The following is a 185873-nucleotide window of genomic DNA, read 5'->3' as shown; positions in this document are numbered from 1 at the left end:
ACATATCCCTTCCAATTCCATATTCAATTTTCAAAGACCACCATCCCCGCCGCTCCAGAACCCCTCAGAAGTGGGCCCCGCCGCGTCGGTGAACGGGCTTATACGGGGACCAACACACACTGTCAAACAGAATCAGACTCACACTTGTCCACATTCCCAACCCCCTCATTTCCCACACAAAATCCACTTATCCCCATTACCCATTCCGATTTAGAAATAATAAAAAGACAAAAAAAGCGCCTTTTGGGCGCTTTTTTCTGTCTTTTTCTTTGAATTTCCCGGTTTGGCGTTCATTCATCATCTGTTGGGCAGCCAGAAGCCCGCGTTATGGCGCCTATCGCCTTACAGAGCGTTCTTGGGGAAGTCCTCCCCTGCTCCGGGATAGGTACTAGAGCGAAGCTATGAGGCTTCTGAGTATGAGGCAACAAGCGTCCTCACCTCACCAAAGCTCCTGGGCAGGCCCCGATAATACGCTTGATGGTGAGAGGCGACATCATTTCAGGCAACCACGCATGCCTGCGGATGAAGAGTTTTGGAAAAATGGCAAAGAAAAACCCGCTTCACCTTGCGATGAAGCGGGTTTTTCAAATTTGGTCTGAAAAATCGGATCAGGCCTGCCCGTGTTCCTGAACGGCTTCCAGCTCGGCGCGAACCGACTGCAGTTCGCGACTGATCTGGTCGTGCATGTCCACATCGTTCGGACCGATTTCGGCCCAACGGCTTTCCAGGTCACGCAGACGGCTCTTGGCCTCGTCCACGGACAGCTCACTCATGAGTTGCGCAGAATCGGCCAGAATGGTGCAGTGATCAGCGCCCATATCGGCAAAACCGCCCGTCACGAAGTAACGGTCTACGATCTTGTCACCCTGATAAAGGGCCACCACGCCACCCCGCAGCTGAAGCATCAGCGGTGCGCGGTCCGGCATGGCTGCAATATCGCCCTCCATGCCCGGGACCACGGCCATGTCGACTTCACGTTTGACAAGGCGCTTTTCCGGGCTGACGATCTCGATGCGAAGCGGCATCGGATCAGGCCTCCTGCTTCATCTTCTCGGCCTTCGCTATGGCCTCGTCGATGTCACCGACCATGTAGAAGGCGCCTTCCGGCAGGTGATCGTACTCGCCGGCCACGACAGCCTTGAAGGAACGGATCGTGTCTTCGAGCGAGACCAGCTTGCCGGGAGCACCCGTGAAGACTTCAGCCACATGGAACGGCTGGGAGAGGAAGCGCTGGATGCGACGGGCGCGGCCAACGATCTTCTTGTCGTCCTCGGACAGCTCGTCCATGCCGAGAATCGCGATGATGTCCTGCAGGCCCTTGTAGGTCTGGAGCGTCTGCTGAACCTGGCGTGCAACCTGATAGTGCTCTTCACCAACGATCTTCGGATCGAGCGAACGGGACGTGGAATCCAGCGGGTCAACAGCCGGATAGATGCCCATTTCAGCGATCGAACGGTTCAGAACCGTCGTGGCATCAAGATGCGCGAAGGTCGCGGCAGGTGCCGGATCGGTCAGATCGTCAGCCGGGACGTACACGGCCTGAACGGACGTGATGGACCCCTTCTTCGTGGAGGTAATACGCTCCTGCAGGGCACCCATCTCGGTGGCCAGCGTCGGCTGGTAACCCACTGCGGACGGGATACGACCCAGAAGTGCGGAGACTTCGGAACCGGCCTGCGTGAAGCGGAAGATGTTGTCCACGAAGAACAGGACGTCCTGACCTTCTTCGTCACGGAAGTATTCTGCAAGCGACAGACCCGTCAGAGCCACGCGCGAACGGGCTCCCGGCGGCTCGTTCATCTGACCGTAGACCAGCGCAACCTTGGAACCTTCGGTCGAGCCGTCTTCGGCGATCTTGATGACGCCTGCGTCCTGCATTTCGAAATACAGGTCGTTACCTTCACGCGTACGCTCACCGACACCTGCGAAAACGGACACACCACCGTGGGCCTTCGCAATGTTGTTGATGAGCTCCTGAATGATGACCGTCTTGCCGACGCCGGCGCCACCGAACAGACCGATCTTACCACCCTTGAGGTACGGGCAGAGAAGATCGACAACCTTGATGCCGGTCACGAGGATCTCGGACGCAGCAGCCTGCTCTTCGAAAGACGGGGCCGGACGATGGATCGGGAAGCGCAGGTCGCTGTGGATCGGGCCACGCTCGTCGATGGGCTCGCCAACGACGTTCAGGATACGGCCGAGCGTGGCCGGGCCAACCGGCACCATGATCTGCTTGCCTGTGTCACGGACTTCAGTTCCGCGAACCAGACCGTCGGTCGTGTCCATGGCAATGCAGCGGACCTGACGCTCGCCGATTTCCTGGGCGACTTCCAGAACCAGCGTGTGATCGCCGTTCTGGACGTGCAGGGCGTTCAGGATGAAGGGAAGATCGCCTTCGAACTGCACGTCCACGACCGGTCCACGCACCTGGGTGACGCGGCCGACCACGTTGTTGGCAGCTCCGGCAGAAGGGGTAAGAGTTTCGGACATCGGATTCGTCTCCTGCGTGATCTCAAACGGCTTCTGCGCCGGAGATGATTTCGATCAGATCGTTGGTGATGTTGGCCTGACGCGTGCGGTTGTACTTCTGCGACAGACGGTCGATGGCCTTGCTCGCATTGCGGCTGGCATTGTCCATCGCGGTCATCCGCGCGCCCTGCTCCCCGGCAGCGCTTTCCAGCATGGCCGAGAAAATCTGGACCTGCAGGTTGCGCGGCAGAAGCTGCGTCAGGAGTGTTGCCTCATCGGGCTCGAATTCGTACTGCGCCGTGTCGGCATCCGGTGCGGCATTGTCGTTCTCGGGAACCGAAAGCGGAACCAGAGGCGCCTGAACCGGGATCTGCGTCATGGCGTTGAGGAAGCGGTTATAGACCAGCGTGCAGCGGTCGATTTCGCCCGCGTCCAGCATGGTGGCGATCCGGCTTCCAATATCGGCCGCCTTGTCGAAACCTACATCCTTGCCATCGCTCCCAGCCAGACGATCGGTGATCATCTCCGGATAGTGACGCACGAGGATGTCTGCTCCCTTGCGGCCAACCGGCAGGATGCGAACCGTCTTGCCTTCAGAGACAAGCGTATCGACCAGCTGACGGGCACTGCGGACGATATTGGCATTGAAGCCACCGGCAAGGCCACGGTCAGAGGTCAGCACCACCACGAGATGGGTCTGGTCCTTGCCCGTTCCCGCCAGAAGACGCGGCAGACTGGCTGCGTCCTCACCACGGGTCGCCGTCGCCAGCTCCGCCATCATGCGACGCATGGCGTCGGCATAGGGACGGGCCGCTTCGGCCTGCATCTGGGCGCGTCGCAGCTTGGAGGCTGCGACCATTTTCATCGCGTTCGTGATCTTGCGCGTCGATTTGACGCCCGTGATCCGTCCGCGCAGTTCCTTCAGCGAAGCCATGGGCTATCCTCAGGCCGAAAAGCGCTTGCCGAATGCTTCGAGCAGCTCCTTGAGCTTGCCTTCCGTCTCCGGCTTGATCTGGCGGTCATTGCGGATGGCCGTCAGGATATCAGAACCCGCACCGCGCAGTTCGGACAGAAGAGCGGCTTCGTAGGCCACAACCTTGTCCACGGCGATCGGATCCACGTAACCGCGCGTACCGGCGTACAGGACAACAACCTGCTCTTCGACGGGCAGCGGGGATGTCTCAGGCTGCTTCAGCAGCTCGACGAGACGGGCACCACGATCCAGCTGCTTGCGGGTTGCGGCATCCAGGTCGGAAGCGAACTGCGAGAACGCAGCCATTTCACGGTACTGGGCCAGCTCCAGCTTGATCTTGCCAGCAACCTGCTTCATCGCCTTGATCTGGGCTGCGGAACCCACGCGGGACACCGAGCCACCGACATTCACGGCCGGGCGGATACCCTTGTAGAACAGGTCCGTCTCAAGGAAGATCTGACCGTCGGTGATGGAGATCACGTTGGTCGGGATGTAAGCTGCCGTATCGCCAGCCTGCGTTTCGATGACCGGCAGGGCCGTCAGGGAGCCACCGCCATTGGCGTCGGACATCTTGGCCGCACGCTCCAGAAGACGGGAGTGCAGGTAGAACACATCACCCGGGAAGGCTTCACGTGCCGGCGGACGACGCAGCAGCAGCGACATCTGACGGTAGGCCACAGCCTGCTTGGACAGATCGTCGTAGCAGACGAGGGCGTGCATGCCGTTGTCGCGGAAATACTCACCCATGGCGCAGGCCGTGTACGGAGCAAGATACTGCATCGGAGCCGCATCGGACGCCGTGGCGGCGACAACGATGGAGTATTCCATGGCGCCATGCTCGGTCAGCGTGCGGACCAGGTTTGCAACCGTGGAGCGCTTCTGGCCGATGGCGACATAGATGCAGTACAGGGACTTCTTCGGGTCGCCTTCGGCATTGACCGGCTTCTGGGCGACGATGGTGTCGATCAGGATGGCGGTCTTGCCCGTCTGACGGTCACCGATTATCAACTCACGCTGGCCACGCCCAATGGGGACGAGAGCATCAATGGCCTTGATGCCCGTCTGCATCGGTTCGCTGACCGACTGGCGCGGCATAATGCCCGGAGCCTTCACTTCAGCGCGGCGATATTCGACGTCCGTCAGCGGGCCGCGACCGTCGATCGGGTTGCCCAGACCGTCAACCACGCGCCCCAGCAGGCCCTTGCCGACCGGAACTTCAACGACGGACTTCGTACGCAGGACGGTGTCGCCCTCGCGGATGCCGTCGCCGTCGCCGAACAGAACCACACCGACATTGTCGGCTTCGAGGTTCAGCGCCATACCCTTGAGGCCCGTGCCTTCGAACTCGACCATTTCACCGGCCATGACGTTCGTCAGGCCGTAGACGCGGGCGATGCCGTCGCCGATGGACAGGACCGTGCCCGTCTCGGAAACGGTCTCGACCTGGTCGAACGACGCGATCTGCTGCTTGAGGATGTCCGAAATCTCAGCGGGACGGATATCCATCACGCGGCTCCCTTCATGGCGTTCTGCAGGCGGGTCAGGCGCCCGGCGATCGAAGTATCAAACAGTGTGGAACCGATCCGTACGGTCATGCCGCCAAGCAGGGCGGCGTCCGTACGTTCGGTCATGGACACGCGGCTGTAGCCGGCTTCGGCCAGACGGGCCTGAAGCTGGATGCGCTGCGTATCGGTCAGAGGCTGTGCGGAGCGGACCTCGGCAACGACTTCACCACGAAGGGCGGAATCAAGCGCCAGGACACCGTCCAGAATGGATGCAAGATCAGGCAGGCGGCGATTATCGGCAATGACACCAACAAAACGGCGCAGGACGTCCCCGAAACCGAGCTTCGACATCAGGACGTTCGAAACCGTCCGGCCCTGACGGATGTCCATCCGGGCATCAGCCAGGAATTTCCGCAGATCGTCGCTTTCGGCAATGGCGGCACGCAGCGCCTTTACTTCACCCAGAACGTCGGAAAGATTTCCCTGCTCCGAAGCGAGGTCATAAAGCGCACGGGCATAGCGCTGGGCCAAGCCCCCTGTATGTCCAACCTGCGGCACCTGTGTCACCGTCACACGCGTGTTCCGTCTCACTAAATCCGCCGCAGAGTGCGGCCGGAACCGGCTTATCCGGCTCCTTGCATCAAAACTGTCCGGACCGGGCATACACGTTCCTGCGCAGGATTCGTCTGAAACCCGGTCCTCCACTTGGCGCCGCCTCTAGCACGCTGTCCTGTTCCTGCGCAACCGAGACGATACGCAAATCCCCCTTCATCCGCCCACCAGCCGGACGAAGGTTTGCGTTTTCCCCTGCTGGACTGGCATGACGGGGGTTCCACAGTGATTTTTCGGGGGTTCTTTACTTCCGTCCAACACACTCCCTCCCAACAGCCACGGAAACCCGATGACCATCCAGAAGCGCCTCTTTTTCCTGCTGGGCGCCCTGTCCGTCCCCGCCCTTCCTGTCCCGGCCCTGACCACGGCGGCCCGAGCGACCCCTGTCGAGGACAAACCGTCTTTCCCGACCATTTCCTACTGGGACAACTGGACCGATCCGCAGGGCGTCACGCATCTGACCAAGTGCAAGATGTCGACATTCCATGAGGATTCGAGCGCGCCGACCGAAGCCCCAGACGCAGACAAGGTCATGCTCAGCACGCCCCATGACGGACCTGCAACGGTGACGATACGGGTTCAGCCCCCGCACTGGAAAGGCGGGTGGAACGAGAGCCATCAGGTCCAGTGGATTGTGCCGCTGTCGGGAATCTATTTCGTCAAGGCGATGGACGGGACCAGCGTGGAACTGAATCCGGGTGACGTCCTGCTCAGTGAGGATGTGGCTCCGGTCGCTCACGGCACCGATCCGAAAGGCCATCAGTCAGGAAATGTCGGCGATGCCGCTGTCGCCCTGCAGATTCTCAAGTTCGGAGAAGCGACACCATCACATGTCCCCTGTCAGGGGCAGTAAGGCGACGATATCGATTTTGGAGGGAATCTGGAGCGGGCGAAGGGAATCGAACCCTCCTAAGAAGCTTGGAAGGCTACTGCATTACCACTATGCTACGCCCGCTCAGGTGGGAGTGTCCTTACTCCAACTCTTCCCGCGCCCGCAAGAGGGGAAAATCCAAAATGGAAATTCCACAACAAAGATGTTCAGGGCACTTGACTTTTACTCCTGAACATTCTCTTTTGCGGCCACTGTCGCTGGCATGACATCTCAAAATGTCCTGCCCGATGATAGGGGTGTAGCTCAATTGGCTAGAGCGCCGGTCTCCAAAACCGGAGGTTGAGAGTTCGAGACCCTCCGCCCCTGCCACTCCTTCTCGCCGGATGTCCTTCCCGACACCGGGAGCGGGATTTTCACTTGATTCGAGGACGATGGTGTCGGTCAGTACCCCGAAAGACGAGTCGCGGAAAACGGCGCCTCAAAAGAGCGGATCCGGCTTCAATCTGGTGGCCTACGTCCGTGACGTGCGCGCCGAAGCGAAGCGTGTCACGTGGCCGACCCGTCGCAACACCCTGATCACGTCAGGTGCCGTGCTCGTCATGGTTACCGTGACCTGCATCTTCTTCTTCATCGTGGACCAGGTGATCGGCCTCGGCGTCCGCGAACTTTTTGGCGTTGGAGGCTAGGTTCGCACCATGGCGAAGCGTTGGTACGTTGTGCATGTCTATTCCGGATTCGAGAAGAAGATCGCGAGTCACATCCAGGAACAGGCTGCACAGAAGGGCCTTTCCGACCATTTCGAACAGATTCTTGTTCCTTCCGAAGACATCACGGAAATGCGCCGCGGCCGTAAGGTCAATGCAGAGCGCAAGTTTTTCCCGGGCTATGTTCTCGTCAAGATGGAGCTGACGGACGAGGCCTGGCATCTCGTCAAGGATACGCCCAAGGTGACGGGCTTCCTCGGAACCCGCAACCGTCCGACCCCAATCACGGCCGCCGAAGCCGACCGGATCATGAAACAGGCTCAGGAAGGCGTTGAACGCCCCCGTTCCAGCCTGTCCTTCGAGATCGGCGAGCAGGTTCGCGTGGCCGATGGTCCGTTCACGTCCTTCACCGGCATGATCGAGGATGTCGACGACGAGCGTCAGCGCCTCAAGGTCAGCGTCTCCATCTTCGGCCGCTCCACGCCGGTCGATCTGGACTTCACACAGGTCGAGAAGCTCTAAGTCTTTTCAGGTTCTATTTTTTCCAACAAAAAAGGCTCCCTTTCGGGAGCCTTTTTTGTTGGTGCACCTGCTGATTTTCTCAGTCCTTCAGGGGCGGCGGCAGAACGCGCAATTTTGCGGCCGCCTGATCCGCGATGCTGGCAACACCCTGACTGAGCGCTGCTGTCAGCTTTGCCGTGCTGGACGCGACGGGCTCTGGCGACTGCCACACCACAGGCGTGGTCATCACGGGACCGATCATCTTTCCGGCCGGATGAACGGACAACATGCCCGTCACGAGTGCGTGTCCGGCCGAATCGGCTTCGAAATTACGGATGGTCAGTTCCACATAGGCCGCAGGCGTCGTCGTGACCGCATCATCCTGCGCGAAGACAGTCGTGCCCGGCAGGCGCTGCGCCAGATCGGTCATCAGCGTATGGCCCAGCATGTCTGGCAGCGCCTCGCTCCAGCTGCTGCCCGAAGCCAGCTTGGTCTGGTAATCCTCACTGGCCTTCACGATCGTGTCGCGATCAAGTCGCGCGCTCACAACAGGCGTCCGGACCTCGACCACGGCAGGACCTCCCGCCAGGGACACACCCGGCAGAGGGGCCAGCGTATAGAGCGTCGGATCGCTGCTGCAGGCCGAGAGGAGGCCCGTCAGCCCCAGAGCCCCCACCAGGGACAGGAAACGAAGGCGGGACGTCGAAGACTGTGTCATGGCTCAGTTCCTGCGGCCGGTGATGAGAGCGGAAGGATGGTGATCCAGATAATCCGTGAGGAACCGCAGGGAGCGGGACATCTGGGTCAGCTGGGTGATCATGTTCTGAAGGCTGCGGTGGAAATCCGTATCGCCGCCATAAGCCCCCAGAACCGACTGGGCGTTCGCCAGCGTGCCCTGCAGACCCTTCATCAGCGCCGGCAGGTTCTGGTTGGCGGTTTTCGTCAGCCTGCTCAGGTTCTGTAGCGAATCGCGCAGCGCCGCGAGGGACTGCGTGACTTCCGGGCTGTTCAGACGGCCATCCGCATGCGCCAGAAGATCGTTCACGTGACCACCGATTTCGGTCAGCGGCATTGCCGCGATCTTGTCGGTAATGGTGGAGACAGACTCCATGATGCCGTCCATTCCGCCAGCCTGGCTGGGGAGAACGGCAACGTCGCCTTCATAGGTCAGGGCCGTGACAGGGGCGTTCTTGACGAATTGCAGGGCGATCATGGATTCGCCGGTCAGGAAGCTGGCGCTCTGAACCGAGGCGCGCATTCCGTCAGCCACAAAGGCCTGGAGATACTTCTCGACGGGCGGCTCCTTGCTGTTCTCGATCCGGTCATCCCAGTTGGACAGCATACGCTCCGGCTCAAGCTCCATATCCACACGAACGCGGGGAAGCTTTGTGGGACCTTCGAGAAGGAGCCGGACATCGGTGACAGTGCCGATCTGCAGGCCGAACATGGTGACCTGACTGCCGTTCGTCAGGCCTTTGACGGAGGAGTTGATGTAGGTCACGACACGCAGGCGCTTGTGATAGCGCGCGTTATCGGCGTCAGCTTCACTGGCATAGAGCTTGAAGACGGAATTGGCCGGCGCATCGGGCAGATCGATGTTGCGACGACGCTCCGGCAGACCAAAGGCAATGCCGCCAGAGAACAGGGCCTGAAGCGATTTGAGCTGGACCTTCAGACCACCGGCACCGAGACCGACCTGAACGCCGGAGACGTTCCAGAAACGGCTGTCCGTGCGCAGATAGTGGTCATAGGGCTCCTTGACGAAAGCCTGGATGACGATGGGCCCCTTCCCGCCCGGCGGCATCGTGTAACCCAGCACCTCACCCACCTGAAGGTCGCGGAAAAAGACCGGCGATCCCGGACCGAGCGAGCCCAGCGACGGGGACACGAGCCAGAACGTCTCGCCTGGCTGGTCGGACCGCACGCCCGGCGGGGATTCGAGGCCCTTGAAGAATTTCTGGTAGTGGCCATCATCGCTTCCCGGATCCAGGGCGATATAGGCGCCGGAGAACAGTGTATCGAGGCCGGTGATGCTGGCGCCGTTGATCCGCGGACGCACGACCCAGAACCGGGTGTGGTCGGTCAGGATATGCGCGCTGTTGGCGTTCATCTGCACCGTGACGTCGACATGTTTCATGTCGTCACTCAGGGTGATGTCCTGAACCGTACCCAGCGTCACGGCCTTGTTCTTCACCTGCGTCTGGCCCGGAGTCAGGCCATCCGCCGTTTCAAACGTAATGGTGATGACGGGACCACGCGTGGCAAAATGCTCCCACGCCAGCCATCCGGCGATGAGGATGGCCACCACCGGAATCAGCAGAATGAGGGAGAAGCGGGTGCGGCGCACCGGGGCTTCCTTCGGCGAGACCGTTGGCTCCCCCCGGTTGTTTCGGGAATCGCTCACGCGCGTCCAGGCTCCATGTCAGTAGGGTCAGAAGAAGGCAGGTGCGGAACAGGATCGGACGGAGACGACGTCTCCAGCTCCCTGGTGTTCGCTGCGGGGCCTGCGACCGCGCCGTTGAGGCCGGCTGCATCCCACATGCCGCGGGGATCGAAAAGCTCTGCGGCGAAAATGGTCAGGATCACAACCAGTGCAAAGCAGACCATCCCCGGATCGGCCGTGACATTGGCCAGAAAGCCGAAATGCACGACAGCGACGAGGATGGAAATCATGAAGACGTCGATCATGGACCAGCGGCCGATGATGACGACGAGACGGTAGAGTTTCGCCAGATGCCTGAGCTGCCAGCGGCCTCCGAGGCGGGTGCTGATGATCATGATCGTCAGGGCGACGATCTTGAGGACGGGCACGGTAATACTGGCGAACAGCACCAGTAGGGAGAGCGGGATCATTCCCGCCTGCCACAACTCGATCACGCCACTGATGATGGTGCTGGGCGCACCGTGGCCGACCTTGGTGTAGGTCATGACCGGCAACAGGTTGGCCGGCAGATAGAACACGACGCCAGCCACGAGAAGACATGTAGCCGAGGCGAGGCTCTGTGGCTTGCGACGACGCAGAATCTGCCCGCAACGGGGACAGTCACCCATGTCCTGTTCCTGCGGCACGGTATGGTCGAAGGCCAGGACCAGATTGCAGGCGTGGCAGGACAGCATGTTCTCCACGGGGGGGATGACGCCATTGCGGGCGTCCAGATGAGCGACATCGAGCAGATGACCCTGATGGTCATCGAGCTGGGAACGGATATCGCGGCTGCGCCAGATCCGTTCGGCGTCGAAAGTCGAGTCCACGGCGGCCATGCTCAGCATCAGGCCACCCAACAGATAGACGCCAGGCTGAAGGATGACGAGAGCGAGGTCCACGAGCTTGGTGTAGGCCACTAGAACGCCGAGGACATACACCTCCACCATCGACCAGCCGCGCAGGCGGTCGTACCAGGTGAGGAGACGCGGGGTCCAGTCAGGCATCTGGGGACGGGAGGCGCCAAAAAGGATAGCCGCCATCAGACCAATGATGACGCCGGGCATAAGAATCGTCACCAGGGCGACGAGAACGCCGATCGCGCCATAGCCCTGATGGCCGAGTTCGATCGGGCCGCTCATCAGTGAGACCGTGTTTTCACGTCCGTAGACGTTCAGGGTCATGAGGGAACTGATGAGGAGCGTGACGTAGAGCGCGGCGGACGTAATACAGAAAGCGGCGGGGGCACCGATCAGGGATGTCCGGCGGCGGCGGGCAAGCTGGCAGCCGCAGCGAAGGCATTCGGCGAGATGACCGGGTTTCAGGCGCGGAACGTGCTGGAAGAGACCGCAGGTCGGGCATTCACGCAGACCTTCCACCGCGTGGATGGATGCGTGGGGCTCCTGACTGCGGGAAAAGCTGACGGCGTTGCGCCACAGTCGTTTATGAAAACGGTCAGACATCGGGCTCCTAACCTAACGCAGGGAGCCGTCTTTTGACAGTCCGCCCTCTTCGGGCAGCCCTCCGCATCGGGATATCGGGACTCATCGTAGTCCCATCTCAGGCGGATTGCCCAGAGGAAGCCGGTTTTATCGGCAATATTTTGAAAAATTGTGAAGATCCGGAAACCAGCGCATCAGATAATCCCTCTGCCTGCATGACAGGAGAAAGGTATCTCTGATCCGGATTTTCGGAAGACCTTGATGGTGCCGGTGAAGAGATTCGAACTCCCGACCCCATCATTACGAATGACGTGCTCTACCAGCTGAGCTACACCGGCGCACCCATCAAGGTGGGCGCGTTCTAACCGAGCCCTCGGGGCTTGGCAAGCCGGAAAATGCACAAACCGCGTCGGGGTCTCAATAGCCGCGTCCGGTATCGATGACGCCGGTCATAGGTTCGCCGGCTTCATAGCGGCGCAGATTGGCAAGAACGGCCTCGGCTGCGGTGTCCGACTGGGCAGCGCTGGCGATATGCGGGGTCAGGAAAATGCGCGGATGGTCCCAGAACGGATGTTCGGGTGGCAGCGGTTCGGGTGTGGCGACGTCAAGCACGGCCTGTGAGAGCTGGCCACTGTCGAGGGCGGGAATCAGATCGTCCTGCACCAGATGACCACCGCGGCCACAGTTGATGAGACAGGCGCCTTTGGGCAGCTTTTCAAACAGGCTGCGATTGAGGATGCCGCGCGTGGCGTCCGTCAGCGGGACGAGGCAGACGAGAATGTCGGTCTCCGCCAGAAAGGCATCCAGCTCCCCTGCCCCGGCAAAGGACTTTACACCCGGCACCTCGCGGCGACTTCGGCTCCAACCCCGGCATTCATAGCCGAAGGAGACGAGCTTCTCCAGAACCGGACTGCCAAGTTCTCCCATACCCATGAGGCCGATGCGATAGAGTTTCGCCGGACGGTTATGCGAGCCATCCCAGACATGTTCGCGCTGCTGGCGGGCATAGCGGAACATGTCGCGATGGAAAGAGAGCACGGCCCACAGGACATATTCGATCATGCCCTCCACCAGACTACTCTCCACCATGCGGATGATCTGCACGCCCGGTGGCACATTGGCGAGATTGAGCTGGTCGATCCCCGCGCCCAGCGAAAACAGGACTTCGAGATTGGGAAAAAGCGTGGCGAGATCGTCCGGTGTCTTCCAGGCCGCGAGATAACGGACATCCTCTTTCGGGCCGGTTTCGGGCCAGATATGGAACGGGATGTCGGGACGGGCCTTCGCGAACTTCTCGCTCCAGACCTTCGCGCGTTCGGGCGTATGATGGAAGACGATCGACATTCTGCGTGCTCTCCAGCCGGAAATATGTCCGGCGATGCTCGCGCCGTGCGGAGTTCGGATCAACCCTGCACACCTGTTTGTGTATGACAGGATGTCGGGAACGCAGACCGGGTTCAGGCGTAGAGGAGACTGGATCTCTTACAGGAGGGCAGGATCATGCCTCGTGGAGACAAGTCAGCCTATACGGACAAGCAGAAGCGTCAGGCGGAGCATATCGAGGAAAGCTACGAAAAGCGGGGCGTGTCCGAAAAGGAAGCCGAGCGCCGGGCCTGGGCCACCGTCAACAAGGAAGACGGTGGCGGGAAAAAGAGCGGATCGGGCCGGAAGAACCATCCGAAGAAATAGGGCTTCCGGCCTGAAGACCGATCAGGCAGCGTCCCAGGCAGCGCGGGCGGCATCTACGCCTGCGCCACGGTTCAGCTTCACGCCTTCGCTCGCCAGCACGGAATCGAGGGCGGCGAGCGTGAGCAGAACCTTGTCCTTGCGGGCGTTGATGCCCATTGCCCCGATACGCCAGATCTTGCCGGTCAGCGGACCGAAGGACGAGACGATCTCGATCCCGAAATCATCACGCATGAGCTGGCGGATGCGGGCATTGTCCACACCTTCCGGAACCCAGACGCCCGTGACATTGCTCATGCGCGTGGCATCGTCGCCGTAAACCTTCAGGCCCATGGCGCGCAGCCCGGTGACCATGGCACGCCCTGCCCGCACATGACGGGCAACACGCGCCTCCACGCCCTCTTCCACGACCAGACGTGCCGTTTCGCGAGCAGCGTAGAGCATGGACGTGGCTTCGGTATGATGGTTCATCCGCGCCGGAGACCAGTAATTCATCAGCATCGCCAGGTCGAAATAGTTCGACTGGATGACCGGACCATCGCCCTGGGCCTGACCCGTTGCGATTCCTGCTTCATCGTGACGGCGCTTGAGGATGGCAGCAACGGCGCGCTCGGACAGCGTGATCGGCGCGGAGCCCGGGGGGCCGTTCAGGCACTTCTGAAGACCAGCCGTGGCGACGTCGATGTTCCAGGCATCGGTCTCGAAGGTCATGCCGCCGAGCGTAGCCGTGGCGTCCACATAGAACAGTACATCATGTTTGCGGCAGATGCGGCCGATCTCTTCGAGCGGCTGGGCCGTCGTGGTGGAGGTATCACCATGGACGCAGGCGACCAGACCGGGCTTGTGCTCGATGATGGCAGCTTCGATGGCGGCCGGATCGACAACCTGTCCCCAGTCCACATCCACTGTACAAGGGACGCCGCCGCAGCGATGGACGATTTCCGTCAGCAGCAGACCGAAGCGGCCAAAGCGCGGAATGACGACCTTCATGCCCGGCGAGACCAACGACACCAGCGCAGCCTCAATGGCCGAACGGGCGGAGCCGTTCACCAGCAGCGTCCAGTGGTTCTTCGTGCGGAAAACCTCGCGGTACAGGGCCATGACCTCATCCATATAGGCGGTCATTTCCGGGTCCATCTGGCCGATCACGTCATAGGACATGGCGCGGAGAATACGCGGGTGGACGTTGGTCGGGCCGGCCCCCATCAGAAGGCGGGACGGCGGATCGAGCTGGGCGAAAGTTGCGGGATGGGTCATGACTGGAACTCCTTGACGAAGGCAAGCAGCGCGCGATGGGCGAGATCGACATCTCCCACGCGGACGGTTTCATCGGGATGATGGCTCAGGCCGCCGGGGCTGCGGATGAAGAGCATTCCCATCGGACACAGATCGACCATGGCCATGGCGTCGTGGCCGGCGCCACTTAGAAGGCGCTGGGCCGGACGACCGGTGACGCTCGTGACGGCCTGAGACAGACGCTCCACCAGTTCGGGAGCGCAGGCGGCAGCAGGCAAATGCTGGGGCCTGTCGAACGTGATCCCCAGACCGCGCCGGGCCGCAATGGCACGCAGATCCGTGCGGATGGCATCGGCCATGGCATCACGCGCCTCGTTGGTTTCGGCCCGCATGTCGAGCGAGAAGCGGACTTCACCGGGAATAACGTTTGACGTGTTTGGCGTAACGTCGATCTGACCAACCGTAGCGACCTGCGTGGCACCCCCTGAGGCACCATTGCGTTCGACCGCCAGGATCATTTCAGCCGCCGCCGCAAGAGCATCCTGACGCATGGTCATGGGTGTCGTGCCCGCATGGTCGGACTGGCCGGTGACGGTGACACGCTGGCGGGTCTGGGCGGCGATGGCCGTGACGACGCCGATCTCGCCATCCGCGCTCTCGATGGCGGGTCCCTGCTCGATATGGGGTTCAATATAGGCAACCAGTTCGTCGGGACGGCGGGCAGCGTCGGTCAGACGGGCGGGATCGAGGCCGTAGCGGATCATGGCATCGGCCATGGTTATCCCAGACGCATCGGTCATGTTTTCGGGAATGGACTCGATCAGCCCGGCCATGGCGCGGGAGCAGATCATGGGAGCCGCAAAACGCGAGCCTTCCTCGTCTCCGAAGCCCATGACCTCAATGGCAAATGGCAGGCGCGTTCCTTCTTCATTCAGGACAGAAACAAGCTCGATCCCCAGCATGACGCCCAGATTCCCGTCGAAGGCCCCCCCATTGCGGACGGTATCGAGATGGGAGCCGATCATCAGCGCCGGAGCCCCGGGTGTCAGGCCCTCATAACGTCCGATCAGGCTCCCGGCCGCGTCCAGACGGGTGGTCAGGCCGGCTTCTTCCATCCACTGCGCGACCTGTGTGAGGGTACGCTGATAGGCGGGGCCAAGCCAGAAACGGAACAGACTGCCCGGGATCTCGCTGAATGGAACATCCGCGAGAATACGGCACCGCTCGACGGCGCGGGCTCCGTGGGCTGTCATGGGGGCTCCTGTCCGGGATGAAGTGTCAAGGCGGGTGGAACTGTGCTCTCATAACGAAGTCAGATCAAGTTGACCTGCCAATAAATATGGTCCCACATATCGGGATGAAAGATCAGATGCATCTCGACCCGTTCCATCTGCAATCCTTTCTCGCGGTCGCGGAAACGCTGCATTTCACCTCCGCCGCGCAGAGCCAGGGAGTCAGTCAGTCCACGATCAGCCAGCATGTCAGCCGGCTGGAGGAACAGCTTGGCACGCGCCTTCTGGCCCGGAGCACCAAGAGCGTCCGGCTGACGGAAGATGGCACGGCGTTGATCGGTCTGGCACGGCAGCTTCTTCAGTGCGAGGACAGTATCCTGTCCCGTTTCCGGCAGGAGGCCCCACGCGGGACGATCCGGCTGGGTGTGACGGAAGACCTGCTTCTGACGCGCTTCCCCGAAATTCTGGGAACATTCCGCGCCTCGCATCCATCACTGCAGATCACAATGACGGTCGGTCTGTCAGCATATCTGGCCCGGCTTCTGGATCAGGGGGAGCTGGATGTCTGGTGCGGCATGCGGCGCACGACGGAGACACGTGGCCAGAAGCTGTGGACCGAGGACATGCGCTGGTACGCACCCACAGGGACGGAATTTCCGGCAGAGCAGTCCATTCCGCTCGTGACATTCCCCGATGGCAGCGTCACCCGGCGCCTGGCGATCGAGACGCTCAACAAGGCCGGACGCGCCTGGCATCTGGCCTTTACCAGCGGCAGTCTGGGCGCGCTTCTGGCGGCTGTGCGGGCCGGATATGGTGTGACGCCGCAGCCGGCTTTCCTGCGCAATGCGGAACATCTGCCCCATTGTGCGCCGGGACTGCTGCCGGAAATGCCGCAGGTGGAGTTCATCGCCTCAACCCGTCATCAGACCGCGCAGGGCCCGGAAGAGCTGCTCATCCGGACGCTGTGCGCCCATATTCCACGCCTGCAACCCGATCTTCTGCCCCTGTAAGGACCCTTCCGTCATGCTGACTCCCAATGCCTTAGGTGGAATGGTTACGTCTCCGCATCATCTCGCCAGTCAGGCGGGGCTGGATGTTCTGCGCGAGGGTGGAACGGCGATTGAGGCGGTCGTGGCTACGGCCTCCACGCTGGCTGTGGTTTATCCGCACATGACGGGGCTGGGCGGCGATGCGTTCTGGCTGATCTGCTACCCCGATGGACGGACCGTGGCCATTGACGCCTGCGGTGCACTGGCCATGGAAGCGGAACACGCGCTCTATGCCGAGGCCGGACACACCACCATTCCCTGGCGCGGCGGTCTGGCGGCCAACACGGTCGCCGGAACGGTCGCGGGCTGGGAGACGGCACTGGAACTGAGCAGCGAGATCCGTGATCCCCTGTCACTGGACCGACTGCTGCGCGATGCCATCCATTATGCCGAACATGGGCGTGTGGTCTCCGAAAGCGAGGGAGCACTTCTGGCGCAGAAACAGCCGGAGCTGATGTCGGACCCGACGCTGGCACGAATCTGCTTTCCCGACGGCAAGCCATGGACAGCAGGCAGTATCCGCAAATCGCCCGAACTGGCCCAAACGCTGAGAATGCTGAACCGGGACGGGTTGCGCAGTTTCTATAACGGGCCGCTGGCCCGCAGTCTGGCCGCCGATCTTGCAGCGGCAGGCAGCCCGGTCCGGTCTCTGGATCTTCTGGCGCATCGAGCAGAGGTCAAGGAACCGCTGCATGTGCAGACCAGCGACGGCTTCCTTTATAATACTGCCCCGCCCACACAGGGCGTGGCCTCGCTTCTGATCCTGGCCCTGTCGGATCATCTGAGCCGTGCGGACGGGCCGGAGAGCTTTGCGCATGTGCATGGTCTGGTCGAAGCGACCAAGCAGGCGTTTCTCTATCGCAACCGCCATACGGATGGCAGCGAACACTCCGAGGCACTGGCCCGGGAGCTGCTGGCCGATCCGGCACGGCTGGAAGCGATGGCCTCCCGCATTTCCATGACCCACGCCATGCCCTGGACGGAGAAAACGCAATGGGGCGACACGACTTGGATGGGTGCGATCGACCGCAATGGCGTCGCGGTCAGCATGATCCAGAGCCTCTATTTCGAGTTCGGCTCCGGCGTAATGCTGCCGCAGAGCGGACTGTTCTGGCAAAACCGCGGATCATCCTTCCGGCTGGCCCATTCCGGCTGGAACATCCTGCGCCCCGGAGCCAAACCGTTTCATACGCTCAACCCCGCTGCGACCCGGCTGCGGGACGGGCGCACAATGGTCTATGGCACCATGGGCGGCGAAGGGCAGCCCCAGACACAGGCCGCAATCTTCAGCCGTCACGTCCGTTATGGCGTGCCGCTTCAGGAAGCGCTCTGCCGTCCGCGCTGGCTGCTCGGGCGCACCTGGGGAGACGAGAGCCTGTCGCTCAAGGTGGAACCGGGATTCAGTCCGAATGTCATGTCGCAGCTTGAGGCGGCCGGGCATACGGTCGAAGCGCTTCCCGAACAGTCCATCATCATGGGCCACGCCGGCGCGCTGATCCGCCATGAAAACGGACGGCTTGAGGGTGCCACCGATCCCCGCAGTGACGGGGCCGTTGCCGCGTGGTGAGAGCTCTGGCCGGAAACCTGTTCGCGCAGGTTGTACTGGCGACGGTGCTCGGGCTTGGGGCCGGACTGTTCTTCCCGGCCCTCGCGGATGATGTGGGATGCATGACGGCGCTGTTCATGCGCCTCATCATCATGGCGGTCGGGCCGCTGCTGTTCTGTATCGTAACACTCGGGATCCTCGGGGCCGGATCACTGAAAACGGTCGGGCGACTGGGGGGACAGGCCCTGCTCTATTTCGAGATCATGACGACGCTTGCACTTGGCGTAGCGGTTCTGGTGGCGATGGGACTTGGGATCGGTCGAGGCGTCGGGTTCGTGCCAACGGCCGAGGATGCGCGGATGATCGCGTCCTATGGCGACCATGCACAGAACCTGCGGGCCGGAGGCATCAGCGGATTTCTGCTCTCGCTCGTGCCGCGCACCCCTGCGGAAGCTTTCGCACAGGGGAACGTCCTCCAGATTCTGGTCTTCGCGATTTTTGCCGGGTGCTGCCTGAGCGGCATGGGGGAGCGCGGCGCGCCTCTGGTCCGGCTGATCGAAAGCGTCTCCGAACTGTTTTCGCGCATGATGGGCGTCATCATCCGCGTGGCCCCTCTGGGTGTGTTCGGCGCGATGGTGACGACAACGGCGCGCTACGGGCTGGAGACGATCGGGCATCTGGCCGGGTTCACAGCGCTGTATTTCCTGCTGGTAGGTCTCTTTATCATTGGTGCGCTGGGCGGGGGCCTGCGGCTTGCAGGTGTCAGTCCACTGCGGTTTGCGCGTTATTTTCGCGAAGAACTGCTGATCGTCGCCACGACCACGGCATCGGACGCAGTTCTGCCCAGCCTGATGACCAAACTCGAAAAACTCGGGGTGGAACGTCAGGTCGTGGGGATCGTGGTGCCGGCCGGGTATTCGCTCAATCTGGACGCACTGTCGATCTATCTGGGGATGGCAGTCATCTTTCTGGCCAACGCCACCGGAACGCATCTGACAATCTGGCAGATCGCAACCCTGCTGGTGACGGCGCTGGTCACGTCCAAGGGAGCGCACGGGATTCCGGGTTTTGCGATCGTCATTCTGGCGGCAACGCTGGCAAGCGTGCCGTCCATCCCGCCCGCAAGTCTGGTGATGCTTCTGGCCGTGGACTGGTTTGCGGGGATCGCGCGGGCCGTGGGCAATTTCGCGGGAAACTGCGTTGCCCCGGTTCTGATCGCCGCATGGGAGAAGCGCCTCGACCATGCAAAGATGGCCGAGGCACTGGGACGTTAATCAGATCAGACGGGCTTCCGCCAGTCCGTCCGTTTCCAGCTTTTCCGCCAGGGCAAAGAGCTGATCCTCACGGCCCGGACGCGCAATCAACTGCGCGCCGAGCGGCAGCCCCGGAACCTTCATCGGCACCGTCAGAACCGGGAAGCCCGCCAGCGTCAGGGGCTGCGTGTAAAGCCCCAGATTGGCGCGGGCCGAGACCATCTTGCCGCCGATTTCGATTTCCGGCTGATCGAAACGCGGAGCCTCGCCGACAAGAGCCGGAGCGAGCAGGATGTCCGTCTTCGCAAAAGCCTCGTGCATCCGATCCCGGAACCAGTGCCGCAAGCGATGGGCCTGAAAGATCAGCGTGGACGGCAGAAGAGCACCGGCCAGAAGCCGATCCCGGACAGCAGGATCATAATCCGCAGCCTGGGTACGCAGGCGTTTGAGATGCTGCCCTGCCCCTTCGGAGGCGCTGATGACAAACGCCGCAGCCCGCGCACGCGCCACTTCCGGGAGTTCGGCAACATCCGTGGCTCCCAGTGCCATGGAGAGCGTATCGATCGCGGTCTGCATCGGCGCAGACATGTTCTCGCCGAACCATCCACCCAGACGGGCAATGCGCAGCCTGCCCACATCCACATCCGCCAGCGATCTGACGCAAAGAGCTTCAAAACAGGCTTTCAGTCCGCCCGCACTGTCGGCGAACGGGCCGACCGTATCGAGGCTCGGAACGAACGGGGAGCTGCCTTCGACCGACAACCGCCCCTGCGTCGCCCGCAACCCCCAGATCCCACAGAGTGAGGCCGGAACACGAATGGAGCCGTTCGTGTCGGACCCGAGACCGATAGAGAACATCCGCGCCGCCACACCCGCCGCTGAACCGCCCGACGAACCACCGGCCAGACGCTCAGGCGCATGCGGATTGCGGGTGTTGCCATAATGGGCGTTGATCGTGGCGAACCCGTAGGCAAACTCGTCCATGTTCGTCAGGGCGACGGGAATGGCACCCGCCGCGATCATGTGAGCAACCAGTGTCGCATCCTGCATGGCGGGCGGGTCATTGGCGAGAACCTTTGACCCGGCCGTCGTGATTTCCCCCCGGACATCAAACAGGTCCTTGATGCCAAAAGGCACCCCGGCAAGCGGCCCCGGATCCTGACCTTGCAGCACCAGCCGGTCCACGCGCTCGGCAGCTTCCAGCGCACGATGCATCAGCAGGCGCGTGACACAGTTATAGTCTTTGTCCCGTGCCTCGATATCGGCCAGGGTCTTTACGGTCAGGTCGCGGGCGGAAATCTCGCCTTTGCGTACACTGGCCGCAAGCGCGAGGGTACGCTGCTGAAGGCCGCTCATGGTTCATACCGGAAGGCAGGTTCGAGGCGATCTGGCAGTTCCAGCCCTTCGATCAGCGCGCCGTAGCTGCGCAAAAGCTCAAGGTTACTCCGCACGCCGACGTGAAATTCGGCAGGAATGGTCAGGCCATTTGCACGGGCGAGCACCGTAATTTCGGTATCATGGGGGTCTGTCACTATACGCACTCCGGTTGCCGGTTCTGCGGAAAGAATGACAACGCGCTCAGGCGCTGTCCAGCATCTGCCGATCTCGAGAGCAGGGCCTTATGGCCTGATCCGGTAACGCCAGTCATTGAGAACCGTGACCAGCGTCTCATGCCAGGGAATACGCGGCGCCCAGCCCAGTGCCTGACGGGCAGCGGCGGGATTGCCCTGCATGGACGACAGGCCGGACGGACAGGGGATCGTGGCATCGACCTCAAGGGATGCGGAAATCCCGGCGACTTCCAGCAGATCACGCGCCATGGACCGCACGCTCCGGGTCACGCCGGAACAGATGTTCAGAGCCGTTCCGTTCGGCAGAGGCTGGGGAAGAGCGAGCGCATCGATATAGGCGTCACAGGCATCGCGAACGTCGGTTATGTCAAAACCGGCATCCGGATGACCGACGGTAATGGCCGGGGCCTGCTGTCCTGCCTCGATCCGGGCGACCTGTGCCGCGAGAAACGGCAGAATGGCTTCTTCATCCTGTGCAGTCCCAGCCTGGGTGAAGGAACGCAGACGCAGGCCATGCAGCCCTTCCTGGCTCAGATTGCCGATCGCCAGATCCGCCGCGGCCTTGCTGGACGCATAAGCATTAACCGGCGCGATGACGGCGGACTCGTCGAGCGGCTGCCCCGAGGAAAAGCTGGCGCCGTAAATCTCGGCGGTCGAGACAAACACAAAACTGGCCTGGGGAGCGTGGGTCTCGAAGGTTTCGGCCAGGATGAGCGTTCCATCGAGATTGACAGTCCAAGCCTCAGCATTTTCCGCTTTCGCACGGGCAACCGAAGACACGGCGGCCAGATGGAGACAGGCGTCGGGCTTTTCGTCTTTCACAAACCGCTCGACGGCGGCGCGGTCCCGGATGTCCATCGGATCTTCGAGCAGGACATGACCGGGAATGCGATCTTTCAGACGCGCCTTGAGGTGCTGCCCGACGAATCCCTGCCCGCCGGTCAGCAGAATCCGCAGTCCCATTTCAGGACCGGAATGCGGAAGAGCTGTCCGCAGGGAAAGAAGCTGAAACAATCGGCATGGGGCATTCTCCAGACAGGATGGGCCCGGGCCATTAGGAATGTCGGCCCACGCCCTGCTGTTTTCGGCCACATCCCCCGACAGGGCAAGGGCCAAGCGGGAGCCATCACGCGCAAACAGTCTTTCCGCCTAGATGCAGGCGAAGACCGAGTCTTTTCAATGCGCTGGAATGACGGCGTCTTAACAGGTTTTTTACCGTTGTCGTGTTTGCTTGGGATCATACGGAACTGACGGATCTCAACTTTCCCATGCGGCACGCTTTTCGACATTCTGTTCGCACTCTGGGGCTGCTCGGGCTTTTGCCGGTCCTGTCAGCCTGTAATTCCCTCGCGCAGATGTCGGAGATCGGGCGGCCTCCCCGCATGACATCCATTACCGATCCCACGCTGGCCAATTCCTACCGGCCCGTCACCATGCCGATGCCGCCGCTTCAGGCGCCCCCCGACGAGGCAGCGAGCCTCTGGCGCTCGGGCAGCAAGGCGTTCTTCAAGGATCAGCGGGCGTCGCAGGTTGGTGATCTGGTCACGATCATCGTGGATATCACCGACAACGCCGCCTTCAACAACGGAACAACTGCCGACCGCACCGCAGACGAGAAATTCGGCATTCCCAATCTGTTCGGGATCAAGGGCAAGATCATCAGCGCCATCACTGGAGCGGACAGTCTGAGCACTGCCAGCAGCAGCGATTCCGGCGCAACCGGCAAGATCACCCGCAATGAGACTGTGACCCTGCGTCTGGCAGGAACGATCACCCAGGTCCTGCCCAACGGCAATTTCGTCGTGATGGGAAAGCAGGAAGTCCGGGTGAACAGCGAGTTGCGAGAACTGGGAGTCAGCGGCATCGTCCGGCCACAGGATATCACTGCGGACAATACCGTAACGCATGACCGGATGGCGGAAGCACGGATTTCCTACGGCGGCCGCGGCACCCTCACGCAGCTTCAGACACCCCGCTATGGCCAGCAGGTTATGGACTCAATCCTGCCGTTCTGAGCAAAAAAAAGCCGGGAAAACCCCGGCTTTTTTTGAATGTCTGAAACAGATGCCTTACTTCGCCGGACGCGACAGAAGAAGTGACCAGAGTTCGGCAACATCGCGAGCCGGCCCATTTCCGGAAACGGACGCAAACGTCTTGATGGCTTCAGCCTTCTGACCACCATCCATCTGTGCCATCCCGTATTCGACCTGCGCGAGATCCGGATAACGCGGGTTCTTGCCCAGACCCGTCTTCATCAGAGCCAGACCGGCATCGACCTGTCCGTTCAGCACCTGATTGTAACCAGCGGTCAGAGCCGGACCTGCGTTCGGAGCAGAAGCTGCCTGCGTGACGGCAGAGGCAAGCTGGCTCCGGTTCGTTGCAGCCTGCTGGGCCACAAAGGCATGGAACTTTGCATCTGCCGCTGCAGTCGGACCATTTCCGAGCGAATGATTGGCATAACCCTGGTTCAGCAGATTGAGTGCCAACTGCGGCAGCCCCATCTGCACGGCACGCTCAGCCATGTCCTGATAATCCGACGGATCCTTCAGCACACCAGTCGTCAGACGGAGACGCTCGACATAGAAGACGAGCGGGGGCGAAAGATTCGGGTTGGCCACCAGATCGTGGATCAGCATCGACCAGTAGTCAGGCTTGGAATAATACTTGGCCAGCAGGACATAGGCATGCGTCTTCGCATCCGCGTCCTTCAGGTTCGTATAGGCCGTCGCCAGCATCTGGAGCTGGTTCTCAGGCGGAATCTTTCCAGCCTTGATCGTCGCGTCCACCTGCTCCTGCGCAGCCTTAGCCGTGCCTTTCCAGTCCTGCTGCAGATAGTAGCACTGGATCAGCATCGTCTGCATGCGCGGGTCGGCGCCGTATTCCTTCAGATAACGCTCGGTAGCCGGAATCGCGCGTGCGTACTGCTTGGCGCTGTAGGCCATCGTAGCCTGCGCCATCAGCATCTGGCCCTTGGCTACCTTCGGCGTACGGGAACTGTTGATCAGGACATCATAGGCCTTGATGGCAGCGTCCGTATCGCCGGACTGCGCGGCGATGGCCGCACGCATCTGGGCCGTGGTGTAGGCTTCGTAATCAGTCTTGCCCTTGACCGCATCCGCGGCGTCGACGGCTTCCATTGCCTTGGCATAGTTCTTGGACGCCAGGGCGCTCTGGGCCTGCTGCAGATCCTTGCCGACGGCCTGGCCGAGGACATCGTCAGCATGCGCAGAGCCGGCAAGAGCGGCAATGCCGAAAACACCGGCCAGCAGGAGATTACGGGCGCTCAGACGGCGGTAAAGGGACAAAGACACGAATTACTGTCCTTCCATGAACTGATCCAGACCGACAATCCCCAGCTTGGTCATGCCGAGACGCTGTGCATCTGCCATAACATGGGCCACCGTCTTATAGTCGGCAAGACGATCGGGATGGATATGCATTTCAGGCTGGTCCGGCATTGCTGCGGCAGCTTCGAAATGGGCCTGAAGAGCGGCCTCGGACGTGATCGGCTCGTTATTCCAGGAAATGCTGTTGTCGTAGCCGATGCTTACGGTCACGAGCTTGGGTTGTTCGGTCGATGGTGGAGGATTGCCCTGGGGCAGATCGATCGCCACCGAGTGTGTCTGAAGCGGGATGGTGATGATCAGCATGATCAGCAGCACCAGCATCACGTCGATCAACGGCGTGGTGTTGATATCGACAATGCCTTCGTCTTCGTGCGTGCTGTCAGATCCGACGCTCATGCCCATGACGGCGGTTCTCCAAAAGGGTGACGTGAAAGCAGGAACGGGCCGTTTCGTTCAAAACGGCCCGACACGACCTCAGTTCGAGTGAGGCTGCTCGGTAATGAAGTCCACGTGGGCGATCCCTGCTTCCTGGCAGGTTGCAACCACCTGGCCGACTGCCAGATACTTGGCAGCCTGGTCACCGCGGATCTGGATCTGCGGCTGCGGCTTTTTCTTTGCCGCCTCGACGAGGCGGTTCAGAAGTTCGGTGTGGTTCGGGACGAGTGTCGTGTCCCAGAACACCTGGCCGTTCGCATTCACGGCCAGGACAACATTGCCCGGTTTGGTCTGTGTCGGCTGATTGGCATCAACCGGCAGCTTGACCTTCACCGTATGCGTGGCGACGGGGATGGTGATCAGAAAGATGATCAGCAGCACCAGCATGACGTCGACGAGGGGGGTGGTGTTGATTGCCGACACCACCTCGTCGTCACCGCCGCCTCCTCCGACGTTCATTCCCATGGTATCAGACCCGCTCGCTGGTGGTGATGGTGGTTGGGACGGCCATGCCGCCCTCGCTCGGAGCAACACCGTGACGGAAGCCGCCGATCAGGACGGACTGGATGTCAGCAGCGAAGTTGCGGACACGATCCATGGCTCCCTTGTTGCGACGGACGAGCAGGTTGTAACCCAGCACGGCCGGAACAGCGGTCGCAAGACCGATGGCCGTCATGATGAGGGACTCACCAACCGGACCAGCAACCTTATCGATGGACGCCTGGCCGGAGATGCCGATGGCCGTCAGGGCGTGATAGATACCCCAGACCGTACCGAACAGACCAACGAACGGAGACGTGGAACCCACCGTACCAAGGAAGGCGAGGCCGCCCTGCATGCGGGTGTTGATGGTGTCGACCGAGCGCGAGATGGACATTTCGGTCCAGGACGGCAGATCGATCGAGTCACGCATTGAGCCTTCGTGGTGCTCTGCGGCCACAATGCCCGTCTCGGCGATGTAACGGAACGGGGAAGACGGCTTCAGGGCAGCGGCACCGTCGTGAACGGACGGCTTGGTCCAGAACTCACGGGCAGCTTCCTTGGATGCCGCGAACAGACGGCCTTGCTCCAGGAACTTCATGACCATGATGATCCAGGTACCAGCGGACATGATGACCATGATGATCAGGACGCCACGGGCAATCGCGTCACCATTCGCCCACAGGGCGCCAAGGCCGTACGGGTTACCCTGCGGAGCAGGAGCTTCCGGCGTTGCAGTTGCACTCTCGCCCGGCGTTGCGGCCGCGGCAGGAGATTCGTCGGCCGGAGCCGTTGCCGGAGCTGTGCTGTCGGAAGGAGCGGCTCCTGCCGGAGCGCCTGCATCGTTCGGTGCGGCAGCAGCAGGGGCGCCAGCCGGATCAGCGGACGTCGTCGGGCTGGCCGGGTTGGAAGAGGGATCCACCGGAGCCGCTGCGGGAGCGCTCTGGTCGGCCGGAGCCGGCTGGGCGAAAGCGACAGCCGGTGCAACGGCACCGGAAGCCAGGGCCAGCGTCAGAGCCAGTGCGCTGGCCCGGACGGCACGCGCCTTCGTCGGAACGGCAAGGGCAGGAAGGCGGAACAGTCTGGTCATGAACTCCATATCCTCGTTAGAGATGCCCGTTTTCGGAGCTTTCTGGGTTGTCGGCCATATGGAGACCGGCCCTTTTCTGAGCCCTGCCAGGCTTGGAGAACCTGACAGGGCAATTCTGTTTGACGGCAATCGAAAGATCAGTCGTCGCCCATCGTAAAGTCGATGTGCAGCACGTGATGATGCTCTGTTACCGGAGCGCCGTTCACGACGGCGGGCTGGTAACGGGCCCGACGAAGGAAGTCGAGCGCACTTTCCACGAACTCATGGCCACCGCTTGAGCTCACAATGGTGCAGTTCGCCGTCTTGCCTGTCGGAAGAATGTCACACGATGCGGTCACATGACCCTCGCGATTTTCTTCCATGGCTTCGTCTGGATAGACGGCCTGTGCGCCGTTGATCGGTCGCGCACCTGCCGAATGGTCGGGAACTGCGTCAGCGGGCGGCCCCTGCGGCGGAGCCGGAACAGGCTCTGGCGACGGAGTCGGGCTGGGCGGCACCGGATGCGGCGGCTTGACATGCGTAACCCGCTGGACCGCCTTCGGCGGCGGCGGAACGCTGATCTTCGGCGGCGGAATGTACGGCGGTGGCGGCTGTTCCATCTGCGGCGGCGGTGGTGGCGGCGGCGGCGGTGGCGGCTTGGGCTGTTCCTTGATGACTTCCGTCTTGATAGGCGGCTTTTCCTGGACCAGCTTGCTCACGGCACCGCTCATGAGCGCATAGATCACGGCGCCCATAGCCAGCACGGCCACGACGATCGCGACAATGTAGTCTGTCGGCTTGCGCTGCTGTGCGGCGTAGCTCTTCATGTCGAAACCTTCTTACCCCTCACTGACACCGGCGTTGATCCACATCTGCCGGGTGCGGTGCCCCCGATTTCTGTGTTTCCATCGGGTTCCCTCACCGCAGACCCATAAAATGCGTCACATGCTTTGAGAACATACCCGATATGCTGATTGGGCAGTCTAACCCGCATGCTGTCAAGCGGGTTATTGCCTTTATCGAAACGATTTTTTCATAATGACGACATATTCTTTGGTTCTGGATGCCTCCGTGCAACCAAAAATATCGCAGGCAATTACGGTAGCGCAATTTCACTCTGCGGTAGTGTGACAGATTTCAGAAAAAAGGGCGCCAGAACAGGATCCCTGCTCCGACGCCCCAAAGAAATCTGATTACAGCCCCTCTTTCCTCTACCTCACTGGGCCGAAGCACTGGCCTCGGAGCGGGTCGCTCCCACACTCTGGGCCAGAGAGGCCGACATGAAGTCGTCCAGGGCCCCATCGAGCACGGCGCCCGGGTTCCCCTTCTCCACTCCCGTCCTCAGGTCCTTGACCAGCTGGTAAGGCGCCAGGACGTAGGAACGGATCTGGTGTCCCCAGCCGATATCGGTCTTTGAGGCCTCTGTCTGGGCTGCCGCGGCCTCACGCTTCTGAAGCTCCGCCTCGTACATGCGGGCCCGCAGCATTTCCATGGCCTTGGCACGGTTACGATGCTGCGAACGGTCCGTCTGACAGGCCACCACGATTCCGGTGGGGATATGAGTAATCCGGATCGCCGAATCCGTCTTGTTGACGTGCTGTCCACCCGCACCGGACGCCCGGAACGTATCGACACGCAGATCCGAATCGTTGATGTCGATCTCGATCGAATCATCCACGACCGGATAGACCCACACAGACGCGAACGACGTCTGGCGACGGGCCGCCGCATCGAACGGTGAGATCCGGACCAGACGGTGCACGCCGGCTTCAGTCTTGAGCCAGCCATAGGCGTTCGCACCACTCACCTGAATGGTGGCGGACTTGATGCCGGCCTGCTCGCCTTCGCTGCCTTCGATGAAGGTGACCTTGTAGCCATGCTGCTCGGCCCAGCGCGTGTACATGCGCAGGAGCATCTCGGCCCAGTCCTGGGCTTCCGTGCCACCGGCGCCCGCATTCACTTCGACGTAGCAGTCATTGCTGTCCGCTTCGCCCGAGAGCAGGCTTTCGATTTCGCGCTTGCGAACGTCCTCGGCAATGGCGCGCAGGGTCTGGACGGCGTCCTGGACGAGACTTTCGTCCCCTTCCATTTCCGCCAGTTCAACCAGTTCGAGCGTGCCTTCGACCTCGGATTCGATCCGCTGGACACCTTCGATCTGGTTCGCCAGCGTTGTCCGCTCGCGCATCAGCTTCTGGGCAGCGTCCGCGTCATTCCACAGGTCGGGGTCTTCAACGCGGTGATTCAGTTCCGCGAGGCGTGTTGTTGCGACATCCCAGTCAAAGATGCCTCCTCAGCAGTGCCACCGACTGCTTGATCTGCTCTGAAAGGGCCTCGGTTTCGGCCGACATAATGTCCTCCACTGAAAGGGCGGCCTGTCACCGCCCCATTCGGTCTGTTCTGGTGCGTCTTAGTATAGGCCACCCACGCCAATGTCACCATCAGACGGAGCAGGTTTCTGGGCCTGTCCCGGAGCGGAAGCCGTGCCGCTTCCGGGGGCGGCTCCGGCCATTCCCCCACCCTGACCGGGTGTCTGGGCCATATCGCTTTCGGAATCCGAAATCACGCTGTCGGCACCCGTATCGGCGGCGGTCAGGGCTTCCGTGCCTGCACCGAAGCCATGCAGCTCCACGGAAGCGCCCGGAACCTGATCGGTCTTGAAGCCATCCACCGCGGAGATGCGTCCCGTATCGTAGCTGGCCAGCGTGATGCCGTCAGGCACCCGGAAATCCAGCTTCGGACGGCTGGCGAGGGCAACCTTCATGATCCGGTTCCAGATCGGGCCAGCCACGCGGCCGCCATCCGAATTGCGACCCAGCGTCTGAGGCGTGTCGAAACCGACCCAGACAACCGTGACGATATCGGGCGAGAAGCCGGCGAACCAGGCGTCATGGAAATCCTGACTGGTGCCCGTCTTTCCTGCGATAGGACGGTCAATGCCCACGCCTGCCATGCGGCCGGTCCCGCGGGCGATCACGTCCTGCATCATCTGCACGATCTGGAACGTGCTCTGCTCACTGGCAAGAACCGGCCGCACATCCGTCAGGGCCGGAACGGCCACGCTGCCCGGCGGTGGAGCCGCAGGCGTTGCGGAAGGGGGTGTGGGGGCTGTCACCGGGACTGGCGGCGTCGTGCCATCCGCGGGAGCAGGCAGTTCGGTAGGAGGAGCCTGCATGGCAGTGCCAAGCTTCAGGCCACCCGCCTGCCACAGAACAGTGCCAGCACGGTCCTGGATGTCGTCCACGAGGGTCGGGGTGACGATATGGCCGCCATTGGCGATCGTAGCGTAGGCCGCAGCCTCACGCATGACAGTCGTTTCGACAGCACCAAGAGCGGCAGGCAGCACATGGGGCATCTGCTCCACCAGACCGGCCCGGATAGCCGTATCGGCCACAGCCTTCATGCCGAGATGGGCGGCCACGCGGATCGTCACGAGGTTGCGGCTTTCGCGCAGCGCATCATGCAGCGTCGTGGGGCCCCAGTTGTCGTGTTCGTAGTTCTGAGGATGCCAGTCGCCATAAGAAACAGGCGAATCGTCGAAGCGCTCGGAGGGGGAAATCCCCTTTTCCATGGCAGCCAGATAGACGAACGGCTTGAAGGACGATCCAGGTTGACGCAGAGCCTGTGTCACACGGTTGAACTGACTTTCATGGAACGACCAGCCGCCAACCATCGCCAGAACGCGACCCGTGTGGACGTCCAGCGTGACAGCGGCACCTTCGACCTGCGGGATCTGGCGCAGCGCTGCGGAGCCGCCTTCCTGCGGTTCGATCATGATGACGTCACCGGCCCGAAGCGGATGCATCCGGCGCGCCCAGGCAATATCCGTCGCAAGAAGTGCGCCCTTGCGGGCCGTTCCTTCCTCGATCCAGCCCACATGCGTGCCGCCAGGCAGCACGACCGCCAGCCGCCATTCCCGCAGCATACCGCCCGGAGGCGTGACGTGATCGAGAACGCTTTCCCAGCCGTCATCCTGAATGTCCGGCAGGTTGCGCAGAGGCCCCCGCCAGCCGCCATGAACGCGGTCGTAATTCATCAGGCCTTCATGCAGAAGACGCGTCTCGGTGACCTGAAGGCTCTGGTCGAGGCTGGTATGGACTTCCAAACCGCCCTGCGCCGCGCGCTCCTGCCCATACTGGGCAATGAGCTGACGGCGGACTTCCTCGCCGAACCATTCAGAATCCGGCAAAGGGCCGAAACGCTGCTTCTGCTGCGGGACCAGAGGCTCCTGCTTTTCCTGATCAGCCTGCTGACGGGTCAGCACGCCGGCTTCGACCATCAGATCCAGCACGAGGTTGCGGCGCGCCATCGCGGCCTGCGGGTGCAGGAAGGGATTATAATTCGTCGGAGATTTGGGAAGAGCAGCCAGTGAGGCCGCCTCGGCATCATCAAGCTGATCAAGCGGCTTGTTGAAATAGCTCTGGGCGGCGGCAGCGACACCATAGGCGCCGTTCCCAAGATAGATGCCGTTCAGGTAGATTTCGAGAATCTTGTCCTTGGACAGCACCTGCTCCATTTTCATGGCGAGCAGGGCTTCCTTGATCTTGCGGTCGAAGCTCAGGACATTGCTGTTGAGCAGCATGACCTTCGCAACCTGCTGGGTAATGGTCGAAGCCCCCAGCGGACGGCGACCATGACGCGCGAAGATGTCCGTCAGGCCCGCACGGCCGATCGCCATGAAATCCACGCCGCCATGGGTGTAGAAATTATGGTCTTCGGTCGCGATGAAGGCATTCTTCACACGCTCGGGGATGGCGTTGATCGGCACGAAGATCCGGCGCTCGTTCGCCAGTTCCGCCATCAGCCGGTCATCGGAAGCATAGATGCGACTGACGGTCGGCGGCTGATAGGCGCGCAGGCTGTCCACGCTGGGCAGATCCGCTACCAGCTTGGCATAGGTCGTCCAGCCCAGAACTCCTGCCCCGGCAATCCCCACCAGCCCTACACCGGCGATGATCGCCAGCGACTGCCGATAGCGGCGGAAGCGTGGGGGACGGGGCGGCGTGGCGCCAGGACCCTGTGGATTGCCAGAGCCCCGGGGATTACGGGAGCGGAAGGAACGTCGCGTCATGGCCTCTGCATAGCATTGTTCCGCATCCGCCGTCGCCCCCGTCTAAAAGGGTCATTTCATGACAAAGATGCAGGGCTGAAAAAGGCGGAATTTCCGCATTCCATCACCCAAGCAGACGCCCGACCATCCGCGCGGTGTAGTCTACGACCGGCACGATCCGCCCGTAGTTCAGACGGGTTGGGCCGATCACGCCAATGGCACCCACGATCTTCTGGGCCTCGTTGCGGGCCGGGGCCACGATCATGGACACACCCGACATACCGAACATGCCACTTTCGCGCCCGATATAGATCCGCACCCCTTCGGACGCATCGGCCAGTTGCAGAAGCTGGAGCATGGTCTCTTGCGTCTCGAGATGATCGAACAGCATCCGGATGGTGGTCAGGCGTTCGATCTCGGTGATGTCAGCCAGCAGCTTCCCCTGCCCTTTCACGAACAGCGTCCCCCCATCCGCATCCCATGTCGCCAACCCGCTCTCGATCACGCTTGCAGTCAGCGCATCCAGTTCGTGACGGCTGGCATCCATTTCCGTCCGGACCCGTTCGCGAAGATTGCCGAGCGTCAGGTCCCCGAGACGGGAATTGAGGTAGTTCCCGGCCTCGACCAGCGCTGAAGGCGGAACACCGGGTGGCGTCTCAATAATGCGGTTCTCCACCTGCCCGTCAGAACCGACCAGAATAACCAGCACCCGCCCCGGACCCAGCGCCACGAACTCGATATGCTTGAGGGTCGCGTCCGATTTTGGCGCGAGAACCAGTCCGGCAGCCGAAGACAGGCCCGACAGCAGGGACGACGCTTCGGAAAGAATGTCCTGATAGGAGCGCCCATGGATATCGAGGCGGCTGTCAATGCTCGCGCGGTCTTCTTCCGTCAGGGAACTGAACTGGAGCAGACCATCCACGAACAGGCGCACGCCTTTTTCGGTAGGCAGCCGTCCGGCCGAGACATGGGGGCTGAACAGCAGTCCGGCACGGGCCAGTTCCGCCATGACATTGCGGATGGTAGCCGGGGACAGGCTGGGTTGCAGGCGCTGGGCGAGGGTCTGGCTGCCGATGGGTTCGCCGGTTTCAACATATTCCTCGACGATTTCCCGCAGGATCGCAGCTTCACGATCTCCCAGACCGTGGGGCATCGGGATGGAGGGGCGGAACAGGGGAGGCAGGGGTCGCATCATGGTAAAACCAACTGTCGGGGCTGGATGCCTTCACGTCAAACGCGGTAGAGGCGGCACATATTCTGCCACAGGATCTTTTTACATGACTGACACCGCAGGCAAGCGTCCTTCAGGACGTGCGCCGGACGAAAACCGCACTGTTTCGATCGAAACCGGCTTTGCCCACCACGCCGAGGGCTCGGCCCTCATCCGCGTCGGCGGGACGGAAGTCCTGTGCACGGCCACGATCGAAGACCGCGTGCCGCCCTTCCTGCGCAACAAGGGACAGGGCTGGATCACGGCGGAATACGGGATGCTCCCGCGCGCAACACACAGCCGGGGCCAGCGCGAGGCGGCCAAGGGCAAGCAGTCCGGCCGAACGCAGGAAATCCAGCGCCTGATCGCACGTTCGCTGCGCGCCTGCGTGGATCTGAAAAAAATCGGCGAGCGAACCATCACGCTCGACTGCGACGTGCTGAATGCGGATGGCGGAACGCGCTGTGCGTCCATTACAGGCGCCTGGGTGGCACTTTCCCTGGCGCTGAAAAAAGCCAAGCGGTCGCAGGCTCTGACGGCGCAGGTCGCGGCTGTCTCCTGCGGACTGACGGATGCCGGATCCGTGCTGGATCTGGATTACATCGAGGACAGCAGCGCGCAGGCCGATACGAATTTCGTCCTGACGGCGGATGGTGGCATCATCGAAATCCAGGGGACGGCCGAGGACAAGCCGTTTCAGGAAAGCGAATTCTTCGAACTTCTGCGGCTGGCAAAGCTCGGCACGGCCCGACTGTTCGAAGCCCAGAACAAGGCGCTGGAGACTGCATGATGCGTACACTTCCCCGTGGTTCAAAGATCGTGCTTGCCAGCCACAATGCCGGCAAGCTCCGCGAGTTCTCCACCCTGCTGGCCGAAAGCGGAATCACCGTAATCTCGGCCGCAGAACTGGATCTGCCCGAGCCGGAAGAAACGGAAGAGACCTTCACCGGCAATGCCGCCATCAAGGCACTGGCCGCAGCCCGGGCTTCCGGGCTACCCGCCCTGGCGGATGATTCCGGGTTCTGCGTTTCAGCGCTGGACAACCGTCCGGGCGTCTATTCCGCCCGCTGGGGCGGCCCGACCAAGGACATGCAGGTTGCGATGGCGCGCGTGCACCGGGAGATGGGCGATAATCCGGATCACCGGGCGTTTTTCGTCGCCGCACTCTGTCTGGCCTGGCCTGATGGCGAAACGCGGACCGTGCAGGGCGAATGTCACGGCACAGTCGTCTGGCCACCAAGAGGCGAACATGGACATGGGTATGACCCGATGTTCGTACCGGAGGGCGAAAGCCGGACGTTCGCGGAAATGACGGAAGCCGAAAAGAACGCCATCAGTCATCGCGGTCGGGCCTTGAGGGCATTCATAAACACCTGTTTGGAAGACAGTGTTTAATCCTTTTCCCTTCAGGGCGTTCCTGACTCAGCCTGTATCATAACTCCGATGTCATCGCTGAATACCTGCACGCCCCTAAATGAAGGATTCACCCTTTCATTCTTTATATACCCAAAAAAAACAGCTACATGGAAATCAAACACCCCCCGTTACGTTCTTTAATGCACGAGAATTAAATTCCATGAAAACGGCAATTCTTTTCAAGACTCATATATGGAACAATATTGTTGAGAAAAATTTTCTATTATGCAAAAAAAATAGCCATTCTTCAGATATATTCATTGTTATAGACTCCGAAACAGGAGACATAATTCCCAGGAATTATCAACTTGAGGAGAGAATATTTCTTGCCCCGTACTCAAGAATAGATGATATAGGACTTGAATATGGCATGGATGAAAAAAGATCTGGGTACTGGTATAATGGAGACTATCACCAGAATTTATTTATATTATCGCACCCCGGTTATGATTATATATGTACCATTGAAAATGATGTCGCCGTTCATGCACCATTAGATGATATATTTCTAAAAATGAATAGAAATAATTTAGACGTTATATATCATCCTCAAACTCAAGTAAATTCTCAATGGAGTCACCTGGAAGGTAGTGTAGGGTATACAGATATTGAAAAATACGTTCATAAAGGTCTCTTTTGTATCTCCTTTTTCTCTCAAAAGGCAGCTTTTTATATTTTGCGCCGCCGTTTGGAAATGTCCCATTTAAAACGAAAGAAGAATCTTTCTACATGGCCAATTGGCGAAAGTGTAATGATACATGAACCCCTACAAGCAGGCATGAATGTTGATAGCCTTATTAATTATTGTGACCATTTAGATATGTATGATTGGGCTCCATGCTATCTGGAATGCGAGGAACAAAATACAAAAGGAAAGACCTTCATTCACCCAGTAACGAATATTGATGGGAAATTTATTAACTCAAATTTTTATCAAGATTATCATTCCCTATTTTCAGAAAAAGAAGTAATAGAAGGAATTTCTCGCAAAAGAGCAAAAGTCATAAAAGATTTAGAAATATATAGTCGACTATTTAATTCCGTACACGTTCGCTGGTCTAAAGACCGTTGGGAGCCAATCTTGCAAGATGCAGAGCAGGTTCTTGACAATCGGTCTAAACGGATTATTGGAGGAAAAAATTATTTAAGCCATCACAATATTAACATTCAAACCAATCGCAATGTTGAACAAATCAGCGACATTTTCACTTCCACTCTTCCCAACTGGGACAATCAAAATGCAATACTCATACAGCCAAATGAAATTATAAACATATCCCTTGAATCAAATAACAAATCTCTTACTGCAATAATTGGAACAGAGCAACCCGAGGCATTAGACAATATATCTGCTTTTTTGCCTGACAGAACGCCATTAAATATTTCTTGTGAAGGAAATTGGAGAAAAATGTTTTTTTTCAGCTTTAATATTCCCTTCGGGGAAAAAATATTTCATGTAAAATCCATAAATAATAATCTATTACTACATTCAATGCGAGTGATTGATAATCCAATTGGCCTTTGACGGACGTCAATAAATAGATTCTGTTAACCAAAGGTCTTTGCGGATTGTGCTGAGTGCTCTTCGAAGACAGCCTTTCGCGGAGACCTATGGAGGTGCCGCAACCTGACGAGCGGCGGGTCGCAACCCGCTACGACAAGATTCTCGAATGTCTTCTTCTTAGGCATCTGCCTCGCAGCAACCGTTATGTTCTGGCTATGAGTCCTGAGCCTAAATCGTGACGGTCTGACGCCTGTCTTCTGACAGACAGTCCACTTTCATTTAGCCCCTCACAAAATTTACATCAGAATTTCAATAGAAAAAAATCTAATATTAAACAGTATTTATGGAAATGTTAGTCTCACACATTACCCCAAAAACCCTTTTATTAAAAAAATGACCATTATTTTAACATTATGTTTTAATTATTAAGAATTTTTATATTTTGTTGCTGTTTTGTTATTGGTTTTCGTTAAACCCATGTTTCGTGTTACCCTTCATACAATTGAAACAAAAAAGGGATCGTCATGGGGAATGTGACAGCGCTGTTTGCGGATGCATTTATATTTGTCCTTATTCCGTGGGGACTGTGGCAGCTGCTCAGACGCTCCATTCCGATTGCCATCCTGCCCATTCTGGTCGGCATTCTTCTGGCGGTCCTGCATTTTCCAGCCTCGACCATTGGTATTCCTTCGCTTTACGGCGATTACATCGGCTGGCTGGCCGTTCTGGTTCTGGCGTTCACGGCGGGACTGGAGATGTGGCAGAACCCCACCCACGCTCCCGAGGCCGCAAATCTGCCCTCCCCGACGCTGGGTCGTCTTCTGTGCGGCGCACTGGTAGCGCTGGGAATTCCGTTTGTTATCGGGACCATTCTGGTCAAGCTGTTCTTCCTGCCGCTGCATGGCTGGCAGGCACCCCATGGCAATGGCTGGATCGGAGCCATGTCGATCGGACTGTGCATTTCCGTCAGCGCGCTGCCGGTTCTGATCGGGATCGTGCGCGAACTGGAGCCCGTGTACCGTCCCGTGGGACAGCTTGCGCTGAAACTTGCGGTTGTAGACGATGCCGCGCTCTGGATCGGGCTGGCCATCCTGCAATTTGCAGCACGCGGACCTGACGCCCTGCATGGCTGGACCGGGTTCGAGGGGCTGGCTGTCCTGCTGTTGATCGGCATGGCCTTTCTCAGCAGCTGGGCCACGCGGAATCTGAAAAACCCGCCGATCTGGGTGATCTGGGCGGCCGTCCCAGCCTATCTCGCCGCAGGATCCTGGGCGAGCCATGAACTGGGGCTGCACGAGCTGATCGGCGCTTATTTCGCAGGAGCGCTCATGCCGCCACGCTGGGTGCGCCGCCTGCCGGTCGAAACGGTTGGCACGTTCTCGCTGATCTGGCTGGCTCCGATGTTCTTCGGCCATAGCGGCCTTCGGATCGACGGTGATGCGCTGACCTGGCCGTCGGTCATAGCCTCACTCCTGCTGGTGGTGATCGCCATCGTCACGAAGATCCTGGCCGTCTGGATCTTCCCGCCCGCACCGGGCCTGACGCACCGGCAGGCACTGGGGATCGGCTCGCTGTTGCAGTGCAAGGGGCTGATGGAAATCGTTGCAGCAACCATCCTGCATGCGCATGGCATGATTTCAGAGTTCGCTTTCGCATCCCTGATGGTTCTGGCTGTGATTTCCACGACCCTGACGGGACCGATGTTCCGGCTGGTGTCAGGGCGTTCCCGCCCCCAGACCGCCGGATAACCGTTCCTCAGTTCTTCAAACGCACGGGACCGTGGCTTACAAGCACGCCCCGCTGCCAGACCTGATCGATCTGGTCCACGGCACCAATATTTTCATCAGCATTGCCGTTCACGACCAGCAGATCCGCCCGACGACCCGGCGCAATCACACCACGATCGGACAGATGCAGCAGAGCCGCAGCATTGCCCGTCGCCAGACTGATGGCCTGCACGGGCGACAGTCCAGCCTGCACGGTCAGGTAAAGCTCACGATGCTCGGCAAAGCCGGGAATACGAGTGGGAGCAGCGCCGGAATCCGTACCAAAACCGACTTTCACGCCCGCACGATACAGAACGGCAAGGTTCTTCTGATTAACGGACAGCGCATAATGCGAGGCCTTGGTCAGAGGCTTGGCCATCGTCTCGGCACGCCATTTCGGATCGGTGAACTCGCGGCGCAGGGCTGGATCGATACCCGCCAGCACGAACGGATTGGAGAGCAATTCAGGCTGCTCGGCATAAAGATAGTTCGCTTCATCCAGATCCAGCGTCGCGATATACCACGTTCCCTGACGGAGCATTGCGGCGATCAGATCATGATCAACAGGCTGGTCCCGCACGCCATGGGCAAGGATATCCGCCTTCGAAGCAACGATAGCCTTCGCGACCGCAAGATCATGGATATGGACCGCAACCCGCGTGCCATGCTGATGCGCTTCGTCAATGACAGCCTGATAGATGGCCGGAGGCAGCATCGGATAAGTCTTGCCATCGGGGACGTCATTGCGGAAATCGTCCACCCACAGCTTCACCAGATCCGTATGCTCCGCGATCATCTGGTCCACATCCTTGCGGGCCTCTTCGGGTGTGGTGGGGCGGAAGACCTGATCAGGACCGATCCCCTTGACCATGGCTGCCGGGGGCACACCATCAGGCGCACCAATGCCTTGGTCCACGCCATACAGATCCGCACCCGGATTGCGGCCGTCATGCTGCTCCTGACGCAGCGTATCAAAAAGCGGGGAGCGGTTCAGGCCCAGCGCCGTGACCGTCAGGACGCCGTAATCGGAATACTGCTTCAGGGCCGCAAGAATATTGGCACGGGTATAGTTATCGCGACTAGCCCCCGTTCCTTTCACAAGCCCGACATGGACGTGATCGCTGATGAGGGCGGGCATAAGCGTCTTGCCCGTCAGATCCACATGTCGCGCCTTGGCCGGAGCAGGAATGCCGACAGAAATGATGGTGCCATTATCAATAACCACCGTCGCGTCCGGCTGTGCCAGGGCGCCCGTTCCATCGATCAGCCGCGCATGCTCAAACGCTACCGGTTCGGCCATCGCGCTCCCTGCACTCAGGGCGGCAGGTGTTGCAAGCAGCAGGGCGGCGAAAGCGGAACGGATGGTCATGCGGCGGTCTCCTGTGTGGCTCCCGTCGGGCATGCATCGTCCGGCCGGGAAAACCCAGTACGAAGGAAACGCTGCCGGACATGAAAGGATGCAAAAACTCCCTCCCTTTCCGCTCCCGTATCAGGCTTCCAGGGACTGAAGCTCAAACAGGCGCCGGTAGATCCCGCCTTCCCGCTCGATCAGCGCGGCATGGGTCCCGTCTTCCTTCAGTTCGCCCTGACTGAAGACCAGAATGCGATCCAGCTCCATGACAGTGGAAAGACGATGCGCCACGACGATGACCGTCCGGTTCTGCATGAGACGGCGCATGGCGTCCTGCACGAGGGATTCGGACTCGGAATCGAGGCTGGACGTCGCTTCGTCAAAGATCAGGATGGGGGCGTCAGCCAGGAAGGCCCGGGCGATGGCGACACGCTGGCGCTCGCCTCCCGAGAGCTTCACGCCACGCTCCCCGACCATGGTTTCGTAACCCTCGGGCAGACGCTCGATGAACGGCGCAGCGTTTGCAAACCGGGCGGCTTCCTCGATTTCCGCACGGCTGGCATCCGGGCGCGCATAGGCAATGTTTTCCGCCAGCGTCCGGTGGAACAGGATCGGCTCCTGCGGGACGATAGCGATGTGTGAGCGCAGGGAGTCCTGCGTGACATGCGCAATATCCTGCCCGTCCACCACGATCCGCCCGCCATTCACATCATAAAGACGCTGCAGCAGCTTGGTCAGCGTCGTCTTGCCCGATCCACTCGGCCCGACAAGCGCCACGCGGGAACCGGGCGCGATATCGATGCTCAGGTCATGATAAAGCGGCTTGGCCTGTCCGGGATACTGGAAGTCCACATGCTCGAACCGGATGGCACCGTGCGGGAAATGGGCCTTCTGCGCATCGGGAGCATCCTGAATGGCGGGATCGCGGCGGAAAATCGCCACCAGCTCCTCCATTTCGTTGACCGACCGCTGCACCTGACTGACCTGCTGCCCCAGATCGCGCAGATAGCCCTGCACGAGAAACATCATCGTCAACACATAGGCCACGTCCCCCGGCCCAGCCTTACCGTCCCACCACAGCCAGACGGCCAGTCCGATCAGCAGCATCCGCATGGCAAGCGACGCCAGAGCCTGAAGATTGGCGCTGTTCGTCCCGCGGATCCAGGTTCTCAGCGTCCGCTCACGCCAGCCGAGAATAATCCTGTCGAGCCGCTCGTCTTCACGATCTTCCGCACCGAACGCCTTGACGACCGGGTTGCAGGTCACGGCATCGGCCATCGCTGCGCCCATTTTCGTATCCCATTCATTGGAAGCACGGGCGGTGGGCGCGACATAGCGCAGGGTCAGGGTGATGGAGAGCCACGCAAACAACACGACCGACAGCGCCAGCACCGATCCCATGAGCGGCGAGCGGAACATCAGGACGGCCGTCGTGCCTCCCAGAACCAGCACCTCAGGCGCAATCAGGAGCAGGAGCGTATCGTCCAGCGTATCAATCGCCCAGATACCGCGGGTCAGCTTGCGGACGGTGGAACCGGCAAAGTTGTTAGCATGCCAGTCCGTCGAGAAGCGCTGCACGCGATCGAAAGCCTGATTGGCAATACGGTGCATAATGGCGAGCGTAAGATGCGAGATCCCGATAAAGGACGAGCGCCGCCCGAACAGCCCTACCAGCCCGAGAACGATCAGTCCCGCAACCATCAGGAATGCATCGTCGCGAAGATGCAGCAGTTCGGCCGTCTGCTGCACGGCAGGGCCTGCGGCATGGCGGGAAATATCATCCACCAGACGGCCTGCCAGAATGGGCGTGCAGACATCGGCCAGCGTGGCCAGACCAACGCCGCCAAGGGTTCTCGACAACAGAAGAGGATGGTGACGCCAGCGACTTGAAACGAAGGAGAGGACTTCCGTGAAGGACACGTCCTGCTTGCGGCCTTCCTTCTGCTGGCGGGTCATGAGGGGGGTAGTATCGGACACAGAATGCTCCGCCGTCTGTCTGCCTGCGAGGTCATGCAGGGCAGGCCACGGTGTGATGGCATGGAATTTTCAGAACTTTGCCGTATCTTGCTGTCTGTCCGGACCGGACGCAACAGCCTGCAAGACATCCCGGTGGAGCCCCTGTCATGACCGATGCCCCCACAACCGCAAGCCGGGCCATGAGCAAGGCGGCCGCGAAAGCCTTCATCACCGCACTGGCCGAGGCTAACCCCAACGCGGAGAGCGAACTGGTGTTCCGCAATCCGTTCGAACTTCTGGTGAGCGTCGTGCTCTCGGCCCAGGCCACGGACAAATCCGTCAACAAGGCGACAAAGGGTCTGTTTGAGGAGGCGCCCGATCCGGCATCCATGGCGGCTCTCGGCGAGGACGGCATTGCCCGGCATATCCGCACCATCGGGCTATGGCGGGCGAAAGCGCATAACGTGGCCCTGCTATGCGAACAGTTGCTGGAGCGTCATGGCGGACAGGTCCCATCCGACCGCGCCTCGCTCGAAGCGCTGGCCGGCGTGGGGCGCAAAACGGCGAATGTCGTGATGAATGTCGCCTTCGGTGCGGATACGATGGCGGTCGATACGCATATCTTCCGCATCGGCAACCGGACCGGCCTGGCACCGGGCAAAACCGTGCGACAGGTCGAGGACGGGCTGGTCGCGCGGATCCCGAAAGACATGCTGCGCCCGGCGCATCACTGGCTGATCCTGCATGGACGCTATGTCTGCAAGGCACGCGCACCGGAATGCTGGCGTTGCCCGGCGACGAAATGGTGCCTCTATCCCGACAAGCGGATGCAGGCCCCGCCGGCACGAAAAGCCGCTGCGACCTAAAGGATCTGGGCTGCTGTCCGGCGAGAGGCCTGATAGGACACGGAATAGACCACGACCGTATTGACGACGCGCATATGCGTCGTGACCGAAAAGCCATTGGCGTTCCAGGTAATCTTTTCCGTCATGAGCGTCCGCACGTCGAACAGCGGTTGGCCGTATTTCTGCCGGACGGCACGCCCCCATTCCTCGGCACAGATCCGGACATCACCGGAATCCGTATCCGTCAGGGCATGGACCTCGACTGAAGCCAGACGCCCACCCAGAAAGTTCACATCCACATTCGACAGGCACGACCCGATCGACGGCCCTTGCATGACATAGCGCGCGAAACCCGCCCGGGGCACCGGCGCAGGAAGCGCCATCATTTCCGGATGGCTGAGCTTTGCTTCCGGCACGCTCATGCCCAGAGCCAGCCCTTCCCAGATCACGGCGGGAGCGGCCTGTGCCGGAACGGCAACCATCAGTGCAAGCGCGAGCAGAACGCCCGTTGCGGGTTTGTAAGCCACGATAGCGGACCTCCTTGTGCGGCGATCCTACAGGGCGATTGCTTTCCAAAAGGTTGAGAGATGCTCACTCAGACTGGGCGAGAGGCAGGTTGGGCATGCCATGCCAGCCCACGGGGGGCACCCAGAGCCGGTTTCCCCGCCAGCTCCGGTCCGACACGACCGTAAGACCCTGCCCTGCAAACACGCTGTAAGCCCCATCCCGCCAGACCGAAAACCGGTCGATGGACGGCACATCCGGGCAGCCTTTCCGCGCGGGCGAGACACTGATGAACAGGCTTACGCCCTCGCACTGCTCCGCAGTCGGCAGCATATTGCCATCCGAAGCATCACGCACACGCAGCAGGACAGTCTGCGCGCCAAAAGACATCCGGCACGGTCCCGACAGACAGTCTGACGGCAGCGGCGCCGTGGGAAGGGCAAGGGCCCGCTGCCAGTCTTCCAGTGTGCGGCGTTGCAGGCTGGAATGAGGCCCGACCAGAAGCACACCCTGACGACGCACGGCCATCAGTCCCGCATCCGGGGAAACGAGAATATCCGGCTTCGGGGCCAGCCAGATTGAGGCCAGCCCGACCGCGATAGGCAGCAGACCAGCAAGGCACACTCGACCTTTCCATAGACACAGGAAACACAGCCCGAGCATGACCAGAAGCAGACCCCAGCCCGGCATGGCTGGCACGGGTTGATGCGCCATCGGAAACGCCGCCACACGCTCCGCCAGAGCCTGAACGATACGGATTCCCATCCCCATGAGCTTCAGGAACGGAGCCTCGGCATGGAACGGCATGGCTACGAGCGCCAGAAGCCCCACCGGCATGATCCAGACAGCCGCAAGCGGCACGGCCACGAGATTCGCCAGTACGAACCAGGGCTGAAGCGCGCCGAAATGCGCCATGCTGACCGGCAGGGTCGCCAGTCCGGCCAGAAGGCTGGTCAGGACAAGCGCGGCACAATGGGATGCGACAACACGATACCACTCCCCCTCGCCCCGCAGGCGCATGAGTGGTTCGCGCAGGGCACCATAACCCGCGATCAGCCCCATCACGGCAGCAAAGGACATCTGGAACGACACATCGACAACCGAGACCGGCGAAACCAGCAGGATCAGAAGCGCCACAATGGACAGCGAGCGCATGGACAGCACACGCCGCCCGGTCACGATGGCCAGCGTCACGATACTGGCCATGCCCAGCGCGCGAAGGCTGGGAAGATGCGCGCCTGTCAGCATCACATACCCCCCCCCGGCCAGCAGTCCGGCAACAGCGGCGATCTGCCGGCACGGCCAGCGCAGGGCGACATATTCAATGGCCGCCAGACCACAGCGCAGCGTCACAATGACAGCCGCCATCACAAGACCCAGATGCAGCCCGGCGACAGCAAGAAGATGCGCCAGCCCCGAAGCGGAAAACGTCTCGCGCGTATGCCGGTCGATGCTCCCCGCCTCTCCCGCCAGAAGCGTCGCGGCAATGGCGGCAGTCTGGTCAGACAGCGCCGCATTGGCGCGCAGAGCCACCGTTTCGCGCAGGGATTCAAGCCAGGACTGGCGGGCGGGGGCGCCTGAAAGGCTGGCCGGTCCGAGCGCATAGCCGCTTCCGGCCAGCCCCGAGAACCAGGCTTCCTGTTGAAGATCCCGACCGCCGGGCCAGGAAGGCGGCGACGGTGCGCGCAGCATGGTGCGGAGGCGGATCGTGCTTCCGGGTTCGGGAAGCAGGTCGTCATCATCGCGCAGACGGATATGCAGCGTCCGGCGTAACGGCGCCATCCCGGCATCGACAGGCGTGTCAAATACAGCATCCGCAAGTGTCACGCGATGGCCGTCATCCTCGTCCTCATTGCGGGGCGGCAGGATTTCCAGCGACTGGACGCGCCCGGTCAGAACCATCGCGTGGGTCGGCAGGGCCGGCATCGGCGGCTGCATCCGGGCCTGAAACGCCAGATCGCCAAACCCGATCGCCGCAGAGAGCAGCGCGAATCCCAGCAGACGCGGAAACAGCCGCTGCCAGCCCCACCAGAAGCAGGCAGCCCCCATCAGGACGGGCAGAACTGTGACAAGCACAACAGACAGGATGGAAGGCTCGAACGGCAGAACCAGATACAGCATGGCCCCGAGCCCCACCGCAACCGGAAGCCAGCAGATCATCTGCCGTCCCTGATCCAGAAAAGACCGGATGAGAGCCGGAGGCGGCGTCGGAACCGGATCGCAGGGTTCTGCACCGGCCAGAAGTTCGGTGGGGTCGAGGTCCGGGACGGAAAGGGTCTCTGTCTTCACGAACAGGATCGTAACGGATTTTCCGGCGGCACGCGCCTCCCGAACGACGGCCTCCCGGATTACGGAAGGTGAAGCGTCTTTTTCAGGCCGGCAGCATCCTGTTCCAGCTCAAAGCCGGGACTGCCCGGCTGAAAGAGTTTTGCAGTGGCGAGATTCCCGGTCACGACAGGCTCGAATCCGGCAGCCCTCACCAACACCTCCACCTGTGACACCGCCCCCGCATCATCTCCCGCAACCGGCACGGCCAACAAAGGGGAAGCACGATGCGCTTCAGAGCGAAGCGTGGTCATGTCGATCGAGTTGAACGCCCGCACCACATGCGCCGAAGGGAAATAACGCTGCGTCGTCACCCCCGCCCCATCCTTCTGCGCGGTCTCTGCAATAGGCCCATCCCGCCACGGATAGGGATTGGACGGATCAAGCACGACCTTGTCCAGCAGCGTCCGACTCAGCTGCGGACCAAGCTGCGGAATGGCGCCATAGGGCACGGCGAGGACAACGACATCTCCGTAGGCCGCCGTCTGCGCCGGGGTTCCGGCTGTGGCGAGCGGGCCCAGCGAGGTGGCCAGTGATTGTGCCTCGGTCAGGGAACGGGCTGAGACCATGACGTGGTAGCCCGCATGAACCCAGAGTTCAGCCAGCGTCATGCCGACATGGCCGGTGCCGATGATGCCGATCCGGGTCTTCTGGGTGCCGGTATCCACAGCAACGGCATTGCTGACGGTGGCCAGACCGGCGAGCGCTGCGAGGAAGGGGCGTCGTCTGAGAGGAAAGGCCGTCATGAAGGATGCCATTCCCGCGCGAGAACACCTGCTGCGCCCTGGACCGGATCAGTCTTCGGGAATGGCAGGCCGTGGATGCGCGCGCGCTGTTCTGCTGTCGGGGCGGCACGAAGGATGTCAAAGGACTGGTTTGGCGGATAGGCGCCTATGACGGTAAAATCTTCGTCCGAGCCGAGATTACAGTGCCCCGTGCCGGCCGGAAGCACGGCGATGTCACCCCCACGCACCTCGACTGTCCGGGCCTTCGGGCCTCCGAGCATCAGGCGTGCGGAACCGTTGGAAAAGCCCAGAACCTCGTGTCCCAGGCTGTGATAGTGGTGAAACGGGTAAACCCCGTTGCGCCACTGCGGCGGCCAGCCGTTATGGGCGAACAGGTCCTCGTACACCGCCTCACGGTCCGGCCCGGCTTCGAGCGCGTTGCGATACACGATGACGGGAAGATCCGGATTGTTCGGAACCCAGTCATTGGCCCGCAGCGTGAAAACGTCCACGCGGGAAGTCGTAGCCCTGGCATGATGGATCCTGCCCTCTCCGAAGGTCAGTCCCAGCCCTGCCAGCAGGGCGTTGAAATCGCGTCGGTTCATTGGAAAGGTACCACCTGCACTATTGAAGGTCAGGATAGGCAGGTTCGACAGAGGGCAGGAAATCACACGCGCTTGAAGAGGCTTAGCTTTTTGTAAGACACGGCGTTTTGACGGCCGGGTTCGGAATATGAACCTGCCCTGTGCCGGACCCTGCGCTGGCGGATGGAAGCGCGGCGCAGAGCGTGATATGACGGCGACATGACCATCCGTACGCGATTTGCCCCCTCCCCGACGGGCCTGCTGCATGTCGGCAATGCCCGCGCCGCCCTGTTCAATTTCCTCTTTGCCCGCCATCACGGCGGCGAATTTCTTCTGAGGATCGAGGACACCGACAAGGAACGCTCCACCCAGAAGGCTGTGGACGTGATCTTTGACGGTCTGGCCTGGATGGGGATCGAGGCAGATGCGGAACCGGTTTTCCAGTCCGCGCGTCAGGACCGCCATACGGAAGTCGCGCTGGAGCTTCTGGCCAAGGGGCAGGCCTACAAGTGCTTCTGCACGCCGGAAGAGCTGACCGCCATGCGCGAGAAGGCCATGGCCGAGAAGCGCCCGCCCCGTTACGACGGCACCTGGCGGGATCGCGACCCGTCCGAGGCCCCTGAAGGTGCGCCTTATGTGGTGCGTCTGAAGGCACCGCGCGAAGGCGAGACCGTCATCAAGGATCTGGTGCAGGGCGAAGTCCGCGTGGCGAATGCGGAGATGGACGATCTGATCCTGCTGCGCTCCGATGGCACGCCAACCTATCTGCATGCCGTGGTGTGCGACGATCATGACATGGAGATCACGCATGTCATGCGTGGGGACGATCATCTGACGAACACGTTCCGTCAGGCCATGATCTATCGCGCCATGGGCTGGGACCTGCCGCATTTCGCGCATCTGCCGCTGATTCATGGCCCGGATGGCGCCAAGCTGTCCAAGCGTCATGGCGCGCAGTCGGTCGTGGACTTCCGTGAGGAAGGCTATCTGCCGGAAGCCCTGTGCAACTATCTGCTGCGTCTGGGCTGGGGGCATGGCGATGCCGAGGTCCTTTCCCGCGAGGAGCAGATCAAGCTGTTCGATCTGGACGGCGTGGGCCGCTCCCCGTCGCGCATGGATTACGTCAAGCTGGCGCATCTGAACGGCATCTGGATGCGTCAGGCCGATGACGAGCGCCTGACCAATGACGTCATGGAGCGTCTTCAGGGCCGCGAAGGCGTTGTGACGGATGACAAGACCCGCGCACGCATTCTTGCAATGATGCCGGGCCTCAAGGAACGCGCCAAAACGCTGGTGGAACTGGCAGATAATGCAGCTTTCGCAGGCTTCACCCTGCCGCTGACCTTTACTCCCAAGGCCGAGAAGCTGCTCGGTGAGGACGGACGCAAGGTCCTCGAAGGCGTCGGCAAGGAACTGGCCGTTCTCAAGGACTTCACGCCCGAAGCGATCGACACCACACTGCGCGCCTATGCCGAGAAGCACGAGATCAAGCTCGGCTCCGTGGCCCAGCCGCTACGTGCTGCCATGACGGGCTCCACGACGTCTCCGGGCATTGACCTGACGCTGTCGGCTCTGGGGCAGGACGAGGTCCTGGCCCGTATCGCGGCCGTTCTCACTTCCGGGTCCGTCAATGCCTGAGCGGCCTTCCGTCCCCCGGCATCTGCTGGGAATCGAGGGGCTGTCGGCCGAACAGCTCGTACCGTTCCTCGATCTGGCGGAAAGCTACGCGCTTCTGAGCCGTTCGCGTTCCGCCCCGCGTGATGCGTTACGGGGGCGGACGGTCATCAACCTGTTCTACGAGGACAGCACCCGCACCCGCACGAGTTTCGAGCTCGCAGGCAAGCGGCTGGGCGCGGATGTGATCAACATGTCCGTTGCCACGAGTTCGGTGAACAAGGGCGAGACGCTTCTGGATACGGCAGCAACGCTGAACGCCATGCGCTGTGACCTGCTGGTCGTGCGGCATGCGCAATCCGGTGCCCCTGCTCTTCTGTCGCAGAAGGTCGAGGCCAGTGTCGTCAATGCGGGCGATGGCACGCATGAACATCCGACACAGGCGCTACTCGATGCGCTGACGATCCGCCGTCATTTTGGTCGACTTGAGGGCCTTACAGTCGCAATCTGCGGTGATGTCGGACACAGCCGTGTGGCACGGTCCAACATTCATCTGCTGACGGCGTTCGGAAACCGGGTCCGTCTGGCAGGACCGCCAACGCTCCTGCCCAGCGCCATGGCCGGACTTGGCAATGTCGAGCTGTATTCCGACATGGACCGCGCTCTTGAAGGCGCGGATGTCGTCATGTCCCTGCGCTTGCAAAAAGAGCGTATGGGGGCGGGTCTGGTGCCCAGCGCACGGGAATATTTCCACTTCTTCGGGCTTGACCGCAGACGTCTGGCGCTGGCGAAACCCGGCGCGCTCGTCATGCATCCGGGGCCGATGAACCGTGGTGTGGAAATCGCTTCGGACGTGGCGGATTCGGATCAGAGCGTGATTTCCGAACAGGTTGAGATGGGCGTGGCTGTGCGAATGGCGGTTCTGGACCGTCTGTCCCGGGCACGGATGCCGACATGAGTGATATCGTTTTTGAAAATGTCCGTCTGATCGACCCGGCCTCGGACCGCGATGAGACCGGACGGCTTGTGGTGCGTCAGGGCAAGATCGTCACCTGCGAGGACGGCTCGGTTCCCGAAGGAGCACGGGTCATTGACGGCGCGGGGGCCGTTCTGTGTCCGGGGCTGGTGGATATGCGCGTGACGCTTGGGGAGCCGGGATCGGAATATCGCGAGAGCGTCTCCTCTGGCGCCCGGGCGGCTGTGGCCGGCGGCATCACGACCATGGCGGTCCTGCCAAATACCTCCCCCCCGATCGACAACCCGGCGCTGGTTCATCTGCTGCGTGTCCGGGGCGAAGAGACGGGTATGGTCTCGATCCATCCTTACGGCGCGCTGACACGCGGCTGCGAGGGCGGGGAAATGGCCGAACTCGGCCTGCTCCAGAACGCCGGAGCAGTAGCATTTACGGACGGGACGCGGGCCATTTCAGACGCCAAGCAGATGCGCAATCTGCTGTCCTATTCGCGCTTCATCGACGCCATCGTGGTGCAGCATCCGGAAGAACCCTCCCTCGCCAAGGGCGCCTGCGCCACGGCCGGAGCGCGGGCTGTGCGGATGGGGTTGCCCTCGGTTCCAGCAGAAGCCGAAGCCATCATGATCGCGCGGGATCTGCGTCTGGCAGCCATGACGAGCGCACGGCTGCATTTCGCGCATGTCTCGACGGCAGAAGGACTGGACCTGATCCGCGAGGCCAAGAGCCGTGGCATCCGGGTGACCTGCGATACGGCACCGCCCTATTTTGCCATGACCGAAGACGATATCGGCGATTTCCGCACCTATGCGAAACTGTCGCCTCCCCTGCGCAACGAAGCAGACCGCAAGGCCGTCTGTGCAGCACTGGGGGATGGCACGATTGACGCCGTAGCGTCGGATCATGCCCCGGCGGATGCGGATGACAAACGGCTGCCATTTGCACAGGCACGGGCGGGCGGAACAGGACTGGTCACCCTTCTGGGGGTCACGCTCGGGGCTGGGCTGCCGTTGATTGATGCCCTGCGTCTGGTGACCTCGGCCCCTGCGGCACTACTTGGCCTCAAGGCCGGAACGCTGTCGGTTGGAAGCGATGCCGATCTGTGCCTGTTCGATCCGGAAGCCTCCTGGACCGTCGTGGCCGGAAACCTTCCGGGCCGGGCGCAGAACACGCCCTTCGATGGAAAAGACCTGAAGGGTCGCGTCCTGCGAACCTTCAAACGCGGCGTGGAAGTCTTCACCGCGGATGAGCTGTCCGGTGATGAACGGGCAGGAGCCGCTTCATGAGCGGCTTTCAGGCACAGCTGATCCTGCTGTCTCTTGTATCCTATGTCATCGGGAGCATCCCGTTCGGGCTGCTTCTGACGGCCGTGGCCGGTGGCGGCGACATCCGCAAGATCGGCTCGGGCAATATCGGTGCGACCAACGTCCTGCGCACGGGCCGTCGGGGCCTGGCAGCAGCGACGCTTCTGCTGGATGCCCTCAAAGGGGCTCTGGCTGTCCTGATCGCCCGGTTTTTCTTCCCAGGCGCCAGCGAAACCACCATGGCCGTGGCGGCCGTAGCGGTTGTCATCGGGCACTGTTTCCCGGTCTGGCTCGGTTTCCGGGGCGGGAAAGGCGTTGCAACAGGGCTAGGGACGATCTGGGTCCTGTGCTGGCCGGTGGGACTGGCCTGCTGCGTGGTCTGGCTGCTGGTTGCACGGCTGAGCCGGATTTCCTCGGCCGGAGCACTGGCCGCATTCCTGCTGGCACCGGGACTGATGCTGCTATTGTCCGGGCGGCCGCTGCACACGCCGATTCCGGTGGCGACGCTTCTCATCTCACTTCTGATCTGGGCCCGGCACTCCAGCAATATTGCCCGGCTTGTGACGGGACGCGAACCGCGCGTGAAGGTTGACCAGGCATCCCGGCGCTAGATTTTAAGCACCCGTTAAGAAATCTGTCTTAAGGAAAAGATCCTATGACAGCTTCTCCGGACATGCGCCCCGTCCTGCCCGCAACAGACCGAATCGACATACTGCGTCTGGCGCGGACAACGGGCGTCGGCCCGATCAACTTTGCGCGACTGATGACGCAGTACGGCAGTGCGGGCGCTGCCCTTGCCGCCCTGCCCGGCCGTATGCGCAGGGCAGGACGCCGGGAAGACCCTCTCATTCCGACCGTCTCGCGCATGTCGGATGAGTTGGAACGCCTTGAAAAACTGGGCGGAAAGATGCTGGTGCGGGGGAATGCGGACTATCCGCTGCTCCTATCCTGCATCCCGGATGCCCCGCCTGTCCTCTTCACACTTGGAGACGTCCGCAAACTCTCAATAAGGTCCGTGGGAATTGTGGGCGCCCGCAATGCGTCTGCGGCCGGAATCCGGATGGCGGAGAGCCTTTCGGCCGAAATTGCCCATTCGGGACTTTGCGTGATTTCCGGGCTGGCACGGGGAATCGACTCGGCGGCCCATGCCGCAGCTCTTCATCCCGGACTGACGGTCGCGGCCATCGCGGGCGGCCTGGATCATGTCTATCCGCCCGAGAATGCCGCCCTTCAGCAGCAGATCGCCGAAAGGGGCTGTCTGGTGACGGAAGCCCTGCTCGGCACAGCTCCGCAGGCCCGCCATTTCCCACGGCGCAACCGCCTGATCGCCGGGATTTCGCTGGGGTGCCTGATCATTGAAGCGACGGTTGGATCCGGCACGCTGATTACGGCTGATCTGGCCCAGTCCTATAACCGCGAACTCCTCGTCGTGCCCGGCTCACCGCTCGATCCTCGGTCACGGGGCGGAAACCAGTTGCTGAAAACAGGCCAGGCCACCCTGACAGAAAATATTGACGATATTCTTCAGGTCCTGCCCTCGGCGCTTCCCCCGCGCGAAGCAGCACCTTGGCAGCGTTCATTCGCCCACAGCCCGCCTTTGACGGGCTTTTCCGAGTCTTCCACGCCTTGGGGCAGCCCCACCAGCGAGGACTGGGTTGAGCCGGATCTGGCCCAGAAGACGGTCTGTTCCCTCCTGTCTGTAACACCGGTAGCAGTTGACGATGTGGTGCGCCGCTGCCAGTTCTCCGTGTCGGCAGTGCTTGCGACGCTGGCCGAGCTTGAGCTTGGCGGGGTCGTGGAGTTTGTGCCCGGCGGACGCGTGGCGTTGCTGCCGAACTGAAGTGACGCGGAATACCGGAGTGGCGATGACGGACGTTGTGGTGGTCGAGAGCCCGGCAAAGGCCAAGACGATCAACAAGTATCTGGGAAGCGGATATACCGTGCTCGCTTCGTTCGGCCATGTGCGGGATCTGCCGCCCAAGGACGGCAGCGTGCGCCCGGACGAGAACTTTGCCATGAGCTGGCAGACGGACGAGCGCGGTGCCAAGCAGATTTCCGCCATCACCAAGGCGCTGAAGGGGGCGAAGAACCTTTACCTCGCCACTGACCCGGATCGCGAGGGTGAGGCGATTTCCTGGCACGTCCGCAGCGTTCTGGAAGAAAAGAAGCTTCTGAAGAACGTCGACGTCCATCGCGTCACCTTCAACGAAATCACGAAATCAGCCGTCACGGCAGCGATGGCGGCACCTCGTGAACTGGACCGTCCGCTGATCGACGCCTATCTGGCCCGGCGCGCGCTGGATTATCTGGTAGGCTTCACACTGTCTCCTGTCCTGTGGCGCAAGCTGCCAGGAAGCCGCAGTGCCGGGCGTGTACAGTCCGTAGCGCTGCGTCTGATCTGTGAGCGCGAAGCCGAAATCGAGGTGTTCCGGCCCAAGGAATACTGGACCGTCACCGGCGGCTTCACGACACCGGGTAAAGCAGCGTTCCAGGCGCGTCTGACGCATTTGAAGGGCGAGAAGCTCGACCAGTTCGACCTGAACAACGAGCAACTGGCTTTCGGCGCGCGCGACACCGTTCTGGGCGGACAGTTCACGGTCCGCTCCGTCGAGCGCAAGCGCACGAAGCGCAACCCGCCGCCGCCGTTCACGACCTCGACGCTGCAGCAGGAGGCCTCGCGCAAGCTCGGCATGAGCGCGCAGACCACAATGCGTACGGCCCAGCAGCTTTATGAAGGTGTGGATCTGCGTGGCGAGACCACCGGTCTGATCACCTATATGCGGACCGATGGCGTGACGATGGCGAAGGAAGCCGTGAGCGCCATTCGCGGCCATATCGGCAAGGCATTCGGGGACGAATACGTCCCGGATTTTCCACGCAGTTATTCGACCAAGGCCAAGAATGCGCAGGAAGCCCATGAGGCCATCCGCCCGACGGACGTCTTCCTGACACCGCAGCAGGTCGCCCATGCTCTGACGCCGGAGCAGAAGAAGCTTTACGAGCTGATCTGGAAGCGCTCCGTCGCCTCGCAGATGCAGTCGGCCGAACTGGATCAGGTGGCGGTGACGCTGGCGGATGCGAGCGGCCAGACGCTTCTGCGTGCGACGGGTTCAACCATCGCGTTTGACGGCTTCCTCAAGCTCTATATCGAGGGCCGCGACGATACGAAGGCCGAGGACGAGGACGGCAAGCTTCTGCCTCCGATGAAGGAAGGCGATCGCCTGACGACGAAGACTGTGGATGCCGAGCAGCATTTCACCCAGCCGCCGCCGCGCTATTCGGAAGCCTCGCTCGTCAAGAAAATGGAAGAGATCGGCATTGGCCGTCCTTCGACTTACGCCTCCATCCTCGGTGTGCTGCGGGACCGCAATTATGTGCGTCTGGACGCACGGCGCTTCGTTCCCGAAGACCGCGGCCGTCTGGTGACGGCGTTCCTGACCTCGTTCTTCGAGCGCTATGTCGATACCGGCTTCACGGCCTCGCTCGAAGAGCAGCTCGATGACATTTCGGGCGGTCGGGCCGACTGGCATGATGTCATGGCCGCCTTCTGGCACGATTTCTCGGCTGCCGTCGCACAGACCAAGGATCTGAAGATCTCGGACGTCATCGACGCCCTGGACGAAGATCTGGGACCGCATTTCTTCCCGCCGCGCCCCGATGGTGCTGATCCGCGCGTCTGCACGTCCTGCGGAACCGGACGGCTGGGCCTGCGGCTGGGCAAGTTCGGCGCCTTCATGGGCTGTTCGAACTACCCGACCTGCCAGTTCACCCGCCGTCTGGTGGCCGAGGAAGGCGATTCTGAAGGGCTGAATGATGGCCCGAAAGTTCTGGGTCAGGATCCGGAGACTGGCGAGGACATCTCGATCCGCCGCGGGCCTTACGGGCTATATATCCAGCGCGGAGAGCCGAACCCCGAAGACAAGAAGGCCAAGCCCAAGCGGACGACCATTCCCAAGGGCATTGATGGCAACACCATGACGCTGGAACAGGCGCTGGGACTGCTGTCCCTGCCGCGTCTGGTCGGGATTCATCCCGAGACAGGCGAGAAGATCGAAGCTGGGCTGGGGCGCTTCGGACCGTATGTGAAGATGGGCGCCATCTACGGCACGCTCGACAAGGATGACGACGTCCTGACCGTCGGGCTGAACCGGGCCGTGGATGCACTGGCCAAGAAACTGGCCTCCATCCGCAATCTGGGGCCCCATCCGAAGGACGGCGAACCGGTCATGATCCGCAAGGGACGGTTTGGTCCCTACGCCCAGCATGGCCAGCTGATCGCCAACCTGCCGAAAGGGCAGGATATGGACGAGGTCACGCTGGATGAGGCCGTGGCGCTTCTGGCGGAGAAGGGCAAGCCACTGAAAGGTGGCGCAAAAAAAACTTCCGCGAAAAAAGCGGCCCCGAAAACCGCAAAGCCGAAAAAATCCGTTACGGCTACGGAAGGGGATGAGGCGGCTCCGAAGAAGGTAACAAAGCGTAGTCCGGCCAAATCCGCCACAAAGACGAAAACCACAACGCCACGGAAGCGTAAGACTGTTTCCGACACGTCGTCGGAAGGCTGAAAACAGATCGGGTCGACAGTGTTGCCTGACGGCACTGCCGACCCCACATTCGGTCTGGCAAGTCTTTACCGTGGCTGAAGTTTGTGGCGTGGTCGCCTTACGGGAAGCAGCCTTCTTTGCCGTCCCGTCTCCAAGGACCCCGTCTTGCGTCATGCCGTCCGCCCTATGATCCATTTCATGCCGCGCAGCCGCGAGGCGGCATGTCGCCCGGCTCTCTGTCTGGCGTTCTGCATGTTCATCCTGATCACCCCAGCAGGATCCGCAAAGGCCCAGACACCCCCGGATGCAGCCGGAGCCTCAGGACAGGCGGCCCCCTCCATCTCCGCCGCCGCGCCCATACTGCAGCCGACACTTTCAGTTTCCCTGACACGGGAAGTGCTGGTCGCAGCCCTTGGCTTTCTGGAGCCCCGCACGCTTGAGGCGCATTCCGCGCGGGATTTCTGCCTGTGGGGACTGGACGGGCTGACGGCCATCGATCCGACCCTCTCCATCACGGAAACGCGCCCTGAAGTATCGGGACCGGCGCCTGCCCCCGGCGGCGCAATGGCGGCGGAAAAAACCTCTGGCGACGCGTCTGTGCAGGCGCCCACAATACTGAATGTCCTTCAGGGGCAGACGGTCGTGTTCAGCCGGATCATGCCGGCCGCGGACAGCAACGGGGCATGGGCCGATCTGGTCACGGCAGCCATGCAGGCAGCCTGGCAGCACTCCGCCACACTGCGGGAGGCCGGATCAGACGCGCTTCTGCAGGGCTTTTTCGACGAACTTTTCAATCATCTCGACCCCTATTCCCGATATCTCGGTCCTTCCCCCGCCAGTTCGGACCGCACGCGGCGAACCGGCAATACAGGAACGGTGGGCCTGAGTCTGGGCCAGAGCGGCCGCATGCTCGTGATTACGGCCGTCAACGCCAACGGCCCCGCCTGGGAAGCCGGCGTGGATACGGGCGAGCGTCTGGTCTCCGTCAACGGCCGGCCGACGCGTGGTCAGGATGTCACCACGGTCCAGGGCTGGCTGGAGGGGGACGAGCATACCGCCGTCACGCTGGGGATCGCCGCGAAAGGCCATCGAACAACGACGCTGAAACTGGAACGGGCACAGGTTCCGCCTGAAACCGTATTTGCCTCGACGGACGGGCCTTTCACCGTTCTGCGCGTCACGTCCTTTTCGACCCAGACAGCGGAAGAGATCAGCCAGTATATCGATCAGGTCGTGGACGAACCGACACCGGATACGCCGGTCCCTTCTGCCAGCAAAAACAAGACCGCGGGGATCATTCTCGACCTGCGCGGTGATCGCGGCGGCGTCCTCCAGCAGGCCGTCACCACGGCGGCCCTGCTGCTGGATCATGGCGTGGCCGTGACCACGCATGGCCGGAACCCTCTGGCCAACCATATCTGGGCCGTTCAGGGTGGCGACATGACCAATGGCACGCCGGTGGTGATTCTCGTGGACGGACGGACAGCCAGCGCGGCTGAAATCCTGGCCTCCGCGCTGGCCGATCACCGGCGCGCCGTCGTGATCGGGAGCGAGACGCTCGGCAAGGGACTCGTGCAGGTGATCGGACAGATGCCGAACGGAGGTGAGCTGTTCGTGACGTGGAGTCGCAATCAGGCCCCGCTCGGCTGGCCCATCCAGGGTCTGGGCGTCATGCCGCAGGTTTGCACGTCGCTTGGTGCCGAGTCCCTTCAGGCCCAGCTCTCCGCCCTGAAGCAGGGAAACACCCTGCAGGGCGAGGCCGTGCAGATGGCACGCGCGGCCCGCTACCCGGTTCCGGTGACGAAAATCCTCGATATCCGGAAACATTGCCCGGCCGCCATCGGCTCGGATGCCGACATGGACGCCGCCAGGTCGCTGCTGTCTTCTCCTGCCGCCTACAAGGCGGCGCTGGAGTCTGTTCCTGACGAGAACAGCGCGCCCATCCACTAACCTTGCAGGACGAACGGAAACAGTCATGGGCGCACGATTGAAAACGGGACTCTGGGTACGGGCTGTCCTGCGCCGTATTTCCTCGGACGGAACCTCGGCCATGGTCCTGAAGAAAGGCGATGAGGACGCCGGCGCGGTCCTGATCGTTCTGGCCGACCGCTCGGGTGGAACCGGCGTCCTGCGCGAAGACGGAAACGGGTGGGCCCGCGTGGATGCCACCGATCCGGCAGGCGTGGACGCCTATCTGGAGCGGCAGAAAAAATATGACCCTGACCTGTGGATCATCGAGCTGGAGATGCGGGACGTATCCCAGCCCATAGAGCGCACACTCGGATCGCGAAGGCTCGATCTGGACGAAGAGGCGTAAACTGTGGGAGTGAAGACACAGCACATGGCGAACCTGCCATAAAGAAAACCGCATGATGCGGCATTGTGTCGTGTGATGCGTTGCCATCGTCCGAGCTTTCGGCAAGAACACACACAGATAAGGTTGGCAGATTTGGCTGGTTGGAGAGAAATGGACATGACGCAACGATCCGTTGTCAGGACCTGGCTTACCCGCGCCGGGTTCACTGCAGGCGTTTCGATGCTCGTCATGGGTGCCGCAACCGCACAGCCCGTCAAAGGCCTGTATGTTGCCGGTGAAGGTGGCGCCAGCTTCAACCAGGACCAGACCGCGCGTCTGTCCCCGGTCTTTCCGAGCGGGCGGGACCATTACCAGGCCGGTGTGACCGGCATTGGCAGTCTGGGCTACGGTCTCGGAAACGGATTCCGCGTCGAGGTCGAAGGCAACTACCGCAACAACCGTTTGCAGCAGTTCCGCTCCAGCACCTTCCCGTCTTCAGTTGGTGGCCGTCAGCAGGGTTATGGCGTCATGGCCAACGCCCTGTTCGACATGGACATTGGCAAATCCTGGGTCTTCCCGTATTTTGGCGCCGGCATTGGTTATGGCTGGCAGGCCATGAACACCTATGTTCATGCCCCGAACGGGGCCTTTGACCAGCATGTCGGCGGTACAAGCGGGAACTTCGCCTATCAGGGCATCTTCGGCCTGTCCTTCCCCGTCCCCTGGGTCGTGGGCCTGTCCGCCACGGCGGAATACCGGTTCTATACGCTGATGGGTCCGAACGGGCATCATGCCACAGCGACCGGAATCTATGGCGGCTGGGACAAGACCAAGGAATTCGGGGTGTCCAGTGGCAACCGCGATACCCGCACGGACTTCAACCATTCGCTGATGCTGGGGCTGCGCTACGAGTTCAATCCGGCTCCCCCGCCGCCCAAGCCGGTTGCGGCTCCCATGCCGATCCCGGGTCCGGCCCCCACCCGCACCTATCTGGTGTTCTTCGACTGGGATTCGGCTGAACTGAGCACACGCGCGAAAGCCGTGGTGGCGGCCGCAGCCCGCAACTCCACCTCCGTGCAGGTCACGCATATCGAGGTCAGCGGCTATACCGACACGTCAGCCGCCCATCCGGGACATCGTGGCGAGGCCTACAACATGGCGCTCTCGCAGCGTCGTGCGAACACGGTCAAGGAAGAGCTGGTCCGTGACGGCGTGGCTGCAGGGCTGATCACGACACAGGGCTTTGGTGAGAGCCATCCGCTGGTGGTCACCGCCGCCAATACCCGCGAGCCCCAGAACCGCCGCGTAGAAATCGATTTCAAGTAAGGTCTGCGAACAGACCCTGATTCCCGGTCAGCCGGCGGCTTCTTACGAGGCCGCCGGTTTTTTTTGCGTCAGCTGCACGCCCTTCCGGCATAAAAAAGGGCAGAGAGAAACCTCTCCGCCCTTTCAGACCCATCGACGTGATGGAAAAGACTTATTTCTTGCGACGCACCGTATGATGGACGGTGGCTTTCTTGGCCGTCGTCTTCGCGGGCGTCGGAGCAACGACTGCGGGCGGCTTGGCGACAACGACGCCTGTTGCATCCACCGTGGCGTGGATCGTCAGATGCTCGCGCTTCTGACCGCCACCGGGGATCAGCTCGGCCGTGAACGAATCCGTTCCGGCGTAAGCCGTGGCCGGCGTATAATCCACATAGGTCTTGCCATCATAATTATAGAGGAAGGCCTTGCCGTGTGTCGGCGGCGGGTTGACGCCGAAGGAGGCATAGTTGCCACCCATCGGCTTCTGGATGGCGATGGAGCACAGTCCGTCATCGCTGCGGACCGTCATATCCACGCTCATCGTGCCGTCAGCGGCTTTCTTGACGGCGGAGACGTGGCAGACAGCGGAGGTCCGCTGGTAGCCGAAGGGATTCGGGGCCACGGAACGCTGGACGATCGGCTGTTGGGCACAACCGGAGAGAAGCAGGGAAACGGCCAGTGCCGAACCCAGGGTAATGGCAGAACCTCGCAGACGCACGGTCAACTCCAACGCATCGTGACAGGACATGCCGCGTTTTCACGGCAGACAGACGTTCGCATGTAGAACAGGACTGCACGGGGCGAAAGGCTGCATGGGGACAGTGTGGCCATTTTGACGGTATTTTGTGCCCGGGGAGCGATAAATTCGCCCCGGGACGTCCCCCGCCAATTTTCTGCCACGAAATCATGTTTCGGATTAAGGGCTTGCCGCACGTTCCTCAGACGCAGAATCAGCTTTCGCGGGGGGTCGACCGCAGGTAGTCTGTTCCAGTGGTTGTGGCCGGTCGATCCGGTCTTGTGGAGTCTGTCAATGCCGTCGATCTTCCGTCGTTCCTTCAAGAGCCTGCTTGCTGTCGGGCTTTCCTGCGCTACGCTTGCTGCCGTTCATCCCCTGTCCGCCCGCGCTGCGGACTGCGGCAATTCGCCCGCTCACGAAGCCTTCGATGTGGCCGGCCTGAAATCCGAGCTGATGGTGACGGCGCTGTCGTGCAAGGCGCAGGAGCGTTACAATGCCTTCGTCGGCAAGTTCCGCCCGGCCCTGCTGAACGCCGACGAGCGTCTGAACAGCTATTTCCGCACGACCTATGGCCGTCGCGCCCAGGTCGAGCATGACGATTACATCACACAGCTGGCCGACATCCAGTCGCTGGGTGGGCTGAAGTCCGGCACGGTCTTTTGCCAGCAGCGCGAGGCGATGTTCGACGAGATCGACGCTCTGGAATCAGCGTCCGATCTGGCGCATTACGCTGAGGCCAAGGACGTGGCCCAGCCGGCCTCCTATGAGAGCTGCGAAGCTCCGGCGACCGTGGACCGCCACTCCCGCAAGGGCGTGACGAAACGGGCAGCCACCCGCCACACGAACCGCGCCTGAGCCGATCTCTGATCCTGTCGCGAAGCGTTCGCTTGACGTTCCGTGACGGGACGGCGACAACGCAGACATGAGCGATCTGTTCGAGTCAGGAAAGACAGGCAAAACCCGGACCGGCGGCGCCCGCAAGGGCACGGTCGACACGGAATATGGCGCCCACGACATCGAGGTGCTGGAAGGGCTTGAGCCCGTCCGGCGCCGTCCGGGCATGTATATCGGCGGCACGGATGATACCGCGTATCATCATCTTGCCTCCGAAATCCTTGATAATGCGATGGATGAAGCGGTGGCCGGTCACGCCACCACCATCGACGTCAGGCTGGAAGGCCCGCGCACGCTTATGGTGCGCGACAACGGCCGTGGCATCCCGACCGATCCCCATCCAAAATTTCCCGAGAAATCCGCGCTTGAGGTGATTTTCACCACGCTCCATGCGGGTGGAAAGTTCTCCGGCAAGGCATATGACACGTCTGGCGGTCTGCATGGCGTCGGCAGTTCGGTCGTCAATGCGCTGTCTGAGAAGCTGGAAGTCGAGGTCGCACGGGACCGGACGCTGTACCGGCAGGACTTCGTGCGCGGTGTCTCGCTGGCGCCGCTGGCGGAAGTTGGGAATGCGCCCAACCGTCGCGGGACGACCGTGCGGTTTACGCCCGACCCGGAAATCTTCGGCAACCACCACTTCTCCCCTGCGCGCCTCTACCGGATGTGCTGCTCCAAGGCGGCGCTGTTCCGGGGGGTGACGATCCAGTGGAGATGTGAGCCGTCCCTCATCAAGGCCGGAGACGAGACGCCGGCCGAGGCCACCATCCAGTTCCCTAACGGTCTGGAAGACGCCCTTTCAGCGGAACTCGGCCCTGATCCGGACCTGCTGACACCGCTCTGGGCGGGTGATGTCGAACTGCCGGTTGCAGCGGACGGACGCACGGGCGGACGCGTGGAATGGGCTGTGGCGTTCCTTGAGAGCGGTACGGCGTCGCTCTCCTCGTTCTGCAACACGATTCCCACACCTCAGGGTGGCACGCATGAGGCCGGCTTCCGCTCAGCTCTGGTCAAGGGACTGCGGGCCTGGGGCGATCAGCGCAAGGTCAAGCGGGCCGCGGCGATTTCGGCCGAGGACGTTCTGGGATCTGTAGCCGCCAAGCTTTCGGTCTTCGTCCGCGACCCCCAGTTCCAGGGCCAGACCAAGGACAAGCTGACCTCGCAGGAAGCTTCGCGGCTGGTGGAAGGTGCGCTGCGGGACCGTGTGGATCACTGGCTGGGCGGCAACCCGCAACAGGCTGACAATCTGCTGGCTTTCATGATGGAGCGGGCGGAAGAGCGTCTGCGCCGTCGTGAAGTCAAGGACACGGCCCGTAAAAGCGCGACGCGCAAGCTGCGTTTGCCGGGCAAGCTGACGGACTGCACGCGCGAAAATGCAGCTGAGACGGAGCTGTTCCTCGTGGAGGGCGAATCGGCTGGTGGGTCCGCGCGTCAGGCGCGTGACCGCGAGACGCAGGCCGTGCTGCCGCTGCGTGGAAAGATCCTCAACGTGGCCTCCGCAACGACTGACAAACTGCGGGCCAATCAGGAACTCCGGGACCTGACCGAAGCTCTGGGCTGTGGCATCGGAGCGTCGTTCGATATCAGCCGCCTGCGCTACGGGCGCGTCATCATCATGACGGATGCTGACGTGGACGGGGCGCATATCGCCTCGCTGCTGATGACGTTCTTCTATCGTGAGATGCCGGAGCTGATCCGTCACGGCCATCTGCATCTGGCTCAGCCGCCGCTCTATCGCATCACGCATGGACCCAAGACGGTCTATGCCATGGACGATCAGGACCGCGTCCGGCGCATCAAGGCCGACTTCAAGCCAAATGCGAAGGTCGAGGTCTCCCGGTTCAAGGGCCTGGGTGAGATGCCGGTGAAGGATCTGAAGGAAACGACCATGGATCCGGCCCGGCGTACGCTTCTGCGGGTCATCACCCCGGCCGAGGACCGTCTGGCGACCAGCGAGCGTGTCGAGAGCCTCATGGGCCGCAAGCCGGAGCTGCGCTTCCGCTTCATTCAGGAACATGCCCGATCCGTTGACGAGCTCGACGTCTGAGCGTGTCGTCACCGGCCAGTTCCACGGAGTCTCATAGCCAGCTCAAGGCCGTCGGATGTCTGATCGGAGGGATTTCCTCCTTTCAGATCGGCGCAACGCTGGCAAAGGGTCTGTTTCCCCTGTTCGGTCCGACCGGCATGGTGGGGCTGCGCGTGTGTCTGGCGGCCATAATCCTGCTGTGCATCTGGCGACCGACACGCGGTTCGCTGACGGTCGAACGCCTGAAACTGCTGCTACCTTATGGCGCTGCCGTCGCCGTCATGAACTTCTGCTTCTATGTAGCGCTGGTCCGGCTGCCGCTGGGCGTCGTAGTAGCCCTTGAATTCACCGGCCCCCTGACGCTCGCGCTTGTCGGTTCCCGCCGATGGCTGGATCTGTGCTGGGCGGGGCTTGTGGTTCTGGGGCTCTTCCTGCTGCTACGACCGGAAGGCGCAACGGTCGGCCTGTCGTCACTCAACCTGTTCGGCGTGGCCGCGGCCCTGCTGAGCGGGTGTGGCTGGGTGGTCTATATCCTGACCGGCACACGCATGGGCAAGATGTTCCCCGCCCCCGTCGCCACCACTCTGGGCATGAGCACGGCGGGTATCCTGCTTCTGCCCTGCCTGATTCCGACGATCCCGACGGTGCTGACCCATCCCTGGCAGGGGGGAGCCGCGCTGAGCGTAGCGGTCCTGTCCTCGGCCGTGCCCTATATTCTGGACATGATGGCGATGCGGACCCTGAACCCGCGCGAGCTGGGAATCCTGCTGAGCATGGAGCCGATGCTAGGTGCGCTTTCAGGATTCATTTTCCTGCATGAGGCGCTGTCCATCATGCGCTGGATGGGCGTTCTATGCATCGCGGCGGCATCGGCCGGGAATGTCCTGACAGGGCGCCAGAAGCCACTCCACTGATCCCGCCTGAGCAATAATCGGCTGAAAACTGACAAAAATATAGGGCTGGGCCGTATTCCGTTCCCTTGACCGGGCTGCGACACGCGCGCCAGATGTGGGCGTCATGTCCCGCCTCTTTCCCTCCTCGAACCAACGGTCCAGTCTGTCTGCCCTTGCAGTCATCGCCATGGTTCTTCTGGGATTTCTGGGGCAGCTGGTCCTTCAGGGATGCGCCTATCCCGAAGAAAGTCCGCGGGCGACGATCGAGCGCCTGACGGGGATCGACATTGCACCGTCACCCATGGTGATGACCGGCCCCATGCCCGGAATGACGGCTGGGGAGCATCACCACCACGATTCCCATGACGGCACTTGTCCGCTCTGTCCGCTGTTACAGCTTCTGGCGGTCATCCTTGCCAGCCTGCCTGTCGTACCGACACGTAGGACCGCAAGCCGTCAGATCCGGCAATACCCGGGCACACCACGCGCACCGCCTGCGATCTGGCGTCTGCTTCCGCCGTCCCGGGGACCACCTCGCTTCGTCTGACCCCCATCGTGGTCATGGCGGAGGACGGAACTTCCTGCGGTCTGCCCGTTTCGGGCGGCCCTTCAGGACGTGATTCGCCGTGACTGGATTTCAGACCAGTCGAGGATGCGGATCATGCTCCCCTTTTTCAGCGCCCGCGCAGGCGGTGCACCTCACGTGCGCCCGTACCTGGCGGCCATCATTTTGACCCTGAGCGCCTTTTCAGGGGCGTCTGCTCAGGAAACCCTGCCCCAGCCGGACTCCGTCGAAGCCGGCAAAGCCGAACATCTGACCGTCAATGGTGTGCGCCAGCCCCGGACAACCAGCGCGGATACGGCGCATCTTCTGGACCATGCGCTGGGCTACAGCACCTATTCCGCAGGCGGGGTTTCCGCCCTGCCCGTTCTGAACGGCATGGCCGATGATCGGGTGGCGACGCTCGTGGACGGGATGCGGATTGATGCCGCCTGCCCGAACCACATGAATCCGGCCATGTCTTATGTCGATCAGGACAGCGTCTCCCGCGCCGTGGCGATTGCGGGCATCACGCCTGTCAGTCTGGGCGGGGACAGCATCGGCGGCACCGTGGAGATCGAGCGGAAAGACCCGCTCTTTGCGAAAGCGGGCAACATCCTCGTGACCGGACATGTGCGTGGCGACTATCGCAGCAATGGCGGCGGCTCCGGTGCTTCCGGGTCCCTGACCGTCGCCAATGACATGTTCAGTCTGCGCTATACGGCGTCCTATTCCCATGCCAGCGACTATCAGGCTGGCGGAAACGGACAGCACGTGCGGTCCACGGATTACCTGAGCTTCAACCATGCGGTGACGCTGGGCGTGAAGAAGGCCAATCATCTGCTGGCCCTGACGTTCGGTCAGCAGGACATCCCGTATGAAGGCTTTCCCAACCAGTATATGGACATGACGAACAACCGTTCGACCTTCGTGAACGGCAAGTACAAGGGCGACTTCAACTGGGGCACCCTGGATGTGCGCGGGTCATGGCAGCGGGTGACGCATGTCATGGACATGCTGTCGGACAAGGGCGGTCACAGTGCCACCACGGGTATGCCGATGAACACGGATGCGCGGACAGCGGCTTATGCGATCAAGGCGACCATTCCGCTCGGGCTGAAGCATACGCTGAAGCTGGGCAGTTCCTTCGATCATAACGGGCTGAACGACTGGTGGCCGCCTTTGCAGGGCAGCACGATGATGGGGCCTGGCACCTATCACAACATCAATAACGGCCATCGGGACCGGCTGGGCCATTTCGTGGAATGGGATGCGCAGTGGCTGCCACGCTTTTCCACGCAGCTCGGGTTCCGCAATGACGTCGTGATGATGAATACGGGGAAGGTCGCCCCCTATTCCTGGAGCAGCATGATGTCGATGGCGGATGCTGCCGCAGCCGAGACATTCAACAAGGCGTCACGCGGCCGGACGGACGTCAATTTCGATGTCACGGCAACGGGGCGATGGAAGCCGCTGGACAGCCTGTCCATTGAAGGTGGCTATGCCCGCAAGACGCGCTCGCCTAACCTGTATGAGCGCTATGCCTGGGGCATGGGCAGCATGGCGACGCGCATGATCGGCTGGTTTGGCGATGGCAACGGCTATGTGGGGAACCTGAACCTGTCGCCCGAAGTCGCCAATACGGCCAGCGTGACGGTGGACTGGCATGACCCCAACCCGATGCAGCGCTGGGACCTGAAGATCCAGCCGTTTTACACCTACACGCACAACTACATTAACGTCCGCCGCCTGGGCAGCTTCTCGAACGGGCTGTCGATGCTGGGTTTCGTCAACCACAATGCCCAGAGCTACGGCATCAACGCCTCTGGGTCCGTACGTCTTTGGGACAGGCCGGCTTACGGACGGGGCGAGCTTGTCGGGAACATCAACTGGGTCCGCGGCGTGGATCTGGTGACGCATTCGGGCCTGTATCACCAGATGCCGGCGAATGGTGTGATCGGGCTGCACGAGACGTACGAGAACTGGACGGGACGCGTCGAAGTAACGCTCGTAAAGTCCAAGGACACCGTGGACTGGCTGCGCAACGAGCCCCGCACGCCGGGCTATGCGCTGCTGGGGCTTGGGGGGAGCTATCGCTGGCGGTATTTCACGCTCAATGCCGAACTGGCGAACGTGCTGAACCAGCGATATTACCTGCCGCTCGGCGGCCTCTCACTGGGTGACTATGACGCCACGGGTATTCTGGGGCCGTTGCCGGGAATGGGGCGGTCCTTCAACATGAACCTGACCGCCGCATTCTGACAAAGAGCCAAGCCGGGAGCGCGTCAGACGCTCTCGGCAACCCAGTTCCGCTTCTTCGTTGCCAGACCAATGCCGGGATTGAAGCAGTTGCAGGGATCGAGGCTGCGGTAATGGGCAACCATCTCGTCCGGCGCCTTGTAGAGATGCCCGACATTGTGTTCCGCCGGATAACGGGCGCCACGGGCGTCCAGTCCGGGGAGCATGTCGTGCTCCACCTGCATGGCGTTGTAGCCCTTTTTGATCACGTAATCCTGGTGCATCACATGACAGAAGAAGTGGCCGTAATAGAGTTTAACGATGATCTTGTCCTCGATTTCCTTGGGCAGGACCTCGAACCACTCGCGGTCATTGCGACGCAGGGCAACATCGAGCGCCACGATGTCTTCAGCGGTTTTCGTGTGGACCGCACGATAACGCACGGCGGCACCGGCTGCGGCGAAGCGGTGCAGGAAGGCGCGTGTGCCTTCATCCGGCGTACATTCAAAGAAAGCGCCGCCCGTGCTTGAGGCCCACTGCTCCAGATAGGCGCGGACAGGTCCGGTCATGTGGGCGGAGACCTTGAGCATCAGGTGATGCTCAAAGCGGTCGCGGTAATCGCACATACGCTGGGGAAGCTGTTTCGGCAGGAAGCGACTGAGGAACTGCATCGCCAGATCGCTGAAATGATCGGACAGGAACGGCAGGCGCTGCGCGAAAACGTCGAAGCGGGACTTCATGGAGAAGAACATCGGCAGATATTTCGTACCGAAATAGCGGATGACCGCAAACGTGTCCTTGCCGTATTTTTCGGCGATATTGAACGCATCCCGGTGCAGGTACTCACCGGCGATCGGCAACTCGTCGAAATGGGTCAGAACATGGCGGCGAAGGTCTTCGAGATCGGATGTGTTGTTCGTCCCGATATAGAACACGCCCGGATTCTTGTTGGCTTCGAACGTGTCGAGACGGACAGCAAACACGACCAGCTTGCCCGCACAGCCCGCAGCTTCATACCAGCGGTTGGGATCGGCATTGAAACGGGCGGGAGTGTCGGCGTCCACGTCGCGGACATGGGTGGCATAGTTCTCGTCATGACCACGACCGGCCTTCCAGTCGATGGCGCTTTCCGGAAGCTGACCGGCCTGTACGGCGGCAAGGATCTGCTCGGGATTGCCTTCAATACGGATACCCAGATGGTTGACGAGGTGGAGCTTGCCGTCCTCGCCCATCTGGCCGAACAGGGCCATCTCGGTGAAGGCCGGTCCGCGCTGGACCAGCGCGCCACCGGAATTGTTGCTGACGCCGCCCAGAACCGAGGCGCCGATACAGGACGAGCCGATGACAGAATGAGGCTCACGCCCAATGGCAGCCAGTTTTTCTTCCAGATCATGCAGCGTGGAGCCCGGCAGGCAGACGACCTGCTTGCCCTCACCGATCAGGTGAATGCCGTCCAGGCGGTTCGTGCTGATGATGACGACATCACGGTCATAGTCGTTGCCGTCAGGGGTGGAACCGCCGGTCAGGCCGGTATTGGCGGCCTGCATGATGATGATCCGGCCTGTTTCGGCACAGAGCTTTGCGGCGCGCCACAGTTCGACCAGACTCCCCGGCTGAAGCACCGCAACAACGTCGCCCATGCCAAAGCGGAAGCCCTTGCGGAAGCGGTAGGTCGCCGACGGCTTCGTCAGGACGTGCCGCGCGCCCACGATGGCCCGCAGAGATTGGATGAGCGAGGTATTGCTGACCTCGGAACTGCCTTTTAGTGACGCTGACATTCTGTTGTCTTTCCTGCCGCCAAAGTGATCGCCGCTGGTCCTAACATGGTGTTGCAAGAAACCGCTCTTCAACCCTGCGTGTTATTTAACGCGCCCAAAAAGACGTTCAAGTTCACGCCGTGTCAGTTTGAGCCATGTCGGCCGTCCATGCGAGCAAGTATTTGCACGCGGTGTCAGTTCCATCTCGCGCAACAGGGCATCCATTTCCTCGGGCTTGAGGCGACGACCTGCGCGGATGCTGCCATGACATGCCATGCGTGCGAGAATGGCATCCAGATGATGCGAGAAACTTCCCGTACTGGCAGCGTCCAGATCCGGATCACTGGCCAGTTCGTCGGCAATATCCTTCAGGAGCCCCTGAATGTCCTGAGCGCCCAGAAGGGCCGGCACCGATCGCAAAAGAACACTGCCGGGGCCGAAGGATTCAAGATCGATCCCCAGTTTTGACAGGTCTTCGGCCTGGGCCATGAGGGCTTCCGCCTCACGACGCGGCAGGTCCACCACTTCCGGCAGGAGCAGGGCCTGCGACCGCAGCGTGCCGCCATTGGCGTACTGTTCTCGCAGGCGTTCATGGGTCAGACGCTCATGGGCGGCGTGCTGGTCCACGAGGACGAGGTCCCCATCGGGAGCGAGGGCCAGGATATAGGTATCGAAGACCTGCGCGATGGCAGCACCCAGCGGGAATGCAGGATCAAGCGCTTCAGGCTGCTGCGGAGCACGGGCAGCGGGGGCGAAAGCCGGGTCCGTTTCCGCAAAACCCGGTCGGACCAGAGACTGAGTGGCGTCCGGCAGAGGCGAGGACCGCGGAGCATAACCGGTCGAAAGGCTGCCCTGTAGCGGTACGGAAGCCGGAGCTTCCCGTGGCTCCGGCGGCCGGGGCGGATAGACGATGGACGGCCGCGAACCGAAGCTCGCATGAATGCCACCACCGCCATTCGAACCATGACCCAGCGCCCGGCCCAAACCGCCAATCACGAGAGACCGGATTTCGGCTTCGTCGGCAAACCGCAGCTCCGTCTTGGCGGGATGGACGTTCACGTCCAGCCGTTCCAGCGGCACGGTCAGATGCAGCGCCATGACCGGGAAGCGGCCACGCTCGATCACGGGACGGTAGGCCACGCGGATGGCGGTCCGGAGCATGGGGTCCGTTACCGGGCGGTTGTTGACCAGAATGAACTGCCCCGATCCAGTGGCGCGGGTGCGGGCCGGGCCGCAGGCGAAGCCAGACAGACGCACAGCCCCGCGCTGTTCGTCGAGGGGAATCAGCGTGTCAGGAGTCGTATCCAGAACGGAAGCTGCCCGCGTAATGGGGCTCTGCTCGGGCAGGTCGAACAGAACCTTGTCGTCCAGCAGGACGCGCATGGCGCAATGAGGCGCGGACAGGGCCAGACGACGCATGACGGATTCGGCATGGCCGCTTTCGACGCGGGCGCTCTTGAGGAACTTGCGCCGCGCCGGGGTGGCGAAGAACAGATCTGTCACGACGATACGCGTGCCGACCGGGCCGGACGCGGGCTGGGGCGGCGTGATGACACCCCCATCCACCCGGATGCACCAGGCGGTATCGGACTCTGGCGTGCGGGACGTGATGGACAGGCGCGCGCTGGCGCCGATGGAGGGGAGCGCCTCGCCCCGGAAACCCAGTGTGCGGATCTGGACGAGACGTTCATCCTGCAATTTGGAAGTGCAGTGCCGCTCGACGGCCAGTTCCAGCTCGACCGGACTCATGCCGCAGCCATTGTCGGTAACGTCGATACGGTCCGTCCCGCCTGCGCGCAGGGCAACCACGATGCAGGTCGCGCCTGCATCAATGGCGTTCTCCACCAGTTCCTTCAGAGCAGCAGCAGGACGCTCGATGACTTCACCAGCCGCAATCAGATCGATAACGTGGCCGGAAAGACGACGGATTGTGGGGCGGGGAAAGGACGGGGCCTCGGACACGATGCCTCCTCATCGTCCGGACAGGGGCTGGACGGCAGACAGGGGCTGGACGGCAGACAGGGCCGTCCCGTCCACCCAATCAGGGGGCAGTCGGGACGGAGGGTACTTCAGAGAACGCCGAGGAAGGCCTTCTTCTTTCTGACGGTCGGGGTCGCACCCGTTGCGGGATTGCGGCCCAGGGCCGAGTTCTCGCGGATACGGCGGTTTTCGGCGTCACCATCGACGACGGAACCGGCATTGCCGCCCTTCCAGAACATCAGGTTATCCACGAAACCGGCATCGGCCGCGCCAAGCTCGGCATTGTTCGGTGCGCTGGCGGACTTGTCCACCTGTCCGACCAGTGCGGTCTGGCCGGTGCTGCCCTTGCCGGAATCCGGATGCAGGGCCGTGTCCGGCGACAGGGTTTCGAGCGCCTGCATCCGCGGGCTTTCGTCCGGACGATGGGCATCTGCGGCACCGGGGAGCTGCATCTGCTCGGAAGGCGGCATGGAGAGCGGGGCACGGGTCGTGACGGTGTACTCGTCGGGCATGGCCCGTTCGAGACCGATCGCGCGTGAGACATCGGCGCCCGAGCAGCCCGAAAGCAGCAGGCCGACGGAAGCCATGGCACCCATCTGGACACTGAGACGGGCAACGGAAAGACGGTTACGGCGCATGGAGGGCCCCTGGGACGCGATCATGATGCAACACTCCTACAGTCCGCGCGGCGCCGGAGCAAGCCATTGGAACAAGTTCCGTGACCGCATCACTTGGCAGCTGCCTGACGTTCGGCGAGCAGGGAATCAATCAGCCAGACGGCGACGCCGCAGACAATCCCTGAATCCGCGATATTGAAGACATACCATGACCAGCCAAAAGCATGGGCATGCAGGAAATCCACGACTGCCCCATAGCGCAGGCGATCGATGACATTGCCGATGGCGCCACCTGCAATCGCCCCGCAGGCCGCCGCCACGAGCGTGCGCTTCGTGCGGGTCAGGGTCCAGACCAGAAGCCCCACGGCGATCAGAGAGACCGCGCAGAAGACCCACGGCCCACGGCTGCCGAGGCCGCCGAACATGCCGAACGTCACGGCGTGGTTCCAGACCATCGTGAAGTTCAGGAACGGCAGGATCTCGACCGATCCCCGGTCCGGCAGGTGATAGACATAGAGGATCCAGTCCTTGCTGGCCTGATCCAGAACGAGGACCAGAACCAGCAGGGCAAACCCCAGAACCATGCGGCCTGTCCGGCTCATGCCCTCATGCCACAGGGACATCAGGCACTCACCACGTCGATGCAGCGGCGACACAGGGCCGGATGGTCGGCGTCTTCCCCGACTTCAGGCAGGACCTTCCAGCAGCGGGCGCATTTATGGCCCGGCGCACGCTCGACCTGCGGGCCGCCATGGGCCGTGTCACCCGGCAGCAGTTCGGTTTCGGCATGGGACGTGATGAGCAGCTCGGCCCAGTCCAGCCCGCCGAAAATCCCGGCCTCTTCCTGCGAAAGCGGCAGCGTGACGCTGGCTTCGAGCGAGGAGCCGATCGTGCCGTCACGGCGAGCCGTTTCCAGCTCGGTCGTGATCAGGCGGCGATAGGCGCGGATGTCTTCCCAGCGGTTGCCGAGTTCCGGGTCGTTCCACTCGGCTTCCGGTTCGAAGAACTGCGCGAGATGGACACTGTCCTCCTCGCCGAAGCGGGCCTGCCAGGCTTCCTCGGCCGTGAAAACGAGGACGGGGGCCAGCCAGGTGCAGAGCGCGCGATGCAGGGCGTCCAGCACCGTGCGGGCGGCACGGCGGGTCGGGTCGGACGGGGCATCGCAGTAGATCGCATCCTTGCGGATGTCGAAATAGAAGGCCGAGAGATCGGTGGTGCAGAAGCCGTGCAGTGCCGGATAGACACCAACCCACTGATGCGTCTCGACCGCACTGGCGATCAGGCCACGCAGTTCCGACAGGCGGTGCAGGATATACTGCTCCAGCGGCGGCAGATCGGCGTAGGGCACGGCTTCTTCGGGCGTGAAGCCGTCCAGCGCGCCCAGCAGCCAGCGCAGCGTGTTGCGCAGGCGGCGGTAAAGTTCGCCCTGCTGCTTGAGAATTTCCTGCCCGATGCGGAGGTCTTCGTTCGTGTCCGAGTTCAGGACCCACAGACGCAGGATGTCGGCGCCGAGGCTGTCGGTCACGTCCGAAGGCGCCACGACATTGCCCAGCGACTTGGACATCTTGCGGCCCTGTTCGTCCATGACGAAGCCATTGGTCACGAGCGCCTTGTAGGGCGCAACACCCATCGTGCCGACGCTTTCCAGCAGGGAGGACTGGAACCAGCCGCGATGCTGGTCGGAGCCTTCGAGATAGAGATCGGCCGGGAAATTCAGACCTTCCTGCCCGAGATCGAAGCGATGGGTGGAGCCGCTCTCGAACCAGACGTCCACGATGTCGAAGACCTGCTCGTAATCGGCGGGATCACGGCCTTCACCCAAGAAGAGCGCCGGGTCGGCTTCGTACCAGATATCCGCACCCTTTTCGCGGAAAGCCTCGACGATTCGCTGCATGACGGCCGGATCACGCAGGACGTCGCCGGTGCGCTTCTCGACGAAGACCGCGATCGGCACACCCCAGGCGCGCTGGCGGGAGATGCACCAGTCGGGGCGCTGCTCGATCATGGAGGTCAGGCGACGGCGGGCAGCTTCAGGGACGAAGGTGACGTTATCCAGCGCGCTCAGCGACTTTTCGCGCAGCTTCGTCTCGCCATCCATCGCGATGAACCACTGCGGTGTGGCGCGGAAGATGATCGGCGCCTTGGAACGCCAGGAATGCGGATAGGAATGACGGACCGTTCCGCGGGCCATCAGGCCGGTAGCGGGGGCGTCGTCATGTTCGGCGGACTGGCGGGCTTCGGTCAGCAGGTCGCAGACCGGATCGGCCGCCTTGAAGACATGGATGCCGGCCAGATGCGGAACCCACGGGGCATAGCGACCGTCATCCTGCACGAGTTCGGGGACTTCGATGCCGTACTGGCGGCAGAGCATGAAGTCGTCCTGACCGTGGGACGGCGCCATGTGGACGAGGCCCGTACCGGCATCGGTCGTGACGAAATCGCCCGGCAGCATCGGCACGTCATACTCATAGCCACGGCCACGCAGCGGATGGGCGCAGACCGCGCCTTCAAGCCCGTTGCCTGGCAGCGTGTAGAGGATGTGATGTGCGGTGATGCCCGTCTCCGTGCAGAACGCGTCCACACGATCCTCGGCCACCAGCAGCTTCGCACCCTGCGGGACGAGGCTGTTCTCGTTCGTCTCATCGACGCGCAGGACGACATAGGTGATGTCCGGACCATAGGCGAGCGCGCGGTTGGCCGGGATAGTCCAAGGCGTGGTCGTCCAGATGACAGCCGACACGCCGTTCAGGGCGTGGGCGGGCGTCGGGTCCTTGATGATCGGGAAGGCTACGAAGATCGTGGTGGAGTCGATGTCGTGATATTCGATCTCGGCTTCGGCCAGGGCCGTCTTCTCGACCGGACTCCACATGACGGGGCGCAGGCCGCGATAGAGGCTGCCATTGAGCAGGAACTTGCCGATCTCATCGACGATCTTGGCTTCGGAGCTGAAGTCCATCGTCACATAGCGGTTGGCCCATTCGGCCTGAACGCCGATGCGCTTGAAGTCCTCGGCCTGCTTCTGCACCCATTCGGCGGCGTACTGGCGGCACTCGGCACGGAACTGGAGCAAGGGCACCTGATCCTTGTCCTTGCCGGCCTTGCGATACTGTTCCTCGATCCGCCATTCGATCGGCAGGCCGTGGCAGTCCCAGCCCGGAAGATAGCGGACTTCATACCCCGACATGCGATGGGCGCGGTTGATGACGTCCTTCATCACCTTGTTCAGGGCGTGTCCGATGTGAATGTGGCCGTTGGCGTAGGGCGGTCCGTCATGAAGCGTGAAGACGGGACGTCCCTTCCCGGCCTCCCGGATTTTTTCGTCCAGTCCTGTCGCGGCCCAGCGGGCGAGCGTTTCGGGCTCGCGCCTGGGCAGGCCACCGCGCATCGGAAAACCGGTGCGGGGGAGAAACACGGTATCGCGGTAGCGGTCCTGCTGTTCCTTGAAGGCTGCGACGGAAGGATCGGGGGTCTTATCGGACATGGGGACGGGCCAGTTTCGGTCATTCACACAAAGGGGGAACCATATGGAGATTGCGGGCCAATCCGGTCAAGTCCGGGGGTGAGGGAAGCAGCAATGCGGGCCTGTCTCAGGACAGCTTCCGGACGCGGGTTGCGGGGACGGCAGGAGTGGCGGATGATGCCGGATATGGTGCTTTTTGCAGAAGGCAGATCCGTGCAGTTACATCGTCTTTTCCAGTCCGTTGCCGGGCTTGTTCTGGGTCTCTGTGCGGGATTTGGATCTTCCGCGTATGCACAGGCGCCCCGCTGTCCGGCACCGGCGAGCGTGCCGGACAAGAGCCGGATGGCGCAGATGTTCCAGACGTCACCGGACCGCGGTTTCCTGTGGAAGGTGACGAAGGACGGTCATTCGTCGTGGCTGTATGGGACGCTGCATGTTGCAAAACAGGACTGGCTGATGCCGGGTCCGCTGACGCGCGCTGCGATCCTGCACAGCAGCGAGGTCGCGCTGGAGCTTGATCTGAACGCGCCCGACACCGCGACCACTCTGCGCCAGCCCGAAGATCCGGCCCGATGGGCGCATCTCGTGCAGTCCGGGCGCAAGGCGAAAGTGGATGCGCTCATGGATCAGCAATGCGTGCCGAGTGCCGCGTTCGCGCATGTGGCGGTTGGCGTGGAAGCGGCTGGTGTCGAATCCCTGGCGTCACGCCAGGATGGATATTATCCGGATTATGCGGTGGATGCCGTTCTGCAGGGCATGGCAGGAAGTCTGAAAAAGCCTCTGATCGGGCTGGAGACGGTGCAGATGCAGCGGGATCTGCTGATCGGTCCTGACGCTGCGGATGAGGACGCGTTCATTGATGATATCGTCAAGGGCATCTCGACCGGAAAGACGCAGGCCGAGAACCGCAAGCTGACCCAGATGTGGGCCTCGAGCGACGTGAAACGGCTGGATCGTTATCAGGACTGGTGCGACTGCCTGAATACCGCTCAGGAGCGACGCTTCATGACGCGGCTTCTGGATGATCGGAATGTCGGCATGGCGCAGAAAATCGAGAAAATCCATGAGAGCGGGACATCGCTGTTCGCGGCCGTGGGCTCCCTGCACATGGCGGGGCCGAAGGGTCTGCCCGCCCTGCTCCGCAAGAATGGGTTCGAGGTCCAGCAGATCGTACCCGCACTCTGATGAAACGGATCGTTCAGAAGTTCCTGGGCCGCAAAGCGCCCACGCGCCGTCCCGAGCCCCCTGCCCTGCCACCGCAGATCGAGGAAATCAGGCAAGGCGCGCTCAAGGGACAGCATCTTCAGATCGTACAGTGGGGACAGGTGCTGCTGGACAGCGTGTATGTTCCGCGTGATCCGGTGGCCGCGCTGGACTGGTTCACTATCGCGGCCAGTGCCGGGTTCGGGCCGGGGCACAACATGCGGGGACGGTGTTTCCAGTTCGGCTGGGGCTGTGAGAAGGATCTTCAGCAGGCCGCACGCTGTTACGAGGCCGCAGCGGGCGCGGGAGACGAATGGGGCCGGTACAATCTGGGCATCATGACCATGCGCGGGATCGGCATGGGGGCAGATCTGGCGCGGGCGCTGGGCCTGTTCCGGACGGCCGCGGGCAACGGTCATGCGAAATCCATGAACCTGTATGCGCGGTTTCTGGAAGAAGGGTGGGTTGTGCCGCAGGACCGGGTGGCGGCGCTGGACTGGTATAGGAAATCAGCGGAAGGCGGCGATTACCGGGGGCAGCACAATCATGCCACGGCGCTTGTGGATGCCGGGAAAATCGATGAGGCGCTGGACTGGTGGCGCAAGGCTGTCGTGGATGCGACGTCCGACATTCTGCTGGCGATGGATCAGAAGCTGACGGCGCTGGGGCCGAAAGGTGATGCGCAGTTGCTGGAGCGGGTGCGCGAACGCCTGACGGAAATGGGGATTTCTCCGTCAGGGGAGGCTGTTTCGGTCAGTAATTCGCCGAAAGGTTGAAGAGGAAGGACCGGCCGACAGCCGGGGTGGCACGGTCGCTGAACAGGTTGCTGTAGTTCAGGCGGTTGTCGAGGTTGTAGCCGTTCATGGCGACGCGCCAGTGCTTGCCGAAATTGTGGGAAATCACGGCATCCCATTCCACGGTGGCAGGTACGGCTGCTGTATTGGTGGCGTTCAGGTAGACACCATCACGCCAGGTCAGACCACCGCCGAACGTGACATTCCAGGGACGGTTCGGCGCGATCGTGTAGGTGGACCAGATGGTGGCGGAGTTCTTCGGCGCGTACTGGATGCGCTTGCCGACATCAGCCGCCGTCAGGGATGACACGGTTGTGGCGTCGTAATAGGCGTAGGTGCCGATCATGGTCCAGTTCTTCAGGATTTCGCCCGAAACGCTGAGTTCAACGCCCTGGTTACGCTGACGATCGCTGGACGAAGAGACATCCCCCGTCGAAGGGTCGGTCATGAGCGCGTTGCCCTTTTCCAGACGGAACACGGAAGCTGCAAAGCCCATGCGACCGTGGAAGGCGTTATACTTCGCACCCAGCTCGTAAAGACTGCTGCGTTCGGGACTAAAACCCTGCGTCGTGGATTTCAGGGGTTCGGAGCTGTTCGTCACATACAGGCCCAGCGGCGTGGTGGACTGCGCCCAGTTGAAATAGACCATGATGTTGCTGGTCGGCGTGTACATCAGGCTGACGGTCGGATTGAACGTGTCCTGCGTCTGTCCATAAGACACGCCGGCGCCAGCCGTGCCGCCATTGGCGGAATAGTGGCTGTCCCAGTGATCCCAGCGGAAGCCGCCACGGATCGAGAACCAGGGTGCCAGCCACATCTGTTCAGAAAAAAACGCACCGACATCCGTGGCATCGCCCGTTTTGTACAGGGCATGGCCGACACCGGAAATGTTCACGAGATTTCCGCTGTACTGGCCAAGTGAGCCAAGCAGGAGACCCGGCTGGGTGGCGGAAGGGTGGAGCAGGCTTGTCGTATCAGTCTGCGTGCCATTCTGGCCGTTGAAATTGTAGGCGTAGTTCGTGCGCCGGTCATAGACATGCGAGATATCGACACCAGCGATGATCTGGTGACGGATGCTGCCAGTCGAGAACTTCGCGATGCCCGAGAACACGTCCTGCACGGACCAGTCGTTCTGCTGATAAGGCTCCGGACCGCCCAGATGACCACGCCGGTTGATGGTCGCCGCTTCAGGATCGGTGAAATACTCGGCAGCGCAGGTCGTATCACAGCCCGGCTGTGACGCGGAGAAATACCGGCTGTACATGCCACCGCGCGCATCGTTGTAGAACGTGATGTTCTTGTTCAGGTCGAATTTCAGGCGCGCCGTCAGCATGTCCACATTCGACGCATCCTGATCATAGGTCGTGCCGTACCAGTTGTTGCGGTTCAGGCCATATTCCGTCAGTGGCTTCGCAATGGTCGTTCCCGGCTTGGTGACGACCGGCACACCATAATCCGGCACGCGGTTGTCCGTCTGATGGAAATATTCCAGCGTGAAGGTCGTGCGCTTGCCCAGACCGAAGGCGATGGACGGGGCAATACCCCAGCGATGGGAAAAGACATTGTCCCGGCCGACCGTGTTGTTCTCGTTGCCCATGCCCGTGATGCGGATGGCCGTGGAGTCCCCGCTCTGCTTGTTGAAATCGAGCGTGCCGCGATAATACTCCGCAGAACCACCCGAGAAGCTGCCACCGTAGCTGTCCCCGAGATGGGCGACCTTGGTGGTGATGTTGATCGCGCCACCCGTCGTTCCGTTACCGAAGACTTCCGAAGACGGCCCCTTGATGACCGAGACATGGTCGTAATCAAAGCTGTCACGGGTATAGACGCCGAAATCGCGCAGGCCATTTTCGTAGATGTCGTTCTGCGCCTGGAAGCCGCGGATCAGGAACTGGTCGCCCGCCATCCCACCTTCGCCTTCACCGACCGATGCGGTGATGCCTGGCACGTTGCGCAGGGCCTCGTCGAGCGATTTGACGTTCTGCTGTTCCATCAGGAGCTTGGGCACGACGTTGATCGTCTGCGGCGTGTGCATGACGTCTTCCGGCATCCGGCCAATGCCGATGGGGGTCTGCAACGTGTTCATCGGAGAGCCGACGACCTGCAGATGCTCGGTTTCCTCAGGCGTTGCGACGATGCTGTTGTCCGCCGTTTTTGGAACAGTTCCCGATATGGGAGCTTTGGGCGGAAGGGCCTTGGATGTCTGGGGGCTAGCTGCGTCGTTTTTGGGAACCGGGTGACGACGGGCCTTGTGATGGTGCCGGGTGTCGTCCTGTGCGTGCGCGGCGGAACAGACGAGCGTCAGTCCTGCGGCAAGAGATAGCGGACCCAGTGGGTGGCGGGGTATTCTGGACGACATCGGATCACGATCCTGCAAACGAAAACGGATGCTGTCCTTAAAGAGTTAATGCGACTAATTCTCAATACAGATTCAGTAACATTGCGAAAGATTCTCATTCTCTTTGTCTGATTGTGGCAAAAATGACACGGAACGACATACGGCAAAAAAAACCCTTCTCCGAAGGCGAAGAAGGGGTTCAGCAGAATTGGGAAATGAATGAAGAAATTCAGACGCCGAGAATGGCCCGAGCCTGCGCGGCATCTGCTGCGATCTGGGTCTTGAGTTCGTCCAGACCGGAGAACCTCTTTTCCTCGCGCAGGAGCGCGATCAGGGCGACACTCAAGGTCTTGCCGTACAGGTCTTCGTTGAAGTCGAAGAGATGGACTTCGAGCCGGCTTTCCTGACCGTCATTGATGGTCGGACGGCGGCCGATATTGGCGACGCCGGCAATGACCCGGCCATCCGGCAGCGTGACGCGCGCGGCATAGACGCCGCGTGCGGGCTCGACATGCTGGGTCAGGGGAATGTTGGCGGTCGGGAAGCCAAGGAGGCGTCCGCGCTGGTCTCCGTGCATGACGGGACCGGTGATGCTCCAGGGACGGCCAAGTTCCTGCGCCGCGCGTTCGGGATAACCTTCCTGCAGCAGGCGACGGATGCGGCTTGAGGAGATCGGGCCGCCCTCATCGGAAAGCTGGGGCACGATAGTCAGCCCGATTCCATGAGGTGCCAGAAGGGTTTCAAGGCGCTCGATATTGCCGGTGCGACGGTGGCCGAACGCGAAATCTGCCCCGCAGGCCACATGGGCCACGCCAAGGCCGTTGACCAGAACATCGTTCACGAACTGCTCGGCGCTCAGATGCGAGAATTCCGCATCGAACGGGATCTGGAAGACATGATCCACGCCCTGTTCCCCGAGAGCGGCGGCGCGGACATCCGGCAGCATCAGGCGGAAAGGCGGATCCTGCGGGCGGAACAGCGTACGGGGATGGGGATCGAACGTGACGACCGAAAGCGGATGATCGGGACGCGCCATCCGCAGCGTATCGAGCAGACGGACATGCCCGCGATGCACGCCGTCGAAATTGCCCAGGGCCGCAACCGTATTGCGGGCAGAGGCAGGGATGTTGCGCCAGTCCGTATGCAGGATCATGCGACGGGCAGGCCGAACTGGGTGGAGACGGCGTTCAGGTCCGGTGCCTGCGGGACGCCCGGATGGGGAACGGTGCCGTCCTGCTCACGGACGAGCTGGCAGACGCTCAGCCCTGCTCTTTGAGCGGCGTCCAGTTCGGCGCCGATATCGGACAGGAACAGGATTTCGTCTGCGGGCAGACCGACGGCCGCTGTGATCTTTTCATAGGACGCTGCGTCTTTTTTTCCGCCGGTCGAAAGATCGAAGAAATCCTCGAACAGCGGCGTGAGGTCACCCTGCGCCGTATGACCGTAAAGCAGCTTCTGCGACGGGATGGAGCCTGACGAGTAGACGGCCAGACGCAGACCGCCTTTCGACCAAGCCTTCAGGGCGGGCGGGACATCCGGATACAGATCGGCCTGAAGGGTTCGATCCTCAAAGCCCTGACGCCAGGTCAGACCCTGAAGCGTCTTGAGGGGTGCGGCCTTCACGTCCGCCTTCATCCAGTCCTGACAGACCTTCAGCGGGTCCTGCCCCGGATGCTCCATGACGATATCCGCACGGGCTGCCACGACCGTCGGGTTCGTATGATCCTGCATCAGGGCCGGGAGAGCTTTCGCGGCGTAAGGGAACATGACGTCCCGCACGAAAGAGATCGGCAGGGTTGTACCCTCGATATCAAGCAGGACGAGACGGATCATGGGGGACTTTCAGGAGTTGCCGGAAGCTTCGGCAGGCACTTCGGCCGGGAAACGGTTGGCAATGTCATCGCCGGTATATTGCGCGATCCAGCCAGTCGTGTCGGTGAAGACACGCAGGGCTACGACGTCCGGCGATGGTCCGGCGTCGAACCAGTGCGGGATTCCGGCAGGAACGGAGATCAGGTCGCCTTGTGTGCACAGGACGGAATAGACGCGACCGCGGATATGCAGGACGAACGCCCCCTGCCCATGCACGAAGAAGCGGACTTCGTCTTCGCTGTGTGTATGTTCGGACAGGAATTTTTTCCGAAGCTCCGGAAGGTTTGGCGTCGTGGCGTTGATCCGCACCACGTCCGCACTACCGGCACCCGTCTCGCCCATCAGCGTGTCGAGATAGGGGCGATAGGCGTCCAGCACCTCTTCTGCTGGCGCGTCGGGCGGCGGAGTGACCGGAGCGGACCAGCGATCGAAGCGGATGTTGTGGGGACGCAGGGTCTCCGCAATCTCGCCGGGCGTGGTGACATCCAGCAGGATCGTGTCGGGAGCATCATCGCGGTAGACGGTCAGGCGGCTCATGATCAGGCCTTCTTCTGCAGACGGGCGAGTTCGCAGGCCAGCAGGAACTCAAGCCCTTCAAGACGAGCCAGGGCCGTGAACATGTCTTTGCCCCAGACATAGACGCCGTGGCCGCGGATCAGATAGCCGAGGCGCATATCCGCGAGTTTTGGAGCGACGACCGTGGCCAGACGCGCGATATCCTGATCGTTATGGAACAGGGGCAGTTCGAGGCTGGTATCGTGGGTCGTCTGGCCCTCGAACACCTTGAGGACCTCATAGCCTGCCAGCGTGATCGCGTCGGACGGTTCATCCATGGACAGGATGGTCGCAGCCACGGAGTGACCATGCAGCACGGCCCCGATCGCGGGATCATGGGCATAAAGCTGCGTGTGCAGGAGCGTTTCCGCGCTGGCACGGTTTGCGCGGTCGACCGGAACACCATCGGGGGTAATCTCGATGACGTCGCTGTCCGTCAGGAAACCCTTGTGGCCACCCGAGCGCGTGATCGCGATGCGACCGTCCGGCAGGCGGCAGGACAGGTTCCCCGCCGTGGCCGGAACCCAGCCGCGCTGGTCCATCCGCTGGCCAGCCTGCACGATCTGACGGCTGGCATTGCCCCAGCTTTCATCAACCTTGAGGTTCTGCATCAGACCTGGTTGCGGTGTGTTTCGCTGCTGGTCGTCTGGCTGTAGCCGGGATTCTGGTTCGGCGGAGAGATGTGACCCGGAGCCTGCGTGGCGTCCGTCGCGGTCATGGATTCATCGTCGGCCATGTTCTTCTTGAAGGACTTGATGCCCTTCGCGAAGTCTCCCATCAGGCCGCTGATCTTGCCGCCGCCGCCAAACACGACGAGCAGGACGACCGCCAGGATCAGCCAGTGAACGGGGCTCATGCTGCCCATAATGTATTACTCCGAAAAGCCAAGGCCACCATCATGTGGCAAGGCTTGGGCGATTGTGCAAGCGTTCCTCTCAGGAAGCGTCGTCACTGTCGTGCGATGAAATGAAGCCATAGGTCGGATAAGCGCGCTTTCCGAGGCTGTGAACCGGCGCCCACCAGACGCGCACCAGCGTCCAGTCATTGCGGGCGGAAACATCCGTCACGGGGACAGCGCGATCGATGCGGCCGGGTTCCCAGTTGGCATGGTCAACGAGGATCGTGCGGTCCGAAACCTGCCGGCGCACGATGGAGACATGGCCGCTGGGCACGCGGGAGGTGGCGCGGAAGACCAGGACTTCTCCGGGTCGGGGCGTATGGGTATGGGCATAGCGCCCGGCGGACTGTCCCCACCATGAGGCGGCGCTTCCGCTCAGTTTCAGGCCGGTGCGCTCGCGGGCGTAGGGTGCGCATTGCAGTGGACCATTGAAGCTGGCGCGGCTGTATTCATAGCGGTTGCCGCAGGCCGCGAGGACGACCAGAAGACCCAGCGGCAGGCAGCGGAAAAAGCGGGGCATCATCATCTTCAGAGACTGCGGAAGGCGATGATGCGGTCTTCCGCCTCATCGGAGTCCATGTCGAGCACGCTCTGCGCGACATCACGGGAGAAGCCGTTGCGGGCGAAGACGCCCAGTGCCTTGAGCGGATCTTCCTCTTCGCGGTCGGGTCTCTGGAACGGGCCGAGACGGCGCTTGCGGGCCAGAACGAGGGCGGCGGCGAGTTCCGCTTCCTGCGCGCTGCTATCCGAGCGTTCACCGAGCGAGTCGTTGAGGGCTTCGCGGGTCGTGTCCTGATCCACGCCCTTGTTGGCAAGATGGGCTTCAACGGCCCGGCGGGAGCGTCCGGTCCGGGTCAGGCTGAGCGCGCGGTTGCGGGCATAGCCGGCATCATCCACGGCACCGAGATCGGTCATGGACGCGACGATTCCGTCGATGGCGGGACGCAGGGATGCAATAACGGATTCGATGTCTTCGTTCGGCAGACCCGCCCGGGAAGCGCGCACGCCCCAGCGGCGCAGGCGGCGGTCCAGCACCTGACGCAGGCCCTGTTCGGTCGTGGCAAAGCGGGCGAGATGCGCCAGCGCCGCTTCACGCAGGGACGCTGCATCCGGGACGGGTGGCGGGGCGGGACTGTCCTCCATAATGCTTCGGAGTATGCGGTGTGAAAGGCATTTACGGCAAGACGCCTTGGAGCCATCATTCCCGGCATGAGCGATTCATTTTCTGCCCCTTTGGCTGCCCGTCTTGAAGCGGCCCTCTCCGCCCTCCCTGCCCGCTTTCCCGGTCCCGGCGGGGCCGTGGCCGTTCTGAAGGACGGAGAGGTTCTGGTCCGGCATGGCTGGGGCTATGCGAATGTGGAACGCCGCATTCCGTTCACGCCGTCCACACTGTTCCGCATGTGCTCCATCACCAAGCAGTTCACCTGCGCGACGCTGCTGGACCTGTATGATGATCCGTCCGAACTGGACGCGGATGTGGATGCGCGTCTGCCGCAACTTGATGAGCCCTCACCGGGAATGCTGCATCTGGCGCATAATCAGTCCGGCCTGCGGGATTACTGGGCGGTGGCGATGCTGCATGGCGCGCCCATCGAAGGATATTTCGGCGACCGGGAGGCACGACGCGTCATTGACGGGACGCGGACGCTCCAGTTCCAGCCGGGCACGTCCTATTCCTACGTGAACCAGAATTTCCGGCTGATTTCCGATATTCTTCAGGATCGAACGGGGCGCAGCTTTGCCGAACTGCTCCAGACATCGATTTTCAATCCTGTCGGCATGGAACGCGCAATCCTTGCGGCCGAAACACGCGCCATGCCGGATGGAACGGTGGGCTACGAAGGAACCGTGGAGAGTGGATTCCGGCCGGCAGTCAACAACATCTGGTGGACGGGCGATGCCGGACTCGGCGCTTCGCTGGATGACATGATCGCCTGGGAGCGCTTCATTGACGAGACGCGCGACACTCCGGACAGTCTTTACCGGCGCCTGACCGTTCCGGTGGCATTCAGCGACGGACAGCCTGCGCCTTACGGGTTCGGGCTGCAACGGACGACGATGTTCGGCCGGGATGTCACGATGCATGGGGGCGCCCTGCGGGGCTGGCGGTCCCATCGGCTGCATGTCGCGTCCGAGCGTCTGTCCGTCGTGGTGATGTTCAATCATATGAATGCGGCGCAGGTTGCCTCTGCGCAGATCCTGGCTGCGGCTCTGGGTGTGCCCTACGAGCCCGAGCGCAGCACGCAGCAGCCGACGGCGCTGTATGGCACCTATCTGGAACGGGAGACGGGGCTCTCGGCCCGAATCGAACCCGCGCCCGGTGGGGCGAAGTTGCGCTATCTGATGATGCCGGAGCTTCTGGAAGGCATTTCAGCCACGCGCGCCGAGGCGGGCTCGGTCGTCGTGAAGGCGCAGGAGACTGCGGATGGCCCGGAAGCCGTAATGGAACGTCCGGGCGAGAACCGCACCGGCATCCTCGCCCGCTGTGATGAAACGCCCGGCGAGGACATTGCCGAACTGGCCGGAGTCTATCGCTGCGAAGAGCTGGACGAGGCCGAAGTGACCATCGAACTGGCTGGTGGCGTGGTTTATGGCGGTTTCTCGGGAATACTGGGAGATGGCCGGATGGAAATGCTCCAGCGTCTGGCGCGGGATGTCTGGGTTCTGCCCTGCCCGCGCGCGCTGGATCATACGGCTCCCGGAGACTGGACGCTGGCATTCGAACGGCAGGGTGGCAGCGTGACGGCGGTGCGTGTCGGGTGCTGGCTGGCGCGGGATCTGATGTATCAGCGGGTCTGATCTGCCGGGTTAACTGCGACATTCTGTTGCATCGGGGTTTGACTGAACGCCGTTCTGCCCTTCACTATGGGTTTGCGGAACTTGAAGCCCTGCTCCGGGCAACCAGAGCAGGGTTTTGCGATTCCGCATAAACCGTTTCGTTTTCAACCAGATATTCAGAGATCCATCATGATCCCCGCGCTGATGCCAAACTACAAACGTGCCGACCTCGCTTTCGAGCAGGGCGAAGGCGTCTGGCTGACGGCGACGAACGGACGACGATATCTGGATTTCGGGGCCGGCATTGCCGTGACCTCGCTGGGGCATGCCCATCCGAAACTGGTGAAGACCATTGCGGAACAGGCCGCAAAGGTCATGCATGTCTCGAACCTGTACCGGATCCCCCAGGCCGAGAAGCTGGCGGAACTGCTGGTGCAGAACACGTTTGCGGACTCGGTGCTGTTCTGCAACTCGGGTGCGGAAGCCAATGAAGGCATGGTCAAGATGATCCGCCGCGCCCAGTTCGAGAACGGGCATCCGGAACGGACCAACATCCTGTGCTTCAACGGTGCGTTCCATGGCCGGACACTCGCCATGATCTCCGCGACGGGCAATCCCGCCTACCTCAAGGGCTTTGGCCCGGTGGTGGAAGGATTCGACCATGCGCCGTTCAACAACACCAACACTCTGCGTGAGGCCATCACGCCGCACACGGCAGGCATCATCGTCGAGCCCGTTCAGGGTGAGAGCGGCATCAAGCCGGCGACCCGTGAGTTCATGGAAGGGCTCCGCGCCGTCTGTGACGAATTCGGGCTGTATCTGGGTTTTGATGAGGTCCAGACCGGTGTGGGCCGGACGGGCAAGCTGTTCGCGCATGAATGGTATGGTGTCCGTCCGGATGTGATTTCCGTAGCCAAGGGGATCGGGGGGGGCTTTCCGCTCGGCGCCGTCCTCGCGACGGAAGAGCTGGCGCGGCATCTGACTCCAGGCTCACACGGGACGACCTTTGGCGGCAATCCGCTGGCCTGTGCGGCGGGTGTGACTGTTCTGGAAGAAATCCTGAGCCCCGGTTTTCTGGAGCATGTCCGGAGCGTCGGAGAGGCGTTCGGGAAGATGCTGGAAGATGTGGTCAGCCGGTCTGAAGGTGTTTTCGACAATGTCCGCGGGATTGGGCTGATGCGGGGGCTGCACTGCGTGCCGCCTGTCGCGGACGTCATGCAGGCCGTGCTGAATCAGGAGCTTCTGACGGTCAGCGCCGGGGACAACGTGCTGCGCCTCGTCCCGCCGCTGGTCGTGACGGAAGCCGAATGCCGCGAAGCCTGCAAAAGGCTCGTGAAGGCGGCTCACTCCCTGAAAGCCCCTGCAACGCAGGAGAACGCATCGTGAGCACCACAGCAGCAACCCTCACTCCGAGACATTTCCTGGATCTGCGGGATTTCAGCCCCGAGGTCATCCGGCAGATCATCGACCTTTCGGCGAAGGTCAAGGCTCTGCAGAACGGGCGCCGGCAGCCCCTCCATCCCGATCGCCCGCTGGAAGGCCGCAGTCTTGGCCTGATCCTGGCCCAGCCTTCGACCCGCACCCGTGTGTCGTTCGAGGTGGGGATGGGACAGCTTGGCGGGTCCGTTTCCGTGCTCTCGCCGGGCGACATGCAGCTTGGCCGGGGCGAGACCGTGGCGGACACAGCCCGTGTCCTGTCGCGTTTTCTGGACGTGATCGTGCTGCGGACCGGCAATGACGCCAATCTGCGCGAACTGGCAAAATGGAGTTCGGTGCCGGTCATCAACGGCCTGACGCCTGTTTCCCATCCGATCCAGATCCTGGCGGATGTCCTGACATTCGAGGAACATCGCGGACCGATCCGCGGCAAAACGCTGGCCTGGATCGGGGATGGCAACAACGTCGCCACTTCCCTGATGGAAGGCGCGGCCCTTCTCGGCTTCAATGTCCGTCTGGCAACGCCGGAAGGCTTTGCTCCCAACCCCGATGCTGTAGCGTGGGCACGGGCTCATGGCGCGACAATCGAGATTTTCCAGGACCCTGCAGAAGCTGTGGCCGGGGCGGATGCAGTACTGACGGATACCTGGGTCAGCATGGGAGACAAGGACCGTGAAACGCGCCTCAAGGTGTTCCAGCCCTATCAGGTTGATGGGGCCCTGATGGCAAAAGCTGCGCCCGATGCCCTGTTCCTTCACTGCCTGCCTGCCCATATCGGAGAGGAAGTGACGTCCGAGGTCTTTGAAGGCCCTGCGTCCGTCGTCTTTGATGAGGCGGAAAACCGCCTTCACACGCAGAAGGGCCTGCTGCTCTGGGCCCTGGGGAAAGAAAACGGCTGATGGATACCCCCCCTTTTCTTGATACGAACCGGCCTGAGGTTCCGAACATGGTCGTTTCGGGCGGTGTCATGCCGTTCTATCTGGAACGTTCGCCGGTCCGGGGTCGTCTGGTGCGGCTCGGACCACTGGCGGATGCCATCCTGTCCCGTCACGACAATCCCGATGCCGTTTCCCGCCTTGGCGGCGAGGCTCTGGCACTCGTAGCCGCCATGGTTTCGGCCCTGAAGTTCAAAGGTGCCTTTTCCCTTCAGGTCAAGGGCGATGGGCCGGTTTCCATGCTGGTAGCGGATGCGACGGATAGTGGGGATCTGCGATTTTTTGCGCGTCTGCGTGAAGATGCCGATCGCGATGCGCTGCCCGGAACCGCCACGGAGCTTCTGGGCGACGGCTACATGGCCTTCACCATCGACCAGGGGCCGGACATGGACCGGCATCAGGGCATCGTGGACCTGACGGGCACGACGCTCGCCGATATGGCGATGAACTATTTCCAGACCAGCGAGCAGCATGACTGCTGGATCCGGCTGTTCTGTGCGAAATCGGCTGACGGCTGGAAGGCCGGTGCACTGGTTCTGGAACGGATTGCGGCCGAAGGCGGCATCGAGACCACCGAACAGGACAAAGATGCGTGGGAAACCGCCTGCACGCTGGCCGAGACGGTGACGGAGCAGGAAGTCCTTGATCCGGACCTGTCGAACGAGCGGCTGATCCATCGGCTTTTTGGTACGCTGGATGTCCGTCTGGGCACTCCGCGCGCACTGGCCTATGGCTGCCGATGCAACCGGGCAAGGCTCGCATCCGTTCTGGAAACATTCCCCGATGACGACCTCGACCACATGGTCGAAAATGGCGCCATTACGATGAACTGTGAATTCTGCAACGTGGGTTTCCGATTCACGCGCGACGAACTTGGAGCACGCTCTGCATGACTCTGCCACTGCTTGATGACGTGAAGCTCGATGGCTTTCCGGTCGAGCAGCTTTATCCCGGCTGGGCGCCCCTCAGCCGGGCGCCGGTCGCGGATGATTTCAGCGTTGTGGTGTTTACTGAAGCGAGCACCAGCCGGCAGGCCTGCTGGTGGCTTGAAGGCGAAAATTATCGTGCCAGCCATGTTCTGGCGCTGGATCCCTCCTTGCGGAAACGCCTTCTGACCGCCATGGATCCGGTGTTCTGGCCGCTGGCATCAGGAGTGCTGGGCTCTCCCCTGCCCGACCAGACCGGACCATCCTGCGACAGCCTGCCCGAAATTGCCGTGAACGAGCTTGCCGGTTCCTGGCTTGAAGGATACGCACCGCATACGCTCCTTCTGCCATCAGGCCATGCAGATAGCGGCGAGGCACTGCCATGTCCGAACGGCCGCAAAATCGGCGCAAACCGGATAACGGTCCTGCTGGCTGCCCAGCGCGGAAACGGCCCGCTGATCGTTTCTTCGCCCTTCACGGCGCTCCCCCTGCTGGCACAGATCACGTTCCAGACGGGCCCTCTGAGTGTCAGCCGCTTTCAGGAAGCCGATACGGTTTTCTACCTGATATGGAACGACGCTCTTCCGGCCCTTCGCCCCTCTTTCTACTATCCCGATGCTCCGCTGCTCATCAGTGATGATCCGGGCGGTGCCATGATCCCGGGGATGATCCTGAGCTGGTATGCGCGCCATCCCGAACATGCAGCGCTGATCCGTGAGGCACGCCCCTTCAGGGCCGAGGATTTCGGCGTCGGACAGGCGTCCGGCCTGCACCCGCAACCAGTGGACGAAAATTCGCCGCCCCCACCGGCTGAGCCAGCTCCCTCGCCGCTCCCAGTGGAACAACCGGCTTCCGCTGCCCCCCCTCAAGCGTCTAGACAGGGGCTGAAAAGTCGACTCAAGTCCCTTTTCGGTCGTCTGTAGCGCCTTCAGGAGACAGGATATGCGCGTACGTTACTGGACTGGTCTGAGTGCTTTGGTGCTATCCCTTGGCGTGGCGGCATGCTCCGATGGAGATGCGGACCAGACCTTTCCTCCGCTTGATTACAGCTATCTGTCTCAAATCCATTTGAACGTGGCCTCCATTAACGTGCAGGACGAAGCTCCCGCTGCGCCGGACTCACTGTCCGCAAAGGCCCCTGTTGCGCCGGACCAGGCTCTGAAGGCCATGGCAAACCAGCGTCTGGTGGCCAGCGGAACCTCCGGCAAGGCCGACTTCATCATCAAGCAGGCCTATCTGAACCGGGCAGGCGATAACGTGGTGACCGGCGCCATGGACGTACAGCTCAACGTCGCGGATGCCGGTAACCAGCATACCGGTTTCGTCCATGCGCGCATCACCCACAAGCTGGATGCGGGAGACCGGGATCCGACCTCGCGCAAGGAACTCTATACCCTTACCAGCCAGATGATGCAGGACATGAACGTGGAACTGGAATTCCAGATCCGCAAGAAGCTCCTTTCCTGGATGACCGATGCCGCCGGAACTCCGCTCGTCAATGGCGGTATCCAGCAGCAGACACTTGGAGCACCTGGAACAGAACCAGTGCCCGCCCCGACAACGCCAGCACTTTCTACAGAGACTGCCCCGGAATCAGCCACGGCTGAAAAAGCCGCAGCACCCGCTGCCGCTCCGAGCACGCCGGACGCCATTTTCCCCACAGGATCCGATACCGAGGCGGCAACGACAGCCACCCAGCACTCGCCGCAGCCCGGAACACTGAAGCTTCCCTCAACAGACAGCACTGAAACGCACTGATTTACGCCTCTCGTCATGTTGTGATGAGCACATGGCTGGTGAACTGCGCCTGCCTTCGTTAGGGAGAGGGCATCCCTTTTGTAAAATGACTGTTTCCAGATTTTCTGTCATTTCTGGTTCTACTGTCCGGAGAAACCTGTGCCCCCCATGGAACCGACACTGAACCGTCCGCTCCGCCGCAGTTTCGTGAAGGGGCTTCTTGGGACCACATCATTCTGGATGGCTTCGGGAAACGCCTCATGGACGGCAGCGCTGGCAGCTGAGGCAGCCCATCCCTATCAGCCCACCTTTTTCGATGCGATGGAATACCGGTTTGTAGAGGCAGCCAGCGAGCGCCTCTTTCCTGCTGACGATAACGGGCCGGGTGCAAAAGCGCTGGGGGTGGCGGAATTCATCGACCGTCAGATGCAGACCTCTTATGCCCGGGGGGGAAACTGGTACATGTCCGGCCCCTTCCAGCAGGGACCAGCCAATCTGGGATATCAGCTCCCTTTTGTCCCGCGCGACCTGTATCGCAAGGGCATCGCAGGCGTTGAGCACTACACCCGACAACATTACGGCAAAGGCTTTGCAGACCTCCCGCCGGCGCAGCAGGATGAAATCCTGACGGCGCTGGAAGGAGGATCGGTCCAGCTAGGCGAAGTCCCGGGACGCGTCTTTTTTGAGCAGCTCCGGACCAATACACTTGAAGGCGCCTTCGCCGATCCGCTTTACGGCGGCAACCGGGGACTTGGCGGCTGGATCATGCTGGGTTTCCCTGGCGCCAGGGCGGATTTCATGGACTGGGTCAATCAGGAAGGCGCTCCCTATCCCCTCGCGCCGGTCTCCATTTCAGGGGAGACCGCTTAAGATGAGCAGGACACATGTCGATGCAGTCATCGTTGGCGCTGGCTGGGCTGGCTCGATCATGGCCAAGGAACTGACCGAAGCCGGACTGTCAGTCATCATGCTGGAACGTGGCCCGGAGCGGACGACACCCGTCGAAGGCGCCTATCCGGAATCAATCGATGAACTGCGTGGCGCCGTGCGCAAGCGCCTTTTCCAGAACCTGTCCCAGTCCACGGTGACAATCCGCAATACGATGGATCAGACGGCACTGCCTTACCGTCAGCTCGCAGCCTTTCTGCCCGGAGAAGGCGTGGGCGGCGCAGGACTGCACTGGTCGGGAGTGCATTTTCGCGTTGCCCCCGAAGATCTGAGACTGCGGAGCTCCGTGATCGAACGCTACGGTGAGAAATTCATTCCCGAAGGCATGAACCTTCAGGATTATGGCGTCACCTATGAAGAACTCGAACCGTTTTTCGACAAGGCGGAAAAGGTCTTTGGCACGTCTGGGGAAGCTTACAAGGTTCAGGGGAAAATTGTCGGAAACGGAAATGTTTTTTCTCCGGATCGTTCCGATAATTTTCCACTCCCAGCCATGAAGGACACCTTTTCAGCATCGATCTTCCGCGATGCTGCGAAAAATGCGGGATATCATCCCTACGCCCTGCCGGCTGCCAACGCATCACGACAATACACCAATATCTATGGCTGTCAGATGGGGCCATGCAATTTCTGCGGCTATTGCAGCGGCTATGACTGCTATCTGTATTCCAAGGCCTCGCCCAACGTGAATATCCTGCCCGCATTGCGGCAGGACCCAGGATTTACCCTGATCCCGAATGCCCATGTCCTGCGGGTCGATCTCGACAGCACGAAAACAAAAGCAACTGGCGTGACCTATCTGGATACGGAAACCCGGGAAGAAACCTCGCTTTCTGCCGATCTGGTGATTCTGGGGGCGTTCCAGTTCAACAATGTTCATCTGATGCTGGTGTCCGGAATTGGAAAACCTTACGATCCGGTCAGCAATACCGGGACAGTCGGGCGCAATTTCGTCTACCAGACCATTACATCCTCGCGCATCTGGCTCCCCTCCTCGACCTACACCAACCAGTTCGTCGGGGCCGGCGGGGCCGGTGTCGCCATTGATGATTTCAACAGCATGAATTTCGACCATGGGCCGCTTGGTTTTGTGGGGGGATCGCCTGTCTGGGTCAATCAGGCGGGCGTGAAACCGATCGCCGCCGCTATAGGCGCCGGCGGAGGGGGAACACCACGATGGGGCTCGGCCTACAAGAACGCCCTGATCAATACCTACAAGCATTCGCTGGGTATTGATGCCCATGGAAGCAATATGGCGTATCGGGATGTCTATCTGGATCTCGATCCGACATGGAAAGATGTTTACGGGCAGCCACTGCTTCGCATGACCTTCACGTGGAAGGACAATGATATCCGCATGAACCAGTATGTCGTCAGCAGGATCGAACCCATCGCCCGCGCGATGGGAGCGACAAAGATGAATCTGGTTCATCTCAATGCCGGGCAGCCCTTTGACACCCGCAATTATCAGACCACCCATCTGGGAGGCGGCGCCATCATGGGAGACAATCCCCAGACAAGTGCGCTCAACCGCTATCTCCAGAGTTGGGATGTGTCCAATGTCTTTGTCATCGGATCAAACGCGTTCCCACAGGGAATGGGCTATAATCCAACGGGAATGGTGGCCGCTCTGGCCTACTGGGCCGCACATCACATCCGGACGACCTACCTGAAGTCCCCTGGCCCCCTGGTGAAAGCATGAAGGGACCGCTGGTCATCGCCTGCTTTCTGGGGATAGGTCTCACAGCAGAAGCCACAGCGCAGGACTCTAACAAAGTCATTGTAGAAAAGGGACGCTATCTGGCCGCAGCGTCCGACTGCGCTGCCTGTCATTCCGTTCATGGCAAACCGGAGTATTCCGGAGGTGTATCATTTTCCCTGCCAATGGGAAAAATCTATTCCACCAACATCACTCCGGATCCCGATCACGGGATCGGCCGCTATACGGAAGCCCAGTTCGGACAGGCATTGCGACAAGGCATCCGCCGGGATGGTGCGACACTTTATCCTGCCATGCCCTTTCCGTCCTACGCCCGACTGACAGACAGCGATATCCACGCTCTTTTTGTCTATTTCAGGGACGGCGTTAAAGCTGTGCCGGTTTCAGCGCCCGAGAACGAAATTCCCTGGCCACTTTCCATTCGCTGGCCTCTGACATTCTGGCGCTGGGCCTTTGCTCCCACGCCCCATAAGGCCATCGCCAGCACGGCAGGAGAGTTCACCGATCCACTCCTTGCACGAGGCGCCTATCTCGTGGAAGGGCCGGCTCATTGTGGCGCCTGCCATTCCCCGCGCGCCATCACAATGCAGGAAAAAGCCCTGACTGCGCATGACGGCAGTCTTTATCTGGCTGGTGGCGCGCCAGTAGATGGCTGGACGCCACCATCACTCCGCCAGGAAAACCGAACCGGACTGGGTCGCTGGAGTGAAGAGGACATCGTTTCATTCCTCAAGACCGGCCGTTCGAACACCGGCAGCGTTTTCGGCTCCATGACCTCCGCCGTTCTGCACGGTACACAGAAACTGACCGACAACGACCTGCACGCCATCGCACATTATCTCAAAACTCTGCCGGCCGCCGACCGGACACAGACGCCATGGACGTATGATCCCACGATCACCGACCAGCTTCACAAAGCAGATCTCTCCTCACGCGGCGCCCGCATCTATGTCGACCGGTGTGCAGCCTGTCACCGGACTGATGGAAAAGGCTATCCAGCCGTCTTTCCAGCCCTGGCTGGCAATCCTGTCATGATGCAGAGCGATGCTATGTCTCTCGTTCACATCGTCCAGAAGGGCGCAAGTCTTCCTGCCATGACAGCCGCTCCCTCCTCCATCACCATGCCTGCTTTCAGTCACAAACTGACCGATCAGCAGATTGCCGATGTCGTGACTTTCATCCGCCATGCCTGGGGCAACAACGCCTCTCCTGTTTCAGCCGAAAACGTCAGACAGTTCAGCAAGACCATGCCTCCACCAGATATGGCAGATGATGCGGTCTCACTGAACTGAACGCCGCCTCAGGGCAGGAAGCGATAAAGCACACAGCCCTGAAACCCGGTGCCACCACTGGAAGACACGCCCTCAGCCGTTGCCGAGTAAGAACCGCCACCACCTGCGCCGTACCGCGTTGCAAGGCGCCCCCCCTGGTTGCCACAACGCCCGGCACCTCCCCAAGGGCCATCCCCACCATATCCGGAGAACGTATAGGCGTTGCACTGCCCGTCCCCACCAGAGGTTCCGCTCTGGTTCCAGATCGTGCCGCCAGAAGCATTACCGCCCACACCGCCCGCAGATCCGGTCGTGGAATAAAATGTTCCGCCCTGTCCACCTTCGGCCTGAAGGAGCGTCTGCCCGTTGTAACTCACCAAGGAAGTCCCGCCCGTCTGCTCGGACCCACCGCCACTTCCGACGGTAATCGCCAGACCATTCCCCTGCGTGGGGCTGACGGCATAGATACCCCAGGCATCTCCCCCACCGCCGCCACCGGCACCAGAAAACGCACCGGCAGTCGTCATCGACTGAGAAGCAGCCCCACCACCGCCACCGCCAATAACGCGCAGTTCTACCCGGGATGCCCATGCCGGAACGGAGACCGAGCCATTCACAGTCACCAGCGTCATGGGTTCCGTGCAGGCCTTGAGAAGAGCCTGCGTCGCCAGTTCCGGGATGGTCGGCCAGAAAACCTGTCCCGGCTGAACCGTCACACCTGACAGACTGGTCACCCCCTGTGGAACCGCAATCGTGTAAAGCGCCACGACACATCCGCCGGTGGGAGTAGAAGGCGGATTGGCAGCGGCGACCAGAGAAAAAACACCCGCCCGGCGCACCGGCAGCGCGCCACCGTCATTCTGGATTCCTGCCTGCGTCTGCGACGGATTGCTGGCATTGAAAAACGGTAGCACGGTGGGATCGGCATCCTGCTCGGAGCAGACTGCATAAACGGTATAGGTGTTGCCGCTCCCCGGAAGCGTAACGGTCTGCGATGTCGTGCTGATATACTGGCATGTGAGAGCCGTTGTATCCGCCGCAAGACCCCCGCCATTGCCGCCCAGACTGGTGGCATCCATGACGCCCGGCGCCAGGATCGAACCCGCCTCGACCGTCAGGCTCAGATCACTGGAGGATGCAGAATATCCCAGTCCAGACGCGGCCATGACATTCGGACCGTACAGCATGGACGCCAGGTTTCCGAAAGCAGCCTTGGTATAACGCCCGGCCCGCAGAAGATCCGTGTCGAGCGGGATGGATCCCGCATAAACGATTGCCCGGTCCATTAATTTTCCACCTTGATCCAGCCGGTAACGCCCATGGCCGCCGTCTGATCGACGGCGCGGCAGACTGTCGCCAGATCTGCGGCCTTTCCCAGCTGTGTTTCTACAAAGAACTGGCCACCCTGAAGGCTGCCGTAACGCAGGGCCGCCGCACCATAACCGTACCCCCCGCCCACAGCAGGCGCCGTTGCGCAGCCAAAGGCATGGCAGTCAGAAGCATTCAGGGTTTCAATGATGACCGGCTGCACACCGGTCGCCGCAACAATCGCATTCGTCACAGCCTGACGTGTGTTGCGTTCAGCAAACAGCGAAGCACTGATACGCTTGCGATAGACGGCATCCGTTTCGGAAGCCTGACGGACCAGACCGCTTTCACCGAAATAATCGTCCGCAGCCATGTCCAGAAACGCGCCGCTCATCGTCGCAAGACGCATCTGGGGGGAACACTCCAGCATCAGTTGCCAGATGCCAGCCAGGACAGTGCCAAACCCGCGCAGAAGAGCCGCCAGTACCGGTGCGGCCTCTTCATCCAGCCCCTGAGGTTCTGAAGGAAACCACCCCTTGGGCAAAAGACGCCGGAGCCGGCCTGCGAAATCATCTATCGAACCGGGAGCCGGTCCCGTATCGAAAAGGATGCTTCCATCCGATGCCCGGAGAATATCCCGGCCTTCGTCATAAAGAATACCCATCCGGTCATCCCCCAGCCTGGCTGGGGCTCATCAGCGGAATACGATAATCGGCACCATTGACATTGATATGGAGAAAGCCGCCATCTGCTACAGTCGGCATCGTACCTCCGGCTCCAGTGACCGGTGACGTGATCTGAAGCTCACCTCCGCTTGCAGGGAAAAGTCCCAGATTTCCGGAACCTCCCGTCCCTTCCTGCACATACAGACCCGCTGCCTGCGTCCCGGATCCAGCCTGAACCTGAAGCGCATTGGTCGGGCTGGCCATGCCGGCAATCGAGAAGAGTGTTTCCCCCTCGATATTGCCAAACAGGATCCCGTCATTGGTAAATTCCTGCCGCGTGCCGCTGGTGCGTTCCGTCACCGTGGAACGGACAAATGCTCCCACATTGGCACCTGCCACCCCGGAAACGGTCTCGGGCGTATGCCACTCGACAGCATGATTCCGCGCCAGCGAAACAGCCGATGCATATCCGGAATCCTTTCCATCCGTTCCCGTCAGGGACTGGGCCCCAAAAACGATACCCGTCTGCCAAGAGTTCGGATTGGAAACGAATACTATTCCTGCCGCAGCATCAGACGTCCCCGACGTCTGCCCGCCACCCGCGCCAAGCTGAATTCCATACACGCCACCACCAACATTCGGCGCATAAGGGGTGGATTGCCCCACCGCAAGGCCACCGAAATTGACGGCCTCAAGTTCCATCCCGAATGTCGGCTGGTAATCCACCCCTGCCATCCGCCACGCTTCACCGTAATAGGCGTAGGCGGTCGTGGTGGTAGGATTAGACGTATCGTCGGAAATCCCCCAGGACGCCACTCCGATGGAGCTTGGCTGAAACCCCAGAACCGAAGAGCCCTTCACCGCATCCGACGTCCGCGATCCCGCGACGAACGCACTGTTGCCGAACTGCGCAACCGACGCGCACTGGGCATCCTGCAAGGCCCAGGGACCAATGGACGTCGCCGCCATGGTCTCCGACAGCCAGTCATTTTCCGAAGAACTGGCCCGGTCACTCAGAGCAGGATTTTCCGCCGCAACACCCACCAGAAGCCGGTCCGCAAAACGTTTTACCTGCGCACCCTTGTCGGCATAGAACTGACCACTGGCCGAAACGGTGACAGGAGCTTCAGTTACCTGCGCCACAGTCGCCGTCACTGTCCGTGTTCCGCTGGCATCCGCCAGAACAAGAACCTCTTCTCCCGTCAGGGATTCGAGTTTCGGATATGTATTAAATACCGCCATGAAAATTCCTCATCCCTGCCAATGGATCCAGATTCCGGATCCTCAGCCCTGGGTGACATTGATCTGAATGCTTCCAACCACGAGCGCCTGATTGCCGTTGGCAGGAATATCAGCCTGCCCTCCATTGAGACGGACATTCAGAACCGACGTCACGGAGATCCCGGCCCCCGCATAGGCTAGGTAGGAAAGACGGCTGTACGGATATCCGGCCCCCACGGTCATCGCGGCAATATCTTTCGACACGACAGACTGAATGGCGCTTTCTGCCTGCTGAACCGAAACGGAAGACGGCACCACAACATCCATGGAAACATCCACCGTCAGAACCTGGGGCGCCTGCAAACCAAAACCGACCCCCAGGGCCCGAACAGAATCAATGACCTCATAGACATTCGACAGCAGTTGATCCGAAGGCACCCCACTTCCGTCATTGACCACAGCCGTAAAGTATCCGCTCCGCGCAACACCCGCCGCATCGAGACCATCCCGGAGCGAATAACTCAGATCCGTCTGGACATTGGCAATGGCGTTCCCCACTGCGGCCCGACTGGCAGACGCCTTTGCCGCCAGCCAGAGCGGAAAACGCGCCCTCAACTGACTATCCGTCTCCTGGTCGGAGCCATTCAGGAAAGGCGCCGTATTCGTCACGGTATCCAGCCCCGAGACCGCCGTTCCCATCAGGCAAATCGCACCGACCGAGACATTTCCGACCGCCCCCGCCACTTGGCATGAAACAGGCACAGACAGCGTCGTCACACCTGCCTCACGAACATATCCGCCAGCAGATGCGGACCATGTCGGCAAGGACTGATCCTGCGTCACGACAAAGGATATCCCCCCCACAGTGCGCACAATCACCCCCGGCGGAACAACCGCCGACTGCTCGCTGGCCATAAAGGACGTAAACGTCACAAGCCCTGTCGCCGGCGTCCCCGGCAGACGGGTCATGCCAAAATCATTGACGAAACTGTCACAGTCTGCCCCCGTCGATGTCGCCAGACGGGTCCGCAACAGCGACTGCAATACCAGATACTGCAACCACAATCCCACCCCGCCGACACCTTCCATAAGCGCCCTCACAGGCGATCCGATGGAAACGTCCAGCAATTGGGAACATGAGGCCTGCGCCGTTGTCACTGCAGCCGAAACAGTCGTGGAAAAGGAACGTAAGGAGAGAGACATCGCATCCTCTTGGAGCGGTTCAATACTGTGCCGCTCTCATCATTTCAGTAGGAAAAAGACAGGCTCTGCTGCTGACCGGATGCTGCATCGACATAGGACACGTCGCAGCTGCAGACACCGCCGCCCTCATCCGTCACAGTCACTGTCACGGCCTGCGATGAATCCACCCCGGCATCTGCCTGAACCTGCGCCCGGATGACAGATTCCATCGCTTCCGGCGCAATGACCTGACCAACCATGAGTGGCAGCCCCACCCCGTAATCCAGCTGCCAGATATAATCCCCCGGAACAGTCAGCAAACGCCTCAACAGACTCTGTCTCGTCAGCTCCGTGCCAGAGACCGTCTGAAGCGTGCCGGAGTTCAGAACCAGATCGTTCCCGAAAACATGTGAAAGAGCGATCATCCAAGCGGTCCTTCCGTCTTCTGACTTCCCAGCAGATGGACATGCCCATTCAGCGAATGCTGATCCGTACGCACATCCCCTCCCGAAACCGCCAACCCGGCGGATGTCAGGGTCATGCTTGTCCCACCAACAGAAAAACTGATTTCCCCATCCTTCAGAACAATCCGTGCATTTCCCGCACCCGCCGCCACACCAGCAGACCCGACATGCAGCCAGCCCGCTCCCGAAGACGTCGGCCCGAAAGCGCCTGACGAGGAAAGCGGCGGACGGCCACATCCCCCTTTGACAAGCAGTTCGCCAGGCTGCGCAACAGCTCCGGTAAGAGGAGACACAGGCGCCATCACCACCGTGTCAAACACACATCCCGTCACCACAAGATGCTCTCCGTCCCCCTCAACAGGCTGAAGAACAACATGCGTTCCAGGAGAAGACGGACACGCAATCCGCAGATCTCCCGCATGCACCCCGCCAGCATCCGGAATCCAGCCCGTTTCCACGTTTTCAGGCTGGATCCGGACTTTTACGGCATGATTGACAGGATCGACGGCTGAGACGATTCCAAACATCGTATGCGCCGTCCTGCCTTGAAGGGCAGCGGCATCAAAACGGGCATCACTCACATCCCACCTCCGCGATCCCTCAGAACAACCTGCTGCACAAATCCCTGCTCCACGGAAAACCGGGAGATCACCTGATCAATCCCCAGGGTCTTTTCCCCATTTCCCGTTACGACAGTCATGTAGTTTCTTGGCGCAATACCCGGCACACCCGGAATCCTGATCCGCACAGACAACGCATGCGCCGCAATACGTGCATGCTTGCCACGCGCCAGCCTTTGCAACTCGTCCAGCCGACGCCCGGGAACACGAAAGGTATGGATACTGGCATTTCCAGACGGGGCGTCCTGAGAGAACGAAACGCCATCATAATAAATCTGCGTCGTACTTCTCTGACGTGAATCCCACGACGCCATGTGCACAACCACACCAGACAGAAGCTGCAGATCCCGCGCAACACTGGTTTCAAGAACCGCGTTCCGCATGTCTGTCACCTGCCCACCCGTATCGGAAGAGGAGTCCAGTGGCTGGCAGACAAGAGATGTTCCACTGGCGTAAAGATCGCAAAAGGAATCCCGGGCAATCGTGAACGCAAGATCCGCCGCCGTCTGAAAACGATGCTGCCCCATGAGAGCACCGCGCTTATGCTCGATCTGCCAGAACTGACCCGCCATAAGCGTAGCCTGATCAGAGGGCAGTGCAATCGCCGCATCCAGGCCTGCGGCCTGCGCCATGATTTCCAGCAATTCCTGCTGGGTATGGTTGAGCCACGCATCCTGAACCCGCAGATCCATCAGAGCCGCCAGCGCATCCCGGCATTCCATTTCCAGACAGGCATGCTCGGCCGCATATTCAATATGGTCGATCCGGCCTTCAAACAGCGTAGTCCACGAAGACGAAACGCTCTGCATATCCCGCATCTGGAGGATCACCCACTTCCGGGCAGGTTGCTCCGTCTCAAACCACAAAGCCTGCTGCGCCTGATCCCTAACGGCAAAACGCAGCGATGCGACATCACAAGCTTCATACCGGTTTGCATCAATCTCGAATTGCAGAAGCGCCAGAACCGGATCAACCTGCCCATCAAAAAGAACTTGGACTTCCAGGTTTCTGACGCTCATTCCAACACCCCGTCAGGCAAACCCGATACCAGATCACTCTCGACTGCCGGCACCTTGAGCACGACAGTTTCGGAAATCCATCCCAGATCCAGATCCGTCATCCCGTTAACCTGCGCAATCCTCCACCATTGAGAAGCATTCCCAAGCTCACGCGCGGCCACATGAAACAGGGAAATATCCGCAGCACTGACAATTATATCCTGCATCAGGTCCTCATGCGAAAACGGACGGCAGAGACGTCGATTGCCCCTGCGCCACAGCAACATTCGCCGCAGAGCGATTCACCAGACTGCCCGCATCAGCCGCAGCGCTCAGAAGCGCCGCGTTCTGTCCCAAAGCGTTCAGTGAAACACTGTTGACCGGCTGAATGGCTTCAACATTCTGCCCGGCTCCGGTCAGAATGGACTGCAACCCACTTCCCGCATTTTCCAGCCCCCCGGCAACAGAGGTCAGCGCGGAAGGCACCGTAGCGAGATTCATACCACTCTGCGCCACGCCGTTGACCGTCCCCAGAGCATCCGTCACCTTCGAGGCAAAACCCCCGGCACCAACAAGCGTCGCCAGCGGCATGACCTGCCCGACAACCGAAGACACCTGCCCCACCGCCGTAAAAACCCCTTCGGAAACATCCGAAACCACGCTGGAAAAACTGTCGAGAGCACTCCCGACATCGTCTCCCAGCACTCCGGACAGGGTTCCGGAAGTCTGTACAGCCGTCGTTTCCTGTGGTCGCTCAAGAACAAGCGTATAGGAACAGACAGCGCCTTTTGCCTGGTAAACGTAATGAAACTGGGCAATCCAGACCTGCACAGACAGCCCGGCCGCCGAAAAGGCAACCTGCTGCCCTGCCATCCGCATGCGCTCGACCGCCTGCGCCCGCATCTGCGCATCCGGCCCAAGAAAGCGCCCTTTCAGCTCCAGACGCCCCGGATCGTTGCCGAGCGCATCAACAACACGCCCCCCCCCCGGAAGACGATGCACAACCAGCATCTGCCGACCGCCAACCTGAAGCGTATCGGGAACTTCAATTCCCGTCAGAACCAGATTTCCCAGTATGACAGGAGATGATGATCCCAGCCGCCCCACGGCACCAATGACATTTTCGATGTCGGAAAGACCAATACCCATCGGGGAACATCTCCTCTGTCAGAAAAATCCGATACTTCGGCCCGGATACTGAGGCTGCATGATTTCATCCACGCCCCCGCCAGAACGTCGCGCCGCCAGACGGGCTCTGCGATTGCCGAACGAGAAATCATCACGGCTCATCTCGTGATCCACATCACCACTCACAGTGTTCATGTCGTGATAATTCCGGAGCGCCGGAAAGGCTGGAAGCGCGTCATGTCCCCGTCCGGCTCCTTCAGATGATGGCGCGTAAACAGTCTGTTTCCGCACTGGCGGAATACAGGCCGAACCTTCATCCGCCCGTACTGCCCGGCGAACCACAGGAGACACACCCGCCGCACCAGGCCTGCTGCGCCTGACAGGCAATGCGCGCTCGATCATTCCCCCCCGACCGGGGGATACCGCCGCTCGTCCGACATCAGCAGCAGCCCGTTCCCGCGCCATCCCAATCCGCCCCGACTTTGCATCCAGTCGCCCTTCCCGTTTCGGAAAAGCAGTCATCTCATGCAAAGCCGCACGTATTCCCGCTTTTTTTGCAACAACGGAAAAAGGCTTCAAAGAAAGATCTGGTCGCAGGATCCGCACCGCCCGCTGTTTTTCCCGCACGGGAAACAACACCGAATGAAATACTCCACCCGATTTACGAACAGGCGCAATCTCCTGGATACCCCCTCTTCTTCGAAAGCCGCCACTCCGCACCGTCCTTCCGGAAACCAGAGGCCCCCTGGTGCGCGACGGCACGATCCCAGCCTGTTTTTTCAACCGTGGCACAGCCGCAACCGGAAACGACCGATGCGCCCATGCTAACTCTCTGGAAGAAGCTGCAAAAAACGTCCTGACCGAGAGAAGAGACCGCCAGATGTGCTCCCGCATCATATCTCTCCCCGATAACCCATCATGTTCCAGTCAAAACAGTGCCCTTCCCGCTCTCCGGTAATGACACACGCAGCCAGACGCCGCGCTCTCGACCATCCTCGCAAAACATCCCACGGCACCCCGTGATCCAGCAGATACAGCATCTCCTGGAACCCGGAGTGCCGGCTCAGTTTTTTGCGACGTCCCGAAGATCCTCATCCGCATCACGCTCGAACAGCGGCGTCAGCGCGGCAATCCCGGCCTTTCCGACGCGACGCGCCAGATCGCGGATTTCATCCTTTGTCTGCGGCATCTGAACCGGCACACCATCAATCGCGGTCACCGAACAGATCATCTCCGCATAACCAAGCCAGGCAGATGCCGAGGCCCCGTTGATCGCACTGCCAGCCGCCTCGATCAGATCCAGCATATCTGCCGGATCAATCTCGCGCAGCGTCAGACGCCGGTTGTCGGACAGAACAACTTCCTGCGGAAAATCACTCACGAAATCTTCGTCCTCGTAGAAGCAAAGAACTGAACCGTCTGATGGATCATGTGGTCCGCCTGCCAGGGATCACTCTTCAGCTGCATGGAGACATTGCTGAATTCCCAGGTACTGGTCGTCCCATCCGGTTCGGTCACGTACTGATAGACCGTCCCACTTCCGACCGTCCCTGCATTCCAGTATGCGGCTTCGACAGCAGCCACCAGATTATCCAGTGCCGCATTGGCGCGGGCAATCTGGAATGCCCCCCGCCAGCCATTGGGAACATTGAACTCCAACGGCACCCCGTTCAGCGGATTTGCGCGCAGGGCCTGCGTTTCCTGGGCCGCACTGAAAGACGTGACATCCCGCAGATCAACCCGCTGACCATTCCACAGAACCGTAATCCGGCAATCCCGGCCAATGCTGTATGGATTTGCCATTTAGCCGACACTCCCCGATGCAGAGGACACGGTGACAGACGCACCACCCTGCAGATTGACGATGAATTTCTCGTTGATGCCTTGGTAGCGAACCGCCACATCCGCCTGCACATAGCCCAGCGCCGTGCGGGACTGCGGGTTATTGCTCGAATCACAGACCACACTGTAAGGCAGCTCACCATTCTGAACGCCCAGGATCCCCTGCGACAGCAGCGACGACAGAAAACCCAGAAGCGTCGAACGGATATCGCTGAACAGCGTGTCGTTGATCACCTCACCGACATAAGCGCCCATGCCACCCGCAAGCGAAGACGCAATATAGTTCGTCAGGCGCGTATAATTGTCGCCATTCATGGTGCTCTTGCTGGACGAATTATGCCCACAGCGCACCGCCCAGTAAGTGCCACCCGGCGCCGGATTGCAGATCACATCAATCCCAGCCGTAAACAGCATTGACAGTTCAGCCGTGGAATAGGTCGCACTGCTGCCCGTCAGACCCGCCTTCTGGCTCCCCACGATCCCCGACAGCGCCTTGTTCAGACTGGACTGCTCCGGCGAAAGAGCGGCCAGCCTGCCCCCTGCAAATGCCTGCGGGCTGACCAGCATCATGCCGTTGGTATCATCATTCCACCACAGCCAGTCACCGAACATCAGCTTGACCGACGCCGCATCCAGCCCACTCGCAGCCTTGACTGCAATCGCATTCGTCACCGTATCGGAAGCCAGCCCGACAGCGATCATATAGACCCCTTCGGACGTCCCGAAAGCCGCCTGCGCCGTATAGGACGTACTGTCCGTGACACCATGCAGCAGCGCCACCGCACAGCCCTGCCCGCGCAGCGCATACATACCGGTCCGCACCATACTGTCCTGCCCGATGAACTGAGCCGTCGTCGGCACACCACCATCCGTACCGCCCGAAAGCGTCACGCTCGCTGCGGCCACAGCCGGAACCGTCTCCGGAAGCACGACCTTCACCAGCGCATTCAGATCCTGCGCCACAGCCGTCGCAATGGCCGACCAGTCCGCCCCCGCATAGGTCGCCGCCCCCAGATCCACATGCGTGACCGCAAGCGCATATCCGGAACCCGTAGCCGTCACAGCCGCCACGATGCCATTACCCACGCTACCCGTATGAACAGCCTGGATTGTCACGCCATCCAGCGTTCCGGATGCCGCCACATCCGTCCCGTCCGTCACCCGGACGACAACAAAAGACGATGCTTCCTGCATCACGGCGATATTGACCGCCAGACCTGCATCTGTCGTTTTGTTCTGCTTGGCGCCGAACGCCGCGACATAGTCGCTCATGCCCCCGATCGGCAGTGGCATCCCCACAGGACCCCAGCCCGCAGTGCCCACAATGCCCAACTGCGAAGACGATGCTCCCGCCAGGGCCAGCGTCTGCGGCTGGGCGATCTGCACATAAAGATTTGGCACGGTCAGTGCCGTGGTATTCAGCGTTCCCGCCTGATAGACCAGAGACATCCCCGGATCGCTCTCCAAAATGCAGAAAGCGGGCGCTTCCGACAGAAGCCACCCGCTTTCCTGATGAAATTTCAGCGCTTTGACTCAGCTTCTGCGTCAGGCAGCAGCGACCACTGTCCCGAACTGATCAACCCCCAGCCCCGGATAGGCCGTAGCAGCAGCCTGCGCCGCCACCACCGCCTGCATGGCGTCCAGAGCCGCCGTTACCGTCTGGTTCGTTCCCCCGGGAGCCAACTCCCCGAAAGACATCGCTGCCCCGTCATCTCCAGAGAGGTTCCCGATGCCGCACAACATTTCGGAAGCCCACTGCACCTGAAGGGTGTCAAAAACCAGCTCATAGAAATAATCCCGCCGATACAACGCCTCGTTCTGCATCGTGTCGACATCTTCCACGCTCTGGAACCGGAGCTGAGCCTCCCGCCCGTCCAGAGTGCTGATCCAGCTCTGCTCCGCCAGCGCCGTATCCAGAACGGACGCCAGTGTCTCCCGCGCCGTCGCATCCGCAGTCCAGATCGAAACCCGATAAAGCTGCGCCTGCCGCCGCGTCACCCGAACCGACTGCCCATACCCACCGGCATGACCGTTCAGAACCCGCCCCGGCACACGGACAGTCGCCCCGCTCGCCACACCATCCGTCAACGCCGCCGCCAGAGCCGCCGCAACCGTCGCAGGCGTATCCTGCGCCGTCACCGCATAAGCTGCGGAAGGAGATCCCCCATGCGGCATGTCATCCAGCCAGACCGCCACCACACCCGCAGGCGTGGATGTCCCCGAAAAGACGATTTCAACCGTCCCATCCGCAACGACAACCCCGACCGTAGGCTCAACCTTCTGCTGCACACGCCAGGGCCGTCCAAGAGGTTCAGCCCATTCCGGCATTTTCCGGGGCGCCATGGTGACCGTGACGAAATCAATGTTGTTGCGGATGTTCTGTGCCGCAAAAAGATCGCTCGGCAACAGCCATCCCCGCCGCAGCACCACCTGCCGCCCCGTCACCGAAGATCCCGACAGACCCGCCGGATAAAGGATCTGCACACAGTTATAGGCCAACGCCAGCCCGACCTTGGAGGCATCCGTCATTCTTATCCTCCCTCAGACCTGCTGAAGCGACATGGTACACCGGATCCCGAACCCGGAAGTTTCCACCGCATTAACCGTATAAGTCGTGCCCAGATCGGTTGTGACCGTCATGTAAGGCGTCAGCACCACCCCAGGCAGAAGCGGAAGATACATCACGGACTGTCCCGGACGCGTCGCTCCCGGAATCCCACTGCCCGCAGACTCCCCTTTCGCCCGCATGATAACGGCCACCGGACAGTCCGAGACCAGCGTCTCCACCGTTCCCGTCACTCCGCTGACCGTCACGGTCCGGCTGCACACCACACATAAAGGCGGCCGCAGAGGCTCCACGGACGCGACAAAATAGGTCCGCCCGTTTGCTACAAGAATATCAGCAACCTGCGTATCATCCCGCCGGTCGGTCAGGACATATTCGGTCGGAATGCCCCACCCGATCGGCCGTGCAAACGAAAACCCTGCATCGACGTCAAAAGCCAGCATAGGCTGCGCATAAAGGGTTTCCATCGGCAACAGACCGCCCGAAGGACGATACTGTTCCCCCAAAGCGCCCAGAACGGCCGCCGCCTTCGCATACCCTCTGGAGAGCCTGGCCGCGATCATTGCCTGCTGCACACAGCCCTCCTCAAACCACGATCGCCCGGCCGTCCTGCAACTCCAGCCCGCCAGCCACCCCCAGAAACGCACACAGACGCCTCCGCCACAGCGTAAACAGCATCACCCGGTCCTGGACTTCCCGACCATTGTGATACCAGCCCGCCGCCCGCGCCGTGTCCAGATTGTCCGACGACGCCGTAATCGCCGTTTCCAGCGGATAAAGCTGCGCCAGATAAAGCCGGATCTGCTGAAGCTCCGCCCCGGACAGACAGTTCATCCGCCATTCCAGCGCCCCTTCCACCTGAAAGAAACGCCAGGATTCCTGATTACCCTCCCGCGACCCGATCGCGGGATAACCACAGAACCGGCGGATATCCATTTTCTCTCCTTCCGAGAGAATATCCGTCGATAAACCAACCGTTCCGGACATGTCATTCTCCCCGCAAGAGAGGCCCCCGCCTTATAGACAGGGGCCGGAAAAACCTCAGAACGTCAGACCAAGCGCATCCGTGCCAAGGCTCTCGATCACGACACCACGCTTGAGATAACTGTTCGTCGCCGTCGGAATGACCGTCATGTCGGCCGTTACGTCTGTCGGCAGCGCAAAACCACCAATCCAGTACCAGGACTGCGCGATAATCTGACGCAGACGATCCAGCGGCTCACGCGTCACCATCGCCACGCTGTCCACCATCTCGATCAACGCGCGCTCGGAATCCGGAATATCGGAATGACCTGTCAGAGCGCAGTCGCCTTCGATCAGCGCCCCCTGACCCAACAGAAGCGCACGATGAATGGAACCGGAACCCAGAGACGCCTGCTGCGGTGCTTCCGTCGTCGGGATGAAGCGCACACCCAGAAGCTCTATCACCTGACCGGAACGATACTCTTCCGAACCATAAGCACCACGGTACAGATGCTTGAAATCCGGATCGCGGAACAACGAGAGAAGCTGCAGATCATCCAGGTAACAGTGATACGCACCATTGATCATCGGCACATTGTTACGCCGCAGCGTCGCCACACCGGCCAGCACCTGCTGGATGCCCAGCGTATCCGCCAGACCACTCGAGCTTGCCGTCTGCAGTGCCGCCGTTGTCAGACGCCCGTTCGGACGGATCACCAGCGGCGCCGTGGAGGCCACAACCGCCTGACCTTCCGTCCCATCCGCAACCGATACGGACGCCGAGAACGTCATCTGACCCGAAACACCGCCCGGCGCTGTGGACACATTCGTCGCATCCGCCGTCACACTGACAAGGGTGTAAACATCCCCGCCCACCGTCACGGTCATACCATTGGTCGCGCTGATCGGCGTCACCTGACCATTCACGATCACGGACTGGAAACCGCGAATATCGTCCACAGCAATGGTGTCGCCAGCACTGCCCAGCGTTGCCGTCACACGCGTATTGCCGCCCAGATAGCCACCCACACCATTCTGCGCACCTCCAAACAGCGTATTGCGTGCCAGACGGTCCAGAGACTGCATGGCCTGCACACCATTGGTGTTGGCATTGGCCAGGAACTGCGACGCAATCCCCACGCCACTCGTGACCATGTTCAGGTCGATCGTATCGCCATACTGGTTGATGGACAGCGTATACTGCTCGATCGACCAGCCGGACGGGCTCAGACCGTTATCGAAATTCGTATTGCCCGTCGGGTTCAGCGGCGTCGTCACCGGAGCCTTGAGGCTTTTGCGGGTTTTCGTCAGCGTCTCACCGATGGCATTCGGGAACACTTCACGATCGGCAACCTGCCGGAAACCCAGTCGGGATTTCAGACCATTCTCGAATTCGCGGGCCAGAAAACCCTGCTGAATGGCGGCCTGAAGCTGAACAGGAAAATTATCAATGCTCATGTGTTTTTTCCGTAAATGTGTTTTCTGAACCCGGCCTGCCATCAGACCCGGTCAAATATCGTCCCGGACCTCAGCCCTGGGCCAGAAACTGCCATTTGCGCGCTTCATAATCCGCTTCGCTGACGGCGCGCGCATTGAACGGTTCGATGCCGCCCGGACGTGGCGCTGCCTGCCCGACGGTGGTCCCGCTCGAATATCCGGGCCGCAGCACCTCGCCGAACAGATAGGCCCGCTCCTGACGGGCCTGCTGCAAAGCCTCGGCCACACCGACCACGGAACCATCCTCGCCCCGGTTGATCCCTTCCAGATCAATCAGCCGCACGACATCATCAGGATTATGCGCACCATTGCGGATCGCCTCCGCCCGAAGCGCCGCCACAATGACTTCCCGGTCACTGTCCTCCCGTACCCGGGCCAGCGCTTCCTCATGACTGCGCTGAAGCGTCTCCTGTCGCGTCACAACCTCCGTCATTTCCTGACGGACCGCCTCAACCTCGCTCCGCGCTTCATTCAGCGCCTGACGCAGAGCCTCCACATCCTCAATGGTGTCATCAGTTCCGGACATCATTCCCCCGTCAACACTCATGCTTGTTCAGAAGCACACCACTGCTCCAGCATTTTCCATTCCGTATTCGGATCAGAATTTCCCGATGCCATCGCAAACATCCGAACCGCCGTCTCACGGCTCAGAATTCCATTGGAGACCGCCGTCACCAGACCCTGCGTCAGTGACAGCAGCTCCGGATCGGTAGACGGAAACCATGCCGGCCACCGCAAACTCATGCGGCAGTACGGCAGGTCCTTGACCAGCGTTCCCCCGATCCGCAGTCCGTTTTCCAGAACACAGGAAAACCGGCACGCCATCCGGTAAATCGAGAGGAGCGCTCCCTCACCATAGGAATGCCGCAGACGATCCACCAGCCAGATCAGCGGCTGACACATCATCTCCATGGCCTTGCCCGACTGCGCACCGCCAACCCGGTCGCCATGCGCCCGGTTGCCATGCAACTGCTCAAGCACCACCAGACGCAATTCCCGATAATGATCGAGCACCGCCCCCGCCGCATTCCCGTTGATTTCCAGCAACTTGGCATCACCCTCAGGCGGAAGTGTCAGCGCCGAAGCCGCGCCCCCCTGATGCGCCACCCCGTCGGAAAACCCACCCGTCTTCAGGACCAGGGTCGGATCAGACCCGTATTTCAGCCCGCGCCCGGCCTGAGACAGCAGATAATCCGCCTCGATGACCGTATCGATGGCGCGCTCAAACGTGCATTCACCTTCCGGATCACGCCCGTAAGGTCCGCCCAGATTGCGCGTCCACACAATCGGAACAAACCCCAGCCCATGCCGCACGGACCGGCTCTCGTCGCGGACCCCGCCATCCATCCCCACAAGCCAGGGTACGGAAACCGCACAGTCCAGAGGCGTCCAGATCCGCTGCCACCAGAACTGCGCCCCCAGAAGCTCATCCGCAATCGGATAGCCCTGCGCCGCCAGATCCCGCCCCCGGACCAGAAACCGCTCCTCAACCCGAAGCAGCTCCCCCGTCGCATCATCCCAGAACGGCGTCAGATACGCCGTCTCCAGAACTGAGAGTTTCGGAACCCCGGCCGAGACCTCGAACAGGATCGCAACCGACCCCACCGAACCCAGTCGCGCCGCTTCCATAAGAAGTGACGCCAGCCGGGTCTGCGACGCGAACGCGCTCAGGGCATGCGCCACCCGCGCATCATCCGTCACCAGACCCGGCCAGTGCGTATCCCCGAACAGCAGCGACACCGACTCATCCACGACCGTCCGGCACAAATTCGTGCGAACAGAAGGACGTCGGCTGGACAGCGGAATATATTCCCCCGCCCCAGACTTCTCCATCGAGAACGGATGCGGCAGCGCATCATACTGCGTTCCATCCAGAACACGCTTGAGCGCCAGCAGCCGCGCCGTCCGCGCGGACGCACCCGCGGGAACAGCGTAACGCTGTTGCAGGGACAACCAGTCCATGTGTTCTCCATTGTTTCAGGCCGCCACCCGACCCGGAGGGTCAGTTCAGCGCGCCAGCGAAAATCCAGACGAGCTCCAGCCCGTCATGCCACCGCTTCCGGCAAGCATCAGTTCACTCAGCCCCCAGACCATCGCATCCGCCCGATCCGGAGACCGTGGCCCGCGATACCCGCTGACCGAGAAATGACAGAGCTGATCCTCCAGAGCCGTAAACCGGCCATGATGAATAACCCTGCCAACCTCATAGAGTGCCGCAACCGGCTCCGCGCGCGCCGCCTTGCCCCGCGCCGCCGTCACCAGCTTGACCGAGGCATGCGCCCGCACACTCCGGATCGTGCCCTCTACCAGAGCCCCGCCGAAGTTCCGCTCCGCAACAATGCGTTCAGCACCCCATTCATCAAATGCCCGCAGGGCCCTGGCAGCCCAGCCCGCCGGACTATCCCTGGCAGACAGATCTTCCAGAACATGCCCCACACCAGCCGCATCAATGCCGCAGACCACAATCCCGATCTCGTCGGACCTGTAATCTTCCGGTCCCGCAGCCCCCGAAGGATCAACAGACACCAGAATACGCCGCATCCGAGCCGCCACATCCGCCCGGCTCTGCGCCGTAATCGCCGCCTCGCGCCGGAACATCTCCAGCCGCCACAGCGCGCCTTCAACAACCGATTGATATTCACCATACAGAAACCGCCGCTTTTCCCGCTCAGGGAGCGCTTCAAGGCTGGCGAGATAATCCTCGCTCAGATTATCCCGGTTGGCCTGCGGATTGAGGATCATCGTCGCATACAGCGACCTGTCCCCGACCGGTTCCCCCGATTTGGGCTCGATCCCGCTTTCGAAAAGCGCATAGAGCCAATGCCCCATGCTCGGCGGGTTAGCATCGATATATTCCTTGACCGCAAGACCCGTCTTCTGCGCCAGACGCGTCAGAAGCATGTTCCGCGCGCCATAGCTGATCTGACTGGCCTCGTTCAGATAAACCGTCGCAAACTCCAGACCCAGAATCTTCTCGGTCCGCTGCTCGTCATCCAGCCCCCCGAAAAAGATCGTCGATCCATTCGGGAACGTCACGACACAGTCCTGCCGGTCCAGCTTCCATCCGACCTGCGGAAAACACATCCGCATGACCTTCGGAAACGTATCCCGCAGAACAGACGCCTTCAGCGCAGTCAGTCGATGGCGAAAAATGCCATGCCGACTGTCCGGAGCCTTCAGCGCCCGGATCACAACGGCCCGAACCAGAACAAAGGTCTTCCCCGACCGCGACCCGCCTCTCAGAAGAATATGTCTTGCCGGCCCACCAAGCAGCCGCACCGCCTCACGCTGCGAATCATTCAGCCTAAAGGGCGCTGTCATCACTGCTGATGCTGATCGAAATCGTACCCGACCGCCCTTCGGACTCCATACCCGCCCTGAAACGGGACGGACGATGTGCCCGAAGCAGAAACGCCATCAACCCGTCGCTATACCGCTTGCGAACAATCGGATTGCCTGTATCCGGATCGCAGACAACTCGCCCCGCATAGGTAATAGGCTCGTCATATCCCTCCACGGCACGTCGACGCGCTTCCGCTTCAAGAGCATCCGCAGCCTCTTCCAGAGCCTCCTCCCAGCGGGAAGAAAATTCCTTATCCGTATCTTTCCAGAGATATAACGTACTGCGCCGGACCTCAGCGACACGCCCGGCTTCAGAAATATTTCCACTCACAGACAGATGTTCGAGAAATCTTTTCTTCCGTTCCCAAGACTGTTCCCGTCGCAAAGAACATTTACCAGATACGTCTTCATCCATCTGCTTCAACCTTTTCCCCAGATCGCCCTGAGAACCAACCATTAGACGGCTCTCAACGAAGCCTCCCTGCGGCTCATCAACATGCCCCCCTCCAGCCAGACAGCCCGAACCGGCTTCTGCCGGGTCCGCACCCCATGTCCCGTTCCTCGCCGCGCCAGAGTTTCCACATTCCGCTGCGTCTGCTCACGGTCGGCACGCAGCGCCACACGGGAAAGGGTTTCCGGCGCGATCCGTCCAATCACCCGGGCGGAAAGAACCGACCGCTGACAGGGAATGGACCTGCATCGGACATCCAGGCGGGAAAGACCTGCGTCCACCAGTTCATGCCATTCCAGAACGACATCCGCCCGATGAACCGGCTCGCCTTCATAAACGAGAGGACATCCGACAAATGAACCTGCATTTTTCTGAAGAACAATGAATGTCTGCCTGCCAGACAACACAACGCTACCAGAAGAAATTTCACACTTTTCCATAAATCAGGAAACTTCCAAAATAAAAGCCGGCCCTCTTTCGAAAGGCCGGCTTCAGATTTTCATGTCGTAATTCTTCAGTATGTGTTTTTTGTATCAAAACTGCGTTCAGATATCAAGCGGTAATTTATCGTTAACCAGATTTTTTCCGGTTTTTCTTTTTGGACAGCGTTTCATAGACATGCGCCAGCTGCTCCAGAAGCAGTGCACACTGAGCCGACACCTTCATCCGCGCACGCCCTTCCGACAGAGCCGGATAGAGATGCCGCGCCATGGCCGAAAACGACATCTCCCGCGCCAGGAGCATCTCGAGACGAACATGCGCGCACAGCCCCAGCATGTCACGAATCTGCGTAATCCGCGCAGAACACTGTCCGCGGCCCATCATCCAGGTGTGAATGTCTCCCCGCTCCCTGACACGACCATCAGAAGGCGAATTTTCCACCACACCCAGAGAGGCAAAGACATATTCGCGATACCAGCGATCCGCAGCAGCCAGTTCATCGTCCCCGATATCGCCGGCGTCATACATGGACTGCACCGCATTTACGACCCGGAACGTATTTCCAACCTCACGGATTTCCGAATGGCGGTACCGCTCCCCAGTCGGCCTGACCACACAATCAGACAGTCCCGCAGCAGCAACCGGTATTTCCCGCACCATCTCGAACATCAGTTGATCTCCAGCCCGGCCTCACGGCCACCCATCGGCTGCAATCCCGGAAAGACCGGCACCAGATCCGCGCCCCACAACGCATTCCAGCTCACAGGATGACCCGCCGGCAAGGCCTCCGTCTCCCGGTCCGTCCCCATCCGCACACGTGAAGCCGACGCCTCAGATGTTTTCCTGGCAGAACGTCCCCGCCCCTTGCGTGCACTTCCCTGCTCAGGTAGCCAACCATCGGACGCCAGCATGGCGGCGAGGGCACTTGCGGACACCCGCCGGGGTGCGGAACCTGACTTGACCTGCCTCATCTCAACATCCTTCACCAGTACAGAACTGTTACCAACTTTGGCAAAATGCCATAGTTTGTGATAAAAAAAACTTCTTCTGGATTTGGCATAAAGCCATTGCTAAAAAGGCCTCATGGCCAAACACAAGCGCCCGGACTCTCTGACTGCACTCCAACGAGCCATCGGAACTCGCATTTCCTGGGCTCGTGAACTCGTCATGCCCAATCAGAGCGAATGCGCCCGCCTGCTGGGCGTTGACGCTTCGACCCTCAACAAGATCGAACGCGGTGACCGCGCGCCCAGCGTCTTCCTCATTGCGGCCCTGTCGAACCGCCTGCGCGTCTCGACAGATTTTCTTCTGAAAGGCGTCCTGAACGGTCGTACCGACGAAGAACTGGCCCTGCGGCTGGCTGCCCTGCACCCAGAACTGGTGCTCCAGCGGCAAGACATGGCTCCGAACACGGACAGAAACACATCTTCCGACACACCTGATCCGCCCAAGAGACCAGATGAGGAGATCCATTAGTGACTGTTTCACTGGTTTCCGTACGCATTCAGGCGCCCCCCATTCGATACGACACGATAAACTCGCCTCATCGATGGAATGAACAAATCAGAAACATCCCCGGTCATCAGAGTGCCTGAATTCATTGACCGGTTCCCTTCCTTTCCCGTTGATCGCCCCCATGGCAACCACCGATTAACGATAAATTAATGGCACTGTGCCATTGGGTCAAGGAACAAATATGGCTTTAAGCCATTAAGACAGATTTTGGCTGTCGCCAGTTTTTCGCATTGCAGCCACAATTCGGCACAGCGGACAGGCACCTTCAACCGCGTTTCACAGAGAAATCACGCTGAAGAGTTTCATATTACAGCTTTTTTCTGACTGTATATTTTAATGAAATCTGTACTTTTGAAGTACTGATTCAATTATAGAGACATTCCATACCTGCCCACGCGGACGCTTTTCCGAAAAAAAATCCCGACGATTTTTTCACGATCAGAACCGCTGGGCAGCTCTATCCCTCAGACAGGATCGCCGGAGGGATATCCGCATCATTCAAAGTACTCGCCCTGTCCGCAGAGCTACTCGTGAATAACGTCCAGATCTCCGAACCGGGTATATTCCCCTTCGAAATACAGCTGGATCATTCCGGTAGGGCCATGCCGCTGCTTCTCAAGAATCAGCTCTGCCTTGTTGTGCACCAGAGCCATCTTGCGCTGCCATTCTTCTGTCGCAGCCTGGAACTTGTCATTGCTATCATAGGCACTGTCCTTGGGCTGACGCTGCTGCAGATAATATTCGTCGCGATAAACGAACATGACCGCATCCGCATCCTGCTCGATCGAACCCGATTCGCGCAGATCCGACAGCATCGGCCGCTTATCCTCACGCGATTCGACCTGACGTGAGAGCTGGGACAACGCAATCACGGGCACGGAAAGCTCTTTCGCAATCGCCTTGAGCCCCTGCGTAATCATCGAAATTTCCAGAACACGACTGTCAGGCTTCGTCCCGATGGCCGGCCGCATCAGCTGCAGATAATCCACCACCACCAGGCTCAGCCCCTGCGTCCGCGCCAGGCGGCGGCACCGCGTCCGCATGGCAGACAGGGAAATCGCCGGCGTATCGTCGATATAGAGCGGCAGTCGCTGCAGCTCGCGGGCAACCCGGACAAACCGGTCAAATTCCTTCTGCCCGATATCACCACGACGGATCTTCTCACCCGAAACTTCGGCCTCACCCGAAAGAATACGGGTCGCCAGCTGCTCGGATGACATTTCCAGCGAGAAAATCGCAACCGATCCCTTGGGCTTCTCGCCGCTGTCCTCCGCATCCCGCAGGATCGAGCGCGCTGCAGAGAACGCGATCTTGGTCGCGAGCGCCGTCTTGCCCATCGCAGGACGTCCGGCAAGGATGATCAGATCCGACGGATGAAGCCCACCCGTCCGCTTGTCGAAGTCCCGCAAACCCGACGTCAGACCGACCACGTCTCCGGTCCGCTGATAGGCCTTGGTCGCAACACTGACCGCTTCCGTCAGGGCTTTGGTAAACGAGACGAACCCGCCTTCCTGGCCCCGCTCCGTCGCCAGCTTGAACAATGCTTCTTCAGACGCCGCAATCTGATCGGAACCATCCAGATCAGGCCGCGCTCCAAAGGCATTGTTAACGACAGTTTCACCAATATCGATCAGCTGCCGGCGCACCCAGGCATCATGAATCACCCGCCCATAATCACCCGCATTGACGATACCCACCATCGCCGTCAGCAGCTTGGCCAGATAGGCCGGGCCACCCGCAGCATCCAGAACACCGGTATGCTCGAATTCCGCCCGCATGGTCACGGGATCGGCCAACTGCCCGCGCTCGATCCGTCGGGCAATGGCCTCATAGATCCGTCCATTGAGCGGATCAGAAAAATGAGCAGGTTCCAGAAAGTCCGAAACCCGCTCATACGCCTTGTTATTGGTCAGAATGGCGCCCAGAAGCGCCTGCTCGGCGGCCGTGCTGGACGGCGGGCTGCGCCTCAGCAGGACACCCAGATCTCCGTCGTTCGAGGAAGCATCAGAGACGGTCGGAGAGGAATGCGATTCGATCATGTTCACGCTGCCCTTCTACCATCCTGCATCGCGACCAGAAACGGATTACCTCGCGACCCAGCCATCCTCTGCCAGAACCACACCCGCCAGATAAAGACTGCCGCAGATCAGTACGCGTGCAGGCGCACCCCCTTCAGTGACCAGACGCTCCAGAGCTTCCCTGACAGTCGGACCGGCAATCGCCCGCCCCCCCGAAGCCGCAATGATCTCTTCGACCGGCATCGCCAGATGCTGCCCCGGCTCCGCCACCGCCTGAACCGAAGCCGCCCGCTCAACAATCGGCTTCAAGAACCCCGATGCATCCTTGGTCTGCTTCACACCGGCAATCACATGGACAGACCGGTCTTTCCAGCCATCCAGAACCGTTCCCAGCACCTGCCCGGCATCCGGATTGTGACCACCATCCAGATAGAGTTCCCATCCGGCAGGAAGCATCTGCGCCAGCGTACCATCCAGTTTCTGCAACCGCGCAGGCCAGAAAGTCTCGGAAATCCCCCGATAGGCCGAAACCGGCAGCGTCAGTCCCGAAACCCGTAATGCGGCCACAGCCAGCGCCGCATTCCCGGCCTGATGCTGCCCTTTCAGAGCCGGCAGCGGCAGCGAGAGCGCACCATCCGCATCCCGATATTCCAGACCATCGGCGTGTTCGGTGAAGACAACATCCTCCCCAATCACCCGAAGCGGTGCATTCAACTCTGAAGCCCGGCGACGAATGACATCCAGCGCCTCCGGTACCTGGGCCGCCGAAACAACCGGCACACCCTCCTTGATGATCCCGGCCTTCTCCCCACCAATGGCCGCAACCGTACTGCCCAGAAACGCCTCATGATCCAGACTGACCGGCGTAATCACGCAGGCCGCAGGCTTCGGCACGACATTGGTCGCATCCAGCCGTCCCCCAAGCCCGACTTCCAGCACCACCAGATCGGCCGGAACCTGCGAAAACAGCAAGAACCCCGCCGCCGTCAGAACCTCGAAAACCGTAATCGGAGCACCGGCATTGACCTGCTCGACTTTCTCGAGCGCGGCAACCAGAACATCCTCATCCACAAGCCGCCCCGCCAGCCGGAAGCGCTCGGTCACGCTCACCAGATGCGGGCTGCTCATGACATGAACGCGCAGACCACCCGCCTCGGCAATCGCCCGCAGATTGGCGCAGGTGCTACCCTTGCCGTTCGTCCCGGCCACATGAATGACTGGCGGCAGATGACGCTCGGGATTGCCCAGCTTCGCCAGAAGCGCCTCAAGCCGCCCCAGCGAAAGATCAATCAGCGCCGGATAAAGCTCCTGCAACCGCGCAAGAACAGCACCCGGCCGTCCCTGATATTCGCCGGACAGCCGAACCGGCGCCCCACGCTCCGCAGTCATCAGGCCGCCGCGTCGGAAATGGTTTTCTGGCGCATCATGATGCCCAGAATCCGCCCCAGAAGTTCCGGAAGCTCGGAGCGCTTGGCCACGATATCGACCATGCCATGCTCACGCAGATACTCCGAACGCTGAAAGCCTTCCGGCAGCTTCTCACGAACGGTATCCTGAATGACGCGCGGCCCCGCAAACGCGATCAGCGCATTGGGCTCGGCAATATGCACATCGCCCAGCATCGCGAAAGACGCCGAAACACCACCCGTCGTCGGGTTCGTAAACACGACAACATAAGGCAGACCTGCTTCCTGAAGCATCTGCACACCGATCGTCGTCCGCGGCATCTGCATCAGGCTGACAACGCCTTCCTGCATCCGCGCCCCACCCGAAGCCGTATAGACCACCAGGGGCGCCTTCTGCAGAACAGCCAGACGGCAGGCAGCCACGAAAGCCTCGCCCAGCGCAGCGCCCATCGTCCCCAGCAGGAACTCGGGCGCCATGACGGCAACCACGGCCTTCTGTCCCTTGATCATGCCATGAGCAACGACCAGTGCCTCATCAAGATGCGACTTGTTCCGCGCATCCTTCAGACGATCCGTATAACGCTTGGAATCCTTGAACCCCAGCGGATCCACCGGCATCTTCGGCAGCTCGATGGTGGTGTATTCCCCCCCATCAAACGTCCAGCCCAGACGCTCCTTCGCCGTCGCCCGCATGTGGTGCCCGCAATGCGGACAAACCTTCTCGGACCGCTCCAGCTCCTTGGTAAGCATCATCTGCCCGCAGGATTCGCAGTTGGTCCACAGATTGTCCGGCACGTCCCGCTGAAGCAGGCCACGCAGCTTGGGTCGGACGTAGTCGGTCATCCAGCTCATGTCGTCTCGTTACTTTCTGCCCGCCTTCAGGACAAAGGACGGAGTGGGGTTAAAGCCCGGCGAAGGGCTGCATTCTCTGGCGCGTTTTAACGCCCGGAGGCCAAATATGCCAGCCCAACCATCAGCGGGCCTGTCTTATCTCTCCCGCCTGCATCACAAATCATGCCATCTTCCCCGACACGACCCATCACAGCGGACGTCATGTCCGGGATCCGGCCCCTTTCCCGAAAAGAGCCAGCCCGACAGACCACGTTCCTGAACGGAGAAGACCATGTCCGACAGTTTCAACACCATCCGCTTCCCCAGCCCACAAGGCCTCAAGCCCGGCTGGTTCATCGGTTTCGGAGCTTCCCTGATCATTCTCGGCATCCTGGCCGCCCTGGATACAGTCGCCACCACCCTGACCAGCATGGTCATCCTCGGCGTCCTGATGATCATCGGCGGCGTCGCCCAGGTCATGCAGAGCTTCGCCCATCGCGGCCTGCCCGTCCCGAACCAGTGGCTTTCCGGACTGATCGGCGGCCTCTATATTTTCGGCGGACTGCTCCTGATCGAAGAGCCCGCCACCGGCTCGATCTTCCTGACCGCCATCCTCGCAGGCTGCCTGATCTTCGCAGGTCTCGCCCGCACCTTCTGGGCTGGCGGCCACCGCAACAACAGAAGCTGGCTCGCTCTCGCCATCAGCGGACTTGTCACGCTGATCATCGGCATCATGCTCTACATGACACTGCCCTGGTCCGGCCTGTGGCTGATCGGCATGTTCATCGCCGTGGAACTGCTGATGGCCGGCGTCGCAACCGTCCTCTTCGGACTGTCCCTGCGCAGCAACGGCGTCTGAGTACCCTGTCCCGGCAGGCACCAGCCTGCCGGGACATCAGAAATCAGGCCCGGACGGCCGCAGCCAGACCTTCAAGCTGCTTCAGAACGGACGGGACGGTCCGCTCCGTCGCCCGGCCATCCTCAAGCGTGCCGGCCATGGTTTTGATCAAAGCCGAAGCCACAACAGCCGCATCCCCGATCCGCGACGCCGTCCGCGCCTGCTCCGGCGTGGAAATCCCGAACCCGATGGCCACCGGCAGGCTGGTCGCCTCCCGGATCCGCGGGAGCGCCTTCTCCAGATCCGCCGCACTCGCACTGTTCGTCCCGGTAATCCCGGTAATGCTCACATAATAGACGAACCCGCTTGCGTCCCGCAGGACGTGGAACAGACGGGAGTTCGACGTCGTCGGCGCCACCAGCGAGATGATATCGAGGCCCGCTTCCCGCGCATGCGCATCCAGCAGATCCGCCTCTTCAGTCGGCATGTCGACGACGATGATCCCGTCCACACCCGCCTGAGCCGCATCAAAGCAGAACTCGGCCGGACCATAGCTGTCGATCGGGTTCAGATACCCCATCAGCACGATCGGCGTTTCATTGTCGGTCTCGCGGAACGCCCGGACCATTTCCAGCACACGCCCCAGCGTCGCCCCGGCTTTGAGGCCGCGAAGTGCTGCCGCCTGAATCGTCGGCCCATCCGCGGACGGATCGGAAAACGGCACCCCGATCTCGATCAGATCCGCCCCCGCCGCCGGCATCGCCCGCAGCAGTTCCAGCGAAGTATCATAATCCGGGTCACAGGCCTGAAGATACGGAATCAGGGCGCCACGCCCTTCCTTCTTCAGGGCGGCAAAACGTGTCTGGATACGGCTCACAGCTTCACTCCCAGATGATGCGCCACAGTAAAGATATCCTTGTCCCCACGACCGGAGACATTCAGGACAATGATCTGGTCCTTCGCCATCGCGGGCGCAATCTTCATGACATGCGCCAGCCCATGCGCACATTCGAGCGCCGGAATGATGCCCTCCGACCGCGTGCAGACCTGGAACGCCTCAAGCGCTTCCTCATCCGTCACCCCGACATATTCGGCCCGCCCGATATCATTCAGCCAGGAATGCTCCGGCCCGATCCCTGGGTAATCCAGCCCCGCACTGATCGAATGAGCCTCTTCGATCTGTCCGTGCCTATCCTGAAGCAGATACGTCCGGTTGCCATGCAACACACCCGGCCGACCACGGGAAATGGACGCCGCCGTCTTCCCGGAATCCAGCCCATGCCCCGCCGCCTCGACACCGATCAGCCTGACAGATGCATCATCGAGGAACGGATGGAAAATCCCCATCGCATTCGAGCCGCCCCCGATGGCCGCCACGATCACATCCGGCAGACGCCCCTCGGCCTGAGTAATCTGCTCCTTGACTTCAACCCCGATGACGGACTGGAAATCACGAACCATCTCCGGATACGGATGAGGCCCCGCGACCGTACCAACGAGGAAATACGTGTCGGCGACATTAGCCACCCAGTCGCGCATCGCCTCGTTCATCGCATCCTTGAGCGTCCCCGCCCCGGCCGTCACCGGCTTCACTTCCGCGCCCAGCAGATGCATGCGGAACACATTGGGCTTCTGACGCTCGACATCAGTCGCGCCCATGTAAATCGTGCATTTCAGCCCGAAAAGCGCACAGACCGTTGCCGTCGCCACACCATGCTGCCCCGCGCCGGTCTCCGCAACAATCCGCGTCTTGCCCATCCGCCGGGCAACAAGAATCTGGCCCATGACGTTGTTGAGCTTGTGCGAACCGGTATGGTTCAGCTCTTCACGCTTGAAGTAGACCTTCGCCCCGCCAAGCTCTTCCGTCAGATGCTGCGCAAACCACAGCGGGCTCGGACGACCGACATAATCCTTCAGGTAATAATCCAGCTCCTTGCGAAATTCCGGATCGGCCTGCGTGGCGCGATAGGCCTCATCCAGCTCAAGCAGCAGCGGCATCAGCGTTTCCGCAACGAAGCGGCCACCGAAAATCCCGAACCGCCCCCGGTCATCCGGACCGGAACGGAGGGAATTGACCAAAGGAGAGGACAGGGGAGAAGATGTGTTCGTCATACCGCACTCGGTTCCACTTCAGGGCTCCAATGCGATACCAAGGGCAGCCCGCGCCGTCCATCCACCTCGCTGATTTCCGACGTCTCCTGAAACAATTCCGGGACAGGACCTTGCGATCCCGCGGCAGTCAGGACATGAGAGAGCCTCACAGCCATTTCATTTGTCCCAAGGATCTGCCTGATGTTCCTCGTTCGCCCCGCTGGCGTTCCGGCCCGGGAAATCGGACCGGATGTCGATATTTCCAAAGCGGTCTGGCTCGATCTCATCAATCCGACCGCGGACGAAATCGACCGTGCTGAAAAGGCCCTTGGCACCCATATCCCCCGCCGGGAGGAACTTGAGGAAATCGAAAGCTCGTCCCGCCATCACGAAGAGGGTGGGGTCCTCTATCTTTCAACCCCCCTCGTCAGACGCACCGAAGACACGGCATTTTCCCTGCCAATCGGCTTCGTCCTGACTGACAGACGCCTCATCACCGTCCGTTATGCCGACTATTATGGCTTTGACATCGTCGGACGCCGTCAGGCCGAACGCGACCCCGCCAAAGGCGAGCCCTCCGCCAACGAAATCCTCGTCGAGATCATCGAAGAAGTCATCAACCGTCTGGCAGACATTCTGGAAGGCCTGGGCCGCGACCTCGACGCCATCTCCAAACGGGTCTTCAACACCGACCGCCCCCGTGACCCCGCCCGGGCCGGCGAGATGCTGCGCGAAACCCTGCGGCGCCTCGGCCATGGCGGCGACCTTGCCTCCATGACCCGCGACAGCCTGCTCGGCCTGGATCGGATCCTGATCTATATCGGCGACAGGACCGAAAAGGATCCCCAGGCCCTGAGAACCCGCATCAAGGTCGCAGGACGCGACATCGCCTCCCTCAACGACTTCGATGCCCAGACCGTCAACAAGGTCCAGTTCCTGCTCGACGCCACACTCGGCTTCATCAGCATCGAACAGAATGACGGCATGAAAGTCCTGACCGTCGTCAGCGCAATCGGCATCCTTCCCACCCTGATCGCCGGCATCTACGGCATGAACTTCCACAACATGCCGGAACTGTCATGGAAATACGGCTACCCCTACGGCCTGACCCTCATGGTCCTTTCGGTCGTTCTGCCACTCTTCTGGTTCTGGCGCCGCGGCTGGTTCGGCGCCCGTTAGGACGCCACTTCCACCCGAAGCCCCGGCCCCACAGACCGCTCCGGCAGAACCGAGCGCTGATACGCCACCGGAAACTGCCGGAGCTGCTTTTCCCACAAAGCCGGGTCACCATTGCCGTCCTTCGGCAGAACCACACTGTCCACCCCACAGCGACGCAGAAACGCCGCCTGGTCCGGCAGAATATGCCCTTCCGCGCGGATCTCGCCCGAAAACCGCAGATATTCCCGAAGCTCCCGAGCCTGCGTGAACCCGCGTCCATCCCGGAAAACCGGGAACCGCAACACCACAAGATCCAGCCGGTTCAGATAAGGCTTCAGAAGCGCCGGATCATCCGCACTTTCCAGCAGAACCGCCCGCGCATCATCCCGCTCCGCCAGTTCTGCAAGAGTCACCAGCACATCATGAACCTGTGCCGACCGCTCGCCGAGTTCAAACAGTCTCATAAGCCGCCTCCCTGAAAGGCTCATGCCCCAGACGTGTCAGCGTATCGAGAAACGTCTCCCCGCTCTCCCGGCGCCCAAGATAGCAATCCACAAGCCGCGCAATCGCATCCACGGTCTCGTCTTCCGGCAGCGCCGCGCCCAGAATCGTCCCGATCGCCGCACCATTCTCGGCCCGGCCACCAACCGTCAGCTGGAAGAACTCTTCCCCGCGCTTGTCCACGCCCAGAAGCCCGATATGCCCGGCGTGATGATGCCCACAGGCATTGATGCAGCCCGAGATGTTAATCCGCAGCGCCCCGATTTCCGCCTGAAGCGCCGTATCCGCAAACCGGGCCCCCAGCTTCTGCGCAATCGGAATGGACCGGGCATTCGCCAACGCGCAGTAATCCAGCCCCGGGCACGCCACGATATCGCCAATCAGACCGATATTCGCTTCCGCCAGCCCGACTTCCGCCAGCCCCAGCCACAGATCCCGCAGCCGGTCCTTGCGCACATGCCCCAGAACCACGTTCTGCAGATGCGTAATCCGGATCTCCCCGAACGAATACGCATCCGCCAGATCCGCCAGACGCGCAATCTGCGCCGACGTCGCATCGCCCGGAATCCCGCCCGCAGGCTTCAGCGAAATGGTCGCAATGATATGTCCCGGGTCACGGTGGACATGCGTGTTGCTCCGCACCCAGCGGTCAAAGAGCGGATCATCCCGCCGCTGCTGCGCCAAAACAGCGTCCGCATCGGCCGGCGCCTCAAGCTGTGGCACGGCAAACCGCGACCGGATCGCCGCAACCGCCTCCGGCGTCAGCCGATACCGCTCCAGATCCATCTGGGCGAGCTCCGCCTCGACAGCCTCGCGATAGGCCTCGACCCCGATCGCCTGGACCAGGATCTTGATCCGCGCCTTGTAGATATTGTCCCGCCGCCCATGCGCATTATAGACGCGCAGAATGGCCTCAAGCGTCGCCAGAAGATGCTCTTCCCGCACGCTGTCGAACAGCTCTTCGCCAATGATCGGCGTCCGCCCCAGACCACCGCCCACGAAAATCCGGAACACCGGCGCGCCATCCGCACCCGGACGCGCCAGAATTCCGATATCATGAAAACGCGCCGCCACACGGTCATTCGGACTGCCCGAAATCGCGATCTTGAACTTGCGCGGCAGGAACGTGAACTCGGGATGCAGCGTGGACCACTGGCGCAGGATTTCCGCATGAACCCGCGGATCCACCAGCTCATCCGCCGCCGCCCCCGCATACTCATCCGCCGTCACATTGCGGATGCAGTTCCCGCTGGTCTGAATGGCATGCATGTCCACCTCAGCCAGCTCACGCAGGATGGCCGGCGTATCCTCCAGCCGGATCCAGTTGAACTGAATGTTCTGCCGCGTGGTGAAATGCCCGTAATCGCGATCATACCGCCGGGCGATCTCACCCAGTTTGCGCAGCTGCCGACTGTCCAGAATCCCATAGGGGATGGCCACCCGTAGCATATAGGCATGAAGCTGCAGATAAAGGCCGTTCATCAGCCGCAGCGGCTTGAACTCGTCTTCGCTCAGCGTCCCGTCCAGACGACGCTGCACCTGCCCCTCAAACTCGGCAATCCGCGCCTGAAGGAAATCCCGGTCTATCCGGTCATACTGATAATGGCCGACAGGAATGCTCACTGTTCGGTCTCCACTGCAAATTCGGGATGAACTGTCGGGCCATGCGCCCGGATCTTTTCACGAACCGTGACAGGCTCTGGTGGAACAACGGCCTGCACTGCCGTATCATACACACCAACCACACCATCACGCTGGGCCTGTTCCGACGCACGGGAGAGCAACGCTTCCGCCTCATCCGCATCCAGCAGCGCCGCGCATCCAATGTGAAGATCCCACGTTCCGTCCGCGCACCACCAGACGGTACGCCCATCCAGAAGGCGGTTGGCAGTCAGAACCAGCTTCTGGCCAGGTTCAAGTCGGACAGGACGTTTCATCAGCGCTCACCTTCCTGATGAATCCCGACCTGACCTTCAGACCGGACCCATCATGAATCCGTCCCTGTTCCCACGCCTGAACAGCAGAACGCAGGCAGATCGAGAACAGGGAATTCACCACACAGGATCAAACATTGATCCATCATGGTAAGATATCCAGCCCTGTAAAACGCATTTCGTGGTTTTTACAAAATACTTTTTTTACTGGTTATATGGAGAAAGAAATCGGTGCCCGGCTTGGACGCTGCATTCCCGCCTCTTCCGCATTCTGCAGCAGATGCTCCAGCGTGACGGACGCCATCTTTTCCGAAACCTCCTGATCCACCAACTGCCAGAACGGCTCCAGAACCTTGGTCCGCAGAAGATTAATTCCGTCCCCAGGCATTTCCGGATCTTCCGTCACAGTCCGGACAATCTCGTTCAGCGTAATGGTCCGCGGTGGCCGCCCGAGGCGATAGCCTCCCTTGGGGCCACGGACACTGGAAAGCAGCCCGGCCCGGGACAGCGCCTGCAGCACGGGCTCGATCCCCCGACGCAGCATGTCGCCACGTCTGGCAATATCCGCACCACTCACAACCCCGGATCGACCCGCATGAAAAGCGACATCCAGCATGATGGATATGGCGGTCAAAGCTCTATCACGGCGGAGATACATGAGAATTCCGATTTGCTGCGACAGACGATATCATCATGACATAGTCCGATTTCATTTCGTCTATCTTGTTTTCCATGCTGGAATGTCAATCGCCCTCTGAGGGGTTCTCATGATTTCCAACATATTCCCGATAAAAACGGTGCCCCAGAGACGTCAGGACCTCGTATCCGATCGTTCCCGCCGCTTCCGCGACATCATCGACACTGCGTCTGGGCCCGATCAGATCCACCATCATGTCGGGACCAAGTTTTCCTTCCGGCACATCTGAAATATCCACGATCAGGGAATCCATCGAGACCCGCCCCAGGATCGGCAAACGGATCTCCTCGAACCACGCACAGCCCTGTCCGGCCCCAAGCCGGGAAAAGCCATCCGCATATCCAACAGCCACCGTCGCAATCCGGCGCGGCCGGTCAGGCCGATAGGTCAGGCCGTAGCCAACCCCCTCACCCGGCAGGATCTCACGGATCTGCAGAACATGGGCCTGAAGCCGAACCACCGGCGACAGCGGATTGGGGCCAGTCCGGTTGGGCGCAATTCCATACAGTGCGGCACCCGGTCGCACGACATCCAGATGATAGTCCGTTCCCAGAAAAATCCCTGACGACGCCGACAGACTGAGCGGCGCAGGCGGCAGCCGCGCGGACATCTGCAGCATCCGGTCTTTCTGGGCCTGATTGGCCGGATGATCCGGCGTATCGGCACAGGCCAGATGACTCATGACAAGACTGACCTTCAGTCCCTCCATAAGCCTCGTATCTGCCTGCAAGATTTCAAGATCGGTGCCGGAGAGGCCGAACCGTGACATCCCGCTATCAACCTGAAGCACCGCTTCAGGGAGCACGTCTGTCCGCGAACCCTCGTCACGCCACAGCGCAATCTGCTCAAGACTGTTCAGGACAGGCCGCAGACCATAACGCACACAGTCTCCGGACGCCCCGGGACGCGGACCATGCAGCACCGTAATCCGGGCCTTTTCCGACACAACAGACCGCAGCCTGATGCCTTCATCAACATGCGCGACAAAGAAATTCGTGGCTCCGGCATTCTCCAGCACCGGGCCAACCCGTTCGATCCCCAAGCCATAGGCATCCGCCTTGACGACCGCCGCACATGAAGCACCCGAGGCCAAAGTCTGAAGATACCGGTAATTGGAAGCAATCGCGTCGAGGTCCACCGTCAGGCGGGCACCGGCACGATAGGAAGGCCACAGAGGGTCAGGACATGCACTCATCATGAAAGATGAGACTATCCTCTTCCCGATCAGAATATCCTGCCGGATGACCGCATAATCTTTCAGTTAACAAAAAATCTATGATCGAAAATGCGAAAATAGACCGATAATTCCATCATGATCTTCGACCGCATCACCGAATCGATCCTGCGCATCCTCCAGCACGACGGACGCCTCAGCAATGCCGAGCTGGCACAGCGTGTGGGCCTCTCCCCGTCGGCCTGCCTCCGACGCGTCCGCCTGCTTGAAGAACAGGGCGTCATCCGGGGCTACAGAGCCGTCATCGACGAACGCTCGGCCCACAAACTCACCACCGTCATCGTCCAGATCACCCTTGAGCGTCTGACAGATGAAACGCTCCGCCGATTCGAAGCCCGTATCCGTGAATGCCCCGATGTCCGGGAGTGTTATCTCATGACGGGTGAGGCCGATTACCTGCTCCACGTCGCCGCACGCGATCTGGCGGATTACGAACGCATCCACAAGGAAGAGCTCTCCCGCCTCCCTGGCGTCGTCCGCATCCAGAGCAATTTCGCAATCCGCCCCGTCGTCCAGCGGTGGATCAGCCAGGATTCCTCCTGAGTCGCCAGAAATCAAAAATGCATTTGCGAACCATTTGCATTTGCACTAGGCTTGCTTTATCGGTCCCAGTGAACGGAAGCCTGCTTCTCCATGATCGTCTGCTCGTGCAACGCGCTGTCCCATCAGGACATCGAAATCGCAATCCACAACGGAGCATCCCGACCGGCGGAAATCTACTCAGCCCGGAAATGCAAGGCCAAGTGCGGCAACTGCGTCCCCGGCATCGTCTGCCTGCTGCGCTCGGCCCTTCAGAAAGCCCAGTCTGAACAGACACATCTCAACGCCGCATAAAAAACAACCCGGACAATGCCGGGTTGCTCGAAGATATTACTTACTCTGACGCTGCTTCAGTCCTGATCGGGTGCCGAAGCGGAGTTCTTCTGGATATAACGCTCGATCCCAACCTGCTTGATCAGATCGAACTGGCGATCAATGAAGTCCTCGTGCTCTTCTTCGTTGACGAGGATTTTCAGCAGCAGATCGCGCGAGACATAGTCCCGGACGCTTTCACAATAAGCGATCCCTTCCCGCAGATCCTGAATGGCCTTCTCTTCAAGCTTCAGATCGCATTCCAGGATTTCCTGAACCGTCTGACCAATCAGAATCGGGTTCAGACGCTGGACATTCGGCAGACCACCCAGGAACAGGATCCGCTCGATCAGCCAGTCTGCATGACGCATTTCCTCAATGGACTCGTCATATTCCTTCTTCCCCAGATGCGTCACACCCCAGTGCCGCAGCGTCCGGGCATGAAGGAAATACTGGTTGATCGCCGTCAGCTCATTCGTAAGCTGCGTATTAAGATGCTCGATCACAACAGGATCTTTGATAGCCATGGTCCCAGACTCTCCGAAAAAAGATGACGATATCGAACCCGGAGAACAAAGGAAAATCATATTCCCAACATACCCTGCCACCGAAATACGGAATCTGGCTAAAGCCGCTGGATTTCTTCGACCATGAAAAACGTCAAAATCGCCTCCAAACACATCAAGGAGCAGACGCACATACTCCACCATAAATACGTCGCAGGGGTCGAATGCCCCCAACCCAGTAAGACAGTTCATGCGGGCCCGTTATATCCCACAACGCCATGTCAGCGCGCATTCCGCGACGGAGGATTCCCACCTCATGAGCGCTTCCAAGAGCCCGCGCTCCGACAGATGTCACCGCCCGAAAACTCTCCTCCGGCGTCAGACGGAAGAGCGTGCATCCCATATTCATAATGGAGGTCAGACCCAGAACCGGTGATGTCCCGGGATTACAGTCCGTAGCAAGGCCGATATCGACCTTGTGCTTCCGCAGCAGCTCGACGGGAGGAAGCTGCTTTTCCCGAATGAAATAGAATGCGCCCGGAAGCAACATCGCCACCGTTTTCTGACAGGCCATACTCATGACGGCTTCTTCATCTGCATATTCGAGATGATCGGCGGACAACCCGTTATAGCGCGTTGCCAGAACAGCCCCCCCTCCCAGAGAAAGCTGCTCCGCATGGATGCGCACCGGAAGTCCAAGTTTCTGTGCCGCTTTAAACAGGGTTTCTGTCTGTGCTGGTGAGAAGGCAATGTTCTCACAGAACGCATCAACGCTATCGATCAGGTTTTCGGCATGCAGGGCCGGCAGAACCTCATTGACCAGAAAAGACAGATAATCGTCCGCGCGACCCCGATATTCAGGCGGAACAGCATGCGCGCCCAGAAACGTCCTGTGAACGTGGATCGGCAGCGTCTCACCAATGGCCCGCGCGACACGCAGCTGCTTCAGTTCATCCGCCAGCGTCAGACCATATCCTGATTTCACTTCCAGCGAGGTCGTCCCCTCTTGGATCATCATCCGCACCCTTTTCAGGGAGACTTCCAGAAGTTCCTGCTCCGAGGCCGCGCGTGTCGCCGCAACCGTGGACAGGATGCCGCCCCCCTTGCGCGCAATTTCCTCGTAGGACACGCCATTCAGGCGCTCAGCAAATTCACGACTGCGATCGCCTGCAAATACGACATGCGTATGGGCATCAATCAGCCCCGGCGTCAGCCATCCACCCCTGCCATCTTCTCTTGTGGATGCCAGATTTTCCGGCGCTCCGGGCAGATTCGCTTCTGCACCAACCCAGCAGATCCGCCCATTCTGGATTCCTACGGCACCATGACGGATGCATCCATATCCGTCCGCGGACGTGATGAGAGTATCATCGCCTGTCGCGAGGTGGACATTGAGCCAAAGGGTATCCCACATGGTTCCTCTCCGTATTGTTTCGGATACGGTGATATATGTATATACATATCAGTCAATCCCATTATGATCCTACCCAGTAAACAGGACGCGCTTTCACCAAGGGCTTCCGTGCCGTGCAACCTGGAATTTCGTGATGACCGAATTGTTTGCAAAACAGGCCCTCCTTCCACAGGGCTGGCGCCACAATGTCAAAATCGCCGTAGAGAAGGACGGGACTTTTTCATCCATTGTCCCGGACAGTACCTTCACGCCAAGCATGCCACTTCATGACATGGTGGTCCCTCCACAGATCAGCCTCCATTCACACGCCTTCCAGCGGGCCATGGGCGGCCTGGCCGAAAAGAAGCAGAACCCGGACGACACGTTCTGGACATGGCGCACGCGCATGTATCAGCTCGCACATCGCATTTCGCCTGAACAGATGCAGGACGTGGCCGCATTCCTGTATATGCAAATGCTGAAAGCCGGCTATTCCCAGGTTGCCGAGTTCCATTACCTCCATAACGCGGTGGACGGACGCCCCTATGCGTCCCCGGCCGAAATGTCCTCCCGCCTCGCCGCCGCAGCCACGGATGCAGGCATCGGGATTACACTGCTGCCCACCCTCTATGCCCGTGGCGGATTTGATGGCAGCCCCCTGAATGAAGCCCAGAAGCGTTTCTCCAGCACCCCTGAAACGATCGCTGGCATTCTTTCGGACCTTCAGGCCGAGTGGCACGGCTCACAACTGGTCAGAACAGGCATTGGGCTGCATTCGCTAAGAGCGGTAGACATCCAGAATGTCTCACCTCTCCTGCAGGCCGCAGGGCCAGGTGCGCCAATCCATATCCACATTGCCGAACAGCAGCGTGAGGTGGACGCATGCCTGTCCATCACGGGACAGCGCCCCGTAGGTCACCTGATGAGCCATGTTTCCATCGATGCCCGCTGGTGTCTGGTTCACGCCACGCATCTTTCGGACGAGGAAGTCACTGCCATCGCGCGCTCCACAGCCGTGGCAGGGCTGTGCCCGATTACCGAAGCCAATCTTGGCGACGGGATCTTCCCGTTCGAAGCCTATGTCGCCCAGGGTGGCCGCTTCGGCATCGGCAGCGACAGCAATGTCCTGCTCAGCCCGTGGGAGGAGCTGCGCCTGCTGGAATATGGTCTGCGCCTGCAACGTCAGAAACGCTGCGTCGCCCTGCCCCCGGGCCAGAAGGGATCAATCGGTGCCTGGCTGTATCATCAGTGCCTCGCCGGAGGAGCACAGGCCTGTGGCGTATCCCTTGCTGGCCTGCGTCCCGGCGCCCGCGCAGATCTCTGCGTCATCGACGAGCAGGCATTGTCCCTGCCGGACCTGCAGGAAGATGACATTCTCGATTCAGCCATTTTCGCCACCTCACATCCCCCGGTCCGCCATGTCATGTGCGCCGGACGATGGCGCGTCACCGACGGCCACCATGCCGACGAAGCGCGGCTGACCCAGGCTTTCCACGCAACACTGCGCACCCTGACGGCTGCCTGATATTTTCGGATCAGAACCATGACGAACATATTCTCCTTTACCCCCGGCACCCTCCCGATCCTGGTCACGATCCCCCATGCGGGTGACCGTCTGGCGCCCGGCATGGACGAGCGCATGACCCCGCGCGGCAGAAAACTGCCCGATACCGACTGGTACATGGAGCACCTGTATGCTTTCGCACTTTCAAAGGGAATCGGCATCCTGCGCGCGAATTTCTCCCGCTATGTCGTTGACCTGAATCGCGGACAGGACGACGCCGCCCTGTACGCCGGCCGCCCAAGCACCGGACTGGTTCCTCTGCTGGGATTCGATGGCCAGCCCATCTATCTCGATGGAAAAGAGCCGGATGCAGCAGAGATCGCCGAACGCACGGAGCACTACTGGAAGCCCTATCACGATGCCGTACAGGCTGAACTGAACCGCCTGAAGGAAAGGTTCGGATGGACCATTCTGTGGGACGCCCATTCCATCTGTTCGGAAATTCCCAGACTGTTTGAAGGGCGTCTTCCAGACCTGAATTTCGGCACCAACAGCGGCCAGTCCTGTGCCCCTGAACTGGCTGAGACAATTATCAACCGTGCAGAGACGCTGCCATCCTACAGCCATGTCCGGGACGGCCGTTTCAAAGGGGGCTTCACAACCCGTCATTATGGCCAGCCCAGCTCGGATATCCACGCCATTCAGCTGGAAATCGCCCAGTCCACCTATCTGGCTTCGGAGCATGACCCCTGGCCCATCAATCTTCGGGCAGCCGCAAACCTCTCCACAGCAGTCGAACTACTTCTTGATGCAGCCACCAACTGGCGCCCCGCTCCCCAACCCTGAACATCGGCAGAGTCAGTCGGGAATGACGACGTACAAAAGAGCGTCACTCCCGACTTCTGATCTAAGAGTTCCCTTCACCTCATCCGGCAGAACGAGAACGTCCCCTTCCCGCCAGATCCCTTCCTGGCCGGAGGTACCTTCAAAACTCCAGCGCCCCCGCGCACAGACAAGCGCAGCACCACAGGGCACATCCACTCCCTGAACGCCCGGCGCCCCGACTGCTTTCAGACGGCAGGCGGAAGGAAAAGGATGCATCAGGTTCACTACCTGAACAGGACCATCCACAAGTACCGCCTCAACTTGGAGATCCCCTGAGAACGTCAGGATCTCACCGGCCTGAACAACGTCCAGTTCCCTGCCGTCGGAAAGGGAAAGTCGAACACCACGCCCTCTCAACAAGGCAATATGCCGCAAAATTCCGGGAAAACGGGAGAATGCACCATCCCGCGTAATGTCCGCAACACTCAGACGCCAGGTATCATGACTGGCAACGACTCTGGTGCTGCCGCCGCCATTTTTCCAAGGCTGTGACGAAAGATCATCAACTGGCTTTGCCACGCAGACCAGCGGGAAAAGATTGTCATTTTCCGGATCCGGCTTCATATGTTCCTACGCCTGCTTATGGGTGTGTCGCATATGTAAGTACAACAACCCGGCAGGATCAAACATGATCTCCCATCTTCAGGTGGCAGATCAGTCCTCAAGAGAAGAAAAGGCAGGGGAGACGTGTCGCAGATCCTGGACAAGACGAAGACAGTTGCACGCTACGAGCAGGTAAAGGCGTTCATTATCGAACGCATCGACTGTGGAGAATGGAAGGTCGGCCATCGGCTACCATCCGAGCATGAGTTCGTCGAACAACTCGGCATCTCACGGATGACAATCCATCGGGCACTGCGCGAGCTGACAGCAGACGGAATTGTGCGCCGCGCACAGGGTGTGGGAACATTTGTCGCCCAGCCGGCAAAACGCGTCGAGCTCCTGGAAATCCGCGATATCATCGATGACATCGTCGCCAGTGGCCATCAGCACCGCGCCGAAGTCATTGCCATCGAGACTGTCCGCGCCGACAGCGATCTTGCAACTGCGTTCGAGCAAAGACCCGGCGCACGCCTGTTCCGCTCCTTGATTGTCCATTACGAAGACGATCTGCCGCTTCAGCTGGAGGAGCGATACGTCTCCCCGCATTTCGCGCCGGATTATCTGGAGCAGGACTTCACCCATATCAATCCTCACCGCCACCTGTACGGCATCGCAGGCCCGGAAGAGATCGAGCACGTCGTATTTGCCGTAACACCGCCCGAGAATATCTGTACCCTTCTCCAGCTTGAAGAACCCGAAGCCTGCCTGCAACTGATGCGACGGACTTGGGTCGAAGGTCGGGTCGTCATGAAAGGCATCTTCACATACTCAGGCAACCGCTACAGCTTCGGCGGACGTTACCGCCCCTGAAAAACAGTTCCGGATCACAGGGACTGCCCGATTGACGACAACAGCACAGGACATTTAAGGTTTCTTGTTGTATAGACAACCAAGGATGCCTTCGTGACCGAACTCCTGCTCGATCAGCCACTTTCTCCGCAGGACGTCTGCGACATTGCCTGGAAACGAAAAAAGATCCAGCTTTCGGACGCAGCACGACAACGGCTGCAGGAGGCACATAGACGGCTGCGCGTTCTGGTGGATGGTGAAGGGGCAGCCTACGGTCTCAATACGGGTGTTGGCGGCCTGTCCGACACCCGGATCACTTCTAAAAAACAGTCCACTCTCTCTCGCAAGATCCTGTTCAGCCATGCCACCGGCATTGGACAACCACTCAGTGCCGAGGCAACGCGCGCGATCATGGCCTGCGCCGTCAATGAATACTGTCTGGGCTATTCCGGCCTGCGCGCGGACATCGTCGACCGCCTCGTTGCACTTCTGAATCACGACTGCCTTCCGATTGTCCCACGAGATGGCTCGGTCGGATATCTCACCCATATGGCCCATATTTCCCTGACCCTGATCGGGCACGGAATCCTGCAGGTGAACAACACGGAACAGTCGGCCGCTGAAGTTCTCAAGCGGCTCGGTTTTGAACCTTTGATTCTGGAAGCAAAAGAAGGTTTGTGTCTGGTCAACGGTCTGTCCTGCGCAACCGGAATTGCCAGCCTCGTTACCGAAGAGGCCGCGACCTGTCTCCAGTGGGCCGACCGGATCGCCGCCGCAACCTTTGACGTCCTTGGAGGGCAGCAGCGCGCATTCGATCCCCGGTCAACCATACTGCGCACCATGCCGGGTCATCAGACCGTCTCGCACTGCCTCAACAAGGATCTGGCAGGCTCAGCACGGATTGCGAAATTTCAGGGGCAACGAACACAGGACGCCCTGAGTCTTCGCGCCATTCCCCATATCCACGGATCTGTTCACGACGCGCTCGCCAGTATCCGCCAGACCGTCACACAGGAATTATGCAGCCTGTCCGACAACCCCGCCATTCTCGAAGACGAAACAGGCATCAGTGCCTTTTCCGAAGCCCATGCGGTTGGCGCCAGCATCGCACGCGTCATGGACGAAGCCGCCATCGCACTGGCCTCGCTGGGCGCGGTTTCCGAACGACGTCTGGACCGCATGGTCAACCCCCTGACCAGCCCCTTCCCGCCCTTCCTGTCGAGCGATTCCGGAACCGGAAGCGGCTTCATGATCGCCCAGTACACGGCGACCTCGCTTGTAAGCGCCAGCCGTCGCAATGCCCTACCGGCCAGTCTGGACGGCGGAATCACCTCAGGCCTTCAGGAAGACATTCTTGTGCATGCGACACCGGCTGCTCTCAAAGCACGGAAGGTTGTCGCCAATACACGATCCATTCTCGCCATCGAGCTCCTGGCCCTCTGTCAGGCGATAGACCTCGCAGATCTCACTCAAGAGGTCGCCCCCCGTACCCTGGCTCTCTACAACACCGTCCGGACCATCATTCCCCTCTACGAAGAGGATCATCCTCTGGCGGCCGATATCACCCGCCTTGAGGCCCTGATGCTGGAAGGACCTCCACTCTAAAGCCTGAGTTCAACCAGCTTCGGCAAGACTGGAAACTGGCTGGGTTTCTGCCTCGGACTGTCGGATTTCCCTGAGCAGGACCGGCAGCCCGAACGGGATACTGACAACACAGGCCACACAGCCTGCAATACCCAGCATTGTAAAGGAGGAATGATCAATGATCAGTCCTCCAAGCGGTGCTCCCAGAGCATATCCCATACGGTCCATCCCACCACAGAACGTCCCGGTCCGCCCCGTATGGTCCAGCGCAGCCGCACTTCCAAGCAGCCACGCATAAGACAGCATGGAACAGTTCCAGTAGATGATGACACCCGCCGTATAGCTCCAGGAATTCCACGCAGCACACGCAAGAAGGCCACCAACCCCGGTCCCAACAAGCGTCAGTGGCAGAATGATCTCCCTGCGCAGACTGCGCGCCAACGCTCCGACAACGAAGCTGACCAGAACACTCGACACGATCCCTACCGTCGAGAGAAAAACAATATAGTCAGCTGACAGATGAATGGCCCGCCCGACGCGCTCGGCAAAGGACCACGCCATGCTCGACCCCAGAGACGATCCGATCCAGATAAACAGCAATGCCACCCCGCCACGCGTCAAACGCATCTTTTCCGCATTCTGACGAACAGGCAACGACGGCGCGTAGCGCAGCGTCGCCATGAAAGGCGCAATCAGCGCAACAATGGCCGCGATACCAACAAACACGCCCAGTTCGCCAAAACTCCGGGTCGCGTAAGGAATGGCATCGATCACCGCAACCAGAACGATGAGTCCCCCACCGTTCGAAATGGCGTACATCCGGTCCGGGTTCTTACTCGCCGATGCCGCACAGACATAGGACCGGCCCAGAAATGCCTCTCCCAGACCAAAGAGAATGGCACAGCCCCATGTCCACACCGATGACGATGGACCAGCCGCTGTCAGGAGCGACGAAACAGCCGCCAGCCCCGCGCCCAGAAAAGCCGTCATGACAACCGAAACCCGCCCCGTCAGACGAGACAGCACCATCATGAAAACCGCAAAGGCCATGATTTCGAAAAAGCCAAACATCCCCGCCCGACTGGCGGACTGATGCAGCCCTGACATCAGTGCATCGATCTGAAAGGGCATGACGGATGAACCGAGATACGCGCACCCGGAGCAGATGCTGAGTCCCAGAGCGAGAAGCAGAAGCTGCCACCCCGGGAAAGAACGGATCGCCTGTATCCCTGTCATAATGATCGCAGTTATCCTGTCATAATCGAAAAAAGGCGCCTTCCCGAAGAATGCGCCTTTGAGGCCTCATTTCCTGTTCGTAATCATGGGCAGGTTCAAGCCCTTTTCATGCGCACAGGAAACAGCAATGTCATAGCCGGCATCGGCATGACGCATCACACCCGTGGCCGGATCGTTCCACAGCACACGCCCCAGACGGGCCGCTGCATCTTCCGTCCCGTCAGCCACGATGACCATGCCCGAATGCTGAGAAAAGCCCATACCGACACCGCCACCATGATGCAGCGACACCCAGGTCGCGCCCGACGCGGTATTGAGCAACGCATTCAGTAACGGCCAGTCGGAAACGGCATCCGACCCGTCACGCATAGCCTCCGTTTCACGATTGGGACTGGCCACCGAACCACTGTCCAGATGATCGCGCCCGATCACGATCGGAGCCTTCAGTTCTCCGTTGGCCACCATCTCGTTGAACGCCAGACCCAGCCGGTGACGGTCCCCAAGGCCAACCCAGCAGATCCGGGATGGCAGGCCCTGGAACTGGATTTTCTCCCGTGCCATATCGAGCCAGTTGTGCAAATGCTTGTCATCCGGCAGCAGTTCTTTGACCTTCGCATCCGTCTTGTAGATGTCCTCGGGATCACCCGACAGCGCCGCCCAGCGGAACGGACCGATCCCCCGGCAGAACAGCGGGCGGATATAGGCCGGCACGAATCCCGGGAACGCAAAGGCATCTTCCAGCCCCTCTTCCAGCGCCATCTGACGGATGTTGTTGCCGTAATCGAAGGTCGGCACACCCATCCGATGGAACGCCACCATCGCCTCAACCTGAAGCCGCATGGACTCCCGCGCCGCCTTCTCAACCGCCGCTGGGTCCGTAATCCGCAGCTTCTCGGCCTTCTCCAGAGACCATCCCGCCGGCAGATAGCCGTTCAGCGGATCATGGGCGGACGTCTGGTCCGTCACACCATCCGGACGGATACCGCGTCGCACCAGCTCCGGGAAAATTTCCGCAGCATTTCCCAGAAGCCCCACGGAAACAGCCTCACCTTTCGCGCAGGCGTCATGAATAATTTCCAACGCCTCATCCAGATCCTGAACCTGCCGATCCAGATACCCCGTCTCCAGACGTTTCTGGATGCGGGAGGGCTCGCATTCCACCGCAAGCATGGACGCACCCGCCATCACAGCGGCCAACGGCTGCGCACCGCTCATGCCCCCCAGGCCACCCGTCAGGATCCACCGGCCCCTGAGGTCGCCACCGTAATACTGGCGACCCATTTCAACGAAGGTCTCGTATGTGCCCTGCACAATCCCCTGACTACCGATATAGATCCAGGACCCGGCTGTCATCTGGCCATACATCATCAGACCTGCCCGATCGAGCTCGTTAAACTTTTCCCAGGTAGCCCAGTGCGGCACGAGGTTAGAGTTCGCGATCAGGACGCGCGGCGCATTGGAATGCGTCCGAAACACACCAACCGGTTTTCCGGATTGTACAACCAGCGTCTCCTCGTCGCCAAGATCTCGCAGACATTCTACGATCCGGTCATAGCAGTCCCAGTTCCGCGCTGCCCGGCCGATCCCGCCATAGACAACGAGTTCCGATGGCTTCTCCGCCACTTCCGGATCGAGGTTGTTCATCAGCATCCGCATGGCCGCTTCGGTCTGCCAGGACTTTGCCGTAATCTCGGCACCATGGTCGGCACGGATCACGCGATCATTCGAAAGCCGGGAAGACACAGAAGGAGAGTTGACCATGAATAAGGTCTCCATTTTCATTGGAACAGAAAGAAGTTTGGAAAAATTCAGAAACCAGCCGCCACGGTCATCGCAGTGGTAAATCGCGGCGCGATGTAATATCCGGGAGAGCTCCCATCAATCGATGTCCCATAGATACCGCGCGTGGTCTGGGCATTCAGCTGAGGCGACGCAATACCGGACAGGACTTTTTCGTCCGTCAGGTTAATGAACGCGACCCGGATTTCCGGATGTTTGACAAACCCGACACTCGGAAGACGGTACCCAAGTGACAGGTTAAACGTCTTGTACGCCGGCATTTTTTCATCGTTCATGAACGTCGAATACTGGGATCCGGTGTATTTAAACGAAAACGTTCCGAAGAAATTCTTGTAGTCATAGACAAGACCAAAAGAGCCCTGGAACGAAGGACTGCGAACTGCCGTTTTCCCAGCCGTCGGCAGGTAGTCGTTTCCGACCTGAATATTGTTGTCGATGGTCGCATGAAGATATTCGACAGAAATATAAGGTGAAAAGCCATAAAACGGCATTAACCCGGCTTCGAAATCTACTCCGCGGGACGTCTGCCCTCCCCCATTGATCGTCGAATAGACGGGAACATTGTTGACGTAACGCAGGCTGGAAACCTGCCGGTTCGTGAAGTTGTAGTTGAACAGCGCCAGACTGGCATGAACGATTTTGTCCTGATAGCGATATCCAAGTTCTTCTGAGATCGAATATTCAGGTTTGATCGCCGGATTACCCTGCGTTGAAACCGCCCCGCCGGAATAGGAATTATATAGAGTGTCATCAATCGGCATCAATGTGTTGGTGCTTGCATTGATGAAGACCTGATTGTGGGAATCAATCTTGTACGTGGCAGAGATACGCGGCAGCGGCTGGAAATTATTGGCGCCTACATGATACTGTGTGCCCGGCAAACCATTGGTTCCCGCCTTGTTCATCATCAGCGTTTTGATACCACCGACAATCTTCAGACGATCATTAAGAAGCGAAATTTCATCCTGCAGATACAGTGCATTCGTCTGCGTAACGGTATGCTCCTTCTCTGCGAGATACGGCTCGCCATTTCCCATGGTCACATTCTGCAGGCTCCAGGCCGAAGCCGCATCTCCGGTCGCGTTGACTGAGGAAAACGGCATCGACAGGTCATCAACGCTATACTGATACCAGTATCCCAGCGTCACTTTCTGCACACCGAACCGGCGTGAAAGCGATGCGTTGAAGCCACCCACGGACTGCACGCCCACATAATCACTTCTGACACTGCCACCCGAAGCCTGATAATTCGGAATATTCACGGAAACAGGCTCTGTTCCGTAATAATTTCCGTCAGATGAAAGCGTGGAAGACGCTGGCGAATTCTGCATCGCGTACAGAAAATATGGCGTGACATTGAGCTTCATCTTACCCGGAAGCGTAAAGTCGGAAGGAAGGCTCATCATGATCTGCTCCCATTTCCAGCGGTTCTGGCGCCAGTAATCAGAGCTTCCAGGCGAAAATGTTCCATTCCACGCATAACTCCGACCCGAACTCTGCCAGTCAGCAAGTGTCGGGTTCGGGTTGTACATGTAATTCATGTCAACATATGAGCCTACCAGCTTCATCTGATCTCCGTTTGCAAATTCCTTCTTGAACCCGAAATCGATATGCCGACGCATCTGCCGACCTGGTCCGAGAGAGTTTTTCGCAGTCCCGTTGGAGAACGAGACATAGGCTGACAGACCCGTATTCCCGATATTCCCGGTATCGAAACGTCCGTAGAAACGCTGCAAATTCAATGTACCGTAACTGTAGTCGATCAGTCCGCCCATCTTATGGGCAGGATCGCGCATCGAGGTCGTGACCTGTCCGCCCGATGCATTGACCACAGGCGCGGTAATGGACGACGACCCCTGCGTCAGACTAACTGAATCAATATCTTCCCCATCTGCCCAATAAGTCGGATACCCATTGTAAGTCTCAATATCGTTGACGGGCATCCCTTCCCAAACCTGCCCGATCTCGTTCCCGCCAAGTCCACGCACACTGAGCAGGGAATTGGCTGCAAAACCATACGGATCGCTCTGAGAAAGATTGGCGCCGGGAGCCAGCGAAACAGCCTGATAGGCCGTCGTCGTCGAAGCCTGCTTGTTGATATATTCCGAGGTCACGGTGCTGCGCATGTCGCCGCCCGTCTGCACGGCCATCAGACCGCCACCTGCAATATGCCGCACCTTGCCGTATGCACCATCCTCACCGGCAGCATGGACGGAAATGACTTCAGGACCATGCGCGCTAACAGAATGAGGCTTTTGTTTCTCTGGGGTTCCGGCGGAATGAGCCTGCAACCGGGAATGCAAATGCGTCGGTGACTCGGCTCCAGCCAGAGAAGTCGACGCCAGAAACGTCATGGTGGAAAGCGCTACACAAGCACGACGGCGTTTGGCAATTGGCATGGCACCTGCTCGGAATCATTTCATATCGAAATCACAATGTCATGTCTGGTTGCATATGCAACCTCTGTTTTTCCCTTACATGACAGATATATGTCTATGGCATGAAAGAAAATGGAAATATAATTGTTATTTAACAATAGGTTATTGGGGCTTACTCTCGCTTTGAAAAAATATTTTTGTCCCCTCTCTAATTCGGGACAGCCGACAACCTGTCATGCCTCGGCAGACTGCATATCGAAAGCACTCACCGTGAGCGAGCATGAAAATATATCTATATATCAAATGTTTGCCTTATTTTTTATCTGACCAGATCCTGAAGAGAATCCTTTCCCACAAGATTCGCAAACGCCTGAATATTTTCGATGGTGAATTTGTATAAGCAAATTGCCCTTGCGATAATCGCCTGTCTTGGGCATGCTTCTAGACCTACGCCCCATTCATGAGAGTGCGCATGTCTTGGACCCGGGTTGAAACAGGCGACCCCATTTCGCCATTCGTGCAAAAAGCCAGCACCAGTTCCGGGGCCCTCTCCTTTGACATGATGGGTGGCCGTAGGATCCTACTGTTTTTCTTTTCGTCCTCAACCGATCCTGCCGTCAAAGACGTCCTTCAGAAACTCTCTCGTTATGCAGACGTCCTGAATCGCAAGCACTGTCTATTTTTAGGGGTAACTCTCGACCCGGCCGATACGGAAATCCTCAAAAGCCGCTCCGATCTCAGATCGGTCTGCTTTCTTTATGATGCCGATCGCACCTGTCATCGGACATTCGGGATTGCTGAAAACACACCGCCAGCTTGGATAGAGCTCGATCCAATGATGCATATTGTGAAGACCCGCCTTCACCAGCCCGGACTGGAACAGATTCTCCTTCCCGAGCTGTTGCAGAAAGCCATGTCCCCACAACAGACAATGCCCGTCCCAGTCCTCATGCTGGAACACATTCTGGAACCAGAATTCTGCAACAACCTGATCCTGTATCACCTGACCCATAATCCCCAGCCCTCTCCCATCCTGACCTCCGATGCCTCGGGAAATCCGATCAGAACAGTCGCCCCGGATTTCAAACGCCGTCTGGATACTCCCCTGCGCGACCGACAGATTGTCACGGACCTGCAGAACCGCATCATCCGTCGCGTTGTCCCCCAGATCTTCCGCGCTTTCCGCTTCAAAGCCACACAGATGGACAGGATGCTGGTCAGTTCCTACGACGCTACGGACAGCGGTTTCTTCGATGCCCATCGTGACAATACGGTTCCCAGCTCCGCCCACCGTCAGTTCGCCGTGTCCCTCACTCTCAATGACGGCTACACGGGAGGAGAGCTGACCTTCCCGGAATTCGGCCCGCAGACGTTCAAAGCTCCCGCAGGAGGAGCCATCGTATTTTCATGCGCGCTGCTACATGCCGTTCAGCCCGTCACCTCGGGCAGAAGGTACGCCTGCCTCCCATTCGTATACTAGGGCTGGGATCCAGAAGCCCCTCATCGCTCACCAATCTTGACCAGTATTGGCATCATCATCGCAAAAAGCTCTGCCTGTGATGAAATGGAACACCGCATATGGATCTGCTTGCGAAACACCTTCACCGTCTGCACGCTGACACCCATCAACCGTGCAATCGAACTCGAAGAATGCCCGCGCACAATCAGCAATGCCGTCTGTGACTGCCGTGCCGTCAGCACCACGCCATACATCTTCCTGAACTGATTCCAGAATTCCGTCATGGCGTCTTCTCCATCACGCCGTCCCTCGTCTTGGACAGCCGCAAAATCCGACCAGTTCCGGACAGCCAGAGCCGTGACAACAGGCTGAATTTTCAGAGCATTTTCCCACTCAGCCGTAACGAATTTCCTGCCGGAACTAGTGTCCCGCCCAAGGCATATATGAATGGAGACTTCCGGAGAAATTCGGACGAGATACGTCATTTCGTCCAGAATGTTCGTATCCCTGTAATACTTCAGATAATAATCTGATAAAGAAAAATAATCCGGAACAATATCTTCCAGCCGATACAATCCTGAAGAAGCCCCTGCCCTATCCAAGACAAAAAACGGATCCAGAAGATAAATACCCGTGCAATAAGCACTATCAAAGCTGGCGTGGACGTTTTTTTCCTTTGAATGGGCAAACAGACATTTCGGCCGCCCTTCTCCCACATAGGCAAGGATCATCACGTTATCAATTGGAACCCAGCTCTCAAACCACGCCACAAGCTGCCGCTCAAACAGAGGCGTCATTAGAGCCAAAATAACCGAAGCGAGCTGCTGTTCCTGCTGATGTGACACGCGGCTTATACCCCTTCAGGGCAATATACTTCCCATTCGCGCAAACCCTACCATCACGCATCAGAGGCTGCACCCCGCACAGCGAATACGGATGGAAGAGATGAACATGTCGTCTACATTACCCCAGATTACCGATGATATTCTCGCGGCCGATGCACACCTCGTTCAATCCTGGGCTGATCTTGACGGCCTGAAGAAACCCCATGCCCGCACTGCAATCGTTGCCGCAAAAGGCGTCATGGTGCGCGACAGCAATGGCCATGAACTGATTGATGGAATTGGCGGCCTATGGTGCGTCAATGTGGGCCACGGACGCCCCGAGATCATTGACGCAATTTCCACCCAGCTCTCAACGCTGGATTTTTATTCAACCTTTTATACCTTCACACACCCCACAGCCGCCGCACTGGCCCAGAAGCTGACTGAACTTGCCCCTGGCAACCTGAACCGCGTGCATTTCTCAACCTCAGGATCAGACGCCAATGACGGAGCCGTACGCATCCTGCATCATTATTACGAGCGGCTGGGCAAACCCGGCAAAAAACTCGTCCTGAGCCGCCACGGCGCTTATCACGGCTCAACTTACCTCTCAATCGCAATGACAACACCCGCCTACTCGAAGGGCTGGTCAAAAGCCGAAGGGATCGTGCATCACCTGAAAAAGCCGCACTACTGGCGCGCAGGTAACGGCATGACGGAATCGGAATTCACGGATCTGCTCATCGCCGATCTCCGTCACGAAATCGAACGCCTCGGCCCTGACAATATCGCCTGTTTCATTGGCGAACCCATCATGGGGGCGGGCGGAGTGATAGTTCCGCCCAACGGATACCACAGACGCGTTCAGGACGTCTGTCGGGAATACGATATCAAGTTTATCGCGGACGAAGTCGTCACTGCTTTCGGACGTCTCGGACATTTTTTCGCCTCCGAAGCCGTTTTTGACACCCAGCCCGACATCATCACCATCGCAAAAGGAGTCACGTCCGGCTATCAGCCTCTCGCCGCCACGATCATGTCCGACGAGATTTACGACGTGGTTTCAAGCCCTGATGGTGCCTTCACGCACGGCATGACCTATGCCGGTCATCCGGCCGCCGCCGCGGCTGGCCTGGCAAACATCGCCCTAATGGAAGCCGAACACATTCCTGAGCGGGTCCGCGTGACCGGAAAGATTTTCGAAAATACGCTGCGAACACTGGAAGATATCGACATCGTGGGCGAAGTGCGAGGCAGTCATTTCATGATGGGTATAGAATTCGTCAAAGACAAAACTAGCAAAAGCCTCTTTGACACAGAACTCAACATCGGAATGCTTGTCGCCCGCAAAGCCCAGGAAAAAGGCCTTGTCGCACGACCGCTGGGACATATCCTGATCCTGTCCCCCCCTCTGATCCTGTCAGAAACACAGATCGCAGGGATTGGAGAAATCCTCCGCGAAAGCATCATGGAGGTCATGAACGAACTTCCAAAATATTGCCGATAACGACCGGCAATCCCCTCAATATCCCCAGTCCGGATGATATGTGAGCGCGGGGACCTTCCCCGCCTCTATTTCCCCAATGGCCCCCGCGACATACGCCGCCTGCATTTTGCAGGAGGCCTCGGCCGCTACATGGGGGGTCACGAAAACCTTCGGGTGCTGCCAGAACGCAGAGTCTTCTGGTAGAGGTTCCTGCACAAAAACATCCAGAACAGCCCCCAGCATACGCCCGGTATCCAGAGCCGAAATCAGATCTTCCGCCACCACCTGATCTCCACGTCCAACATTGATCAGGCTCCCCCCCGGCTTCAGATGAGACAGGAATTCCGCGTCAATCAGACCACGTGTCTGAGGTGTACTGGGCAGAAGATTGACCAGAATATCCGTCTTCCCAAGAAGCTCAACCTTACCCTCTTCCCCGAAATACAGCGGAATATTCTCAACCAGCCTTACCCGGCGACACCACGCCGAAACCTGAAAACCGGCCTTTGACAACCTCCGCGCAACAGCCGAACCCAGATTGCCATACCCCAGAATGCCGATCGTGGTCTCAGCACTCGTGCGATATTCGAGGTTGCGCCGCCAGATCTTCTTTTCCTGCTGCAACGCCCAGGTTCGCGCATCCCGCAGCAGCGACACAATCGCCCACAAGACGTAATCGGCCATAAGAACCGCCGTCTGATCCCCGCCCATCCGAACCAGCATGACGTCTTTCGGAAAGTCCTCCCGACCCACCAGTTGATTGACTCCGGCCCCACTACAGAGAATGGCGCGCATCTTGCCCATTTTCGCCATCTCACCGGGAACAGGATCCCAGACAAGGGCATAATCGGCTTTGGACGGATCAAACGCCGGATCAAACCACGAGACCGTCTGGATCTGCGGCGCCACTTCCTGAAAAGCCTTACGCCACTCGTCCCAGGCGCCGGGACCTTCAGCACTGACTGCAAGCGTTACCATGAAGTTCTCCAATAAGGTTTCGTTACAGATGCAGTTCCGTCACGATTCCGGACCGATCAGTATTTTATCCAGACCGTCTTCAGCGCGGAATATTTATCAAAGCTGTGAATCGAAAGATCCCGCCCAAAGCCAGACTGCTTCATGCCGCCGAACGGCGTCATGGGAGATAGCGCATCGACCGTATTGATCGACACAGTTCCTGCATTCAACCTGTCCGAGACCGTCAGTGCCCGCGTGATATCCCGGGTCCAGACTGAGGCCGCCAGCCCATAAGGCGTATCATTAGCCAGAGCCAAAGCCTCTTCTTCGTCACGGAAAGTCTGCACAACCAGAACTGGCCCAAAGATCTCCTCGCGCACAACCTCGGCATCATGCGGAAGATCCGCAAAGATCGTCGGCTGGATATAAGCCCGCGACGCCCCAAAGGTGAGCTGGCCGCCGCCAGTCACAAGCCTACCGGTTCGACATCCTGCCGCAATAAAACCCGCAACGCGGTCGGCATGTTCCACCGTCACCATCGGCCCCAGTCGCGTTGCCGGATCCAACGGATTGCCGGGCACCAGAACCTCGGCCTTTTCCTTCAGCCGCCCGATCATGTCCTGCGCAATCGACTCATGCACCAGCAGACGCGAATTCGCCGAACAGATCTGCCCCTGATTGAAAAAGATCCCCCAGGCTGCCTTTTCCGCCGCGGCGTCCAGATCCGCATCCGGGAACACCAGACACGGGCTCTTCCCCCCCGTCTCCGGCCAGACCTGCTTCATGTTGCTTTCGCCAGCATAGCCCTGAAAAAGCTTTCCGATTTCCGTCGAGCCGGTAAAGGCCAGACAGTCCACATCCTCATGCAGCCCCAGCGCGCGCCCCGCCTCATGCCCAAACCCCGTCACCACATTCAGAACACCGGCAGGCAGGCCAGCTTCGGATGCGAGTTCCGCAAGCCGCAACGCGGAAAGCGGTGACTGCTCGGCAGGCTTGAGAACAACGGAATTGCCCACTGCCAGAGCAGGCGCAATCTTCCAGATCGCCAGATCAAGCGGAAAATTCCAAGGGACAACCACCCCCACGACCCCAAGCGGGACCCTGCGCACCATCGCAAGATCCCGCCCGCCCGTCGGAGCAATCTCGTCATAAATCTTGTCAATGGCTTCGGCGTGCCACTGAAGAATGGCCGCAGCCCCCGGAACATCAATCGTGAGCGTGTCCGAAATCGGCTTCCCGACATCCAGTGTGTCCAGCAGGGCCAGTTCTTCAAGATTGTCCCGCAGAAGCTGAGCCCAGCGCAGCAGAACAGCCTTGCGATCCGCAGGCGTCATCCCGGCCCAGACGTCGCTACCGAATGCCGTCCGCCCACTGACGACCGCTCTGTCGATATCCTCGACATCACCCCGCGCCACACGGGTCAGAACCTCTCCTGTCGCCGGGTTGATGGTGTCAAAGCTCTGCCCGGACACGGCCGGAACAAACCTCCCGTCAATCCAGCACTCGTTACGAAAAGACAGTTCGGCAGCACGCTTGGTGTAAAACTCGGTATTCTTCGTCATACGGTCTGCTCTCTTTTGTCTCGAGACATCCTGCGGGCCCTCTGGCCCAGCAATGTCAGACTATATTTCCCACAGGCCATCCGGCCCGCGCCTGCGAAGGGCAGCAATGTCTTCAAGACCGGCCAACCCCAGAATATCCACAACTTCCTGAGACAACGCCCTGATGGCTTTCTCAACGGACGCCTCACCCCCGGCGGCAAGCGCCCAGGCCCATGGACGCCCAATGGAAACAGCCGTCGCGCCCAGCGCCAGCGCCGTCACAACATCGCCGCCCCGGCGGATCCCGCTATCGAGAACGATGTCGCCCCGTCCCGCAACAGCCGCCACAATCTGCGGCAGAACATCAATCGTCGCCGGGGACGGGTCCATCTGCCGCCCCCCGTGATTGGAGACGATCACACCATCCGCCCCCGCTTCAATGGCAGCACGGGCATCCTCGGGATGCATGACACCCTTCACAACCAGCCGCCCCTTCCACTCGCTCCTGAGCCATTCGATCCCGGCACGGTCGAGCGTAGGGTCAATCTGGGCCGCCATTTCCTTGGCCTGCCCCATGATGCCATGCGCGGTGGTGTATCCGGCAAGATTGCCAATCGCAGGTGTGCCCCGCCCCATCATGCCAAGGCACCAGCGGGGATGCGCGAGCAGCCCCGCCATCTGCATGAGCGTGGGACGGGAAAGGTGACGGAAACCATTACGGACATCCCGCTCCCGAACCGGCGTAACAGCCGTATCGATCGTCACGATAATGCCGTCGATCCCGCACTGCGCGGCCCGCGCCAGCATATCGCGTGTCAGGGAACGATCCCGGAAAACATAGATCTGCGCAAGCGGCGCCCCTCCGATCCTTGCCACAGACTCCATGGGATCGATGGAGAAAGTGGAAACGGCCATTCCCACCTCACAACGTAAAGCCGCTCGCGCTGCCCCCGTTTCCCGGTCAGAATGAAGCATCCCCGCAAACCCGACGGGCGCCAGCATGAGCGGTGCTTTCCAGTCCTGCCCGAAACACCGGACGGACGCATCCACCGTCTCGACGTTCTTCATTCCCCGCGGCACGATCCCCCATTTCCGGAAAGCCGCGCGGTTGCGCGCCATGGTCCATTCCCCATGCGCGCCACCATCAACATAATCTGCAAACAGTTGTGGAAGACGCCGCCGCGCAGACGCGGCCAAACTGGAAAAGACACCGTCATCAAGCGGCATATGCAAGAAACTCCGCATAGGTTTTCATGAACGCAAACAGCTAGATCATGCTTCCGGCATCAGGCCGCGCATCATAAACAACACGTCCCCCGAGAATGGTCATCAGAACCGAAATTTCCGGAATCTGCTCCGGCGACACGTCCGCAGGATCAGCACTCAGCACTACCAGATCCGCCAACTTCCCAATCTCAATGCTACCTTCCTCCACCTCCCGGTGACAGGCAAACGCCCCCGCTTCCGTATAGGCATACAGCGCCTCGGAAACAGTAATGGCCTGCTGCGGAACAAAGGCCGCTCCACCGACCAGACTACAGCGCGTCACGGCCTTGCTGATCCCCCGAAGTGGCGAAAGCGATACGATCGGCCAGTCCGTCCCAAAAGCCACGACACTGCCTGCCTCAAGGAGCGCACGGTTCGGAAACGCCCGCTCCAGCTCACTCTCACGAACCCGCTGGGCCCAGACACCCTGCATCCCCATCCACTCATCGGATGGCGCAACCATGACCGGCTGAAGACACGCAACAGCTCCCAACTCCCTGAACCGGGGAATATCCGCCGCAAACGGGATTTCCACATGCTCAACACGGTGCCGCAACAACCGCGTCTTTTCCGGATCCTGCGCATACGCATCCAGAGCCAACTGGATCGCACCACTGCCAATCGCATGCGTCCAGATCTGGAAACCTGCCTCAGAAACCTGCGAGACAGCAGATTTATAGGCCTCGGGCTTCCAGACCAGCGTCCCCCTCTCGTCCGGGCGATCCGCATATCCCTGCGGCATGCAGGCCGTATGCGATTCCAGAACCCCGTCCAGAAAAAACTTCACACCATCCAGACTCAACATCGGGGACTGATAACGCCGACGCAGCCCCTCAATCTCGGCCAATCGCTTTTCCGACAGCGCCGGTGGCGGCATCTCGACCATAACCCCGACCCGACAGGTCAGCGCACCCGAAGCCTCCATCTCACCAAGCGCCGGGAAAAGCCCTTCATCATAAGCCGCGCTCTCAACCCGCGTGATCCCGCAGCGCGCCATCTCACCCAGCACGCGCTCAAGCCCGTCCCGGATCATCACATCATCCATGGGCACTACATGAGCCCCGACCAGCTTCCCGGCCTCTTCCTTGAGCCATCCCGTCGGAGAACCGTCTGGCCGACGAACAATTTCCCCGCCCTGGGGGTCCGGGGTAAACGCATCAATCCCCGCAAGTTCGAGCGCCTTACTGTTGGCCCATGCCGCATGAGCCATCCCAGACCTCAGAAAAACCGGCCGGTCAGGCACAACGGCATCCAGCATCGCCCGATCAAAACCCTCCGGCGGCAGATCCGGATACCCGTAGCTCCATTCCAGCCCCAGTAGCCATTCCCGCTCCGGATGCGCCGCAGAAAATGCTTCAACCCGCCCGACAACCTCCGCCATCGTTCTGGCGTCCCGAAGCCCGATATTCGAAAGATATTCGGCCCCCATCAGCAGATGAAGATGACTGTCAACAAACCCCGGAAGAATGCAGGCGCCCCCAAGATCGATCTGCTCAACATCCCCCGGACAACCGTCCAGAAGCACAGAGCGTTCGCCAATCGCCGCAATCCGGCCGTCACGGACAAGGAGCGCACCCTCAAGCCGCTCATTCCCCGGCAGCGCAATCCTCGCATTGTACAGAAGCTTCATGCCCGTTCTCCGCCGGGCAGAACCTTCCGCCGGAAAGTGCGTTCCGCAAGAATATAGAGAGCAGGCGTGAAAATAAGACTGACCATCCAGGAAATATCCACACCGCCCAGAAATCTGGCTGCGCTCCCCGTATAAAGACTTGTCGCAAGAAATGGAATCTGAACAACAATCCCCACCACGTAGCAGATCAGTGCAGGGACATTATAATATCCATAAAGACCACCGTCCTTCCTGAAGAAAGAAGGCACGTCGTAGTCTCCATGATGAAGAATGTAGTAATCAGTCAGATTTATGGCCGTCCAAGGAATCATGACGGACATCAGAAGCTCCAGAAACTCGCTGTAGGCCGTCATGAACTGATCAGCCATGAGCGTCGCCATACCAAAAGCCAGTGACAGAAGCCCGACAGTAACGACCAACCTCGCACCTTTTCCGTAATGAAGCCCCGGGGTGAAAGTCTGCGCGACGGTCAGGGTCGAAAGCGCCCCGCAATAGACATTCATGGCATTCGCCACCGCAATACCGATTGAAAGCGCAAGCAGAACAGGCACTGCGGCAACACCCAGGATCGCCGTCAAAGCGTGAATGACATGCGCCCCGCCAGCCACAAGCCCAATCGCCGCCCCCAGCCCCATGGCCAGCATCGAACCAGAAACAGAGCCCGAAAAACATGCCACAAATGCATATTTCTCGCTTCTGGGCCCCGCTGGAAGATAACGCGATGAGTCAGAAACATAAGGCGCATAGGCAATCTGCCATAAGGCAGCCAGCGACAGGGTACGCAGAATACCGGTCCAGCCCCACGGCTGCGCAACACCATCATGCGCGACCGACTGAACCACCATGACCTGCCACAGACAGACAAGCACGGCAGCCCCACAGAGCAGCGTCAGAATACGCGCCGCAGCATGAATCATATGATACCCGAGAATGGCAGGAACAATGGACAGGGTCTGGATGATCAGAATGGCCGGAAACCGTCCCAGCCCCGGAAAACAGGACTGCAGCCCCTCCGCCCCCAGAACAAGGTTCGAGGCCGAAAACCCGACATACATCAGCACGATCACCGCCGTCACCGGAACCGCCCCGAACAGTCCGAACTGCCCCCGCGTCTGGATCATCTGTGGCACACCCAGCCGAGGCCCCTGAGCCGCATGCAGAGCCATGAAAATGCCGCCCACCAGATTGCCCACTAGAAGCGCCAGAAGCGCAGGAACCAGAGACAGCCCAAAAACCGTCGTCGCCAGCGCCCCGGTCACGACCGTCAGCATCATGAGGTTCGGCCCGAACCAGACCGTAAACAGGTCCCTGGCACTCCCATGACGGCGATCCGGAGAAATGGGGTAAATCGTCTCTGTTTCCAGTGTGCCAATGGTCTCCATCGTGCCACTCTCTGTCCTTCTGCCAGTCAATCCGCCATGCGGAAAGATGCTGATACTGCCACGCTCCATTGCAATATCAGATCATTATAAAACATATATTTTTCCGTATTGGTAATATGTTTCTGGTGTATATTTCCTGAAGCCCTACCCCAGAAAAAGCTACGCGCAGTTCCTCCGGATCAGTCTTTTCATTCCGGCTTCATCATATCTATACCGGAAAGAGAAGTGAGGCCCGGCCTCAGTCTGATGGGAAAGGAAGAATCTCGTGCTTGCTGCCCGTTTTTCCGGCATCGGAGACATTCAGGTTCTCCCTGTCCCGATATCGCAGGGCCTGCCGGACGGCTGTGTCCGCATCCGGGTCGAAGCAGCAGGGATCTGCGGATCCGACCTGCACAATTTCCAGACCGGGCAGTGGCTTTCCCGCTGTCCCGTCACACCGGGCCACGAATTTTCCGGAACCATCACCCAGACCAGCGGCAATTGCGGTTCACTGACAGTCGGTACCCCCGTCATCGCGGATTCAAGGATCGGCTGCGGTACTTGCCAGCCCTGCCGGTCAGGTCGAAAAAACCTGTGCCGGAACCTCAGCTTCGTCGGAGAAAGCTGCGACGGCGGCTTCGCACAGGATGTCATTCTGCCAGCCACTCAGGTCCTGCCTTTCCCCGACACTCTCCCCCTGAGATACGGGGCCCTCGTCGAACCCCTTTCCGTCTCCCTCCACGCCGTCAACCGCCTCGCACCAACACCCGGCTCCCCGGTCGTCATCTGCGGCGGCGGTACGATCGGAGGGCTGACCGCCCTCCTGCTTCGGCAACATGGCCATGACGTCCATCTGCTTGAACGCAACATCGGGCGCCAGACACTCCTCGCCGAAACCATCAGCACGCTCCTCCTCCCTCCGGACGCAGAAGACTGGAACACCCTGTTTGGCCCGGACGGCCCCACGTTTATTCTCGACGCTACCGGCGCCGCCCCCGTTGTGGAAATGGCCTGCCAGCGCCTCGCTCCGGGCGGCAGACTCGTGCTGGCTGGCATTTTCCATCACACGCCCCGGATCGACCTCAACCTGATCGTGGAACGGGAGCTCGACATCCGGGGCGTCAGCGCCTTCGCAGACGAAATGCCCGAGGCCATCCAGCGTCTCCCCGGCCTCGTTCCGTTTCTCGACCGCCTGATTACTCCGGCCGCAGCCCTCACCGATCTGCCGGCCCTCTATACCCATCTGCTCTCAGGCGCGGAAAACCGCCTGAAAACCCTGATCGCCCCCAACGGTACGGACGGAAAATGGTAGAGATCGCCCCGCTTTTCTCGCTGGCAGGCAAAACGGCTCTCATCACCGGCGGCGGGCGCGGCCTGGGGAAAGCCATGGCCCTCCACCTCGCCCGCTGCGGCGCGAACGTCTGGATCTCCGGACGCAACGCCGACACCCTCGAGACAGCCCGCTCCGAGGCCCTCTCCAACGGTCCGACCCTGCATCCGCTCGTCATGGATGTCAGCAACCTCGACACGATCCGCGAGGCCTTCTCCCGGATCGCCCGCGAAAGCCGAACGCTCGACATCCTCGTCAACAATGCGGGCGACGAAACCCTCCGTGCCTGCGACGACGTGGACGAAGCCTTGTGGGACCGCCTTCTGGACACCAACCTGAAAGGGCCGTTCTTCGTGGCCCAGCAGGCCGCCCGCCTGATGCCGGACGGAGGCAGCATCATCAACCTCGCCTCTCTCACCTCGGCAGCGGGCGTCGCAAAGGCCGTCCCCTACAGCGCCTCGAAATCCGGCATCCTCGGCCTGACACGCAGCCTCGCCGTCGAATGGGCACCTCGGGGCATCCGGGTCAACGCCCTGGCGCCCGGCTACTTCCATACGGACATGACCGACACGTTCTTCCGCGACGACGCATGGCGCGAAAAGATGCTGTCGAGCATCCCCCTCGCACGCTTCGGCCTGCCTGACGACCTCGTCGGTCCCCTGCAATTCCTCTGCTCCACAGCCTCCGCCTACATCACCGGACAGGTTCTGTACGTAGATGGCGGAACACTCGCCGCTCTCTGATCCTCACAACCCTTGGCTCGAAAGAGATATCCGATGTCTGAAAACATTACGTTCCACGATCTGACCCAGACCGGGACAATCCCTGAGGCCCTGCTGCAACGGACAGAGAGCGACCTGTCGCTCTTCTTCGAACGCGTCAAGCCGATCATTGAGCAGGTCCGTACCGAAGGCGATGCGGCCCTGCGCCATTTCGCACAGGCTTTTGATCGGGTGACCACTCCCGATATGAGCATCAAGGCAACGCCGGAAGAATTCGACGCCGCCTTCGCCAGCATCGAGCCAGACGTCCTCGAATCCATCAAATACGGCATCCGGAACATCCGCCGCTTTCATGAAGCGCAGAGGCCGGAAGAAAGCTGGATGATCGAGGTCCAGCCCGGCATCTGGGCCGGTGACCGCAACGTCCCGATTGACTCCGTGGCCTGTTACGTCCCGCGCGGAAAGGGCAGCTTCCCAAGCGTCGTGAACATGACGACCATTCCCGGAAAAGTCGCCGGCGTCCCCCGCCTGATCATCATAACACCCCCGTCTCCTGACGGCACCGTTGATGCCGGCACCCTCGTTGCCGCCCGCCTGATCGGGGTCGAGGAAGTCTATAAATGCGGCGGCGCACAGGCCGTTGCCGCCGTCGCCTTCGGAACGGAAACAGTCCCCGCCTGCGCCAAGATCGTCGGCCCCGGCAGCCCGTATGTCGTCGCCGCCAAACGACTGCTGTCCGACCGGATCGATCCCGGCATCCCCGCAGGCCCTAGCGAGAGCATCATCCTGACCGATGACAGCGTCGATCCGGTTCTGGCCGCACTGGACCTCATCATCGAGTCCGAACATGGTCCGGATTCCTCTGCGTGGCTCGTCACCAGCAGCCGCCGCGTTGCCGAAGGCGTCATCGCCGCCCTGCCCGCACACTGGGCCGAAATGGACCCCAAACGCGCCGAATTTTCCCGCGCTGTTCTGGGCGGCGCTCATGGCGGCGTCATCCTGACGAAGGACTTCAGGGCCGCCGTCGATTTCACGAACGCCTACGCACCGGAACATCTCGAAATCCTGACGGTCGATCCGATGGCGGATCTCGGACGCATCCGGAACGCAGGGGAAGTCCTCCTCGGCACGGCGTCTCCCGTCACGCTGTGCAATTACGTCCTTGGCCCGAACGCCGTCCTCCCGACAAACCGCGCGGCCCGGACCCACTCCCCGCTTTCAGTCCATGACTTCATGAAGCGCATGTCCTTCGCCCGCGTCTCGCCGGAAGCCTACCCCGAAGCCGCCCGCCACGCGGAACGCTTCGCCCGTTACGAGAACTTCTCAGGCCATGCCCGCGCCGTCTCTTCGGCCCGCCCCATGCCAAAGCTCGAACCACGATGAGCCCCGAAGCAACCGGCAAGGAAACCGTCAGCGCGGCCGGCATCCTCACCGCGGCCCGAAGCGGAAACCCCGCTCTCGCCCGGGATCTCCTGTCACGCATGATCGCAGAAGAGTTCGGCTTCCGGATCACGGAAGTCGTTCTCGGCGCGGATGATTACAGCCTGAACTCCGTCAACGGCTTCATGACCTGTGACAACGGAGAACGGTTTTTCTTCAAGTTCCATCACGAAGAAAACGAGGATTCCGTCCTTCAGGAGTTCTACAGAGGCGAAATCCTCCTGGAGGCAGGCTTTCCAGTCGATATGCCTGCCCATGTCTGCCGCCGCATCGGACGGCAGATTCTGCTCTACCCGCTCAAAACCACCCCGAAACTCGCCGATGCTGCCCGCGCGGTCGATCGCGGAGCGCCTTTGCCCGACGCGGACGGACCTGCCCTCATTCAGGCCCAGCAGGCACTCGATCAGCTGAGCGCCACGCTCTACCTGCGCTCATGGCACCCTATCACCGCAAAACAGAGCGCGGACGAACCGATCCACCAGCTCTTTCACCATCGCCTCACCACACCGGATCAAACGCCCGAAACGCTCGGCGGCCGCGCAACTCGGTTCTTTGCCCCTGAACGGAAATTCACTTTCCCCGACACCAGCCTGACCGGAAGCGAGCTTCTCGAACTGAACTGGGTGATAGACGGCATACGCTACGACCGCACCCTGAAAGGCTGCTTTCACAATGCGCTCAAAAATCTGGCACCCGAAACACTGGCGCAAAGCGGCGGTGTCGTAGCCCACGGAGACGCCCATAACGCCAATGTCTGGTTCAACCCTGACAGCGCCAACCTGACCCTGTTCGATCCTGCCTTCGCCGGGCGCAACATCCCGACTCTTCTGGCCGAGATCAAAGCCACATTTCACAACATCTTCGCCCATGCGGACTGGCTCTATCATTCTGCTGAGCTGACAAGTTCTCCCGAAATCCGGATCAAAAACGAAACCGCTTTCGTCACGACACACTGGTCTCTCCCGCCCCTGAGACGGGCCTTCCTGCGGGACAAGGCCCGGTTCCTGTGGCGCCCACTTCTGGAGGGGCTGGCACAACGCAACGCCCTGCCCGCCAACTGGCGCGAAACCATCCGCTCCGGCCTGTTCTGCTGCCCGACCCTCGTCATGGATCTCTGCGCTAGATCGGACGACAACCCCAAAAGCCGCCACACACCGGCCTCCTCCCTGACAGGACTCGCCATCGCCCTGATATGCGGCGCCGAGCCTGAAAAAGAGGACGTGATCTCACGCTTCATGATGGCTATCGACCCGGCCGGTACAGTGCCAGAGTGGAACGATATCTGAGTCAGAACAACGGGAAAGATCCAACCTTCATGAATCCGTCCCAGAAAAAGACCGTTCAGGAAACCACACTCTCAGCCTTTACCGTTGAGAACGAAACGATCTTTCCCGTCCCCGAAGACCGCCGCCATGGAAACGCATGGTCGCTCCTGATGGTCTGGATCGGCGCAAACCAGAACATCATGGCCATCATGACGGGCCTGCTCTACCCCAATATCTGTCACCTCTCCCTCGGCTGGTCCCTCCTTGCCATTCTCTCGGGCAATCTGCTCGGGGGCGTCTTCATGGCCCTTCACGCTGCTCAGGGACCTCACCTCGGCATTCCCCAGATGCAACAGACACGCGGGCAGTTCGGCTCGTCCGGCAGCCTGCTGATCATTGCCATCATCATCCTGATGTATGTCGGCTTCACATCGACGTTCTTTGCCATCAGCCGCGAACAGATCGTGCAGGTGTTCGGAACCTCCGTCAGCCAGCTCCCGATATGGATTTCTGTCATCGTGATCGGCAGTCTCTGCGCCATCGGCCACGATGTGATCGAACGTTTCATCTCCGGCTTCATTCCTGTCGCCGCCATAACGTTCGTCCTGCTGGCTTTTGCCTATATGTCCGCATCCGGCGGCCATCTCGCCCAGCCAATGTGGCAGCCCCCCCCACCCCACGACTTCCTGACGGCCCTGTCGCTCGGCGTTCTGTGGCAGATCGCCTATGCCCCCTATGTCTCTGACTACACCCGCTATCTTCCGTCAGCGACCGGAGAACGCACGGCCTTCCTCGTTTGTCTGACAGGCAGCGTCATCGGCACCGCTTTCCCAACATTCATCGGCTCCTATATCGGCAGCACCGGTTTTGCAGGAAACATGTACGACGCCGTAAGGCCCTACTCGCCGCTGCTTCCAATGGCGCTTTTCGCGGTGATGATGGTATCAACGCTTGTGAGCTGCACGATGCAAATCTACTGCGCAGCGCTTTCTTCCCTGACCTTCCTCCAAACTTTCCGCCCTAACTGGACACCGACCGGAAAATCGCGGGCCCTTTCTGCCCTGATGTTGTGTCTCTGCTGCGCCGTCATCACCATCAATCTGAACGGAAGCGTTCTGGAAATCCTCGACAACGTCATCGCGCTGCTGCTCGCAGTCCTGTCTCCCTGGACGGCCATCAACCTCGTTGACTACTACCTGGTCCGACACGGAACCTACGATATCCCCTCCCTTTTCCGACACGACGGCGGCATTTACGGCCGCGCCAACCGCCCGGCCCTGCTCTGCTACGCCATAGGCGTCCTCGTGCAGATTCCGTTCGTGTCAAACGGCCTCTATACCGGCCCGCTTGCCCGCGCCCTTGGCGGTATCGACGTCTCATGGATCATTGGAATTCTCGTGCCTGGTGGGCTTTATCTGGCCCTGTCCCGCAACCGGCACTGACGCCCCGTCGGCCTGCGGACGCCTTCTTCGGTTTTTCCGAAGCGCTTCCCCATACATCCGTTCTTTAACTCATCGCACCGAATTGCGACCATTCCTCTATCGCACCAAACCCGCATGAAATGCGAAGAGTTTGAGGAAACAGTTCAATGCCCGTCCACACCCGAATCCGTCCCTTCAATACGAAGGACACCTACCCCGAACAGGCCCTCGACAACGATCTCTGTCAGGCCGTCGTCGCAGGCAACACCGTCTATGTCCGCGGACAGGTCCCGCAGAATCTCGACACGCGTGAAAACGTCTGCACCGGCGACCCGGTCGGACAGGCCCACAAAGTCATGGAAAACATCACACTTCTCCTGAAGGAAGCAGGCTCCGACCTGTCCCATATCTGCAAAGTCACGGTCTACCTGACCGACATCCGCTACCGCGAGGCCACCTACCGCGTACTAGGGCAGCACCTCAAAGGGGTTTTCCCCGTTTTCACGGGACTGGTCGTGGTCGCCCTCGCCCGACCTGAATGGCTGATCGAAGTCGACGTCATCGCCGTCATCCCGGACTGAACACACGCCCTCAGCCCCTCCTCCCTAACGCAAGACCCGCCGCACACGGGTCCTTCATGCCGAGGTACCGCCATGCAGACGAAATCACTGCTTTCACGCCATTGTTTGCTTCTCTCCTCGACGGTTCTCCTGCTGGGAGGAGGCGCGAAAACAGCCCTTGCAGCCGCGCCTAAACACAATGCCTCGGCTCATAACGCCAAGCCGGCCGCCGCCGTGCCCCACGCCAAACGCACATCCGTGGAGAACACGGGCCCTGGCGAAACAATCAACGTTTCGGTCAGCCGCCACAGACCCGGTGGTGGCCTGATCCGGCCTGAAACAGCAGCCCGCTCCATCAGCACCGTCTCCCGGGAATTCATTGCCAAGCAGTCCCCCGCCTCCAACCCCCTGGCTCTCGTCAATCTCTCCCCTGGCGCCAACGTCGCCATGGGAGACCCCTTCGGCGTCACCGACCAGTCCTCCGTCAGCGTCCGCGGCCTCAACCAGCAGGAAATCGGCTACATCTTCGAAGGCGCGCCGATGAACGACCCGGACAATTACACCCCCAACTCGTCGGAATGGGTGGACAGCGAGAACATGGAAAGTGTCCAGCTTCAGCAGGGTGCTCCTGATATCGAAATTCCGACTGTTTATTCTGCTGGTGGCACGATGAATGTCCGGATCCGCAATCCGGAATACAAGCGTTCGGGGCAGATTGATGTCAGTTATGGCTCGCATCAGATGAACCGGCAGTTCATCCGTTATGATACCGGGGAGATCGGGAATACGGGTGTGCGGGCGTTTGCGTCATTTTCGAACCTGACCAGCCGGGCCTGGCGCGGGCCGGGGCGGAATAACCGTCGGCATATGGATTTCAAGGCGATCAAGGACTGGGCACCGGAGAGCTATACGACCCTGTCTCTCACGTACAACAACGAGAGCACGGCCTGGTACAGCACGCCATCGCTTGCGGCATGGAACAAGAGCGGGCTTGGCGGTGGGATCAATCTGGATGGGACCTACAAGTTTGGCGATTCAAACTACTACAAGGGCTTCCAGACGAACTGGACGGATTATTTCCTGAGCAGTCAGTCCCACTTCAAGCTGAACCATCAGCTTTCCATGGATATCACCCCGTATTTCTATCATGGGTCGGGAAATTATCCGCTGGGCATTTATACGATCCCGACGAGCGGCACCTATTATGACGGGACGCAGCCGGTGAATGGCCAGCTTGCGGGGAACACCTATTCCCAGGATGGCAATGTCGCCGCAAAATGGGACTGGTACGGGCGTGAGAGCTATACCGGTCTGAATGCGGCCATGCATTACGATGCCGGGATCAATCATCTGGTTTTCGGGGCGTGGTATGGCTACAGCGACATGAATGTCAGCGAGCCTTTCTCGGGACTGGACGAGGCCGGGAATGTTTCGAATTCGCTGCTGAAGCTGACGGATGGAAGTGTCCTCAATGGCTGGCGGTATCATACGATCACGCAGATGGTCGGGCTGTATGTCGGGGATGAGGTGCGTCTGCTCAATGACCGCCTGCATATCAATGTCGGCTTCAAGGAAGTCATGACCGCGCGCAGCGGAACTCTTCAGCAGCCCGGCCCGCAATATGCTGTTGGCTACAACTCGGCCGAGCCGCTTCCGCGCATGTCGATCAGCTACAAGGTGAATAACAACATCCAGCTTTTTGCCAATGCGACGACGAGCTTCCGCGTTCCAATGGGATCGGCGTTCTACAACCAGTATAACAGCCCGTATGATGCCAGCCTTTACCAGACGGCCAACACGCATCTGAAGGATGAGTACAGCATCGCCGAAGAACTGGGCGCGCGGTACCATAACAACTGGATCATGGGTTCGGTGACGCTGTTCAACTACAACTTCGTCCACCATGCCATCAACCAGTACATCAACGCCGTTCCATACTTTCTGGATGCAGGCGGCATGACCTCGCGCGGGGTGGATGCGGAACTCGGCTTTACGCCCTGGCACCATTTTTCGCCGTACATGTCTGCCGAATATCTTTACGCCACCAATGACAACAACATCACGATGGGCGGTGTGACCTACGCCACGAAGGGCAAGATCGCGACGTCGGCGCCGCGCTGGATGGCGGCCATTGGTGTTCAGTATGATGACGGGACGTTCTTTGGCAGCGTGTCCATGAAGTATGTCGACAAGGAATACGGCACGTTCATGAACGACGAGCGCATCCCCGGCCACAAGCAGGTGGACATGATGCTGGGTGCGCGCACGCACGATATCGGGTTTTTCAAGAAGCCGAGCATCCGCCTGAACATCGTCAATCTGGGCGACAGCCATTACCTGTCCGGTGTTTACAGCACCGGTCCGGTGGCAGGGACATCCAGCTATTATGTGGCGCCGTCCTTCGCCTGTCTTGCGACTGTTTCCACGGGTTTCTGATGGACATGCACAACGACCTGTCCCGGTCTTTTGATTTCATCGTTGTAGGGGCCGGTTCGGCAGGATGTGTTCTCGCCAACCGCCTCAGCGCCGATGGCCGTTTCCGCGTCTGTCTGATCGAGGCGGGGAAAAGCGACCGCACCCCGAGAATCCGCATCCCGGCGGGGACGCTGACGCTCTACAAAAGCCGGCGTTTCGCCTACCAGTTCCACTCCACGCCGCAGGAACATCTGGCGGCCCGGCGCATCCATGTGCCGCGCGGCAAGGCGCTGGGCGGGTCCACCACGCTCAACAGCATGATCTATATCCGGGGCGACCGCACGGATTACGACCACTGGCAGGCTCTGGGCTGCACGGGATGGGGGTGGGACAGCGTTCTTCCCGAGTTCCGGGATCTTGAACACTGTCATCGGCAGCTTGATCCGACGTTTCATGGCGTCATGGGCGAGCTGGATGTTACGGCACCGCGAGACGTCAATCCGCTGTCACGCAGTTTCGTGCAGGCTGGTGTCAGCGCAGGGCTGCCGGAAAACTCCGATTTCAATGGGGCCACGCTGGAGGGCGTCGGGATCTATGACGTGACCCAGCGCGATGGGTATCGGCTCAGTGCGTATCGCGCTTTCGTTCATCCGATTCTGACGCGGCCGAATTTCACTCTGATGTCGGGTGTTGAGGTCCGCAATCTGGTAATTGAGGACCGGGTTGCCCGGGGGATCGTGATCGTTCAGGACGGCACCACGCAACTGTTACGGGCGAAGCGGGAAATCGTGCTCTGCGCAGGCGCGATCGGTTCACCGCAGATCCTGATGGCGTCGGGGATCGGGCGGAGTGAGGACCTGATTGCAGCGGGGATTTCGCCCCTTCATCATCTGCCCGGCGTTGGGCAGAATCTTCAGGATCATTTGGACGGGCTGGTCACGGTCCGTTCGAAAGATCACCGGACGCTGGGCTTTTCCGGCCGTTCTCTGCCAGCCATTCTCAAATCTCCGTTCAAATTCCTCTTCGGGCGCAAGGGGTGGCTGACCACGAATTATGTCGAGGCCGGAGGGTTTGCCCGCACGTCCCTCGCCCGCAACAATGTGCCCGACATCCAGTTCCATTTCGTGCCCGGCTATCGCAGTCCGCGCGGGCGACTGTTCGAGTGGGGGCATGGGATTGCGATCCATACCTGTGTTCTGCGGCCGAAGAGCCGGGGCAGCATCCGGCTGGCAACGGATGGCTCGAAGCAGCCGGTCATCGATTTCAATTTCGCCTCGGACCCGCACGACCTGAAAATCCTTTGCGAAGGAATCCGGGCTGCGCGGAAAATTCTGGAGCAGGCGGCGTTTGACGGAACGCGGGGCACGGAAATCGCACCGGGCAAAGACGTGCAGAGCGATGCGCAGATTCTGGACTATCTGCGGCAGAGTGCCGCGACGGTGTTTCATCCTGCGGGGACATGCCGCATGGGCGTGGACGACGACGCGGTTGTCACGCCGCGTCTGAAGCTGCGGGGGATCGAGGGGCTGCGCGTTGCGGACGCCTCGATCATGCCGACGCTCATCAGCGGCAATACCAGTGCGCCGAGCATGATGATCGGGGCGAAGGCGGCGAAAATGATTCTGGAAGACGCCTGAAAAGGCTTTTGCAGAAAACGGGGGGCCTTAGCGGTCCCCCGGCACCCCATAAGACGGGGCCGAAAGCGGGTTAAGGCCGCGCGTGACGTAGTCGTGCATCTGGGGCTGCCAGAGCGTCCAGAGACGGCGCAGATCGGTGAGTGGGGCGTCGCTCCAGTCCACACGCAGATCCACCAGAGGCCAGCTCTGCTCTTCCACCACCATCAGCCCGGCGGAATGGACTGGGCCGGCTTCCCCGCCAGCCTCAAGACCGGCTTCCATGGCGAGGATCAGCCTTTCCGACAGTTCCAGCGCCGGGCTGGATGCATTGAATGCTGCGATCATGATGTTCGGAACATCTTCGCGGGCCAGCATATTGCCTGCTGCGGCGACATTCGTGCCGGAAATTTCGGCGTGGCATCCCAGGATCTGTTTTCCCGCCCAGAGTGCGGTGTGTCCGTTCCGGTCCAGGACGATGAGCTGACGGAACTCCCGGAAGGCGTTGCCGCGCACCAGAATGTCCCGGCATTCTTCCGCAGTCGCGCCACGTTCCAGAAGGTCCAGCCCTGCCGGGCCGAGGCGGGGGTCCGTGATGTTCTGGGTGGCCACGACGCCGACACCGGCTCTGGCAAAGGCGCAGCGGCTGGCGACGGCTGGGGAGGAGGACGAAACGGCCATCCCGAACTGACCGGTCCGCTCACAGCGGGCGACAATGGAAAATGTCATGGGCAGTGTCTTTCATGAATGGAGCGGCTCATGACGCCGCTCATCGTCTGAGATGTTCAAGGACCCCGTTCAGGAAGCGCTCTGCGGCGGCCAGTTCGGGCAGGGTGACATATTCGTCGGCCTTGTGGGCGCGTGCGATGGAGCCCGGGCCGCAGACAATGCAGTCCATTCCAAGATGTTCACTCAGGAGCCCTGCTTCCGTTCCAAAATCAATGGTGCCGACCTGATTCTGACCGGCTTCATGTAGGGCAAGTGAACAGATATCGCTTGAGGGGGCCGCGTTCAGGCCTGGGTAGGAATTGATGACGCGGAGTTCGACGGTACCGCCGCCGAGTTTCCCGGCAGCCTCGCGTCCGGCATGTTCCAGCCAGTCCAGATAGGGCGTGCCGTCCTGACCGGGCAGAAGGCGCAGTTCTGCTGTGACCGTACACAGGTCCGGGACGATGTTGAGGGCGGCTCCGCCGGAAATCAGCCCGGCCTGAACGGTGGAGAACGGGACTTCGAAACGTCCGTCATGCCGTTCGGTCTGGCGGATGTGTTCCTGCAGGCGGGAGAGTGCCCCGACCATGTCGCCTGCCAGTGTGATGGCGCTTTTTCCGAGGAACGGGTTTGCCGAATGGGCGGCCTGCCCCCGGCAGATGATTTCGAACGCGATTTTCCCTTTATGGGCGACGGCGACCTGCATTCCTGTCGGTTCGCCGACGATGCAGCCGACGGCCTGAAGATCGCCCTCTTCGCGGATGCCGTCGATCAGGGAGCGCACCCCGAGGCAACCGAGTTCCTCATCATGGGAGATCGCAAGATAAAGCGGGCGCCTCAGGGCGGGGCGGCCTTCCCTGCCAGCCTCGCGGGCAAGGTTCAGCATACAGGCCAGAAAGCCCTTCATGTCGCTGCTGCCCCGGCCGTAGAGCCGGTCGTCGTGGCGGGTCAGGACGAACGGGTCCGAAGACCAGTTCTGGCCGATGACGGGCACCACATCCGCATGGGCGGACAGGACGATGCCGCCAGCTTCCTCCTCCGGGCCGATGGCGGCGAACAGGCTGTAGCGCCCCGGAACACCCGTGGCGGTATCTCCGGGGACGCGGCGCACTCTGGCCCCCGAGGCCAGAAGATGCGCTTCGATCCAGTCGATGATCTCACCATTCGGCAACCCGCAGACGCTGGGAAAGCCGACGAGCGTCGAGAGGATGGTCTCGATTTCGGAGACGGACACCGGGCGCCTCCGCCGTCAGCCTGCCAGAGCCAGACGACGGCCTGCGATATGCTCTCCGAGGTAATCCGCGTCATGCCAGACTCCCCAGATGAACGGAGAGGCACGTCGTGACAGCCATGCCAGACCGAGGAAGTAGAGCCCGGGTTCGACGGACACGCCGCGCTCGTGACGCGGGGCGCCGCGGGCATCGAGGACGTCGATATCGATCCAGCTGAAATCGAACTTGTAGCCGGTGGCCCAGATGACGGTCCTGATGCCGGCTTTTTCCAGATCGAGGCTCAGGATCGGGTCCGTGACGCAGGACGGGAGGGCTCCGATGGCACGGGCTTCCGGTTCTTCGGGCAGGTCCAGTCCGTGAGCCGCGACATAGGCGTCCGCGGCGTCCAGCATCGACAGGTAGTTGGCGTCTCCCCCTTCGATATTCTTCTGAAGGTCCCTGGCGAAGTGCAGGCAGCCATTCTCGAAGATTTCGGTCCGGCCGAGCAGGGTCATGCCATTGGCGGCCAGATTGCGGAAATCAACAGTGTGACCGCCATGCGCGCCACTTACAGCGATAGTGACGTGCTCGGTGTCCGGGCTGGGCACTTTCATGTCCCACAGGCCGAGCACGCCGAGCCACCATACGAAATCGCGGCCGCGATAACGACGGGGCGGACGGTCATGGGGGCCTACGGACAGCCAGACATCACGCCCCGAAGCGCGGAGTTCGTCTGCAATCTGGGCGCCAGACGAGCCGGCCCCGATGACCAGAACGCCGCCTTCGGCAATCTGCTGCGGGTTCCTGTAAGCGCTCGAGTGCATCTGGAGCACGTCGAAATCCTGGGGAATGATATCGGGGAAAGACGGTTTCTGGAACGGTCCTGTCGCCACTACGACGTTTTTCGCCCTGATGGTTCCGTCTGCCGTTTGCGCTTCAAATCCCGAACCGTCCGCGGCCTTTCCGAGGTGGCGGATTTCGACCCCGCAGCGGATCGGCATGTTGATCTGGCTGGCGTAGGATTCAAAATAATCGACGATCTGGGCGCGTGGGGCGAACCCGTCGGGGGCCGTCGCTTCGAATGTCCTGTTCGGGAAACGGTCATGCCAGGCAGGTCCGTTGGCGACCAGGGAATCCCACCGCTCGGCGCGCCATCTCTGGGCGATCTTGCCGCGCTCTACCGCGAGATGTGGCACCCCTCTTTTGCGCAGGTGTTCGCTCATTGCCACGCCGGCCTGGCCAGCACCAATAATGAGGGTATCGACGGTTTCCGTTGTCATGCTGGACATTTCCTACTGGACTGACAGAAGAATTCTTCCACGACTCAGGAAGACCTCTCCGTTGTTGTATGGAAACGATATGCCCCGAGAAACAATCGAATTGATTATCGTTGCTTAGTCTTTTCCTAAGAGTTTTGAACCGTGCTGCATCGGAAAAACGGGGGGGTGCATTTGATAAATCCGTCTTTGCTGTCCCCCGGCAAATCTTTAAACGATAAAGCAGCCCGATATTTCAGATTATCTTGTTCAGGAACCGCCTTCATGACCGCCCATGACGAGAAAAAAGCCCGGATCGATCTAGCCGCCGCCTTCCGTCTTGCGGCCCGGCTTGGCGTGCATGAAGCCGTCGCGAATCATTTCAGCGCCTCAGTTTCTTCGGACGGATCGCGCTTTCTCATCAATCCGAAATGGCGTCATTTTTCGCGCATCCGGGCCAGCGATCTCATTCTGGTGGATACCAAGGATCCGGAAAACATGGCGGCACTTGATCTGGATCCCACGGCCTGGGCGATTCACGGGCAGATCCACAGCCTGAACCCCGCGGCTCACGTCGCCATGCATCTGCACCCTATTTACGGCACGACGATTTCCACGCTGCGCGATCCCACGATTTTGCCGATTGACCAGAATACGGCCCGATATTTCAATCGGGTTGCCGTTGACACTCAGTATGGCGGCATGGCGGACAGCGATGCGGAAGGTGCCCGTCTGGCCTCTCTTCTGAAGGATAAGACCAGACTGATGATGGGCAATCATGGCATTCTGGTCGTCGCACCGACAGTCGGCGAAGCATTTGACGACATGTATACGATTGAACGTGCGTGTCAGATCCTTGTCACGGCATATTCCACGGGGCGTGAGCTTTCCGTCCTGTCTGATGACGTTGCTGAGAGAACGGCGCGGGACTGGGAGAAAATCACGGATTTTTCCATCCGGCATTTTGAGGAAATGAAACTCATCCTCGACAAGGAAGAGCCTGATTACGCCGAATAGTCGGCATCCTGTTCTTCAGGTCAGGGGCCTCATACCGGGGATCGCGTTATCCGATATTGAAGACCGGCAGTGGTGAACGAAAAGGTCCAGCAGGCGGGACTTGCGGACGCCCTGCCACGTTGCCATACCGATGACCATCGGACGGTGATCCCCTGACAGCTTCACGCGAACGACCTTCTTTCCATCGAGTGCCATATCCGAACATGGGCGGACGTTCGCGAGCGTATAGCCATATCCGTTTGCGACCATTGTGCGCACCACTTCCTGCTCAGCGGTGCGGGCATAGATGTTGGGTTGCAGCCCCTCGTGATGATAGAGCGCGTTGAAATACTGTCTGCTGAGAGGCAGATCCAGAAAGATCATCGGTTCGGCCGCGAGCTCGGCCAGATCCACGGAGACGCGCTGCGCCAGATGGTGATTCTCGCTTACCAGGACGTGGGGGGGCAGGCTGGCGAGGGGTACGAATTCGATGCCGGGGGGGAGGTGCAGATCATAGGTAATCGCGATATCGATTTCTGCCTGTTTGAGTTTTTCAGCCAGCCATTCATGATTGGAGGCCACCTGCCGGATTTCTGTGGCCGGGTACCGCGTGCAAAAGTTATGAACCAGTTCAGGCATGATCATCGGGGCAAGCGTGACCATTGAGCCGACCGAGAGCGTCCCGCGGACCTGATCCGTTGTTTCAGCCGCCAGGGAATAGAGATTTTCGGCCATTCCCAGAACACGCTTGGCCTCTTCCATCAGAATCTGGCCGACAGCGGTCAGGGAAAGTCCCTGTGCGTGATGACGGATAAAGAGCTGGACGTTCAGTTCGAGCTCAAGATGGGAAATGGCCGTCGAGATGGAAGGCTGGGAGATTGAGAGACGTTCAGAAGCATGCCGGATCGAGCCAGCTTCCCCCGCTGCCACAAAATACTCTAACTGACGCAGTGTATAACGCATGAAGACATCCTAACGCATCCGGCGCAGGACTCATAACCGGAATATGATTACGGCTGCGTCGTGGACACAGCGTCCAGAAGGATTTTTCCGAGGGTGTCATAAATGCCCTTAGGGTGATCCTTGATGGAGAACGCCACGCCCAGAACCAGACCTGTATCGGTGTTTTGCTCAGGGATCGAGACGGCGACGCCTCCGACGCCGTTTATGAGGGCGCCCTGATCCGTCGTGTAGCCGGAGTCTTTTGCGCGGGCGATATTTTCAATCAGGATTTCATACTGACGCTTCGGTCTTTTTTTCTGAAGAACACCGTCGATGGTTTCGTCCGTGCAACCGGCAAGGATCATTGTGGCGCCGGGTCCAAATCCCAGTGGGATCCGTCCCCCCACGCCCTGCGTCAAAGAGGGTATTATTTCGTTTCCAAAATAAGCATCAATGCAGATCGCGCTGTCGTTCGACCGTGCAAGGAGGAAGGCGGCATCGTTTTCCCGGAGAGGCAGGCCGGCGATCACGCTTCGCAGGCGGCGGCTGTGAATCAGTCGAAACTGTGATTCGCTAAGGTGAAAATGCCCGGCCGGGGCAAGGATATAGCGCCTTGTCTGTGGCACGCGCGTCACGAGATGTTCCTGCATCAGGGATGCCAGAAGCCTGTGCGTGGTGGCTTTCGGGAGTTCACATAGTGCGGCCAGATTACCCAGCTCTTCTCCATTGATCCCGGATGAAGAGAGCGCTTTCAGAATACAGGCTGCCTTGCGAACTGCATTTTTCGATTCGTTTCGCATCTGCCGTTCCACCCTTCGGAATTCTTCTGAAGATTAATCCAAGACAATTGATTTTGTCAGTGCATTTCAGCAGCGTCGTATCGGAAACGTTATAAGAAATTCCTGAAGACATCAGGAACTCCGCGAAAGGGAAGTTCAATGAGGTCAGTGTGTTGTGGTCCTGGTGAAGAAAAGAAGCGTGTTCTTACAACACGTAAGCTGGCTCTTCTGGTAACCAGCCTTGCTGGGATCCTGCCCGATTTCGCGGCCGCCGCCGCGACGGACACCACGGCGACCAAATCCACAAAAAGTTCTGTCATCAAGACGGCACGCAGGCCTGTCGAGGTTGCCAGTAAGGAAGATGAACAGGTTATCGTGACCGGCACACGGGACCCGCATCAGACTGCGCGCAAAAGCGTCAGCCCGATCGTCGTGATTTCTGCGAAGCAGTTGCAGCAGACGGGTCAGGCCGATCTACGGGACGCGCTGATCCAGATGGCGCCATCCATGACGCGGTCGAACATGAATATCGGCAACTCGAACATGACGGATGCGATACAGCTTCGTGGCCTGACGCCCAATCAGACGCTGGTTCTGGTCAATGGCAAGCGTCGGCACACGACTTCCGTGATGACGGATTATACCGGGCCGCAGCAGGGTTCGGTTCCGGTTGATATCGATATGATCCCGGTCTCGGCGGTAGATCACATTGAAATTCTTCAGGATGGTGCGGCGGCCCAGTACGGGTCTGATGCGATTGCGGGTGTCGTCAACATCATTCTCAAGCATTCGGCGCACGAACTCACGGCACAGGCCATCAATGGTGGCTATTATGCGGGTGACGGCTTTACTTCAGGGGAATCCCTCAACTGGGGCACGGACCTTGGAAAAGGTCGTGGTTTCTTTGATCTGAGTGCTGAATACAAATACATGGACCATACCGACCGTGGCGGTATGGATGATCGTACGGGAGCGTATGACAACCATATCATGGGCAATCCGCGCCAGATGCGCGAAACGATTTCCTATAATATGGGCTATCACATCACCGATAATATCCAGGCTTACTCTTTCGCGTCCTTTGGTCACGTCAACGGAGAAAGCTATCAGAACTATCGTCTGCCCACGGTTCTGCCTGAAGTCTATCCCAATGGATTTTCGCCGCAGATCACCCTTGCGCAGAACGATTACAGCTTTACGGGCGGTTTCAAGGGACGCTTCATCGGATGGGACTGGGATGTCAGCACGACATATGGCGGAAACGTTGCAGATGTCGGCATGTTCGACACCGTCAATCCCGATCTTTATGCCGCAACAGGCAAAACCCCGACGCGCTTCTCCCCCATGATGACCTTCAATGATACGGAATGGACGACTGACGCCGGTATCCGCCGTGGATTTGATGTACCTCTTCTGGCAGGTCCTCTCAATTTCGCTCTTGGCGCCCAGTACCGGTACGACACATATGAGGTCGGGGCTGGAGAGCCGGCCTCATATTATGGCGGCGGCCCTTCCGCGGATGATGGTCTCTCACCCATGTCTGCGTCCAAGAACTTCCGCGATGTCACAGCCGGTTATATGGATCTTTCCACCCAGTTGATGAAAGGCTGGCAGCTGGATCTTGCAGGACGTGTCGAGCACTATACGGACGTTGGAAACACCGAGACCGGCAAGGCCTCGATGCGCTATGACATCAATCCGATGTTCGGTCTGCGCGGTACGATCAGCAACGGTTTCCGTGCCCCCACACTTGCTGAGGAACATTATTCCGACATGGGGGTTTCCCCAACCGGCGCTTCTGGGATTCTGCCCGTTTCATCCGCAGCCGCGCGACTTCTGGGTTCCCGGCCCCTTCGTCCGGAACGCTCCATGAACTATTCCGCCGGTATCGTGATCAATCCGGTCCCGCGCATGCATATCAGCGTAGATGTCTATCAGATTTCCCTACGCAACCGGATCACGCTGGGTGGAGTCTATAACGGCCAGACCGCGATCGACGCTCTTGAGGCTGGCGGGTTTGGGCTGCCCAGCGGGCTGATCCCCGCAGATGTGACAGCGCAGTATTTTGCCAACACGGCCAATACGCGCACACGCGGCATGGACATTACGGCCAATTACGAAACGCCTTTCGGAAGGTTCGGGACCGTCAATTGGGACGTTGCCATCAATCTCAACGACCCCGTCATCACCCGGACTGCGACGGATGGAAACGGGAACTCCCTGCTGAACGCGCTCTATCGCGGGTTCCTGACAAGCTATACGCCTCATAGCAAGGAAATCATTGGCGGCACCTGGCGCAAGGACAAATGGTCCGTTTCCATTCATGAAATCCATTATGGAAACGTAGTCTCACAGCAGCAGTATGTGACCGGTCCCTACGCCTATTCCAACACTGTCTATCTGCCCTTCAACAACGGGGCGAACCAGCAGACGAACATCCTTGTTGGCTACCAGATTTCTCCGCAGTGGCGGGTCTCGCTGGGGGCAAACAATATTTTCAATGCCAAGCAGCCTATCGTACCGAAGAGTACGAATTATCTTGGTGTGCAGCGCTATAATTTCGACGTTCAGCAGATTGGGTTCAATGGCGGATATTACTTCTTCCAAGTCAATTACAACATGAAATAAGGTCTTTACTCACCTGGAGATGCTGAATGCCTGATGTTGTTGTCATCGGATGTGGAATCAGTGGTGCGGCGACGGCCTGGGAACTTGCGAAATCAGGCTGTTCCGTAACCCTCGTTGATCGATATGGCCCGGCAGCAATGGCCAGCGGATGGACGCTGGCCGGTGTCCGACAATCCGGGCGCCATCCAGCTGAACTGCCACTTGCCATGGCAGCCGTGAAAATCTGGGAAGGTCTGGACGAGGAACTCCAAGCCTCCACAGATTACACGCAGAAAGGCAATCTCCGAATTGGGCTGGCCCTCGAAGACCTTCCGGCCCTGCGGGTGATCGCAGAGGAAGGTAAAGCAGCTGGGCTGCCCATTGAGGTTCTGGCGGGTGCGCAATCCGTTCGCGATATCGCCCCGGCTCTCTCACCCGCAATTGCCGGGGCCACCTGGTGTCCGACAGACGGGCATGCGGACCCGGATGCAACGGTAAACGCGTTCATCAACGCTGCCCGGCGTCTGGGCGTCGAGACTGTTTACGGTGAGGCAGTGCTGTCCCTCGAAAGCCGGAACGGCCGCATCTGCGGGGTGCGGACCACCTCGCGGACCATTGCGGCAGACGCCGTCGTCCTGGCGACGGGCGTTTCCGGAAATGATCTGCTTGCCCCTTTCGGGAGTCCTCTTCCGGTTGACGTCAAGAACGTGACGGTGGTGCGGACCCGGCCTCTGCCGCCCCTTCTCTCGCAGGTTCTGTCGGTTGCCAGCGCCTGCAACTCGGACGCCGCCTGTGCCGGGCGGCAGCAACTGGACGGGGCGTTCCGTTTTACAAGCGGGATCAAATCCTGGGGTGGCCTCATGCGGGAAAAAGACGGGCGGCCTGTCATTGCTCCGACTGTCGCCAGTCTTCTGGAGACCCTTCAGAGTTTCGGTGATGTTGTCCCGGCGGTCCGGGAGGCGGAAATCGACGCTTACTGGTGCGGTCTTGTCGATCAGACACCTGATGCGCTGCCGGTTCTGGACCATGTTCCCGGTGTGGACGGTCTGGTGATGGCGCGGGGGTTTTCCGGACATGGATTCTGTCTTGGGCCTCTGACCGGCAGGATCATGGCCGCGCTTGTTCAGGGGCAGGCTTCTCCACTTGATATTTCGGCTTTTGCATTCAGCCGTTTTTCCGATCTGACCAGCCCTTCCAGCAGTCCCGTGACGCTCCATGGGTAATGGGAACCTCCTGTATGTGCTGCGGCTGGGCGGCGTGAAAATCCTGCTGCTGCTGCTGGTTTCGATGGCGGGGTTTACGCTCCTTCATCTTGCGCCGGGAGATCCGCTCTCGCAGTTCACGCTTGCCCCCGGCATGACGGCGGAACGGCTTGCACAGATCGCGCATGGCATGGGGCTCGACCAGCCTCTGTGGCGGCAGTATCTCCACTGGCTGCACGGCATCATGGCGGGCGACTGGGGACACTCGTTCCGGGATCAGTCACCGGTTCTGGGCATCATTTTCTCACATCTTACCGCGACCATCGAGCTTGGTCTGGCTGCACTGGGGATCTCGTTCAGTCTGGGGCTGGGCATGGGGCTGATGGGCGCCCTGCGCGCGGGCCGCGCTGTGGATGATGTGACGTCCGTGATCTCCATCATCCTTTTCTCGCTTCCGACCTTCTGGCTCGGGCTGGTGTTCATCTACATCTTTTCCGTGCGGCTTCAGTGGTTTCCAACCGGAAACTTCAGCAGTCCGGGCGACCGGTCCATTGTGGGATATCTCAGGCATCTTGCCCTGCCCGCCCTGACGCTCGGGCTGGTTTCCGTCCCGGTCTGGAGCCGGTACATGCGGACATTCGCGGGCGAAATCCTGAAGCAGGACCATATCCGGACGGCGCGGGCGCTGGGACTGTCTTCCGGGCGCATCATCGTCCACCGGCTGTTGCGGGGGGCGCTGCTTCCGATGATTCCGGTTGCGGGGATCTATCTTCCGACCCTGCTCAGCGGGGCGCTCGTGACGGAGACGGTTTTCAGCTGGCCGGGGATCGGCCGTCTGTTTCTCGATAGCCTCCAGTACCGCGACTATCCCGTTGTCATGGGGATTCTGATGTTCAGTGCCATTCTCGTTCTGGTCAGCAGCACGCTGGCGGAGCTGCTGCATCATGTCGCTGATCCGAGGCTGAGGGCATGACGGTGCCGCTGCCTTCCGTCCTGCGGCGCCTGCTGGCCCATCCGCGCGGCATGGTTCCCACACTCTATGTTCCCACCATCATCGTGCTGTGCGGGATTGGGCCGTGGCTTCTGCCGTTTGGGGAGCTGCATGTTGATCTTTACCATCGTTTCCTGCCCCCTCTTGGAAACGGGCATCTGCTGGGAACCGACGAAATAGGGCGCGATGTTCTGAGTCGGGTGCTGATGGGAGGGCGTGTTTCGCTTCTGGTGGGGCTGATTTCGACTGCCATCAGCACCCTGATCGGAACGACGGTGGGGATCGTTGCGGGTTACCATGCAGGTCTGGCGCGCTTCCTGATCACGACCGTGATTGATGCCGTGCTGTGTTTCCCTGTTGTTTTTCTGCTGCTGACGCTTGCAGCGGTCCTGCATCCTGGCATCGGGACGATCATCGGCATCATCACGCTGGTGAGCTGGATGGAAGTCGCCCGCGTTGCCCAGAGCCAGACGCGGATTGTGCGGCGGCAGGATTATGTGACGGCCGTCGTCGCCATGGGCGCTGGCGATGCGCAGGTTCTGTTCCGCGAAATCCTCCCCAACATCCTGCCGGCCATCATCGTCAGTGCGACCCTCAATATCGCCAGGGCCATCTTGCTGGAATCCTATGTCAGTTATCTGGGCTACGGCATCCAGCCGCCTGATGCGAGCTGGGGAAACCTGCTGAACAACGCGCAGGAATATCTGGAATCCGATCCCTGGCTGGCCATTATCCCCGGTGCGGTGATTGTTCTGACGGTCGTCATGTTCAATCTGCTTGGAGATGCCCTGCGGGATGCCATTGATCCATCGAGGCGCAGCTCATGACTGACAGACATGCAGCACCGCTCCTTTCGGTTCGCAACCTCACCGTCAATTTCGGTGGTCCCGATATCGTGGATGACCTGTCGTTCGATATCGGACAGGGCGAAATCGTTGCACTTGTTGGTGAAAGTGGCTCTGGAAAGAGTGTCGGCTCCCTTGCGGTCATGGGCCTGCTGGAAAACGCAACCATTCAGGGTTCGGCCTGCCTGTCGGAGGCGTCGGGTTCGGAGGAACAGGAGGCGTCCACTGAACTGGTCGGTCTTCCCGCACGCAGGCTGCGTGCCCTGCGGGGGCGGCGGATCTCCATGATTTTCCAGGATCCGCTCTCCAGTCTGGATCCTCTTCAGACAATCGGCGGCCAGATCCGGGAGGTTCTGAAAGCCCATACCCGTCTGACTGGAGCGGCTCTGCACAGCCGGTCGATTGCTCTGCTGGAGCAGGTCGGGATTGTGGATCCGGAAGGGTGCCTGGCGCTACTTCCCCAGCGGCTTTCTGGCGGGATGAGACAGCGGGTCATGATTGCGCTCGCCATTGCGGCAGAGCCTGATCTGCTTTTCGCGGACGAACCGACGACGGCGCTGGACGTCACCGTGCAGGCTCAGGTTCTGCGCCTTCTGAAGGGGCTGCGGGACCAGACGGGGATGGCCATGGTCTTCATCACGCATAACCTTGCCGTCGCATCCGCCATCGCCGATCGGGTGATCGTTCTTTATGCCGGTCAGGTGGTGGAAGATGCTCCGGCAGACATATTTTTCCGGCAACCTGCCATGCCCTACAGCCGGGCGCTCCTCTCCGCGGCACCACGGCTTGAGGCTGTGCTGGCGGGGTACGGCCATCTCGAGGCGCCGCGTGGACAGGTTCCTTCCCCCGGGCAGAGAGGAACGGCCTGCCGCTTTGCCTCGCGTTGTGAGGATGTGCGGGAAACGCCCTGTCTCGCCTCCATGCCGCCCCTTGTCTCCATCGCGGCGAGTGGAGAGGCTCACCATACCGTCCGCTGTGCACGGTGGGAGGAACTTGCGCCATGAATACCGCAGTTCTGAGCGTCCGGGACCTTTCCAAAACCTATGTCCAGCGGAGTGGCCTTTTCGGCACGGTGAAGGAAACACGGGCCGTCCGGAATGTTTCCTTCGATGTGGGACGCGGTGAGATCCTGGGGCTGGTGGGAGAGTCCGGGTCAGGAAAAACGACCGTGGGGCGCATGGCGATGCGTCTTCTGGACGCGACGTCAGGTCAGGTTGTCCTGTCGGGGACGGATATCACGACGTATTCGCAGGCGCGACTGCGGGCTGTGCGGCGCAAGATGCAGCTGATTTTTCAGGACCCTTCGGCGTCACTCAATCCGCGTCAGACAATCCATCGCATTCTCAGGACGCCTCTGGCGCTGCGCGGGATCGACAGTGATCAGGACATTCTCGAAACGCTGGCGCTCGTGGGGATGTCGCCTGATATCCTGAACCGCACGCCGGCCATGTTTTCGGGGGGGCAGAGACAGCGGCTAAGCATTGCGCGCGCGCTGCTGATGCAGCCGGAACTGCTAGTGGCGGACGAAGCCGTGTCTGCTCTGGACGTCTGTGTTCAGGCGCAGGTGGTCAATCTGTTTGTGGATCTGCGGGATCAGCTGGGACTTTCCATCCTGTTTATCGGGCATGATCTGGCGGTTGTCGGCGTTGTTTCTGACCGGGTGGGCGTGATGTATCGCGGGGTGCTGGTGGAGGTGGCCAGAACGGCAGATCTCTTCCGGCGGCCGCGTCATCCCTATACGGCGCAACTGCTGGCAGCGGCGCCCCGGCATGGAGCTCCGCTGCCTCCGGAGCCAGCACCTTCACAGTTTTCACAGGCATCGGGGGGATGCGTCTTCGCCCCCCTCTGCTCTCATATGACGTCCGAATGTCTCAGCAGGCAGCCGGACCTCAGCGAGGTCGGCCCGGCGCATCAGTCGGCCTGTCTTCGGACAGAGCTGCAACTGAGCGGTGTTTGAATGTTCATGACAACAAAGGACAAGTGTTATGGGACCTGAAGTCAAATCCATCGCAACCGATCAACTTCCTCCCGAGAGCGCGGATGTCGTCATTGTCGGCGGCGGGATTGTGGGGGTCAGCACGGCCTATGCCCTCGCCAAGCGGGGCATCTCGGTGGTCCTGTGCGAGAAGGGGCATGTCGGCGGAGAGCAGTCCAGCCGCAACTGGGGGTGGGTCCGCCGCAATGGGCGTGATCCCCGTGAACTGCCGCTGATGATGGAGAGCTTCCGGCTGTGGAAGGAGTTTTCCGACCGGAAGATCGACACCGGATTTACGGCCTGTGGCGTGCTGTCGGTTGCGAAGACGGCGGCGGATCAGGCCCGTCATGAAAAATTCGTTGCCGATGCCCAGCCCTACCAGATTGGCAGCCGGGTTGTGACCGGGCACGAGATCAACAGCATTCTCCCGGGTCTGGTCGGGACGTTCAGGTCGGCCCTCTACAACCCGACAGACGGCCGGGCCGAGCCGCAGCGCGCGGCCCCGGTCATTGCGCTGGCGGCGCGGGAGATGGGCGCGAGCATCGTGCAGAACTGCGCGGTGCGCGGCATTGACAGGGAAGGCGGACGCATCTGCGGCGTGGTGACGGAGTTGGGCTATATCCGCACGAGCCAGGTTGTTGTTGCAGGCGGGGCCTGGTCCCGGCTTTTCTGCGGCAATCTGGGAGTTTCCCTGCCGCAGATGAAAGTCCTCTCCTCGGTCTGCCGGACGGCTCCGGTGCAGGGACTTCCGGATGTTTCGGCCTATCTGGGCTCCGTTGCTTTCCGCAAGCGTGATGACGGAGGTTACAATATTGCGCCCAGCGTCGGGCTGAGCGTGCCGATCGTGCCGGATATGTTCAAACTCGGGCTGCAATATCTCCCGGCCTTCCGCGCTGAGCGCAAAGCCGTTTCCCCACGCCTCGACAACCGGTTCCTGACGGAGCTTCTGACGCCGACGCGGTGGGACCTCGACATGCCCACGGCGTTCGAAAAGACCCGGACCCTTGACCCCAAACCCAACGTCAAGCTGACACGCTCCATGGTGGCGAAGCTGGAGGCTTTCTTTCCGTCGGTCGGGCATATTCCGGTTCTGCAGCACTGGGGCGGCATGATCGATGTTGTTCCCGATGCCGTGCCAGTCATTGATACGCTTTCTTCCGTGCCCGGCCTGACCATTTCCACCGGGTATTCGGGGCACGGATTTGGCATTGGGCCCGGCGCCGGCCAGCTCACGGCCGATCTGGTTACGGGCACGACGCCTGTTGTGGACCCCACGCCGTTCCGGCTTTCGCGGTTTACGGACGGCACGCCCATCCAGCTGATCGGCGGCTTCTGAGGGATGGCAGGCTCCTTTCAGCTCTCCCGCCGCCAGAGCCTGACCCTTGCCGCGGGATTTCTGGGGGAAGTGGCCTGCCGGGCATTTTCTCCCCGACATGCCGTGGCTGCCGACGCCCCGGCTCCGGCGGCGGGGACTGCGCCCTCCAGCCAGAAGCAGATCATTGTTGGCCTGTCTCAGGAGCCGACCGTCTTTCATCCTCTTCTGCCTCATATCGAAGTGGATGACGGGGTGCTGATGAATCTTTTCAGCCCCTTGTGGCGGATCAATGCCCGAGGCGACTTCATACCGGATCTCGTCACGGCCATTCCGTCCCTTGAAAACGGGGATATCTCCCCGGATGGCCGAACCTGGCGCATCCGGCTTCGGACCGATGCGCTGTGGCATGACGGACAGCCGGTCACGGCAGAGGATGTGCTGTTCACGCTCCAGACCCTGCGGGATCCATCATTCCCGGCCTACACCCGCAGCGGCTTCGACCTCATTGACCATATCGAGAAGACCGGCTCCTCCGAGCTGAGCTGGCATATGCGCGAGCCCTATGCGCCGTTCCATGCCGTGCTTGCGAGTGCCATGATTGTTCCGTCGCATCTGTTGAAGAACAGGAGCGACACGTCCGCCTTTTCGCGCGCGCCCGTTGGGTCCGGGCCATTCCTCTGGGGGGAGCGGATTCCGTCCGAAGAGATCCGCCTGAAGGCCAACCCGCATTACCATCTTCCCAAAGCGGAGATCGAGGAAGCGATCATCCGGTACATTCCTGATCTGACGGTGATGTTCACGCAGTTCGAGACCGGCGAAATCGATTATCTGGGCATGCAGGGCATTCTGCCTGACCGCTATCCGCAGGCCCGAACACTTGAGAAACGGACCATCATTCAGGCCCCCCAGCCCTTCGTGGAGGGGCTCGCTTTCAATATGGGGCGGCCATATTTTCAGGATCTGGCCGTCCGGCAGGCGATTTACGAAGCCATCGACAAGGAGACCATGCTCAAGACCCTTTTTCAGGGCATTGAGATATCAACGGAATCCTTCCTTCCCGCCGAATCTCCTTTCTTTAACCCGGATCTGCCCGCACACCGCTTCGATCCCGATGCGGCGGCGGAAAAACTGGAACAGGCGGGCTGGCGGAAAAACCATGACGGGGTGCGGTCGCGCAATGGCATCCGGCTGGAATTCACGAATGCAACGACCTCAAGCAATGCCCTTCGCACGCAGGCGCAGGAAATCATTCAGCAGTATCTGGCGGATATCGGCATCATCATGCGGATCGAGGACCGTCCGGCTGCCGTGATGTGGGGGCATTACTGGGTCAATTCCGAGTTCGATAGCGCGCTGGTTTCCGTCGATTACATGACCGGGTCTGATCCGGACGCGTCCAGTTTCTTCACGTCAACGGCCTCCCCGGCGAAAGGTGGGCGGGGACAGAATGTGTTCCAGTACGCCAATCCTGCCGTTGACCGACTGTTTCAGGAAGGAAACAGGACGTTTGATCGTGCAGCCCGCATCCAGTGTTATCGGCAGATCCAGAAAATCCTGCGTGAAGATCTGCCCATGCTGCCGTTTTATCAGGTCAATAATATCGAAGGCGTAAAGGATGATCTGGCGGGATATGAAAGTAACGTCAATGTCCGCTCCAACCTGTGGAACCTGCCGCAGTGGCACTGGACATGACGATGGCAGGCAGACCGCTTTGATGGAACGGTCTGTCTTTGGTGGTGTTCAGTAAAGGTCTTCTTCCGAGCAACTGATTGAAAGTTCGGCCACATTGGCGGTGTTTGGCAGGTCCAGAACAGCCAGAATCATGCGTGCGATGTCCTCTGGCTGCGTCATTTCCGCATCGCCTTTTGAGGTAATGCTCCGGGCCATGTCGGTCGCGACGAAGCCGGGACAGACGGCCGTTGCCCTGATGCCGTCTGCCCAGCCTGTCTTCTTGATACTATGCGCCAGGGCCACGGCGGCATGTTTGGTGATGGCATAGGGACCCGAACTGGCGGATTTGACACGTTTGCCGGAAAGGGAGGCCAGAATGATGACACGTCCCCGCTGACAGGACTTGAGAGAGGGCCATGCGGATTGAACCAATCGGATTGGCGAGCGCAGATTGACCGTCAGCATCGTGTCCATATCCTCGTCACTGATATCGATGATTGACGATGGGATCATGACGCCGGCATTTGCGATTACGGCGTCGATCCGGCCGTAATGGGCGCGTGTGGCCTCGACCCACGCTTTCTCCTGATGCTGTTTCGCATCGAATGCGTGCACGAACATGTCCGGGCCAGACGTCATGGAGGATGCATCCCGGACGCCTGCACTGATCCGCCAGCCAGCCTGCTGCAACTGTTGGGAAAGAATTTTTCCGATGCCACGATTGGCGCCGGATATCATGACGACGCGGTTGGCTGAGACTTCATTCATGATGAACTCCATGTTCCTGAAAGACGTGGTCCGAAAGACCCGTGACAAGACAGTACGTTCGATGTGAAGCTGGAATGGTAGCCACTGCCTGGGAAAATGTAATGCTGTTTGATGAACTGTCAGTTCAGAAGTTCCATATCAGGGTCCTGATTGCTGGAGCGTGCGGCATTTTTACGGATGGTTATGTTCTGGGCTCCATCAGCCCTGCCCTTCCCAGTCTGACATCCGCATTACATCTCAGCCCCCATCAGACAGGTCTGGTGGCGTCTGCCCCGCTGGCCGGGCTTCTGTTTGGAAGCCTGCTTGCCAGCCCGATCCTCGATAAAATCGGGCGCAGGCTTCCTTTCGCGTTCGACATGATGGCTTTTGTATTCCTGGCGCTTTTTCATGCGCTCACTTCAGATCTGACCAGTCTGCTCATTCTGCGTTTTATTATCGGCTGTCTGCTGGGTATCGATTACGTTGCCGGCAAGCTCTATGTCAGTGAGTTCCTTCCCTCGGCGTCCCGCGGCAGACTGATGAGCTGGCTGAGTGTGGCCTGGGTGGGGGGCTATACATCTGCTTACGCCATTGGTTATGTCATGCATCTCGCCTGGCCGCAGGGGACGTGGACAATCATTTTCATGAGCGCGGCCCTCCCCGCGCTCTGTGCCGCGCTTTTGCGCTACGGGATGCCGGAATCCATTCTGTGGCTTCTGTCCCAGCGGCGGATTGCCGATGCCCGCAGGATTGCGGATCGCTATTTTGGTGCTGTTGAACTGCCGCCCCGGAGTTCCGGCACGCCGTCCTCAGGCCGGTCAGGCACCCTGGGTCGTGTGGTGCAGTTATTCTCCGGGCGGCAGTGGCCCCGCAGTATCGGGGCGACGCTTTTCTATGTTCTGCACAATGTTCCTTATCTTGTCCTGAGTGCGTTTCTGCCGGAAGTTCTGCGAAATGCCGGGCTTCATGACCCGTTCAAGAGCGGACTGTTTTATGATGCGCTGCTGCTGAGCGGTTCTGTCATAGGGTTATGGATTGTCGAGCGTTTCCGGCGGCGTTCGCTGATTGTCGGCAGCTTTGTTCTTCAGGGGAGCTGTCTCTTCATAATCAGCCTGTTTGCGCCTCCGCCGCTGATGATGCTTCTGCTTTTGACGGCTTTTGGCTTTATCCTGACCGCGGCGGACTGTCTGACCTATGTCTATCCGCCAGAAGTTTTCCCGACGGATCTGCGGGCCACGGGGGTAAGCCTGATGGTTTCCAGCAGTCGGTTTGTTGCGACACTCAGCACGATGGCCTTTCCCGCTGCCATCGCAGAATACGGCCTGTCGGCCAGTCTGGCAGCGATTGCCGTTCTTTTATTCGCAGGTGCCATGATCTGCGGGTTCTGGGCTCCTGAAACGCAGGGGAAAAATCTGTCTGCCTGAGGGGTGAAAAACGCTGACAGCTGTTCGTGACGTGCTCAGTTCTGATAGATCGTCTTGAAGAGTTTTCTGAGTATGGGCTCTGTTTTCGTGACCAGAGACTGGCGGAGCATTTCAGCCATGTCCAGCGGAAGACGCCCGAATTCCCGTCGGCGCGAGACGAGTGTCAGGCGTCTGCGCACCCCTCCGACCGGCAAGGGATGAACGGTCAGTCCTTCTTGTGGATCGTAGCCTGCTTCGCTCATGCAGAGCGGGGTGGAAATGGCGACACTTCCATTCCGGCACGCGGCCAGAACACCGGACGGTAGATCGAATTCCTGACCTTTGGGAGCATCAATCCGCAGGCGGCGTAAAAAGCGCTCGATTTCGGAGCCGGATCTGGAACGGAGCGAAAAACGCGCAAATGGCATGCCAGTCAGGAGGGTTTCCAGATCCTCACGGTTTTCAGGGGCCGGGGTTCCTGCGGGTGTGACGAGGACATAAGGCTCTTCAAACAGGGGCCAGCGTTCCAGACCGGGAACATCCTCGAGATCATCGACGCCAATAATGAAGTCAATCTGGCGTGTCAGGAGGGCGGCAGCGTGGGATTCGGTCAGCCCGGCCAAAACCACGAGATGTTCCACCCGGTCCTGCATGAAGGCGGAAAAGTCTTTCAGAATGGCTTTGGAGAGGGAATCGACAATCCCGATCCGCAGGTGCGAGACCCGGCCTTTTTGCATTTCCTGCATGCGCCAGGCGATCTGGTGCATTTCCGTAATAAGATTTCCCGCATATTGCCGCAGAACCGTTCCGGCAGCGGTCAGGGCGAGGGGACGGACACTTCGATCGAATAAGATGGCACCGATCCGGTTTTCAAAGTCCGCTATGGTCTGGGAGACGGCCGGTTGCGTGATCCCGAGGCTGCGTGCGGCGGCCGCCATGCTGCCTTTTTCGCAGACGGCAAGGAAAACGCTCAGAGCATTCGCATCGAAAGGCGGGAGATTGATTGCCACAGCCATACCATAAGGAAAAATTATATTAGTGTCCGCAAAGGGCACCTTATGCTTGCATCATTCCTTGGAGCAAGGGTGCATATGTCCGGCGAGCGCTATTCATTTTTCTCCCTTCTGCGGGAAACGCTGCGTGGCCATACCGGCTGGAAACCGGCGTGGCGCAAGGCGGCGCCTCAGAAAGATTATGACATCGTCATCGTTGGCGGTGGGGGCCACGGGCTTGCGACAGCGTATTATCTTGCGCGCCGGTATGGTCTGACCAAAATCGCGGTTGTGGAAAAGGGATGGATTGGTGGGGGTAATGTCGGTCGCAACACGACGATCGTGCGCTCGAATTATCTCCTTCCGGGCAATGTTCCGTTTTACGAACAGTCCATGAAGCTCTGGGAAGGGCTCGAGCAGGATATCAATTACAATGCGATGGTCAGCCAGCGCGGTGTCCTCAATCTTTTCCATAATGACGCGCAGCGCAATGCCTATATCCGGCGGGGAAATGCCATGCGCCTCAATGGGGTGGATGCTGAGCTTCTGAACCGGGAGGCCGTCCGGGCGAAGCTTCCCTTTCTTGACTTCGAAAATGCGCGCTTCCCCATTCAGGGCGGTCTTCTGCAACGGCGTGGCGGTACTGTCCGTCATGATGCCGTGGCGTGGGGCTATGCCCGTGCGGCCGATCGGCTGGGGGTCGATATCATCGAGAACTGCGAGGTTAAGGGCATTCGGGTTCATGACGGGCGCGTTACGGGTCTGGAGACAACGCGGGGCTTTGTGGGCGCCAGAAAAATTGGTCTGGCCTGTGCGGGAAACTCCTCACGGGTCGCGGCGATGGCCGGGTTGCGTCTGCCGATTGAAAGTCATGTCCTTCAGGCCTTTGTGAGCGAAGGACTGAAGCCGTTCATCGACTGTGTGGCGACTTTCGGGGCCGGGCATTTTTACGTCAGCCAGTCCGATAAGGGTGGCCTTGTTTTTGGCGGGGATATCGACGGCTACAATTCCTATGCACAACGGGGGAACCTGCCTGTTGTGGAGGATGTGCTTGAGGGGGGCATGGCGCTGATGCCACGCATCGGGCGTGTCCGGCTGCTTCGGCAGTGGGGCGGGATCATGGACATGTCCATGGATGGGAGCCCGATTATTGATCGGACGTCCGTAGGCGGGCTCTATCTGAATGCGGGGTGGTGTTACGGCGGCTTCAAGGCCACACCTGCGTCCGGCCTCTGTTTTGCCCATCTACTGGCTCGTGATGAGCCTCATGACGTCGCAACGGCCTATCGTCTCGACCGGTTCGGAAAAGGCGCCGTCATCGACGAAAAAGGCATGGGCGCACAACCCAATCTGCATTGAGGGTCCTGCCATGCGTCTGACTTGTCCTTATTGTGGCCCGCGCGGGCTGGAAGAATTTTCCTATCGCGGCGATGCCACTGTCCGTCGGCCCTCCCTGGAGGCTCCGGAGGAAGACTGGATCGCGTATGTGTATCTGCGGGACAATCCCTGCGGAGCGCATAAAGAGCTCTGGTACCACGGCTCAGGCTGCAGGGCCTGGCTGGTGGTGGAGCGCAACACCCTTACGCACGCCGTTCACAGCGTGAATGCGGTTTCTGTGGAGGATGCTCCATGAGCGGATCCATGTTTCGCGGTCTGGCACAGGCTGGTGGCCGGGCATTTCGTCATGGCGGCGGCAACGGTGTCGATACGGACCGGCACATCAGATTTACCTTTGATGGGAAATCCTATGTCGGCCATCCGGGCGATACGCTGGCTTCTGCCCTGCTGGCCAACGGCGTGCGTCTTGTGGGTCGGTCGTTCAAATATCACCGTCCGCGCGGGCTTCTTTCCGCGGGGCCGGAAGAGCCGAATGCTCTTGTAGAACTGCGGCAGGGTCCGTGGCGCGAACCCAATACGCGCGCAACCGTGGCAGAGCTTTTCGACGGGCTGGTTGCCTCCAGCCAGAACCGCTGGCCAAGTCTTGCCGTGGATGCCCTGGGGGTGAACGGGCTGTTTTCACCCATTTTCACGGCGGGGTTTTACTACAAGACCTTCATGTGGCCGGCATCGTTCTGGGAAAAAGTTTACGAGCCGATTATCCGTCGCACGGCCGGACTGGGGCGTGCGGCCAAGGAGGCTGATCCCGATCGGTATGAGAAGAGCAATGCTTTCTGCGACGTGCTGGTTGTGGGCGCGGGGCCAGCAGGCCTTTCCGCTGCCTTGGCGGCTGCGCAAAGCGGCGTTCAGGTCATTCTCTGTGAACAGGATGCTCTTGCGGGGGGACGTTTGCGCTGTGATGCGACCCTGATTGATGGCCGTCCGGGCTGGATGTGGGCACTGGATGCGGAACGGCGTCTCTCAGAGATGCCCAATGTGCGGATCATGACCCGGAGCTGCGTTTTTGCCCGGTATGACGGCGGCACATATGGCGTGCTTGAGCGTGTTTCCGATCATCTGGCGACGCCGCAGGACGGACAGCCACGTCAACGGCTCTGGCGTGTGGTGGCAAAACAATGCGTGCTTGCGACAGGCGGAATCGAGCGGCCGATCGTTTTCCCGAACAATGACCGGCCCGGTATCATGCTCGCGGCGAGTGTGCGGACCTATATCAATCGCTTCGGTGTGGTTCCGGGCCGTCGGGTCATTGTTTACACCAATAACAATGACGGTTTGCGGACTGTCGCAGATCTGCAGCGGGCTGGTGCGCGTGTTGTGGCTATTGTGGAGGCTGGTGCTCATCCATCAAAGGCGGCGCAGGATCTGGCGAGCATGACCGGAGCGAAGCTTTTCGCCAATGCGACAATTGCCAATACATTCGGACGACTGGGTGTAACGGCGGCTGTCATTCGGGACAATTACGGCAAAGAGCACCGTCTGGGATGCGATCTTATTGCTGTTTCGGGCGGGTGGTCACCAGATATCGCCCTTACGACCCATCATGGTACGCGCCCCGTTTACCGGGACAATATCGCGGCTTTTGTACCAGCTCCGAATGCTACCGATCAGGATCTGCATGTTGCCGGGGTGGCGTCAGGTGTGATGACAAACCGGGGTGCATTTGAAAGCGGTCTGGCTGCGGGTTATCTGGCAGCTGCCGGGAAAACTGGCTGCGGGGACGAACGGGAACAGACGTTGACCTCCCCGAGCGTGGTGGACGAGACTTACGACATCACACCTGTCTGGCACGGTCTGGATGCTGAAAACATGCGGCGGGCGGGCAAGGCTTTTGTTGATTTCCAGAATGATGTCACGGCCAAGGACGTCAGGCTGGCAGCGCAAGAAGGATTTCAGTCGGTTGAGCATCTCAAGCGTTATACGACGCTTGGCATGGCGACCGATCAGGGCAAGACGGCCAATGTCAACGCGCTCGCTCTGCTGGCGGGAATCACTGGGCGGACCATTCCGCAGACTGGGACGACGTTGATCCGCCCTCCTGTGCAGCCTGTTGCACTGGGGGCATTGGCCGGAGCTCATCGGGGGAAACATTTCAAGCCGCACCGTCTTCCCCCGACCCATCGCTGGGCGGAAGAACAGGGGGCCGTTTTTACAGACAACGGGATGTGGCGACGCGCGCAATGGTATCCACGCGCTGGAGAAACCCACTGGCTCGAGACCGTCAATCGCGAAGTGCAGACGGTCCGGAACGGGGTTGGGTTCTGCGATGTGACCACTCTGGGGAAAATCGATCTTCAGGGGCCGGATGTCAGGACGTTTCTGGATCGTCTGTACGTCAATGCCTGGCAGAAGCTGCCTGTCGGGCGGGCGCGCTACGGGCTGATGCTTCGCGAAGATGGCTTTGTATTCGACGATGGGACAACGGCGCGTCTCAGCGAAAACCATTACGTCATGACGACCACCACCGTAAAGGCGGCCGGCGTCATGCAGCATCTGGAGTTCTGTCATCAGTGCCTCTGGCCGGAGCTGGATGTCCAGTTCATCTCCGTCACAGAGGAGTGGGCACAGATCGCGGTTGCGGGGCCAAGGTCGCGCGATGTGATCCGGCAGATCGTTGATCCGGAGTTTGACCTCTCGAACGAGGCATTCGGCTATATGGCGGCGGCGGAAGTCACTGTTTGCGGCGGAGTAAATGCGCGCCTGTTCCGGTTGTCGTTTTCTGGCGAACTGGCTTACGAAATCGCTGTTCCCGCCCGATATGGAGATGCTCTGGCGCGTCAGTTGATGCACGTGGGGGCACCTTACGGCATTGCACCTTACGGCACGGAAGCTCTGGGGGTGATGCGTATTGAAAAAGGTCATCCCGCAGGTCCGGAGTTGAACGGACAGACCACCGCTCATGATTTGGGAATGGGGCGCATGCTCTCTACAAAAAAGGATTTCATTGGGCGTCGCATGGCGCAGCGTGAGGCATTGACCGATCCTGCGCGCGCTACGCTTGTTGGGTTACAGCCACTTCTGCCTGATGCTCCGCTGGTTTCAGGCGCGCATCTTCTGCCCAAGGGCGCAGAAGCAACCGCCGCGTCCGATCAGGGGTGGATTGCATCATCAGCCTGGTCGCCAACCGTAGGATCATGGATCGGATTGGGCTTCCTACAGAACGGTCCGGCCCGTCTGGGCGAAGTCATGTCCGTTCATAACCCTCTTGCGGGAACGGTCACTGAAGCCCGGGTTGTTTCTCCAGTTTTTGTCGATCCGGAAGGGACGCATCTTCATGGCTGATGTTCTCCTCCCAGCGCGCCCGGTGATGCAGGATCGCGTGATGGTTGGCACCCTGACTCTTGCCCTGCTTCCAGAGCAAGAGATTGTGAGCATCGGCCCCTTCAAAGGGCATTTTGACGCTGTCACTGGCATAGTCAGAGAGACGTTGGGGGTCATGCTGTCTGACAGTTTTCAGGAAGAAACAGGCTCTGGCGCGTACGCTGCTTTCCGGGCGGGGCACAATCAATGGTTCTGCCGCGGGCCGGAAGGGGGAAGCCTGACAGCGCATCTGGCAACGCTCTGTGAAGGACACGCAGCAGTGACGAATCAGACTGACAGTCGGGTCACACTATTGCTCTCTGGACCGGGCGCCTCCGCCATTGCGACAAAACTTGTACCCGTAGATTTTCACCCTTCTGTTTTTAAGAAAGGGCGCGTCGCTCTGACGCTTGCGGGACATATCCCGGTCGTTCTGATCTGCCGGGAGTCCCGCCTGCATTACGAATTCATGGTTTTCCGCAGTCTCGCGCAAAGCCTGTTCGACGATATTTATGTCGCCATGAACGGCGGCGTCCAGAATTCTGAACGAGTGTAAGATGATCCGTTTATCTGCGTCCCATTTCACGTTTGCATTGACGCTGAGCTGCCCTAACCGTCCTGGCATCGTCGCCATGATCAGTGCAAGGCTCTATGAGCTTGGCGCAAATATTACCGAAGCGCAGCAGTTTGATTATACGGATGTGCATCAGTTCTTCATGCGCATTGTCTTTGATATTGCTCATTCGGATTTAATTTCCCAGAAGCTTGAAAAAACACTGGCAGAAGCAGCCTCTCATCTCGAGATGACGTGGTCCCTGACCGACATGAGCAAGCCTCATAAAGTCCTTCTGCTGGTCTCGAAATTTGATCACTGTCTGGTTGATCTGCTGTATCGCTGGCGTATTGGTGAACTTCCCATCGAGCCGGTCGGGATCATTGCCAATCATCCCGCTGCCACTTATGCCGACACCGATTTTTACGGAATTCCCTTTCACTATCTGCCGATTACGAAAAATACGAAGGCCATGCAGGAAGCGCGGATCTGGGAGATTTTTCAGGATAGCGGGGCTGAACTCATTATTTTGGCACGATACATGCAGATTCTTTCAAATGAATTTTCACAGAAACTGGCTGGACGTTGCATCAATATCCACCATTCTTTCCTGCCTGGCTTCAAGGGAGCACGACCTTATCATCAGGCTTTCGCCCGGGGTGTAAAACTGATTGGTGCTACGGCTCATTATGTCACGAGCGATCTGGATGAGGGACCAATTATTGAACAGGATGTCGAACGCATCTCCCATGCGGACTCTCCTGAAGATCTTATTCGCAAAGGTCGGGATATAGAACGTCGCGTACTGGCCAGTGCGGTGCGCTATCACATTGAGCGGCGCACAATCCTGAATGGCAGCAAGACTATTATTTTCAGCGATTGATTTTTATGTTCCTGGTGCTTGGCAACAAAAAAAACCCGCCTTTGAGGGGCGGGTTTATTGTGTCCGATCAAGGACTTATTCAGTGGTTGCGGGGGCAGGATTTGAACCTGCGGCCTTCAGGTTATGAGCCTGACGAGCTACCGGGCTGCTCCACCCCGCGGTGGTGTGTGATGATGTTGGGGATTTTTTG

167 protein-coding genes and 4 tRNA genes are annotated in these 185873 nt (G+C 60.1%); 74 read left to right on the top strand and 97 right to left on the bottom strand.

All coding sequences use genetic code 11. The annotated features are described in order from the left end of the window. Positions 1–608 precede the first annotated feature (608 nt). From atpC to atpH, 5 genes are read right to left on the bottom strand one after another with little or no spacing between them, the layout of a single operon-like run. Entirely contained in the window at positions 609–1025 is a 417-nt protein-coding gene (gene atpC, locus HKD27_RS10520) for an ATP synthase F1 subunit epsilon (protein ID WP_194689364.1), read from the bottom strand. Positions 1026–1029: 4 nt separating this feature from the next. Continuing rightward, entirely contained in the window at positions 1030–2493 is a 1464-nt protein-coding gene (gene atpD / locus HKD27_RS10515; protein ID WP_194689365.1) for a F0F1 ATP synthase subunit beta, read from the bottom strand. A gap of 22 nt (positions 2494–2515) precedes the next feature. Next, entirely contained in the window at positions 2516–3406 is an 891-nt protein-coding gene (locus tag HKD27_RS10510) for a F0F1 ATP synthase subunit gamma (protein ID WP_194689366.1), read from the bottom strand. A gap of 9 nt (positions 3407–3415) precedes the next feature. Beyond that, positions 3416–4951 carry a F0F1 ATP synthase subunit alpha gene (atpA, locus tag HKD27_RS10505; protein WP_062496158.1) on the bottom strand — a complete coding sequence of 512 codons (1536 nt, stop codon included), beginning with the start codon at positions 4949–4951 and terminating at the stop codon, positions 3416–3418. Next, a complete protein-coding gene (gene atpH / locus HKD27_RS10500) occupies positions 4951–5541 on the bottom strand; it encodes an ATP synthase F1 subunit delta (protein WP_370544263.1) in 591 nt (196 codons plus the stop codon). The genes atpA and atpH overlap by 1 nt, the downstream gene beginning before the upstream one ends. 310 nt (positions 5542–5851) lie before the next feature. Here atpH and HKD27_RS10495 point away from each other — a divergent pair, with 310 nt between their 5' ends. Next, entirely contained in the window at positions 5852–6415 is a 564-nt protein-coding gene (locus tag HKD27_RS10495) for a hypothetical protein (protein ID WP_194689368.1), read from the top strand. 28 nt (positions 6416–6443) lie between these two features. Here HKD27_RS10495 and HKD27_RS10490 read toward each other — a convergent pair. Then, positions 6444–6517, bottom strand: a tRNA-Gly gene (locus HKD27_RS10490). 169 nt (positions 6518–6686) lie between these two features. Between HKD27_RS10490 and HKD27_RS10485 the strand changes: the two genes are divergently transcribed. The 3 genes from HKD27_RS10485 (at position 6687) to nusG (ending at position 7620) form a co-directional block, all read left to right on the top strand. Then, a tRNA-Trp gene (locus tag HKD27_RS10485) sits at positions 6687–6763 on the top strand. Positions 6764–6825: 62 nt separating this feature from the next. Then, entirely contained in the window at positions 6826–7080 is a 255-nt protein-coding gene (gene secE / locus HKD27_RS10480; RefSeq protein ID WP_024717048.1) for a preprotein translocase subunit SecE, read from the top strand. 9 nt (positions 7081–7089) lie between these two features. Next, positions 7090–7620 carry a transcription termination/antitermination protein NusG gene (gene nusG / locus HKD27_RS10475; RefSeq protein WP_062496163.1) on the top strand — a complete coding sequence of 177 codons (531 nt, stop codon included), beginning with the start codon at positions 7090–7092 and terminating at the stop codon, positions 7618–7620. A gap of 79 nt (positions 7621–7699) precedes the next feature. Here the strand turns inward: nusG and HKD27_RS10470 are convergent, their stop codons facing one another. The 5 genes from HKD27_RS10470 to HKD27_RS10450 form a co-directional block, all read right to left on the bottom strand. After that, on the bottom strand, positions 7700–8317 hold the full coding sequence (locus tag HKD27_RS10470) for a membrane integrity-associated transporter subunit PqiC (protein ID WP_194689369.1): 618 nt from the start codon (positions 8315–8317) through the stop codon (positions 7700–7702). Between the two features lie 3 nt (positions 8318–8320). Beyond that, on the bottom strand, positions 8321–10003 hold the full coding sequence (locus HKD27_RS10465; RefSeq protein ID WP_062496168.1) for an intermembrane transport protein PqiB: 1683 nt from the start codon (positions 10001–10003) through the stop codon (positions 8321–8323). Further along, the gene (locus HKD27_RS10460; RefSeq protein ID WP_194689370.1) at positions 10000–11484 is read right to left on the bottom strand and encodes a paraquat-inducible protein A; all 1485 of its coding nucleotides are present in this window, start codon (positions 11482–11484) and stop codon (positions 10000–10002) included. The genes HKD27_RS10465 and HKD27_RS10460 overlap by 4 nt, the downstream gene beginning before the upstream one ends. A gap of 241 nt (positions 11485–11725) precedes the next feature. Then, positions 11726–11801: transfer RNA gene (locus HKD27_RS10455), tRNA-Thr, on the bottom strand. 79 nt (positions 11802–11880) lie between these two features. Further along, positions 11881–12807, bottom strand: a complete 927-nt coding sequence (locus HKD27_RS10450) for a glyoxylate/hydroxypyruvate reductase A (protein WP_194689371.1) — start codon at positions 12805–12807, stop codon at positions 11881–11883. 156 nt (positions 12808–12963) lie between these two features. Between HKD27_RS10450 and HKD27_RS10445 the strand changes: the two genes are divergently transcribed. Next, positions 12964–13152, top strand: a complete 189-nt coding sequence (locus HKD27_RS10445) for a hypothetical protein (protein WP_062496175.1) — start codon at positions 12964–12966, stop codon at positions 13150–13152. Positions 13153–13173: 21 nt separating this feature from the next. On the opposite strand, the gene HKD27_RS10440 is transcribed toward HKD27_RS10445, so the two are convergent. After that, positions 13174–14406, bottom strand: coding sequence for an alanine--glyoxylate aminotransferase family protein (locus HKD27_RS10440; protein ID WP_194689372.1), 1233 nt, complete (start codon positions 14404–14406; stop codon positions 13174–13176). Beyond that, entirely contained in the window at positions 14403–15638 is a 1236-nt protein-coding gene (locus HKD27_RS10435; RefSeq protein WP_194689373.1) for an allantoate amidohydrolase, read from the bottom strand. Before HKD27_RS10435 ends, HKD27_RS10440 begins: the two co-directional genes overlap by 4 nt. 116 nt (positions 15639–15754) lie before the next feature. Here HKD27_RS10435 and HKD27_RS10430 point away from each other — a divergent pair, with 116 nt between their 5' ends. The 3 genes from HKD27_RS10430 to HKD27_RS10420 are packed head-to-tail and all read left to right on the top strand — an operon-like array spanning position 15755 to position 19486. Beyond that, entirely contained in the window at positions 15755–16627 is an 873-nt protein-coding gene (locus tag HKD27_RS10430) for a LysR family transcriptional regulator (RefSeq protein WP_228120499.1), read from the top strand. Between the two features lie 13 nt (positions 16628–16640). Then, entirely contained in the window at positions 16641–18233 is a 1593-nt protein-coding gene (locus HKD27_RS10425) for a gamma-glutamyltransferase family protein (RefSeq protein WP_194689374.1), read from the top strand. Further along, positions 18227–19486, top strand: a complete 1260-nt coding sequence (locus tag HKD27_RS10420; RefSeq protein WP_194689375.1) for a cation:dicarboxylate symporter family transporter — start codon at positions 18227–18229, stop codon at positions 19484–19486. The genes HKD27_RS10425 and HKD27_RS10420 overlap by 7 nt, the downstream gene beginning before the upstream one ends. Here the strand turns inward: HKD27_RS10420 and HKD27_RS10415 are convergent, their stop codons facing one another. From HKD27_RS10415 to HKD27_RS10405, 3 genes are all read right to left on the bottom strand, one after another. After that, complete coding sequence (locus HKD27_RS10415; protein WP_194689376.1) at positions 19487–20821, bottom strand: AtzE family amidohydrolase; 1335 nt, start codon at positions 20819–20821, stop codon at positions 19487–19489. Next, a complete protein-coding gene (locus tag HKD27_RS10410; protein WP_194689377.1) occupies positions 20818–20997 on the bottom strand; it encodes a DUF4089 domain-containing protein in 180 nt (59 codons plus the stop codon). The genes HKD27_RS10415 and HKD27_RS10410 overlap by 4 nt, the downstream gene beginning before the upstream one ends. A gap of 87 nt (positions 20998–21084) precedes the next feature. Next, positions 21085–21993, bottom strand: a complete 909-nt coding sequence (locus HKD27_RS10405) for a GDP-mannose 4,6-dehydratase (protein ID WP_194689492.1) — start codon at positions 21991–21993, stop codon at positions 21085–21087. Positions 21994–22304: 311 nt separating this feature from the next. Here HKD27_RS10405 and flgH point away from each other — a divergent pair, with 311 nt between their 5' ends. Beyond that, positions 22305–23051: a flagellar basal body L-ring protein FlgH gene (gene flgH / locus HKD27_RS10400; RefSeq protein WP_194689378.1), complete on the top strand. Its 747-nt coding sequence runs from the start codon at positions 22305–22307 to the stop codon at positions 23049–23051. A 54-nt stretch (positions 23052–23105) separates the two neighbouring features. On the opposite strand, the gene HKD27_RS10395 is transcribed toward flgH, so the two are convergent. The 8 genes from HKD27_RS10395 to hrcA form a co-directional block, all read right to left on the bottom strand. Continuing rightward, on the bottom strand, positions 23106–24347 hold the full coding sequence (locus tag HKD27_RS10395) for a hypothetical protein (protein WP_194689379.1): 1242 nt from the start codon (positions 24345–24347) through the stop codon (positions 23106–23108). 3 nt (positions 24348–24350) lie between these two features. After that, positions 24351–24785: a biopolymer transporter ExbD gene (locus tag HKD27_RS10390; RefSeq protein WP_011252842.1), complete on the bottom strand. Its 435-nt coding sequence runs from the start codon at positions 24783–24785 to the stop codon at positions 24351–24353. A 72-nt stretch (positions 24786–24857) separates the two neighbouring features. Next, a complete protein-coding gene (locus tag HKD27_RS10385) occupies positions 24858–25283 on the bottom strand; it encodes a biopolymer transporter ExbD (protein WP_011252841.1) in 426 nt (141 codons plus the stop codon). A gap of 4 nt (positions 25284–25287) precedes the next feature. Further along, the gene (locus HKD27_RS10380) at positions 25288–26388 is read right to left on the bottom strand and encodes a MotA/TolQ/ExbB proton channel family protein (RefSeq protein ID WP_194264958.1); all 1101 of its coding nucleotides are present in this window, start codon (positions 26386–26388) and stop codon (positions 25288–25290) included. A 137-nt stretch (positions 26389–26525) separates the two neighbouring features. Continuing rightward, entirely contained in the window at positions 26526–27194 is a 669-nt protein-coding gene (locus tag HKD27_RS16705) for an energy transducer TonB (protein ID WP_011252839.1), read from the bottom strand. Positions 27195–27583: 389 nt separating this feature from the next. Continuing rightward, a protein-coding gene (prfB, locus tag HKD27_RS10370) for a peptide chain release factor 2 (RefSeq protein ID WP_155723182.1) occupies positions 27584–28715 on the bottom strand; the annotation gives its coding sequence in 2 pieces (ribosomal slippage) (positions 27584–28645 and positions 28647–28715; 1131 coding nt in all). Positions 28716–28774: 59 nt separating this feature from the next. Continuing rightward, positions 28775–31435 carry a penicillin-binding protein 1A gene (locus HKD27_RS10365; protein WP_194689380.1) on the bottom strand — a complete coding sequence of 887 codons (2661 nt, stop codon included), beginning with the start codon at positions 31433–31435 and terminating at the stop codon, positions 28775–28777. Between the two features lie 103 nt (positions 31436–31538). Continuing rightward, positions 31539–32609 (bottom strand): heat-inducible transcriptional repressor HrcA, encoded by a 1071-nt coding sequence (gene hrcA / locus HKD27_RS10360; RefSeq protein WP_194689381.1) that lies wholly within the window; start codon positions 32607–32609, stop codon positions 31539–31541. Positions 32610–32691: 82 nt separating this feature from the next. Here hrcA and rph point away from each other — a divergent pair, with 82 nt between their 5' ends. The 4 genes from rph (at position 32692) to HKD27_RS10340 (ending at position 37292) form a co-directional block, all read left to right on the top strand. Beyond that, the gene (rph, locus tag HKD27_RS10355) at positions 32692–33414 is read left to right on the top strand and encodes a ribonuclease PH (protein ID WP_194689382.1); all 723 of its coding nucleotides are present in this window, start codon (positions 32692–32694) and stop codon (positions 33412–33414) included. Further along, positions 33414–34019, top strand: a complete 606-nt coding sequence (gene rdgB, locus HKD27_RS10350; protein ID WP_194689493.1) for an RdgB/HAM1 family non-canonical purine NTP pyrophosphatase — start codon at positions 33414–33416, stop codon at positions 34017–34019. Before rph ends, rdgB begins: the two co-directional genes overlap by 1 nt. A gap of 181 nt (positions 34020–34200) precedes the next feature. Further along, positions 34201–35565 (top strand): hypothetical protein, encoded by a 1365-nt coding sequence (locus HKD27_RS10345; RefSeq protein WP_194689383.1) that lies wholly within the window; start codon positions 34201–34203, stop codon positions 35563–35565. A gap of 503 nt (positions 35566–36068) precedes the next feature. Next, positions 36069–37292, top strand: coding sequence for a cation:proton antiporter (locus tag HKD27_RS10340; protein WP_194689384.1), 1224 nt, complete (start codon positions 36069–36071; stop codon positions 37290–37292). 7 nt (positions 37293–37299) lie between these two features. Here HKD27_RS10340 and HKD27_RS10335 read toward each other — a convergent pair whose 3' ends face one another. Together HKD27_RS10335 and HKD27_RS10330 are read right to left on the bottom strand one after the other, a co-directional pair. Beyond that, a complete protein-coding gene (locus tag HKD27_RS10335) occupies positions 37300–38679 on the bottom strand; it encodes an amidohydrolase family protein (protein ID WP_194689385.1) in 1380 nt (459 codons plus the stop codon). Between the two features lie 120 nt (positions 38680–38799). Beyond that, on the bottom strand, positions 38800–40617 hold the full coding sequence (locus HKD27_RS10330; protein WP_228518452.1) for an ABC transporter ATP-binding protein: 1818 nt from the start codon (positions 40615–40617) through the stop codon (positions 38800–38802). A 167-nt stretch (positions 40618–40784) separates the two neighbouring features. On the opposite strand from HKD27_RS10330, the gene nth reads away from it, so the two are divergent. Then, entirely contained in the window at positions 40785–41483 is a 699-nt protein-coding gene (gene nth, locus HKD27_RS10325) for an endonuclease III (protein WP_194689387.1), read from the top strand. Here nth and HKD27_RS10320 read toward each other — a convergent pair. The 4 genes from HKD27_RS10320 to HKD27_RS10305 all read right to left on the bottom strand — a co-directional run bounded on the left by HKD27_RS10320 (position 41480) and on the right by HKD27_RS10305 (position 45621). Then, on the bottom strand, positions 41480–41989 hold the full coding sequence (locus HKD27_RS10320) for a hypothetical protein (protein WP_194689388.1): 510 nt from the start codon (positions 41987–41989) through the stop codon (positions 41480–41482). The genes nth and HKD27_RS10320 overlap by 4 nt on opposite strands. A gap of 64 nt (positions 41990–42053) precedes the next feature. Further along, positions 42054–44255 carry a ComEC/Rec2 family competence protein gene (locus tag HKD27_RS10315; protein ID WP_370544262.1) on the bottom strand — a complete coding sequence of 734 codons (2202 nt, stop codon included), beginning with the start codon at positions 44253–44255 and terminating at the stop codon, positions 42054–42056. Between the two features lie 59 nt (positions 44256–44314). Then, on the bottom strand, positions 44315–45037 hold the full coding sequence (locus HKD27_RS10310) for an NADPH-dependent F420 reductase (protein ID WP_194689389.1): 723 nt from the start codon (positions 45035–45037) through the stop codon (positions 44315–44317). Further along, positions 45034–45621, bottom strand: a complete 588-nt coding sequence (locus HKD27_RS10305; RefSeq protein WP_062496207.1) for a hypothetical protein — start codon at positions 45619–45621, stop codon at positions 45034–45036. Before HKD27_RS10305 ends, HKD27_RS10310 begins: the two co-directional genes overlap by 4 nt. Before the next feature lie 198 nt (positions 45622–45819). On the opposite strand from HKD27_RS10305, the gene gltX reads away from it, so the two are divergent. The 9 genes from gltX to HKD27_RS10260 all read left to right on the top strand — a co-directional run bounded on the left by gltX (position 45820) and on the right by HKD27_RS10260 (position 57651). Further along, positions 45820–47238, top strand: a complete 1419-nt coding sequence (gene gltX, locus HKD27_RS10300; RefSeq protein ID WP_194689390.1) for a glutamate--tRNA ligase — start codon at positions 45820–45822, stop codon at positions 47236–47238. Continuing rightward, a complete protein-coding gene (locus HKD27_RS10295; protein WP_194689391.1) occupies positions 47231–48172 on the top strand; it encodes an aspartate carbamoyltransferase catalytic subunit in 942 nt (313 codons plus the stop codon). Before gltX ends, HKD27_RS10295 begins: the two co-directional genes overlap by 8 nt. Then, complete coding sequence (locus HKD27_RS10290) at positions 48169–49470, top strand: dihydroorotase family protein (protein WP_194689392.1); 1302 nt, start codon at positions 48169–48171, stop codon at positions 49468–49470. Before HKD27_RS10295 ends, HKD27_RS10290 begins: the two co-directional genes overlap by 4 nt. Then, positions 49467–50099, top strand: a complete 633-nt coding sequence (gene plsY, locus HKD27_RS10285) for a glycerol-3-phosphate 1-O-acyltransferase PlsY (RefSeq protein ID WP_194689393.1) — start codon at positions 49467–49469, stop codon at positions 50097–50099. Before HKD27_RS10290 ends, plsY begins: the two co-directional genes overlap by 4 nt. Positions 50100–50143: 44 nt before the next feature. Then, the gene (dprA, locus tag HKD27_RS10280) at positions 50144–51328 is read left to right on the top strand and encodes a DNA-processing protein DprA (protein ID WP_194689394.1); all 1185 of its coding nucleotides are present in this window, start codon (positions 50144–50146) and stop codon (positions 51326–51328) included. Between the two features lie 25 nt (positions 51329–51353). Then, positions 51354–54050 (top strand): type I DNA topoisomerase, encoded by a 2697-nt coding sequence (gene topA, locus HKD27_RS10275; protein ID WP_194689395.1) that lies wholly within the window; start codon positions 51354–51356, stop codon positions 54048–54050. 177 nt (positions 54051–54227) lie between these two features. Further along, positions 54228–55979 (top strand): S41 family peptidase, encoded by a 1752-nt coding sequence (locus tag HKD27_RS10270; RefSeq protein ID WP_228518437.1) that lies wholly within the window; start codon positions 54228–54230, stop codon positions 55977–55979. A 25-nt stretch (positions 55980–56004) separates the two neighbouring features. Then, the gene (locus tag HKD27_RS10265) at positions 56005–56346 is read left to right on the top strand and encodes a DUF1491 family protein (RefSeq protein ID WP_062496222.1); all 342 of its coding nucleotides are present in this window, start codon (positions 56005–56007) and stop codon (positions 56344–56346) included. A 156-nt stretch (positions 56347–56502) separates the two neighbouring features. Continuing rightward, positions 56503–57651, top strand: coding sequence for an OmpA family protein (locus HKD27_RS10260; protein WP_062496379.1), 1149 nt, complete (start codon positions 56503–56505; stop codon positions 57649–57651). A 151-nt stretch (positions 57652–57802) separates the two neighbouring features. Here the strand turns inward: HKD27_RS10260 and HKD27_RS10255 are convergent, their stop codons facing one another. Beyond that, on the bottom strand, positions 57803–58348 hold the full coding sequence (locus HKD27_RS10255; RefSeq protein WP_370544261.1) for a hypothetical protein: 546 nt from the start codon (positions 58346–58348) through the stop codon (positions 57803–57805). A gap of 312 nt (positions 58349–58660) precedes the next feature. Between HKD27_RS10255 and HKD27_RS10250 the strand changes: the two genes are divergently transcribed. The 5 genes from HKD27_RS10250 (at position 58661) to HKD27_RS10230 (ending at position 64979) form a co-directional block, all read left to right on the top strand. Continuing rightward, positions 58661–59221, top strand: a complete 561-nt coding sequence (locus HKD27_RS10250; RefSeq protein WP_155723183.1) for a hypothetical protein — start codon at positions 58661–58663, stop codon at positions 59219–59221. A gap of 67 nt (positions 59222–59288) precedes the next feature. Continuing rightward, on the top strand, positions 59289–61304 hold the full coding sequence (parE, locus tag HKD27_RS10245) for a DNA topoisomerase IV subunit B (RefSeq protein WP_194689397.1): 2016 nt from the start codon (positions 59289–59291) through the stop codon (positions 61302–61304). Positions 61305–61306: 2 nt separating this feature from the next. Next, complete coding sequence (locus HKD27_RS10240; RefSeq protein WP_194689398.1) at positions 61307–62197, top strand: EamA family transporter; 891 nt, start codon at positions 61307–61309, stop codon at positions 62195–62197. 103 nt (positions 62198–62300) lie between these two features. Further along, positions 62301–62723 carry a DUF2946 family protein gene (locus HKD27_RS10235; RefSeq protein ID WP_194689399.1) on the top strand — a complete coding sequence of 141 codons (423 nt, stop codon included), beginning with the start codon at positions 62301–62303 and terminating at the stop codon, positions 62721–62723. 114 nt (positions 62724–62837) lie between these two features. After that, entirely contained in the window at positions 62838–64979 is a 2142-nt protein-coding gene (locus tag HKD27_RS10230) for a TonB-dependent receptor (RefSeq protein ID WP_194689400.1), read from the top strand. A 23-nt stretch (positions 64980–65002) separates the two neighbouring features. On the opposite strand, the gene dld is transcribed toward HKD27_RS10230, so the two are convergent. The 5 genes from dld to ileS form a co-directional block, all read right to left on the bottom strand. After that, positions 65003–66733, bottom strand: a complete 1731-nt coding sequence (gene dld / locus HKD27_RS10225) for a D-lactate dehydrogenase (protein ID WP_194689401.1) — start codon at positions 66731–66733, stop codon at positions 65003–65005. Between the two features lie 81 nt (positions 66734–66814). Next, a complete protein-coding gene (gene mutL, locus HKD27_RS10220) occupies positions 66815–68674 on the bottom strand; it encodes a DNA mismatch repair endonuclease MutL (RefSeq protein ID WP_194689402.1) in 1860 nt (619 codons plus the stop codon). A gap of 107 nt (positions 68675–68781) precedes the next feature. Next, a complete protein-coding gene (locus HKD27_RS10215; RefSeq protein WP_011252804.1) occupies positions 68782–69354 on the bottom strand; it encodes a DUF3035 domain-containing protein in 573 nt (190 codons plus the stop codon). Positions 69355–69419: 65 nt separating this feature from the next. Continuing rightward, positions 69420–69932, bottom strand: a complete 513-nt coding sequence (lspA, locus tag HKD27_RS10210) for a signal peptidase II (RefSeq protein ID WP_194689403.1) — start codon at positions 69930–69932, stop codon at positions 69420–69422. Then, entirely contained in the window at positions 69932–72790 is a 2859-nt protein-coding gene (gene ileS, locus HKD27_RS10205) for an isoleucine--tRNA ligase (protein WP_194689404.1), read from the bottom strand. The genes lspA and ileS overlap by 1 nt, the downstream gene beginning before the upstream one ends. 93 nt (positions 72791–72883) lie before the next feature. Between ileS and HKD27_RS10200 the strand changes: the two genes are divergently transcribed. Together HKD27_RS10200 and HKD27_RS10195 are read left to right on the top strand one after the other, a co-directional pair. After that, complete coding sequence (locus HKD27_RS10200) at positions 72884–73954, top strand: TraB/GumN family protein (protein WP_228518441.1); 1071 nt, start codon at positions 72884–72886, stop codon at positions 73952–73954. Then, a complete protein-coding gene (locus HKD27_RS10195) occupies positions 73954–74748 on the top strand; it encodes a tetratricopeptide repeat protein (protein WP_194689405.1) in 795 nt (264 codons plus the stop codon). The genes HKD27_RS10200 and HKD27_RS10195 overlap by 1 nt, the downstream gene beginning before the upstream one ends. Here the strand turns inward: HKD27_RS10195 and HKD27_RS10190 are convergent. From HKD27_RS10190 to HKD27_RS10155, 8 genes are all read right to left on the bottom strand, one after another. Further along, on the bottom strand, positions 74726–77125 hold the full coding sequence (locus HKD27_RS10190; protein WP_194689406.1) for a TonB-dependent siderophore receptor: 2400 nt from the start codon (positions 77123–77125) through the stop codon (positions 74726–74728). The genes HKD27_RS10195 and HKD27_RS10190 overlap by 23 nt on opposite strands. Before the next feature lie 208 nt (positions 77126–77333). Continuing rightward, a complete protein-coding gene (locus HKD27_RS10185) occupies positions 77334–78257 on the bottom strand; it encodes a bifunctional riboflavin kinase/FAD synthetase (protein WP_194689407.1) in 924 nt (307 codons plus the stop codon). Next, the gene (gene mtnC, locus HKD27_RS10180; protein ID WP_194689408.1) at positions 78254–78937 is read right to left on the bottom strand and encodes an acireductone synthase; all 684 of its coding nucleotides are present in this window, start codon (positions 78935–78937) and stop codon (positions 78254–78256) included. The genes HKD27_RS10185 and mtnC overlap by 4 nt, the downstream gene beginning before the upstream one ends. A gap of 9 nt (positions 78938–78946) precedes the next feature. Beyond that, positions 78947–79513 (bottom strand): acireductone dioxygenase, encoded by a 567-nt coding sequence (locus HKD27_RS10175; RefSeq protein ID WP_194689409.1) that lies wholly within the window; start codon positions 79511–79513, stop codon positions 78947–78949. A gap of 2 nt (positions 79514–79515) precedes the next feature. After that, on the bottom strand, positions 79516–80142 hold the full coding sequence (locus tag HKD27_RS10170; RefSeq protein WP_194689410.1) for a methylthioribulose 1-phosphate dehydratase: 627 nt from the start codon (positions 80140–80142) through the stop codon (positions 79516–79518). Beyond that, on the bottom strand, positions 80142–80396 hold the full coding sequence (locus tag HKD27_RS10165; RefSeq protein WP_011252794.1) for a twin-arginine translocase TatA/TatE family subunit: 255 nt from the start codon (positions 80394–80396) through the stop codon (positions 80142–80144). The genes HKD27_RS10170 and HKD27_RS10165 overlap by 1 nt, the downstream gene beginning before the upstream one ends. 70 nt (positions 80397–80466) lie before the next feature. Beyond that, complete coding sequence (locus HKD27_RS10160) at positions 80467–80955, bottom strand: CHAP domain-containing protein (protein ID WP_011252793.1); 489 nt, start codon at positions 80953–80955, stop codon at positions 80467–80469. Positions 80956–80957: 2 nt separating this feature from the next. Continuing rightward, on the bottom strand, positions 80958–81572 hold the full coding sequence (locus HKD27_RS10155) for a regulatory protein RecX (RefSeq protein WP_194264989.1): 615 nt from the start codon (positions 81570–81572) through the stop codon (positions 80958–80960). A 66-nt stretch (positions 81573–81638) separates the two neighbouring features. On the opposite strand from HKD27_RS10155, the gene HKD27_RS10150 reads away from it, so the two are divergent. The 9 genes from HKD27_RS10150 to HKD27_RS10110 all read left to right on the top strand — a co-directional run bounded on the left by HKD27_RS10150 (position 81639) and on the right by HKD27_RS10110 (position 92202). Further along, positions 81639–83228, top strand: a complete 1590-nt coding sequence (locus tag HKD27_RS10150) for a D-aminopeptidase (RefSeq protein WP_194689411.1) — start codon at positions 81639–81641, stop codon at positions 83226–83228. Positions 83229–83396: 168 nt separating this feature from the next. Further along, on the top strand, positions 83397–84593 hold the full coding sequence (locus HKD27_RS10145; protein ID WP_194689412.1) for an aspartate aminotransferase family protein: 1197 nt from the start codon (positions 83397–83399) through the stop codon (positions 84591–84593). Continuing rightward, a complete protein-coding gene (argF, locus tag HKD27_RS10140; protein ID WP_228518442.1) occupies positions 84515–85543 on the top strand; it encodes an ornithine carbamoyltransferase in 1029 nt (342 codons plus the stop codon). Before HKD27_RS10145 ends, argF begins: the two co-directional genes overlap by 79 nt. After that, positions 85543–86472, top strand: a complete 930-nt coding sequence (locus tag HKD27_RS10135) for an Hsp33 family molecular chaperone HslO (protein WP_194689413.1) — start codon at positions 85543–85545, stop codon at positions 86470–86472. The genes argF and HKD27_RS10135 overlap by 1 nt, the downstream gene beginning before the upstream one ends. Beyond that, positions 86469–87428, top strand: a complete 960-nt coding sequence (locus tag HKD27_RS10130) for a hypothetical protein (RefSeq protein WP_194689414.1) — start codon at positions 86469–86471, stop codon at positions 87426–87428. The genes HKD27_RS10135 and HKD27_RS10130 overlap by 4 nt, the downstream gene beginning before the upstream one ends. Positions 87429–87447: 19 nt before the next feature. Next, positions 87448–88263 carry a hypothetical protein gene (locus HKD27_RS10125; RefSeq protein WP_194689415.1) on the top strand — a complete coding sequence of 272 codons (816 nt, stop codon included), beginning with the start codon at positions 87448–87450 and terminating at the stop codon, positions 88261–88263. 147 nt (positions 88264–88410) lie between these two features. Beyond that, positions 88411–89112, top strand: a complete 702-nt coding sequence (locus HKD27_RS10120) for a gluconate 2-dehydrogenase subunit 3 family protein (protein ID WP_228518444.1) — start codon at positions 88411–88413, stop codon at positions 89110–89112. A 1-nt stretch (position 89113) separates the two neighbouring features. Continuing rightward, positions 89114–90892, top strand: a complete 1779-nt coding sequence (locus tag HKD27_RS10115; protein WP_194689417.1) for a GMC family oxidoreductase — start codon at positions 89114–89116, stop codon at positions 90890–90892. Further along, on the top strand, positions 90889–92202 hold the full coding sequence (locus HKD27_RS10110; RefSeq protein WP_194689418.1) for a cytochrome c: 1314 nt from the start codon (positions 90889–90891) through the stop codon (positions 92200–92202). Before HKD27_RS10115 ends, HKD27_RS10110 begins: the two co-directional genes overlap by 4 nt. 8 nt (positions 92203–92210) lie before the next feature. On the opposite strand, the gene HKD27_RS10105 is transcribed toward HKD27_RS10110, so the two are convergent. The 21 genes from HKD27_RS10105 to HKD27_RS10005 form a co-directional block, all read right to left on the bottom strand. Further along, positions 92211–93467 carry a hypothetical protein gene (locus tag HKD27_RS10105; RefSeq protein WP_194689419.1) on the bottom strand — a complete coding sequence of 419 codons (1257 nt, stop codon included), beginning with the start codon at positions 93465–93467 and terminating at the stop codon, positions 92211–92213. Then, entirely contained in the window at positions 93467–94153 is a 687-nt protein-coding gene (locus tag HKD27_RS10100; protein WP_194689420.1) for a hypothetical protein, read from the bottom strand. The genes HKD27_RS10105 and HKD27_RS10100 overlap by 1 nt, the downstream gene beginning before the upstream one ends. Before the next feature lie 4 nt (positions 94154–94157). Next, complete coding sequence (locus tag HKD27_RS10095; protein WP_194689421.1) at positions 94158–95396, bottom strand: hypothetical protein; 1239 nt, start codon at positions 95394–95396, stop codon at positions 94158–94160. 42 nt (positions 95397–95438) lie between these two features. Further along, positions 95439–96578: a baseplate J/gp47 family protein gene (locus tag HKD27_RS10090; protein WP_194689422.1), complete on the bottom strand. Its 1140-nt coding sequence runs from the start codon at positions 96576–96578 to the stop codon at positions 95439–95441. 44 nt (positions 96579–96622) lie between these two features. Further along, positions 96623–96982 (bottom strand): phage tail protein, encoded by a 360-nt coding sequence (locus HKD27_RS10085; protein WP_194689423.1) that lies wholly within the window; start codon positions 96980–96982, stop codon positions 96623–96625. Beyond that, the gene (locus HKD27_RS10080; protein ID WP_194689424.1) at positions 96979–97602 is read right to left on the bottom strand and encodes a baseplate assembly protein; all 624 of its coding nucleotides are present in this window, start codon (positions 97600–97602) and stop codon (positions 96979–96981) included. The genes HKD27_RS10085 and HKD27_RS10080 overlap by 4 nt, the downstream gene beginning before the upstream one ends. Then, positions 97599–98660: a hypothetical protein gene (locus HKD27_RS10075; RefSeq protein WP_194689425.1), complete on the bottom strand. Its 1062-nt coding sequence runs from the start codon at positions 98658–98660 to the stop codon at positions 97599–97601. The genes HKD27_RS10080 and HKD27_RS10075 overlap by 4 nt, the downstream gene beginning before the upstream one ends. Then, on the bottom strand, positions 98657–98866 hold the full coding sequence (locus HKD27_RS10070) for a hypothetical protein (RefSeq protein WP_194689426.1): 210 nt from the start codon (positions 98864–98866) through the stop codon (positions 98657–98659). The genes HKD27_RS10075 and HKD27_RS10070 overlap by 4 nt, the downstream gene beginning before the upstream one ends. Before the next feature lie 7 nt (positions 98867–98873). After that, positions 98874–99788, bottom strand: a complete 915-nt coding sequence (locus HKD27_RS10065; RefSeq protein ID WP_194689427.1) for a hypothetical protein — start codon at positions 99786–99788, stop codon at positions 98874–98876. Positions 99789–99806: 18 nt separating this feature from the next. Beyond that, a complete protein-coding gene (locus HKD27_RS10060) occupies positions 99807–100664 on the bottom strand; it encodes a hypothetical protein (protein WP_194689428.1) in 858 nt (285 codons plus the stop codon). Positions 100665–100830: 166 nt separating this feature from the next. Then, positions 100831–101148 carry a hypothetical protein gene (locus HKD27_RS10055; protein WP_062455999.1) on the bottom strand — a complete coding sequence of 106 codons (318 nt, stop codon included), beginning with the start codon at positions 101146–101148 and terminating at the stop codon, positions 100831–100833. Further along, positions 101145–101570, bottom strand: a complete 426-nt coding sequence (locus HKD27_RS10050; protein ID WP_062496290.1) for a hypothetical protein — start codon at positions 101568–101570, stop codon at positions 101145–101147. The genes HKD27_RS10055 and HKD27_RS10050 overlap by 4 nt, the downstream gene beginning before the upstream one ends. Continuing rightward, on the bottom strand, positions 101571–103058 hold the full coding sequence (locus HKD27_RS10045; protein WP_194689429.1) for a phage tail protein: 1488 nt from the start codon (positions 103056–103058) through the stop codon (positions 101571–101573). 96 nt (positions 103059–103154) lie between these two features. Next, positions 103155–104138 (bottom strand): hypothetical protein, encoded by a 984-nt coding sequence (locus HKD27_RS10040; RefSeq protein WP_194689430.1) that lies wholly within the window; start codon positions 104136–104138, stop codon positions 103155–103157. 12 nt (positions 104139–104150) lie between these two features. Further along, positions 104151–104750, bottom strand: coding sequence for a hypothetical protein (locus HKD27_RS10035; protein ID WP_194689431.1), 600 nt, complete (start codon positions 104748–104750; stop codon positions 104151–104153). A 10-nt stretch (positions 104751–104760) separates the two neighbouring features. Next, positions 104761–105162, bottom strand: coding sequence for a hypothetical protein (locus HKD27_RS10030; protein ID WP_172492487.1), 402 nt, complete (start codon positions 105160–105162; stop codon positions 104761–104763). Positions 105163–105216: 54 nt separating this feature from the next. Continuing rightward, positions 105217–106596 (bottom strand): DUF4043 domain-containing protein, encoded by a 1380-nt coding sequence (locus tag HKD27_RS10025; protein WP_194265012.1) that lies wholly within the window; start codon positions 106594–106596, stop codon positions 105217–105219. A 70-nt stretch (positions 106597–106666) separates the two neighbouring features. Further along, positions 106667–107164, bottom strand: a complete 498-nt coding sequence (locus HKD27_RS10020) for a phage scaffolding protein (RefSeq protein WP_231748116.1) — start codon at positions 107162–107164, stop codon at positions 106667–106669. A 14-nt stretch (positions 107165–107178) separates the two neighbouring features. Then, a complete protein-coding gene (locus tag HKD27_RS10015; protein WP_194689432.1) occupies positions 107179–108597 on the bottom strand; it encodes a phage portal protein in 1419 nt (472 codons plus the stop codon). Between the two features lie 45 nt (positions 108598–108642). Beyond that, on the bottom strand, positions 108643–109956 hold the full coding sequence (locus tag HKD27_RS10010) for a phage terminase large subunit (RefSeq protein WP_194689433.1): 1314 nt from the start codon (positions 109954–109956) through the stop codon (positions 108643–108645). Then, positions 109940–110392, bottom strand: coding sequence for a hypothetical protein (locus tag HKD27_RS10005; RefSeq protein ID WP_194689434.1), 453 nt, complete (start codon positions 110390–110392; stop codon positions 109940–109942). Before HKD27_RS10005 ends, HKD27_RS10010 begins: the two co-directional genes overlap by 17 nt. A gap of 134 nt (positions 110393–110526) precedes the next feature. Between HKD27_RS10005 and HKD27_RS10000 the strand changes: the two genes are divergently transcribed. Beyond that, positions 110527–110787 (top strand): hypothetical protein, encoded by a 261-nt coding sequence (locus tag HKD27_RS10000; RefSeq protein WP_194689435.1) that lies wholly within the window; start codon positions 110527–110529, stop codon positions 110785–110787. A 211-nt stretch (positions 110788–110998) separates the two neighbouring features. On the opposite strand, the gene HKD27_RS09995 is transcribed toward HKD27_RS10000, so the two are convergent. Beyond that, on the bottom strand, positions 110999–111538 hold the full coding sequence (locus tag HKD27_RS09995; protein WP_194689436.1) for a hypothetical protein: 540 nt from the start codon (positions 111536–111538) through the stop codon (positions 110999–111001). Beyond that, positions 111538–111840 carry a transcriptional regulator gene (locus tag HKD27_RS09990; protein WP_194689437.1) on the bottom strand — a complete coding sequence of 101 codons (303 nt, stop codon included), beginning with the start codon at positions 111838–111840 and terminating at the stop codon, positions 111538–111540. Before HKD27_RS09990 ends, HKD27_RS09995 begins: the two co-directional genes overlap by 1 nt. Before the next feature lie 196 nt (positions 111841–112036). Here HKD27_RS09990 and HKD27_RS09985 point away from each other — a divergent pair, with 196 nt between their 5' ends. Continuing rightward, entirely contained in the window at positions 112037–112345 is a 309-nt protein-coding gene (locus tag HKD27_RS09985) for a helix-turn-helix domain-containing protein (protein WP_011252760.1), read from the top strand. A 563-nt stretch (positions 112346–112908) separates the two neighbouring features. Here the strand turns inward: HKD27_RS09985 and HKD27_RS09980 are convergent. Genes HKD27_RS09980 through accD form a run of 3 tightly spaced genes read right to left on the bottom strand, consistent with a single transcriptional unit; the run spans position 112909 to position 116660 of the window. Further along, positions 112909–114423, bottom strand: coding sequence for a replicative DNA helicase (locus HKD27_RS09980; RefSeq protein WP_062455970.1), 1515 nt, complete (start codon positions 114421–114423; stop codon positions 112909–112911). 45 nt (positions 114424–114468) lie between these two features. Continuing rightward, on the bottom strand, positions 114469–115791 hold the full coding sequence (locus tag HKD27_RS09975) for a folylpolyglutamate synthase/dihydrofolate synthase family protein (RefSeq protein WP_194689438.1): 1323 nt from the start codon (positions 115789–115791) through the stop codon (positions 114469–114471). Beyond that, positions 115791–116660, bottom strand: a complete 870-nt coding sequence (gene accD / locus HKD27_RS09970; protein WP_194689439.1) for an acetyl-CoA carboxylase, carboxyltransferase subunit beta — start codon at positions 116658–116660, stop codon at positions 115791–115793. Before accD ends, HKD27_RS09975 begins: the two co-directional genes overlap by 1 nt. A gap of 271 nt (positions 116661–116931) precedes the next feature. On the opposite strand from accD, the gene HKD27_RS09965 reads away from it, so the two are divergent. Beyond that, entirely contained in the window at positions 116932–117498 is a 567-nt protein-coding gene (locus HKD27_RS09965) for an HdeD family acid-resistance protein (protein ID WP_194689440.1), read from the top strand. A gap of 43 nt (positions 117499–117541) precedes the next feature. Here HKD27_RS09965 and trpA read toward each other — a convergent pair whose 3' ends face one another. Further along, positions 117542–118354, bottom strand: coding sequence for a tryptophan synthase subunit alpha (gene trpA / locus HKD27_RS09960; RefSeq protein ID WP_194265018.1), 813 nt, complete (start codon positions 118352–118354; stop codon positions 117542–117544). Further along, positions 118351–119589, bottom strand: coding sequence for a tryptophan synthase subunit beta (gene trpB, locus HKD27_RS09955; RefSeq protein WP_194689441.1), 1239 nt, complete (start codon positions 119587–119589; stop codon positions 118351–118353). Before trpB ends, trpA begins: the two co-directional genes overlap by 4 nt. 180 nt (positions 119590–119769) lie before the next feature. Here trpB and HKD27_RS09950 point away from each other — a divergent pair, with 180 nt between their 5' ends. Next, positions 119770–120747 carry a magnesium transporter CorA family protein gene (locus tag HKD27_RS09950; RefSeq protein WP_194265020.1) on the top strand — a complete coding sequence of 326 codons (978 nt, stop codon included), beginning with the start codon at positions 119770–119772 and terminating at the stop codon, positions 120745–120747. Here the strand turns inward: HKD27_RS09950 and HKD27_RS09945 are convergent. The 5 genes from HKD27_RS09945 to alr form a co-directional block, all read right to left on the bottom strand. Continuing rightward, on the bottom strand, positions 120744–121190 hold the full coding sequence (locus HKD27_RS09945) for a DUF934 domain-containing protein (protein WP_194689442.1): 447 nt from the start codon (positions 121188–121190) through the stop codon (positions 120744–120746). The two genes, HKD27_RS09950 and HKD27_RS09945, sit on opposite strands and share 4 nt — an antisense overlap. Further along, positions 121177–122850, bottom strand: coding sequence for a nitrite/sulfite reductase (locus HKD27_RS09940; RefSeq protein ID WP_194689443.1), 1674 nt, complete (start codon positions 122848–122850; stop codon positions 121177–121179). Before HKD27_RS09940 ends, HKD27_RS09945 begins: the two co-directional genes overlap by 14 nt. After that, a complete protein-coding gene (locus HKD27_RS09935; RefSeq protein WP_194689444.1) occupies positions 122847–123164 on the bottom strand; it encodes a DUF2849 domain-containing protein in 318 nt (105 codons plus the stop codon). Before HKD27_RS09935 ends, HKD27_RS09940 begins: the two co-directional genes overlap by 4 nt. 208 nt (positions 123165–123372) lie before the next feature. Then, positions 123373–123819 (bottom strand): Rrf2 family transcriptional regulator, encoded by a 447-nt coding sequence (locus tag HKD27_RS09930; RefSeq protein WP_194689445.1) that lies wholly within the window; start codon positions 123817–123819, stop codon positions 123373–123375. A gap of 85 nt (positions 123820–123904) precedes the next feature. After that, entirely contained in the window at positions 123905–125056 is a 1152-nt protein-coding gene (alr, locus tag HKD27_RS09925) for an alanine racemase (protein WP_194689446.1), read from the bottom strand. A gap of 114 nt (positions 125057–125170) precedes the next feature. Here alr and HKD27_RS09920 point away from each other — a divergent pair, with 114 nt between their 5' ends. Beyond that, complete coding sequence (locus tag HKD27_RS09920; protein WP_062496329.1) at positions 125171–125635, top strand: Lrp/AsnC family transcriptional regulator; 465 nt, start codon at positions 125171–125173, stop codon at positions 125633–125635. Between the two features lie 90 nt (positions 125636–125725). Further along, positions 125726–125926, top strand: a complete 201-nt coding sequence (locus HKD27_RS09915; RefSeq protein WP_024717021.1) for a bacterioferritin-associated ferredoxin — start codon at positions 125726–125728, stop codon at positions 125924–125926. Positions 125927–125982: 56 nt separating this feature from the next. Here HKD27_RS09915 and bfr read toward each other — a convergent pair whose 3' ends face one another. Both bfr and hutI read right to left on the bottom strand, forming a co-directional pair. Next, positions 125983–126471, bottom strand: a complete 489-nt coding sequence (gene bfr, locus HKD27_RS09910) for a bacterioferritin (protein ID WP_194689447.1) — start codon at positions 126469–126471, stop codon at positions 125983–125985. A gap of 154 nt (positions 126472–126625) precedes the next feature. Next, entirely contained in the window at positions 126626–127864 is a 1239-nt protein-coding gene (gene hutI / locus HKD27_RS09905; RefSeq protein ID WP_194689448.1) for an imidazolonepropionase, read from the bottom strand. A 133-nt stretch (positions 127865–127997) separates the two neighbouring features. Here hutI and HKD27_RS09900 point away from each other — a divergent pair, with 133 nt between their 5' ends. Next, entirely contained in the window at positions 127998–129368 is a 1371-nt protein-coding gene (locus tag HKD27_RS09900; protein ID WP_194689449.1) for a formimidoylglutamate deiminase, read from the top strand. Positions 129369–129386: 18 nt separating this feature from the next. Then, positions 129387–130193, top strand: coding sequence for an N-formylglutamate deformylase (hutG, locus tag HKD27_RS09895; RefSeq protein WP_194689450.1), 807 nt, complete (start codon positions 129387–129389; stop codon positions 130191–130193). Positions 130194–130205: 12 nt separating this feature from the next. Here the strand turns inward: hutG and HKD27_RS09890 are convergent, their stop codons facing one another. Further along, positions 130206–130796, bottom strand: a complete 591-nt coding sequence (locus HKD27_RS09890; protein WP_194689451.1) for a HutD family protein — start codon at positions 130794–130796, stop codon at positions 130206–130208. A 123-nt stretch (positions 130797–130919) separates the two neighbouring features. Here HKD27_RS09890 and hutC point away from each other — a divergent pair, with 123 nt between their 5' ends. Both hutC and hutH read left to right on the top strand, forming a co-directional pair. Further along, positions 130920–131645 carry a histidine utilization repressor gene (hutC, locus tag HKD27_RS09885; protein ID WP_194689452.1) on the top strand — a complete coding sequence of 242 codons (726 nt, stop codon included), beginning with the start codon at positions 130920–130922 and terminating at the stop codon, positions 131643–131645. Positions 131646–131738: 93 nt separating this feature from the next. After that, the gene (gene hutH / locus HKD27_RS09880) at positions 131739–133229 is read left to right on the top strand and encodes a histidine ammonia-lyase (protein ID WP_194689453.1); all 1491 of its coding nucleotides are present in this window, start codon (positions 131739–131741) and stop codon (positions 133227–133229) included. A gap of 9 nt (positions 133230–133238) precedes the next feature. Here the strand turns inward: hutH and HKD27_RS09875 are convergent, their stop codons facing one another. From HKD27_RS09875 to HKD27_RS09865, 3 genes are all read right to left on the bottom strand, one after another. Beyond that, a complete protein-coding gene (locus tag HKD27_RS09875) occupies positions 133239–134339 on the bottom strand; it encodes a hypothetical protein (protein ID WP_197436609.1) in 1101 nt (366 codons plus the stop codon). 171 nt (positions 134340–134510) lie between these two features. Further along, positions 134511–136187: a urocanate hydratase gene (gene hutU / locus HKD27_RS09870; protein WP_194689498.1), complete on the bottom strand. Its 1677-nt coding sequence runs from the start codon at positions 136185–136187 to the stop codon at positions 134511–134513. Between the two features lie 65 nt (positions 136188–136252). Then, a complete protein-coding gene (locus HKD27_RS09865; RefSeq protein ID WP_194689455.1) occupies positions 136253–138421 on the bottom strand; it encodes a TonB-dependent receptor domain-containing protein in 2169 nt (722 codons plus the stop codon). A gap of 673 nt (positions 138422–139094) precedes the next feature. Between HKD27_RS09865 and HKD27_RS09860 the strand changes: the two genes are divergently transcribed. After that, entirely contained in the window at positions 139095–140102 is a 1008-nt protein-coding gene (locus HKD27_RS09860) for a 2OG-Fe(II) oxygenase (RefSeq protein WP_194689456.1), read from the top strand. A 20-nt stretch (positions 140103–140122) separates the two neighbouring features. On the opposite strand, the gene HKD27_RS16760 is transcribed toward HKD27_RS09860, so the two are convergent. Further along, a complete protein-coding gene (locus HKD27_RS16760) occupies positions 140123–140926 on the bottom strand; it encodes a helix-turn-helix transcriptional regulator (protein WP_194689457.1) in 804 nt (267 codons plus the stop codon). Between the two features lie 106 nt (positions 140927–141032). On the opposite strand from HKD27_RS16760, the gene HKD27_RS09850 reads away from it, so the two are divergent. Next, positions 141033–142412 carry an aminotransferase class III-fold pyridoxal phosphate-dependent enzyme gene (locus tag HKD27_RS09850; protein ID WP_194689458.1) on the top strand — a complete coding sequence of 460 codons (1380 nt, stop codon included), beginning with the start codon at positions 141033–141035 and terminating at the stop codon, positions 142410–142412. Positions 142413–142427: 15 nt separating this feature from the next. Here HKD27_RS09850 and HKD27_RS09845 read toward each other — a convergent pair whose 3' ends face one another. Genes HKD27_RS09845 through HKD27_RS09825 form a run of 5 tightly spaced genes read right to left on the bottom strand, consistent with a single transcriptional unit; the run spans position 142428 to position 149167 of the window. After that, on the bottom strand, positions 142428–143369 hold the full coding sequence (locus HKD27_RS09845; RefSeq protein ID WP_194689459.1) for a glyoxylate/hydroxypyruvate reductase A: 942 nt from the start codon (positions 143367–143369) through the stop codon (positions 142428–142430). A 56-nt stretch (positions 143370–143425) separates the two neighbouring features. Continuing rightward, entirely contained in the window at positions 143426–144910 is a 1485-nt protein-coding gene (locus tag HKD27_RS09840) for an aldehyde dehydrogenase (protein WP_194689460.1), read from the bottom strand. Between the two features lie 60 nt (positions 144911–144970). Continuing rightward, positions 144971–146116, bottom strand: a complete 1146-nt coding sequence (locus HKD27_RS09835; RefSeq protein ID WP_194689461.1) for an alpha-hydroxy acid oxidase — start codon at positions 146114–146116, stop codon at positions 144971–144973. Positions 146117–146156: 40 nt separating this feature from the next. Then, positions 146157–147785, bottom strand: a complete 1629-nt coding sequence (locus tag HKD27_RS09830) for an amidohydrolase (protein WP_194689462.1) — start codon at positions 147783–147785, stop codon at positions 146157–146159. Next, positions 147782–149167: a cytosine permease gene (locus HKD27_RS09825; RefSeq protein ID WP_194689463.1), complete on the bottom strand. Its 1386-nt coding sequence runs from the start codon at positions 149165–149167 to the stop codon at positions 147782–147784. The genes HKD27_RS09830 and HKD27_RS09825 overlap by 4 nt, the downstream gene beginning before the upstream one ends. Before the next feature lie 265 nt (positions 149168–149432). Between HKD27_RS09825 and HKD27_RS09820 the strand changes: the two genes are divergently transcribed. The 8 genes from HKD27_RS09820 to HKD27_RS09785 all read left to right on the top strand — a co-directional run bounded on the left by HKD27_RS09820 (position 149433) and on the right by HKD27_RS09785 (position 159936). Further along, entirely contained in the window at positions 149433–150458 is a 1026-nt protein-coding gene (locus HKD27_RS09820) for an alcohol dehydrogenase catalytic domain-containing protein (RefSeq protein WP_194689464.1), read from the top strand. Then, positions 150452–151219 (top strand): SDR family NAD(P)-dependent oxidoreductase, encoded by a 768-nt coding sequence (locus tag HKD27_RS09815; RefSeq protein ID WP_194689465.1) that lies wholly within the window; start codon positions 150452–150454, stop codon positions 151217–151219. Before HKD27_RS09820 ends, HKD27_RS09815 begins: the two co-directional genes overlap by 7 nt. A 33-nt stretch (positions 151220–151252) precedes the next feature. After that, positions 151253–152581 (top strand): histidinol dehydrogenase, encoded by a 1329-nt coding sequence (gene hisD, locus HKD27_RS09810; protein ID WP_194689466.1) that lies wholly within the window; start codon positions 151253–151255, stop codon positions 152579–152581. After that, positions 152578–153924, top strand: coding sequence for a hypothetical protein (locus tag HKD27_RS09805; RefSeq protein ID WP_194689467.1), 1347 nt, complete (start codon positions 152578–152580; stop codon positions 153922–153924). Before hisD ends, HKD27_RS09805 begins: the two co-directional genes overlap by 4 nt. Positions 153925–153953: 29 nt before the next feature. After that, positions 153954–155345 carry a cytosine permease gene (locus tag HKD27_RS09800; RefSeq protein WP_194689468.1) on the top strand — a complete coding sequence of 464 codons (1392 nt, stop codon included), beginning with the start codon at positions 153954–153956 and terminating at the stop codon, positions 155343–155345. Positions 155346–155491: 146 nt separating this feature from the next. Beyond that, positions 155492–155905 (top strand): RidA family protein, encoded by a 414-nt coding sequence (locus HKD27_RS09795; protein WP_194689469.1) that lies wholly within the window; start codon positions 155492–155494, stop codon positions 155903–155905. Positions 155906–155977: 72 nt separating this feature from the next. Continuing rightward, entirely contained in the window at positions 155978–158320 is a 2343-nt protein-coding gene (locus HKD27_RS09790) for a TonB-dependent receptor (RefSeq protein WP_194689470.1), read from the top strand. Beyond that, on the top strand, positions 158320–159936 hold the full coding sequence (locus tag HKD27_RS09785) for a GMC family oxidoreductase (protein WP_228518447.1): 1617 nt from the start codon (positions 158320–158322) through the stop codon (positions 159934–159936). Before HKD27_RS09790 ends, HKD27_RS09785 begins: the two co-directional genes overlap by 1 nt. A gap of 27 nt (positions 159937–159963) precedes the next feature. Here the strand turns inward: HKD27_RS09785 and HKD27_RS09780 are convergent, their stop codons facing one another. From HKD27_RS09780 to HKD27_RS09770, 3 genes are read right to left on the bottom strand one after another with little or no spacing between them, the layout of a single operon-like run. Next, on the bottom strand, positions 159964–160641 hold the full coding sequence (locus HKD27_RS09780; RefSeq protein WP_194689471.1) for a DUF1028 domain-containing protein: 678 nt from the start codon (positions 160639–160641) through the stop codon (positions 159964–159966). 40 nt (positions 160642–160681) lie between these two features. After that, positions 160682–161854: an acetylornithine deacetylase gene (gene argE / locus HKD27_RS09775; protein ID WP_194689472.1), complete on the bottom strand. Its 1173-nt coding sequence runs from the start codon at positions 161852–161854 to the stop codon at positions 160682–160684. A 15-nt stretch (positions 161855–161869) separates the two neighbouring features. After that, on the bottom strand, positions 161870–163111 hold the full coding sequence (locus HKD27_RS09770; protein WP_194689473.1) for an NAD(P)/FAD-dependent oxidoreductase: 1242 nt from the start codon (positions 163109–163111) through the stop codon (positions 161870–161872). A gap of 261 nt (positions 163112–163372) precedes the next feature. Between HKD27_RS09770 and HKD27_RS09765 the strand changes: the two genes are divergently transcribed. After that, on the top strand, positions 163373–164104 hold the full coding sequence (locus HKD27_RS09765) for a class II aldolase/adducin family protein (RefSeq protein ID WP_194689474.1): 732 nt from the start codon (positions 163373–163375) through the stop codon (positions 164102–164104). Positions 164105–164119: 15 nt separating this feature from the next. Here HKD27_RS09765 and HKD27_RS09760 read toward each other — a convergent pair whose 3' ends face one another. Then, complete coding sequence (locus tag HKD27_RS09760) at positions 164120–165046, bottom strand: LysR substrate-binding domain-containing protein (protein ID WP_194689475.1); 927 nt, start codon at positions 165044–165046, stop codon at positions 164120–164122. Between the two features lie 47 nt (positions 165047–165093). Further along, a complete protein-coding gene (locus HKD27_RS09755) occupies positions 165094–165825 on the bottom strand; it encodes a helix-turn-helix domain-containing protein (RefSeq protein ID WP_194689476.1) in 732 nt (243 codons plus the stop codon). A 138-nt stretch (positions 165826–165963) separates the two neighbouring features. On the opposite strand from HKD27_RS09755, the gene HKD27_RS09750 reads away from it, so the two are divergent. Genes HKD27_RS09750 through HKD27_RS09715 form a run of 8 tightly spaced genes read left to right on the top strand, consistent with a single transcriptional unit; the run spans position 165964 to position 176431 of the window. Then, complete coding sequence (locus tag HKD27_RS09750; protein ID WP_194689477.1) at positions 165964–168432, top strand: TonB-dependent siderophore receptor; 2469 nt, start codon at positions 165964–165966, stop codon at positions 168430–168432. Positions 168433–168458: 26 nt separating this feature from the next. Next, positions 168459–169634: an FAD-binding oxidoreductase gene (locus tag HKD27_RS09745; RefSeq protein ID WP_194689478.1), complete on the top strand. Its 1176-nt coding sequence runs from the start codon at positions 168459–168461 to the stop codon at positions 169632–169634. After that, positions 169627–170586, top strand: a complete 960-nt coding sequence (locus tag HKD27_RS09740) for an ABC transporter permease (protein ID WP_194689479.1) — start codon at positions 169627–169629, stop codon at positions 170584–170586. The genes HKD27_RS09745 and HKD27_RS09740 overlap by 8 nt, the downstream gene beginning before the upstream one ends. Next, positions 170583–171431, top strand: a complete 849-nt coding sequence (locus tag HKD27_RS09735; RefSeq protein WP_194689480.1) for an ABC transporter permease — start codon at positions 170583–170585, stop codon at positions 171429–171431. The genes HKD27_RS09740 and HKD27_RS09735 overlap by 4 nt, the downstream gene beginning before the upstream one ends. Further along, on the top strand, positions 171428–172453 hold the full coding sequence (locus HKD27_RS09730) for an ABC transporter ATP-binding protein (protein ID WP_194689481.1): 1026 nt from the start codon (positions 171428–171430) through the stop codon (positions 172451–172453). The genes HKD27_RS09735 and HKD27_RS09730 overlap by 4 nt, the downstream gene beginning before the upstream one ends. Then, positions 172450–173406: an ABC transporter ATP-binding protein gene (locus tag HKD27_RS09725; RefSeq protein ID WP_194689482.1), complete on the top strand. Its 957-nt coding sequence runs from the start codon at positions 172450–172452 to the stop codon at positions 173404–173406. Before HKD27_RS09730 ends, HKD27_RS09725 begins: the two co-directional genes overlap by 4 nt. Positions 173407–173434: 28 nt before the next feature. Beyond that, the gene (locus HKD27_RS09720; protein ID WP_194689483.1) at positions 173435–174760 is read left to right on the top strand and encodes an FAD-binding oxidoreductase; all 1326 of its coding nucleotides are present in this window, start codon (positions 173435–173437) and stop codon (positions 174758–174760) included. A gap of 3 nt (positions 174761–174763) precedes the next feature. Next, positions 174764–176431 (top strand): peptide ABC transporter substrate-binding protein, encoded by a 1668-nt coding sequence (locus HKD27_RS09715; RefSeq protein WP_194689484.1) that lies wholly within the window; start codon positions 174764–174766, stop codon positions 176429–176431. 48 nt (positions 176432–176479) lie between these two features. Here HKD27_RS09715 and HKD27_RS09710 read toward each other — a convergent pair whose 3' ends face one another. After that, positions 176480–177178 (bottom strand): SDR family NAD(P)-dependent oxidoreductase, encoded by a 699-nt coding sequence (locus HKD27_RS09710; RefSeq protein ID WP_194689485.1) that lies wholly within the window; start codon positions 177176–177178, stop codon positions 176480–176482. A 101-nt stretch (positions 177179–177279) separates the two neighbouring features. Between HKD27_RS09710 and HKD27_RS09705 the strand changes: the two genes are divergently transcribed. Then, positions 177280–178581, top strand: coding sequence for an MFS transporter (locus HKD27_RS09705; protein WP_194689486.1), 1302 nt, complete (start codon positions 177280–177282; stop codon positions 178579–178581). A 35-nt stretch (positions 178582–178616) separates the two neighbouring features. On the opposite strand, the gene HKD27_RS09700 is transcribed toward HKD27_RS09705, so the two are convergent. Next, positions 178617–179570 carry a LysR family transcriptional regulator gene (locus HKD27_RS09700; RefSeq protein ID WP_194689487.1) on the bottom strand — a complete coding sequence of 318 codons (954 nt, stop codon included), beginning with the start codon at positions 179568–179570 and terminating at the stop codon, positions 178617–178619. A gap of 81 nt (positions 179571–179651) precedes the next feature. On the opposite strand from HKD27_RS09700, the gene HKD27_RS09695 reads away from it, so the two are divergent. From HKD27_RS09695 to purU, 5 genes are read left to right on the top strand one after another with little or no spacing between them, the layout of a single operon-like run. Beyond that, the gene (locus tag HKD27_RS09695; RefSeq protein ID WP_194689488.1) at positions 179652–180911 is read left to right on the top strand and encodes a sarcosine oxidase subunit beta family protein; all 1260 of its coding nucleotides are present in this window, start codon (positions 179652–179654) and stop codon (positions 180909–180911) included. 10 nt (positions 180912–180921) lie between these two features. Then, a complete protein-coding gene (locus tag HKD27_RS09690) occupies positions 180922–181185 on the top strand; it encodes a sarcosine oxidase subunit delta (protein WP_194689489.1) in 264 nt (87 codons plus the stop codon). Continuing rightward, positions 181182–184229 (top strand): sarcosine oxidase subunit alpha family protein, encoded by a 3048-nt coding sequence (locus HKD27_RS09685; protein WP_228518448.1) that lies wholly within the window; start codon positions 181182–181184, stop codon positions 184227–184229. Before HKD27_RS09690 ends, HKD27_RS09685 begins: the two co-directional genes overlap by 4 nt. Beyond that, positions 184222–184803: a sarcosine oxidase subunit gamma gene (locus HKD27_RS09680; protein ID WP_194689490.1), complete on the top strand. Its 582-nt coding sequence runs from the start codon at positions 184222–184224 to the stop codon at positions 184801–184803. The genes HKD27_RS09685 and HKD27_RS09680 overlap by 8 nt, the downstream gene beginning before the upstream one ends. Position 184804: 1 nt before the next feature. After that, positions 184805–185683 (top strand): formyltetrahydrofolate deformylase, encoded by an 879-nt coding sequence (gene purU / locus HKD27_RS09675; RefSeq protein ID WP_194689491.1) that lies wholly within the window; start codon positions 184805–184807, stop codon positions 185681–185683. Between the two features lie 83 nt (positions 185684–185766). Here purU and HKD27_RS09670 read toward each other — a convergent pair. After that, positions 185767–185843 (bottom strand) — tRNA-Met (locus HKD27_RS09670). Between the last annotated feature and the right edge of the window lie 30 nt (positions 185844–185873).

The sequence above is a fragment of the Gluconobacter sp. R75690 genome (assembly GCF_015244525.1).
GTDB lineage: Bacteria > Pseudomonadota > Alphaproteobacteria > Acetobacterales > Acetobacteraceae > Gluconobacter > Gluconobacter potus.
The sequence above is the reverse complement of the archived record's forward strand: the minus strand, read 5'-3'. Positions and strand labels throughout refer to the sequence as shown.

What these genes read in the sequence shown, in the direction of transcription:
- atpC (WP_194689364.1), bottom strand. Translation starts at nt 1,025, where the DNA reads ATGCCGCTTCGCATCGAGATCGTCAGCCCGGAAAAGCGCCTTGTCAAA.
- atpD (WP_194689365.1), bottom strand. Translation starts at nt 2,493, where the DNA reads ATGTCCGAAACTCTTACCCCTTCTGCCGGAGCTGCCAACAACGTGGTC.
- HKD27_RS10510 (WP_194689366.1), bottom strand. Translation starts at nt 3,406, where the DNA reads ATGGCTTCGCTGAAGGAACTGCGCGGACGGATCACGGGCGTCAAATCG.
- atpA (WP_062496158.1), bottom strand. Translation starts at nt 4,951, where the DNA reads ATGGATATCCGTCCCGCTGAGATTTCGGACATCCTCAAGCAGCAGATC.
- HKD27_RS10495 (WP_194689368.1), top strand. Translation starts at nt 5,852, where the DNA reads ATGACCATCCAGAAGCGCCTCTTTTTCCTGCTGGGCGCCCTGTCCGTC.
- secE (WP_024717048.1), top strand. Translation starts at nt 6,826, where the DNA reads ATGGTGTCGGTCAGTACCCCGAAAGACGAGTCGCGGAAAACGGCGCCT.
- nusG (WP_062496163.1), top strand. Translation starts at nt 7,090, where the DNA reads ATGGCGAAGCGTTGGTACGTTGTGCATGTCTATTCCGGATTCGAGAAG.
- HKD27_RS10470 (WP_194689369.1), bottom strand. Translation starts at nt 8,317, where the DNA reads ATGACACAGTCTTCGACGTCCCGCCTTCGTTTCCTGTCCCTGGTGGGG.
- HKD27_RS10460 (WP_194689370.1), bottom strand. Translation starts at nt 11,484, where the DNA reads ATGTCTGACCGTTTTCATAAACGACTGTGGCGCAACGCCGTCAGCTTT.
- HKD27_RS10450 (WP_194689371.1), bottom strand. Translation starts at nt 12,807, where the DNA reads ATGTCGATCGTCTTCCATCATACGCCCGAACGCGCGAAGGTCTGGAGC.
- HKD27_RS10445 (WP_062496175.1), top strand. Translation starts at nt 12,964, where the DNA reads ATGCCTCGTGGAGACAAGTCAGCCTATACGGACAAGCAGAAGCGTCAG.
- HKD27_RS10440 (WP_194689372.1), bottom strand. Translation starts at nt 14,406, where the DNA reads ATGACCCATCCCGCAACTTTCGCCCAGCTCGATCCGCCGTCCCGCCTT.
- HKD27_RS10435 (WP_194689373.1), bottom strand. Translation starts at nt 15,638, where the DNA reads ATGACAGCCCACGGAGCCCGCGCCGTCGAGCGGTGCCGTATTCTCGCG.
- HKD27_RS10430 (WP_228120499.1), top strand. Translation starts at nt 15,755, where the DNA reads ATGCATCTCGACCCGTTCCATCTGCAATCCTTTCTCGCGGTCGCGGAA.
- HKD27_RS10425 (WP_194689374.1), top strand. Translation starts at nt 16,641, where the DNA reads ATGCTGACTCCCAATGCCTTAGGTGGAATGGTTACGTCTCCGCATCAT.
- HKD27_RS10415 (WP_194689376.1), bottom strand. Translation starts at nt 20,821, where the DNA reads ATGAGCGGCCTTCAGCAGCGTACCCTCGCGCTTGCGGCCAGTGTACGC.
- flgH (WP_194689378.1), top strand. Translation starts at nt 22,305, where the DNA reads ATGCGGCACGCTTTTCGACATTCTGTTCGCACTCTGGGGCTGCTCGGG.
- HKD27_RS10390 (WP_011252842.1), bottom strand. Translation starts at nt 24,785, where the DNA reads ATGGGCATGAGCGTCGGATCTGACAGCACGCACGAAGACGAAGGCATT.
- HKD27_RS10385 (WP_011252841.1), bottom strand. Translation starts at nt 25,283, where the DNA reads ATGGGAATGAACGTCGGAGGAGGCGGCGGTGACGACGAGGTGGTGTCG.
- HKD27_RS10380 (WP_194264958.1), bottom strand. Translation starts at nt 26,388, where the DNA reads ATGACCAGACTGTTCCGCCTTCCTGCCCTTGCCGTTCCGACGAAGGCG.
- HKD27_RS16705 (WP_011252839.1), bottom strand. Translation starts at nt 27,194, where the DNA reads ATGAAGAGCTACGCCGCACAGCAGCGCAAGCCGACAGACTACATTGTC.
- HKD27_RS10365 (WP_194689380.1), bottom strand. Translation starts at nt 31,435, where the DNA reads ATGACGCGACGTTCCTTCCGCTCCCGTAATCCCCGGGGCTCTGGCAAT.
- hrcA (WP_194689381.1), bottom strand. Translation starts at nt 32,609, where the DNA reads ATGATGCGACCCCTGCCTCCCCTGTTCCGCCCCTCCATCCCGATGCCC.
- rph (WP_194689382.1), top strand. Translation starts at nt 32,692, where the DNA reads ATGACTGACACCGCAGGCAAGCGTCCTTCAGGACGTGCGCCGGACGAA.
- rdgB (WP_194689493.1), top strand. Translation starts at nt 33,414, where the DNA reads ATGCGTACACTTCCCCGTGGTTCAAAGATCGTGCTTGCCAGCCACAAT.
- HKD27_RS10345 (WP_194689383.1), top strand. Translation starts at nt 34,201, where the DNA reads ATGAAAACGGCAATTCTTTTCAAGACTCATATATGGAACAATATTGTT.
- HKD27_RS10340 (WP_194689384.1), top strand. Translation starts at nt 36,069, where the DNA reads ATGGGGAATGTGACAGCGCTGTTTGCGGATGCATTTATATTTGTCCTT.
- HKD27_RS10335 (WP_194689385.1), bottom strand. Translation starts at nt 38,679, where the DNA reads ATGACCATCCGTTCCGCTTTCGCCGCCCTGCTGCTTGCAACACCTGCC.
- HKD27_RS10330 (WP_228518452.1), bottom strand. Translation starts at nt 40,617, where the DNA reads ATGACCCGCCAGCAGAAGGAAGGCCGCAAGCAGGACGTGTCCTTCACG.
- nth (WP_194689387.1), top strand. Translation starts at nt 40,785, where the DNA reads ATGACCGATGCCCCCACAACCGCAAGCCGGGCCATGAGCAAGGCGGCC.
- HKD27_RS10310 (WP_194689389.1), bottom strand. Translation starts at nt 45,037, where the DNA reads ATGACGGCCTTTCCTCTCAGACGACGCCCCTTCCTCGCAGCGCTCGCC.
- HKD27_RS10305 (WP_062496207.1), bottom strand. Translation starts at nt 45,621, where the DNA reads ATGAACCGACGCGATTTCAACGCCCTGCTGGCAGGGCTGGGACTGACC.
- gltX (WP_194689390.1), top strand. Translation starts at nt 45,820, where the DNA reads ATGACCATCCGTACGCGATTTGCCCCCTCCCCGACGGGCCTGCTGCAT.
- HKD27_RS10295 (WP_194689391.1), top strand. Translation starts at nt 47,231, where the DNA reads ATGCCTGAGCGGCCTTCCGTCCCCCGGCATCTGCTGGGAATCGAGGGG.
- HKD27_RS10290 (WP_194689392.1), top strand. Translation starts at nt 48,169, where the DNA reads ATGAGTGATATCGTTTTTGAAAATGTCCGTCTGATCGACCCGGCCTCG.
- plsY (WP_194689393.1), top strand. Translation starts at nt 49,467, where the DNA reads ATGAGCGGCTTTCAGGCACAGCTGATCCTGCTGTCTCTTGTATCCTAT.
- dprA (WP_194689394.1), top strand. Translation starts at nt 50,144, where the DNA reads ATGACAGCTTCTCCGGACATGCGCCCCGTCCTGCCCGCAACAGACCGA.
- topA (WP_194689395.1), top strand. Translation starts at nt 51,354, where the DNA reads ATGACGGACGTTGTGGTGGTCGAGAGCCCGGCAAAGGCCAAGACGATC.
- HKD27_RS10270 (WP_228518437.1), top strand. Translation starts at nt 54,228, where the DNA reads ATGCCGCGCAGCCGCGAGGCGGCATGTCGCCCGGCTCTCTGTCTGGCG.
- HKD27_RS10265 (WP_062496222.1), top strand. Translation starts at nt 56,005, where the DNA reads ATGGGCGCACGATTGAAAACGGGACTCTGGGTACGGGCTGTCCTGCGC.
- HKD27_RS10260 (WP_062496379.1), top strand. Translation starts at nt 56,503, where the DNA reads ATGACGCAACGATCCGTTGTCAGGACCTGGCTTACCCGCGCCGGGTTC.
- HKD27_RS10250 (WP_155723183.1), top strand. Translation starts at nt 58,661, where the DNA reads ATGCCGTCGATCTTCCGTCGTTCCTTCAAGAGCCTGCTTGCTGTCGGG.
- parE (WP_194689397.1), top strand. Translation starts at nt 59,289, where the DNA reads ATGAGCGATCTGTTCGAGTCAGGAAAGACAGGCAAAACCCGGACCGGC.
- HKD27_RS10235 (WP_194689399.1), top strand. Translation starts at nt 62,301, where the DNA reads ATGTCCCGCCTCTTTCCCTCCTCGAACCAACGGTCCAGTCTGTCTGCC.
- HKD27_RS10230 (WP_194689400.1), top strand. Translation starts at nt 62,838, where the DNA reads ATGCTCCCCTTTTTCAGCGCCCGCGCAGGCGGTGCACCTCACGTGCGC.
- dld (WP_194689401.1), bottom strand. Translation starts at nt 66,733, where the DNA reads ATGTCAGCGTCACTAAAAGGCAGTTCCGAGGTCAGCAATACCTCGCTC.
- HKD27_RS10215 (WP_011252804.1), bottom strand. Translation starts at nt 69,354, where the DNA reads ATGATCGCGTCCCAGGGGCCCTCCATGCGCCGTAACCGTCTTTCCGTT.
- lspA (WP_194689403.1), bottom strand. Translation starts at nt 69,932, where the DNA reads ATGTCCCTGTGGCATGAGGGCATGAGCCGGACAGGCCGCATGGTTCTG.
- ileS (WP_194689404.1), bottom strand. Translation starts at nt 72,790, where the DNA reads ATGTCCGATAAGACCCCCGATCCTTCCGTCGCAGCCTTCAAGGAACAG.
- HKD27_RS10200 (WP_228518441.1), top strand. Translation starts at nt 72,884, where the DNA reads ATGCGGGCCTGTCTCAGGACAGCTTCCGGACGCGGGTTGCGGGGACGG.
- HKD27_RS10195 (WP_194689405.1), top strand. Translation starts at nt 73,954, where the DNA reads ATGAAACGGATCGTTCAGAAGTTCCTGGGCCGCAAAGCGCCCACGCGC.
- HKD27_RS10190 (WP_194689406.1), bottom strand. Translation starts at nt 77,125, where the DNA reads ATGTCGTCCAGAATACCCCGCCACCCACTGGGTCCGCTATCTCTTGCC.
- HKD27_RS10185 (WP_194689407.1), bottom strand. Translation starts at nt 78,257, where the DNA reads ATGATCCTGCATACGGACTGGCGCAACATCCCTGCCTCTGCCCGCAAT.
- mtnC (WP_194689408.1), bottom strand. Translation starts at nt 78,937, where the DNA reads ATGATCCGTCTCGTCCTGCTTGATATCGAGGGTACAACCCTGCCGATC.
- HKD27_RS10175 (WP_194689409.1), bottom strand. Translation starts at nt 79,513, where the DNA reads ATGAGCCGCCTGACCGTCTACCGCGATGATGCTCCCGACACGATCCTG.
- HKD27_RS10170 (WP_194689410.1), bottom strand. Translation starts at nt 80,142, where the DNA reads ATGCAGAACCTCAAGGTTGATGAAAGCTGGGGCAATGCCAGCCGTCAG.
- HKD27_RS10165 (WP_011252794.1), bottom strand. Translation starts at nt 80,396, where the DNA reads ATGGGCAGCATGAGCCCCGTTCACTGGCTGATCCTGGCGGTCGTCCTG.
- HKD27_RS10160 (WP_011252793.1), bottom strand. Translation starts at nt 80,955, where the DNA reads ATGATGATGCCCCGCTTTTTCCGCTGCCTGCCGCTGGGTCTTCTGGTC.
- HKD27_RS10155 (WP_194264989.1), bottom strand. Translation starts at nt 81,572, where the DNA reads ATGGAGGACAGTCCCGCCCCGCCACCCGTCCCGGATGCAGCGTCCCTG.
- HKD27_RS10150 (WP_194689411.1), top strand. Translation starts at nt 81,639, where the DNA reads ATGAGCGATTCATTTTCTGCCCCTTTGGCTGCCCGTCTTGAAGCGGCC.
- HKD27_RS10145 (WP_194689412.1), top strand. Translation starts at nt 83,397, where the DNA reads ATGATCCCCGCGCTGATGCCAAACTACAAACGTGCCGACCTCGCTTTC.
- argF (WP_228518442.1), top strand. Translation starts at nt 84,515, where the DNA reads ATGCCGCGAAGCCTGCAAAAGGCTCGTGAAGGCGGCTCACTCCCTGAA.
- HKD27_RS10135 (WP_194689413.1), top strand. Translation starts at nt 85,543, where the DNA reads ATGGATACCCCCCCTTTTCTTGATACGAACCGGCCTGAGGTTCCGAAC.
- HKD27_RS10130 (WP_194689414.1), top strand. Translation starts at nt 86,469, where the DNA reads ATGACTCTGCCACTGCTTGATGACGTGAAGCTCGATGGCTTTCCGGTC.
- HKD27_RS10125 (WP_194689415.1), top strand. Translation starts at nt 87,448, where the DNA reads ATGCGCGTACGTTACTGGACTGGTCTGAGTGCTTTGGTGCTATCCCTT.
- HKD27_RS10120 (WP_228518444.1), top strand. Translation starts at nt 88,411, where the DNA reads ATGGAACCGACACTGAACCGTCCGCTCCGCCGCAGTTTCGTGAAGGGG.
- HKD27_RS10115 (WP_194689417.1), top strand. Translation starts at nt 89,114, where the DNA reads ATGAGCAGGACACATGTCGATGCAGTCATCGTTGGCGCTGGCTGGGCT.
- HKD27_RS10110 (WP_194689418.1), top strand. Translation starts at nt 90,889, where the DNA reads ATGAAGGGACCGCTGGTCATCGCCTGCTTTCTGGGGATAGGTCTCACA.
- HKD27_RS10105 (WP_194689419.1), bottom strand. Translation starts at nt 93,467, where the DNA reads ATGGACCGGGCAATCGTTTATGCGGGATCCATCCCGCTCGACACGGAT.
- HKD27_RS10100 (WP_194689420.1), bottom strand. Translation starts at nt 94,153, where the DNA reads ATGGGTATTCTTTATGACGAAGGCCGGGATATTCTCCGGGCATCGGAT.
- HKD27_RS10095 (WP_194689421.1), bottom strand. Translation starts at nt 95,396, where the DNA reads ATGGCGGTATTTAATACATATCCGAAACTCGAATCCCTGACGGGAGAA.
- HKD27_RS10090 (WP_194689422.1), bottom strand. Translation starts at nt 96,578, where the DNA reads ATGTCTCTCTCCTTACGTTCCTTTTCCACGACTGTTTCGGCTGCAGTG.
- HKD27_RS10085 (WP_194689423.1), bottom strand. Translation starts at nt 96,982, where the DNA reads ATGATCGCTCTTTCACATGTTTTCGGGAACGATCTGGTTCTGAACTCC.
- HKD27_RS10075 (WP_194689425.1), bottom strand. Translation starts at nt 98,660, where the DNA reads ATGAGCGTCAGAAACCTGGAAGTCCAAGTTCTTTTTGATGGGCAGGTT.
- HKD27_RS10070 (WP_194689426.1), bottom strand. Translation starts at nt 98,866, where the DNA reads ATGCAGGATATAATTGTCAGTGCTGCGGATATTTCCCTGTTTCATGTG.
- HKD27_RS10065 (WP_194689427.1), bottom strand. Translation starts at nt 99,788, where the DNA reads ATGGGTATTGGTCTTTCCGACATCGAAAATGTCATTGGTGCCGTGGGG.
- HKD27_RS10060 (WP_194689428.1), bottom strand. Translation starts at nt 100,664, where the DNA reads ATGATGCGGGAGCACATCTGGCGGTCTCTTCTCTCGGTCAGGACGTTT.
- HKD27_RS10050 (WP_062496290.1), bottom strand. Translation starts at nt 101,570, where the DNA reads ATGGCAAATCCATACAGCATTGGCCGGGATTGCCGGATTACGGTTCTG.
- HKD27_RS10045 (WP_194689429.1), bottom strand. Translation starts at nt 103,058, where the DNA reads ATGTCTCTGGTCTATCAGGCGGGAACGCTGAATACCACGGCACTGACC.
- HKD27_RS10040 (WP_194689430.1), bottom strand. Translation starts at nt 104,138, where the DNA reads ATGACGGATGCCTCCAAGGTCGGGCTGGCGTTGGCCTATAACTGTGTG.
- HKD27_RS10030 (WP_172492487.1), bottom strand. Translation starts at nt 105,162, where the DNA reads ATGTCCGGAACGGTTGGTTTATCGACGGATATTCTCTCGGAAGGAGAG.
- HKD27_RS10025 (WP_194265012.1), bottom strand. Translation starts at nt 106,596, where the DNA reads ATGAGCATTGATAATTTTCCTGTTCAGCTTCAGGCCGCCATTCAGCAG.
- HKD27_RS10020 (WP_231748116.1), bottom strand. Translation starts at nt 107,164, where the DNA reads ATGATGTCCGGAACTGATGACACCATTGAGGATGTGGAGGCTCTGCGT.
- HKD27_RS10015 (WP_194689432.1), bottom strand. Translation starts at nt 108,597, where the DNA reads ATGGACTGGTTGTCCCTGCAACAGCGTTACGCTGTTCCCGCGGGTGCG.
- HKD27_RS10010 (WP_194689433.1), bottom strand. Translation starts at nt 109,956, where the DNA reads ATGACAGCGCCCTTTAGGCTGAATGATTCGCAGCGTGAGGCGGTGCGG.
- HKD27_RS10005 (WP_194689434.1), bottom strand. Translation starts at nt 110,392, where the DNA reads ATGGATGAAGACGTATCTGGTAAATGTTCTTTGCGACGGGAACAGTCT.
- HKD27_RS10000 (WP_194689435.1), top strand. Translation starts at nt 110,527, where the DNA reads ATGTCCCGTTCCTCGCCGCGCCAGAGTTTCCACATTCCGCTGCGTCTG.
- HKD27_RS09995 (WP_194689436.1), bottom strand. Translation starts at nt 111,538, where the DNA reads ATGTTCGAGATGGTGCGGGAAATACCGGTTGCTGCTGCGGGACTGTCT.
- HKD27_RS09990 (WP_194689437.1), bottom strand. Translation starts at nt 111,840, where the DNA reads ATGAGGCAGGTCAAGTCAGGTTCCGCACCCCGGCGGGTGTCCGCAAGT.
- HKD27_RS09985 (WP_011252760.1), top strand. Translation starts at nt 112,037, where the DNA reads ATGCCCAATCAGAGCGAATGCGCCCGCCTGCTGGGCGTTGACGCTTCG.
- HKD27_RS09980 (WP_062455970.1), bottom strand. Translation starts at nt 114,423, where the DNA reads ATGATCGAATCGCATTCCTCTCCGACCGTCTCTGATGCTTCCTCGAAC.
- HKD27_RS09975 (WP_194689438.1), bottom strand. Translation starts at nt 115,791, where the DNA reads ATGACTGCGGAGCGTGGGGCGCCGGTTCGGCTGTCCGGCGAATATCAG.
- accD (WP_194689439.1), bottom strand. Translation starts at nt 116,660, where the DNA reads ATGAGCTGGATGACCGACTACGTCCGACCCAAGCTGCGTGGCCTGCTT.
- HKD27_RS09965 (WP_194689440.1), top strand. Translation starts at nt 116,932, where the DNA reads ATGTCCGACAGTTTCAACACCATCCGCTTCCCCAGCCCACAAGGCCTC.
- trpB (WP_194689441.1), bottom strand. Translation starts at nt 119,589, where the DNA reads ATGACGAACACATCTTCTCCCCTGTCCTCTCCTTTGGTCAATTCCCTC.
- HKD27_RS09950 (WP_194265020.1), top strand. Translation starts at nt 119,770, where the DNA reads ATGTTCCTCGTTCGCCCCGCTGGCGTTCCGGCCCGGGAAATCGGACCG.
- HKD27_RS09945 (WP_194689442.1), bottom strand. Translation starts at nt 121,190, where the DNA reads ATGAGACTGTTTGAACTCGGCGAGCGGTCGGCACAGGTTCATGATGTG.
- HKD27_RS09935 (WP_194689444.1), bottom strand. Translation starts at nt 123,164, where the DNA reads ATGAAACGTCCTGTCCGACTTGAACCTGGCCAGAAGCTGGTTCTGACT.
- HKD27_RS09930 (WP_194689445.1), bottom strand. Translation starts at nt 123,819, where the DNA reads ATGTATCTCCGCCGTGATAGAGCTTTGACCGCCATATCCATCATGCTG.
- alr (WP_194689446.1), bottom strand. Translation starts at nt 125,056, where the DNA reads ATGATGAGTGCATGTCCTGACCCTCTGTGGCCTTCCTATCGTGCCGGT.
- HKD27_RS09920 (WP_062496329.1), top strand. Translation starts at nt 125,171, where the DNA reads ATGATCTTCGACCGCATCACCGAATCGATCCTGCGCATCCTCCAGCAC.
- HKD27_RS09915 (WP_024717021.1), top strand. Translation starts at nt 125,726, where the DNA reads ATGATCGTCTGCTCGTGCAACGCGCTGTCCCATCAGGACATCGAAATC.
- bfr (WP_194689447.1), bottom strand. Translation starts at nt 126,471, where the DNA reads ATGGCTATCAAAGATCCTGTTGTGATCGAGCATCTTAATACGCAGCTT.
- hutI (WP_194689448.1), bottom strand. Translation starts at nt 127,864, where the DNA reads ATGTGGGATACCCTTTGGCTCAATGTCCACCTCGCGACAGGCGATGAT.
- HKD27_RS09900 (WP_194689449.1), top strand. Translation starts at nt 127,998, where the DNA reads ATGACCGAATTGTTTGCAAAACAGGCCCTCCTTCCACAGGGCTGGCGC.
- hutG (WP_194689450.1), top strand. Translation starts at nt 129,387, where the DNA reads ATGACGAACATATTCTCCTTTACCCCCGGCACCCTCCCGATCCTGGTC.
- HKD27_RS09890 (WP_194689451.1), bottom strand. Translation starts at nt 130,796, where the DNA reads ATGAAGCCGGATCCGGAAAATGACAATCTTTTCCCGCTGGTCTGCGTG.
- HKD27_RS09875 (WP_197436609.1), bottom strand. Translation starts at nt 134,339, where the DNA reads ATGCCCTTTCAGATCGATGCACTGATGTCAGGGCTGCATCAGTCCGCC.
- HKD27_RS09860 (WP_194689456.1), top strand. Translation starts at nt 139,095, where the DNA reads ATGTCTTGGACCCGGGTTGAAACAGGCGACCCCATTTCGCCATTCGTG.
- HKD27_RS09850 (WP_194689458.1), top strand. Translation starts at nt 141,033, where the DNA reads ATGTCGTCTACATTACCCCAGATTACCGATGATATTCTCGCGGCCGAT.
- HKD27_RS09845 (WP_194689459.1), bottom strand. Translation starts at nt 143,369, where the DNA reads ATGGTAACGCTTGCAGTCAGTGCTGAAGGTCCCGGCGCCTGGGACGAG.
- HKD27_RS09840 (WP_194689460.1), bottom strand. Translation starts at nt 144,910, where the DNA reads ATGACGAAGAATACCGAGTTTTACACCAAGCGTGCTGCCGAACTGTCT.
- HKD27_RS09835 (WP_194689461.1), bottom strand. Translation starts at nt 146,116, where the DNA reads ATGCCGCTTGATGACGGTGTCTTTTCCAGTTTGGCCGCGTCTGCGCGG.
- HKD27_RS09830 (WP_194689462.1), bottom strand. Translation starts at nt 147,785, where the DNA reads ATGAAGCTTCTGTACAATGCGAGGATTGCGCTGCCGGGGAATGAGCGG.
- HKD27_RS09825 (WP_194689463.1), bottom strand. Translation starts at nt 149,167, where the DNA reads ATGGAGACCATTGGCACACTGGAAACAGAGACGATTTACCCCATTTCT.
- HKD27_RS09815 (WP_194689465.1), top strand. Translation starts at nt 150,452, where the DNA reads ATGGTAGAGATCGCCCCGCTTTTCTCGCTGGCAGGCAAAACGGCTCTC.
- hisD (WP_194689466.1), top strand. Translation starts at nt 151,253, where the DNA reads ATGTCTGAAAACATTACGTTCCACGATCTGACCCAGACCGGGACAATC.
- HKD27_RS09805 (WP_194689467.1), top strand. Translation starts at nt 152,578, where the DNA reads ATGAGCCCCGAAGCAACCGGCAAGGAAACCGTCAGCGCGGCCGGCATC.
- HKD27_RS09800 (WP_194689468.1), top strand. Translation starts at nt 153,954, where the DNA reads ATGAATCCGTCCCAGAAAAAGACCGTTCAGGAAACCACACTCTCAGCC.
- HKD27_RS09795 (WP_194689469.1), top strand. Translation starts at nt 155,492, where the DNA reads ATGCCCGTCCACACCCGAATCCGTCCCTTCAATACGAAGGACACCTAC.
- HKD27_RS09790 (WP_194689470.1), top strand. Translation starts at nt 155,978, where the DNA reads ATGCAGACGAAATCACTGCTTTCACGCCATTGTTTGCTTCTCTCCTCG.
- HKD27_RS09785 (WP_228518447.1), top strand. Translation starts at nt 158,320, where the DNA reads ATGGACATGCACAACGACCTGTCCCGGTCTTTTGATTTCATCGTTGTA.
- HKD27_RS09780 (WP_194689471.1), bottom strand. Translation starts at nt 160,641, where the DNA reads ATGACATTTTCCATTGTCGCCCGCTGTGAGCGGACCGGTCAGTTCGGG.
- HKD27_RS09770 (WP_194689473.1), bottom strand. Translation starts at nt 163,111, where the DNA reads ATGACAACGGAAACCGTCGATACCCTCATTATTGGTGCTGGCCAGGCC.
- HKD27_RS09765 (WP_194689474.1), top strand. Translation starts at nt 163,373, where the DNA reads ATGACCGCCCATGACGAGAAAAAAGCCCGGATCGATCTAGCCGCCGCC.
- HKD27_RS09760 (WP_194689475.1), bottom strand. Translation starts at nt 165,046, where the DNA reads ATGCGTTATACACTGCGTCAGTTAGAGTATTTTGTGGCAGCGGGGGAA.
- HKD27_RS09755 (WP_194689476.1), bottom strand. Translation starts at nt 165,825, where the DNA reads ATGCGAAACGAATCGAAAAATGCAGTTCGCAAGGCAGCCTGTATTCTG.
- HKD27_RS09750 (WP_194689477.1), top strand. Translation starts at nt 165,964, where the DNA reads ATGAGGTCAGTGTGTTGTGGTCCTGGTGAAGAAAAGAAGCGTGTTCTT.
- HKD27_RS09745 (WP_194689478.1), top strand. Translation starts at nt 168,459, where the DNA reads ATGCCTGATGTTGTTGTCATCGGATGTGGAATCAGTGGTGCGGCGACG.
- HKD27_RS09740 (WP_194689479.1), top strand. Translation starts at nt 169,627, where the DNA reads ATGGGTAATGGGAACCTCCTGTATGTGCTGCGGCTGGGCGGCGTGAAA.
- HKD27_RS09735 (WP_194689480.1), top strand. Translation starts at nt 170,583, where the DNA reads ATGACGGTGCCGCTGCCTTCCGTCCTGCGGCGCCTGCTGGCCCATCCG.
- HKD27_RS09730 (WP_194689481.1), top strand. Translation starts at nt 171,428, where the DNA reads ATGACTGACAGACATGCAGCACCGCTCCTTTCGGTTCGCAACCTCACC.
- HKD27_RS09725 (WP_194689482.1), top strand. Translation starts at nt 172,450, where the DNA reads ATGAATACCGCAGTTCTGAGCGTCCGGGACCTTTCCAAAACCTATGTC.
- HKD27_RS09720 (WP_194689483.1), top strand. Translation starts at nt 173,435, where the DNA reads ATGGGACCTGAAGTCAAATCCATCGCAACCGATCAACTTCCTCCCGAG.
- HKD27_RS09715 (WP_194689484.1), top strand. Translation starts at nt 174,764, where the DNA reads ATGGCAGGCTCCTTTCAGCTCTCCCGCCGCCAGAGCCTGACCCTTGCC.
- HKD27_RS09710 (WP_194689485.1), bottom strand. Translation starts at nt 177,178, where the DNA reads ATGAATGAAGTCTCAGCCAACCGCGTCGTCATGATATCCGGCGCCAAT.
- HKD27_RS09705 (WP_194689486.1), top strand. Translation starts at nt 177,280, where the DNA reads ATGCTGTTTGATGAACTGTCAGTTCAGAAGTTCCATATCAGGGTCCTG.
- HKD27_RS09695 (WP_194689488.1), top strand. Translation starts at nt 179,652, where the DNA reads ATGTCCGGCGAGCGCTATTCATTTTTCTCCCTTCTGCGGGAAACGCTG.
- HKD27_RS09690 (WP_194689489.1), top strand. Translation starts at nt 180,922, where the DNA reads ATGCGTCTGACTTGTCCTTATTGTGGCCCGCGCGGGCTGGAAGAATTT.
- HKD27_RS09685 (WP_228518448.1), top strand. Translation starts at nt 181,182, where the DNA reads ATGAGCGGATCCATGTTTCGCGGTCTGGCACAGGCTGGTGGCCGGGCA.
- HKD27_RS09680 (WP_194689490.1), top strand. Translation starts at nt 184,222, where the DNA reads ATGGCTGATGTTCTCCTCCCAGCGCGCCCGGTGATGCAGGATCGCGTG.
- purU (WP_194689491.1), top strand. Translation starts at nt 184,805, where the DNA reads ATGATCCGTTTATCTGCGTCCCATTTCACGTTTGCATTGACGCTGAGC.